This is a genomic window from Serratia sp. CY44782, assembly GCF_052168715.1.
In the GTDB taxonomy this organism is placed as follows: Bacteria; Pseudomonadota; Gammaproteobacteria; order Enterobacterales; family Enterobacteriaceae; genus Serratia; species Serratia nevei.
In genome coordinates this window covers 1-230,154 of record NZ_JBJNME010000002.1, presented here as the reverse complement: position 1 = coordinate 230,154, position 230,154 = coordinate 1, and the positions used below count along the sequence as shown (strand labels likewise).

Annotated in this window: 203 protein-coding genes, 4 tRNA genes, 1 riboswitch and 2 other annotated features (1 of these 210 only partly in view); of the genes, 132 read left to right on the top strand and 75 right to left on the bottom strand. The window is 60.2% G+C overall.

Features of this window, described 5'->3' with window-relative positions; genetic code table 11:
* From deoC to deoD, 4 genes are all read left to right on the top strand, one after another.
* Positions 1-222, top strand: the 3' end of a protein-coding gene (deoC, locus tag ACJ8HT_RS04540; RefSeq protein ID WP_004933072.1) for a deoxyribose-phosphate aldolase. It extends 558 nt beyond the left edge of the window; 222 of the gene's 780 nt are visible here — the last part of the coding sequence; its start codon lies off the left edge, out of view; its stop codon occupies positions 220-222.
* A gap of 66 nt (positions 223-288) precedes the next feature.
* Positions 289-1,611 (top strand): thymidine phosphorylase, encoded by a 1,323-nt coding sequence (gene deoA / locus ACJ8HT_RS04535; protein WP_019454991.1) that lies wholly within the window; start codon positions 289-291, stop codon positions 1,609-1,611.
* A 70-nt stretch (positions 1,612-1,681) separates the two neighbouring features.
* A complete protein-coding gene (gene deoB, locus ACJ8HT_RS04530; RefSeq protein ID WP_197652754.1) occupies positions 1,682-2,905 on the top strand; it encodes a phosphopentomutase in 1,224 nt (407 codons plus the stop codon).
* 166 nt (positions 2,906-3,071) lie between these two features.
* A complete protein-coding gene (deoD, locus tag ACJ8HT_RS04525; protein WP_004933059.1) occupies positions 3,072-3,803 on the top strand; it encodes a purine-nucleoside phosphorylase in 732 nt (243 codons plus the stop codon).
* Positions 3,804-3,972: 169 nt separating this feature from the next.
* On the opposite strand, the gene ACJ8HT_RS04520 is transcribed toward deoD, so the two are convergent.
* Complete coding sequence (locus ACJ8HT_RS04520; RefSeq protein WP_049198076.1) at positions 3,973-4,656, bottom strand: YtjB family periplasmic protein; 684 nt, start codon at positions 4,654-4,656, stop codon at positions 3,973-3,975.
* A gap of 110 nt (positions 4,657-4,766) precedes the next feature.
* On the opposite strand from ACJ8HT_RS04520, the gene serB reads away from it, so the two are divergent.
* From serB to ACJ8HT_RS04500, 4 genes are all read left to right on the top strand, one after another.
* Positions 4,767-5,744: a phosphoserine phosphatase gene (serB, locus tag ACJ8HT_RS04515; RefSeq protein ID WP_016929162.1), complete on the top strand. Its 978-nt coding sequence runs from the start codon at positions 4,767-4,769 to the stop codon at positions 5,742-5,744.
* 19 nt (positions 5,745-5,763) lie between these two features.
* Positions 5,764-7,149: a DNA repair protein RadA gene (gene radA / locus ACJ8HT_RS04510; protein WP_197652753.1), complete on the top strand. Its 1,386-nt coding sequence runs from the start codon at positions 5,764-5,766 to the stop codon at positions 7,147-7,149.
* A gap of 58 nt (positions 7,150-7,207) precedes the next feature.
* The gene (nadR, locus tag ACJ8HT_RS04505; protein ID WP_049198077.1) at positions 7,208-8,479 is read left to right on the top strand and encodes a multifunctional transcriptional regulator/nicotinamide-nucleotide adenylyltransferase/ribosylnicotinamide kinase NadR; all 1,272 of its coding nucleotides are present in this window, start codon (positions 7,208-7,210) and stop codon (positions 8,477-8,479) included.
* A gap of 133 nt (positions 8,480-8,612) precedes the next feature.
* Entirely contained in the window at positions 8,613-10,046 is a 1,434-nt protein-coding gene (locus ACJ8HT_RS04500) for a glycosyltransferase family 39 protein (protein ID WP_141957928.1), read from the top strand.
* Positions 10,047-10,077: 31 nt separating this feature from the next.
* Here ACJ8HT_RS04500 and ACJ8HT_RS04495 read toward each other — a convergent pair whose 3' ends face one another.
* On the bottom strand, positions 10,078-11,079 hold the full coding sequence (locus ACJ8HT_RS04495) for a zinc-binding alcohol dehydrogenase family protein (RefSeq protein WP_049272808.1): 1,002 nt from the start codon (positions 11,077-11,079) through the stop codon (positions 10,078-10,080).
* A 97-nt stretch (positions 11,080-11,176) separates the two neighbouring features.
* Between ACJ8HT_RS04495 and ACJ8HT_RS04490 the strand changes: the two genes are divergently transcribed.
* Complete coding sequence (locus ACJ8HT_RS04490) at positions 11,177-12,088, top strand: LysR family transcriptional regulator (RefSeq protein ID WP_197652752.1); 912 nt, start codon at positions 11,177-11,179, stop codon at positions 12,086-12,088.
* Between the two features lie 30 nt (positions 12,089-12,118).
* Here the strand turns inward: ACJ8HT_RS04490 and ettA are convergent, their stop codons facing one another.
* From ettA to ACJ8HT_RS04470, 4 genes are all read right to left on the bottom strand, one after another.
* Positions 12,119-13,786, bottom strand: a complete 1,668-nt coding sequence (gene ettA, locus ACJ8HT_RS04485; RefSeq protein WP_025159620.1) for an energy-dependent translational throttle protein EttA — start codon at positions 13,784-13,786, stop codon at positions 12,119-12,121.
* Between the two features lie 142 nt (positions 13,787-13,928).
* Positions 13,929-14,426: an OmpA family protein gene (locus ACJ8HT_RS04480; protein ID WP_033649136.1), complete on the bottom strand. Its 498-nt coding sequence runs from the start codon at positions 14,424-14,426 to the stop codon at positions 13,929-13,931.
* 38 nt (positions 14,427-14,464) lie between these two features.
* A complete protein-coding gene (locus ACJ8HT_RS04475; RefSeq protein ID WP_038878524.1) occupies positions 14,465-15,712 on the bottom strand; it encodes a diguanylate cyclase domain-containing protein in 1,248 nt (415 codons plus the stop codon).
* Positions 15,709-16,314 carry a YfiR family protein gene (locus ACJ8HT_RS04470; RefSeq protein WP_194573081.1) on the bottom strand — a complete coding sequence of 202 codons (606 nt, stop codon included), beginning with the start codon at positions 16,312-16,314 and terminating at the stop codon, positions 15,709-15,711. The genes ACJ8HT_RS04475 and ACJ8HT_RS04470 overlap by 4 nt, the downstream gene beginning before the upstream one ends.
* A gap of 639 nt (positions 16,315-16,953) precedes the next feature.
* On the opposite strand from ACJ8HT_RS04470, the gene sltY reads away from it, so the two are divergent.
* Together sltY and trpR are read left to right on the top strand one after the other, a co-directional pair.
* Positions 16,954-18,882, top strand: a complete 1,929-nt coding sequence (gene sltY, locus ACJ8HT_RS04465) for a murein transglycosylase (RefSeq protein ID WP_208523604.1) — start codon at positions 16,954-16,956, stop codon at positions 18,880-18,882.
* A gap of 54 nt (positions 18,883-18,936) precedes the next feature.
* Complete coding sequence (gene trpR / locus ACJ8HT_RS04460; protein ID WP_016929152.1) at positions 18,937-19,266, top strand: trp operon repressor; 330 nt, start codon at positions 18,937-18,939, stop codon at positions 19,264-19,266.
* A gap of 11 nt (positions 19,267-19,277) precedes the next feature.
* Here trpR and yjjX read toward each other — a convergent pair whose 3' ends face one another.
* Positions 19,278-19,796, bottom strand: coding sequence for an inosine/xanthosine triphosphatase (gene yjjX, locus ACJ8HT_RS04455; RefSeq protein WP_060422361.1), 519 nt, complete (start codon positions 19,794-19,796; stop codon positions 19,278-19,280).
* Positions 19,797-19,897: 101 nt separating this feature from the next.
* On the opposite strand from yjjX, the gene gpmB reads away from it, so the two are divergent.
* Entirely contained in the window at positions 19,898-20,545 is a 648-nt protein-coding gene (gene gpmB / locus ACJ8HT_RS04450; RefSeq protein ID WP_038878534.1) for a 2,3-diphosphoglycerate-dependent phosphoglycerate mutase GpmB, read from the top strand.
* Here the strand turns inward: gpmB and robA are convergent.
* The gene (gene robA / locus ACJ8HT_RS04445; protein WP_038878537.1) at positions 20,542-21,411 is read right to left on the bottom strand and encodes an MDR efflux pump AcrAB transcriptional activator RobA; all 870 of its coding nucleotides are present in this window, start codon (positions 21,409-21,411) and stop codon (positions 20,542-20,544) included. The two genes, gpmB and robA, sit on opposite strands and share 4 nt — an antisense overlap.
* A gap of 342 nt (positions 21,412-21,753) precedes the next feature.
* On the opposite strand from robA, the gene creA reads away from it, so the two are divergent.
* On the top strand, positions 21,754-22,233 hold the full coding sequence (creA, locus tag ACJ8HT_RS04440) for a protein CreA (RefSeq protein ID WP_038878540.1): 480 nt from the start codon (positions 21,754-21,756) through the stop codon (positions 22,231-22,233).
* A gap of 52 nt (positions 22,234-22,285) precedes the next feature.
* Here the strand turns inward: creA and arcA are convergent, their stop codons facing one another.
* On the bottom strand, positions 22,286-23,002 hold the full coding sequence (arcA, locus tag ACJ8HT_RS04435; protein WP_004933003.1) for a two-component system response regulator ArcA: 717 nt from the start codon (positions 23,000-23,002) through the stop codon (positions 22,286-22,288).
* 630 nt (positions 23,003-23,632) lie between these two features.
* On the opposite strand from arcA, the gene ACJ8HT_RS04430 reads away from it, so the two are divergent.
* The 5 genes from ACJ8HT_RS04430 to thrC all read left to right on the top strand — a co-directional run bounded on the left by ACJ8HT_RS04430 (position 23,633) and on the right by thrC (position 29,364).
* Positions 23,633-24,319, top strand: a complete 687-nt coding sequence (locus ACJ8HT_RS04430) for a tRNA/rRNA methyltransferase (protein WP_197652750.1) — start codon at positions 23,633-23,635, stop codon at positions 24,317-24,319.
* A 194-nt stretch (positions 24,320-24,513) separates the two neighbouring features.
* Positions 24,514-24,600 carry a thr operon leader peptide gene (gene thrL / locus ACJ8HT_RS04425; RefSeq protein ID WP_071525951.1) on the top strand — a complete coding sequence of 29 codons (87 nt, stop codon included), beginning with the start codon at positions 24,514-24,516 and terminating at the stop codon, positions 24,598-24,600.
* Positions 24,539-24,656: a sequence feature (Thr leader region), on the top strand. Its footprint overlaps the gene before it by 62 nt.
* A gap of 24 nt (positions 24,657-24,680) precedes the next feature.
* The gene (thrA, locus tag ACJ8HT_RS04420; RefSeq protein ID WP_064290781.1) at positions 24,681-27,140 is read left to right on the top strand and encodes a bifunctional aspartate kinase/homoserine dehydrogenase I; all 2,460 of its coding nucleotides are present in this window, start codon (positions 24,681-24,683) and stop codon (positions 27,138-27,140) included.
* Position 27,141: 1 nt separating this feature from the next.
* Positions 27,142-28,071, top strand: a complete 930-nt coding sequence (gene thrB, locus ACJ8HT_RS04415) for a homoserine kinase (RefSeq protein ID WP_004932993.1) — start codon at positions 27,142-27,144, stop codon at positions 28,069-28,071.
* 3 nt (positions 28,072-28,074) lie between these two features.
* Positions 28,075-29,364 (top strand): threonine synthase, encoded by a 1,290-nt coding sequence (thrC, locus tag ACJ8HT_RS04410; RefSeq protein ID WP_060422384.1) that lies wholly within the window; start codon positions 28,075-28,077, stop codon positions 29,362-29,364.
* 46 nt (positions 29,365-29,410) lie between these two features.
* Here thrC and yaaA read toward each other — a convergent pair whose 3' ends face one another.
* Both yaaA and ACJ8HT_RS04400 read right to left on the bottom strand, forming a co-directional pair.
* Positions 29,411-30,187: a peroxide stress protein YaaA gene (gene yaaA, locus ACJ8HT_RS04405; RefSeq protein ID WP_197652749.1), complete on the bottom strand. Its 777-nt coding sequence runs from the start codon at positions 30,185-30,187 to the stop codon at positions 29,411-29,413.
* Between the two features lie 109 nt (positions 30,188-30,296).
* A complete protein-coding gene (locus ACJ8HT_RS04400) occupies positions 30,297-31,733 on the bottom strand; it encodes an amino acid carrier protein (RefSeq protein WP_197652748.1) in 1,437 nt (478 codons plus the stop codon).
* 383 nt (positions 31,734-32,116) lie between these two features.
* On the opposite strand from ACJ8HT_RS04400, the gene tal reads away from it, so the two are divergent.
* From tal to ACJ8HT_RS04385, 3 genes are all read left to right on the top strand, one after another.
* Entirely contained in the window at positions 32,117-33,070 is a 954-nt protein-coding gene (gene tal, locus ACJ8HT_RS04395; RefSeq protein ID WP_004932982.1) for a transaldolase, read from the top strand.
* Between the two features lie 151 nt (positions 33,071-33,221).
* Complete coding sequence (mog, locus tag ACJ8HT_RS04390; RefSeq protein WP_197652747.1) at positions 33,222-33,809, top strand: molybdopterin adenylyltransferase; 588 nt, start codon at positions 33,222-33,224, stop codon at positions 33,807-33,809.
* Between the two features lie 124 nt (positions 33,810-33,933).
* Positions 33,934-35,241: an MFS transporter gene (locus ACJ8HT_RS04385; protein WP_197652746.1), complete on the top strand. Its 1,308-nt coding sequence runs from the start codon at positions 33,934-33,936 to the stop codon at positions 35,239-35,241.
* Positions 35,242-35,285: 44 nt separating this feature from the next.
* Here the strand turns inward: ACJ8HT_RS04385 and satP are convergent, their stop codons facing one another.
* Positions 35,286-35,885 (bottom strand): acetate uptake transporter, encoded by a 600-nt coding sequence (gene satP, locus ACJ8HT_RS04380; protein WP_070915133.1) that lies wholly within the window; start codon positions 35,883-35,885, stop codon positions 35,286-35,288.
* 325 nt (positions 35,886-36,210) lie between these two features.
* On the opposite strand from satP, the gene dnaK reads away from it, so the two are divergent.
* From dnaK to nhaR, 4 genes are all read left to right on the top strand, one after another.
* Positions 36,211-38,124, top strand: coding sequence for a molecular chaperone DnaK (gene dnaK / locus ACJ8HT_RS04375; protein ID WP_004932972.1), 1,914 nt, complete (start codon positions 36,211-36,213; stop codon positions 38,122-38,124).
* Positions 38,125-38,230: 106 nt separating this feature from the next.
* Positions 38,231-39,355 (top strand): molecular chaperone DnaJ, encoded by a 1,125-nt coding sequence (gene dnaJ, locus ACJ8HT_RS04370; RefSeq protein WP_004932969.1) that lies wholly within the window; start codon positions 38,231-38,233, stop codon positions 39,353-39,355.
* Positions 39,356-39,591: 236 nt separating this feature from the next.
* Positions 39,592-40,758 carry a Na+/H+ antiporter NhaA gene (nhaA, locus tag ACJ8HT_RS04365; protein ID WP_194573073.1) on the top strand — a complete coding sequence of 389 codons (1,167 nt, stop codon included), beginning with the start codon at positions 39,592-39,594 and terminating at the stop codon, positions 40,756-40,758.
* A gap of 192 nt (positions 40,759-40,950) precedes the next feature.
* Positions 40,951-41,850, top strand: a complete 900-nt coding sequence (nhaR, locus tag ACJ8HT_RS04360; RefSeq protein WP_004932962.1) for a transcriptional activator NhaR — start codon at positions 40,951-40,953, stop codon at positions 41,848-41,850.
* Positions 41,851-41,921: 71 nt separating this feature from the next.
* On the opposite strand, the gene rpsT is transcribed toward nhaR, so the two are convergent.
* Complete coding sequence (gene rpsT / locus ACJ8HT_RS04355; RefSeq protein ID WP_004932960.1) at positions 41,922-42,185, bottom strand: 30S ribosomal protein S20; 264 nt, start codon at positions 42,183-42,185, stop codon at positions 41,922-41,924.
* A 390-nt stretch (positions 42,186-42,575) separates the two neighbouring features.
* Between rpsT and ribF the strand changes: the two genes are divergently transcribed.
* From ribF to ispH, 5 genes are read left to right on the top strand one after another with little or no spacing between them, the layout of a single operon-like run.
* Positions 42,576-43,514, top strand: a complete 939-nt coding sequence (ribF, locus tag ACJ8HT_RS04350; protein WP_033637054.1) for a bifunctional riboflavin kinase/FAD synthetase — start codon at positions 42,576-42,578, stop codon at positions 43,512-43,514.
* 32 nt (positions 43,515-43,546) lie between these two features.
* Positions 43,547-46,363 (top strand): isoleucine--tRNA ligase, encoded by a 2,817-nt coding sequence (ileS, locus tag ACJ8HT_RS04345; protein ID WP_038873361.1) that lies wholly within the window; start codon positions 43,547-43,549, stop codon positions 46,361-46,363.
* Between the two features lie 13 nt (positions 46,364-46,376).
* Positions 46,377-46,886 (top strand): signal peptidase II, encoded by a 510-nt coding sequence (gene lspA, locus ACJ8HT_RS04340; RefSeq protein ID WP_038873364.1) that lies wholly within the window; start codon positions 46,377-46,379, stop codon positions 46,884-46,886.
* A gap of 1 nt (position 46,887) precedes the next feature.
* On the top strand, positions 46,888-47,358 hold the full coding sequence (fkpB, locus tag ACJ8HT_RS04335; protein WP_049272801.1) for an FKBP-type peptidyl-prolyl cis-trans isomerase: 471 nt from the start codon (positions 46,888-46,890) through the stop codon (positions 47,356-47,358).
* Entirely contained in the window at positions 47,339-48,292 is a 954-nt protein-coding gene (ispH, locus tag ACJ8HT_RS04330; RefSeq protein WP_073529710.1) for a 4-hydroxy-3-methylbut-2-enyl diphosphate reductase, read from the top strand. Before fkpB ends, ispH begins: the two co-directional genes overlap by 20 nt.
* Positions 48,293-48,566: 274 nt before the next feature.
* On the opposite strand, the gene ACJ8HT_RS04325 is transcribed toward ispH, so the two are convergent.
* On the bottom strand, positions 48,567-49,472 hold the full coding sequence (locus ACJ8HT_RS04325) for a LysR family transcriptional regulator (protein ID WP_228286150.1): 906 nt from the start codon (positions 49,470-49,472) through the stop codon (positions 48,567-48,569).
* A gap of 211 nt (positions 49,473-49,683) precedes the next feature.
* On the opposite strand from ACJ8HT_RS04325, the gene pvcA reads away from it, so the two are divergent.
* From pvcA to kefC, 8 genes are all read left to right on the top strand, one after another.
* On the top strand, positions 49,684-50,649 hold the full coding sequence (gene pvcA / locus ACJ8HT_RS04320; protein WP_194573072.1) for an L-tyrosine isonitrile synthase: 966 nt from the start codon (positions 49,684-49,686) through the stop codon (positions 50,647-50,649).
* Between the two features lie 96 nt (positions 50,650-50,745).
* A complete protein-coding gene (locus ACJ8HT_RS04315) occupies positions 50,746-51,609 on the top strand; it encodes a TauD/TfdA dioxygenase family protein (protein WP_197652745.1) in 864 nt (287 codons plus the stop codon).
* Positions 51,610-51,633: 24 nt separating this feature from the next.
* Positions 51,634-52,893, top strand: coding sequence for a glycosyltransferase (locus tag ACJ8HT_RS04310; protein WP_197652829.1), 1,260 nt, complete (start codon positions 51,634-51,636; stop codon positions 52,891-52,893).
* Positions 52,894-53,156: 263 nt separating this feature from the next.
* On the top strand, positions 53,157-53,978 hold the full coding sequence (gene dapB / locus ACJ8HT_RS04305) for a 4-hydroxy-tetrahydrodipicolinate reductase (RefSeq protein ID WP_060422408.1): 822 nt from the start codon (positions 53,157-53,159) through the stop codon (positions 53,976-53,978).
* Between the two features lie 470 nt (positions 53,979-54,448).
* A complete protein-coding gene (gene carA, locus ACJ8HT_RS04300; protein ID WP_048232622.1) occupies positions 54,449-55,597 on the top strand; it encodes a glutamine-hydrolyzing carbamoyl-phosphate synthase small subunit in 1,149 nt (382 codons plus the stop codon).
* 16 nt (positions 55,598-55,613) lie between these two features.
* Positions 55,614-58,838 carry a carbamoyl-phosphate synthase large subunit gene (gene carB, locus ACJ8HT_RS04295; protein ID WP_197652744.1) on the top strand — a complete coding sequence of 1,075 codons (3,225 nt, stop codon included), beginning with the start codon at positions 55,614-55,616 and terminating at the stop codon, positions 58,836-58,838.
* Between the two features lie 171 nt (positions 58,839-59,009).
* Entirely contained in the window at positions 59,010-59,567 is a 558-nt protein-coding gene (gene kefF, locus ACJ8HT_RS04290; protein ID WP_197652743.1) for a glutathione-regulated potassium-efflux system oxidoreductase KefF, read from the top strand.
* Complete coding sequence (gene kefC / locus ACJ8HT_RS04285) at positions 59,560-61,413, top strand: glutathione-regulated potassium-efflux system protein KefC (protein ID WP_038873391.1); 1,854 nt, start codon at positions 59,560-59,562, stop codon at positions 61,411-61,413. Before kefF ends, kefC begins: the two co-directional genes overlap by 8 nt.
* A gap of 35 nt (positions 61,414-61,448) precedes the next feature.
* Here kefC and ACJ8HT_RS04280 read toward each other — a convergent pair whose 3' ends face one another.
* Entirely contained in the window at positions 61,449-62,063 is a 615-nt protein-coding gene (locus ACJ8HT_RS04280; RefSeq protein ID WP_015376619.1) for a LysE family translocator, read from the bottom strand.
* Positions 62,064-62,190: 127 nt separating this feature from the next.
* Here ACJ8HT_RS04280 and ACJ8HT_RS04275 point away from each other — a divergent pair, with 127 nt between their 5' ends.
* The 4 genes from ACJ8HT_RS04275 to ACJ8HT_RS04260 all read left to right on the top strand — a co-directional run bounded on the left by ACJ8HT_RS04275 (position 62,191) and on the right by ACJ8HT_RS04260 (position 66,148).
* Entirely contained in the window at positions 62,191-62,991 is an 801-nt protein-coding gene (locus tag ACJ8HT_RS04275) for a threonine/serine ThrE exporter family protein (protein ID WP_197652742.1), read from the top strand.
* Complete coding sequence (locus ACJ8HT_RS04270; RefSeq protein WP_033637072.1) at positions 62,988-63,452, top strand: threonine/serine exporter; 465 nt, start codon at positions 62,988-62,990, stop codon at positions 63,450-63,452. Before ACJ8HT_RS04275 ends, ACJ8HT_RS04270 begins: the two co-directional genes overlap by 4 nt.
* A gap of 143 nt (positions 63,453-63,595) precedes the next feature.
* On the top strand, positions 63,596-64,078 hold the full coding sequence (gene folA, locus ACJ8HT_RS04265; RefSeq protein ID WP_038873402.1) for a type 3 dihydrofolate reductase: 483 nt from the start codon (positions 63,596-63,598) through the stop codon (positions 64,076-64,078).
* A gap of 180 nt (positions 64,079-64,258) precedes the next feature.
* Entirely contained in the window at positions 64,259-66,148 is a 1,890-nt protein-coding gene (locus ACJ8HT_RS04260) for a PhoX family protein (protein ID WP_197652741.1), read from the top strand.
* A 44-nt stretch (positions 66,149-66,192) separates the two neighbouring features.
* Here the strand turns inward: ACJ8HT_RS04260 and apaH are convergent, their stop codons facing one another.
* The 6 genes from apaH to lptD all read right to left on the bottom strand — a co-directional run bounded on the left by apaH (position 66,193) and on the right by lptD (position 72,954).
* Complete coding sequence (apaH, locus tag ACJ8HT_RS04255) at positions 66,193-67,044, bottom strand: bis(5'-nucleosyl)-tetraphosphatase (symmetrical) ApaH (RefSeq protein WP_197652740.1); 852 nt, start codon at positions 67,042-67,044, stop codon at positions 66,193-66,195.
* 2 nt (positions 67,045-67,046) lie between these two features.
* Positions 67,047-67,424: a Co2+/Mg2+ efflux protein ApaG gene (gene apaG, locus ACJ8HT_RS04250; protein WP_016929119.1), complete on the bottom strand. Its 378-nt coding sequence runs from the start codon at positions 67,422-67,424 to the stop codon at positions 67,047-67,049.
* Between the two features lie 12 nt (positions 67,425-67,436).
* The gene (rsmA, locus tag ACJ8HT_RS04245) at positions 67,437-68,255 is read right to left on the bottom strand and encodes a 16S rRNA (adenine(1518)-N(6)/adenine(1519)-N(6))-dimethyltransferase RsmA (RefSeq protein ID WP_194573066.1); all 819 of its coding nucleotides are present in this window, start codon (positions 68,253-68,255) and stop codon (positions 67,437-67,439) included.
* A complete protein-coding gene (gene pdxA / locus ACJ8HT_RS04240) occupies positions 68,248-69,240 on the bottom strand; it encodes a 4-hydroxythreonine-4-phosphate dehydrogenase PdxA (protein ID WP_103774182.1) in 993 nt (330 codons plus the stop codon). Before pdxA ends, rsmA begins: the two co-directional genes overlap by 8 nt.
* Entirely contained in the window at positions 69,227-70,528 is a 1,302-nt protein-coding gene (surA, locus tag ACJ8HT_RS04235) for a peptidylprolyl isomerase SurA (protein WP_123893468.1), read from the bottom strand. Before surA ends, pdxA begins: the two co-directional genes overlap by 14 nt.
* A gap of 65 nt (positions 70,529-70,593) precedes the next feature.
* On the bottom strand, positions 70,594-72,954 hold the full coding sequence (gene lptD, locus ACJ8HT_RS04230; protein ID WP_194573064.1) for an LPS assembly protein LptD: 2,361 nt from the start codon (positions 72,952-72,954) through the stop codon (positions 70,594-70,596).
* Between the two features lie 228 nt (positions 72,955-73,182).
* Between lptD and djlA the strand changes: the two genes are divergently transcribed.
* A complete protein-coding gene (djlA, locus tag ACJ8HT_RS04225; protein WP_015376627.1) occupies positions 73,183-74,004 on the top strand; it encodes a co-chaperone DjlA in 822 nt (273 codons plus the stop codon).
* Between the two features lie 45 nt (positions 74,005-74,049).
* Here the strand turns inward: djlA and rluA are convergent, their stop codons facing one another.
* From rluA to ACJ8HT_RS04210, 3 genes are all read right to left on the bottom strand, one after another.
* On the bottom strand, positions 74,050-74,700 hold the full coding sequence (gene rluA, locus ACJ8HT_RS04220) for a bifunctional tRNA pseudouridine(32) synthase/23S rRNA pseudouridine(746) synthase RluA (protein ID WP_194573062.1): 651 nt from the start codon (positions 74,698-74,700) through the stop codon (positions 74,050-74,052).
* 57 nt (positions 74,701-74,757) lie between these two features.
* Entirely contained in the window at positions 74,758-77,664 is a 2,907-nt protein-coding gene (gene rapA, locus ACJ8HT_RS04215; protein ID WP_070915012.1) for an RNA polymerase-associated protein RapA, read from the bottom strand.
* Between the two features lie 247 nt (positions 77,665-77,911).
* Positions 77,912-80,278 (bottom strand): DNA polymerase II, encoded by a 2,367-nt coding sequence (locus ACJ8HT_RS04210; protein WP_084826860.1) that lies wholly within the window; start codon positions 80,276-80,278, stop codon positions 77,912-77,914.
* 214 nt (positions 80,279-80,492) lie between these two features.
* On the opposite strand from ACJ8HT_RS04210, the gene ACJ8HT_RS04205 reads away from it, so the two are divergent.
* The gene (locus ACJ8HT_RS04205; RefSeq protein WP_038873425.1) at positions 80,493-81,269 is read left to right on the top strand and encodes a DedA family protein; all 777 of its coding nucleotides are present in this window, start codon (positions 80,493-80,495) and stop codon (positions 81,267-81,269) included.
* Positions 81,270-81,299: 30 nt separating this feature from the next.
* On the opposite strand, the gene ilvN (ACJ8HT_RS04200) is transcribed toward ACJ8HT_RS04205, so the two are convergent.
* The 7 genes from ilvN (ACJ8HT_RS04200) to sgrR form a co-directional block, all read right to left on the bottom strand.
* The gene (ilvN, locus tag ACJ8HT_RS04200; RefSeq protein WP_016929110.1) at positions 81,300-81,593 is read right to left on the bottom strand and encodes an acetolactate synthase small subunit; all 294 of its coding nucleotides are present in this window, start codon (positions 81,591-81,593) and stop codon (positions 81,300-81,302) included.
* 3 nt (positions 81,594-81,596) lie between these two features.
* The gene (gene ilvB, locus ACJ8HT_RS04195; protein WP_197652739.1) at positions 81,597-83,291 is read right to left on the bottom strand and encodes an acetolactate synthase large subunit; all 1,695 of its coding nucleotides are present in this window, start codon (positions 83,289-83,291) and stop codon (positions 81,597-81,599) included.
* Between the two features lie 111 nt (positions 83,292-83,402).
* A complete protein-coding gene (gene ivbL, locus ACJ8HT_RS04190; protein WP_154747116.1) occupies positions 83,403-83,516 on the bottom strand; it encodes an ilvB operon leader peptide IvbL in 114 nt (37 codons plus the stop codon).
* 88 nt (positions 83,517-83,604) lie between these two features.
* Positions 83,605-84,309 (bottom strand): thiamine ABC transporter ATP-binding protein ThiQ, encoded by a 705-nt coding sequence (thiQ, locus tag ACJ8HT_RS04185; RefSeq protein WP_025301552.1) that lies wholly within the window; start codon positions 84,307-84,309, stop codon positions 83,605-83,607.
* A complete protein-coding gene (gene thiP / locus ACJ8HT_RS04180; RefSeq protein ID WP_197652738.1) occupies positions 84,296-85,903 on the bottom strand; it encodes a thiamine/thiamine pyrophosphate ABC transporter permease ThiP in 1,608 nt (535 codons plus the stop codon). The genes thiQ and thiP overlap by 14 nt, the downstream gene beginning before the upstream one ends.
* Positions 85,879-86,865, bottom strand: coding sequence for a thiamine ABC transporter substrate binding subunit (thiB, locus tag ACJ8HT_RS04175; RefSeq protein WP_197652737.1), 987 nt, complete (start codon positions 86,863-86,865; stop codon positions 85,879-85,881). Before thiB ends, thiP begins: the two co-directional genes overlap by 25 nt.
* Positions 86,866-86,922: 57 nt before the next feature.
* A riboswitch (TPP riboswitch) is annotated at positions 86,923-87,041 on the bottom strand.
* Between the two features lie 37 nt (positions 87,042-87,078).
* A complete protein-coding gene (sgrR, locus tag ACJ8HT_RS04170; protein WP_197652736.1) occupies positions 87,079-88,740 on the bottom strand; it encodes an HTH-type transcriptional regulator SgrR in 1,662 nt (553 codons plus the stop codon).
* A gap of 90 nt (positions 88,741-88,830) precedes the next feature.
* On the opposite strand from sgrR, the gene sgrT reads away from it, so the two are divergent.
* The 3 genes from sgrT to ACJ8HT_RS04155 all read left to right on the top strand — a co-directional run bounded on the left by sgrT (position 88,831) and on the right by ACJ8HT_RS04155 (position 91,972).
* On the top strand, positions 88,831-89,004 hold the full coding sequence (sgrT, locus tag ACJ8HT_RS04165; protein ID WP_194572775.1) for a glucose uptake inhibitor SgrT: 174 nt from the start codon (positions 88,831-88,833) through the stop codon (positions 89,002-89,004).
* 154 nt (positions 89,005-89,158) lie between these two features.
* Positions 89,159-90,355 (top strand): sugar efflux transporter, encoded by a 1,197-nt coding sequence (locus ACJ8HT_RS04160; protein WP_197652735.1) that lies wholly within the window; start codon positions 89,159-89,161, stop codon positions 90,353-90,355.
* Positions 90,356-90,499: 144 nt separating this feature from the next.
* Positions 90,500-91,972, top strand: a complete 1,473-nt coding sequence (locus ACJ8HT_RS04155) for a DASS family sodium-coupled anion symporter (protein ID WP_070915003.1) — start codon at positions 90,500-90,502, stop codon at positions 91,970-91,972.
* A gap of 37 nt (positions 91,973-92,009) precedes the next feature.
* Here the strand turns inward: ACJ8HT_RS04155 and leuD are convergent, their stop codons facing one another.
* Genes leuD through leuA form a run of 4 tightly spaced genes read right to left on the bottom strand, consistent with a single transcriptional unit; the run spans position 92,010 to position 96,692 of the window.
* Positions 92,010-92,612 (bottom strand): 3-isopropylmalate dehydratase small subunit, encoded by a 603-nt coding sequence (leuD, locus tag ACJ8HT_RS04150; RefSeq protein WP_060422456.1) that lies wholly within the window; start codon positions 92,610-92,612, stop codon positions 92,010-92,012.
* A gap of 9 nt (positions 92,613-92,621) precedes the next feature.
* The gene (gene leuC, locus ACJ8HT_RS04145; RefSeq protein WP_048232639.1) at positions 92,622-94,022 is read right to left on the bottom strand and encodes a 3-isopropylmalate dehydratase large subunit; all 1,401 of its coding nucleotides are present in this window, start codon (positions 94,020-94,022) and stop codon (positions 92,622-92,624) included.
* 1 nt (position 94,023) lies between these two features.
* Positions 94,024-95,115 carry a 3-isopropylmalate dehydrogenase gene (gene leuB, locus ACJ8HT_RS04140; protein ID WP_194572778.1) on the bottom strand — a complete coding sequence of 364 codons (1,092 nt, stop codon included), beginning with the start codon at positions 95,113-95,115 and terminating at the stop codon, positions 94,024-94,026.
* Positions 95,116-95,117: 2 nt separating this feature from the next.
* The gene (gene leuA, locus ACJ8HT_RS04135) at positions 95,118-96,692 is read right to left on the bottom strand and encodes a 2-isopropylmalate synthase (RefSeq protein ID WP_004932820.1); all 1,575 of its coding nucleotides are present in this window, start codon (positions 96,690-96,692) and stop codon (positions 95,118-95,120) included.
* An 874-nt stretch (positions 96,693-97,566) separates the two neighbouring features.
* Between leuA and leuO the strand changes: the two genes are divergently transcribed.
* The 5 genes from leuO (at position 97,567) to cra (ending at position 104,539) form a co-directional block, all read left to right on the top strand.
* Positions 97,567-98,514, top strand: coding sequence for a transcriptional regulator LeuO (gene leuO, locus ACJ8HT_RS04130; protein WP_197652734.1), 948 nt, complete (start codon positions 97,567-97,569; stop codon positions 98,512-98,514).
* A 464-nt stretch (positions 98,515-98,978) separates the two neighbouring features.
* Positions 98,979-100,787, top strand: coding sequence for an AMP-dependent synthetase/ligase (locus ACJ8HT_RS04125; RefSeq protein ID WP_195873758.1), 1,809 nt, complete (start codon positions 98,979-98,981; stop codon positions 100,785-100,787).
* 316 nt (positions 100,788-101,103) lie between these two features.
* Positions 101,104-102,822, top strand: a complete 1,719-nt coding sequence (ilvI, locus tag ACJ8HT_RS04120; protein ID WP_194572781.1) for an acetolactate synthase 3 large subunit — start codon at positions 101,104-101,106, stop codon at positions 102,820-102,822.
* 2 nt (positions 102,823-102,824) lie between these two features.
* Positions 102,825-103,316 (top strand): acetolactate synthase small subunit, encoded by a 492-nt coding sequence (gene ilvN, locus ACJ8HT_RS04115; protein ID WP_004932806.1) that lies wholly within the window; start codon positions 102,825-102,827, stop codon positions 103,314-103,316.
* A gap of 218 nt (positions 103,317-103,534) precedes the next feature.
* The gene (cra, locus tag ACJ8HT_RS04110; protein WP_004932801.1) at positions 103,535-104,539 is read left to right on the top strand and encodes a catabolite repressor/activator; all 1,005 of its coding nucleotides are present in this window, start codon (positions 103,535-103,537) and stop codon (positions 104,537-104,539) included.
* A gap of 37 nt (positions 104,540-104,576) precedes the next feature.
* Here the strand turns inward: cra and ACJ8HT_RS04105 are convergent, their stop codons facing one another.
* Entirely contained in the window at positions 104,577-105,017 is a 441-nt protein-coding gene (locus tag ACJ8HT_RS04105) for an L-alanine exporter AlaE (protein ID WP_043148147.1), read from the bottom strand.
* Positions 105,018-105,880: 863 nt separating this feature from the next.
* Here ACJ8HT_RS04105 and mraZ point away from each other — a divergent pair.
* The 16 genes from mraZ (at position 105,881) to lpxC (ending at position 123,732) form a co-directional block, all read left to right on the top strand.
* Positions 105,881-106,339: a division/cell wall cluster transcriptional repressor MraZ gene (gene mraZ / locus ACJ8HT_RS04100; protein ID WP_004932796.1), complete on the top strand. Its 459-nt coding sequence runs from the start codon at positions 105,881-105,883 to the stop codon at positions 106,337-106,339.
* Positions 106,340-106,341: 2 nt separating this feature from the next.
* Entirely contained in the window at positions 106,342-107,283 is a 942-nt protein-coding gene (gene rsmH, locus ACJ8HT_RS04095) for a 16S rRNA (cytosine(1402)-N(4))-methyltransferase RsmH (RefSeq protein ID WP_194572782.1), read from the top strand.
* Positions 107,280-107,600, top strand: coding sequence for a cell division protein FtsL (gene ftsL / locus ACJ8HT_RS04090; RefSeq protein WP_033651674.1), 321 nt, complete (start codon positions 107,280-107,282; stop codon positions 107,598-107,600). Before rsmH ends, ftsL begins: the two co-directional genes overlap by 4 nt.
* A gap of 42 nt (positions 107,601-107,642) precedes the next feature.
* Positions 107,643-109,406, top strand: coding sequence for a peptidoglycan glycosyltransferase FtsI (locus tag ACJ8HT_RS04085; protein WP_004932790.1), 1,764 nt, complete (start codon positions 107,643-107,645; stop codon positions 109,404-109,406).
* Positions 109,393-110,880: a UDP-N-acetylmuramoyl-L-alanyl-D-glutamate--2,6-diaminopimelate ligase gene (gene murE / locus ACJ8HT_RS04080; RefSeq protein WP_060440775.1), complete on the top strand. Its 1,488-nt coding sequence runs from the start codon at positions 109,393-109,395 to the stop codon at positions 110,878-110,880. The genes ACJ8HT_RS04085 and murE overlap by 14 nt, the downstream gene beginning before the upstream one ends.
* Positions 110,877-112,238 (top strand): UDP-N-acetylmuramoyl-tripeptide--D-alanyl-D-alanine ligase, encoded by a 1,362-nt coding sequence (gene murF, locus ACJ8HT_RS04075; protein WP_194572784.1) that lies wholly within the window; start codon positions 110,877-110,879, stop codon positions 112,236-112,238. The genes murE and murF overlap by 4 nt, the downstream gene beginning before the upstream one ends.
* Entirely contained in the window at positions 112,232-113,314 is a 1,083-nt protein-coding gene (mraY, locus tag ACJ8HT_RS04070; RefSeq protein WP_004932782.1) for a phospho-N-acetylmuramoyl-pentapeptide-transferase, read from the top strand. The genes murF and mraY overlap by 7 nt, the downstream gene beginning before the upstream one ends.
* A gap of 2 nt (positions 113,315-113,316) precedes the next feature.
* A complete protein-coding gene (gene murD, locus ACJ8HT_RS04065) occupies positions 113,317-114,636 on the top strand; it encodes a UDP-N-acetylmuramoyl-L-alanine--D-glutamate ligase (RefSeq protein ID WP_100396049.1) in 1,320 nt (439 codons plus the stop codon).
* Positions 114,633-115,835 (top strand): cell division protein FtsW, encoded by a 1,203-nt coding sequence (ftsW, locus tag ACJ8HT_RS04060; protein WP_038873480.1) that lies wholly within the window; start codon positions 114,633-114,635, stop codon positions 115,833-115,835. The genes murD and ftsW overlap by 4 nt, the downstream gene beginning before the upstream one ends.
* A gap of 3 nt (positions 115,836-115,838) precedes the next feature.
* Positions 115,839-116,903, top strand: coding sequence for an undecaprenyldiphospho-muramoylpentapeptide beta-N-acetylglucosaminyltransferase (murG, locus tag ACJ8HT_RS04055; RefSeq protein ID WP_197652733.1), 1,065 nt, complete (start codon positions 115,839-115,841; stop codon positions 116,901-116,903).
* 84 nt (positions 116,904-116,987) lie between these two features.
* Positions 116,988-118,463 carry a UDP-N-acetylmuramate--L-alanine ligase gene (murC, locus tag ACJ8HT_RS04050; protein WP_025301571.1) on the top strand — a complete coding sequence of 492 codons (1,476 nt, stop codon included), beginning with the start codon at positions 116,988-116,990 and terminating at the stop codon, positions 118,461-118,463.
* The gene (locus ACJ8HT_RS04045) at positions 118,456-119,376 is read left to right on the top strand and encodes a D-alanine--D-alanine ligase (protein ID WP_197652732.1); all 921 of its coding nucleotides are present in this window, start codon (positions 118,456-118,458) and stop codon (positions 119,374-119,376) included. Before murC ends, ACJ8HT_RS04045 begins: the two co-directional genes overlap by 8 nt.
* Position 119,377: 1 nt before the next feature.
* On the top strand, positions 119,378-120,229 hold the full coding sequence (gene ftsQ, locus ACJ8HT_RS04040) for a cell division protein FtsQ (protein WP_004932761.1): 852 nt from the start codon (positions 119,378-119,380) through the stop codon (positions 120,227-120,229).
* Positions 120,226-121,482 (top strand): cell division protein FtsA, encoded by a 1,257-nt coding sequence (ftsA, locus tag ACJ8HT_RS04035; protein ID WP_004932758.1) that lies wholly within the window; start codon positions 120,226-120,228, stop codon positions 121,480-121,482. The genes ftsQ and ftsA overlap by 4 nt, the downstream gene beginning before the upstream one ends.
* 74 nt (positions 121,483-121,556) lie before the next feature.
* A complete protein-coding gene (ftsZ, locus tag ACJ8HT_RS04030; RefSeq protein ID WP_004932757.1) occupies positions 121,557-122,711 on the top strand; it encodes a cell division protein FtsZ in 1,155 nt (384 codons plus the stop codon).
* Positions 122,712-122,814: 103 nt separating this feature from the next.
* Positions 122,815-123,732 (top strand): UDP-3-O-acyl-N-acetylglucosamine deacetylase, encoded by a 918-nt coding sequence (gene lpxC, locus ACJ8HT_RS04025; RefSeq protein ID WP_004932754.1) that lies wholly within the window; start codon positions 122,815-122,817, stop codon positions 123,730-123,732.
* A gap of 104 nt (positions 123,733-123,836) precedes the next feature.
* Here lpxC and ACJ8HT_RS04020 read toward each other — a convergent pair whose 3' ends face one another.
* Complete coding sequence (locus tag ACJ8HT_RS04020; RefSeq protein WP_033637110.1) at positions 123,837-124,352, bottom strand: DUF721 domain-containing protein; 516 nt, start codon at positions 124,350-124,352, stop codon at positions 123,837-123,839.
* A gap of 26 nt (positions 124,353-124,378) precedes the next feature.
* Here ACJ8HT_RS04020 and secM point away from each other — a divergent pair, with 26 nt between their 5' ends.
* The 3 genes from secM to mutT all read left to right on the top strand — a co-directional run bounded on the left by secM (position 124,379) and on the right by mutT (position 128,185).
* On the top strand, positions 124,379-124,909 hold the full coding sequence (gene secM, locus ACJ8HT_RS04015; RefSeq protein ID WP_038873490.1) for a secA translation cis-regulator SecM: 531 nt from the start codon (positions 124,379-124,381) through the stop codon (positions 124,907-124,909).
* Between the two features lie 82 nt (positions 124,910-124,991).
* Positions 124,992-127,700, top strand: coding sequence for a preprotein translocase subunit SecA (gene secA / locus ACJ8HT_RS04010; protein WP_038873493.1), 2,709 nt, complete (start codon positions 124,992-124,994; stop codon positions 127,698-127,700).
* 80 nt (positions 127,701-127,780) lie between these two features.
* Positions 127,781-128,185, top strand: coding sequence for an 8-oxo-dGTP diphosphatase MutT (gene mutT, locus ACJ8HT_RS04005; protein ID WP_197652731.1), 405 nt, complete (start codon positions 127,781-127,783; stop codon positions 128,183-128,185).
* A gap of 39 nt (positions 128,186-128,224) precedes the next feature.
* Here mutT and yacG read toward each other — a convergent pair whose 3' ends face one another.
* From yacG to coaE, 3 genes are read right to left on the bottom strand one after another with little or no spacing between them, the layout of a single operon-like run.
* Positions 128,225-128,416, bottom strand: a complete 192-nt coding sequence (gene yacG, locus ACJ8HT_RS04000) for a DNA gyrase inhibitor YacG (protein WP_004932737.1) — start codon at positions 128,414-128,416, stop codon at positions 128,225-128,227.
* Between the two features lie 51 nt (positions 128,417-128,467).
* Entirely contained in the window at positions 128,468-129,220 is a 753-nt protein-coding gene (zapD, locus tag ACJ8HT_RS03995) for a cell division protein ZapD (RefSeq protein WP_038873498.1), read from the bottom strand.
* 5 nt (positions 129,221-129,225) lie between these two features.
* Positions 129,226-129,840, bottom strand: coding sequence for a dephospho-CoA kinase (gene coaE / locus ACJ8HT_RS03990; RefSeq protein ID WP_049196041.1), 615 nt, complete (start codon positions 129,838-129,840; stop codon positions 129,226-129,228).
* Positions 129,841-130,202: 362 nt separating this feature from the next.
* On the opposite strand from coaE, the gene ACJ8HT_RS03985 reads away from it, so the two are divergent.
* A complete protein-coding gene (locus ACJ8HT_RS03985) occupies positions 130,203-131,246 on the top strand; it encodes a GMP reductase (protein WP_197652730.1) in 1,044 nt (347 codons plus the stop codon).
* A 51-nt stretch (positions 131,247-131,297) separates the two neighbouring features.
* On the opposite strand, the gene hofC is transcribed toward ACJ8HT_RS03985, so the two are convergent.
* The 4 genes from hofC to nadC form a co-directional block, all read right to left on the bottom strand.
* Entirely contained in the window at positions 131,298-132,497 is a 1,200-nt protein-coding gene (gene hofC / locus ACJ8HT_RS03980; RefSeq protein ID WP_197652729.1) for a protein transport protein HofC, read from the bottom strand.
* A complete protein-coding gene (gene gspE, locus ACJ8HT_RS03975; RefSeq protein ID WP_197652728.1) occupies positions 132,494-133,936 on the bottom strand; it encodes a type II secretion system protein GspE in 1,443 nt (480 codons plus the stop codon). Before gspE ends, hofC begins: the two co-directional genes overlap by 4 nt.
* 5 nt (positions 133,937-133,941) lie before the next feature.
* The gene (gene ppdD / locus ACJ8HT_RS03970) at positions 133,942-134,379 is read right to left on the bottom strand and encodes a prepilin peptidase-dependent pilin (protein ID WP_194572790.1); all 438 of its coding nucleotides are present in this window, start codon (positions 134,377-134,379) and stop codon (positions 133,942-133,944) included.
* 189 nt (positions 134,380-134,568) lie between these two features.
* On the bottom strand, positions 134,569-135,459 hold the full coding sequence (nadC, locus tag ACJ8HT_RS03965; protein ID WP_174136562.1) for a carboxylating nicotinate-nucleotide diphosphorylase: 891 nt from the start codon (positions 135,457-135,459) through the stop codon (positions 134,569-134,571).
* Between the two features lie 84 nt (positions 135,460-135,543).
* Here nadC and ampD point away from each other — a divergent pair, with 84 nt between their 5' ends.
* Both ampD and ampE read left to right on the top strand, forming a co-directional pair.
* Complete coding sequence (ampD, locus tag ACJ8HT_RS03960) at positions 135,544-136,140, top strand: 1,6-anhydro-N-acetylmuramyl-L-alanine amidase AmpD (RefSeq protein ID WP_197652727.1); 597 nt, start codon at positions 135,544-135,546, stop codon at positions 136,138-136,140.
* Positions 136,140-136,994, top strand: a complete 855-nt coding sequence (gene ampE, locus ACJ8HT_RS03955) for a beta-lactamase regulator AmpE (RefSeq protein ID WP_033631795.1) — start codon at positions 136,140-136,142, stop codon at positions 136,992-136,994. The genes ampD and ampE overlap by 1 nt, the downstream gene beginning before the upstream one ends.
* A 60-nt stretch (positions 136,995-137,054) precedes the next feature.
* Here the strand turns inward: ampE and hemL are convergent, their stop codons facing one another.
* Positions 137,055-138,344, bottom strand: coding sequence for a glutamate-1-semialdehyde 2,1-aminomutase (gene hemL, locus ACJ8HT_RS03950; RefSeq protein WP_049272773.1), 1,290 nt, complete (start codon positions 138,342-138,344; stop codon positions 137,055-137,057).
* Positions 138,345-138,518: 174 nt separating this feature from the next.
* Between hemL and clcA the strand changes: the two genes are divergently transcribed.
* Positions 138,519-139,958, top strand: coding sequence for a H(+)/Cl(-) exchange transporter ClcA (clcA, locus tag ACJ8HT_RS03945; RefSeq protein ID WP_047728941.1), 1,440 nt, complete (start codon positions 138,519-138,521; stop codon positions 139,956-139,958).
* Between the two features lie 89 nt (positions 139,959-140,047).
* A complete protein-coding gene (gene erpA, locus ACJ8HT_RS03940; RefSeq protein ID WP_033649222.1) occupies positions 140,048-140,392 on the top strand; it encodes an iron-sulfur cluster insertion protein ErpA in 345 nt (114 codons plus the stop codon).
* A gap of 56 nt (positions 140,393-140,448) precedes the next feature.
* Here the strand turns inward: erpA and ACJ8HT_RS03935 are convergent, their stop codons facing one another.
* The 4 genes from ACJ8HT_RS03935 to mtnN form a co-directional block, all read right to left on the bottom strand.
* Entirely contained in the window at positions 140,449-140,697 is a 249-nt protein-coding gene (locus ACJ8HT_RS03935; RefSeq protein WP_197652726.1) for a hypothetical protein, read from the bottom strand.
* 200 nt (positions 140,698-140,897) lie between these two features.
* Complete coding sequence (locus ACJ8HT_RS03930; RefSeq protein WP_038873529.1) at positions 140,898-141,512, bottom strand: TRIC cation channel family protein; 615 nt, start codon at positions 141,510-141,512, stop codon at positions 140,898-140,900.
* Positions 141,512-142,297: a vitamin B12 ABC transporter substrate-binding protein BtuF gene (gene btuF / locus ACJ8HT_RS03925; RefSeq protein WP_060422567.1), complete on the bottom strand. Its 786-nt coding sequence runs from the start codon at positions 142,295-142,297 to the stop codon at positions 141,512-141,514. Before btuF ends, ACJ8HT_RS03930 begins: the two co-directional genes overlap by 1 nt.
* Before the next feature lie 22 nt (positions 142,298-142,319).
* Complete coding sequence (gene mtnN, locus ACJ8HT_RS03920; protein ID WP_049200308.1) at positions 142,320-143,021, bottom strand: 5'-methylthioadenosine/S-adenosylhomocysteine nucleosidase; 702 nt, start codon at positions 143,019-143,021, stop codon at positions 142,320-142,322.
* A 129-nt stretch (positions 143,022-143,150) separates the two neighbouring features.
* Between mtnN and dgt the strand changes: the two genes are divergently transcribed.
* Together dgt and degP are read left to right on the top strand one after the other, a co-directional pair.
* Complete coding sequence (dgt, locus tag ACJ8HT_RS03915; protein ID WP_197652725.1) at positions 143,151-144,668, top strand: dGTPase; 1,518 nt, start codon at positions 143,151-143,153, stop codon at positions 144,666-144,668.
* Positions 144,669-144,847: 179 nt separating this feature from the next.
* On the top strand, positions 144,848-146,287 hold the full coding sequence (degP, locus tag ACJ8HT_RS03910; RefSeq protein ID WP_033637134.1) for a serine endoprotease DegP: 1,440 nt from the start codon (positions 144,848-144,850) through the stop codon (positions 146,285-146,287).
* A 65-nt stretch (positions 146,288-146,352) separates the two neighbouring features.
* Here degP and barA read toward each other — a convergent pair whose 3' ends face one another.
* Positions 146,353-149,079 (bottom strand): two-component sensor histidine kinase BarA, encoded by a 2,727-nt coding sequence (barA, locus tag ACJ8HT_RS03905; RefSeq protein WP_038873538.1) that lies wholly within the window; start codon positions 149,077-149,079, stop codon positions 146,353-146,355.
* Between the two features lie 66 nt (positions 149,080-149,145).
* On the opposite strand from barA, the gene rlmD reads away from it, so the two are divergent.
* From rlmD to ACJ8HT_RS03865, 8 genes are all read left to right on the top strand, one after another.
* Positions 149,146-150,495 carry a 23S rRNA (uracil(1939)-C(5))-methyltransferase RlmD gene (gene rlmD / locus ACJ8HT_RS03900; RefSeq protein ID WP_197652724.1) on the top strand — a complete coding sequence of 450 codons (1,350 nt, stop codon included), beginning with the start codon at positions 149,146-149,148 and terminating at the stop codon, positions 150,493-150,495.
* A gap of 9 nt (positions 150,496-150,504) precedes the next feature.
* A complete protein-coding gene (gene relA, locus ACJ8HT_RS03895) occupies positions 150,505-152,736 on the top strand; it encodes a GTP diphosphokinase (RefSeq protein ID WP_049200313.1) in 2,232 nt (743 codons plus the stop codon).
* A 102-nt stretch (positions 152,737-152,838) separates the two neighbouring features.
* Complete coding sequence (gene mazG, locus ACJ8HT_RS03890; protein ID WP_033649234.1) at positions 152,839-153,633, top strand: nucleoside triphosphate pyrophosphohydrolase; 795 nt, start codon at positions 152,839-152,841, stop codon at positions 153,631-153,633.
* A gap of 348 nt (positions 153,634-153,981) precedes the next feature.
* Positions 153,982-155,619, top strand: a complete 1,638-nt coding sequence (pyrG, locus tag ACJ8HT_RS03885; protein WP_033637139.1) for a glutamine hydrolyzing CTP synthase — start codon at positions 153,982-153,984, stop codon at positions 155,617-155,619.
* Positions 155,620-155,700: 81 nt separating this feature from the next.
* Positions 155,701-156,996, top strand: a complete 1,296-nt coding sequence (gene eno / locus ACJ8HT_RS03880) for a phosphopyruvate hydratase (RefSeq protein WP_038873548.1) — start codon at positions 155,701-155,703, stop codon at positions 156,994-156,996.
* Positions 156,997-157,294: 298 nt separating this feature from the next.
* On the top strand, positions 157,295-158,485 hold the full coding sequence (locus ACJ8HT_RS03875; RefSeq protein ID WP_197652828.1) for an NAD(P)/FAD-dependent oxidoreductase: 1,191 nt from the start codon (positions 157,295-157,297) through the stop codon (positions 158,483-158,485).
* Positions 158,482-158,886, top strand: a complete 405-nt coding sequence (locus ACJ8HT_RS03870) for a hypothetical protein (RefSeq protein ID WP_180548120.1) — start codon at positions 158,482-158,484, stop codon at positions 158,884-158,886. The genes ACJ8HT_RS03875 and ACJ8HT_RS03870 overlap by 4 nt, the downstream gene beginning before the upstream one ends.
* A 29-nt stretch (positions 158,887-158,915) precedes the next feature.
* Complete coding sequence (locus ACJ8HT_RS03865) at positions 158,916-160,109, top strand: methionine gamma-lyase (RefSeq protein ID WP_197652723.1); 1,194 nt, start codon at positions 158,916-158,918, stop codon at positions 160,107-160,109.
* A gap of 36 nt (positions 160,110-160,145) precedes the next feature.
* On the opposite strand, the gene ACJ8HT_RS03860 is transcribed toward ACJ8HT_RS03865, so the two are convergent.
* The 4 genes from ACJ8HT_RS03860 to ACJ8HT_RS03845 all read right to left on the bottom strand — a co-directional run bounded on the left by ACJ8HT_RS03860 (position 160,146) and on the right by ACJ8HT_RS03845 (position 166,581).
* Positions 160,146-161,540, bottom strand: a complete 1,395-nt coding sequence (locus tag ACJ8HT_RS03860; RefSeq protein ID WP_197652722.1) for an amino acid permease — start codon at positions 161,538-161,540, stop codon at positions 160,146-160,148.
* 102 nt (positions 161,541-161,642) lie between these two features.
* Complete coding sequence (gene hutH / locus ACJ8HT_RS03855; RefSeq protein ID WP_039568876.1) at positions 161,643-163,178, bottom strand: histidine ammonia-lyase; 1,536 nt, start codon at positions 163,176-163,178, stop codon at positions 161,643-161,645.
* Positions 163,175-164,866: a urocanate hydratase gene (hutU, locus tag ACJ8HT_RS03850; RefSeq protein ID WP_197652721.1), complete on the bottom strand. Its 1,692-nt coding sequence runs from the start codon at positions 164,864-164,866 to the stop codon at positions 163,175-163,177. Before hutU ends, hutH begins: the two co-directional genes overlap by 4 nt.
* 374 nt (positions 164,867-165,240) lie before the next feature.
* On the bottom strand, positions 165,241-166,581 hold the full coding sequence (locus ACJ8HT_RS03845) for an MFS transporter (protein ID WP_197652720.1): 1,341 nt from the start codon (positions 166,579-166,581) through the stop codon (positions 165,241-165,243).
* A 323-nt stretch (positions 166,582-166,904) separates the two neighbouring features.
* Between ACJ8HT_RS03845 and queE the strand changes: the two genes are divergently transcribed.
* Entirely contained in the window at positions 166,905-167,576 is a 672-nt protein-coding gene (gene queE / locus ACJ8HT_RS03840; RefSeq protein ID WP_197652719.1) for a 7-carboxy-7-deazaguanine synthase QueE, read from the top strand.
* Positions 167,577-167,606: 30 nt separating this feature from the next.
* Here queE and queD read toward each other — a convergent pair whose 3' ends face one another.
* The gene (gene queD / locus ACJ8HT_RS03835) at positions 167,607-167,966 is read right to left on the bottom strand and encodes a 6-carboxytetrahydropterin synthase QueD (RefSeq protein ID WP_004932638.1); all 360 of its coding nucleotides are present in this window, start codon (positions 167,964-167,966) and stop codon (positions 167,607-167,609) included.
* 436 nt (positions 167,967-168,402) lie between these two features.
* Here queD and cysJ point away from each other — a divergent pair, with 436 nt between their 5' ends.
* The 3 genes from cysJ to ACJ8HT_RS03820 all read left to right on the top strand — a co-directional run bounded on the left by cysJ (position 168,403) and on the right by ACJ8HT_RS03820 (position 172,716).
* Positions 168,403-170,205, top strand: a complete 1,803-nt coding sequence (gene cysJ / locus ACJ8HT_RS03830; RefSeq protein WP_197652718.1) for an NADPH-dependent assimilatory sulfite reductase flavoprotein subunit — start codon at positions 168,403-168,405, stop codon at positions 170,203-170,205.
* Positions 170,205-171,920 carry an assimilatory sulfite reductase (NADPH) hemoprotein subunit gene (cysI, locus tag ACJ8HT_RS03825; protein WP_197652717.1) on the top strand — a complete coding sequence of 572 codons (1,716 nt, stop codon included), beginning with the start codon at positions 170,205-170,207 and terminating at the stop codon, positions 171,918-171,920. The genes cysJ and cysI overlap by 1 nt, the downstream gene beginning before the upstream one ends.
* 61 nt (positions 171,921-171,981) lie before the next feature.
* Complete coding sequence (locus ACJ8HT_RS03820) at positions 171,982-172,716, top strand: phosphoadenylyl-sulfate reductase (protein WP_016929052.1); 735 nt, start codon at positions 171,982-171,984, stop codon at positions 172,714-172,716.
* A 55-nt stretch (positions 172,717-172,771) separates the two neighbouring features.
* Here ACJ8HT_RS03820 and ACJ8HT_RS03815 read toward each other — a convergent pair whose 3' ends face one another.
* Entirely contained in the window at positions 172,772-173,842 is a 1,071-nt protein-coding gene (locus tag ACJ8HT_RS03815) for an aminopeptidase (protein WP_197652716.1), read from the bottom strand.
* A 261-nt stretch (positions 173,843-174,103) separates the two neighbouring features.
* Between ACJ8HT_RS03815 and cysG the strand changes: the two genes are divergently transcribed.
* The 5 genes from cysG to ACJ8HT_RS03790 all read left to right on the top strand — a co-directional run bounded on the left by cysG (position 174,104) and on the right by ACJ8HT_RS03790 (position 178,943).
* Complete coding sequence (gene cysG, locus ACJ8HT_RS03810) at positions 174,104-175,534, top strand: siroheme synthase CysG (protein WP_197652715.1); 1,431 nt, start codon at positions 174,104-174,106, stop codon at positions 175,532-175,534.
* 22 nt (positions 175,535-175,556) lie between these two features.
* Positions 175,557-176,465, top strand: a complete 909-nt coding sequence (gene cysD / locus ACJ8HT_RS03805; RefSeq protein WP_004932620.1) for a sulfate adenylyltransferase subunit CysD — start codon at positions 175,557-175,559, stop codon at positions 176,463-176,465.
* Between the two features lie 11 nt (positions 176,466-176,476).
* Positions 176,477-177,904 (top strand): sulfate adenylyltransferase subunit CysN, encoded by a 1,428-nt coding sequence (cysN, locus tag ACJ8HT_RS03800; protein WP_102985440.1) that lies wholly within the window; start codon positions 176,477-176,479, stop codon positions 177,902-177,904.
* Positions 177,843-178,532: an adenylyl-sulfate kinase gene (gene cysC / locus ACJ8HT_RS03795; protein WP_197652714.1), complete on the top strand. Its 690-nt coding sequence runs from the start codon at positions 177,843-177,845 to the stop codon at positions 178,530-178,532. Before cysN ends, cysC begins: the two co-directional genes overlap by 62 nt.
* 84 nt (positions 178,533-178,616) lie before the next feature.
* Positions 178,617-178,943 (top strand): DUF3561 family protein, encoded by a 327-nt coding sequence (locus ACJ8HT_RS03790; RefSeq protein WP_004932611.1) that lies wholly within the window; start codon positions 178,617-178,619, stop codon positions 178,941-178,943.
* A 52-nt stretch (positions 178,944-178,995) separates the two neighbouring features.
* Here ACJ8HT_RS03790 and ACJ8HT_RS03785 read toward each other — a convergent pair whose 3' ends face one another.
* The 3 genes from ACJ8HT_RS03785 to ACJ8HT_RS03775 all read right to left on the bottom strand — a co-directional run bounded on the left by ACJ8HT_RS03785 (position 178,996) and on the right by ACJ8HT_RS03775 (position 181,305).
* Positions 178,996-179,718: an ATP-binding cassette domain-containing protein gene (locus ACJ8HT_RS03785; protein WP_197652713.1), complete on the bottom strand. Its 723-nt coding sequence runs from the start codon at positions 179,716-179,718 to the stop codon at positions 178,996-178,998.
* The gene (locus ACJ8HT_RS03780) at positions 179,702-180,421 is read right to left on the bottom strand and encodes an amino acid ABC transporter permease (protein ID WP_042706788.1); all 720 of its coding nucleotides are present in this window, start codon (positions 180,419-180,421) and stop codon (positions 179,702-179,704) included. The genes ACJ8HT_RS03785 and ACJ8HT_RS03780 overlap by 17 nt, the downstream gene beginning before the upstream one ends.
* Before the next feature lie 113 nt (positions 180,422-180,534).
* On the bottom strand, positions 180,535-181,305 hold the full coding sequence (locus ACJ8HT_RS03775; RefSeq protein ID WP_039568898.1) for a basic amino acid ABC transporter substrate-binding protein: 771 nt from the start codon (positions 181,303-181,305) through the stop codon (positions 180,535-180,537).
* Between the two features lie 403 nt (positions 181,306-181,708).
* On the opposite strand from ACJ8HT_RS03775, the gene ftsB reads away from it, so the two are divergent.
* The 8 genes from ftsB (at position 181,709) to rpoS (ending at position 188,014) form a co-directional block, all read left to right on the top strand.
* Positions 181,709-182,029, top strand: a complete 321-nt coding sequence (gene ftsB, locus ACJ8HT_RS03770) for a cell division protein FtsB (RefSeq protein WP_016929043.1) — start codon at positions 181,709-181,711, stop codon at positions 182,027-182,029.
* A 3-nt stretch (positions 182,030-182,032) separates the two neighbouring features.
* Complete coding sequence (gene ispD / locus ACJ8HT_RS03765; RefSeq protein ID WP_197652712.1) at positions 182,033-182,740, top strand: 2-C-methyl-D-erythritol 4-phosphate cytidylyltransferase; 708 nt, start codon at positions 182,033-182,035, stop codon at positions 182,738-182,740.
* Between the two features lie 10 nt (positions 182,741-182,750).
* Positions 182,751-183,224 carry a 2-C-methyl-D-erythritol 2,4-cyclodiphosphate synthase gene (ispF, locus tag ACJ8HT_RS03760; RefSeq protein WP_197652711.1) on the top strand — a complete coding sequence of 158 codons (474 nt, stop codon included), beginning with the start codon at positions 182,751-182,753 and terminating at the stop codon, positions 183,222-183,224.
* Positions 183,225-183,228: 4 nt separating this feature from the next.
* The gene (gene truD / locus ACJ8HT_RS03755; protein WP_197652710.1) at positions 183,229-184,275 is read left to right on the top strand and encodes a tRNA pseudouridine(13) synthase TruD; all 1,047 of its coding nucleotides are present in this window, start codon (positions 183,229-183,231) and stop codon (positions 184,273-184,275) included.
* Positions 184,256-185,017: a 5'/3'-nucleotidase SurE gene (gene surE / locus ACJ8HT_RS03750; RefSeq protein ID WP_197652709.1), complete on the top strand. Its 762-nt coding sequence runs from the start codon at positions 184,256-184,258 to the stop codon at positions 185,015-185,017. Before truD ends, surE begins: the two co-directional genes overlap by 20 nt.
* Positions 185,011-185,637 carry a protein-L-isoaspartate(D-aspartate) O-methyltransferase gene (locus tag ACJ8HT_RS03745; RefSeq protein WP_047728898.1) on the top strand — a complete coding sequence of 209 codons (627 nt, stop codon included), beginning with the start codon at positions 185,011-185,013 and terminating at the stop codon, positions 185,635-185,637. The genes surE and ACJ8HT_RS03745 overlap by 7 nt, the downstream gene beginning before the upstream one ends.
* Positions 185,638-185,962: 325 nt before the next feature.
* Positions 185,963-186,961: a murein hydrolase activator NlpD gene (gene nlpD / locus ACJ8HT_RS03740; protein WP_048232682.1), complete on the top strand. Its 999-nt coding sequence runs from the start codon at positions 185,963-185,965 to the stop codon at positions 186,959-186,961.
* A gap of 54 nt (positions 186,962-187,015) precedes the next feature.
* Positions 187,016-188,014, top strand: coding sequence for an RNA polymerase sigma factor RpoS (gene rpoS, locus ACJ8HT_RS03735; RefSeq protein ID WP_004932578.1), 999 nt, complete (start codon positions 187,016-187,018; stop codon positions 188,012-188,014).
* Between the two features lie 79 nt (positions 188,015-188,093).
* Here rpoS and mutS read toward each other — a convergent pair whose 3' ends face one another.
* The 4 genes from mutS to ACJ8HT_RS03715 all read right to left on the bottom strand — a co-directional run bounded on the left by mutS (position 188,094) and on the right by ACJ8HT_RS03715 (position 193,765).
* A complete protein-coding gene (gene mutS, locus ACJ8HT_RS03730) occupies positions 188,094-190,649 on the bottom strand; it encodes a DNA mismatch repair protein MutS (RefSeq protein WP_197652708.1) in 2,556 nt (851 codons plus the stop codon).
* Between the two features lie 309 nt (positions 190,650-190,958).
* The gene (locus ACJ8HT_RS03725) at positions 190,959-191,951 is read right to left on the bottom strand and encodes a Vgb family protein (RefSeq protein ID WP_244664482.1); all 993 of its coding nucleotides are present in this window, start codon (positions 191,949-191,951) and stop codon (positions 190,959-190,961) included.
* 29 nt (positions 191,952-191,980) lie between these two features.
* Complete coding sequence (locus tag ACJ8HT_RS03720; RefSeq protein WP_197652707.1) at positions 191,981-192,952, bottom strand: aldo/keto reductase; 972 nt, start codon at positions 192,950-192,952, stop codon at positions 191,981-191,983.
* Positions 192,953-192,964: 12 nt separating this feature from the next.
* On the bottom strand, positions 192,965-193,765 hold the full coding sequence (locus tag ACJ8HT_RS03715; protein ID WP_049200335.1) for an SDR family NAD(P)-dependent oxidoreductase: 801 nt from the start codon (positions 193,763-193,765) through the stop codon (positions 192,965-192,967).
* A 106-nt stretch (positions 193,766-193,871) separates the two neighbouring features.
* On the opposite strand from ACJ8HT_RS03715, the gene ACJ8HT_RS03710 reads away from it, so the two are divergent.
* The 6 genes from ACJ8HT_RS03710 (at position 193,872) to chbG (ending at position 200,077) form a co-directional block, all read left to right on the top strand.
* Positions 193,872-194,765, top strand: a complete 894-nt coding sequence (locus ACJ8HT_RS03710; RefSeq protein WP_197652706.1) for a LysR family transcriptional regulator — start codon at positions 193,872-193,874, stop codon at positions 194,763-194,765.
* Between the two features lie 417 nt (positions 194,766-195,182).
* Positions 195,183-195,500: a PTS sugar transporter subunit IIB gene (locus ACJ8HT_RS03705; RefSeq protein WP_033641898.1), complete on the top strand. Its 318-nt coding sequence runs from the start codon at positions 195,183-195,185 to the stop codon at positions 195,498-195,500.
* A gap of 12 nt (positions 195,501-195,512) precedes the next feature.
* The gene (gene chbC / locus ACJ8HT_RS03700; RefSeq protein ID WP_197652705.1) at positions 195,513-196,874 is read left to right on the top strand and encodes a PTS N,N'-diacetylchitobiose transporter subunit IIC; all 1,362 of its coding nucleotides are present in this window, start codon (positions 195,513-195,515) and stop codon (positions 196,872-196,874) included.
* Positions 196,875-196,917: 43 nt separating this feature from the next.
* Positions 196,918-198,303, top strand: coding sequence for a glycoside hydrolase family 1 protein (locus ACJ8HT_RS03695; RefSeq protein WP_197652704.1), 1,386 nt, complete (start codon positions 196,918-196,920; stop codon positions 198,301-198,303).
* A 15-nt stretch (positions 198,304-198,318) separates the two neighbouring features.
* Positions 198,319-199,167: a transcriptional regulator ChbR gene (gene chbR / locus ACJ8HT_RS03690; protein WP_060425318.1), complete on the top strand. Its 849-nt coding sequence runs from the start codon at positions 198,319-198,321 to the stop codon at positions 199,165-199,167.
* Between the two features lie 148 nt (positions 199,168-199,315).
* Positions 199,316-200,077 carry a chitin disaccharide deacetylase gene (gene chbG, locus ACJ8HT_RS03685; RefSeq protein WP_197652703.1) on the top strand — a complete coding sequence of 254 codons (762 nt, stop codon included), beginning with the start codon at positions 199,316-199,318 and terminating at the stop codon, positions 200,075-200,077.
* 9 nt (positions 200,078-200,086) lie between these two features.
* On the opposite strand, the gene ACJ8HT_RS03680 is transcribed toward chbG, so the two are convergent.
* Complete coding sequence (locus tag ACJ8HT_RS03680; RefSeq protein ID WP_049200345.1) at positions 200,087-201,466, bottom strand: MFS transporter; 1,380 nt, start codon at positions 201,464-201,466, stop codon at positions 200,087-200,089.
* 243 nt (positions 201,467-201,709) lie between these two features.
* Between ACJ8HT_RS03680 and pncC the strand changes: the two genes are divergently transcribed.
* The 3 genes from pncC (at position 201,710) to recX (ending at position 203,947) form a co-directional block, all read left to right on the top strand.
* Positions 201,710-202,198 carry a nicotinamide-nucleotide amidase gene (pncC, locus tag ACJ8HT_RS03675; protein ID WP_197652702.1) on the top strand — a complete coding sequence of 163 codons (489 nt, stop codon included), beginning with the start codon at positions 201,710-201,712 and terminating at the stop codon, positions 202,196-202,198.
* A 111-nt stretch (positions 202,199-202,309) separates the two neighbouring features.
* Positions 202,310-203,374: a recombinase RecA gene (gene recA / locus ACJ8HT_RS03670; RefSeq protein WP_004932541.1), complete on the top strand. Its 1,065-nt coding sequence runs from the start codon at positions 202,310-202,312 to the stop codon at positions 203,372-203,374.
* A 60-nt stretch (positions 203,375-203,434) separates the two neighbouring features.
* Complete coding sequence (recX, locus tag ACJ8HT_RS03665) at positions 203,435-203,947, top strand: recombination regulator RecX (RefSeq protein ID WP_197652701.1); 513 nt, start codon at positions 203,435-203,437, stop codon at positions 203,945-203,947.
* Positions 203,948-203,987: 40 nt separating this feature from the next.
* Here recX and ACJ8HT_RS03660 read toward each other — a convergent pair whose 3' ends face one another.
* On the bottom strand, positions 203,988-204,131 hold the full coding sequence (locus ACJ8HT_RS03660) for a hypothetical protein (protein WP_162091232.1): 144 nt from the start codon (positions 204,129-204,131) through the stop codon (positions 203,988-203,990).
* Here ACJ8HT_RS03660 and alaS point away from each other — a divergent pair.
* The 10 genes from alaS (at position 204,081) to luxS (ending at position 211,391) form a co-directional block, all read left to right on the top strand.
* Complete coding sequence (alaS, locus tag ACJ8HT_RS03655) at positions 204,081-206,708, top strand: alanine--tRNA ligase (RefSeq protein ID WP_142109290.1); 2,628 nt, start codon at positions 204,081-204,083, stop codon at positions 206,706-206,708. The two genes, ACJ8HT_RS03660 and alaS, sit on opposite strands and share 51 nt — an antisense overlap.
* Before the next feature lie 252 nt (positions 206,709-206,960).
* The gene (gene csrA, locus ACJ8HT_RS03650) at positions 206,961-207,146 is read left to right on the top strand and encodes a carbon storage regulator CsrA (RefSeq protein ID WP_004091602.1); all 186 of its coding nucleotides are present in this window, start codon (positions 206,961-206,963) and stop codon (positions 207,144-207,146) included.
* Positions 207,147-207,456: 310 nt separating this feature from the next.
* Positions 207,457-207,549: transfer RNA gene (locus tag ACJ8HT_RS03645), tRNA-Ser, on the top strand.
* A gap of 3 nt (positions 207,550-207,552) precedes the next feature.
* Positions 207,553-207,629, top strand: a tRNA-Arg gene (locus ACJ8HT_RS03640).
* 61 nt (positions 207,630-207,690) lie between these two features.
* Positions 207,691-207,767, top strand: a tRNA-Arg gene (locus ACJ8HT_RS03635).
* Between the two features lie 53 nt (positions 207,768-207,820).
* Positions 207,821-207,897 (top strand) — tRNA-Arg (locus ACJ8HT_RS03630).
* A gap of 175 nt (positions 207,898-208,072) precedes the next feature.
* Positions 208,073-208,639, top strand: a complete 567-nt coding sequence (gene yqaB / locus ACJ8HT_RS03625; protein ID WP_033637176.1) for a fructose-1-phosphate/6-phosphogluconate phosphatase — start codon at positions 208,073-208,075, stop codon at positions 208,637-208,639.
* A complete protein-coding gene (locus ACJ8HT_RS03620; RefSeq protein ID WP_004932520.1) occupies positions 208,636-209,064 on the top strand; it encodes a YqaA family protein in 429 nt (142 codons plus the stop codon). Before yqaB ends, ACJ8HT_RS03620 begins: the two co-directional genes overlap by 4 nt.
* Positions 209,065-209,146: 82 nt before the next feature.
* Positions 209,147-210,709 carry a glutamate--cysteine ligase gene (gene gshA / locus ACJ8HT_RS03615; protein WP_197652700.1) on the top strand — a complete coding sequence of 521 codons (1,563 nt, stop codon included), beginning with the start codon at positions 209,147-209,149 and terminating at the stop codon, positions 210,707-210,709.
* A gap of 166 nt (positions 210,710-210,875) precedes the next feature.
* Positions 210,876-211,391, top strand: a complete 516-nt coding sequence (gene luxS / locus ACJ8HT_RS03610) for an S-ribosylhomocysteine lyase (RefSeq protein ID WP_019455133.1) — start codon at positions 210,876-210,878, stop codon at positions 211,389-211,391.
* Positions 211,392-211,457: 66 nt separating this feature from the next.
* On the opposite strand, the gene ACJ8HT_RS03605 is transcribed toward luxS, so the two are convergent.
* Together ACJ8HT_RS03605 and ACJ8HT_RS03600 are read right to left on the bottom strand one after the other, a co-directional pair.
* Entirely contained in the window at positions 211,458-212,747 is a 1,290-nt protein-coding gene (locus ACJ8HT_RS03605) for an HlyC/CorC family transporter (RefSeq protein ID WP_169318062.1), read from the bottom strand.
* A 42-nt stretch (positions 212,748-212,789) separates the two neighbouring features.
* Positions 212,790-213,581 (bottom strand): cytochrome C assembly family protein, encoded by a 792-nt coding sequence (locus tag ACJ8HT_RS03600; protein ID WP_197652699.1) that lies wholly within the window; start codon positions 213,579-213,581, stop codon positions 212,790-212,792.
* A 169-nt stretch (positions 213,582-213,750) separates the two neighbouring features.
* Here ACJ8HT_RS03600 and ffh point away from each other — a divergent pair, with 169 nt between their 5' ends.
* The 5 genes from ffh to rplS all read left to right on the top strand — a co-directional run bounded on the left by ffh (position 213,751) and on the right by rplS (position 217,367).
* Positions 213,751-215,112, top strand: coding sequence for a signal recognition particle protein (gene ffh / locus ACJ8HT_RS03595; RefSeq protein ID WP_004932504.1), 1,362 nt, complete (start codon positions 213,751-213,753; stop codon positions 215,110-215,112).
* 214 nt (positions 215,113-215,326) lie between these two features.
* Positions 215,327-215,575 (top strand): 30S ribosomal protein S16, encoded by a 249-nt coding sequence (rpsP, locus tag ACJ8HT_RS03590; protein ID WP_004932501.1) that lies wholly within the window; start codon positions 215,327-215,329, stop codon positions 215,573-215,575.
* A gap of 18 nt (positions 215,576-215,593) precedes the next feature.
* Positions 215,594-216,142, top strand: coding sequence for a ribosome maturation factor RimM (gene rimM, locus ACJ8HT_RS03585; protein ID WP_019455135.1), 549 nt, complete (start codon positions 215,594-215,596; stop codon positions 216,140-216,142).
* A gap of 52 nt (positions 216,143-216,194) precedes the next feature.
* Complete coding sequence (gene trmD / locus ACJ8HT_RS03580) at positions 216,195-216,962, top strand: tRNA (guanosine(37)-N1)-methyltransferase TrmD (protein WP_004932485.1); 768 nt, start codon at positions 216,195-216,197, stop codon at positions 216,960-216,962.
* 48 nt (positions 216,963-217,010) lie between these two features.
* Positions 217,011-217,367, top strand: a complete 357-nt coding sequence (gene rplS, locus ACJ8HT_RS03575; RefSeq protein ID WP_015376707.1) for a 50S ribosomal protein L19 — start codon at positions 217,011-217,013, stop codon at positions 217,365-217,367.
* A 142-nt stretch (positions 217,368-217,509) separates the two neighbouring features.
* Here rplS and ACJ8HT_RS03570 read toward each other — a convergent pair whose 3' ends face one another.
* The 4 genes from ACJ8HT_RS03570 to ACJ8HT_RS03555 form a co-directional block, all read right to left on the bottom strand.
* Entirely contained in the window at positions 217,510-217,737 is a 228-nt protein-coding gene (locus ACJ8HT_RS03570) for an ogr/Delta-like zinc finger family protein (protein WP_197652698.1), read from the bottom strand.
* A gap of 65 nt (positions 217,738-217,802) precedes the next feature.
* The gene (locus tag ACJ8HT_RS03565) at positions 217,803-218,318 is read right to left on the bottom strand and encodes a glycoside hydrolase family protein (RefSeq protein WP_197652697.1); all 516 of its coding nucleotides are present in this window, start codon (positions 218,316-218,318) and stop codon (positions 217,803-217,805) included.
* Positions 218,302-218,523, bottom strand: coding sequence for an HP1 family phage holin (locus ACJ8HT_RS03560; RefSeq protein ID WP_038871804.1), 222 nt, complete (start codon positions 218,521-218,523; stop codon positions 218,302-218,304). The genes ACJ8HT_RS03565 and ACJ8HT_RS03560 overlap by 17 nt, the downstream gene beginning before the upstream one ends.
* 250 nt (positions 218,524-218,773) lie before the next feature.
* Complete coding sequence (locus tag ACJ8HT_RS03555; RefSeq protein ID WP_047728881.1) at positions 218,774-219,538, bottom strand: DUF481 domain-containing protein; 765 nt, start codon at positions 219,536-219,538, stop codon at positions 218,774-218,776.
* 506 nt (positions 219,539-220,044) lie between these two features.
* Between ACJ8HT_RS03555 and ACJ8HT_RS03550 the strand changes: the two genes are divergently transcribed.
* On the top strand, positions 220,045-221,121 hold the full coding sequence (locus ACJ8HT_RS03550; protein ID WP_038871801.1) for a 3-deoxy-7-phosphoheptulonate synthase: 1,077 nt from the start codon (positions 220,045-220,047) through the stop codon (positions 221,119-221,121).
* 3 nt (positions 221,122-221,124) lie between these two features.
* Positions 221,125-222,246, top strand: coding sequence for a bifunctional chorismate mutase/prephenate dehydrogenase (gene tyrA, locus ACJ8HT_RS03545; RefSeq protein ID WP_194572518.1), 1,122 nt, complete (start codon positions 221,125-221,127; stop codon positions 222,244-222,246).
* A 61-nt stretch (positions 222,247-222,307) separates the two neighbouring features.
* Here the strand turns inward: tyrA and pheA are convergent, their stop codons facing one another.
* From pheA to bamD, 4 genes are all read right to left on the bottom strand, one after another.
* Positions 222,308-223,465 (bottom strand): bifunctional chorismate mutase/prephenate dehydratase, encoded by a 1,158-nt coding sequence (gene pheA, locus ACJ8HT_RS03540; protein WP_060425327.1) that lies wholly within the window; start codon positions 223,463-223,465, stop codon positions 222,308-222,310.
* A gap of 42 nt (positions 223,466-223,507) precedes the next feature.
* Positions 223,508-223,634 (bottom strand) — a sequence feature (Phe leader region).
* Complete coding sequence (locus ACJ8HT_RS03535; RefSeq protein WP_193169524.1) at positions 223,586-223,633, bottom strand: hypothetical protein; 48 nt, start codon at positions 223,631-223,633, stop codon at positions 223,586-223,588. (Overlaps the previous feature by 48 nt.)
* A 122-nt stretch (positions 223,635-223,756) precedes the next feature.
* The gene (gene raiA, locus ACJ8HT_RS03530; protein WP_004932457.1) at positions 223,757-224,098 is read right to left on the bottom strand and encodes a ribosome-associated translation inhibitor RaiA; all 342 of its coding nucleotides are present in this window, start codon (positions 224,096-224,098) and stop codon (positions 223,757-223,759) included.
* A gap of 312 nt (positions 224,099-224,410) precedes the next feature.
* Positions 224,411-225,142 carry an outer membrane protein assembly factor BamD gene (bamD, locus tag ACJ8HT_RS03525; RefSeq protein ID WP_004932456.1) on the bottom strand — a complete coding sequence of 244 codons (732 nt, stop codon included), beginning with the start codon at positions 225,140-225,142 and terminating at the stop codon, positions 224,411-224,413.
* 131 nt (positions 225,143-225,273) lie between these two features.
* Between bamD and rluD the strand changes: the two genes are divergently transcribed.
* From rluD to clpB, 3 genes are all read left to right on the top strand, one after another.
* Positions 225,274-226,251: a 23S rRNA pseudouridine(1911/1915/1917) synthase RluD gene (rluD, locus tag ACJ8HT_RS03520; protein WP_004932452.1), complete on the top strand. Its 978-nt coding sequence runs from the start codon at positions 225,274-225,276 to the stop codon at positions 226,249-226,251.
* Positions 226,251-226,982, top strand: a complete 732-nt coding sequence (yfiH, locus tag ACJ8HT_RS03515; protein WP_197652696.1) for a purine nucleoside phosphorylase YfiH — start codon at positions 226,251-226,253, stop codon at positions 226,980-226,982. Before rluD ends, yfiH begins: the two co-directional genes overlap by 1 nt.
* Before the next feature lie 130 nt (positions 226,983-227,112).
* Positions 227,113-229,686, top strand: coding sequence for an ATP-dependent chaperone ClpB (gene clpB / locus ACJ8HT_RS03510; protein WP_025301647.1), 2,574 nt, complete (start codon positions 227,113-227,115; stop codon positions 229,684-229,686).
* Positions 229,687-230,154 lie beyond the last annotated feature (468 nt).

The window sequence follows — 230,154 nt, the reverse complement described above, 5'->3', positions numbered from 1 at the left end:
TCGGTGATCCGCGATCTGGGCGTGGCGAAGACGGTGGGCTTCAAGCCGGCCGGCGGCGTGCGCACCGCAGAGGATGCGCTGCATTATCTGCAACTTGCCGATCGTATTCTGGGCGAAGGCTGGGCCGACGCGCGGCATTTCCGCTTTGGTGCTTCCAGCCTGCTGGCCAGCTTGCTGACTGCGCTGGGCCACCAGACCCAGACCGCCGGCGGCGGCTACTGATCGATTTCGTTGGCGGGCGCCAGGCGCGCCCGTCTGCACCGACTCTCGGCGACACAGGGGGATGCCTTGTTCCTGGCTCAAGAAATTATTCGTAAAAAACGCGACGGCCAGCCGTTAAGCGAAGCGGAAATCCGCTTTTTCATCAACGGCATTCGCGACAACGTGGTGTCGGAAGGGCAGATCGCCGCGCTGGCGATGACCATTTATTTCCATGACATGAGCATGCCGGAGCGCGTGGCGCTCACCATGGCGATGCGCGATTCCGGCACCGTGCTGGACTGGAAGAGTCTGGCGCTGAACGGCCCGATCGTCGACAAGCATTCGACCGGCGGCGTGGGCGACGTGACCTCGCTGATGCTTGGCCCGATGGTGGCGGCCTGCGGCGGCTATGTGCCGATGATCTCCGGCCGCGGCCTGGGCCATACTGGCGGCACGCTGGACAAGCTGGAAGCCATTCCTGGCTTCAATATTTTCCCGGACGATAACGCCTTCCGCAAAATCATTCAGGACGTCGGCGTGGCGATCATCGGCCAGACCAGTTCGCTGGCGCCGGCGGACAAACGTTTCTACGCCACCCGCGACATTACCGCTACCGTGGATTCGATCCCGCTGATCACCGCCTCCATTCTGGCCAAGAAGCTGGCGGAAGGGCTGGATGCGCTGGTGATGGACGTGAAGGTCGGCTCCGGCGCCTTTATGCCGACCTATGCGCTGTCGCAAGACTTGGCGCAGGCGATCGTCGGCGTGGCCAACGGCGCGGGCTGCAAGACCACCGCGCTGCTGACTGACATGAACCAGGTGCTGGCCTCCAGCGCCGGCAACGCGGTGGAAGTGCGCGAAGCGGTGCGCTTCCTGACCGGCGAATACCGCAACCCGCGCCTGCTGGAAGTGACGCTGGCGCTGTGCGTGGAAATGCTGCTGTCCGGCGGCCTGGCGCAAGACGAGGCCGACGCGCGCGCCAAACTGCAGGCGGTGCTGGACAACGGCAAGGCGGCGGAGGTGTTTGGCCGCATGGTGGCGGCGCAGCAGGGGCCGATAGACTTCGTCGAACGCTACGATAGCTATCTGCCGGCGGCAACGCTGAGCAAGCCGGTGTATGCTGAAAAGCCGGGCATCATCAGCGCCATGGATACCCGCGCGCTGGGCATGGCGGTGGTTTCGCTGGGCGGCGGCCGTCGCCGGGCGAGCGATGCCATCGACTACAGCGTTGGCCTGACCGAAGTGGCGCGCCTGGGTGATAAAGTGGATGCCCAGCAGCCGTTGGCGATGATCCACGCCAACGATGAAGAGAGCTGGCAGCAGGCGGCCGATGCGGTGCGCAGCGCAATGACGCTGAGCGACAAGGCGCCGGAAGCGACGCCGGTGGTGTATAAGCGCATCACGGAATAACCCAAGAATCAGGAACGACCGCGGCTTTTTCGCGGCCGTCCAAAGCGTGAGAACACGCAGGAGAGCACAGATGAAACGCACATTTATTATGGTATTGGACTCCTTCGGCATCGGCGCCAGCAAAGACGCCGAACGTTTTGGCGACCAGGGTTCCGACACCCTGGGCCACATCGCCGAGGTTTGCGCGCGCGGTGAGGCCAACGTGGGCCGCCAGGGGCCGCTGACGCTGCCTAACCTGAGCCGTCTGGGCCTCGGTAAAGCGGCGGAAGAGTCCACCGGTAACTTCCCGCAGGGGCTGGACCGCAACGCCGACATCATCGGCGCTTACGCTTACGCCAGCGAGCTCTCTTCCGGTAAAGACACGCCGTCGGGCCACTGGGAAATCGCCGGTGTGCCGGTGCTGTTCGACTGGGGCTACTTCACGGACGAGCACAACAGCTTCCCGCAGGCACTGCTGGACAAGCTGGTCGAGCGCGCCAAGCTGCCGGGTTACCTGGGCAACTGTCACTCGTCCGGCACCGTGATCCTCGATCAGCTGGGCGAAGAGCACATGAAAACCGGCAAGCCGATTTTCTACACCTCCGCCGACTCGGTGTTCCAGATCGCCTGCCATGAAGAAACCTTCGGCCTGGATCGCCTGTATGAGTTGTGCGAAATCGCGCGTGAAGAGTTGACCGAAGGCGGGTACAACATCGGCCGCGTGATCGCGCGTCCGTTCGTTGGCGATAAGCCGGGTCACTTCCAGCGCACCGGCAACCGCCACGATCTGGCGGTAGAGCCGCCGGCGCCGACCGTGCTGAAAAAGCTGGTGGACGAGAAGGGCGGTGAAGTGGTGTCGATCGGTAAAATCGCCGACATCTACGCCAACGTCGGCATCACCAAGAAGGTGAAGGCGACCGGCATCGACGCGCTGTTCGACGCGACCCTGATCGAAATGGAAAAGGCCGGCGATAACACCATCGTGTTCACCAACTTCGTGGACTTCGACTCCTCCTATGGCCACCGCCGCGACGTGGCGGGCTACGCCGCCGCGCTGGAGCTGTTCGACCGCCGCCTGCCGGAGCTGCTGAAGCTGGTGAAAGACGAAGACATCATCATCTTCACCGCCGACCACGGCTGCGACCCGACCTGGCCGGGCACCGACCACACCCGCGAGCACATCCCGGTGCTGGTTTACGGCCCGAAAGTGAAGCCGGGCTCGCTGGGCCACCGCGAGACCTTTGCCGACATCGGCCAGACCGTCGCCAATTACTTTGGCCTGTCGCCGATGGATTACGGTAAGAGCATGTTCTAAGCCCTGTCTTTCAAGCCGCAGCGTTGTTAGCTTCACGCGTGAACCCCAGTCACTTACTCAAGTAAGCTCCTGGGGATTCACCCGCTAGCTGCCTAGCTGCAACTCGAAATTCAAGGCTTAGATGTTTGACGTTTTTATTAAATAAGATTTCTAAAGGAAGAAAATTATGGCTACGCCGCACATTAATGCTGAGATGGGTGATTTCGCTGACGTAGTACTGATGCCGGGCGATCCGCTGCGTGCAAAATACATCGCCGAAACCTTCCTGGAAGGCGCGGTGGAAGTGAACAACGTGCGCGGCATGTTGGGCTTCACCGGCACCTACAAAGGCCGCCGCATCTCCGTAATGGGCCACGGCATGGGCATCCCGTCCTGCTCCATCTATGCGCGCGAGCTGATCGCCGAATTCGGTGTGAAGAAGATCATTCGCGTGGGCTCCTGCGGCGCGGTGCGTGACGATATCAAACTGCGTGACGTGGTGATCGGCATGGGCGCGTGCACCGACTCCAAGGTGAACCGTCTGCGCTTCAAGGACAACGACTACGCGGCGATCGCCGACTTCGATATGGTGCGCAACGCGGTCGACGCGGCGGCGGCGCAGGGCATCCCGGCGCGCGTGGGCAACATCTTCTCCGCCGATCTGTTCTACACGCCGGATCCGGACATGTTCCAGGTGATGAAGAAGTACGGCATCCTGGGCGTGGAAATGGAAGCGGCCGGCATCTACGGCGTGGCGGCGGAGCTGTATGAAGAGTTCGGCTGCAAGGCGCTGACCATCTGCACCGTGTCCGACCACATCCTGCGTCACGAAGCAACCACGGCGGCGGAACGCCAGACCACCTTTAACGAAATGATCGTTATCGCGCTGGAATCCGTGCTGCTGGGCGACAAAGCGTAATACCCCGGCGGGCGTCATCATGGCGCCCGCCCGTCAATCTATTCATCCCGCTTGGCCAGTTTTGGCTAACGCTTTACCTTTCAATTGGTTGTGGATCCCGTTGCTACGGACAATCTATTCACCGAAAGGACAAGAAAACGGCACGAGCGTATTCAGCGCCTGGCCTGGGTTACCCCTTCTTCGGCGCTTCCTGTTTTTTCTCCGGCGCATCCTCTTCGTCGTCTTCCACCGTATTGCCTTCTGCCAACGGCGTGTTGGCGGTCAACAGGTACGGTGACTGCTGCCAGCGGCTGCGGCGGTGTTGCAGCAGGGTGCGCGCCAGAATGATGCCGATCGCCAGCGCCAGCAGGATCATCAGGCGCAGCAGGTTGGTGGTGTTGTCCACCTGCTTGGATTCGGTCGCCAGCACGTGGGTGTCGAGGGTGATGCGGATAAAGCCGATCGGGCCGTCTTTGCCCTGAATGGATTCGACCAACTGGTGGTTGAAGTAACTGCCGGCGCGTTTGCCGTCGAGCGACAGGCGATCGCGTATACTTATCTGTTCCCCGGCGTGGGAGACCAGCGTGCCGTCCAACTGATACACGCTGACGTCGAGAATGCGGCTGTGATCGGTGAGCTGCTTGAGGATGGCGTCGATGCGCGGGGTGTTGCCGTCGTCGTCCAGCAGCGGCGCCAGGCTGTAGGCGACCTGTTTGGTCAGCGTCTGCGCCAGTTCTTCAACCTGCTCGGATCGCGCCATTTGGTGACTCAGGCTAAAATAAGAGGCGCCCTGCATCAGCAGCACCAGCAAAGCCAGGCAAATCAGGATAATAGCGGTGCGGTGCAGGCGAAATTTCAGTTTAGCGCGAGCCATGCAGGTTCCTTGGGCATCGGGGACACTTTATGTTGCCAGAACCGCTGGCGATAGGATAGCTTGATGCGTCGTTTTATCATGCAGCGTTTTTGTCCATTCAGGAGTCAATGATGTCAAACAGTCTGACCTATTGCGATCTTCCGGCGGAGATCTCTCAATGGCCGGGTCTTCCCCTTTCGCTCAGCGGCGACGAAGTGATGCCGCTGGACTACCGGGCGGGCAATACCGGGTGGCTGTTATACGGCAGAAAGCTGGACAAGGCGCGCATTACGCAATTCCAACGCAAGCTCGGCGCGGCGATGGTGATCGTCACCGCCTGGGGCGTGGACGACTATCAGGTGGTGCGGTTGGCGGGCACGTTGACGCCGCGCGCCAAGCTGCTGGCGGCGGAGAGCGGGCTGGACGTGGCGCCGCTCGGCAAGATCCCACACCTGCGCACGCCGGGGCTGCTGGTGATGGACATGGATTCGACGGCGATCGAGATCGAGTGCATCGACGAGATCGCCAAGCTGGCGGGCGTCGGCGAGCAGGTGGCGGAAGTCACCGAGCGCGCGATGCGCGGCGAGCTGGACTTTACCGCCAGCCTGCGCCAGCGCGTCGGCACGCTGAAAGGGGCCGACGCCAACATCCTCAAGCAGGTGCGCGACGAGCTGCCGCTGATGCCGGGGCTGACCAGCCTGGTGGGCAAGCTGCAGGCGATGGGCTGGCATGTGGCGATCGCCTCCGGCGGCTTCACCTACTATGCCGAATACCTGCGCAACCGGCTGCGGCTGGTGGCGGCAGCGGCCAATGAGCTGGAGATCCGCGACGGCAAGCTGACCGGCGAAGTGCTGGGGCCGGTGGTGGACGCACAGTTCAAAGCCGACACGCTGCTGCGGCTGGCGGAAAAGCTTGAGATCCCGCTGGCGCAGACCGTGGCCATCGGCGACGGCGCCAACGATTTGAAAATGATGCAGGCGGCGGGGTTGGGCATCGCCTACCACGCCAAACCGAAAGTGTATGAAAAAGCGCAGGTGGCGATCCGGCATGCGGATCTGATGGGCGTGCTGTGTATTCTCACCGGCAGCCTGAAACACGAAGTGCGATAACGAAAGATTGAGGTAAGACGTGGCAAAAGCGGCAAAACGGGCATTTGTGTGCAATGAGTGCGGGGCGGACTATCCGCGTTGGCAGGGGCAGTGCAGCGCCTGTCATGCCTGGAACACCATCACGGAAGTGCGTTTGGCCGCGTCGCCCGCAGCGGCGCGCAACGATCGCCTCAGCGGTTATGCCGGCGACGCCGGCGCCAGCAAGGTACAGAAGCTGTCGGAAATCAGCCTTGAGGCGCTGCCGCGCTTCACCACCGGCTTTCTCGAGTTCGACCGCGTGCTGGGCGGCGGCGTGGTGCCCGGCAGCGCCATTCTGATCGGCGGCAACCCCGGCGCCGGCAAGAGCACCCTGTTGCTGCAGGTGCTGTGCAAACTGTCCGAACAGATGAAAACCCTGTACGTCACCGGCGAGGAGTCGCTGCAGCAGGTGGCGATGCGCGCTCACCGTCTGGGGCTGCCGACCGGCGGCCTGAACATGCTGTCGGAAACCAGCATCGAGCAGATCTGCCTGATCGCCGAGCAGGAGCAGCCGAAGCTGATGGTGATCGACTCGATCCAGGTGATGCACATGGCGGACATTCAGTCTTCGCCGGGCAGCGTGGCGCAGGTGCGGGAAACCGCCGCCTATCTGACGCGCTTCGCCAAGACGCGCGGCGTGGCGATCGTCATGGTCGGCCACGTCACCAAAGACGGCTCGCTGGCCGGGCCGAAAGTGCTGGAACACTGTATCGACTGTTCGGTGCTGCTGGATGGCGACGCCGATTCCCGCTTCCGCACCCTGCGCAGTCACAAGAACCGCTTCGGCGCGGTCAACGAGCTGGGCGTGTTTGCCATGACCGAACAGGGGCTGCGCGAAGTCAGCAACCCTTCGGCGATCTTCCTCAGCCGCGGCGACGAAGTCACCTCCGGCAGCTCGGTGATGGTGGTGTGGGAAGGTACCCGGCCGCTGCTGGTGGAGATTCAGGCGCTGGTGGATCACTCGATGATGTCCAACCCGCGCCGCGTGGCGGTGGGCCTGGAGCAGAACCGGTTGGCGATCCTGCTGGCGGTGCTGCACCGGCACGGCGGGCTGCAGATGTCGGATCAGGACGTGTTCGTCAACGTGGTCGGCGGGGTAAAGGTCAGCGAGACCAGCGCCGATCTGGCGCTGCTGATGTCGCTGGTTTCGAGCCTGCGCGATCGGCCGCTGCCGAACGATCTGGTGGTGTTCGGCGAAGTGGGGTTGGCGGGAGAGATTCGCCCGGTGCCGAGCGGCCAGGAGCGCATCTCCGAAGCGGCCAAGCACGGCTTCAAGCGTGCCATCGTGCCGCACGGCAACATGCCGAAGAAGCCGCCGGCCAACATGCAGGTGTTCGGGGTCAAGAAGCTGGCGGACGCGCTGGACGTGCTGGAAGAGTTTTATTAATGTCGCCGACGGCGAGAAAGATATGCTATTTTGTTTAGCATACTAAACGGAGGTGGCCATGCCGCAATTTGATTACCTGAAGACGTCCATTAAGCAAAAGGGCTGTACTTTGCAGCAGGTGGCGGATGCCAGCGGCATGACCAAAGGCTATCTCAGCCAGCTGTTGAACGACAAGATCAAAAGCCCGAGCGCGCAAAAGCTCGAGGCGCTGCACCGTTTTCTCGGGCTGGAGTTCCCGCGTAAAGAGGTTAAAGTCGGCGTGGTGTTTGGTAAATTTTACCCGCTGCACACCGGCCACATCTACCTGATCCAGCGCGCCTGCAGCCAGGTGGACGAGCTGCACGTTATCTTGTGCCATGACGAGCCGCGCGATCGCGAGCTGTTCGAGAACAGTTCGATGTCGCAACAGCCGACGGTCAGCGATCGCCTGCGCTGGCTGCTGCAGACCTTCAAGTACCAGAAAAACATCCATATCCACTCGTTCGACGAACAGGGCATCGAACCCTATCCGCACGGCTGGAACGTGTGGAGCGACGGCATGAAGGCCTTTATGGAACAGAAGGGCATCGTGCCGAGCTTCATCTATTCCAGCGAAGCGCAGGATGCGCCGCGCTACCGCGAGCATCTGGGCATCGAAACCATTTTGGTCGACCCCGAGCGTTCGTTCATGAACATCAGCGGCAATCAGATCCGCCAGGATCCGTTCCGCTATTGGGACTACATCCCGACCGAGGTGAAGCCGTTCTTCGTGCGCACCGTAGCGATCCTCGGCGGCGAATCGAGCGGCAAGTCGACGTTGGTCAACAAGTTGGCCAACATCTTCAACACCACCAGCGCCTGGGAATATGGCCGCGATTACGTGTTTTCGCACCTGGGCGGCGACGAGATGGCGCTGCAGTATTCCGACTACGACAAAATTGCCCTCGGGCAGGCGCAATACGTGGATTTCGCGGTCAAGTACGCCAACAAGGTGGCGTTTATCGATACCGATTTCGTGACTACGCAGGCGTTTTGCAAAAAGTACGAAGGGCGTGAACACCCCTTCGTGCAGGCGCTGATCGACGAATACCGTTTCGATCTGGTGATCCTGCTGGAAAACAACACGCCGTGGGTGGCGGACGGCCTGCGCAGCCTCGGCAGCACCGCCGATCGCCTGGCGTTCCAGCGCCTGCTGGAGGAGATGCTGCGTGCCAACAACATCGAGTACGTGCACGTTGAGTCCAGCGATTACGAAGAGCGTTTTCTGCGCTGCGTCGAGCTGGTGCAACAGCTGCTGGCGGCGGACGCCGGCCGGTTGAGCGCGCCCGCCCATCGTCACGCGGCAGGCTGAGTAAAATTAGCGTAATGTGCGATCGAGGCGGCAGAAACGCCACCCAGGCGCACATTTAACGGCTTGTTTAAACATGGTTCATTCGACAGCGACTAAGTTAAGATTTTCTTTACAATAACGCTTAGAAGAAGACATGTCTTATCGCTTACTCGCTCTCTGGTTGGTCTGCTATGCCGCAGCCTGGACGCTGCTGACTGTTCATCTCGATCCTACCCTGCCTTACGACGCCGTCGAGGCGCTCAACTGGGGCCTCAACGGCGAGTGGGGCTCACCGAAAAATCCGTGGCTGGTCGGTGCGGCGATGCATCCGGCGATCTGGCTGTCGTGGCTTCCGCTGAACGTTTACTGGTATGGCGGGCACTTCATCGCCATCGCCATCGGCATGTTGGGCGTCTGGCTGTTGGCGCGGCGTCTGAGCGGCAGCACCTTGCTGGCCTGGATGGCGCTGCTGACGCTCAACCTGTCCGGCATCATCAATTTCGACATTATTCCCTACAACGACAACTACCTGTTGGTGATGCTGTGGCCGTGGATGGCGCTGTTCTTCCACATGGCGATCTCGCGTTCGGCCAACTGGTGGCCGGCCTTCGCGTTGGTGGCCGGTCTGGCGATGATGGCGAAATACTCGACCTTCGCCTTCGTCTATTTCGTGGCGCTGTCGACGCTGTTCGTACCGCAGGTCCGTCGCTGCTATCGGCAGCCGCAGTTCTATCTGGCGGTGGCGATCTGGCTGGCGTTGGTGTTGCCGAACGTGTTCTGGCTGTGGAACCACGACTTTGCCGCCTTCAAATGGGTGGATTCGCAGATCAAGATGCAGCTCAACCTCGACATGCTGCAGTCGCTGCTGCTGGTGTTCTATCCGTCGCTGGTGCTGTGGGCGATCCTGCGGCGCAGCGGGGCGGTGCTGGCCTGGCCATCGGCGTTGCCGATGCGGGTGCTGTTGTGGATCTATCTGTTGCCGCTCGGCATTATCACTTTCTGGTTCTCCTTCAATGTCGGCGGCCGGTTGACCGAGTGGCTGCAGCCGTTCTTTATGCTGGCGCCCGCGCTGCTGGTCGGCTGCGTGCGTCAGCCGCCGGTGCGTTCACTGCGCGCGGCGACCCTCGGGCTGATGTGCGCAGCGCTGGCGGTCTATCTGGGGTATGCCGCGGTGATGCTGGGCAACGTGCGCAACGCCGGCCAGAAAATGGTGGGTATCAAGGCGTTCAGCGCCGGGGTGGAGCGGCAGTGGCAGGAGCGGTATGGCGTCGATCTACGCTACGTCGGCGGCGAATACCTGTCGCAGTGGATGACGGTGTATGCCGGCTCTCGGCCGCAGACCATTACGCGCTGGTCCAATCATACGCGGCCGAATATCTACAACGTCAACATCAGCTATCCGCAGATTGCGCAGCACGGCGTCGCCCTGTTCGGACGGTTGGGTGAAGACTGCGCGCACAGCGACTTCGGCGGTGAGTTGGCCCACTGGCCGAAGATGCGCCTCGATTGGCAGCAGACGCTGACGTTCCGCGCCGATCCGCATGCCGACGAGCAGACGCTGTGCGTCGGCTTCGTCCGCCCGCAGTAACGGCGGCGCAGGGCGCCGCCGCGATTCAGGCTTAGTAAGCGATAACCAGCTTGCCTTGCATATGGCCGCCGAGCAACTGTCGATGCGCGGCGGTCAGCGTGTCTACCGACAGCCCGTGCAGGGTTTCGCTCAGCGTGGTGCTCAGCTTGCCTTCGTCCAGCAACTGCGCCATCTGCTGCAGGATCTTGCCTTGCTGCGCGATGTCCGGGGTGGTGAACATGCTGCGGGTGAACATGAATTCCCAGTGCAGCGCGGCGCTTTTCAGCTTCAGCGCGTTTTGATCCAACGGCTGCGCGTTCTCGACGATGGTGCAGATATGGCCCAGCGGCGCGACCAGCTCGGCCATCGCCGGCCAGTGGCCGTCGGTATCGTTCAGGCACAGGATGTAATCCACCTGCTCGATGCCGTGCTGCGCCAGATTGCCTTTCAGATCGCGGTAGTCCACCACCAGATCGGCGCCGCGTTCACGGCACCAGGCGGCGGATTCCGGCCTTGAGGCGGTGGCGATCACTTTCACCTTGCTGCGCAATGCGGCCAGCGGAATGGCCAGCGAGCCGACTCCGCCGGCGCCGCCGATGATCAACAGCGTCTTGTGCTCCGGCGCATCCTGAATGTTCAGATGTTCGAACAGCGCCTCCCAGGCGGTGAGGGCGGTGAGCGGCAGGGCGGCGGACTCGGCCCAGTTCAGGCTGCGCGGCTTGTGCGCGGCGATGCGTGAGTCGATCAGCTGGTGGCTGCTGTTGCTGCCGGGACGGGTGATGTCGCCGGCGTACCAGACTTCATCGCCGGGCTTGAAGCCGCTGACGCCGCTGCCCACGCCCACCACGATGCCGCTGGCGTCCCAGCCGAGAATGCGCGGCTGCTGCAGGCCGCTTTTCTGCAGACCGGCGTGCACTTTGGTGTCCACCGGGTTGACCGACACGGCTTTCACCTCCACCAGCAGATCGTACTGGCCGGGAACCGGCATCTCCGGTGAAATCTCGATGAAACCGGCGGGGTTCTGCGGGTCTACGGCAATGGCTTTTATCGACATGATTGTACTCCTTTCAAATGATGCCCCCAGTGTAGACCCGCGGCAGTGGGGTGATAAGATGGACAATATCTAACTGAGTGTTCGTTTAAGGTGAACAATGGAATTCAAACAGCTGCAGGACATGGCGCTGTTCGCGCTGGTGGCGGAGTGCGGCAGCTTCACCGCCGCCGCACAGCGCGTGGGATTGCCGAAATCCAGCGTCAGCCAGCGCATCAGCCAGCTCGAACAGACGCTGGGGCTGCGCTTGCTCAACCGCACCACGCGCCAGCTGAACCTGACCTTCGCCGGTGAGCGTTATCTGGAACATTGTCAGGCGATGATGTCCGCCGCCGAACGCGCCGATCTGGCGCTGCAGCGGCTGCGCGATAACCCGAGCGGCCGCCTGCGCATCTCGACGCCCGCCGGGCTGGGGGCGACCCTGGTGGCGCGGCTGGCGGCGGATTTTCAGCGCCAGTACCCGGACGTTTCGCTGGAGGTGTCGGTGTCCGATGCCATGGTGGATCTGGTACAGGAAGGCTTCGATGCCGCGTTGCGCACCGGCAAGCCGCAGGATTCTTCGCTGATCGGTCGCCGTCTCGGGTATGCGCCGCGCTATCTGTTGGCGGCGCCGTCCTATCTGGCGCAGCATCCGCCGATCGAACACCCGCAGCAGCTGCAACAGCATCGCTGCATTGCCCACCGCGCCTGGACGGCCTGGAACCTGCGCTGTGGCGACGACTACTACCGTTGGCAGCTGCCGCTGGCGCACACCACCGACAACCTGCTGTATGCGCGTGAATGCGCTATCGCCGGTGCGGGGATCACGCTGTTGCCGGCGTTTCTCAGCCGCGAGGTGGTGGCGCATAAGCTGTTGGTGGAAGTCTTGCCGGCGTGGCGCGCGGAGGGTAATGAGCTGTATCTGGTCTACCCGAGCCGCAAGCTGAATTCCCCGGCGCTGGCCTGTTTTATCGATGTGGTGCTGCAGCACCCGGCGTTTGACGACTACGCGCGCGAGCTGGCGCGGGAATAAAAAAAGGCGCCGCATGCGGCGCCTGGGGGATTACTTGGCGATCTTCTTGTACTTGATGCGGTGCGGCTCGAGCGCGTCGGCGCCCAGCGTACGCTTCTTGTACTCTTCGTACTCGGTGAAGTTGCCTTCGAAGAATTCCACCTTGCCCTCGTCCTGGTAGTCCAGGATGTGGGTGGCGATACGGTCGAGGAACCAACGGTCGTGCGAGATCACCATGGCGCAGCCAGGGAATTCCAGCAGGGCGTTTTCCAGCGCGCGCAGGGTTTCGATATCCAGGTCGTTGGTCGGTTCATCGAGCAGCAGCACGTTGCCGCCAACCTGCAGCAGCTTGGCCAGGTGCAGACGGCCACGCTCACCGCCGGACAGTTCGCCCACGCGTTTGCCCTGATCGACGCCCTTGAAGTTGAAGCGGCCGACATAGGCGCGGCTCGGCATCTCGGTGTTGCCGATGCGCATGATGTCCTGCCCGCCGGAAACTTCTTCCCACACGGTTTTCGAGCCGTCCATGCTGTCGCGGAACTGATCGACGGACGCCAGCTTGACGGTATCGCCCAGCACGATGCTGCCGGAGTCAGGCTGTTCCTGACCGGACATCATGCGGAACAGCGTGGATTTACCCGCGCCGTTCGGGCCGATGATGCCGACGATTGCCCCTTTCGGCACTGAGAACGACAGGTCGTCGATCAGCAGGCGGTCGCCGTAGGACTTGCGCAGGTTGCTGACTTCGACCACTTTATCGCCCAGGCGTGCGCCAGGTGGAATGAACAATTCGTTGGTTTCGTTGCGTTTCTGGTATTCGGTGTTGTTCAGCTCTTCGAAGCGGGCCAAACGGGCCTTGCCTTTGGACTGACGGCCTTTGGCACCCTGACGCACCCACTCCAGCTCTTTCTCGATCGACTTGCGACGAGCGGCTTCGGCGGACGCTTCCTGCGCCAGACGCGCGTCTTTCTGCTCCAGCCAGGAAGAGTAGTTACCTTCCCATGGAATGCCCTCGCCGCGGTCCAGTTCGAGGATCCAGCCGGCCACGTTATCCAGGAAGTAACGGTCGTGGGTGATCGCCACCACGGTGCCTTCGAAATCGTGCAGGAAGCGTTCCAGCCAGGCCACGGACTCGGCGTCCAGGTGGTTGGTCGGTTCGTCCAGCAGCAGCATGTCCGGTTTTTCGAGCAGCAGGCGGCACAGCGCTACGCGGCGGCGCTCACCCCCGGACAGGTGGGCGATTTTGGCGTCCCAGTCCGGCAGGCGCAGCGCATCGGCGGCGCGTTCCAGTTGGGCGTTGAGGTTGTGACCGTCGTGCGCCTGAATGATCTCTTCCAGGCGGCCCTGTTCGGCGGCCAGCTTGTCGAAGTCTGCGCCTTCTTCCGCGTACAGCGCGTACACTTCGTCCAGGCGTTTCAGCGCGCCGACCACTTCCGCCAGCGCTTCTTCCACCGACTCACGTACGGTGTGTTCGAGGTTAAGCTGCGGCTCCTGCGGCAGGTAACCGATCTTGATGCCCGGCTGCGGGCGCGCTTCCCCTTCGATGTCGGTATCGATGCCGGCCATGATGCGCAGCAGGGTGGACTTACCGGCGCCGTTCAGGCCCAGTACGCCGATTTTGGCCCCAGGGAAGAAGCTCAGGGAGATGTTTTTCAAAATATGACGCTTCGGCGGTACGACCTTGCCGACGCGGTGCATGGTATAGACGTATTGAGCCACGTTGCTCTAAGCCTCTCTATATCAGTATTTATAGGATGTCTGGCGGCATGAGTGTAGCCCGTTTCGATCTCGGATCCCAGACATCGCTCAGCGATCGCTAAGTATAACCGTTTATGCGCCGATAAAGGCGCATATTGGTGGCTTATGGCGTGACGACGATCGCGACGCGGCGGTTTTCCGCGCGGCCGCTGGAGGTGCGGTTATCGGCAACGGGATCGCGCTTGCCCATGCCGCGGGTTTCGATATTGGCGCGCGGAATGCCGACGCTGGCCAGCAGATCGGCCACCGCATCGGCGCGGCGCAGGGAGAGCTGATCGTTATAGCTGTCTTCACCGTAGTTGTCGGTATGGCCGTCCAGGCGGAACTTGGTGATGCCGACGCTCAGCAGCGCACGGCCCATCTTCTGCACCGTCTCGGTGCTTTCCGGGTTCAGCTTGCCGATGTTGTTGCCGAACAGCACCTTATCCGACAGGCCAAACTCCCAGCCGTTATCGGTCAGCTTGAAGCCCTGCGATTGCAGCAGCGCGATCTGCTCGGGCGTCAGGCCCTGCGGCTTGCTCTGGCAGCCGGCGAGCGCCAGCAGGGCGACGAACACCATCGTCAGCAGTGAAAAACGACCTTTAAACAGTTGCTGTATCATAGTCAAAATCCCTAGTTCAAGTGTTATAGCCGGGGCTCTTATTTATGTATAGCCAGCCGCCAGCCTCCGTTATAACGATGCTTTGCCTGATACATCGCATCGTCAGCTTCGTGCAAAAGACCCTGAGGCGTCGAGGCGTGATCAGGGTACAGCGCAATACCGATACTCAGAGAGGTAATGACCGCCTCGTCGTTCGGCAAAATGACCGGTTGCGTCATGCAGTCGATGATGTTGTCAGCGATCTGCAGGACATCTTCCGTGCCGTGTACCGGCGCCAGCAGCACGGCGAATTCATCCCCACCCAGACGCGCGACCAGATCGGTCTCGCGCAGCTGCGCGCGAATGCGTCCGGCAATGGTGGTCAGCACCGCATCGCCTGCGGCGTGACCGTAACTGTCGTTCACCTCCTTGAAGCGATCGCCGTCGATAAACAGCACCGCCAATTTTGCCGGCGGCTCGATATCGCCCAGGGCGCGGCTCAGTCGCCCTTCGAAGAAGGCGCGATTCGGCAAGCCGGTCAGGCTGTCGTGCGTCGCCCGGTGGGCCAGCGAGTCGTTCTCCTGCTTCAGGTGGGCCTGCCAGGCCTCCAGCTCGTCGAGCAAGCCGTTGAAATCGTTGCTGAGCTCATGCAGCTCGGCGATCGGCGCCGACGGCACCCGCAGGCCGAAGGTGCGATCGCGGCGCACCGCATGCGCCACGTTGGCGATGTCGTCCAGCGAACTGACGATGCCGACCAGCATGCGGCGCGACAACACCAGGGCGCACAAGGTACTGAGCACCAGGCAGGCGATCATGCCGACCATGCCGCGCAACAGGAAACGCAGCAGGCTGCCGCCGTTGCCGCTCAGCCAGACCTGGCCGACCTGCTTACCCTCGTGGGTGATAGGCAGAATCACCGGTTCGGGCAGCGCCCAGTGTGCGACGATCTGCTCCAGGCCGTGCAGCGGCCCATCGGTGGGATGGCGCCAGTTGGCCAGCATCTTGCCGTTGTTGTCGAGGATCCGCGCGTCCGATACTTCTTCGTTGGAGGCGATCAGCATCAGCGCCTCGCGCGCGGCGGTGCGGTCTTCAAACACCACGGCGGCCTCGACGGTATAACTGATGGAGCGCGCGATCAGGTGCAGGTTATGGTTGGCATAGGCGCGCAGTGCAAACAGCGCCACCAGCGTCAAAAAGATGCCGGCGGTGCCGACGGCGATCAGCGCCAGCCCAAGATGCACCCGCTGCAGCACTCGGCCCAGCGTCGGGCGCGCATTGCCGGAACGGTTTTTACGCAACAGCCTCATAGCGGCGGCGCCTGTTTGCGTGCCAGCTGCAGCACGTTGGGGTGGACGCGCACGCCGCTGCGCGCCAGGGCGTCCAGGTTGACCTTGAAGCTGGCCTGATCCCCATCGATCTGCAGGCAAAATGCGCTGCCGGCGGAGCATTCGCTATCGTTCTCGCTGATGCTGAGAATGGAGTTGCCGGAAATGCGCTGCATGAAATTTTGTCTCTGCGCGGCGGTGATGTTCCCTAAGTAGATAACATCGCAGCCGGTACTCAGCGTTGGGCTGTCGAACGGCACGCGCTCGGCTTTAATCGGACGCGGGGCGCTGAGCAGGATCGGATCGAACAACCCTTCGGCATACTGGGTGGGTGCGGTCACGCACAACCGGATCGGATTGGGTTCACGCGGCCAGCGGGCGTAGCTGATGATGCCGACCACCACGGTCGTCACGGCGTGCGTGCGCTTTTGATAGGGGGCATCGGCGGCGCGCGCAGGCCCGGGCAACGTCAGCAGCACCAACAAAACGATCAGCAACAGGTGACCGATATTCAGGCGTGCGGCATGGAAGCCCGGCACGGGGCTTTTTGCGCAACGCATTGCTATCGCGGTCTTACTTGCCATTTTCACCCGCCATTCCGGCCTGATCCACCGCCCGCAGGCCGTGGCCTGACAAGGAAAAATCCGGCCCGCTTGAAGGGACAATCGTTTTGCTGAAAGCTGTCAGTCGCACTGCCTAATGAACACTATCTAACCCATAATTGGCGCGGATTGTATTATAAGATGTCTTCGTTGGGCGCTTTATGTGCTGTTTTCTCGGAATTATCCTACTTATTTTTGATAGTATAAAAATGCCTACCCGGGTTTGCCACCGCTTTTCTGCAAAGTTGGCGCGTTTGGCCAGCTGTCAGGCGATTTGCGCAACGTCTGCGTCATTTCGAAAATGTAATAATGTGATAGCTAATAATTAAAAAGTATTTTACTTCTCCAATAAGTGCCGGGGCGGCTAATAAAAATCCGGTGGCTGGAAATATCCCGCTGGCCTGATTTGTCAGCCAAAGTAAACGTTTTTTACCTGGCTCCCGTCATGGCGATACACTTCTTCTTCTACAGTATTGAATGGATAAGCGATTGCGCTGTCTATGGTAGATATCTGCGTCCGGGCCGTGCGCCCGGCTTTATTTTGTCCCGCGGCGCCGTGGCGCGGCGGTCACCGGGGAGCTGGGCGGCTCCTGCGGTATAACCAGTGAGGAAAGAGCGAGGATGGTCAAGGTGGACAAGCGACGGCTGTTGGCGATGGGGCTGTGCCTGACGGCGTTTTCCGGCGCGGCGCTGGCGGATTCTCTGGATGCGCAACGTCAGCGCTACCAGCAGATCAAACAGGCGTGGGACGGCAATCAGATGGACGTGGTGGCGCAGCTGATGCCGACGCTGCGCGATTACCCGCTTTATCCTTACCTGGAATACCGCGAGCTGACGCAGGATCTGAGTCAGGCGGGGTTCTCCGAGGTGAACGACTTTATCAAACGCAACCCGACGCTGCCGCCGGCGAAATCACTGGCGCCGCGCTTCGTCAATGAGCTGGCGCGTCGCGAAGACTGGCGCACCCTGTTAGCCTTCAGTCCGCAGCCGCCCAAACCGGTGGCGGCGCGCTGCAACTATTACTACGCCAAGTGGGCCACCGGCGATCAGCAGGCGGCCTGGAGCGGCGCCGACGAACTGTGGCTGAACGGCAAAACGCTGCCGAGCGCCTGCGATCGGCTGTTCAGCGTCTGGCGCGGTGCGGGCAAGCAGACGCCGCTCGATATTCTGGCGCGCATGAAGCTGGCGCTGAAAGAGGGCAACAGTTCACTGGTCAGCAACCTCTACAGCCAACTGCCGGCCGACTACCAGACCATGGGCAACGCCCTGGTGCGCTTGCAAAACGATCCGACCACCGTGGAAGCCTTCGCCCGCAGCGTGGGGCCGACCGACTTTACCCGCGTCGCCACCGGCATCGCCTTTGAGCGCCTGGCGCGGCAGGATGTGGAAAACGCGCGGGCGATGATCCCGACGCTAGCGCGGCTGCAGAAAATGAGCGACGACGAGCGGCTGGGGCTGGAAGAGGCGGTGGCCTGGCGCCTGATGGGCAGCGATGCCACCTTTGAACAGGCGCAGTGGCGCGATCAGGTGATCCTGCGCAGCCGTTCGCCTTCGCTGCTGGAGCGCCGGGTGCGCATGGCGCTGGGTAACGGCGATCGGCAGGGCGTGGCGACCTGGCTGGCGCGCCTGCCGGAAGAGTCGCGCAACAAGGATGAGTGGCGCTACTGGCGCGCCAGTCAACTGATGGACGAAGGGAAACGCGCCGAAGGCGAGGAGATACTGCGTAACCTGATGACCGAACGCGGCTTCTATCCGATGGTGGCGGCGCAGAAGCTGAACGCCACTTATCCGGTGATGGTGGCGGTGGCGGCCAAGCCGCGCGCGTCGCTGACCGACGGGCCGGAAGTTGCCCGAGTGCGCGAGCTGATGTACTGGAATATGGACAACCTGGCCCGCAGCGAGTGGGGCTCCTACGTCGCCAGCCGCAGCCGGCCGGAACAAGAGGCGCTGGCGCGTTACGCCTTTGAGCAAAAATGGGCCGATCTGAGCGTGCAGGCGACCATCGTCGGCAAGCTGTGGGATCACCTGGAGGAACGCTTCCCGGTCGCCTGGCCGCAGGAGTTCCGCCGCGCCACCGATGACAAGGGGATCACCACCAGCTATGCGATGGCGATAGCGCGTCAGGAGAGCGCCTGGAATCCGAAGGCACAGTCGCCGGTTGGCGCTTCCGGCCTGATGCAGGTGATGCCGCGCACCGCGCAGCATACGGTGCAGATGTTCAACATCCCCGGTTACGTCGGCCCGAGCCAGCTGTTCGATCCGCAGACCAACATCACCATCGGCACCAGCTATCTGGAGTCGGTCTATCAGCAGTTCGGCCGCAACCGCATCCTGTCGACCGCTGCCTATAACGCCGGGCCGTCGCGGGTGAACACCTGGCTGGGCAACAGCGCAGGGCGGATCGATCCGGTAGCGTTTATCGAAAGCATTCCGTTCTCGGAAACCCGCGGCTATGTCAAGAACGTGCTGGCCTATGACGCGTTTTACCGCTATCTGACGCACCGGCCGGCCAAGGTGCTGACCGACGCCGAGTGGCAGAGACGTTATTGATTTTGACGGCCCTATGGTATGCTGCTGTACTAGTTAAATAGTATGGTGGCTGCCATGACGCAATTATCGTTAAACGACCCCGCTCTTTCAGAACAAGGCAATGAGGATTGGCTGCGCTTCGTCGCGCTGCTGCAGAATTCGTTTGCGCAAGAACTGCATCAACCGTTGCTGCAGCTGATGCTGACGCCGGACGAGCGCACCGCGTTGGGCACTCGGGTGCGGATCATTCAGGAACTGATGCGTGGCGAGATGAGCCAGCGTGAGTTGAAAAATGAACTGGGCGCGGGGATTGCCACCATCACCCGTGGATCGAACAGCCTGAAAGCGGCTTCACCCGCGCTGAAACAGTGGCTTGAGCAGCAGCTGTTGCACGACGCGCCCTAACAGGCTCGGGGTTATTGCTGATAGATGGCGTTGTGGAACGGCACCAGCGCCAGCAGCAGCGCCTGATGATAGACGCTGGTGCGGCTCAGCCGGCCGTCGGTGAAGACGCCGATGGCGCCGCCCTGACGCTTCACCTCGGGGTTGCCGGTGATTGCCGCCATTTCGCTGCCCAATTCGCGACCGTCGCGAATACCTTGTAAGATGACTTCCGGCAGCATCAGGCTCGCCGAGCGGGATTCGCCGCGGATGTGCGGGTTCTCGATGGTCATCCAGGCGAAGGTCATATTCTCCTCAATCCCGGCTTCCACGCCGACCCAAAAATCGGCCTCGGGCCTGACCTGGCGCGCTTCCATGACGCGTTGGCGCGAGCCGGTGCGCGTTTCGTGATTGCCTATCGGCTGCAGCGAGACGCCGCTGGCGACGTCGACGGCTTCAATGCGATAGTGGCCCGCGCCGAAGACGTCGTCGAAGGCCAGTTGAATAGCCTTGATCTTTGCCGGGTTGGTAGTTGCAGCGACAACATGGTACATAACGGGTTTGATATCCTTCTGGCCGATACGCCGGGCAGCGGCAAAAGCGCCGCCGGGCCGGGGATAAACGCAAATTTCACGCAGTATAACGGAAAACAAAAATGTTACAGGTATACCTCGTTCGCCATGGCGAAACGGAATGGAACGCGGCTCGCCGCATCCAGGGTCAGTCCGACAGCCCGTTAACCGCCATGGGTGAACACCAGGCCCGTCTGGTCGCCAGGCGCGTCAGCAAAGAAGGCATTACGCATATCATTACCAGCGATCTGGGGCGCACGCGCCGCACCGCGCAGATCATCGCCGAAGCCTGTGGCTGCGAAGTGATTTGCGATCCGCGTTTGCGTGAGCTGCACATGGGGGTTCTGGAAGAACGCCTGATCGACAGTTTGACGCCGCAGGAAGAACAGTGGCGCAAACAGATGGTCGATGGTACTCCTGACGGCCGTATCCCTCAAGGCGAATCCATGGAGGAGCTGGGCGAGCGCATGCGCGCCGCGCTGGAGAGCTGCCTGATGCTGCCGGAAGGCAGCAAGCCGCTGCTCGTCAGCCATGGCATCGCGTTGGGGTGTTTGATCAGTACGGTGCTCGGGCTGCCGGCCTATGCGGAACGTCGCCTGCGCTTGCGCAACTGCTCACTGTCGCGCGTCGATCACCAGCAGAGCCCGTGGCTGGCTTCCGGCTGGATCGTGGAAACGGCGGGCGATGTCACGCATCTGGACATGCCCGCGTTGGACGAACTGCAGCGTTAACGTCGAATCGGGATCAGGTAATCGCACTTGATCTCGATAGGCGCCTGATGCGGACGGCGCTCGCCTTTCGGATAGAAGCGCTCGATGTCGTGCCCCTTGCGGCGCGTCAGTTGGAGCGCCGGCAGGCAGGTGCCGTACACGGTCAGGATGAAGTCTTGCAGCCCCTCGGTGGGCCCTTCATAGCTGAACATCGCGAATTCACCGCCCGGCAACACCAGCGGCTGGCCTTCCTGTACTTTGTCAGGCACCTGATCCGGCTCCAGCGCCGTGGTGTACAGCACTTCCTGTTCGTCGTCCTTCTCCTGGCTCGGGCGCGAGTGGTGCAGCCCGTACAACACCGGCGGCAGGGTGTCGACGTCACCGAGGAACTGGCGCCAGAACTGCGAGCGCAGTTCGGTGCGCACGGTGGTGATCTGTTCCAGCGTACAGGAATAGCTTTGGGTCAGGCCAACCAGATGCTTATCCGGCAACGAAACGAATTCCGGCTGCGGCAGGGTGAAGGCCCCCAGACGGATCGGCGGACAGATGCCGAACGCGTTCCAGTCTTCGGCACGGCGGTACAGCGCCGGCGTTTGCGCAAACTGTTTTTTGAAGGCGCGGGTGAAGGTCTGCTGCGAGTCGAAACGGTATTGCAGGGCGATATCCAAAATCGGCCGGCCGGTCAGACGCAGCGCGACGGCGGCTTTGGACAGCCTCCTTGCCCGGATGTAAGCACCGATGGCGTTACCGGTAATATCTTTGAACATCCGTTGCAGATGCCATTTGGAGTAGCCGGCCTTGGCCGCCACGTTATCCAGCGACAAGGGTTGGTCCAAATGGCTTTCCAGCCAGCTAAGCAGATCACGAATGATACCGGCTTGATCCATAGATCTTCCTCGTAAAGCTTGGGGGTAGGAACCCGAACTGTTGATTCGTCACGCTGGTGCTGCGCTATCAGACCGATCCATGAGCCATTATGCGTTGCACTCTTTGCCTCTGCTGCGCATGCCGCGCCAGAGTTGGATTGGGGTACACCGTAGTGGGCGCAAAGAAATAACGACGCCGCATCATAGCAATTTTTTTACTCCGCGACTCTCAAAGATTTTTGTCACGCTCTGTGCTAAAACGGACGGTGCGGACCCGTAAAAAACCGATTCCGTGAGCTTAGACATAAATAATGGCGATCGCCGAACCTATTTTTGCGGCAAGGTTATATCGGAGTTAAGTAAATGAAAAAAGGCTGGATATTTTTATTCGGTTTGGTTTGCGCAACCGTTGGCAGCGCGCAGGCGGAGCAGGTAGGTTCCGTTGATACGGTGTTTAAATTGTTGGGGCCGGACCACAAAATCGTGGTGGAAGCGTTCGACGATCCGGATGTTAAAAATGTAACTTGTTATATCAGCCGCGCCAAAACCGGCGGCATCAAAGGCGGCCTGGGGCTGGCGGAAGACACCGCCGACGCGGCCATTTCCTGCCAGCAGGTGGGGCCTATCGAGCTGAGCGACAAGATCAAAAACGGCAAGGCGGAAGGCGATGTGGTGTTCCAGAAACGCACCTCGCTGGTGTTCAAGAAGCTGCAGGTGGTGCGCTTCTACGACGCCAAGCGCAATTCGCTGATTTACCTCAGCTACTCCGACAAGGTGATCGACGGCTCGCCGAAGAATGCGCTGAGCGCGGTGCCGATCATGCCGTGGGCCGAGACGAAATAAAAAAAACGGGGTTCAGCATGCTGAACCCCGTTTTCATGACGGCAGGCCGGAATTACTCTTCCAGATCGCCACAGAAGCGGTAGCCTTCGCCGTGAATGGTGGCGATGATTTCCGGCGTGTCCGGTGTCGATTCGAAGTGTTTGCGAATCCGACGGATGGTGACGTCCACGGTACGATCATGCGGCTTCAGCTCGCGGCCGGTCATTTTCTTCAGCAGTTCGCCACGGGACTGGATCTTGCCCGGGTTTTCGCAGAAGTGCAGCATGGCGCGGAATTCGCTGCGCGGCAGCTTGTACTGTTCGCCGGCCGGGCTGATCAGAGAGCGGCTGTTGATGTCCAGCTCCCAACCGTTGAACTTGTAGCTCTCGACCAGGCGGCGCTCTTCGCCCAGGCTGCCCAGGTTCATGGTGCGCGACAGCAGGTTGCGTGCGCGGATGGTCAGCTCACGCGGGTTGAACGGTTTGGTGATGTAATCGTCGGCGCCGATTTCCAGGCCGAGGATTTTATCCACTTCGTTATCGCGACCGGTCAGGAACATCAAGGCGACGCTGGCCTGTTCGCGCAGCTCGCGCGCCAACAGCAGGCCATTTTTGCCTGGCAGGTTGATGTCCATGATGACCAGATTGATATCATTTTCAGACAGGATATTGTGCATCTCTGCACCATCATTGGCTTCATGAACAATGTAGCCTTCCGCCTCGAAAATGCTCTTCAGGGTGTTACGAGTGACTAACTCGTCTTCGACAATCAGAATGTGCGGGGTCTGCATATTTGCTACCTAAAATTGCCAACAAAATAGAAAATCGGAAGTACAGAAGTCTCTGTTTTCTTAGAGGAGGGCAGAGATAGCGCCACGTTCCCTCTCAGCAAATGACTAAAGTACGTAAACTCGTTCTTGATGCACTTTCCATCTCATGTCAACAAGATCGCTAGCCTGGTGGGGATGCTGTTCCCTACAACCCCTTGGGGTGCCAAATCGGCGCATATCCTAACCCCATTAACAGCAATATAACAGCGCGTGCCGAATTCATCACCCAACAAAACTACGCTTTGTTGACATATATCAAATTCAATTGTAGCACGTTAACAGATTTGTGAAAAACACTTACAGAAATGCCAGGTTAAGTCACAGAACCTCAAATTCTGTGAACGATTCAGCATTATCCGGCCCGATAGGATACAATTATTCGCTTATTGATCATCGTCTTGTTTTAACTCATTGATAAATAAATGCAGTAAAACATAAGCACGAATAATGACTATTACGACAGGTTTATTAGCTCAACGAGCCGTTTAATCTTGTTTGTTGCTATTAACGCGTTTATTGTTACGCAATTGTAAATATAAGCGGGCGCTGCGCCACCGTCAAAAACGCAGGCCCGCCTTCGGTGGAAGAGTGATGCAGCTTCATATTGTTTTAGTGGCTCCGGCGCGGCCGGAAAACGTTGGCGCGGCGGCGCGCGCGATGAAAACCATGGGCTTCACGTCGTTGCGCATCGTCGACAGCGAGGCGCACCTGCAGCCGGCGGCGCGCTGGGTGGCTCACGGGGCCGGCGAGATCCTCGACGGCGTGCAAACGTTCGCCACGCTGGAGCAGGCGCTGGCGGACGTGGATTTCACCGTCGCCACCACCGCCCGCAGCCGCGCGCGTTTTCACTACTACTGCACGCCGCCTGAGCTGTTGACACAGCTGAGCGAGCGCCAGCAGTGGGTCGGCCAGGCCGCGCTGGTTTTCGGCCGCGAAGATTCCGGCCTGACCAATGAAGAGCTGGCGCTGGCGGATTTGCTGACCGGCGTGCCGATGCAGGCGGACTATCCGTCGCTTAATCTGGGGCAGGCGGTAATGGTGTATTGCTATCAGCTGGCGAGCCTGATGGGCGTCAGCACGCCGCAGGATACGGCGGCGTCGGAAGGGCAGCTCAAGGCGTTGCGCCAGCGTGCCGATGCCTTGTTGAACGCATTGGATGTCGGCGATGACCAAAAATTGCGCGACTGGCTGCACCAGCGGCTCGGCGTGCTGCAACAGCGAGATACGGCAATGCTGCATACGCTGCTGCACGACATCGAAAAAAAACTCGCCAAGTGATAGCGGCTTCATCAGGCGGTTACCTAGTGTGATCCACTATTAAACCGGCTTTAAGTTGTTTTTTTGTTCTGTCATTTTGCTTTTCACCTCCGGTATCGCGCAATGTTGCCGCTGAGCGGAAAATAAGCAAAAAAAAGAAATAGTTTGACTTGGGATAGCGATTGCTTTAACCAATAGAGGGGACAGAGTATTTCATGAGACAGACAGACAACATGCGCAACATCAGCCTGAAAACCACAATTATTACCACCACCGATACCACAGGTAACGGGGCGGGCTGACGCGCACAGGAAACACAGAAAAAAGCCCGCACCTAATCAGTGCGGGCTTTTTTTTCGGCTTAAATTCGGAGAGATCACACATGCGAGTGCTGAAATTTGGCGGAACCTCGGTGGCGAATGCGGAACGTTTTCTGCGCGTCGCCGACATCATGGAGAGTAACGCGCGTCAGGGACAGGTGGCCACGGTTCTGTCCGCCCCAGCCAAGATCACCAACCATCTGGTGGCGATGATCGACAAAACGGTGGCGGGCCAGGACATTCTGCCGAATATCAGCGACGCCGAGCGGATCTTTGCCGATCTGCTGAGCGGCCTGGCGCAGGCGCTGCCGGGCTTTGAATACGACAGGCTGAAGGGCGTGGTCGATCAGGAGTTCGCGCAGCTCAAGCAGGTGCTGCACGGCGTTTCGCTGCTGGGGCAGTGCCCGGACAGCGTGAACGCGGCTATTATCTGTCGCGGCGAAAAGCTCTCCATCGCCATCATGGAAGGGGTATTCCGCGCCAAGGGCTACCCGGTCACGGTGATCAACCCGGTGGAGAAGTTGCTGGCGCAGGGCCACTACCTGGAGTCCACCGTGGACATCGCCGAGTCCACGCTGCGCATCGCCGCAGCGGCGATCCCGGCCGATCACATCGTGCTGATGGCCGGTTTCACCGCCGGTAACGATAAGGGCGAGCTGGTGGTGCTGGGCCGTAACGGCTCCGACTATTCCGCCGCCGTGCTGGCCGCCTGCCTGCGCGCCGACTGTTGCGAGATCTGGACCGACGTCGACGGCGTGTACACCTGCGATCCGCGCACCGTGCCGGACGCCAGGCTGCTGAAATCGATGTCGTACCAGGAAGCGATGGAGCTCTCCTACTTCGGCGCCAAAGTGCTGCACCCTCGTACCATCACGCCGATAGCCCAGTTCCAAATCCCTTGTCTGATTAAAAACACCTCCAACCCGCAGGCCCCCGGCACGCTGATCGGCAAAGACAGCACCGATGACGCGATGCCGGTGAAAGGCATCACCAACCTGAACAACATGGCGATGATCAACGTCTCCGGCCCGGGCATGAAAGGCATGGTCGGCATGGCCGCGCGGGTGTTCGCCGTGATGTCGCGCGCCGGCATTTCGGTGGTGCTGATCACCCAATCCTCTTCCGAATACAGCATCAGCTTCTGCGTGCCGCAGGGCGAACTGCAGCGCGCCCGCCGTGCGCTGGAGGAGGAGTTCTATCTGGAGTTGAAAGACGGCGTGCTGGATCCGCTGGACGTCATGGAACGCCTGGCGATCATCTCGGTGGTTGGCGACGGCATGCGCACCCTGCGTGGCATCTCCGCGCGCTTCTTCTCCGCGCTGGCGCGCGCCAACATCAATATCGTCGCCATCGCCCAGGGCTCTTCCGAACGTTCAATTTCGGTCGTGGTCAGCAATGATTCCGCCACCACCGGCGTGCGCGTCAGCCACCAGATGCTGTTCAACACCGATCAGGTGATCGAAGTGTTCGTCATCGGCGTCGGCGGCGTCGGTGGGGCGCTGATCGAGCAGATCTACCGCCAGCAGCCGTGGCTGAAGCAAAAACATATCGACCTGCGGGTGTGCGGCATCGCCAACTCGCGCGTGATGCTGACCAACGTGCACGGCATCGCGCTGGACAGCTGGCGCGACGAGCTGGCCGGCGCGCAGGAGCCGTTCAATCTCGGCCGCCTGATCCGGCTGGTGAAGGAGTATCACCTGCTGAATCCGGTGATCGTCGACTGTACCTCCAGCCAGGCGGTGGCCGATCAGTATGTGGACTTCCTGGCGGACGGTTTCCACGTGGTGACGCCGAACAAAAAGGCCAACACCTCGTCGATGAACTATTATCAGCAACTGCGTGCGGCCGCCGCCGGTTCGCACCGCAAGTTCCTCTATGACACCAACGTCGGCGCCGGTTTACCGGTGATTGAGAACCTGCAAAACCTGCTGAACGCCGGCGATGAGCTGGTGCGCTTCTCCGGCATCCTGTCCGGTTCGCTGTCCTTTATCTTCGGCAAGCTGGACGAAGGGCTGTCGCTGTCGGCGGCGACCCTGCAGGCCCGGGCCAACGGCTACACCGAGCCGGATCCGCGCGACGATCTGTCCGGTATGGACGTGGCGCGCAAGCTGCTGATCCTGGCGCGCGAGGCCGGTTACAAGCTGGAGCTGAGCGATATCGAGGTCGAGCCGGTGCTGCCGCCGTCCTTCGATGCGTCGGGCGACGTGGACGATTTCCTGGCGCGGCTGCCGGAGCTGGATAAAGAGTTCGCACGCAACGTGGCCAACGCCGCCGAGCAAGGCAAGGTGCTGCGCTATGTCGGCCTGATCGACGAAGGGCGCTGCAAGGTGCGCATCGAGGCGGTAGACGGCAACGATCCGTTGTATAAAGTGAAGAACGGCGAGAACGCGCTGGCCTTCTACAGCCGCTACTATCAGCCGCTGCCGCTGGTGCTGCGCGGCTACGGCGCCGGTAACGATGTGACCGCAGCGGGCGTGTTCGCCGATCTGCTGCGCACACTGTCATGGAAGTTGGGAGTTTAATATGGTTAAGGTGTATGCCCCGGCCTCGATCGGTAACGTCAGCGTCGGTTTCGATGTGCTGGGCGCGGCGGTTTCGCCGATCGACGGCACGCTGCTGGGCGACTGCGTCAGCGTCGAAGCCGCCGAGACGTTCAGTCTGCAAAATGCCGGGCGTTTCGTCAGCAAGCTGCCGGCCGAGCCGAAAGAGAACATCGTTTATCAATGCTGGGAGCGTTTCTGCCAGGAGATCGGCCGCGAAGTGCCGGTGGCGATGCGGTTGGAAAAGAACATGCCGATCGGTTCGGGGCTGGGCTCCAGCGCCTGTTCGGTGGTCGCCGGGTTGATGGCGATGAACGAATTCTGCGATCGGCCGCTGGATAAGACGACGCTGCTCGGCCTGATGGGCGAGCTGGAAGGCCGCATTTCCGGCAGCGTGCATTACGACAACGTGGCGCCTTGCTATCTGGGCGGTCTGCAGCTGATGCTGGAAGAAGAAGGCATCATCAGCCAGGAGGTGCCGTGCTTCGACGATTGGTTGTGGGTCATGGCCTATCCGGGCATCAAGGTCTCCACCGCCGAAGCGCGCGCCATTCTACCCGCGCAATACCGTCGTCAGGATTGCATCAGCCATGGTCGCTATCTGGCCGGCTTTATCCATGCCTGCCACACCCGTCAGCCGCAGCTGGCCGCCAAATTGATGCAGGACGTGATCGCCGAACCGTACCGCACCCGGCTGCTGCCGGGCTTCGCCGAAGCGCGCAAGGCGGCGCAGGAGATCGGCGCGCTGGCCTGCGGCATCTCCGGTTCCGGCCCGACGCTGTTCGCCGTCTGCAACGACGGCGCCACCGCGCAACGCATGGCCGCCTGGCTGCAACAACACTATCTGCAAAACGACGAAGGTTTTGTTCATATTTGCCGTCTGGATACCGCAGGCGCTCGACTACTGGGATAACGCATGAAACTGTACAACCTTAAGGATCACAACGAGCAGGTCAGCTTCGCGCAGGCGATCAAACAAGGCTTGGGCAAGCAGCAGGGGCTGTTCTTCCCGCTGGAGCTGCCGGAGTTCGAACTGACCGAGATCGACCAGCTGCTGGAGCAGGACTTTGTCACCCGCAGCAGCCGCATTCTGTCGGCCTTTATCGGCGAAGAGGTACCGGAAGCGGCGCTGAAGAAACGCGTGCAGGCCGCCTTTGAGTTCCCGGCGCCGGTGGCGAAAGTGACCGAAGACGTCTCTTGCCTGGAGCTGTTCCACGGCCCGACGCTGGCGTTCAAAGACTTCGGCGGCCGCTTTATGGCGCAGATGCTGGCGGAAGTGGCCGGCGATCAGCCGGTGACCATTTTGACCGCCACCTCCGGCGACACCGGCGCCGCCGTGGCGCACGCCTTCTACGGCCTGAAAAACGTCCGGGTGGTGATCCTCTATCCGCAGGGCAAAATCAGTCCGCTGCAGGAGAAGCTGTTCTGTACCCTGGGCGGCAACATTCACACCGTAGCGATCGACGGCGACTTCGATGCTTGCCAGGCGCTGGTGAAGCAGGCGTTCGACGATCAAGAATTGAAAGACGCGTTGCACCTGAACTCGGCTAACTCGATCAACATCAGCCGCCTGCTGGCGCAGATCTGCTACTACTTCGAAGCGGTGGCGCAGCTGCCGCAGGAAGCACGCAATCAGCTGGTCATCTCGGTGCCGAGCGGCAACTTCGGCGATCTGACCGCCGGGCTGCTGGCCAAGTCGCTGGGCCTGCCGGTGAAGCGCTTTATTGCCGCCACCAACGCCAACGACACCGTGCCGCGCTTCCTGACCAGCGGTCAGTGGCAGCCGCACGCCACGGTCGCGACGCTGTCCAACGCCATGGACGTCAGCCAGCCAAACAACTGGCCGCGCGTGGAAGAGCTGTTCCGTCGTAAGGTCTGGCAGCTGAAAGAGCTGGGCCACGCGGCGGTCAGCGATGAGACCACCAAGGAAACGATGCGTGAACTGGCCGAGTTGGGTTATATCTCAGAACCGCACGCGGCCATTGCCTATCGCGCGCTGCGCGATCAGCTGCAGGAAGGGGAGTTCGGTCTGTTCCTCGGCACGGCGCATCCGGCCAAGTTTAAAGAGAGCGTAGAAGCGATCCTCGGCCAGGAACTGCCGTTGCCGAAAGCGCTGGCGCTGCGGGCCGATCTGCCGCTGCTGTCGCACACGCTGCCGGCCGGCTTTGCCGAACTGCGCAAATTCCTGATGGCGCTGCCGGCCTGAAGTTCGGCAGGCTAGAATGCGAAAAGCCGTCTTGCGACGGCTTTTTTTATGCCTGCTCCGGGCGTTTGAACACCAGTTCATTGCCCTGCGAGGCGGCTTCGTCGAAGGCGTAGCCTTCCAGGTTGAAGTCCACCAGCTGCTCGCTGCGCGTCAGGCGGTTCTTGATGATAAAGCGGCTCATCAACCCGCGCGCTTTCTTGGCGTAGAAGCTGATGACCTTGAACTTGCCGTTCTTCTCGTCGAGGAAGACCGGTTTGATCAGCGCGCCGTGCAGTTTGGCCGGCTTCACCGCCTTGAAATACTCGTCGGAAGCCAGGTTGACCACCACGTCGTCGCCCTGCTGCTCCAGCACTTCGTTGAGTTTCTGGGTGATTTGATCGCCCCAGAAGCTGTACAGATCTTTGCCTTTCGGGTTTTCCAGCTTGATGCCCATCTCCAGCCGGTACGGCATCATCAGATCGAGCGGGCGCAGCACGCCATACAGGCCGGACAGCATACGCAGATGCTGCTGGGCAAAGTCGAAATCGGCCTCGTTGAAATCCTGCGCCTGCAGGCCGGTGTAAACGTCGCCCTTGAACGCCAGCAGCGCCTGACGGGCATTGTCTGGGGTAAATTTGGGCTGCCACTCGCTAAAGCGCGCGGCGTTCAGCCCGGCCAGCTTGTCGCTGATGCTCATCAGGCTGGCGATTTGCGCCGGCGTCAGCTCGCGGCAAATTTTGATAAGCCGCTGAGACTTGTCCAGCAGTTCGGGCTGCGTGAAACGTTCTGTCGCCAGCGGGCTGTCGTAATCGAGAGTTTTTGCAGGGGAAATAATAACGAGCATGGCCAGATGATCCTGTTTATCCAAGTGCGGATACTGTAGCAAAAAGCGCAGGAAAAAGGGGCAATCGGTCCAATAGGCCGGGGCGCGTACCGCACGCGCCCCGGAAAACTCAGCGCGGTGGTTGATTACCGTCCCACACGCCCGGCTCCAGCTGCGACTTCAGCTCCGGATAACGGTTGGCGTCGAAGGTCGGCAGCTTGCCCAGGCGGCGCTGGCGATGGTAGTCGTCGGCCAGCTTCAGCGCCACCCGCGACAGCAGCAGGATGGCCGTCAGGTTGGTGATCGCCATCAGCGCCATGGAGGTATCCGCCATTTTCCACACCAGCGGCAGCTCCGCCAGCGCGCCGAACATCACCATGCCCAACGCCACGCAGCGGAAAATGATCAGACCGCCCGGATGGTTGTGCTCGAGGAACACCAGGTTGCTCTCGGCATAGGCATAGTTGGCGATGATCGAGGTAAAGGCGAAGAAGAAGATGGCGATGGCGACGAACGGTGCCCCCCAACTGCCGACGGCGGTCGACAGCGCACGCTGGGTCAGATCGATGCCGCTGATGCTGTCGGTCGGCTGATCGAGAATGCCGGAGGAGAGGATGATCGCCGCGGTGGCGCTGCAGATGACGATGGTATCGATAAATACCCCGAGCATTTGCACGTAGCCTTGCGAAGCCGGATGCGGCGGATAAGGCGAGGCGGACGCTGCCGCATTGGGCGCCGAACCCATGCCGGCTTCGTTGGAGAACAGGCCGCGCTGCACGCCCTGGGTCATCGCCTGGGAGATGCCGTAACCGACGGCGCCGGCCGCGGCTTCCTGCAGGCCGAAGGCGCTTTTGAAGATCAGCGCCAGGATCGCCGGCATATGTTCGATGTTATGGCCAATCACCCAGAGGGCCAGCAACAGGTAGGCGCCGGCCATCAGCGGCACCACCAGTTCGGCCACTTTGGCAATGGAGCGAATGCCGCCGAAGATCACCACGCCGCTCAATAACACCAGGCCGATGCCGACGTGCAGCGGCTGCAAATGAAAGGCGACGGCGGAGGCCTGAGCGATAGAGTTGGCTTGTACGGCGTTGAACACCAGACCGAACGCGATGATCAGGAAGATGGAGAACAGCACGCCCATCCAGCGCATGCCGAGACCCTTTTCCATGTAGTAGGCCGGGCCGCCGCGGTAGTTGCCGTTATCGTCTTTGGTTTTGTAGAGCTGCGCCAGCGAGCTTTCCACAAAGGAGGTGGCCATGCCGATAAACGCCACCACCCACATCCAGAAGATGGCGCCGGGGCCGCCGGCGGTCAGGGCGATGGCGACGCCGGTCAGGTTGCCGGTGCCGACGCGCGCCGCCAGCGTGGTGCACAGCGCCTGGAAAGAGGAGATGCCGGCGCTGTCGCTTTTATTGCTGTTTTTCAACACCGAGAACATGTGGCTGAAGTGGCGGAGCTGGATAAAGCGGGTGCGCAACGTGAAGTAGATGCCGGTGCCGAGCAGCAGATAAATCAGCACCGACCCCCACAAAATATTGTTTATAAAGTTCATCAGGTCCGTCAAGGGATCCCTCCTCTTATCGAAATTTAATGCGCACCTTGCAGCATCCACCGCAGGTGAAAAACATTGGCCTATTTTTTACAAGAGCTTAGCTGGAATTGGTCCGGCGTCAGTCGATTAAGATTTTTCGCAGATTAGCGGACGAATTGCATCAATTTTTTCGAATTTAACATAATTTATTCGGACAATAGCACGTTATTGCCTTTCCATCCGCTCGGTTATGGCGAAAGATATTGGCGTAAACGGTTGCTCGCCCAAGGATAAAACAGATGCTTGCGCGCCGCGGCTTTCCAGCCTTGCACCGGGCTTGGCGCATGTTATTATCAGGGTAGGGCATGGTTGAACAATGCCAAAAGTTCATGCACAAACGATGAGATAATGCCAACATGACCGACAAATTAACTTCCCTGCGCCAGCTGACCACGGTGGTTGCAGATACGGGTGATATCGCGGCAATGAAGCTGTATCAACCGCAGGACGCTACAACCAACCCTTCGCTGATCCTCAATGCAGCCCAAATTCCTGAATACCGCAAACTGATTGACGAAGCCATCGCCTGGGCGCGCGGCCAGAGCAGCGATCGCGAGCAGCAGATCGCCGACGCCGCCGACAAGCTGGCGGTCAACATCGGTCTGGAAATCCTCAAACTGGTTCCGGGCCGCATCTCCACCGAAGTGGATGCGCGTCTGTCTTACGACACCGTCGCCAGCGTGGCCAAGGCCAAGCGCCTGATCAAACTGTACAACGAAGCCGGCATCAGCAACGATCGCATCCTGATCAAACTGGCTTCGACCTGGCAGGGCATCCGCGCGGCGGAGCAGCTGGAGAAAGAAGGCATCAACTGTAACCTGACGCTGCTGTTCTCCTTCGCTCAGGCTCGCGCCTGTGCCGAAGCCGGCGTTTACCTGATTTCACCGTTCGTCGGCCGTATCCTCGACTGGTACAAAGCCAACGGCGACAAGAAAGAGTTCGCCCCGCACGAAGATCCGGGCGTGATCTCCGTGACCGAAATCTACCAGTACTACAAACAGCACGGTTACAACACCGTGGTGATGGGCGCCAGCTTCCGTAACGTCGGCGAAATCATCGAACTGGCCGGTTGTGACCGCCTGACCATCGCCCCTGCGCTGCTGAAAGAGCTGGCGGAGAGCGAAGGCGCGCTGGAGCGCAAACTGTCTTACACCGGTGAAGTGAAGGCGCGTCCTGCCGCACTGACCGAACCTGAGTTCTACTGGCAGCACAACCAGGATCCGATGGCGGTTGAGAAACTGACCGACGGTATCCGCAAGTTCGCCGTAGACCAGGGCAAACTGGAAAAAATGATCGCCGACCTGCTGTAATTCCCGCAGATCGCGCAGTAAAAAGGTGGCTCAGGCCACCTTTTTTTATGCCCGACGCTCCCGTCGGCGGGGGAAGCCCTTATACTCTCGGCAATGACAACAGAACGGGAGACGAACCCGTTCGGACCCCATCAGGCTGTAGAGGTTACGCATGGATATTTTACGTATTGGTTTGGTTTCCGTTTCCGATCGCGCTTCCGGCGGTGTTTATCAGGATAAAGGCATCCCGGCGCTGGAAGAGTGGCTGAGCGACGCGCTGGCGACGCCGTTCAAGCTGGAAACCCGGCTGATCCCCGATGAGCAGACGCAAATTGAACAGACGCTGTGCGAACTGGTGGACGAAATGGGCTGCCATCTGGTGCTGACCACCGGCGGCACCGGGCCGGCGCGCCGCGACGTCACCCCCGACGCCACGCTGGCGATCGCCGATCGCGTGATGCCCGGCTTCGGCGAGCAAATGCGTCAGATCAGCCTACACTATGTGCCAACGGCAATTCTTTCTCGCCAGGTGGGGGCGATCCGCAAACAGGCGCTGATCATCAACCTGCCCGGCCAACCGAAGTCGATCAAGGAAACGCTGGAAGGGGTAAAGGATGAGCAGGGCAATGCGGTGGTACACGGCATCTTCGCCAGCGTGCCTTATTGCATTCAACTGCTCGACGGGCCTTACGTCGAAACGCACGCCGCGGTGGTAGCAGCATTTCGGCCAAAGAGCGCGCGTCGCGAGATAAACCTCTAAATTTCAGCATTCTGCGAGATCGGCTTCAGCCCGTCTGGTGTGAAAATAATTTGCCGCTATAGTAAGGATTCTTTTACAGAAAGCCTGCGGCTTTTATTTTTACAGCCTTTACCGACGGTGCCCTATGCCTCACGACACTAATCGCCGGCTGAACCGGCAAGACTACAAAACGCTGACGTTGGCCGCGTTGGGCGGCGCGCTGGAGTTTTACGACTTCATCATCTTCGTGTTCTTCGCCGCCGTGGTCGGCGATCTGTTCTTCCCGGCGGACATGCCGGAGTGGCTACGTCTGGTGCAAACCTTCGGCATCTTCGCCGCCGGCTATCTGGCCCGCCCGCTGGGCGGCATCGTGATGGCGCACTTCGGCGATCTGGTCGGCCGCAAGAAGATGTTTACCCTGAGCATTCTGCTGATGGCGTTGCCGACGTTGGCGATGGGCCTGCTGCCGACCTACGCCAGCATCGGCATTGCTGCGCCGCTGCTGCTGCTGTTGATGCGCGTGCTGCAGGGGGCGGCGATCGGCGGTGAGGTGCCGGGCGCCTGGGTCTTCGTTGCCGAACACGTGCCGCGCCGGCGCATCGGCTTCGCCTGCGGCACGCTGACCGCCGGGTTGACGGTGGGCATCCTGCTGGGCTCGGTGGTGGCGACGGTGATCAACACTACGTTCAGCCCGCAGAGCATCGCCGGCGGCGGCTGGCGCATTCCTTTCCTCTTGGGCGGCATGTTCGGCTTGGTGGCGATGTACCTGCGCCGCTGGCTGCAGGAAACGCCGATCTTCATCGAGATGCAGGCGCGTAAAGCGCTGGCCGAGGAGCTGCCGCTGAAGTCGGTGGTGCTCAACCACAAGCGGGAAGTGGTGGTATCGATGCTGCTGACCTGGCTGCTCTCCGCCGGCATCGTGGTGGTGATCCTGATGACCCCGACCTATCTGCAAAAGCAGTTCGGCATTGCGCCGGCCTTGACGCTGCAGGCCAACAGCATCGCCACCATCATGCTGATCGCCGGCTGCATCGTCGCCGGTTTATCGGCCGATCGCTTCGGCGCCAGCAAAACGCTGGTGGTTGGCAGTGTGCTGCTGGCCGGCTGCAGCTGGCTGTTCTATCAAACGGTGGGCGTGCACCCGGAAATGCTATTCGCCTGCTATGCGCTGGTGGGGTTCAGCGTAGGCGTGGTGGGGGCCGTGCCGTACGTGATGGTGCGGGCGTTCCCGGCGGAAGTGCGGTTTACCGGCATCTCGTTCTCATATAATGTCTCGTACGCTATTTTTGGCGGTTTAACCCCTATTTTTGTGACGCTGATCATGAAATTGACCCCGTTAGCACCCGCTTACTACGTGTTGGCGCTGTCGCTCATCGGGCTGCTGCTCGGCTTCTACCTGCATCGCGATCTGAACAGCGAAGCCGGGGAGCGGCGAGCCGATTCCTACAGCTAAAAAAAAGCCCTGCACTGCAGGGCTTTTTCATCAGGGAAGGGCGATTACGCCGCCACCGGTGAGGCCGCGACGCGGGCCGGAGCCGGTTCGCCAATCGGCAGCACGGTGCGGCCGTATTGCTCGTTGAGCACTTCGGCCATCGCCAGGTAAATGGCGCTGGCACCGCAGATGATGCCTTCATAGCCGGCGAAGGTCAGCAGCGCGTGATTGCCGGTGATGTTGCCGACGGCCAGCAGGGCGAACAGCAGCGTGAGGCTGGCGAACACGAACTGCAGCACGCGGTTGGCGGCCAGGGTGCCGAAGAACATGAACAGGGTGAAGACGCCCCACAGCGCCAGGTAGATGCCCAGCACGTGCGCCTCGGTGGCCTCAGCCAGGCCCAGACGCGGCAGCAGCAGCAGACCGACCAGGCTCAGCCAGAAGCTGCCGTAGGCGGTGAAAGCGGTCATGCCGAAGGTGTTGCCCTTCTTGTATTCCAGCAGACCGGCCAGGATCTGGGCCAGGCCACCGAAGAAAATCCCCATGCTGATGATGGCGGAGTTCAGTGGGAAAAAGCCCGCGTTGTGCAGGTTCAGCAAGACGGTGGTCATTCCGAAGCCCATCAGGCCGAGAGGGCCGGGATTCGCCAACTTGTTGGTGTGCATAAGTCCTCTGCGATAACAGAAAATTAACGGAAACAGCGAAGTAAAATAATAAATGGTCTGAATGGCCAAAAAATCGAAGTTTTCCACCAGAGCGCGCGCATCATAATGATCCCCGCAGCCGGAAACAATGATCTGAATGACGATAAAAAAAAGAAATTTTTTTCGCCTTGCCCCTTGATGCCGGATTGGATGGCCCCATCTTATTTGCAACCGCAGTTGCTAACCGCGGGTCGCACTGAGATATCGGGCAGTTGAAAAGCAAAAAATCGCCCGCACATAGGTTAGCAACCTGACTGATTATGAATTTTTTAGTGGAGACGTTTAGATGGGTAAAATTATTGGTATCGACCTGGGTACTACCAACTCTTGCGTAGCAATTATGGATGGTGCCAAGGCACGCGTGCTGGAAAACGCCGAGGGCGACCGCACCACTCCTTCTATTATCGCATATACCCAGGACGGTGAAACTCTGGTTGGCCAGCCGGCTAAGCGTCAGGCAGTGACCAACCCTGAAAACACCCTGTTCGCCATCAAGCGCCTGATCGGTCGCCGCTTCCAGGATGAAGAAGCGCAGCGCGACAAAGCGATCATGCCGTACAAAATTGTCGAAGCCGACAACGGCGACGCTTGGCTGGAAGTGAAAGGCCAGAAAATGGCTCCGCCGCAGATCTCTGCGGAAGTGCTGAAGAAAATGAAGAAAACGGCGGAAGATTACCTGGGCGAACCGGTAACTGAAGCGGTTATCACCGTACCGGCTTACTTCAACGACGCCCAGCGTCAGGCGACCAAAGACGCCGGCCGCATCGCGGGTCTGGAAGTCAAGCGCATCATCAACGAACCAACCGCTGCGGCCCTGGCCTACGGTCTGGACAAAGAAGTTGGCAACCGCACCATCGCGGTTTATGACCTGGGCGGCGGTACTTTCGATATCTCCATCATCGAAATCGATGACGTTGACGGCGAAAAAACCTTCGAAGTGCTGGCGACTAATGGTGACACCCACCTGGGTGGCGAAGACTTCGACAGCCGTCTGATCAACTACCTGGTGGAAGAGTTCAAGAAAGATCAGGGTATCGATCTGCGCAACGATCCGCTGGCGATGCAGCGTCTGAAAGAAGCCGCTGAGAAAGCGAAGATCGAACTGTCTTCCGCTCAGCAGACCGACGTTAACCTGCCGTACATCACTGCAGACGCGACCGGTCCAAAACACATGAACATCAAAGTGACTCGCGCCAAACTCGAGTCGCTGGTTGAAGATCTGGTTGCACGTTCTATCGAGCCGCTGAAAGTGGCGCTGAAAGACGCAGGCCTGTCGGTTTCCGACATCCAGGACGTGATCCTGGTGGGCGGTCAGACCCGTATGCCAATGGTGCAGAAGAAAGTCGCAGACTTCTTCGGCAAAGAGCCGCGTAAAGACGTGAACCCGGACGAAGCGGTTGCCGTGGGCGCTGCGGTACAGGGCGGCGTGTTGGCCGGTGATGTGAAGGACGTTCTGCTGCTGGACGTGACCCCGCTGTCGCTGGGTATCGAAACCATGGGCAGCGTGATGACGCCGCTGATCACCAAAAACACCACGATCCCGACCAAGCACAGCCAGGTGTTCTCTACCGCTGAAGACAACCAGTCTGCGGTAACCATCCACGTGCTGCAGGGTGAGCGTAAGCGCGCCAGCGATAACAAATCTCTGGGCCAGTTCAACCTGGACGGCATTCAGGCGGCACCGCGCGGCATGGCGCAGATCGAAGTCACCTTCGATATCGATGCCGACGGCATCCTGCACGTGTCTGCCAAAGACAAGAACACCGGTCGTGAGCAGAAGATCACCATCAAGGCATCTTCTGGCCTGAACGAAGACGAAATCCAGAAAATGGTGCGCGACGCCGAGCTGAACGCTGAAGCCGACCGCAAGTTCGAAGAGCTGGTACAGACACGTAACCAGGCCGATCACCTGATCCACGGCACTCGCAAGCAGCTGGAAGAAGCGGGCGACAAACTGCCGGCGGAAGACAAAACGGCGATCGAAGCGGCGCTGAAAGATCTGGAAGCGGCGGTGAAAGGCGAAGATAAAGCCGAGATCGAAGCGAAGACTCAGGCTCTGGTGCAGGTTTCCGGCAAACTGCTGGAAATGGCCCAGGCGCAGCAGGCTCAGCAGGGTGCTGACGCCGGCGCGGACAACGCGGCGCAGAAAGACGACGACGTGGTTGACGCTGAGTTCGAAGAAGTTAAAGACAAAAAATAATCGCCCTTAAGCGGGCACGGGGCGGCCGAGATGCCGCTCCCGGAAACCAGCACGGGCGTCGAGGCAACTCTGCGCCCGTGCACGCATGTTAAGGGTAAGCGAAAGAATGGCGAAGAAAGACTATTACGAGATTCTCGGCGTCAGCAAGACGGCGGATGAACGTGAGATCAAAAAGGCGTACAAACGCCTGGCGATGAAATACCATCCTGACCGCAACCAGGAACAAGACGCCGAAACCAAGTTTAAAGAAGTTAAAGAAGCTTACGAAGTCCTGACCGACGACCAGAAACGCGCGGCCTACGATCAGTACGGGCACGCGGCCTTTGAACAGGGCGGCATGGGCGGCGGCGGCTTTGGCGGCGGTGCTGACTTCAGCGATATCTTTGGCGACGTGTTTGGCGACATCTTCGGCGGAGGCCGCCGTCAGCGCGCCAGCCGCGGTTCCGATCTGCGCTATAACATGGAGCTGACCCTCGAGGAAGCGGTACGTGGCGTCACCAAAGAGATCCGCATCCCGACGCTGGAAGAGTGCGACGTCTGCCACGGTAGCGGCGCCAAGCCGGGCAGCTCGCCGGTGACCTGTCCAACCTGTCACGGCCAGGGCCAGGTGCAGATGCGTCAGGGCTTCTTCACCGTGCAGCAGGCGTGTCCGCACTGCCATGGCCGCGGTCAGATCATCAAAGATCCGTGCAACAAGTGCCACGGCCACGGCCGGGTAGAAAAATCCAAAACGCTGTCGGTGAAAATTCCGGCCGGCGTCGATACCGGTGACCGCATCCGCCTGGCGGGTGAAGGCGAAGCCGGCGAGCACGGCGCACCGGCGGGTGATCTGTACGTTCAGGTGCAGGTGAAGGCGCACCCGATCTTCGAGCGCGAAGGCAACAACCTGTACTGTGAAGTGCCGATCAACTTCGCCATGGCGGCGCTGGGCGGCGAGATTGAAGTGCCGACGCTGGACGGCCGGGTGAAACTGAAGGTGCCTTCGGAGACCCAAACCGGCAAACTGTTCCGCATGCGCGGCAAGGGCGTGAAATCGGTGCGTGGTGGCAGCCAGGGCGACCTGCTGTGCCGCGTAGTGGTGGAAACCCCGGTCAATCTGAACGACAAGCAGAAGCAATTGCTGCGCGAGCTGGAAGAGAGCCTGGGCGGCCCGTCCGGTGACAAGAACAGCCCGCGTTCGAAGAGCTTCTTCGACGGGGTGAAAAAGTTCTTTGACGACCTGACTCGCTAACCTGCTGTTTCTGCTGGTTTATATTAGAACCCCGGGCGTCTGTCCCGGGGTTTTTATTTGCATGTCGCACCCCTAATCCCCTATAAATAATGTGACTTATTCGTGCTTTTGATCGGTTTTATCGAGTTATTTAGCATTTATAAACTTATTTTTTCGAACTAAAACGCCCTCTATACTCACTTCATGACTGTGGTTCGCAGGGCGCTACGCCCTGCACAGATTTGGAGAGACGTATTGTGACCAACATCATTCGTCAATTTTTACGTCAGGAAGCCGCGGGCGGCATCATTCTGATCGCGGCGGCGATCGTCGCCCTGATCATGGCCAACACCCCGGCGCAGGGGATCTATCAGGCATTCCTCAACCTGCCGGTGATGGTAAAAATTGCTTCGCTGGAGATCGCCAAGCCGCTGCTGCTGTGGATCAACGACGGCCTGATGGCCATCTTCTTCCTGGTGGTGGGGCTCGAGGTCAAGCGCGAGCTGATGCAAGGCTCGCTGTCCGGGCGCGACAAGGCGGTGTTTCCGGCGATTGCCGCGCTGGGCGGCATGCTGGCGCCGGCGCTGATTTATTTGCTGTTCAACGGCGCGGATGAAGTCACCCGCCAGGGCTGGGCGATCCCGGCCGCGACCGATATCGCCTTCGCGCTGGGCGTAATGGCGCTGCTGGGCAACCGCGTTCCGACCAGCCTGAAAGTGTTCCTGCTGGCATTGGCGATCATCGACGACCTGGGCGTGATTATCATCATCGCGCTGTTCTACACCCATGAAGTGTCGATGGTGGCGCTGGGCGTGGCGGCGGCGGCGACGGTGCTGCTGGCGGTGATGAACTGGCGCGGCGTGGGTAAAACCTCGCTGTACATGATGGTCGGCCTGGTGTTGTGGGTCGCGATCCTCAAGTCCGGGGTACACGCGACGCTGGCCGGGGTGATCGTCGGCTTTATGATCCCGCTGAACGTGAAGAAGGGGCCGTCGCCGTCGGAGACGCTGGAACATGAGCTGCACCCTTGGGTCGCGTTTATGATCCTGCCGCTGTTCGCATTCGCCAACGCCGGGGTTTCTTTGCAGGGCGTATCGCTGGAAGGGTTGACGTCGCTGTTGCCGGTAGGGATTGCGGCCGGGCTGTTTATCGGTAAGCCGCTGGGGATTTTCCTCTTCAGCCTGCTGGCGGTGAAAATGGGCATCGCCCGCTTGCCTGAGGGGATCGGTTTCAAACAGGTGTTTGCCGTTTCGGTGCTGTGTGGTATTGGTTTCACCATGTCGATTTTCATCGCCTCGTTGGCGTTCGGCGATGCGGATGCGGCGCTCAGCACCTATTCCCGCCTGGGGATCCTGCTGGGCTCCACCGCTGCGGCGGTGGCGGGGTATGGATTGCTGCGTATGGCGTTGCCGCGGGTGCGTTAATCCTGCGTGTGCCCGATAAGGGCACACAATAAAATGGCTGGTCGGAGCTGTGCGGTATAAAATATGTGCAGCTTCGGCCGTTCTTCGTTGGGACTAATGGGGCTATACGTTGTCTGAAGCAGGGAAAGGAAGTTTGTCGCTCGTCACGGCACACCGTTTGCCGCTGCGAAACGTTGTTAAGGAGAGCCGCTCGTGAGGATGTCGCATATCAACTTTAATCACCTTTACTATTTCTGGCAGGTCTGCAAGGCCGGTTCCGTGGTCGGCGCCGCGGAAGCGCTGTTCCTGACGCCGCAGACTATCACCGGCCAGATCAAAGCGCTGGAGGAGCGGCTGGATGGCAAGCTGTTCAAACGCCAGGGGCGCGGGTTGGTGCCTTCGGAGCTGGGCCAGCTGGTGTTCCGCTATGCCGACAAGATGTTTATGCTCAGCCAGGAAATGCTGGATATCGTCAACTACCGCAAAGAGTCGAACCTGCTGTTCGACGTCGGCGTGGCGGATGCGCTGTCGAAGCGTCTGGTCAGCCAGGTGTTGGAAACGGCGGTGGTGGTGGACAACGAACAGATCCACCTGCGTTGCTTTGAATCGACGCACGAGATGCTGCTGGAGCAGCTCAGCCAGCACAAGCTGGATATGATCCTGTCGGATTGCCCGGTAGACTCCAGCCAGCAGGAAGGGCTGTTCTCGTTGAAGTTGGGTGAGTGCGGCATCAGCTTCTTTTGCCGCCAGCCGGCGCCGGAACTGCCGTTCCCGGCTTGTCTGGAGCAGCGCAAGCTGCTGATCCCCGGCCGCCGTTCGATGCTGGGGCGCAAGCTGCTCAACTGGTTCAATACGCAGGGCATTCAGGTGGAGATCCTGGGGGAGTTCGACGATGCGGCGCTGATGAAGGCCTTCGGCATGTACCACAATGCGATTTTCGTGGCGCCGACGCTGTATGCGCAGGATACCTATAACGATGACAACGTGGTGGAGATTGGGCGCATCGACAGTGTGCAGGAGGAGTATTACATCATCTTCGCCGAGCGCATGATCCAGCATCCGGCGGTGCAGCGCGTGTGCAACAAAGACTTCTCGGCGCTGTTTTCCTGCTAGTAGTTCACTGAACGCAGGGCGTAAAAAAACCGGCCTAAGCCGGTTTTTTTATCAAGCAGATAACGAAATGCTTATTGCATTGCGTTGATGCGTGCAGTCAGGTTTGACTTATGACGCGCTGCTTTGTTTTTGTGGATCAGGCCTTTAGCTGCCTGACGGTCCACCAGTGGCTGCATTACCAGGAATGCATTTTGTGCTGCTTCTTTGTCGCCAGCTGCGATAGCTGCGTCTACCTTCTTGATGAAGGTACGCACCATTGAGCGACGGCTTGCGTTATGCTTGCGGCGTTTCTCAGACTGTACGGCGCGTTTCTTAGCTGATTTGATATTAGCCAAGGTCCAACTCCCAAATATATTCTATTGAGGACAATTCAAAGGCCGAGGAATATGCCCTTTTAGCCTTCGTTTGTCAATGGATTTGTGCAAATAAGCGCCGTTTGTACAGGCGGCACTCGCTACGTTGTGATGGCGCAGGATTTTACCAGCTTCGCTCTTGGGAATACAGTGTTTCGCGAGAAAATTCGCCAATGTTTTGCCGCGGCGGACGCAAGCCGTTGGCCGCGGTCGAGAATCGGCCCGGCGGCGCCGGATAAACTGCGGCGAAGCCGTTTCACGCGCAGATTATCTCCGGTATGGTGTGTCTATTACATAAAGGCACCAATCGCGGGTTAACCTTACCGGCTGTACAAGGTATAATCCGCCGATTTCCACTGTTTTGAGCCAGCTATGGAGCTAATTCGCGGCATTCACAATATCCGGGCGCGCCACCATGGTTGCGTGCTCACCATCGGCAACTTTGACGGCGTACACCGCGGTCATCAGGCGCTGCTGGAGCAGTTGAAGCAACAAGGGCAACGCCTCGGGCTGCCGGTGATGGTCATGATCTTTGAGCCGCAGCCGCTGGAGATGTTCGCCGCAGACAAGGCGCCGGCCCGTTTGACGCGCCTGCGCGACAAGGCCAACTACCTGGCGCAGGCGGGTGTCGATTACCTGCTGTGCGTCAAGTTCGATCCGCGTTTTGCCGCCAACACCGCGCAGGCGTTCGTTGCCGAGCTGCTGGTGGAAAAACTGGGCGTCAAATTCCTGATGGTGGGGGATGATTTTCGCTTTGGCGCCGGGCGTCAGGGCGATTTTCCGCTATTGCAGCAGGCCGGAAAAGAGTACGGCTTCGAGGTGGTCAGCACCCCGACCTTCCGCGAAGGTGAGCGGCGCATCAGCAGCACCGCGATCCGCACCGCGCTGAGCGAGGACGATCTGCCGCTGGCGGAGACCCTGCTGGGCCACCCGTACAGCATTTCCGGGCGCGTGGTGCACGGCGACGAGCTGGGTCGCACCATCGGGTTCCCGACCGCCAATTTGCCGCTCAAGCGCCTGGTGGCGCCGGTGAAAGGGGTGTATGCGGTAGAAGTGTACGGCCTGGGGCCGCAGCCGCTGCCGGGCGTGGCCAATATCGGTACGCGCCCGACCGTCGCCGGCGTGCGCCAGCAGCTGGAAGTGCATCTGCTGGATGTCACAATGGATCTTTACGGGCGCCATATTGAGGTGGTGCTCCGCGCAAAATTGCGCAATGAACAACGGTTTGCTTCGCTCGATGCCCTGAAGCAGCAAATCGCCAATGATGTGGTGACGGCCCGGAAGTTCTTCGGGCTACAGACACCGGTTTAATCTCTATAGCCGAAAACGGAACCGAGAATCTAATGAGTGACTACAAGAATACCCTGAACTTGCCGGAAACAGGGTTCCCGATGCGCGGCGATCTCGCCAAGCGCGAACCTGGCATGCTGCAACGTTGGTATGAACAGGATCTGTACGGGATTATTCGTACTGCCAAAAAGGGCAAAAAAACCTTCATTTTGCATGACGGCCCTCCGTATGCGAACGGCAGCATTCACATTGGTCACTCGGTTAACAAGATTCTCAAAGACATTATCATCAAGTCGAAAGGGATGGCCGGCTTCGACTCGCCTTATGTGCCGGGTTGGGACTGCCACGGCCTGCCTATCGAACTGAAGGTTGAACAGCTGTACGGCAAACCGGGCGAGAAGCTGACGGCGGCCGAGTTCCGCCAGAAGTGCCGCGAGTACGCGGCCGAGCAGGTTGAAGGCCAGAAGAAGGACTTCATCCGTCTGGGTGTACTGGGCGACTGGGATCGCCCATACCTGACCATGGACTTCAAAACCGAAGCCAACATCATCCGCGCGCTGGGCAAGATCATCAGCAACGGCCACCTGCTGAAAGGCGCCAAGCCGGTTCACTGGTGCACCGACTGCGGATCGTCGCTGGCGGAAGCGGAAGTGGAGTACTACGACAAGACTTCGCCGTCGATCGACGTGAGCTTCCATGCGGCCGACGCGGCTGCCGTGGCGGCCAAGTTCGGCGTGAGCCACTTCAACGGGACTATCTCCCTGGTTATCTGGACCACCACCCCGTGGACCCTGCCGGCCAACCGCGCGATCTCGCTGCACCCGGACTTCACCTATCAGCTGGTGCAGGTTGACGGCCAGTGCCTGATCCTGGCGGCCGAACTGGTGGAAAGCGTGATGAAACGCGCCGGCATCACCGAGTGGACGGTGCTGGGCAGCTGCAAAGGCGCCGATCTGGAGCTGCTGCGCTTCAAACACCCGTTCATGGACTTCGACGTTCCGGCGATCCTCGGCGAGCATGTGACGCTGGACGCCGGTACCGGTGCGGTGCACACCGCGCCAGGCCACGGCCCGGACGACTTCGTGATCGGCCAGAAATACGGCCTGGAAGTGGCCAACCCGGTAGGGCCGAACGGTTGCTACCTGACCGGCACCTACCCGCTGCTGGACGGCAAGTTCGTCTTCAAGGCCAACGATCTGATCGTCGACCTGCTGCGTGAGAAAGGCGCGCTGCTGCACGTCGAGAAGTTCCTGCACAGCTATCCGTGCTGCTGGCGCCACAAGACGCCGATCATCTTCCGCGCCACGCCGCAATGGTTCGTTAGCATGGATCAGAAAGGCCTGCGTCAGCAGTCGCTGGAAGAGATCAAAGGCGTGCAGTGGATCCCGGATTGGGGCCAGGCGCGCATCGAAATGATGGTGGCCAACCGCCCGGACTGGTGCATCTCGCGTCAGCGCACCTGGGGCGTGCCGATGTCGCTGTTCGTGCACAAAGAAACCGAGCAGCTGCACCCGCGCACCGTTGAGCTGATGGAAGAAGTGGCCAAGCGCGTCGAGCAAGACGGCATTCAGGCCTGGTGGGATCTGGACGCGGCCGACATCCTCGGCGCGGAAGCCGCCGACTACGTGAAAGTGCCGGATACGCTGGACGTGTGGTTCGATTCCGGTTCCACCCACGCCTCTGTGGTCGACGTGCGTCCTGAGTTCCAGGGCCACAGCGCCGACATGTATCTGGAAGGCTCCGACCAACACCGCGGCTGGTTCATGTCATCGCTGATGATCTCCACCGCGATGAAAGGCAAGGCGCCTTATAAAGAAGTGCTGACCCACGGCTTCACCGTCGACGGCCAGGGCCGCAAGATGTCCAAGTCGATCGGCAACACCGTCAGCCCGCAGGACGTGATGAACAAGCTGGGCGGCGACATTCTGCGTCTGTGGGTGGCATCGACCGATTACACCGGCGAAATTGCGGTCTCCGACGAGATCCTCAAGCGCTCCGCCGATTCTTACCGCCGCATCCGCAATACCGCGCGCTTCCTGCTGGCCAACCTGAACGGGTTCGAGCCGAGCACCGATTGCGTGGCACCGGAAGACATGGTGGTGTTGGATCGCTGGGCGGTCGGCCGTGCGCTGGCGGCGCAGCAGGATATCGAACAGGCTTACGCCAACTATGATTTCCACGAAGTGGTGCAGCGTCTGATGCAGTTCTGCTCGGTCGAGATGGGCTCCTTCTATCTGGATATCATCAAGGATCGTCAGTACACCGCGAAGAGCGACAGCGTCGCCCGCCGCAGCTGCCAGACCGCGCTGTATCACATCGTGGAAGCGCTGGTGCGCTGGATGGCGCCGATCATGTCGTTCACTGCGGACGAGATCTGGGGCTTCATGCCGGGCAAACGCGCGCAGTACGTGTTTACCGAAGAGTGGTACGACGGCCTGTTCGGGCTGGCGGAAGGTGAGCCGATGAACGACGCTTTCTGGGCTGAGCTGCTGAAAGTGCGCGGCGAAGTGAACAAGGTGCTGGAGCAGGCGCGTGCCGACAAACGCCTCGGCGGTTCGCTGGAAGCGGCGGTAACGCTGTATGCCGACAGCGAGCTGGCGGCGCGCCTGAACAGCCTGCAGGATGAGCTGCGCTTCGTGCTGCTGACCTCTGCGGCAAGCGTTGCGCCATTGGCTGATGCGCCGGCCGACGCGCAGGCTTCCGAGCTGCTGAAAGGGCTGAAGATCGCCTTCAGCACGGCGCCGGGTGAGAAGTGCCCGCGCTGCTGGCATTACACCACCGATATCGGCCTGGTGGCGGAACACGCAGACATCTGCGGCCGCTGTGTGAGCAACGTCGCCGGTGACGGCGAGAAGCGTAACTTTGCCTGAGAACTCGCGCCTGATGAGTAAATCAATTTGTTCGACCGGCCTGCGTTGGCTGTGGGTTGTGGTGGCGGTGCTGGCGCTGGATTTCGGCAGCAAGCAGTGGATCCTCGCTAACTTTACGCTGGGCCAGTCCCAGCCGTTGATCCCGTCGTTCAACCTGTTTTACGCGCGCAACTACGGCGCTGCGTTCAGCTTCCTGGCCGACCATGGCGGCTGGCAGCGCTGGTTCTTCGCCGGCATCGCCATCGCCATCGTTGCGGTGCTGCTGGTGATGATGTACCGCAGCACCGCGCAGCAGAAGCTGAACAACATCGCCTACGCCTTCATTATCGGCGGGGCGCTGGGCAATCTGTTCGATCGCCTGTGGCACGGTTTCGTGGTCGATTTCATCGACTTCTACGTCGGTGACTGGCACTACCCGACCTTCAATCTGGCGGACAGCTTCATCTGCGTGGGCGCGGCGATGATCGTGCTGGAAGGTTTCCTGTCGCCGGCGAACAAAGACGCAAAGAGTAAAGGTGAGTAATATGACGGCTCAGGTTATCAGTGACAGCGCGGTGCTGGTTCACTTTACGCTGAAACTGGAAGACGGTTCGACCGCCGAATCCACCCGCAGCAGCGGCAAGCCGGCGCTGTTCCGCCTGGGTGACGGCAGCCTGTCGGCACCGCTGGAAGCGCAGCTGCTTGGCCTGCGCGCGGGCGACAAATGCGCCTTTACCCTACAGCCGGAAGCGGCGTTCGGCGCGGAGAACCCGGATCTGGTCCAGTTCTTCTCGCGCCGCGACTTCGCGGAAACCGGCGTGCCGGACGTGGGCACCATCATGCTGTTTACCGCCATCGACGGCAGTGAAATGCCGGGCGTGGTGCGCGCGGTGGCGGAAGATTCGATCACCGTCGATTTCAACCATCCGCTGGCGGGTCATCCGGTGACCTTCGATATCGAAGTGCTGGAGATCGATCCGCAGCAGGAGGAGACGCATGCAAATATTGCTGGCTAATCCGCGCGGCTTCTGCGCCGGGGTTGATCGTGCGATCAGCATCGTGGAACGCGCGCTGGAGCTGTATGGCGCGCCGATCTACGTGCGGCATGAAGTGGTACACAATCGCTACGTGGTCGACAGCCTGCGTGAGCGCGGTGCGGTGTTTATCGAAGAGATCGCGGAAGTGCCGGACGGTTCTATCCTGATCTTCTCGGCGCACGGCGTTTCTCAGGCGGTGCGTGCCGAAGCCAAGGCGCGCGATCTGACCATGCTATTCGACGCCACTTGCCCGCTGGTGACCAAGGTGCATATGGAAGTGGCGCGCGCCAGCCGCCGCGGCACCGAAGCGATTCTGATCGGTCACGCCGGGCACCCGGAGGTGGAAGGCACCATGGGCCAGTACAGCAACCCGCAGGGCGGCATGTATCTGGTCGAGTCGCCGGAAGACGTGTGGAAGTTGCAGGTGAAGAACGAAAACAACCTGTGCTTCATGACGCAGACCACGCTGTCGGTAGATGATACTTCGGACGTGATCGACGCCCTGCGCCAGCGTTTCCCGAGCATTATCGGCCCGCGCAAGGACGATATTTGTTACGCCACCACTAACCGCCAGGAAGCGGTGCGTAACCTGGCCGGCGATGCGGACGTGGTGCTGGTGGTAGGTTCGAAGAACTCCTCCAACTCCAACCGTCTGGCGGAACTGGCGCAGCGCGTCGGTAAACCGGCTTATCTTATCGATTCGGCGGCGGATATTCAGGAAAGTTGGCTGAGCGAAGCGCGCAACATCGGCGTCACTGCCGGTGCCTCAGCGCCGGACGTGCTGGTGCAGGAGGTGATCTCTCGCCTGAAAGCGCTGGGCGGCGTGGACGTGCATGAAATCAGCGGGCGTGAAGAGAACATCGTGTTCGAAGTGCCGAAAGAGCTGCGCGTGGACGTTCGTCAGATCGACTGACATACGCTGGTGGATGACAGCGGGGAGCTTAGGCTTCCCGTTTTTTTTGGGCATTCGCATGGCATTGAAAATAAAACGCTGCGCATATTCAAATTTTCTGCTAACTAAAGTCAAATTTATTCTGAGTATTTGAAATAGTGTCGATGTCATTAATTATATAAGCTGACGAAAAGTCATTAATCAAGGTATCATTAGTCTGCAATCTAAATAAGGCCTGGCGTTGGCAAGGTGATTACAATAATTACAATAATGGGTGTTGCAGATGTTTCTTATTTTATTCCTGCCGAATATGTTCTAAGGCGTTTAATCCTTTCTCCTTTAAATAGAGCTTCATATGCTCCAGTAATCGTCGGACTTTTAATGGCTGAATCTCCCGGCGCGGCATAATGGCATAGCAATTTATTTCCGGTAATCGCCAGTCGGGCAATATTTCAATCAACTCGCCACTGCGCAACTCTCGTTCAACGTTGGCGAAGAAATTGCGAATGATACCCTTGCCGGTCAGCGCCAACTCCTTCATCGCCATGCCGCTGTTGGTGAACAAACGCCCGGTCATGCGCATGCGGTGCTCACCGCCGTCGCGATGGATCAGTCGGACAAACTGCGGGTTGCCGAGCGGTGTGAAGGTCACCCAGTGGTGATGCGTCAACGCCTGTGGCGAATCCGGCACGCCGTGGTGCGCCAGATAGGCCGGCGAGGCGCACAACACTTCGCGGCAGCGCGCCAGCCGTGTTGAAACGTAGCTGGAGTCGGCCAGTACGCCGCCGCGAATCGCCAGATCGATGCGCTGTGCGATCAGGTCTATCTTCTCATCGTGGATCTCCAGCCGTAGCGTGAGCCGCGGGTGCTCGTCGAGGAAGCTTTGCAGCGCCGGCACCAGGTAGTGAGTGGCGAATTCGGTGGAGGTGGCGACGCGCAGTTCGCCGACCAACTCACCACGCAGCGCGGCGATCCGCTGCTGGCCGCGTTCGGCGGCGTGGATCATCAACAGGCAATCTTCATAAAAGCACAACCCGGCTTCGGTCAGACTCAATGAGCGCGTCGATCGCAGCAGTAATTGAATGCCCAGATGCTCTTCCAGTTGGCGAATATGTTGGCTGACGGCGGAGGTTGTCATGCCCAATTCTTTTGCCGCCATGCTGAATGCGCCGCAATCGACCACTTTTGAGAAAATGGCCATACGTTTTAAAATATTGCTCATAGTTTGTTAAGCACAACTTAACCAAGATTGCGAATTATACGGGCTAATAATATAGCACCATCTCTCCTATATTGCCTGAAGCATATAAACGCCGGGTTGATTATTATCTCGCAGAGGTTTTTCTCTTTTTGATAAATCTTATTGCGCTTATCAATAATACACCCGCGCCACATCGCAACAGGAGCTCATTGTGGACAGCGTTCAGAAAGATGAAATAGCGTTAAAAGTCTTACGTGAATTATTGCAATACCGCCGCCGCTTCCCCGGCGATGACACTTCGATTGCCGAAGAAGAGCAGCGGGTCACTCAGGTGCAATTGCCGCGCATTCGGACATTCATTGAAAACGAGCAGCGCATCGAATTCGTGCTGCCGGCTTTTCCGACCAAGTCGCCCAACACCAACAAGGTGATCGGCGCGGTGCCGGACATGGCGGAGCGGCTGTCGCTGATCTTCCTCAACTCGCTGTGCCAGCGTATTCAACTCTATTACCCGCCGGGTGCGCATATCGTTATCTGCTCCGACGGCCACGTGTTCGGCGATCTGATCCGCGTCAGCGATGAAGCGATCAACCACTATCAGCGCGAGATTGAAGGCCTGCTGCATGAAGTGGGCGCGACGCACCTGAGCGTGTTCAACCTCGGCGACGTCAAAGGCCTGGCGGAGCATACCGACGATTACGATCTGCTGCGCCGGCTATTGGTGGACGGCTACGCCGAGTCGGAAGAGGCTATCAAGCAACAGCTGATGCAGGACGAACAGGGCCTCTTGCTGTACCGCGCCATTACGCGCTTCCTGTATGAAGACAGCCAGCTGCCGGGCTACAGCGGTTCCAACGCCGCGCTGCAGAAGGACGCCAAGCAGCGCGCCTGCGGCGTGATCCAACGCAGCTGGGCCTGGGGCAACCTGCTGGCGCAACATTTCCCGGCAGCGATCCGCCTGTCGATTCACCCGCAGCCGGTCGACAGCCTGAAAATGGGCATCCACATGATGCCGACCAAAGACGACTGGCTGACGCCGTGGCACGGCGTGGCGGCCAACGTGAACGGCCAGTTCGTGCTGATGAAGCGTAAAGACGCGCAGAGCCTGGACGGTGAACTGGTGGAGATTCGCGGTACGCCGAGCCATTACCTGATCGAGCAGCCGCAGATGGCCTGAGGCCGCCGCAGGCTTTTGCGCCCGAAATCCTGGCGGGCGCGTTTTTGACGGCACGTTGCCGTGTGAGCAGCACATTCGATGCAAGGAGAATCACCGATGAACAACCAACCGCTTAATTGCCATATCCAACCGAATACCCCGTTCGGCGCGATCCTGACGCCGCAGCACCCGGGGCAAAAGATCGGCGAGCTGCCGGTGGCGGCGCTGCGAGCGCTGGCGCAGGAACACCACTTGCTGGTGCTGCGCGGATTCGACTCCGGTTTCAGCGAGGCGGAAGTCCTGACTCGCTATGCCGAACAGTGGGGCGAAATCATGATGTGGCCGTTCGGTGCGGTGCTGGACGTGAAGGAACATCCGGACGCCAAGGATCATATCTTCGACAGCAGCTACGTCCCGCTGCATTGGGATGGCATGTATAAGCCGACCATCCCCGAGTTCCAGCTGTTCCACTGCGTGGCGGCGCCGTCGCAGGACGAAGGCGGATGCACCACCTTCGTCGATACCACACGGCTGTTGGCCAATGCGGACGAAGCGCTGCTGGATCAGTGGCTGTCGGTCTCGATCACCTACCGCATCAAGCAGGTGGTGCACTACGGCGGTGAAGTCTGTTCGCCGCTGGTGGTGCAGCACCCGAACGGCAGGGGGTTAATCATGCGCTACAATGAACCGCCGACGGAGGGGAAAAAATTCCTCAACCAGCATGCGCTGGAATATCACGGCGTGCCGGAACAGCAGCAGGAACAGTTCCACCAAACCCTGCAGCAGCATCTGTACGATCCGCGTCACTATTATGCTCACCAATGGCAACAGGGTGACGTGGTGGTGGCAGACAACTTCTCGCTGCTGCACGGCCGTGAGGGCTTTACCGCCCGTTCCGCGCGTCATTTGCAGCGCGTGCATATTCAGAGCAACCCGGTGTGCGCCAATCTGGCGCTGAAGCCGGCCAACGCAGAAGCGTAAAGGAGCATTATGGCAAGGATACTGATGGCGGCGGTCGCCACTCCGGGGCATGTCTACCCGATGTTAGCCATCGCTCGCCACCTGATTGCCCAAGGGCATCAGGTGCGGGTGATGACCGGCGCGCTGTTTCGCGAACGCGCCGAGGCGGCGGGCGCGAACTTCGTGCCGTTCGACGCGCAGGTGGATTTCGACTATCGCCACCTGGAAGAGCACTTTCCGGCGCGCGCCGCGCTGCCGCCGGGCAATGCGCAGATGGCGCTGGCGCTGAAGGATTTCTTCGCCGCACCGATCCCGCTGCTGGATCGGCAGCTGCGTGCGGCCATCGCCGCCGAAAAGACCGATCTGCTGATGGTGGAGAACTGCTTCTACGGCGTGCTGCCGCTGCTGCAGTCCGCCGAGCGGCCGCCGGTCTTCGGTATCGGCGTTACGCCGCTGTCGTATTCTTCGCGCGATGCTATTTTTTATGGCCCGCGTATCCCGCCGGCGCTGCTGCCACAGGCGTTGACCCGTGAGCAGCTGGTGGATGAAGAAACGCGCGTGCTGCTCGATGAAGTACAGCAGAGCTTCGATGCGGCGCTGGTGCAGGCGGGCGGGCGGGCGCTGGATCGCCCATTCACCGACGCGCTGATCGGCGGCTGCGAGCGTTTCCTACAGCTGGCTACCACGGCGCTGGAATATGAGCGTGACGATCTGCCGAGCGGCGTGCGCTTCGTCGGCCCGCTGCGCAGCGGCGGCCAGCCGGCGGCGGAAGAGACGCTGTGGGAGGCGGACGACCGTCGGCCGTTGGTGATTGTGACACAGGGCACGCTGGCCAATGTCGATCTGCATCAGCTGATCGTACCGACGCTGCAAGCGCTGGCGCATCTGCCGGTGCGCGTGCTGGCCACGACCGGCGGGCGGGCGACGGAAGGGCTGATGGAGGCACTGCCGGGCAATGCCAGAGTGCGGGAGTTTATCTCCTTCGAACGCTGGCTGCCGGAGACGGCGCTACTGATCACCAACGGCGGTTACGGCTCGATCAACTATGCGCTGGACAGCGGCGTGCCGCTGATCGTCGCCGGCACCGGCGAGGACAAGCTGGAGGCGGCCGCGCGCGTGGTGGCCGCCGGCTGCGGCATCAGCCTGCACACCAGCACGCCGACCGCCGAACAGATCCTGGCGGCGGCGACGCGCATTCTGCAACAGCCGATCTATCGGCAACGCGCGGCGCTGGTGCGTGAGGACTATGCCCGCCACGACGCGCTGACGGCGATCGCCAACGAAGTGGCCGCCATTACCGCCTGACCTCGCCGTTCTTCCTTCCTCAGGCGCCGTTTTTGGCGCCTTTTTTCTGCATTTTTTTGCCATGGAAACTGCATGATTATGTACAATCGTCGCAGGCCGCCAAATCGGTTGAATGTTAATCTCACGACAGCGCCGCTGATGAGAACGGAGGAATATCATAATTTTCTAATTATGAAATGAATCCTCTGGCGACGCTGAAGCGGGGCGGTTACCCTGAATCGATAGCCTAATGGGATAGGCGTCAAATCAAGAAGAGAGCAAGCATGAGTGATTCACAAATCCGCATTGCGATTGCGGGCGCCGGCGGCCGGATGGGCCGTCAATTGATCCAGGCGGTGCAGCAGGCGGAAGGCGTGGTGTTGGGGGCGGCGCTGTCGCGCCCGGGCTCCAGCCTGGTCGGCGTCGACGCCGGCGAGCTGGCGGGTATCGGCGCGCTGGGCGTCAAGGTGAGCGACAGTCTGGAGAAGGTGGCGAACGAGTTCGATATTTTGATCGACTTCACCCGCCCGGAAAGCACCCGGGGTTACCTGGATTTTTGCGTGGCGCACCACAAGGCGATGGTGATTGGCACTACCGGCTTCGATGACGCCGGCAAACAGGCGATCCGCGATGCGGCGCAGCATATCGGCATCGTGTTCGCCGCCAACTTCAGCGTCGGCGTCAACCTGGTGTTGAAACTGCTGGAGAAGGCCGCGCAGGTGATGGGCGACTATACCGATATCGAAATCGTTGAGGCGCACCACCGCCACAAAGTGGATGCGCCGTCGGGCACTGCGCTGGCTATGGGCGAAGCGATCGCCGGCGCGCTGGGGCGCGACCTGAAAAGCTGCGCGGTCTATGCGCGCGAAGGCCATACCGGCGAACGCGATCCGAAAAGCATCGGCTTTGCCACCATTCGCGCCGGCGACATCGTCGGCGAGCACACCGCGATGTTCGCCGACATCGGTGAACGGGTGGAAATTACCCATAAGGCCTCCAGCCGGATGACTTTTGCCAGCGGCGCGGTGCGTGCGGCTGCCTGGTTGCATAACCGGGATAAAGGCCTGTTTGATATGCGTGATGTGTTGAATTTGGACCAATTATAATTAATTTGCATACCATCGTGATGTGGTTGTATTGATCATAATGCTATGATAATCGGACAATAATTTTATTGTCCTTTTTTTTAACATGAAAAATGAAGCGTTGGTGTGTTTTTGTTTCATTGATTGTTATTTATTGATGTTTACCTTGCTAATCATCCCGTTTTTATCCACCACATCCCATTTCAGCGTCTTTTGGAGCCCATTCTGGCACCATTTTTCGTCATTCAGCCTCGCAACCGTTTTCCAGCCCCGGTTTTCTGTGTTTTTATCGCCGCTCAAGCCGCATGAGCGGTGAGAACTGCAAAAATAAAACAAAAAACGGCGGTTTGGGTAGACAAGCCGGGCACTCATCATTAAAATGCGCCCAATTTGCCAAAAATTGGCCTCGCGGACGGTTTTTGCATTGATTTAGATCGCGATATCTGAATTAATATGCAAATATTGTGATTGATTATTCCTCGGAGGGTGTTTTGATAAAGTCAGCGCTATTGGTTCTGGAAGACGGAACCCAATTCCACGGTCGGGCCATCGGGGCAGAGGGAACGGCAGTGGGGGAAGTGGTCTTCAATACGTCGATGACCGGTTATCAAGAAATCCTCACTGATCCTTCCTATTCCCGCCAGATCGTTACTCTTACTTATCCTCATATCGGCAATGTCGGCACCAATGCTTCCGACGAAGAATCCTCCGCAGTACACGCCCAAGGCCTCGTCATTCGTGACCTCCCGCTGATCGCCAGCAACTACCGCAACGAAGAAAGCCTGTCCGACTACCTCAAGCGTCACAACATCGTGGCAATCGCCGATATCGATACCCGTAAATTAACCCGCCTGCTGCGCGAGAAGGGCGCCCAGAACGGCTGCATCATCGCCGCCGACTCGCCGGACGCCGCGCTGGCCCTGGCCAAGGCGCAAGGTTTCCCGGGGTTGAAGGGCATGGATCTGGCGAAAGAGGTCACCACCCAAGAGGCCTACAGCTGGCAGCAAGGCAGCTGGACGCTTGAAGGCGACCTGCCTGAAGCCAAAACCGCCGCGGAACTGCCGTTCCACGTGGTGGCTTACGACTACGGCGCCAAGCGTAACATCCTGCGTATGCTGGTGGATCGCGGCTGCCGCCTGACCGTGGTGCCGGCGCAGACCCCGGCCGACGAGGTGCTGAAAATGAATCCGGACGGCATCTTCCTGTCCAACGGCCCGGGCGACCCGGAGCCGTGTGATTACGCCATCGCCGCCATCAAACAGTTCCTGGAAACCGACATTCCGGTGTTCGGCATCTGCCTGGGCCACCAGCTGCTGGCGCTGGCCAGCGGGGCGAAAACCATGAAGATGAAGCTCGGCCACCACGGCGGCAACCATCCGGTGAAGGATCTGGACAACAACACCGTGATGATCACCGCGCAGAACCACGGCTTCGCCGTCGATGAAAACAACCTGCCGGCGAACCTGCGCGTCACGCACAAATCGCTGTTCGACCACACGGTGCAGGGCATTCACCGCACCGACAAGGCGGCGTTCAGCTTCCAGGGTCACCCGGAAGCCAGCCCAGGCCCGCACGATGCCGCGCCGCTGTTCGATCACTTCATCGAACTGATTGAGACTTACCGTTCTAACGCCAAATAATCAGGAGCAGTAAAAAATGCCAAAACGTACAGACATAAAAAGCATCCTGATCCTCGGCGCTGGCCCGATCGTTATCGGCCAGGCGTGTGAGTTCGACTACTCGGGTGCCCAGGCGTGTAAAGCGCTGCGCGAAGAGGGTTACCGCGTCATTCTGGTTAACTCCAACCCGGCGACCATCATGACCGACCCGGAAATGGCCGATGCGACCTATATCGAGCCGATCCACTGGGAAGTGGTGCGCAAGATCATCGAAAAAGAGCGCCCGGATGCGGTGCTGCCGACCATGGGCGGCCAGACGGCGCTGAACTGCGCGCTGGAGCTGGAGCGTCAGGGTGTGCTGGCCGAGTTCGGCGTTACCATGATCGGCGCGACGGCCGATGCGATCGACAAGGCCGAAGACCGTCGCCGTTTCGACGTGGCGATGAAAAAAATCGGTCTGGACACCGCGCGTTCCGGCATCGCGCACACCATGGAAGAAGCGCTGGCGGTAGCCGCTGACGTCGGCTTCCCGTGCATCATCCGCCCTTCCTTTACCATGGGCGGCACCGGCGGCGGCATCGCCTACAACCGCGAAGAGTTCGAAGAGATCTGCGAACGCGGTCTGGACCTGTCGCCGACCAACGAGCTGCTGATCGATGAATCGCTGATCGGTTGGAAAGAGTACGAGATGGAGGTGGTGCGTGATAAGAACGACAACTGCATCATCGTCTGCTCCATCGAAAACTTCGACGCCATGGGCATCCACACCGGCGACTCGATCACCGTCGCACCGGCCCAGACCCTGACCGACAAGGAATACCAAATCATGCGCAACGCCTCGATGGCGGTGCTGCGTGAGATCGGCGTCGAAACCGGCGGCTCCAACGTGCAGTTCTCGGTCAACCCGAAAACCGGCCGCCTGATCGTTATCGAAATGAACCCGCGCGTGTCGCGTTCTTCGGCGCTGGCGTCGAAAGCCACCGGCTTCCCTATCGCCAAGATCGCCGCCAAGCTGGCGGTGGGCTACACCCTCGATGAGCTGATGAACGACATCACCGGTGGCCGCACCCCGGCATCGTTCGAACCGTCCATCGACTACGTCGTGACCAAGATCCCGCGCTTCAACTTCGAGAAGTTCGCCGGCGCCAACGACCGCCTGACCACCCAGATGAAGTCGGTCGGCGAAGTGATGGCCATCGGCCGCACCCAGCAGGAGTCGCTGCAAAAAGCGCTGCGCGGCCTGGAAGTGGGCGCTACCGGCTTCGACCCGAAAGTAAGCCTGGACGATCCGGAAGCGCTGACCAAGATCCGCCGCGAGCTGAAAGACGCCGGCTCTGACCGCATCTGGTACATCGCCGACGCCTTCCGCGCCGGTCTGTCGGTTGACGGCGTCTTCAACCTGACCAACGTCGACCGCTGGTTCCTGGTGCAGATTGAAGAGCTGGTGCGCCTGGAAGAGCAGGTGGCCGAAGCGGGCATCAACGGCCTGAACAAAGCGTTCCTGCGTACCCTGAAGCGCAAGGGCTTCGCCGATGCGCGTCTGGCCAAGCTGGCCGGCGTCGCCGAGAGCGAAATTCGCAAGCTGCGCCACAGCCACGGCCTGCATCCGGTGTACAAGCGCGTGGATACCTGCGCGGCGGAATTCGCCACCGACACCGCCTACATGTACTCCACCTATGAAGAAGAGTGCGAGTCCAACCCGACCAACGACCGGCCGAAAGTGATGGTGCTGGGCGGCGGGCCGAACCGTATCGGCCAGGGCATCGAGTTCGACTACTGCTGCGTGCACGCCTCACTGGCGCTGCGCGAAGACGGCTACGAGACCATCATGGTCAACTGTAACCCGGAAACCGTCTCCACCGACTACGACACCTCCGACCGCCTGTACTTCGAGCCGGTGACGCTGGAAGACGTGCTGGAAATCGTGCGCATCGAGAAGCCGAAAGGCGTTATCGTTCAGTACGGCGGCCAGACCCCGCTGAAGCTGGCGCGCGAGCTGGAAGCCGCGGGCGTGCCGATCATCGGCACCAGCCCGGACGCCATTGACCGCGCCGAAGACCGCGAGCGCTTCCAGCAGGCGGTTAACCGTCTGGGCCTGAAGCAGCCGGCCAACGCCACCGTCACCGCCATCGAGCAGGCGGTGGAGAAGGCGGCTGCCATCGGTTATCCGCTGGTGGTGCGCCCTTCCTACGTGCTGGGCGGCCGGGCAATGGAAATCGTGTATGACGAAACCGACCTGCGCCGTTACTTCCAGACCGCAGTCAGTGTGTCCAACGATGCGCCGGTGCTGCTGGATCGCTTCCTGGACGACGCGGTGGAAGTGGACGTCGACGCTATCTGCGACGGCGAGCGCGTGCTGATTGGCGGCATCATGGAGCACATCGAGCAGGCGGGCGTGCACTCTGGCGACTCCGCGTGTTCGCTGCCGGCGTATACCCTGAGCCAGGAAATTCAGGACGTGATGCGTCGCCAGGTGGAAAAACTGGCGTTCGAGCTGCAGGTACGCGGCCTGATGAACGTGCAGTTCGCGGTGAAAGACAACGAAGTCTACCTGATTGAAGTGAACCCGCGCGCCGCGCGTACCGTGCCGTTCGTGTCCAAAGCGACCGGCGTGCCGCTGGCCAAAGTGGCCGCGCGCGTGATGGCGGGCAAAACGCTGGTTGAGCAGGGCGTGACCGAAGAAATTATCCCGCCGTACTACTCGGTAAAAGAGGTGGTGCTGCCGTTCAACAAATTCCCGGGCGTCGACCCGATTCTGGGGCCGGAAATGCGCTCTACCGGGGAAGTGATGGGCGTGGGCCGCACTTTCGCGGAAGCCTTCTCCAAAGCGATGCTGGGCAGCAACTCGGGCATGAAAAAGCAGGGCCGCGCGCTGCTGTCGGTGCGTGAAGGCGACAAGGCTCGCGTGGTCGATTTGGCCGCCAGCCTGCTGAAGCAGGGCTTCGAGCTGGACGCCACCCACGGCACCGCGGTGGTGCTGGGCGAAGCGGGCATCAACCCGCGCCTGGTCAACAAGGTGCACGAAGGGCGTCCGCACATTCAGGACCGCATCAAGAACGGTGAGTACACCTACATTGTCAACACCACGGCCGGCCGTCAGGCGATTGAAGACTCCAAGCTGATTCGCCGCAGCGCCCTGCAGTACAAGGTGCACTACGACACCACGCTGAACGGCGGCTTCGCCACCGCGATGGCGCTGAAAGCGGATCCGACCGAACAGGTCACGTCGGTGCAGGAAATGCACGCGCGCATCGGCAAATAACCGCGCGATAACGCTACGCCAGGGGCGCTGCAGATGCAGCGCCCTTTTTTATTCAGCGAATTTGTCGGCTGGCGTTAAAAATTTCCGCTATCAATCAGTGGGCAAACTGTCACCCTGTGTGATTGGTATATGCTTGGTGTATTGGCAAGGAACGAAGGAACGACGATAACAATGATTCTGATAATTTATGCTCACCCGTATCCCCGGCATTCGCATGCCAATCAGCGCCTGCTGCAGGCGGTGAGGGATCTCCCCGAGGTAGAGGTGCGCTCGCTGTATGAGCTGTACCCCGATTTCAATATCGACATCAACGCCGAGCAGCGGGCGCTGGAGCGCGCCGACCTGGTAGTGCTGCAGCATCCGATGCAGTGGTACAGCTTCCCGCCGCTGTTGAAGCTGTGGATCGACAAAGTGCTGGAGCACGGCTGGGCCTACGGCCACGACGGTAATGCGCTGGTGGGTAAAGACTGCCTGTGGGCGGTGACCAGCGGCGGCGACGAGCACCACTTCGAGCTGGGCGACTTTCCCAACTTCGCCGCGCTGGCGCAGCCGCTGCAGGCCACGGCGATTTACTGCGGCATGAACTGGCAGCCTTTTTTCTCCCTGCATAACACCTTTACCTGCAACGAACCGGCGCTGCTCGCCGCCGGCGAAGCCTACCGGCAGCGGTTGGTCGACTACCTGATGGAACATGCCGAAGCGGAAACACGGGAGGCCAGCCATGGATAACCACCACATGATGATCGAGGGGCTGATCTACCTCGGCTCCGCCGCGCTGTTTGTGCCGATCGCGGTGCGACTGGGGCTGGGCTCGGTGCTCGGCTACCTGATTGCCGGTTGCATCATTGGCCCCTGGGGGCTGAAGCTGGTGTCGGATGCCGAGTCGATCCTGACCTTCGCCGAGATCGGCGTGGTGCTGATGCTGTTTATCATCGGCCTGGAGCTGGATCCCAAGCGGCTGTGGACGCTGCGCGCCTCGGTGTTCGGCGGCGGCAGCATTCAGATGGTGGGCTGCGGCCTGGCGCTGAGCGCCTTCTGTTACTTCCTCGGCCTCAACTGGAAGGTGGCGCTGTTGATTGGCCTGACGCTGGCGCTCTCATCCACCGCCATCGCCATGCAGGCGATGAGCGAACGCAACCTGACGCCGTCGCCGATCGGCCGCAGCGCATTTGCGGTGCTGCTGTTCCAGGATATCGCGGCGATCCCGCTGGTGGCGATGATCCCGCTGCTGGCCAGCAGCGGCGCCACCACCACGCTGGGCGCTTTCGTGCTGTCGGCGGCCAAGGTAGTGGGCGCGTTGACGATAGTGGTGCTGCTCGGCCGCTACGTCACCCGCCCGCTGCTGCACTTCGTCGCCCGTTCGGGCATGCGTGAGGTGTTCAGCGCCGTGGCGCTGTTCCTGGTGTTCGGTTTCGGCATCCTGCTGGAGATGGCCGGGCTGTCGATGGCGATGGGGGCGTTCCTCGCCGGGGTGCTGCTGGCGAGCTCGGAATACCGCCACGCGCTGGAGAGCGATATTCAGCCGTTCAAGGGGCTGCTGCTGGGGCTGTTCTTTATCGGCGTCGGCATGTCGATCGACTTCGGCACGCTGTTCCATCACCCGCTGCTGATCGCCTCGCTGCTGCTGGGCTTTATGCTGATCAAGGCGGCGCTGCTGTGGCTGATTGGGCCGCTGCTCGGCGTGCCGAAGCGCCAGCGCGGCCTGTTCGCCATTCTGCTGGGGCAGGGCAGTGAATTCGCCTTCGTGATCTTCAGCGCCGCGCAGCTGGCCGGCGTCCTGCCGGTCGAATGGGCCAAGTCGCTGACGCTGGCGGTGGCGCTGTCGATGGCGGCCACGCCGCTGCTGCTGGTGATCGCCGCGCAGCTGGAGAAAAATGCGCCGAAAGAGGAGCGCCCGGCTGACGTTATCGACGACGAGAATGCCAGCGTGATCATCGCTGGCTTCGGCCGTTTCGGTCAGATCGCCGGCCGCTTGCTGTTGGCCAACGGCGTACACACCGTGGTACTGGATCACGATCCGGACCATATCGAGACGCTGCGCAAATTCGACACCAAGGTGTTCTACGGCGACGCCACGCGCGCCGATTTGCTGGAGGCCGCCGGCGCCGCCCACGCCAAGGTGCTGATCAACGCCATCGACGACGTGGAAGACAGCCTGGCGTTAACCGAGCTGGCCAGACAGCACTTCCCGCATCTGAAGGTGGTGGCGCGAGCACGCGACGTCGATCACTGGTATCAGCTGCGGCAGCTGGGAGTGGAAAAACCGGAGCGCGAAACCTTTGAAAGCTCGCTGCGCATCGGCCGTGAAACGCTGGAGCTGCTGGGGCTGGACGCCTATGAAGCGCGCGAAAAAGCGGACACTTTCCGCCGCTATAACCTGAAGATGCTGGAAGACACGCTGGAGAACTATCAGGACACCGAGTTCCGCATCGCCAGCCTGCAGCGGGCCAAGGAGATGCTCAGCGCGGCCATCGAGCAGGATCAGAATCGGCTGGCACGGGTGCAGCAGACCGGCTGGCGCGGCAGTATCGACGGCAAGGCGCCGGAGGACGAAGTGGTGGAAGCCAAAGGATAAGAACAGGGGCGCCAGATCGGCGCCCCTTTTTTTGCTTAGCTCAGTGCGACCTTGATGCCCAAGGCGATCAGCATACCGCCCAGCAGCTTGTCGACGATCTTCTGGGTCTTTTCCAACCCGCGACGCACCGGCCCGCTCTGGATCAGGAACACCAGCAGCGGCCACCAGATGACCGACAGGCCGAGAATAATCCCCGCGTACCACAGCTTGTCGCCCAGGCCGGAATCGATCTGCAGCACCTGGGTGAATACCGCCAGGAAGAACAGGGTGGCTTTCGGGTTCAGCAGGTTGCACAGGTAGCCTTGCGCAAAGGCGCTCTTCAGGCTGACCTGCTGCTGCGGCAGATTGCTGACGTTCATCTTACCGCCGCCGCGCGACAGCAGCGCCTGGATGCCGATCCACACCAGATACACCGCCCCGGCGTATTTCAGCAGGTTGAACAACCACGGCGTGGTGGTGATCACCACCGCCAGCCCGGCGACGCAGTAGGACATGTGGGTAGCGACGCCGCAGATCACGCCGAAGGCGGTCATCATGGCGGCCAGCCGCGGATAGCGGGCGGCGTTTTTGATCACCAGGAAAAAATCCGGGCCGGGGGAGAGCATGCCGAGGGCGGCAATGCCGGCGACGAACAGCGAAGTTTCAAGCATGGGAGCGTCTCGCGCAAAAGACAGAGTTCTGGCGATAATAACGCCGCTTCCTCTGATGCGCATCAACCCAATGAGGTATTGTTAGGCTCTATGATAATAATTCATCTACCGCCAGCGATGGAGCACCATGCCGCAGACTAACGCCACAGACATGCCTGAGCCGCATCGGCAACAGCGTGAAATTACCCGCCTGTGCATTCAATGCGCGCTGCTGCTGTTGCAGCACGGCGCGGAGAGCACGGTGGTGGAACAACTGTCGACCCGCCTGGGGCTGGCGCTGGGGATGGACAGCGTGGAAAGCTCGATCTCCGCCAATGCGGTGGTGTTGACCACCCTCAGCCACGGCGCCTGTCTGACCACCACCCGCAAGAACGTCGATCGCGGCATCAATATGCAGGTGGTGACCGAAGTGCAGCATATCGTGATCCTCGCCGAGCACCACCTGGCGGATACGCACGACGTGGCGCGCCGTTTTGACAGGATCCGGCCGTTGCGCTACCCGCGCTGGCTGGTGGTGCTGATGGTGGGGTTGTCCTGCGGGTGCTTCAGCATGCTCAACGGTGGCGGCGCTGACGCCTTCCTGGTGACCTTTATCGCCAGTGGCACGGCGATGCTGGTGCGCCAAATTCTCACCGCCCGCCATATGAATCCGCTGATCAATTTTTGCCTGACGGCGTTTGTTGCTACGTCGATCTCCGGGCTGCTGCTGCGCCTGCCGGCGTTTAAGGACACCTCGAGCGTGGCGATGGCCGCCAGCGTGCTGTTGCTGGTGCCGGGCTTCCCGCTGATCAACGCGGTGGCCGATATGTTCAAGGGGCACGTCAATACCGGGCTGGCGCGCTGGGCGATGGCCAGCCTGCTGACGCTGGCGACCTGCATCGGGGTGGTGATGGCGATGTCGCTGTGGGATCTGCGGGGGTGGTCATGAGTCTGTTGTGGGCCTTGTTGCAGGAGATGTTGTTGGCGGCGGTGCCGGCGCTGGGCTTCGCCATGGTGTTCAACGTGCCGCTGCGCGCGCTGCGTTATTGCGCGTTGCTTGGGGCCATCGGGCGCGGTTCGCGCATGCTGATGATGCACGGCGGCATGAACATCGAGTGGGCCTCGCTGCTGGCGGCGATCCTGATCGGTATCATCGGTATCTACTGGTCGCGCTGGCTGCTGGCGCACCCGAAGGTGTTCACCGTGGCAGCGGTGATCCCGATGTTCCCCGGCATTTCCGCCTATACCGCGATGATAACTGTGGTAGAGATCTCGCATTTGGGCTACAGCGAAGCCTTGATGGAGACCATGATCACCAACTTCCTCAAGGCCAGTTTCATCGTCGGCGCGTTGTCGATCGGCCTGTCGTTGCCGGGCCTGTGGCTGTACCGCAAACGCCCCGGCGTGTGAAATTTCCCGGCGGGAGATCGTTGGTTATTAGATATGCTGATAAGAGCTATCTTATATATTCATCTTGCTTGATTAGCCTATCGACGGCACTCAGGCCTTTACGTATAGTGTCACCAATTTTGCTGCCTACACAGGGTTAAACAATGATTATCAGCCTGATCGCTGCCTTGGCGGCGGATCGCGTTATTGGCATGGAAAACGCCATGCCGTGGCACCTGCCGGCGGACCTTGCGTGGTTTAAACGCAACACGTTGAATAAGCCGGTTATTATGGGCCGCAAGACCTTCGAGTCCATCGGCCGCCCGCTGCCGGGCCGCCACAATATCGTTTTGAGCAGCCGTCCGGGTAGCGAAGCCGGGGTGACCTGGGTGACCTCGATGGATGAAGCGCTGGCCGCCGCCGGCGACGTGGAAGAAGTGATGGTGATCGGCGGTGGGCGCATCTATACCCAGCTGCTGCCGCGTGCCGATCGCCTGTACCTGACGCACATCGACGCCGAGGTCGGCGGCGATACCCACTTCCCGGATTACGAGCCGGACGAGTGGGAAACCACGTTCAGCGAGTTCCACGACGCTGACGATCTGAACTCGCACAGCTACTGCTTCGAGATCCTGCAGCGCCGCTGATTTCAGCGCGTTAGCCAACTCTCCCCGGGGGCGCAAGCAATTGCGCCCCCGGCCTTTTTACGCCCGTCGTCCGTAACCTTTCCGTCACATTACCTGATTAGTATGAAGCCCAACTCCGAGCGCCCCGGCAACTCTGGTGAATCTTGACCGCGGCGCCATAACTAAAAAGGTAACCACGCTATGACCAAGCAAATTGAGCAATTAGACGCCGACCGCCTGATCGATCCCACTCGCCGCAAACTGCTGCTCGGCAGCGCCGGCGCCGTCGGCCTGGCCGGCTTTCTCGGCGGCGGCATCTGGTCGGTCTCCGCCGAGGCGTTGGCCGAGGATCTGCCGCCGAACAAACTGCTGGGCTTTCAGGGCATTGCCGCCTCTACCGCCGACGAGGTGACCATCGCACCGGGCTACCGTGCGGAGGTGCTTATCTCCTGGGGGGAGCCGCTGGTGGATGGCGCACCGGCCTTCGATCCGCAGGGCAACAACAGTGCCGCCGATCAGGAAAAACAGTTCGGCGACAATAACGACGGCATGAGTTTCTTCCCGATCAACGATCGCCACGGCGTGATGGCCATCAATAACGAATACGTCAACGAGCAGTACCTGTTCGCCCACGGCGGTACCAAGGCCACCAGTCTGGAAGAGGTGCGTAAATCGCAGGCGGCGCACGGCGTTTCCATCGTGGCGGTAAAACGCGTCGGCGACGGCCAGCGTTGGGAAGTGGAGCGCCCGTCGCGCTATAACCGCCGCATCACCGCCAACACCGACATGCAGTTCAGCGGCCCGGCCGCCGGGCATCCGCTGCTGCAGACCGCCGCCGATCCGAGCGGACGCAAGGTGCTGGGCACCTTCGGCAACTGCGCCAACGGCAAGACGCCGTGGGGCACTTACCTGACCTGCGAAGAAAACTTCGATACCTACTTTGGCACCCGTCAGGCCGATTACCCAACCACGCCGGAACAGAAGCGCTATACGCTGAAGGTCAGCGAGCCGGAGCGTAACTGGCCGGACTATGATGAGCGCTTCGACGTGGCGAAGAACCCCAACGAATTCAACCGCCACGGCTGGATCGTGGAGATCGATCCGCTGAATCCGACTTCGACGCCCATCAAGCACACCGCGCTGGGCCGCTTCAAGCATGAAAATGCGGCGGTGACCGTGGCCAAAGATGGCCGTCTGGTGGTGTACATGGGGGACGACGAGCGCGGCGAACATATCTATAAGTACGTTTCCAAAGGCGTGGTCGACGCCGCCAACCCGGCCAACAATCGCACGCTGCTGGACGAGGGAACGCTGTACGTGGCGCAGTTCGACGGCGACGACGCCGGCACGCCGCTGAAGGGCAAAGGACGCTGGATTGCGCTCGAATTCGGCAAGAACGGCCTGACGCCGGAGAACGGCTTCCGCGATGAGGCCGAAGTGCTGATCTTCGCCCGCAAGGCGGCGCAGCAGGTCGGCGCCACCAAAATGGATCGTCCGGAGTGGATCGCGGTGAACCCGCATGACGGCCGCGCTTACTGCACGCTGACCAACAACAGCAAGCGCGGTGAGGAAGGGATGCCGCTGAACGCCGCCAACCCGCGGCCGAACAATATCTATGGCCAGATCATTCGCTGGGACGAAGGCGGCGATGCCACCGCCGGCACCTTTGCCTGGGACATGTATGCGCTGTGTGGCAACCCGATTGCCCACCCGGAAGGCGTCAACCGCGGCACGCCGAACATCACGGCGGACAACACGTTCAACAGCCCGGACGGGCTGGGCTTCGATCGCGCCGGCCGCCTGTGGATCCTCACCGACGGCAAGTACAGCAACAAGGGGGATTACGTCGGGCAGGGCAACAACCAGATGCTGGTGGGCGATCCGGTCAGCGGCGAAATTCGCCGTTTCATGGTGGGGCCGAAGTCCTGCGAACTGACCGGCATCACCTTCACTCCGGACTACAAGACGATGTTCGTCAACGTGCAGCATCCGGGAGAAGAGGGCGATTCGCACTTCCCGAACAACAGCCCGCGCCCGCGTTCATCGGTATTGATGATCACGCGTGAAGATGGCGGGGTGATTGGGGCGTAAGGCAGTAAAGAGAACCAAGGCGGCCTGGGGCCGCCTTTATGTTTTCAGGACGCGGCCAGTTTGCCGGCGTGGTCAGGCGCTTCGCCACGGTTGGCAGGCTGCGTGAAGTAACGGCGGTCTTCCCAGCGCAGCATCGTCAGATCGCCGCCCCAGCAGCAGCCGGTGTCCAGCCCGATCACGCCTTCCGGCGTGCCCTTGCCTTCCAGCGAGGCCCAGTGACCGAAGACGATGGTGTATTCCGCATCCACCAGGCGCGGCAGCTCGAACCACGGCTTCAGCGGAGCCGGCGCGGTGCCCGGCGCATCTTTGCAGATCATGTCGAGCTGGCCGTTGGGGAAGCAGTAGCGCATGCGCGTGAGCGCATTGGTGCTGAAACGCAGGCGAGCCAGCCCGCTCAGCTCCGGCGCCCAGTTGTTCGGCATGTCGCCGTACATGGCGTCGAGAAACAGCGGGTAGCTGTCGCTGCTCAATACCGCTTCCACTTCGTGCGCGCACATTTTCGCGGTGTCGATATCCCACTGCGGGGTGATGCCGGCGTGCGCCATCACCAGCTTTTGCTCATCGTCCACCTGCAGCACCGGTTGGCGGCGCAGCCAGTTGATCAGCTCGTCGGCGTCCGGCGCTTCCAGCAGCGGGGTGATGCGATCTTTGGGTTTGTTGCGGCTGATGCCGGCGTAGACCGCCAGCAGGTGCAGATCGTGGTTGCCCAGCACCATGCGCACCGCCGGGCCGAGTGAGCGCACGAAGCGCAGCACGTCCAGCGAGGCGGGGCCGCGCGCTACCAGGTCGCCGGTCAGCCACAATTGATCGCGCTCGGGATCGAAAGCAGCCTGAGCCAGCAGCGACTTCAGTTCATCGTAACAGCCGTGAACGTCGCCGATAAGGTATGTCGACATAATTAATGGATCAGCGTTGGAATGGCTAAGCGAAACACGGGAATAGCGGTGCGGAACGGTTGACCCTGATGGTCAACCATTTCGTAATGGCCTTCCATGGTGCCCAGCGGCGTTTCCAGAATGGCGCCGCTGGTATACTGAAACTCTCCGCCGGGCGGAATGACGGGCTGTTCGCCGATCACGCCTTCGCCCTGAACTTCGGTTTGGCGGCCGTTGCTGTTGGTGATCAGCCAGTAACGGCCCAGCAGTTGCACGTCGGTCCGCCCCAGATTGCGGATGGTGATGGTATAGGCGAAGACGTAACGCTCTTCTTCAGGGATCGACTGTGATTCCACATAGATGCTCTGAACCTGAATACACACGCGGGGCGAATCAATCATGACAACAACTCCTTATTGCTGCGGCGCTGGATTGGCTGACAGCCAGTTCGCCAGCTTGCAGTACTGCGCCACAGAAATATTTTCTGCTCTGAGCGAAGGATCGACGCCCAGCTCCGTCAGCTGCTCCGGCGTGAACAGGTCGCCCAGGCTATTGCGGATGGTTTTCCGCCGCTGGTTGAACGCCTGCGTGGTGATGCGGCTCAGCATACGCACGTCACTCACCGGGTTCGGCATTACGCTGTGCGGCACCAGGCGCACCACAGCGGAATCGACCTTCGGCGGCGGCGCGAACGCGGTCGGCGGCACTTCCAGCACCGGAATGACGTTGCAGTAGTACTGCGCCATCACGGTCAAACGCCCGTAGGCCTTGCTGTTCGGGCCGGCCACCAGACGGTTGACCACCTCTTTTTGCAACATAAAGTGCATGTCGCGGATTGCCTGAGTATAGCTGAAAAGGTGGAACATCAGCGGCGTCGAAATATTGTACGGCAGGTTACCAAATACGCGCAGCGGTTGGCCAGCTTCCTCGGCCAGTTCGGCGAAATTCACCGTCATGGCGTCCTGCTGGTGGATGGTCAGCTTGTCTTTCAGCTGCGGGTGATTCTCCAGCCGGGTAGCCAGATCGCGGTCCAGCTCGATCACCGTCATGCGATCCATGCGTGCGCCGACCGGCTCGGTCAGGGCACCGAGGCCGGGGCCGATCTCGACCACCGCTTCGCCCGGCTGCGGGTGAATGGCGGAGACAATGCTATCGATGACAAACTGATCGGTTAAAAAGTTTTGTCCAAAGCGTTTGCGGGCAAAGTGCCCTTGGTGGACTCTGTTATTCATTACAATTAATTATCATTTTAATGGCGAGATTCAGGGCCGTTTGGAAACTGCCGACATCGGCGGTGCCGGTGCCGGCCAGTTCCAGAGCGGTACCGTGGTCGACCGAGGTGCGTATGAAAGGCAAACCGAGGGTGATATTCACCGCGCGGCCGAACCCTTGGTATTTTAGCACCGGCAGCCCCTGATCGTGATACATCGCCAGCACCGCATCGGCATCTTGCAGATATTTGGGCTGGAACAGGGTGTCCGCCGGCAGCGGGCCGACAAGATGGATGCCCTCAGCGCGCAGCGCGTCGAGCGCCGGGATGATGGTGTCTATCTCTTCGTGCCCCATATGGCCGCCTTCCCCGGCGTGGGGGTTCAGACCGCAAACGTAAATGTGCGGCCGGGCGATGCCAAATTTGGTTTTCAGATCGTGGTCGAGGATGCGGATGACTTCGAACAGGCTCTGTTGCGTGATGGCGCCCGGCACCGCCAGCAGCGGCAGGTGGGTGGTCGCCAGCGCCACGCGCAGCTCTTCGGTCGCAAGCATCATCACCACGCGATCGCAGCGGCTGCGATCGGCAAAGAATTCGGTATGGCCGATAAACGGCACGCCGGCGTCGTTGATCACGCCCTTGTTCACCGGGCCGGTGATCAGCGCAGCGAATTCGCCGTTCAGGCAGCCGTCGCAGGCGTGCGCCAGGGTTTCCACCACGTAGGCGCTGTTGCCGACGTTCAGCTCCCCGGCGGTGACCGGGTGAGCGAGCGGGACCGGCAGCACGGTCAGCGTGCCGGCGCGTTGCGCTTCGGCCGGTTGCTGCGGCTGGTAGTCGCGCAGCGTCAGCGGTAAGCCTAAACGCTTGGCGCGTTCAAGCAGTAGGGCCGGATCGGCGCACACCACCAGCTCAACAGGCCAATCCTGTTGCGCCAGCGCTGCCACCAAATCCGGCCCAACCCCGGCGGGTTCGCCGGGGGTAATGACGACGCGTTTATTGCTGTGCATCGCTGCCATCGAGGATCTTCACGTAAGCTTGGGCGCGCTGTTCCTGCATCCAGGTCTGCGCTTCTTCGGCGAACTTACGGTTGAACAGCATACGGTAAGCGCGATCTTTTTGCGCGGCGTCGGTCTTATCCACCTGGCGGGTATCCAGCAGCTGGATCAGGTGCCAGCCGAAGGAAGAGTGGACCGGCGCGCTGATTTCACCCTTGCTCAGCTTCAGCAATGCATCGCGGAAGGCCGGATCGTAGATGTCCGGGGAAGCCCAGCCCAGATCGCCGCCCTGCATGGCGGAACCCGGATCTTGCGACAGCTGTTTGGCTTCGTCGGCAAACTTGGCGCGGCCGCTCTTGATCGCTTCCGCAACGGATTGCAGTTTAGCGCGCGCCTGATCGTCGGTCAGCACCACCGAAGGTTTCAGCAGGATGTGACGGGCGTGCACTTCGGTGACCGACACTGACTGGCTGGCGCCGCGGATGTCGTTCACTTTCAGGATGTGGAAGCCGACGCCGGAACGGATTGGGCCGACGACGTCGCCTTTCTTGGCGCTTACCAGACGTTCCGCGAACAGGGTCGGGATCTCTTGCAGCTTGCCCCAGCCCATGTTGCCGCCTTTCAGCGCCTGAGAGTCGGCGGAGTAGGTGATCGCCAGCTTGCCGAAGTCGGCGCCGCTGTTGATCTCACCCACCAGGCGCTTGGCCAGTTCTTCGGCTTTGTCGACCTGCTGCTGAGACGGGTTCTCCGGCAGCGGGATCAGGATGTGGCTGATGTTCATTTCGGTGTCGCTGCCGTTCTGCGCGCCTACCTGTTTCGCCAGCGAGTCGACTTCCTGCGGCAGGATGGTGACGCGGCGGCGCACTTCGTTGTTACGCACTTCGGAGATCAGCATCTCTTTACGGATCTGAGAACGGTAGGTGTTGTAGTTCAACCCTTCGTACGACAGACGGCTACGCAGCTGATCGACGCTCATGCGGTTCTGCGCGGCGATATTGGCGATCGCCTTGTCCAGATCGGCGTCGGACACGGTGATGCCCATTTTCTTGGCCATCTGCAGCTGGATGTTATCCATGATCAGGCGTTCGATGATCTGATGGCGCAGCGTCTTGTCGTCCGGCAGTTGCTGACCGGCTTGTTGAGCGTTGAGCTTCACCGACTGCAACAGTCCGTTGACGTCGCTTTCGAGTACCACGCCGTTATCCACGACGGCGGCGACTTTATCCACTTCTTGGGGTGCTGCGAACGCGGCATTGGCGCAAACCACCAATCCGAGAATAAGCGTTCTCCAGTTCTTCATACATTTCCCATTATGTAATCCGCAAATGCGGGTGAAAGTTCTCGTTTTCAAAGTGTTGCAAAGCGTCAGAATGCGCGCTGATACGGCAGAATGCCGGAGCGCAGCATTTCCGCGGAGCCGAGACTATGATCGCTGCTCAGGCCGCGCAGTTCGACGTTGAACGAAACTCTGTTGTCGTAAACGCTGGTATTGTTGCTGGAGTTCCAGTCGGTAACCTTGCGCTCATAGCCCAGGGTCACTGCCCAGCAGCAGGTGTTGTACTTCAGCCCCACCAGCTGATCGGCGGATTGTTTGGCGCGGGTGTCGTAATAATACGCCCCGACCACCGCCCAACGATCGGCGATCGGCCAGCTGCCGGTGATGCCCACCTGCGAGATGCCGTCCTGGAAGGCCGGAACCTGCCTGGTGTTCAGCGCCGTCTGGATATATTCCGGCGTGGCGTAACGGTAGTTCAACTGCACCACGCGCTCGGCATCCTGGCGGTATTCCACCACGCCGTTGCCCAGCGAAACGCTGTTCAGGCGGGTGTCGTACTGCAGGCCGCCGCGCAGGCCCCAACGATCGTCAATTTTCCAATAGGTATCGCCGGCCCAGGCCACGCTGCCGGTGTCGTCGTTGTTGTCGTAACCGGTCATCCGATCACCGGTACGGGAACGGCTGAAGTAGTAGATTTGACCCACGGAAGCGTTAAAACGTTCAACCAGCGCGTCATCATAAATGCGGGTGGTCAAACCGGTGGAAACGCGGTTCTGTGAAGCGATGCGATCCAGGCCGCTGTAGGTGCGGTCGCGGAACAGGCCGGAGTAGTCGGTCTGCAGCAGCGTGGTGTCGTAGGTGTAGATGTTGCTCTGGTCGCGGTACGGCACGTACAGGTACTGCACGCGCGGCTCCAGCGTCTGGGTAGCGCCTTCGGCCCAGATCATCGGCCGTTCGAATACCAGCTTGCCGTCAACCTTGAACTGCGGCAATACGCGGTTGACCGAATCATCAAGGTCCGGTGCAGCGGCACCTTTGCGGCTCTGATAGTTGGCAGCGAAACCGTCAGGAATATCCTGCTGGTAGTGGGTCGCCATCAGCTTGGCTTCGGTGTTCAGGCTGGCCCAGCCGTTGGTGAGCGGCAGGTTGAGCGTCGGCTCCATATGCAGACGGGTGGCGTCCGGGCTGTACGGGTTGACGCTGGTGAACTTGGCCGCCTGGCCGTAAATATGGAAATCGAACGGGCCGAGGTCGTTTTTGTAGTAGTTTAGATCCAGCTGCGGCTGCACCTTATAGGTGTCAGACCGGGTACGGTCGGTGGTGTCGAAGATCTGGAACTGCTTGGAACTCAGCGTGGCGTTCCAGTTTTCGTTGGCGTAGCCGAGGCTGAATTTCTGCGTGGCGTAGCCGTCGGTGGTGGAACCGTACTTGGAGTCCAGATCGGTGAAGTATTTGTAATCGCTGACCTTGGTGTAGTCGACGTTGAAGCGCCACACCTGATCCATGACGCCGTTGTGGTTCCAGTAGAACAGCCAGCGTTTGCTGTCGTCATTGTCTTTGCCGTATTCCTTGTCGTCCGGCAGCCAGTCGAACTCCATCAGGCCGAGGCCCGGCTGCACCAGATAACGGAACTCGGTCTGCCACTGCAGGCCGCGCTTGGACATATAGTGCGGTGTGATGGTGGCGTCGTAGTTCGGCGCGATGTTCCAGTAGTACGGCAACATGAACTCGAAGCCGTTGTTGCTGCCGTACTTGGCGTTCGGGATCAGGAAGCCGGAACGGCGTTTGTCGCCGACCGGCAGCTGCAGGTACGGGCTGTAGAACACCGGCACGCCGCCGATGCGGAAGCGGGCGTTCCATATTTCCGCCACCTGTTCTTCGCGATCGTGGATCACTTCGGAACCGACCACGCTCCAGCTGTCGTCACCCGGCAGACAGGAGGTAAAGGTGCCGTTTTCCAGAATGGTGTAACGGTTGGCGCCGCGCATTTTCATCTTGTCGGCGTCGCCGCGCCCCTGACGGCCCACCATCTGGTAGTCGCCTTCATAGACGTCGGTATCTTTGGTGTTCAGGTTCGACCAGGCCTTCGGGCCTTTCAGTTTGATCTGATTGTCGCTGTAGTGCACGTCGCCGGTGGCGGTGACGGTACGCACCGGCTCCGTCTGGCCGGGTTTTTCCGTCTGGTTCAGCTCAACTTCTTTGGCGGTCAGGGTGCTGTTGCCCTGCTCGACGCGCACGTTGCCGCTGAACAGGGCGCTTTTCGGGTAGTCGGCGCGCGAGTCATCGGCATTGATGGTCACCGGTTGGCTGTTCGGATCGCCGCTGACCAAAGGCTTGTCGTAAACGGGAACGCCAAGCATGCATTGCTCGGCCAGATCAGCCAGCGCATGCTGACTGTAGAGTGCCGTCCAAATCATCGTGGCCAGCAGTGTTGGGAAACTTTTTTTCATACGCGGTTTTGGTGTTCCGTCATCAGAGGCGTCATGTCCGGCAAACGGTCAGAGACTATATTACTCATCTGCGTTGCGCTAGTGCTAAATCCAGCCGTTTACTTGCGTCGTCGTTAGGCGCAAAGATAAATGACAGGTATGATAATCCAAATTCTAGGAAAAATCGCCTGCACCCTTTCCTGAAGCGAAGGGGAGTGGGCGGCTTTCGGCATGATAATTGAGGAGTATATGCAGTATTGGGGAAAACTGCTCGGCGTCATCGTCGCCATCTGGTCTGGCGCGGGATTCTGGGGTGTAGTTCTGGGGCTGATTATCGGTCATATGATCGATACGGCGCGCAGCAACAAGCGCAGCCGGGGGTTCTTCACCGACCAGCAAACGCGGCAAACGCTGTTTTTCCGCACCACTTTTCAGGTGATGGGCCACCTGACCAAATCCAAAGGACGCGTTACCGAGGCGGATATCCAGATCGCCAGCCTGTTCATGGATCGCCTGCAGCTGCACGGCGAAGCACGCACCGCGGCGCAGCAGGCGTTCCGCGAGGGCAAACAGAGCCAGTTCCCGCTGCGTGAGACGCTGCAGCAGTTCCGCAGCATCTGTTTTGGCCGCTTCGATTTGATTCGGATGTTTCTGGAAATTCAGATTCAGGCGGCGTTCGCCGACGGCTCGCTGCACCCGAACGAACGCCAGGTGCTGTACGTCATCGCTGAAGAGCTGGGCATTTCGCGCGCGCAGTTCGACCAGTTCCTCAGCATGATGGAAGGTGGGCGCCAGTTCGGCGGCGGTCAGCAGGGCGGATATTCGCAGGGCGGCTATCAGCAGGCTCAGCGCGGCCCGACGCTCGACGACGCGTGCAAGGTGCTCGGCGTGCGCAGCAGCGACGATGCCGCCACCATCAAACGCGCCTACCGCAAACTGATGAGCGAACACCATCCGGATAAGCTGGTGGCGAAAGGCTTGCCGCCGCAGATGATGGAAATGGCCAAGCAGAAAGCGCAGGAGATTCAGGCGGCGTACGACCTGATCAAACGCGAGAAAGGTTTTAAATAAGCGATGTAAGCGGGCCCGGTATGCTGGGCCCGTTGGGTTTTAGCCTTAGAAATCCGGCTCGGCGCGAAAGTGCATCGGCGTCTGGGAGGCGGGGTGGGTGATGCGCAGCTCTTGCGCATGCAGCTGCAGCCGCGGCGCCATCGCCTTGGCCTCCGGCGGGGCGTAGAAACCGTCGCCGAGGATCGGATGCCCCAGCGCCAGCATGTGCACCCGCAGCTGGTGCGAGCGGCCGGTGATCGGCGTTAGCTTCACGCGGGTGCTGCCGTCGGCGTCGCGCGAGAGCACCAGATATTCCGTTTGCGCCGCTTTGCCGGTGTCAAAACACACTTTCTGCAGCGGCCGGTTCGGCCAATCGCAGATCAGCGGCAAGTCCACTAACCCTTCGTCATGCTCCATATGCCCCCAAACGCGGGCGATATAGGATTTCTTCGGTTCGCGTTCGCGAAACTGACGCTTCAGCTCACGCTCGGCGGCCTTGTTGAGCGCCACCACGATCACCCCGCTGGTGGCCATATCCAGCCGGTGCACCGATTCGGCGGCCGGATGATCAGCCTGAATACGGGTCATCAGGCTGTCTTTGTTTTCCGGCGCGCGGCCGGGCACCGACAGCAAGCCGCTGGGCTTGTTGACCACCATGATGTGTTCATCCTGATACAGGATGTGCAGCGGGTCCTGCGGGGGATTGTAGGGTTCCATCTTGGCTCCGCGATAAGGGCCGAACGGGGAGGCGGTTGCCTCCCCGCGTCGCGCCGGTTACTGGTGGGTGACCACCACCAGACGAATGGCGTCCAGACGCCAGCCGGCTTCATTAAGGTTGGCCAGCACCTGACGGCGGTTGAACTCCAGCGCTTCGACTTCGTCGTCGCGGATGTTCGGGTTGACCGCCTTCAGCGCTTCCAGACGCGCCAGCTCGGCGCTCAGCTTGTCGTCGGCCTCTTGCTTCGCCTGTTCGATAAGCGTGCGCGCCTGCGCTTCCACCAGGCTTTCCGCCTGCTGCAGCATGGCGTGCACGTCTTGCTGCACGGCGTTGACCAGCTTGCTGGAGGTGTGGCGATTGACCGCGTTCAGCTGGCGGTTGAAGCTTTCGAACTCGACCTGCGCCGCCAGGTTGGTGCCCTTGCGGTCCATCAGCATGCGGATCGGCGTCGGCGGCAGGAAGCGGGTCAGCTGCAGGTGCTTCGGCGCCTGGGCTTCTACCACGTAAACCAGCTCAACCAGCAGGGTGCCGACCGGCAACGCTTTGTTTTTCAACAGGGACACTGCGCAGCTGCCGGTGTCGCCGGACAGGATCAGATCCAGGCCGTTGCGGATGATCGGGTGCTCCCAGCTGACGAACTGCGCGTCTTCGCGCGACAGCGCCCGATCGCGGTCGAAGGTGACGGTGCAGCCGTCCTGCGGCAGGCCCGGGAAGTCCGGCACCAGCATATGATCGGACGGCGTCAGCACGATCAGGTTGTCGCTGCGGTCTTCCTGATTGATGCCGACGATGTCGAACAGGTTGAGCGCGAAGCCCACCAGATTGACGTCGTTATCCTGCTCGGCGATGGCGGCAGCCAGCGCCTGGGCTTTGTCGCCGCCGTTGGAGTGCATCTCCAGCAGGCGGTCGCGGCCCTGTTCCAGCTGCGCTTTCAACTGATCGTGCTGCTGGCGGCAGGCGTGGATGAATTCGTCGAAGCCTTCCTGTTCGGTCGGCGCGGCCAGATAGCCGATCAACTGCTCGTAGCAGCTGTCGTAGATGGTGCGGCCGGTCGGGCAGGTGTGTTCGAAGGCATCCAGCCCCTCGTGGAACCAGCGGCCCAGCACCGCCTGCGCGGTGTGCTCCAGGTAAGGCACCATGATTTGGATATCGTGCATCTGGCCGATACGGTCCAAACGGCCGATACGCTGCTCCAGCAGATCCGGGTTGAACGGCAGATCGAACATCACCAGCTGGCTGGCGAACTGGAAGTTGCGGCCTTCGGAGCCGATCTCGGAACACAGCAGCACTTGTGCGCCTTCCTCTTCGGAAGCGAAGTAGGCGGCGGCGCGGTCGCGCTCGATGATCGACAGCCCTTCGTGGAACACCGCGGCGCGGATCGCTTCACGCTCGCGCAGCACCTGCTCCAGCTGCAGCGCGGTGTCGGCTTTGGCGCAGATCACCAGCACTTTTTCGTTGCGGTTGGCCAGCAGGTAGTCCAGCAGCCACTCGACGCGCGGGTCGAAGTTCCACCAGGTGGCGTTTTCGCCTTCGAATTCCTGGTAGATCTGCTCTGGGTACAGCATGTCGCGCGCGCGCGCTTCGACGGACTTCTTGGCTCCCATGATGCCGGAGACTTTGATCGCGGTCTGGTACTGGGTCGGCAACGGCAGCTTGATCTGGTGCAGGTTGCGGTGCGGGAAGCCCTTCACGCCGTTACGGGTGTTGCGGAACAGCACGCGGCTGGTGCCGTGGCGATCCATCAGCATGGAAACCAGCTCCTGACGCGCCTGCTCGGCGTTGTCACCTTCGCTGTTGGCGGCTTTGAGCAGCGGTTCGATGTCCTGCTCGTCGATCAGCTCGCCCAGCAGGTTCAATTTGTCGTCGGCCAGGCGCTCACCGCTCAGCAGCAGGGTGACGGCGTCGGCCACCGGGCGGTATTTCTGCTGCTCGGCGACGAACTCGCCGTAGTCGTGGAAACGGTTCGGATCGAGCAGGCGCAGGCGCGCGAAGTGGCTCTGTTGGCCCAGCTGCTCCGGGGTGGCGGTCAGCAGCAGCACGCCGGGGATGTGCTCGGCCAGCTGTTCGATCACCTGATATTCGCGGCTCGGCGCTTCTTCGCTCCAGGCCAGGTGGTGCGCTTCGTCGACCACCAGCAGATCCCACTGGGCGTCCGCCAGCTCTTCCAGGCGCTGCTTGTTGCGGCGCACGAAGTCCAGCGAGCAGATCACCAGCTGTTCGGTTTCGAACGGGTTGCTGCTGTCGAGCTTGGCTTCGGCGTAGCGGCTGTCGTCGAACAGCGAGAAGTAGAGGTTGAAGCGGCGCATCATCTCCACCAGCCACTGGTGCTGCAGCGTTTCCGGCACCACGATCAGCACGCGCTCGGCGCGGCCCGCCAGCAGCTGCTGGTGGATGATCATGCCGGCTTCGATGGTTTTGCCGAGGCCGACTTCGTCCGCCAGCAGAACGCGCGGCGCATGGCGCTGGCCGACTTCATGGGCGATGTGCAACTGGTGCGGGATCAGGCTGGCGCGCATGCCGCGCAGGCCGGCGAACGGCAGGCGATACTGCTCGCTCTGGTATTTGCGCGCGCGGAAACGCAGCGCGAAACGGTCCATGCGGTCAATTTGGCCGGCGAACAGGCGATCCTGCGGTTTGCTGAAGGTCAGCTTGCTGTCCAGCAGGACTTCGCGCATCGCCACGCCGCTTTCCTGGGTGTCCTGGCGGGTGCCGATATAGGTCAACAGACCGTTTTCCTCTTTCACCTCTTCCACCTGCAGCTGCCACCCCTCGTGGCTGCTGACGGTATCGCCCGGGTTGAACATCACGCGGGTGATCGGCGAATCGTTTCTGGCATAGAGGCGGTTTTCACCGGTGGCGGGGAAAAGCAGGGTAATCATGCGCGCGTCCAGCGCCACGACGGTGCCCAGTCCTAATTCGCTTTCCGTGTCGCTGATCCAGCGTTGACCAAGAGTAAAAGGCATATATTGTCGGCTCGATTCTTTGTAAGTAAGTCTTGTTACCGGGCGGGAAGGGCCGCGGCACCTGTACTGAACGTCTGCTAATCCCGGTTTGTTTTAAATTTGACGGGCAATAGCCATTCACGCCATGCAGACGTCGCGAGACGGCAGGGCTAAGCGTGGTTCAGTTTTGGGAAGGGCGCTATGGTAATGGAAGGCGGCGCGTTCGTCACCTGCAAAACCGGATGATTTTTCTTAACCTGGCGCAATCTCAAAACAGCCCCATCTGCCCGGTGACCAGCGTGGTGAAGTCGTCGTGCAAGAAAGGGAGTATAGCGTCTGCCACCGGTTGCAGCTGGCGTTCGAGGTAGTGCTGATAGTCGATGGGGGAATGGCGCGTCTCCAGCGGTTCCGGCCCGGCGACGGTCATCACGTAGCTGATCCAGCCGCCGTTCTGATACTGCAGCGGCCGCCCCTGGCTGCGGTTGTAATCGTCGGCGATGCGCGCGGCGCGGGCGTGCGGCGGCACGTTGCGCTGATAGTCGTCGAGTTTCCTGCGCAGGCGTTTGCGGTACACCAGCTGATCGTCGAAGTCGCCGTTCAGGGTTTTGCCGACGTAGTCGCGCACATAGTCCTGGTAGGGTTGCCGTTTGAAGATGCGCTGATAGAGTTGCTGCTGGAACTGCTGCGCCAGCGGCGTCCAGTCGGTGCGTACCGTTTCCAGGCCTTTGTACACCATCTCTTCCTCGCCGCCGGCGCGTGCGATCAGGCCGGCGTAGCGTTTCTTGCTGCCCTGTTCGGCGCCGCGAATGGTCGGCATCAGGAAGCGCGAATAGTGGGTTTCGAACTCCAGCTCCAGCGCGTTCTCCAGCCCGAACTGCTGCTGCAGATGCTGCTGCCACCAGGCGTTGACCCGCTGCACCAGCGCCCGGCCGATCTGCGCCGCCTGCTGCTCATCATGCGGCTGTTTCAGCCACACGAAGGTGGAGTCTGTGTCGCCGTAAATCACCTGATAGCCTTCGGCTTCGATCAGTTCGCGGGTTTGGCGCATGATCTCGTGGCCGCGCAAGGTGATCGACGACGCCAGCCGCGGATCGAAGAAGCGGCAGCCGCTCGATCCCAGCACGCCGTACAGCGCGTTCATGATGATCTTCAGCGCCTGCGACAGGGGCTTGTTGTGCTGGCGCTTGGCGGCTTCGCGCCCCTGCCAGATCTGCTCGACGATCGCCGGCAGGCAGTGTTTGCTGCGCGAGAAGCGGGCGTTGCGAAAGCCGGGCACCGAATCGGCGTCGTTTGGGTGGCGCATGCCTTCCACCAACCCGACCGGATCGATCAGGAAGGTGCGGATGATCGACGGATACAGGCTTTTATAGTCCAGCACCAGCACTGAATCGTACAGGCCGGGCTGGGAGTCCATCACGAATCCGCCGGGGCTGTGTTCCTCCGGCTGTTCGCCGAGGTTGGGGGCGACAAAGCCCAGGCGGTGCATGCGCGGCATATAGAGGTGGCTGAAGGCCGCCACCGATCCGCCGCTGCGATCGGCCGCCAGCCCGGTGACGGTGGCGCGTTCCAGCAGGAAGTTGAGCAGATCGGCCTTGGCGAAGATGCGCGTCACCAGCTCGCAGTCCTTCAGGTTGTAGCGGGCCAGCGCCGGCTTGTCTTCGGCGAAGCGTCGGTCGATCTCCGCCATGCGCTGATAAGGGTTGTCGATCGCCTTGCCTTCGCCCAGCAGTGCCTGCGAAACGTATTCCAGGCTGAAGGAGGGGAAGTTCCAGGTGGCGGATTTCAGCGCTTCGATGCCGTCGATGATCAGGCGGCCGGCGGCGGCGGCGAAAAAGTGGTTCTGTTTGAAGCCGTGCTCGCGCCACTCCAGCAGGTTGCCGCCGCGCCCCAGCCGCAGCGGGATCTGGTAGCGTTCGGCGTGCTTTTGCAGCACCCGCAGATCGAACTGCACCAGGTTCCAGCCGATGATGGCGTCAGGATCGTGGCGCTCCAGCCACGCGTTCAACCGTTCCAGCAGCTGGGGGCGGCTGGCGCAGTATTCCAGATCGAAATCCAGCGGCGCATCGCCGCCGTTGGCCGGCCCCAGCATGTAGACCTGGCGCTGGCCGCAGCCTTCCAGCGCTATGGAGTAAAGTTCGCCGTGGGCGGTGGTTTCGATATCCAGCGACACCAGTCTGAGCGTCGGGCGGTAGTCCGGCGCCGGCTTCATCTGGCCATTGAGCAACGGCCCATCGCCGTTGCCCTGGCCGTTGAACCATACCGGCGCGGTGATGAAGCGTTCCATCAGGTAGCGCTCGGGCGGGCGAATGTCGGCCTCGTAGACCGTAACGCCGCCTTCCCGCAGCAGTTTTTCCAGCTTGATGAGCTGACGGTGCTGGCGGCAGTACAGCCCCAGCATCGGGCGGTGATGAAAATCCGTCAGCGCCAGCGGTTTCAGTTCGACTTGCCGTTCTTCGCGCAGCAGCTGTTCCGCGCGCGGCTTTTGTTCGGCGGGGATAAACGCCACCGAGGTTTGCGGCGGTAGACGCAACTGACGCGGGCCCGCGTCGGTCGCCAGCCAAAATTCGACCTCGGTGCCGGCGGGCGTGTCGCGCCAGTGGCGAGTGAGCAGGAAACCCTGTTGCAGTGCTGTCATAACCCCTTCGTCTTCCGCCGGGCGGCGTGCGCGACATTCAGCGAGATGTCGGTTTTGGCGCTAATATAGATAAATTATAGTATGGGTTTTTATACAGTGATTGTCCATTGCCGTGCGGCGTTGCCAAATACGCATACAATTCATCGATTGACTCGTCTGCGGCTGCACTGGAAAATCCTTCGCCCCGTTTGGCCGAATAATCCGCAGAGGTGTAATGGAAGCCTATTTACAAGATTTGATCACCCAGTCACTGGCTTTCACCCTGATGGTCGTCCTGCTGGTCGCTTTTCTCGAGTCGCTGGCGCTGGTAGGGCTGCTGCTGCCCGGCACGGTGATGATGGCCAGCATCGGCGCCCTGATCGGCAGCGGCAAGGTGGACTTCTACTACGCCTGGGCGGCGGGGATCGTCGGCTGCCTGCTCGGCGACTGGATCTCCTATTTCGTCGGCCGCGCCTTCAAAGGGCCCTTGCACCGCTGGTCATTCCTGAAGAAGAACAAAGCGCTGCTCGACAAAACCGAACACGCCTTGCACCAGCACAGCATGGCGACCGTTCTGATCGGCCGCTTCGTTGGCCCGACGCGCCCGCTGGTGCCGATGGTGGCCGGCATGCTCGATCTGCCGCCGTACAAGTTTGCCTTGCCGAACATCATCGGCTGCCTGACCTGGCCGCCGGTCTATTTTTTCCCCGGCATCCTGGCGGGCGTGGCGATCGACATTCCCGCCGGCGCCAACAGCGCGATGTTCAAGTGGCTGCTGCTCGCCGCGGCGCTCACCCTCTGGCTGGCGGTGTGGCTGAGCTGGCGCTGGTGGCGTGAGGGCAAGCGTAACGCCGATCGGCTGAGCCGCTGGCTGACGCCGCTGCGGCTGCGCGTAGTGTGCGCCGTGAGTTGGCTGGCGGCGCTGGCGGTCGGTTATCTGCTGAGCCAGCAGCCGCTGATGCCGGTGTATCGGCACCTGTTGTGGCAGGTGCTGTCCGGGCAATCATCATAATGGATAGGGGGCGTCAGCCCCCCGTTCGCCTTACTGGAAGAACGCTTCCAGCTGTTCAAATACCCGCACGTCTTCGCTGTGGCGCTTCACCTGCAGCACGTCTTCCAGCTTTTCCACCTGGCTTATCATCTGCTCCAGCCGTTGGTCGTCGGCGACCAGTAGCCAAATGCGGCTCTGCTGGCCGTCCTTCAGCGGCAGACATAGAATGCCTTCGACGTTGAATGCGCGGCGAGCGAACAGCCCGCAAACGTGCGACATGACGCCGGGATGGTTGCGCACGGCCAGCTCCAGGATCACCTGGGGTTTATCTTGTGGTTGCAGCATGGCTTATTCTCCAATCATGTCGATGTTGGCGGCGCCCGGCGGCACCATCGGGAACACTTTTTCGTTGATGTCGATCAGCGCGTGGATCAGGCAGGGGCCCGGGCGTTGGATCGCTTCGGCCAGCGCGGCCTGCGGATCTTCCGCGGCGTTCAAATCGCAGGTATCCAGCCCGAATCCGGCGGCGATCTTCAGGAAGTCGGTGCGCTTCGGATAGGCGGCGGCGAAGATGCGCTGCTGGTAGAACAGGGTTTGCTGCTGGTGCACCAGCCCCAGCGCCTGGTTGTTCATCAAAATGATTTTCACGTCCAGATCGTGTTCGACGGCGGTGGCCATTTCCTGAATGTTCATCATCAGGCTGCCGTCGCCGGAGAAGCACAGCACTTTGCGCTCGGGCTCCGCCAGCGCCGCGCCGATCGCCGCCGGCAGACCGAAGCCCATGGTGCCCAGCCCGCCCGACGTCAGCCACTGGCGCGGCCGGCTCAGCGGATAGGCCTGTGCCACCCACATCTGATGCTGGCCCACGTCGGTGGTGATAATGGCGCTGTCGTCCACGCAGCGCGCGGCGGCCAGCACCAGGCCGTAATGGCTCAGCGGATCGTCGGCGTTCGGCATGTTGAACGGGAACTCGCGCTTCAGGTCGTTGACGGTGCTCAGCCACGCGCTGCGTGGCTGCGTGTCGATCTGCGGCAGCAGCTGTTGCAGTACCTGGCCGACGTCGGCATGGATCGCCACGTTGGCCTGTTTGACCTTGCCCAGCTCGGCGCGGTCGATATCCACGTGAATGATGGCGGCGTTAGGGCAGAACTGCTCGGTTTTGCCGATTGCCCGATCGTCGAAGCGCGCGCCCAGCACGATCAGCAGATCCGCCTCCTGCAGAATGAAGTTGGTGCTGCGCGCCGCGTGCATGCCCAGCATGCCCAGCGACAGCGGGTGTTCCACCGGCATCGCCCCCAGCGCCATCAGCGTCATGGTGGTAGGCAGACCGGCGCGTTCGGCCAGTTCCAGCACCTGGCGGTGAGCGTCGGCGCAGATGATGCCGCCGCCCAGGTAGAGGATCGGGCGTTTCGCCTGGTTGATCATCGTGGCGGCCTGCGAAACCAGCGCCGGATCGAAGCTCGGTGCGGCGTCCGGTACGGCAATCGGCGGCAGCTCTTCCAGGGTGATGGTGGCGGTCTGCACGTCTTTCGGCACATCGATCCAGACCGGGCCGGGGCGGCCGGACTCGGCGATGCGGAACGCGTCGCCGATTACCTGTGGCAGTTCGCGGATATCGCGTACCAGATGGTTGTGCTTGGTGATCGGAATGGAAATGCCATAGGTGTCCACCTCCTGGAAGGCGTCGGTACCGATCATCGAGGAGGGCACCTGACCGGTGATGCACACCAGCGGAATGGAGTCGAGCTTGGCGTCGGCGATGGCGGTGACCAGGTTGGTGGCGCCCGGCCCGCTGGAGGCGATGCATACCGCCGCTTTGCCGTTGGCGCGCGCCATGCCGTGCGCCATAAAGCCCGCGCCCTGTTCGTGGCGCGCCAGCACGTGGTGTATGCGGGTGCTTTGGCTCAGCGCGTCATACAGCGGCAGCGCCGCGCCACCGGGAATGCCGGCGACGGTGGTGATGCCCTGCCGCTCCAGCAGATGAACGATCAATTGTGCGCCGGTGAAGCTGGTGCCCGGCTGAGGCGTGCCCGAAGTTGCCATGTTCCTGTCCTTTCTCAAGGCCGGTGAGCTTTTCTGGGCAGGGTGCTAAAACAAGAAACCCCGCCCGGTTTGCGCCGGCGGGGTTTGGGAATCGATGCGTTGATTCGGACCCTACGGCGCATTGCCGACGACCACCACCACACGCACGACGACCACCGCGGCTGGTAGCGCGGTAACTAGTAGGGTCGAAGTCAGCGAGGATGCGATCACAGGGAACCTTATCATCAGTAAAAAAAGTCAGGTTTTTATAAAAGCACAGGCGCAAAATTCGCACAACAGGTTTATTGGCGCAGCATAAAAAACGCGCGTCAGATCACGCTTTGCCCGAAATGCCCAGCACGCGCGCTTCGGGCGCGCTGCCGTCCAGCAGGGCCTGCGTCGGGCCGTCGTAGTAGATGCGCCCGTCGACCACCAGCAGCGTGCGCGGAGCGATGCGCGCGGCGTCGTCGAGGTTGTGCGACACCATCAGCAGCGTCAGGTTGCGCTGTTCGCACACCGTCTGCAGCAGCTGCAGCATCTCGTTGCGCAGCGCCGGATCGAGCGCTGAGAAAGGTTCGTCAAGCAACAGGATCGGCCGTTGGCGAATCAAACAGCGCGCCAGCGCGGCGCGCTGACGCTGGCCGCCGGAAAGCTGCGACGGCAGGCGCTCCAGGTGCTCCTCCAGGCCGACCTGACGGGCGATATGCGCCCGCTGTTGGCGCTGCTGTTCAGTCAAGCGCAGACCGGGGTCCAACCCCAGCCCGATGTTCTGCGCTACCGTCAGGTGCGCGAACAGGTTGTTCTCCTGAAACAGCATCGACACCGGCCGTTTGGCCGGCGGCGTGGCGGTGTGGTCTTCGCCGTTCAGCAGCAGCCGGCCGCTGGCCGCCGGCAGAAAGCCGGCGATCAAACTCAGCAGGGTGCTTTTACCGGCGCCGCTGGGGCCGAGCACCGCGACGCGCTCGCCCGGCTGGATGCGCAGATCAAAGCGCATCGGCAGGTGTTCATACAGATAGGTCAGTTTTTCAAGCGTCAGCATGGCGCCCCGGTAAGCGTTCGATCAGGGTAAACAGCAGGAAACACAACAGCAGCAACAGCAGCGCGGTCACCGCCCCGTCGTTGCTGCGGTAGGCGCCAATCTGCTGATACAGGTAAAAAGGCAGGGTACGGAAATGCTCGTTGCCAAACAAGGCGACCACGCCGAAATCGCCGAGCGACAGCACGCAGGCGAAGGCCAGTGCCTGCGCCAGCGGGCGGCGCAGCGCGCGCAGTTCGATCAGCCGCAGCCGTTGCCAGCCGTGGATATCCAGCGACAGGCACAGCGGGTTGTAACGTTCGGCGAGGTCGCGCATCGGGTTCTCCAACACCTTCAGCGCATAGGGCACCGCCATCAGCGCATTGGTGAGGATCACCAGCGCATAGGGCGACTGCGGCAGCCCGATCGTATCGCTCAGCAGCAGGAAGAAGCCGGTGGCCAGCACGATGCCCGGCATCGCCAGGATCACCATGCCGCTCAGCTCCAGCGCCTGGCCGCCGCGCAGGTGCTGCCGCAGCTTCAGCTCGCGGCTGCTCCACAGCAGCATCATGGTGAGCGCCACGCACAGCACCCCGGCGCCGAGGGCGATGCGCAGCGACGTGAACAGCGCCTGCCACAGCACCGGCTGGCGCAGCACGCTGACGACGGCCTGATTGGCGCCGTCGGCGATCACCGCCAGCAGAGGCGGCAGCAGCAGCAGCAGCGCGGCGGCGATCAGCAGAAAATCGCCGACGCGCCGCCACAGGCTGTCTTCCGGGTTGCGCCAGCGCTGGGCATGGGTATGGCCCACCGGCAGCGCCTGGCTCAGCCGCTGGCTGATCAACACCAGCCCCAGACAACAGCTTAACTGGATCAGCGCCAGCATGGCGGCGCGGCCCAGATCGTAGTCGTAACTCAGCGCCTGATAGATCGCCAGTTCGATGGTGGTGGCCTGCGGCCCGCCGCCCAGCGACAGCACGGTGGCGAAGCTGGCGAAGCAAAGCATGAAGATCAACGCGCCGCTCGGCAGGATCTGGCGGCGCAGCGCCGGCCATTCGACGAAGCGGAACTGCTGCCAGCCATTCATGCCCAGTTGGGCGGCCAGCTGGCGCTGCTCTACCGGGATATTCTCCAGCGCCTGCAGCAACAGGCGGGTGGCCAGCGGCAGGTTAAAGAACAGGTGCGCCAGCAGAATGCCCTGCAGGCCGTAGGGCGAGAAGCCATACTCGACGCCCAGCCAGCCGCACAGCGCCGCCAGCCAGCCCTGGCGCCCATAGACGCTGAGCAGGCCGAACACCGCCACCAGCACCGGCAGCACCAGCGTCATGGCGCACAGCCGCAGCAGCACCTGCCGGCCGGGGAAGCGGCGGCGATAGAGCGCGCGCGCCAGCAGAACGGCGGGCAGCACCGAAATCAGCGCCGACAGCAGCGCCTGCCAAAAGGTGAAGCGCACCACGTGCCACAGGTAGCTGTCCTGCCACAGGCCGCGCCAGTCGCTGTCCGGCGCGTGACGCCACAGCGAGCCCATCGCCAGCGCGGCGACCAGCAGGATCACGCCGGCGGCCAGCAGCCCCGGCCAGAGCCAGCGGGGGATCAGCGGCTGACGGCGGTTTGCCATGCCCGGATCCAACCGCCGCGTTGTTTGGCCACCTCTTCGGCGCTGTATTGCAACGCGGTATGCGGCACGTTCATCTGCTCAAAGCCGACGGGCAGTGGGGTGTTGATCACCGGGTACATCCAGTTGCCGGTCGGGATGGTGTTCTGGAAGGCCGGCGTCACCATGAACTGCATGAAGCGCTCCGCCAGCTCAGGCTGTTTGGCGGCCTTCAGCTTGCCCGCCACTTCCACCTGCAGGTAGTGGCCTTCGCTGAACGTGGCGGCGGCGTAGAGATCTTTTTTCTCTTCGATCAGGTGATAGGCGGGAGAGGTGGTGTAGCTGAGCACCAGATCGCCTTCCCCTTTCAGGAACAGGCCGTAGGCTTCGCTCCAGCCTTTGGTGACGGTGACGGTCTTCTTCGCCAGCTGCTGCCAGGCGGCCGGCGCCTTGTCGCCATACACTTTTTGCATCCATAGCAGCAGGCCGAGGCCCGGCGTGCTGGTGCGCGGATCTTCGTAGATCACTTTCCAGTTGCTATCGCTGCTGACCAACTCCTGCAGGCTCTTCGGCGGGTTCTTCAGTTTTTCTTTGTTGTAGACGAAGGCGAAGTACCCATAGTCGTAAGGCACGAAGGTCGCGTCCTGCCAGCCGCCCGGCACCGTCAGTTTGGCGGTGTCGACGCCGCTCGGTGCGAACAGGTCGGTTTGCTGCGCCGCCTGCAACAGGTTGTTGTCCAACCCCAGCACCACGTCGGCCGCGCTGTTCTTGCCTTCCATGCGCAGGCGGTTCAGCAGCGAGACGCCGTCTTCCAGCGCGACGAACTTCAGTTCACAGTCGCACTCGGCTTCGAAGGCTTTTTTCACCGCCGGGCCTGGGCCCCAGTCGGCGGCGAAGGAATCGTAGGTGTAAACCGTCAGCGTCGGCTTGGCGAACACCGGCGCGGCACACAGCAGCAATAAGCAGGGCAGATATGTTTTGACCACGTTGCACTCCTGAAAAATAAGGGGGCAAGGGCATCTGAGGGGGCGAGGCGGCGTCGCCGGTTCGCTGGGCTCAAATCCCTCCGCCGGTATTGACCGGATCAGGTTCGACGGGTGTGCTCTCAGCGGAAAATCGGGCTTATCACGCGGCCCGACTTACCGCACCCCGTTGAGACGGCGCTATTGTAAAGATTAACCGACCCGGGCGAAAGGCGCTTATGCCTCCGGCGGGGCAAACCAGGCGGACTTGAAGTCGAACCAGCCGAGGGTGTTCATCCGCACGCCGCGCATGCTGCGCTGGCCGTGCAGCTGCAGCCAGTGGTGGAACAGCGGATGCAGCTGGTGGTTGCTGACCAGACGCTGGCAGAACTCGGCCAGTGGCAAGCGGTTGGCGCGCCACAGCGCTGCGTCCTGCGCCAGATCTTCGTTCATGCAATGCTGCATCAGCGGTAGTTCGTACAGCGTGGCGAACAGCGAAAACTCCAGCGGCAGATAGAAGTTGGCGCTGCCGAGCCACAGATCGCTGCGCGCGTCGCCCTGGTGCCAGGTGGCATAATCCACGCTTTGCACGATCAGGCGGATGCCGTGCTGCGCTAGCAGCGGTTCGATCGCCTGGCGAATGGCGTGAAACTCCGAATGTTCATTGAAGTGGGTCATCGTCAGTTCGGTCAGGCCCGCGGGCTTGGGCTGCTGCGCCAGCGTGCGGTTGTGATGCCAGCGCGGCAGCAGGCCGTACGCCGGCGACCAATAGCGCTGATAGAGCGGCCCTGCGTGGCTCAGCAGCGAAATGGGGTTGATCAATTCGCATAGCCAACTGCGAATGGCGGGGTCGGCAGCCAGCGGTGAACGCTGATCGAACAGCAGGAAATAGCAGCCCTCTTCCAGCCGGCTTTCCAGCTCGCTGTTGCCGGTTTCATCGCCCTGCAGCTGCACGCCGGAGTGCACCAGCTCTTCGGAAAACTCCGGCAGCACCCAGATGTTCACCTCGTCGATCAGCGCCCGGTAGCCAAAATAGTCGTCGAAGGCGTGGATCTTCATCTGGCTGGGATGGTTGCGCACCATGCGGTAGGGGCCGGTGCCGACCGGATGGCGGGCGAAATCCGGCAGTTCGCGCCATTCGTGCGGCAGGATCATGGCCTGCACGCTGCCCAGCAGCCAGGGCAACCAGTGGTCGGGGCTGCGCAGCTGCACGTCGATAACGAACGGCGTCGGCGAGGTGACGCTCTCGATATGCGAGAACAGCGGTTGTGAGGTTAGGCGTGAGAGGGAAGTGATGACGTCCGCCATCTCCAGCTCGCGGCCATGATGAAAATGGATCGCCGGGCGCAGGTAAAACCGCCAGTGCAGCGGCGTCAGCGCCTGCCAATGGTGAGACAGATCGGACTCCAGTTCCCCGTTTTCCTCATTTATGCGCGTCAGGCCGTTGAAAATCTGGCGCGCCAAATGGGTCTCCGAACGCCGCAGCGCCGAGCCGGGCAGCAGGTTGTACAGCTGCCGGTAGTAGAGCACCCGCAGGATGTGTTTCCCCTGGCGGAAGCTGCGCCCCAGCTGCGACAGCAGCATTTGGCGCACCACGTTTTTGTCGCCCACCAGCTGCACCAACTGATCGATGCGGTCCTGTTCCAGCAGCTCCTCGGCCCGCTGTTGCTGCAGTGCCAGGCCGGTGTAATGGAAGGTTAACCGCGAACGCTTGCCGCGCCCCGACTCCGCCTGCCAGGTAAGCCACCCCTCCCGCTGCATGGCGCTCAATAGGGTGCGCACGTGGCGCCGCGAGCAGCTCAGCACCTCCGCCAGTGCCTGCAGCGTGGTGTCGGTGGTTTCACCGTGGCAACGCTGCCACAGACGGATGAACTGCTGCTGCAATCGGGACGTGGACATAAAAGAGGAACGCTCCTGCCTCAACTCGTCAATTTTTCTTTCCCTATATTACGCCGATAATTTTCATCAATGAAAGGGGAGGGCGTAATCATGAAAGCTTTCTTATCCAAACAGTTCTATCAGCGCTATTTCAGCGCGGTGCGCCGTCAGCACGCCGACTGGCTGAGCGTGGTGCCCGAACAGGCGCGGCTGGCGATGCTGGCGCACCTGACCCAGTGGGATATCAAAGAGATGACTGATAAGCAGTATCGCGAGCACCTGTAGGGGCCGCGGCAACCAATTTCTGAGTAATGGTGCTGTTTCACCAGCCAGTGGGGTGACCCACTGGTTTTTTTATGCGTGGTCATGGCGATGCGCTTGCATTTTTCTCGCCGTGGCCTAAGGTTCTTTCTTCTGCTTTGAGGTCAGGGAAGACGATATGCAACGCCTGAGCCGGTTGTCACTGCGCATCAACCCTATCTTTGCCGCATTCCTGCTGATCGCTTTTCTCTCCGGTATCGCCGGCGCGTTGTTGACGCCAACGCTCAGCCTGTTTTTGACCACCGAGGTCAAGGTGCGGCCGCTGTGGGTCGGGCTGTTCTATACCGCCAATGCAGTGGCCGGCATCGTGGTCAGTTTCCTGTTGGCCAAACGTTCTGACACCCGCGGCGATCGGCGCAGGCTGATCCTGTTGTGCTGCCTGATGGCGGTCGGCAACTGCCTGCTGTTCGCGTTTAACCGCGATTACCTGACGCTGATCACGGCGGGAGTATTGATGTCCGCCGTTGCCAACACCGCCATGCCGCAAATTTTCGCGTTGGCGCGGGAATACGCCGACAGCGAGGCGCGTGAAGTGGTGATGTTCAGCTCGGTGATGCGCGCCCAGCTTTCGCTGGCGTGGGTAATCGGCCCGCCGCTGTCGTTTGCGTTGGCGCTGAACTACGGCTTTACCGTAATGTTCCTGATCGCCGCCGCCACCTTCGCGGTCTGCGTGCTGTTGGTGGGATTTATGCTGCCTTCGGTGCCGCGTGCGGCGAAGAATGAGGGGTTAAAGGGGGGGACTTCTGCGCCGATTGCGCCCGCCAGCGCCTGGCGCAATCGTGACGTGCGGTTACTGTTCATCGCCTCGATGCTGATGTGGACCTGCAACACCTTATATATCATTGATATGCCGCTGTATATCACCACCGATCTCGGCCTGCCTGAAGGGTTGGCCGGGGTGCTGATGGGCACCGCCGCCGGGCTGGAGATCCCGGCGATGCTGCTGGCCGGTTATTACGTCAAACGCTTCGGCAAGCGCAACATGATGCTGTTGGCGGTGGCGGCGGGCGTACTGTTTTATCTCGGCTTGACGATGTTGGCGACCAAGCCTGCCCTGATTGCGTTGCAGCTGCTGAACGCGGTGTTTATCGGCATCGTCGCCGGTATCGGAATGCTCTATTTTCAGGATTTGATGCCGGGCCGACCGGGCGCCGCCACCACGCTGTTCACCAACAGTATCTCGACCGGGGTGATCCTGGCCGGGGTGCTGCAGGGCGCGCTGGTGGAGAACTTCGGGCATGGCTCGGTGTATTGGATGGCGGCGCTGTTGGCGCTGGCGGCGCTCTGGATGAGCGCCAAAGTGCGTGAAGTGTGAGGTCAAACGGCGGCATTCTTGATGTAAGTCATTGAGAAGGCGAAACCGGACGCCCAAGCTGAAGGCATATGGAGCGCGATCGTTGCGCCCACGCCCGTCTCGCTATTGAGATGCCGCCTTGTTGTTTAGAACAGTGGGAACGTTATGGATAAACTCACACCGCTCAAACCGCTTCCTTCCCTGTGCGCCCTCGCCGCCACGCTGATTATCTGGTTCCTCATTCCCGTGCCGGAGGGCGTTGCACCCAACGCCTGGCAGCTGCTGGCGCTGTTTATCGGCACCATCATCGCCATCATCGGCAAGGCGATGCCGATCGGCGCGGTCTCGGTGATCGCCATCGCCCTGGTGGCGGTGACCGGCGTCACCAACCCCGGCAAGCCGGGCGCCGCGCTGGATGACGCGCTCAGCGGCTTTTCTAACCAGCTGATCTGGCTGATCGGTTTTTCGATCATGATCTCCCTCAGCCTGAACAAAACCGGGCTGGGCGCGCGCATCGGCTACTATTTCATTTCGCTGTTCGGCAAAAAAACGCTGGGTATCGCCTATGCGCTGACGCTGGCGGAAACCACGCTGGCGCCGGTGACGCCGAGCAACACCGCACGCGGCGGGGGTATCATTCACCCGATCATGAAGTCGATCGCCGACAGCTTCGGTTCCAAACCCGAGCTCAATACCTCCGGCAAGATCGGTCGCTATCTGTCGCTGGTGAACTACAACATCAACCCGGTCACTTCGGCGATGTTTATCACCGCCACCGCGCCTAACCCGCTGATCGTCAGCCTGATTGCCAAAGGCACCCACGGCAGCTTCGAGCTGTCCTGGTCGATGTGGGCGGTCGCCGCGCTGGTGCCGGGGCTGTGCTCGCTGATCGTGATGCCGTTGGTCATCTATCTGCTGTATCCGCCGGAGGTGAAAAGTACTCCGGACGCGCCGCGCTTCGCGCGCGAAAAACTGCAGGCGCTGGGGCCGGTGACGCTGCCGGAGAAAATCACCCTCGGGGTGTTCGCGCTGCTGCTGGTGCTGTGGGCCGGCATCCCGGCGATGATCTTCGGCCCGGCGCTGGCGGTCAATCCCACCACCGCAGCGCTGATCGGCCTGGCGGTGTTGTTGGCTACCGGCGTACTGAGCTGGGAGGATGTGCTCAAGCATAAAGGTGCCTGGGACACCGTGGTGTGGTTCTCGGCGCTGGTGATGATGGCCAGCTTCCTCGGCAAGCTGGGGCTGATCGGTTGGCTGTCGCAAACCGTGGGCAACGGCATCGACCATATGGGCATGAGCTGGGTGGGCGGCACGATCTTGCTGACCCTCATCTATTTGTATTCTCACTATTTCTTCGCCAGCACCACCGCGCACGTGACGGCGATGTTCGCCGCCTTCTTCGCCGCCGGCATCGCGCTCGGCGCGCCGCCGGCGCTGCTGGGCCTGATCCTGGCGTTCTCTTCCTCGCTGATGATGTCGCTGACGCATTACGGCACCGGCACCGCGCCGATCATCTTCGGCTCCGGCTACGTGACGCTGGGGGAATGGTGGAAAGCGGGGCTGGTGATGAGCGTGGTTAACCTGCTGATCTGGATGCTGATCGGCGGGGCGTGGTGGAAGCTGCTGGGCTACTGGTGAGGAAAAAATTCACCCGCCGGGAGGCGGGTGAAGGGAATTAATTCAGAAACGCCGGCTGCTGCGCTTCGTAACGGGAGATGTCCGCTTCGTGCTGCAGCGTCAGGCCGATGCTGTCCAGCCCGTTGATCATGCAGTGGCGGCGGAAGCTGTCGATTTCGAACGGATAGCTTTTGCCGCCGGCGTTAACCGTCTGGTTCTCCAGATCCACCACGAACTCCGTCCCTTCGTTGGCGCCGACCAGGTTGAACAGCTCATCCACCTGCTGCTCGCTCAGCGTCACCGGCAACAGCTGGTTATTGAATGAGTTGCCGTAGAAGATATCGGCGAAGCTCGGCGCGATCACCACTTTGAACCCGTAATCGGTCAGCGCCCAGGGCGCGTGTTCGCGCGAGGAACCGCAGCCGAAGTTCTCGCGCGCCAGCAGGATGCTCGCGCCTTTATAGCGCGGTTTATTCAGCACGAACTCCGGGTTCGGCTGTTGGCCGGCGTCGTCGAGGAAGCGCCAATCGTTGAACAGGTGCTGGCCGAAGCCGGTACGGGTCACCTTCTGCAAAAACTGCTTGGGAATAATGGCGTCGGTGTCGACGTTGGCCGCATCCAAAGGCACCACTAAGCCGGTATGTTGAGTAAATTTAGCCACGTTAGCCCCTTAGTGAATATCACGGATGTCGGCGAAGTGACCGGCGACGGCGGCCGCAGCGGCCATCGCCGGGCTGACCAGGTGGGTACGCCCACCGCGGCCCTGACGCCCTTCGAAGTTACGGTTGCTGGTGGATGCGCAGCGCTCGCCCGGATTCAGGCGGTCGTTGTTCATCGCCAGGCACATCGAACAACCCGGCAAACGCCATTCGAAACCGGCTTCGATAAAGATTTTGTCCAACCCTTCGGCTTCCGCCTGGGCCTTCACCGGGCCGGATCCCGGCACCACGATGGCCTGCACGCCGCTTGCGACCTTGCGCCCTTTGGCGATCGCCGCCGCCGCGCGCAGATCTTCGATGCGTGAGTTGGTGCAGGAGCCGATGAATACTTTGTCGATCGGCACGTCGGTCAATTTGATGCCCGGTTTCAAATCCATGTAGGCCAAGGCCTTTTCCGCGGAGGCGCGCTCGACCGGATCGCTGAACGATTCCGGCGCCGGGATCGCCTGATTGACGGCGATTACCTGGCCGGGGTTGGTGCCCCAGGTGACCTGCGGCGCGATCTCTTCGGCGTGCAGCGTCACCACGGTATCGAATTGGGCGTCGGCATCGGACTTCAGCGTGCGCCAATAGGCGACCGCCTGCTCCCAGTTTTCGCCGGTTGGTGCGAACTGGCGCCCTTTCAGGTAGGCGAAGGTGGTGTCGTCCGGCGCGACCAACCCGGCCTTGGCGCCCATTTCGATTGCCATGTTGCACAGGGTCATGCGGCCTTCCATGCTCAACGCTTCGATTGCCTTGCCGCAGAATTCCACCACGTGCCCGGTGCCGCCGGCGCTGCCGGTTTTGCCGATCACCGCCAGCACGATGTCTTTGGCGGTGATGCCCTCGGCGGCGTCGCCGGTGACTTCAATCTTCATGGTCTTGGCGCGGCCCTGCTTCAGGGTCTGGGTCGCCAGCACGTGTTCCACCTCGGAGGTGCCGATGCCGAACGCCAGCGAGCCGAAAGCGCCGTGGGTGGCGGTGTGCGAGTCGCCGCAGACGATGGTCATGCCCGGCAGCGTCATGCCTTGTTCAGGCCCGATCACGTGCACGATGCCCTGGAACGGGTGGTTCAGGTCATACAGCGAAACGCCGAATTCCGCGCAGTTCTTGATCAGCTCCTGCATCTGGATGCGCGCCATTTCGCCGCTGGCGTTGATGTCTTTGGTCTGGGTCGACACGTTGTGATCCATGGTGGCGAAGGTTTTGCCTGGCTGGCGCACCTTGCGGCCCATGGCGCGCAGGCCGTCGAACGCCTGCGGCGAAGTGACTTCGTGCACCAGGTGACGGTCGATATACAGCAACGGCGTTTCGTTCGGCGCTTCGTGCACCACGTGGGCGTCGTACAGCTTCTGGTATAAGGTTTTAGCCATGTTATGCCCCCTGAGCTACAAAGCGAGCGATGATGTCGCCCATTTCATCGGTGCTGACGGCTTTACCGTCACCGGCCAGATCGGCGGTGCGGTAGCCCTGTTCCAACGCCTGGTTGATGGCGCGCTCCACGGCGTCGGCCGCTTCATCGGCGCCCAGGCTGTAACGCAGCAGCAGGGTGGCGGACAGGATCTGCGCAATCGGGTTGGCGATGCCTTTGCCTGCAATATCCGGCGCGGAACCGCCCGCCGGTTCGTACAGGCCGAAGCCTTGCTCGTTCAGGCTGGCGGACGGCAGCATGCCCATCGAGCCGGTGATCATCGCGCACTCGTCGGACAGGATGTCGCCGAACAGGTTGGAGCACAGCAGCACGTCGAACTGGGACGGATCCTTGATCAGCTGCATGGTGGCGTTGTCGATATACATGTGCGACAGCGACACGTCCGGGTAATCCTTGGCGACCTGATTGACCACCTCACGCCACAGGATGGAACTTTGCAGCACGTTGGCCTTGTCGATCGACGTCACCTTGTTACGGCGCTTGCGGGCGGATTCGAAGGCGATGCGCGCGATGCGTTCAATCTCGAAACGGTGGTACACCTCGGTATCGAAAGCGCGCTCCTGCATGCCCTGGCCTTCGCGGCCCTTCGGCTGGCCGAAGTAGATGCCGCCGGTCAGTTCGCGCACGCACAGAATGTCGAAGCCGCGGGCGGCGATGTCGGCGCGCAGCGGGCAGAAGGCTTCCAGACCTTGATACAGACGCGCCGGACGCAGGTTGCTGAACAGTTTGAAGTGCTTGCGCAGCGGCAACAGCGCGCCGCGTTCCGGCTGCTCGGCCGGCGGCAGGTGTTCCCATTTCGGGCCGCCCACCGAGCCGAACAGGATGGCGTCGGCCTGCTCGCAGCCGGCGACGGTTGCTTGAGGCAACGGGCTGCCGTGGCGATCGATGGCGATGCCGCCGACGTCGTATTCGGCGGTGGTGATGCGAATGTCAAAGCGTTGACGCACCGCGTCCAACACTTTGCGCGCCTGAGCCATTACTTCCGGGCCGATACCGTCTCCGGGCAAGACGGCAATGTGATAAGTCTTCGTCATGTTTACACCGTTTCCTGATTATTTTGATGTTTGTTTTGCTGCAGACGCTGCTTTTCTTTTTCTACCTGCTGTGAGCGCCAAATATTGTTCAACACGTGCACCATCGCCTTGGCGGAGGATTCGACGATGTCGGTCGCCAGGCCCACGCCGTGGAAGCGGCGGCCGTTGTAAGAGACCACGATATCCACCTGGCCCAGCGCGTCGCGTCCATGGCCCTTGGCGGTCAGCTGGTATTTCACCAGCTCGATCGGGTAGTCGGTGATGCGATTGATCGCCTGATAAACCGCATCGACCGGGCCGTTGCCGGTGGCGGCTTCGGCTTTCTCTTCGCCGCCGCAGATCAGTTTCACCGAGGCGGTGGCCATGATGCTACTGCCGGATTGCACGCTGAAGTAGCCCAGGCTGAAGTGCTCCGGCTCTTCCTGCTGTTTGTTGATGAAGGCCAGCGCCTCCAGGTCATAGTCGAACACCTGGCCCTTTTTGTCGGCCAGCTTCAGGAAGGCGGCGTACAGGGTATCCAGGTTGTAGTCCTGCTCCTGGTAGCCCATCTCTTCCATGCGGTGTTTCACCGCCGCGCGGCCGGAGCGGGAGGTCAGGTTCAACTGCACGTCCTTCAGGCCGATCGACTGCGGGGTCATGATTTCGTAGTTTTCGCGGTTCTTCAGCACGCCGTCCTGGTGAATGCCGGAGGAGTGGGCGAAGGCGTTGGAGCCGACGATTGCCTTGTTGGCCGGGATCGGCATGTTGCACAGTTGGCTGACGATCTGGCTGGTGCGGAAGATTTCCTGATGATTGATGTTGGTGTGCACGTTCATGATGTCCTGGCGCACCTTAATCGCCATGATCACCTCTTCCAGCGAACAGTTGCCGGCGCGCTCACCGATGCCGTTCAGGGTGCCTTCCACCTGACGGGCGCCGGCCTGTACCGCGGCGATGGAGTTGCCGACCGCCATGCCCAAATCGTCGTGGCAGTGCACGGAGATGATGGCTTTGTCGATGTTCGGCACGCGGTCATACAAGGTGGTGATGATGCCGCCGAACTGGTTCGGCGTGGTGTAGCCGACGGTGTCCGGAATATTGATGGTGGTGGCGCCGGCGTTGATAGCGGCCTCGACCACGCGGCACAGATTGTCGATCGGCGTACGGCCGGCGTCTTCACAGGAGAACTCTACGTCGTCGGTGTAGTTGCGGGCACGTTTGACCGAGCGCACCGCCATCTCCAACACTTCGTCGAACGAGCGCTTCAGCTTCGATTCAATGTGCAGGGTCGAGGTAGCCAGGAACACGTGGATGCGGAACGCTTCGGCGACGCGCAGCGCTTCGGCGGCCACGTCGATGTCTTTGTCCACGCAGCGGGCCAGGCCGCAGACGCGGCTGTTCTTGATCTGGCGCGCGATGGTTTGCACCGACTCGAAGTCGCCGGGCGAAGAGACCGGGAAACCGACTTCCATCACGTCTACGCCCATTCTCTCCAGCGCCAGCGCAATCTGAATCTTCTCTTTTACACTCAGGCTGGCCTGTAATGCCTGTTCGCCATCACGCAGCGTGGTATCGAAAATAATGACTTGTTGGCTCATCGGTGCATTCCTTATCGTGTTGATTTCACGCTAAGCGGGCAAAAAAAAACCCGCGCAGTAGCGCGGGTTTCTTATGGGTGATCGGCTGAGTCAGCTCCGAACTTCGTCCACAGGCATACCGCGCAAACAAGATGCGTTGAGTAGTAGGCCTAGTAGACGGTGAGTACGGATCATAAGGGGTCAGCTTCTCTTAAATTGGGTGTCTGCCTAATTTGATACGTGATTGGCCTGGCGATGTCAACACCTGATTGAATGCGGGGACAATGCATCGGCTAATTGGCTAAACAGAGGATCATTCGGCATAAAAGCGTCATCTTAGAGAAAAAACGGGGAGCTGTTTGCGTGCTGCTTAGCATAAACGAATCGAATATAGACTGCGCTAATTGCTTCTGGATTTCGTTGGGTTAAGATTTGTGGTGAAAAAAATAAGAGAAGGTGATCTCGGAGGGGGGTAAAATAACATTTCAAATACAAATGTTTTAAATTGAATTCATATGATTAATTTATTGTTTTAGTCATAATATAACAAAATAATGCGTTTTTACACAAAGTGAGCGGTGTTTTTAGATGGTTTGATTGCTTGTGATGTGTTTTTATAGTTTGTCTCATACAGTGCGGTTACGTTGTTTAATTGTATTAATCATTTTTACTACCTAATTATTAGTACCACCCAGGTGGTATTCTTCCCGTTGACGGGAGAAACTGCTGACATGTATCCCATATACGACTTATATCGTGACGATAACACGAGGTTTTTTATCGGCTGATGGCGGTAATGGCAGAGTGAGTCGTGCAAAGATAAGACAATGCGGTGTTTCATTGTTTGTCGAGCATAAGGATTAGATTTTCTACACAGGATTTAGTGGAGTGAAATATGGCTGAATATGATTCAGAAATCGCCACGGTCAAAGAGCCGGCGGACATTCATTTGCGCAGCGTCGATCTTAATTTGCTGACGGTGTTTGACGCCGTGATGCAAATGCAAAATATTACGCGAGCCGCTAATTCGTTAGGGATGTCACAGCCCGCGGTGAGCAACGCGGTCGCGCGCTTGAAGGTGATGTTCAACGACGAACTGTTCGTGCGCTGCGGGCGTGGGATCCAGCCCACCATGCGGGCCAGGCAGCTTTTTGGGCCGGTGCGGCAAGCGCTGCAGCTGGTGCAAAATGAGTTGCCGGGCGCCGAGTTTGAACCGCTGACCAGCACGCGAACGTTCTCGCTGTCGTTGTGCAGCCCGCTTGATTTGCGTCTGGGTGCCGGGATAATCAATCACGTCAAACAGATTTCGCCGCAGCTTAACCTGCAAATAAAGTCATATATCAACAATAATATTGAGCATCAATTGCGTTATCAGGACGTCGAGTTTGTCATCGGCTACAGCCGTTTCGAATCGACGGAGTTTCGCAGCCTGGCGATGTTCGACGACGAATTAGTGCTGGCGGTTGCGCAGACGCATCCGAGAATGGGTGAGGAGGTGACACCGGAGCACATGCTGGCCGAGCAGCATGCCGCGGTTTCCCTGGAAAGCTTTGGATCGTTCAGTAAACCTTTTTATTTAGAAGAACCGATGCTGCGCGCCGTGACGCAACAGTGCACGGATCTCTACAGCGTGTTGAATATGGTATCGCAAACGGACATGGTGGCGATTGCACCCGCCTGGTTGGTGCGACAGCAGACGGAGACGTTGAAAATAAAAGCGGTGCCTTTATGCAGCAGCGATAATAAAGCTACCTGTTACCTCTCCTGGCATGAGTCCACCGAGCGGGATAAGGGGCACCAGTGGATGAAATCCGTCCTGATTGAAGCAGGCAATCCAATGTAAAGCGATAAATAACGAGGTTATATAAAGATAATATCCAACTGAGCGTTTTTCCTCATAATAAAAACTAAGAACTATCTGCGTTTTTATTAAGATGTTTCTTGGTTTTGCGGCGATATAATAACTTATTTTCAACGTGAGCGTGTTCGTTTACCAAAAATAATTAATATGAATTAATATTCTGATTTTTACTTTCCAGATGGAATTTTAAACTAACCCGATGCGGCGGCCCGGAGGGGCCGCGTTTTATTGCCATCAGCAAACCTTTTCCTCCCCGTTTTGTCCAACCAATGAAAGTGCGGAAGTCGGACTGAGTTTTGGCTCACACTTCTACGCTGAAATCGCTTTTCCCCCTGCCTGAGACTAGGTAGACTGCGCAGAAAAAAGTAAACACGTGTAAGCTGAGATGGGGGCCGTAAGGCGTCGCTCCGGCTTAACTGTTTGATTCATTTCAGGCTTAGAGCACTATGATCACTAATCTGCTGCAATACCATTTGATCCATCGTATACAGCATCAAATCATCCACCGAGCCGATCGCACAGCTTTTCGCCAATGGTCGCCCAACGGCGAGTTGCAGCTGACCTGGGGAGAGGCCGCCACTCGTATTGATCGCATTGCCGCCGGGTTACTGGGGCTGGGCGTCGAAGTGCAAGAACGCATCGGTATTTTCGCCAATAACACGATGGCCTGGGCGTTGACCGATCTCGCTATCCTTCACCTGCGCGGCATCAGCGTTCCGCTCTATTCCACCAACACGCCGGCACAGGCGGCGTTCGTCACCAACGACGCCGACATCCGTATACTGTTCGTCGGCGAGCAGGCGCAGCTTGACGCCGCCATCGCGCTGCGCGGCGTCTGCCCGCAGCTGCGTCATATTGTCGTCTTCGACGAGGGGGCCGATCTGCGCGGCTGCGAGATCGCACAGCACCTGAGCACCTTCGAGCGCGCTGCCGATCCGGCGGCTTTTGCCGCTCAACGCCAGCAGCGTATTGAAGAGTGCGACCTGCAGGATCTCTTCACCCTGATCTATACCTCGGGCACTACCGGCGAGCCGAAAGGGGTGATGCTGGACTACCGCAACCTGGCGGCGCAGCTCTACCTGCATGATGAACGACTGACGGTCGGCGAAGAAGATGTGTCGCTCAGCTTCCTGCCGCTGTCGCACGTTTTTGAGCGGGCCTGGAGCTTCTTTGTGATGCATTCCGGCGCGCAGAACGTTTTCCTGCCGAACACCGACTGGGTGCGGGAAGCGATGGGGCAAGTGCGCCCGACGTTAATGTGCGCGGTGCCGCGTTTCTACGAGAAGATTTTTAGCGCGGTGCATGAAAAGGTGGCGCGCGCCCCTTGGCTGCGCCGTGCGTTGTTCCACTGGGCGATCGTCTGCGGCGAGCGAAAATTCCTGCAGGAGCGCGCCGGCAAACCGTTGGGCAAAGTGTTCGACTTCACCCACCGCTGGGCCGATAAGCTGGTGTTGAGCAAGCTGCGCGGTATCCTCGGCGGCCGGGTGCGCTTTTTGCCGGCGGCGGGTGCCAAGCTGGACGACAATGTGATCCTGTTCTTCCAGGCGATGGGCGTCAACATCAAGTACGGTTATGGCATGACCGAAACCTGTGCGACCGTCTCCTGCTGGGAAGAGGGGCATTTCCGCTTCGGATCTATCGGCAAACCGCTGCCGGAGGTCGAGGTGCGCATTGGCGAGGAAAATGAAATCCAGGTGCGCGGGCCAATCGTGATGCGCGGCTATTTCAACAAACCATTGGAAACCGCCGCGACCTTTACCGAGGACGGCTGGCTGAAAACCGGCGATGCCGGGGCGATCGATGAAGAGGGCAACCTGTTCATCACCGAACGCCTGAAGGATTTGATGAAAACCTCCGGCGGCAAATATATCGCGCCGCAGATGCTGGAAGGCACGCTGGCGCAGGATCGCTTTATCGAGCAGGTGGCGATCATCGCCGATGCGCGTAAATTCGTTTCCGCGCTGATCGTGCCGTGCTTTGAGTCGCTGGAGGAGTACGCGAAGTCAGTGAACCTGAAATACCAGGATCGCCTGGATCTGCTGCGCAACGGCGAAATCCTCGAGATGTTCGAAAAGCGCCTGCGCGAGATGCAAAAGGAGCTGGCGCGCTTCGAACAGGTGAAGAAGTTCACGCTGCTGCCGGCGGCCTTTTCGATGGAGCTGGGGGAGTTGACACCAACGCTGAAGCTTCGCCGTAAAGTGATCCTGCAGCGCTATCAGCGTGAAATCGACTCGATGTACCAGGAACAGGCCTGACGCCGCCGCCGGGCCATGTGCCCGGCCAAAAAAACGGCATATCCTTCACCTGATTTAGTTCTGTAATTTCCCCCCTGTTCGAAACAATGCCTAGCCTGAAAACCCCGAGGCTAGCGCATTGTTTTTATAAAGCCGCGATCTCCAGCCGCTTGGCAATAACCCCGTTACCGTTAAGCCATTTTGCCGTTTGCCTGCCCCATATTCTGACGTTATGTTAATTCGATAGCGGCAACCCATAAAAACTTTGGGGCATTGCCCCGCAGCAGGCGCTACGTTCCGGCGCCAGAGAAGAATAAGCAAGCCTGGAGGCAAACCCATGGAGATGTTGTCAGGAGCCGAGATGGTCGTCCGATCGTTGATCGATCAGGGCGTTAAGCATGTATTCGGCTACCCCGGCGGGGCGGTGCTCGATATCTACGACGCCCTGCATACGGTAGGAGGGATCGATCATATTCTGGTGCGCCACGAGCAGGGGGCGGTGCACATGGCCGACGGCTACGCGCGCGCCACCGGTGAAGTTGGCGTGGTGCTGGTGACCTCCGGCCCCGGCGCCACCAACGCCATTACCGGCATCGCCACCGCCTACATGGACTCGATCCCGATGGTGGTGCTGTCGGGGCAGGTGCCCAGCTCGCTGATCGGCTACGACGCCTTCCAGGAGTGCGATATGGTGGGGATTTCGCGCCCGGTGGTGAAACACAGCTTCCTGGTGAAACGCACCGAAGACATCCCGGCAGTGTTGAAGAAGGCGTTCTACCTGGCTTCCAGCGGTCGCCCCGGTCCGGTGGTGATCGATTTGCCGAAAGATATCGTCGGCCCGGCGGTGCGGATGCCTTATGCCTACCCGCAGGACGTGAGTATGCGTTCTTATAACCCGACGGTGCAGGGCCACCGCGGACAGATAAAACGCGCGTTGCAAACCATTCTGGCGGCCAAAAAGCCGGTGATGTACGTCGGCGGCGGCGCGATCAACGCCGGCTGTGAAGCCGAACTGTTGGCGTTGGCGGAGCAACTGAACCTGCCTGTGACCAGCAGCCTGATGGGATTGGGGGCTTTCCCCGGCACCCATCGCCAGAGCGTCGGCATGCTCGGCATGCACGGCACCTATGAAGCCAACAAAACCATGCACCATGCCGATGTGATCTTCGCCGTCGGCGTGCGTTTCGACGATCGCACCACCAATAACCTCGCTAAATACTGCCCGGATGCCACCGTGCTGCACATCGATATCGATCCGACCTCGATTTCCAAAACGGTGGATGCCGATATACCGATCGTCGGCGATGCCAAACAGGTGCTGGTGCAGATGCTGGAGCTGCTGGCGCAGGACGAGAAAGCGCAGGATCACGATGCGCTGCGCGATTGGTGGCAGTCTATCGAGCAGTGGCGTGCCCGCGACTGCCTGGGTTACGACAAGCACAGCGGCACCATCAAACCGCAGGCGGTGATCGAAACCCTGCATCGCCTGACCAAAGGCGACGCCTATGTCACCTCGGACGTGGGCCAGCACCAGATGTTCGCCGCGCTCTATTATCCATTCGACAAACCGCGCCGTTGGATCAACTCCGGCGGCCTCGGCACCATGGGCTTCGGTTTGCCGGCGGCATTGGGCGTCAAGCTGGCGCTGCCGGAGGAAACCGTGGTGTGCGTGACCGGCGACGGCAGCATTCAGATGAATATTCAGGAGCTGTCCACCGCGCTGCAATATAACCTGCCGGTAGTGGTGGTGAACCTCAACAACCGCTATCTGGGCATGGTGAAGCAGTGGCAGGACATGATTTATTCCGGCCGCCACTCGCAGTCCTACATGGACTCTCTGCCGGACTTCGTCAAGCTGGCCGAAGCTTACGGCCATGTCGGCATCGCCATCCGCACGCCAGACGAGCTGGAAAGCAAGCTGTCGCAGGCGCTGGCGGAAAAAGAGCGGCTGGTGTTCGTCGATGTGACCGTCGATGAAACCGAACATGTTTACCCGATGCAGATCCGTGGCGGAAGCATGGACGAAATGTGGCTTAGCAAAACGGAGAGGACCTGATCATGCGCCGTATTTTATCTGTCTTACTGGAAAACGAATCCGGCGCCTTATCGCGCGTGGTTGGGCTGTTCTCCCAGCGCGGTTACAACATCGAGAGCCTGACGGTGGCGCCGACCGACGATCCGACGCTGTCGCGCATGACTATCCAGACCGTCGGCGACGAGAAAGTGCTGGAGCAGATTGAGAAACAGCTGCACAAGCTGGTGGACGTGCTGCGCGTCAGCGAGCTGGTGCAGGGCGCCCACGTTGAGCGCGAGATCATGCTGGTGAAACTGCAGGCCAGCGGCTACGGCCGTGAAGAGGTGAAGCGCTGCGCCGACATTTTCCGCGGCCAGATCGTCGATGTGACGGCGACGCTGTACACGGTACAGCTGGCCGGCACCAGCGACAAGCTCGACGCCTTCCTGAGCGCGGTGCGTGAAGTGGCGGAGATCGTGGAAGTGGCCCGTTCCGGCGTGGTTGGCGTGTCGCGCGGCGACAAAATCATGCGCTGAGCGCGGTCTGGCGGCGAATAATCGGGGGCGCGGCGTGGCTGCGCCCTTTGTTTTTCGGTATTTTTTGCCCGATTGCTGGCACCTTTCGGCAAAAGCGGTTGCTAGGCAGTGTTTTCTGCTGTTAGATCGCAGAGGCTGGATTGAATAACCGCACGGGATGTCATGGTTAATCCGAGCACAGCCTTCACTTCTATTTTCAGCGTCATTAAGGGGTTAATGTGAAACTGGATGAAATCGCGCGTCTCGCGGGCGTTTCGCGCACGACGGCCAGTTACGTCATCAACGGCAAGGCGAAGCAGTATCGTGTCAGCGATAAAACCGTCGAGAAAGTGATGGCCGTGGTCAGGGAGCATAACTATCACCCGAATGCCGTCGCGGCGGGGCTGCGCGCCGGGCGTACCCGTTCTATCGGTCTGGTGATCCCGGATCTGGAAAATACCAGCTATACCCGCATCGCCAACTACCTGGAACGCCAGGCGCGCCAGCGTGGTTACCAATTGCTGATCGCCTGTTCCGAAGATCAGCCGGACAACGAAATGCGCTGTATCGAGCACCTGCTGCAGCGCCAGGTGGACGCCATCATCGTCTCCACCGCCTTGCCGCCGGAGCATCCTTTCTATCAACGCTGGGCCAACGATCCGCTGCCGATCATCGCGCTGGACCGCGCGCTGGATCGCGAGCATTTCATCAGCGTCGTCGGGGCCGATCAGGAAGATGCCTTTGCGCTGGCGCAGGAGCTGCGCACCTTCCCGGCTGAATCGGTGCTGTACCTGGGCGCTTTGCCAGAGCTTTCGGTGAGCTTCCTGCGTGAGCAGGGTTTCCGCCAGGCCTGGCAAGAGGATCCTCGCCACGTCGATTACCTGTATGCCAACAGCTATGAACGTGAAGCCGCCGGCGCGCTGTTTGCCGAATGGCTGAAAACGCACCCGATGCCGCAGGCGCTGTTCACCACCTCGTTCTCGCTGTTGCAGGGTGTGATGGACGTGACGCTGAAGCAACGCGGCCGTTTGCCGACCGATCTGGCAATTGCCACCTTCGGCGACCATGAACTGTTGGATTTCCTCGAATGCCCGGTGCTTGCGGTGGCGCAGCGCCATCGCGACGTGGCCGAGCGCGTGCTGGAGCTGGTGTTGGCGAGCCTGGACGAACCGCGAAAACCCAAGCCGGGACTGACGCGTATTCGCCGCAATCTGTTCCGCCGCGGCAGCCTGAGCCGCAAATAGTTTGCTTCACGAGAGCCCGCCTTGTCGGGCTCCGGGTTTAGACGTAGCCCGCCACCCGGAACAGCCGCCGGCAATATTCCAGGAAATAGCCATACACCACGCCCATCGCCATGGAGACCAGCGCATTGCTGGTGACCGCCGCCAGCATTTGTTGGCCGTCGGCGCCCACGCTCCATAGAATGGCGGCATAAACCGGCGATTGGAAGCTGACGTAGGCCAGCAGGTCGGCGAGGTTGCGCAGCACGAACTGGCCGCGCGGGCAGCGGCGCGCCGTGCGGATAAACAGATCGCGATAGCGGCCGTAAGGCCAGGCGATCAGGATGTTGACCGGGATCGACAGCAGGCGCGAAGAGAGGGATTGCTGGAAGCTCATGCCGGAGATCAACACTTCTATCGCCATGCCGGCGATAAAGCAGTACACCACCAGTGCGAACGTATCGGCAGCGGCGCTACGCCAGTGAGCGGCGGGCGAAAGCATGTATCATCCCCCCTTGGTTATAATTCTGTTAAATTATTAATTGCTGGGTGTTAATTCTGGTTTTTTGCCTTTCGCATAGTGTACTAATCTACATTGTAATTTTTAACTAGATTTATATTTTTATTTTTGACATTTGTTCGGTTTTTGTCCCGCAGAACCGGGGGAGAGGAGAGTGGGGAGAGATTAAAATCGGTAATTTAAAATAAATTCATTAAAAACATATGGTTGCGATTTTTGGCGTCGAGTGGGGATTTTTTCCGGCAAAAATTGTGGAAATAAAGGTGTAAGAAAATGAAACCATAATTGTAAACAGGTATTTTGGGAATAATCTTACCAAATTGATTTAAATCGAAATTACTTCTGCTCGTAATATCCGAACCATTTATTTTTATCGCGGCCGCATCACGGCCGTGCAAATTGAAGTAAAATAGCGCCCGGTTTTACGGTGAATAACGATTGAGCGTTATTAACTCAAGGAGTTATGGCCTTATTCCGCGATCGGTTCGCCCAACGCCGAGCCTTGGCGGGCGCGGCTCGCCAGCGGTTACCGCACTGAGATTGCCGAACTGAAAAATGAGACATGGCTTGCAGAAGGAAGTAATGAGTTAATTAATCGCCAGTTCGTCAGGTTTTTAATCAGATTCTTTCCGCTTAGAAAATTCTCTCCGTTTATCATGGTGTTAATTTTTAATCGTCGAATAATCAGAGTTTCTTTCGCGAGTCAGCTCCCAAAATGACCAGAGAAATATTGCCAAAGCGCTGGCGCTCTGGCTTGACAAGGTTTTCATACCCTCCGTAAACTCCATTGTGTGGGAATTTGTGGGGTAAAGTGGTGAAAACGGTCACTAAGGGGTAGCTCAGGAATGTTCCGTGGAGCGACGATGGTCAACCTCGACAGCAAAGGGCGGCTCGCCGTACCTACCCGATATCGGGAATTGCTCAACGAGGAATCGCAAGGCCAAATGGTCTGTACCATTGACCTCCATCAGCCCTGCCTGCTGCTTTATCCTTTGCCCGAATGGGAAATTATTGAACAAAAATTATCACGTCTGTCGAGCATGAATCCCGCCGAGCGCCGCGTTCAGCGCCTGCTGCTGGGGCATGCCAGTGAGTGTCAGATGGATAGTGCCGGTCGTTTGCTGTTAGCCAGTACGCTGCGGCAACACGCCGGGCTCACGAAAGAAGTGATGCTGGTCGGTCAGTTCAACAAGTTTGAACTGTGGGATGAACAGACCTGGTATCAACAAGTCAAGGATGATATTGACGCTGAACAGTCGACTCAGGAACCGTTGTCTGAGCGGCTACAGGACTTGTCGCTATAAGCATGTTGGAAAACTATAAACACACCACCGTCCTGCTGGACGAAGCCGTCAACGGCCTCAACATCCGCAGCAACGGCATATATATCGACGGTACTTTTGGTCGCGGTGGCCATTCTCGTCTGATTCTGTCCCAACTGGGGCCGGAAGGGCGCTTGCTGGCGATTGACCGTGACCCTCAGGCGATTGCAGCCGCCAAATCTATTGAAGATCCTCGTTTTACCATCGTACACGGCCCATTCTCCGAGTTGTCGCACTACGTGCGGGAACGTGAATTGGTAGGCAAGATCGACGGCGTTCTGCTCGATTTGGGCGTTTCTTCGCCGCAGCTTGACGACGCAGAGCGCGGGTTCTCCTTTATGCGCGACGGGCCGCTGGACATGCGCATGGATCCTTCCACCGGCCTGTCCGCCGCAGAGTGGCTGATGAAGGCCGAAGCGGACGACATCGCCTGGGTGCTGAAAACCTTTGGCGAAGAGCGTTTCGCCAAGCGCATCGCGCGCGCCATCGTGGAAAGAAACCGCGTGGAGCCGATGACGCGCACCAAAGAGTTGGCGGATCTGATTGCCGAGGCCAGCCCGTTCCGTGAAAAGCACAAGCATCCGGCGACGCGCAGCTTCCAGGCGATTCGCATCTATATCAACAGCGAGCTGGAAGAGATCGAGCGTGCGCTCGACGGCGCGCTGGAAGTGCTGGCCCCACAGGGCCGTTTGTCGATCATCAGCTTCCACTCGCTGGAAGATCGCATCGTCAAACGCTTTATGCGTCACCATAGCCGCGGCGCCCAGGTGCCGGCGGGCATTCCGTTGACCGAGGAACAGCTGCGCAGCATGGGCGGCCGGACGCTGAAAGCGCTGGGCAAAATGATGCCATCGGAAGCGGAAGTGGCGGACAACCCGCGTGCGCGCAGCTCGGTGCTGCGTATTGCTGAGAGGATGCCCGCGTGATCGGCAACGAACGTCACGGTTTGGTCGGGGTCATTGGCGGCGACCTGCTGCGCAACGCCAAGATCCCCATGATTTTACTGATTGCGTCACTGGTCTCCGCGATTTTCGTGGTGACCACCGCGCACCGCACCCGCCTGCTGACCGCCGAGCGCGAGCAGCTGGTTCTGGAGCGAGATGCGCTGGATATCGAGTGGCGCAACCTGATTTTAGAAGAGAACGCCCTCGGCGATCACAGCCGGGTTGAACGTATCGCAACAGAAAAACTGCAGATGCAACACGTTGATCCATCGCAGGAAAATATCATCGTTAAACAATGAATGGTTTAACCGGAATAATGACACGGAGTAGAAAGGAAACGCATGAAAGCAGCGCGCCCCGGTAAGTTGAGACGCCAGGAAGATCAGGCCAGCTTTGTCAGCTGGCGTTTTGCGTTGCTGTGCGGCTGTATTTTGCTGGCGATGGTCGGTTTGATGCTGCGCGTCGCGTATTTGCAGGTCATCAACCCCGATCGTCTGGTGAAAGAAGGCGACATGCGTTCGCTGCGCGTACAGGAAGTGCCGACCGCGCGCGGCATGATCAGCGATCGCGCCGGCCGTCCGTTGGCGGTCAGCGTGCCGGTCAATGCGGTGTGGGCGGATCCGAAAGAGCTGAACGAGCGCGGCGGCATCACGCTGGACAGCCGTTGGAAAGCGCTTTCCGATGCGCTGAACATCCCGCTGGACCAACTCTCCAACCGCATCAACGCCAACCCGAAAGGGCGCTTCGTTTATCTGGCGCGCCAGGTGAACCCGGCGATCGGCGACTACATCCACAAGCTCAAGCTGCCGGGGATCTACCTGCGGCAGGAGTCGCGCCGTTACTATCCGGCGGGGCAGGTGACGTCGCACATCATCGGCGTGACCAACATCGACGGACAAGGCATCGAAGGCGTAGAGAAGAGCTTCGACCGCTGGCTGACCGGGCAACCGGGCGAGAGAACGGTGCGTAAGGACCGCTTCGGCCGGGTGATCGAAGATATCTCCTCCGTCGATAGCCAGGCCGCGCACAACCTGGTGCTGAGCGTCGATGAACGTCTGCAGGCGCTGGTGTATCGCGAGCTGAACAACGCGGTGGCGTTCAACAAGGCCGAGTCGGGCACCGCGGTGCTGATCGACGTGAACACCGGCGAAGTGCTGGCGATGGCCAACAGCCCGTCCTACAACCCGAACAACATGGCCGGTACGCCGAAAGAGACCATGCGTAACCGTGCTATCACCGATATTTTTGAACCCGGTTCAACCGTGAAGCCGATGGTGGTGATGACCGCGCTGCAAAACGGCGTGGTGAGAGAAAACAGCGTGCTGAACACCATCCCGTACCGCATTCAGGGCCATGAGATCAAAGACGTGGCGCGGTACTCGGAGCTGTCATTGACCGGGATCTTGCAGAAGTCGAGTAACGTCGGTGTTTCAAAGCTGGCGTTAGCGATGCCGTCCTCAGCGTTAGTAGATACTTACTCTCGTTTTGGGCTGGGAAAAGCGACCAATTTGGGGCTGGTCGGAGAAAGCAGTGGCATATACCCAAAAAAACAACGGTGGTCTGACATAGAGAGGGCCACCTTCTCTTTCGGCTACGGGCTGATGGTAACTCCGTTACAGTTGGCGCGAGTCTATGCAACGATCGGCAGCCTGGGCGTGTATCGCCCATTGTCGATCACCAAGGTTGACCCTCCGGTCGCCGGCGAACGCGTTTTCCCTGAACCTCTGGTGCGCACCGTGGTGCACATGATGGAAAGCGTGGCCTTGCCGGGCGGCGGCGGCGTGAAAGCCGCCATCAAGGGATACCGTATCGCCATCAAAACCGGTACCGCGAAAAAAGTGGGCCCGGACGGCAAATACGTCAACCGATACATCGCTTATACCGCCGGCGTCGCGCCGGCAAGTAACCCCCGTTTTGCCCTGGTGGTCGTCATCAACGACCCGCAGGGTGGGAAATACTATGGTGGCGCAATCTCCGCGCCGGTGTTCGGTGCCATCATGGGCGGCGTATTGCGCACCATGAACGTCGAGCCTGACGCGTTGCCTACCGGTGACAAAAGCGAATTAGTGATTAACAAGAAAGAGGGTTCAGGTGGCAGATCGTAATTTGCGCGACTTACTCGCCCCGTGGGTGCCGACAGCACCCGGGCGCGCGCTGCGGGAAATGACATTAGACAGCCGTGTGGCGGCTGCCGGGGATCTGTTTGTCGCCGTTGTCGGCCATCAAACGGATGGACGCCGCTATATTCCGCAGGCCATCGCGCAGGGCGTTGCCGCCGTGATCGCCGAAGCTGACGGTCAGGCCGAAGACGGCGCCATCGTTGAAATGCACGGCGTGCCGGTGATCTACCTGAGCCAACTGAACCAGCGCCTTTCCGCGCTGGCCGGGCGTTTTTACCACCAGCCGGGCGAGCGTCTGCGTCTGGTCGGCGTGACCGGCACCAACGGCAAAACCACCACCACCCAACTGCTGGCGCAGTGGAGCCAACTGCTGGGCGAAACCAGCGCGGTGATGGGCACCGTCGGCAACGGCCTGCTGGGCCAGGTGTGCCCGACCGAGAATACCACCGGTTCTGCGGTGGATGTTCAACACGTATTAAACGATTTGGCGGAACAGGGCGCGACCTTTGCCGCCATGGAAGTCTCTTCCCACGGTCTGGTGCAACACCGGGTGGCGGCGCTGCCGTTTGCCGCGGCGGTCTTCACCAACCTGAGCCGCGATCACCTGGATTACCACGGTGACATGGCCAATTACGAGGCGGCCAAATGGTCGCTGTTCGCTGCCCACAGCGTGGGGCAGGCAATCATCAACGCAGACGATGAAGTCGGTCTGCGCTGGCTGAGCAAGCTGCCGGATGCGGTGGCGGTGACGATGCAGGGCAACCTGCAGCCGGGCGGCCACGGCCGCTGGCTGAAAACCACGGCGGTCGATTATCACGACAACGGCGCCACCGTTCGTTTCAGCTCCAGCTGGGGCGATGGCGAGATCGAAAGCCGCCTGATGGGCGCATTCAACGTCAGCAACCTGCTGTTGGCCTTGGCGACGCTGCTGTCGCTGGGTTATCCGCTGGAGGCGCTGGTGGAAACCGGCAGCCGCCTGCAGCCGGTCTGCGGCCGCATGGAAGTGTTTAACGCGCCGGGCAAACCGACGGTAGTGGTGGATTACGCCCACACGCCGGATGCGCTGGAGAAAGCGTTGGAAGCCGCGCGCCTGCACTGCCAGGGGCAGCTGTGGTGCGTGTTCGGCTGCGGCGGCGATCGCGACAAGGGCAAGCGTCCGCTGATGGGCGGCATCGCCGAGCAGTTCGCCGATCGCGTGGTGATCACCGATGACAACCCGCGTACCGAAGAGCCGCGCGCGATTATCAACGACATCCTGACCGGATTGCTGGACGCCGGACAGGCGCTGGTGATCCACGGCCGCGCCGAAGCGGTGACCAGCGCCATCATGCAGGCGCAGGAACAGGATGTGGTGTTGGTGGCAGGCAAAGGCCACGAAGATTATCAGCTGGTGGGCAACCGCCGCCTGGATTACTCCGACCGCACGACGGTCGCCCGACTGCTGGGGGTGCTGGCATGATCCCTGTCTCTCTTCAGACACTGGCTGAGGTATTGAGCGCTGAACTGATCGGCGCCGATTGCCAAATTGTCGAGGTGACGACAGACACCCGCAAGGTGACCGCCGGTTGCCTGTTTGTGGCGCTGAAAGGTGAGCGTTTCGACGCTCACGACTTTGCGGCGGATGCCGTAGCCGCAGGTGCCGGGGCGCTGCTGGTCAGTAAGCGCTTATTGGTGGACGTGCCGCAGCTGGTGGTGCAAGACACCCGTCTGGCGCTGGGGCAGCTTGGCGCCTGGGTGCGTCAGCAGGTGCCGGCGCGCGTGGTGGCGCTGACCGGTTCCTCGGGCAAGACATCGGTGAAAGAAATGACCGCCGCCATTCTGCGCGAATGCGGCGAAGTGCTGTATACCGCCGGCAACTTCAATAACGACATCGGCGTGCCGCTGACGCTGTTACGTCTGGAGCCGCAGCATGATTTTGCCGTGATAGAGCTGGGCGCTAACCATATTGGCGAAATCGCTTACACCACCGCATTGACGCGTCCGCAGACCGCTTTGGTGAACAACCTGGCGGCGGCGCACCTGGAAGGCTTCGGCTCGCTGGCCGGCGTCGCCCAGGCGAAAGGTGAAATCTTTACCGGCCTGCCGGCCGACGGCGTGGCGATCATCAACGCCGATAACAACGACTGGCCGCACTGGCAGAGCATGCTGGGCGGCAAAACCGTCTGGCGCTTCTCGCCGCAGGCTGCCGAAGGCGTGGACTTCTTCGCGGATAACGTGCGGGTGAACGGCGCAGGCACGCAGTTCACGCTGCACAGCCCGTTCGGCACCGCCGAGATCGCGCTGCCGCTGCCGGGGCGCCACAACGTGGCCAACGCGCTGGCGGCGACGGCGCTGGCGATGTCGTTGGGCGCCACCCTCGAAGCGGTGCGTCAGGGGCTGAAACAGCTGCAGGCGGTGCCGGGGCGTCTGTTCCCGGTGGCGCTGGCCGAAGGCAAGCTGCTGCTGGACGACAGCTATAACGCCAACGTCGGGTCGATGACCGCGGCGGCGCAGGTGCTGGCAGAGATGCCGGGCTACCGCGTGATGGTGGTCGGCGATATGGCCGAGCTGGGCGCGGAAGCGGAAGAGTGCCACCGTCAGGTGGGCGAAGCCGCCCGTCTGGCCGGCGTCGACAAGGTGATCAGCGTCGGTGGTTTGAGCCGCGTGCTGAGCGAAGCGTCCGGCAACGGCGAACATTATCAAGACAAGACAGCAGTGATCGCGCGCGTGGCGGAATTACTGTCGGAACATGCGGTCATTACCGTGTTAATCAAAGGTTCACGTAGTGCCGCAATGGAGCAGGTAGTACGCGCGTTACAGGAGAAAGCACCATGTTAGTTTGGCTGGCCGAGCATTTGGTCAAGTATTACTCAGGCTTCAACGTCTTTTCTTATCTGACGTTCCGAGCCATTGTCAGCCTGCTGACCGCACTGTTCCTGTCGCTGTGGATGGGCCCGCGGGTGATCAAGCGCCTGCAAGAAATGTCCTTCGGCCAGGTGGTGCGTAACGACGGCCCCGAGTCGCACTTCAGCAAGCGCGGCACGCCGACCATGGGCGGCATCATGATCCTGACATCCATCACCATTTCGGTGCTGATGTGGGCTTACCCGTCCAACCCGTATGTCTGGTGCGTGCTGTTCGTGCTGGTGGGTTACGGCATCGTCGGCTTCGTCGACGACTACCGCAAGGTGGTTCGTAAGGATACCAAAGGGCTGATCGCCCGTTGGAAGTATTTCTGGCAGTCGGTGATTGCGCTGATTGTCGCATTCGCCATGTACGCCGTAGGAAAAGATACGCCAGCCACCGAGCTGGTTGTGCCGTTCTTTAAGGACGTGATGCCGCAGCTGGGCCTGCTGTACATCCTGCTGGCCTATTTCGTGATCGTCGGCACCAGCAACGCGGTCAACCTGACCGACGGCCTGGACGGCCTAGCTATCATGCCGACGGTATTCGTGGCGGCCGGCTTCGCGCTGGTGGCCTGGGCGACCGGTAACATGAACTTCGCCAACTACCTGCATATTCCGTATCTGCGTCATGCCGGTGAGTTGGTGATCGTGTGTACCGCCATCGTCGGCGCCGGCCTCGGGTTCCTGTGGTTCAACACTTACCCGGCCCAGGTGTTTATGGGCGACGTCGGTTCGTTGGCGCTGGGCGGCGCGCTGGGTACCATCGCGGTGCTGCTGCGTCAGGAGTTCTTGTTGGTGATCATGGGCGGCGTATTCGTGGTAGAGACGCTGTCGGTGATCCTGCAGGTGGGATCGTTCAAGCTGCGCGGGCAACGCATTTTCCGCATGGCGCCGATTCACCACCACTATGAATTGAAAGGCTGGCCGGAGCCGCGCGTTATCGTGCGCTTCTGGATCATTTCGCTGATGCTGGTGCTGATTGGCCTGGCAACGCTGAAGGTGCGTTAATCATGGCAGACTATCAGGGTAGAAAAGTCGTCATCATCGGGTTGGGCCTCACCGGCCTGTCCTGCGTCGATTTCTTCATGGCGCGCGGCGTGACGCCGCGCGTGATGGATACCCGTATCGCGCCGCCAGGGTTGGACAAACTGCCTGAAAGCGTGGAGCGCCATCTGGGCGATCTGAATCAGGACTGGCTGCTGGCGGCGGATCTGATCGTTGCCAGCCCGGGCGTCGCGCTGGCGACCCCGGCATTGAGCGCCGCGGCGGACGCCGGCGTGGAAATCGTCGGCGACGTCGAACTGTTCTGCCGTGAAGCGCAGGCGCCGATCGTGGCGATCACCGGCTCCAACGGCAAAAGCACCGTCACCACCCTGGTGGGCGAGATGGCGAAAGCTGCCGGTTGGGCGGTGGGCGTGGGCGGCAATATCGGCCTGCCGGCGCTGAGCCTGCTGCGTCAGGAATGCCAGCTTTACGTGCTGGAGCTGTCCAGCTTCCAGCTGGAAACGACGTATAGCCTGCGGGCGGCGGCGGCGACCATCCTGAACGTGACCGAAGATCATATGGATCGTTATCCGTTCGGCCTGCAGCAGTATCGCGGCGCCAAGCTGCGCGTGTATGAAAACGCCGCCGTGTGCGTGGTGAACGCAGACGATGCACTGACCATGCCGGTGCGCGGCGCCGACGAGCGCTGCGTCAGCTTCGGCGCCGACGTGGGCGACTATCACCTGAACCGTCAGCAGGGGGAAACCTGGCTGCGGGTGCGCGGTGAGAAAGTGCTGAATACGCGCGAGATGAAACTGACCGGCCGCCACAACTACACCAACGCCCTGGCGGCGTTGGCGTTGGCGGATGCGGTCAATATCCCGCGCGCGTCCAGCCTGAAGGCGCTGACCACCTTCACCGGCCTGGCGCACCGCTTCCAGCTGGCCTGGGAGAACAACGGCGTGCGTTGGATCAACGATTCCAAAGCCACCAACGTCGGCAGCACCGAAGCGGCGCTGAACGGCCTGCAGGTAGACGGCACGCTGCATCTACTGCTGGGCGGCGACGGCAAGTCCGCCGATTTCTCGCCGCTGGCGCGCTACCTGCAGGGCGACAACGTGCGTCTGTACTGCTTTGGCCGCGACGGCGCCCAGCTGGCACAGCTGCGGCCGGAAGTGGCGACGTTGACTGAGACCATGGAGCAGGCGATGCGCACCATCGCCGGCCGCGTACAGGCCGGCGACATGGTATTGCTGTCGCCGGCCTGTGCCAGCCTCGATCAGTTCCGTAATTTTGAAGTGCGCGGCGATGAGTTCGCCCGCCTGGCGCAGGAGCTTGGCGGATGAAACTACGCTTGCCGAACTTCGGGCTGACAGAACGACTGAAAGACTGGGTGACCGGCGCGCGCGACAACGACGCGGTCAACATGGTGCTGTACGATCGCACCCTGCTGTGGCTGACCTTCGGGCTGGCGATTATCGGCTTCGTGATGGTGACCTCGGCGTCGATGCCGATCGGCCAACGCCTGGCGGACGATCCGTTCCTGTTCGCCAAACGCGACGCGCTGTACCTCGGCCTGGCGTTCGGCCTGTCGCTGGTGACGCTGCGCGTCCCGATGGAGATTTGGCAGCGCTACAGCAACGTGATGTTGCTGATGTCGATCGTGATGCTGCTGATCGTGCTGGTGGTGGGGAGTTCGGTGAACGGGGCCTCGCGCTGGATCGCGCTCGGCCCGCTGCGTATTCAGCCGGCGGAGCTGTCCAAGCTGTCGCTGTTCTGCTACCTGGCGAGCTATCTGGTGCGCAAGGTGGAAGAGGTACGTAGCAACTTCTGGGGCTTCTGCAAGCCGATGGGCGTGATGGTGGTGCTGGCGGTGCTGCTGCTGGCGCAGCCGGACCTCGGTACCGTGGTGGTGCTGTTCATCACCACGCTGGCGATGCTGTTCCTGGCCGGCGCGAAAATGTGGCAGTTCCTGGCGATCATCGGCTCCGGCGTGTTCGCCGTGGTGCTGCTGATCATCGCGGAACCGTACCGTATGCGCCGCGTGACTTCGTTCTGGAACCCGTGGGCCGATCCGTTCGGCAGCGGCTACCAGCTGACCCAGTCGCTGATGGCGTTCGGCCGCGGCGAGTTCTGGGGGCAGGGGCTCGGCAACTCGGTGCAGAAACTGGAGTATTTGCCGGAGGCGCACACCGACTTCATCTTCTCCATTTTGGGTGAAGAACTGGGCTATATCGGTGTGGTTTTAGCCCTGTTAATGGTATTCTTCGTCGCTTTTCGCGCGATGTCCATCGGGCGCCGCGCGCTGGAGATCGACCAACGCTTCTCCGGCTTCCTGGCCTGCGCGATCGGCGTATGGTTCAGCTTCCAGGCGCTGGTTAACGTCGGCGCCGCCGCGGGCATGCTGCCGACCAAAGGTCTGACGCTGCCGCTGATCAGTTACGGCGGTTCGAGCTTGCTGATTATGTCGACGGCCATCGTGTTGTTGCTGCGAATTGATTATGAAACGCGCCTGACCAAGGCTCAGGCGTTTGTGAAGAGGTAAGGGATGAGCGGGAAACCTAAGCGTTTAATGGTGATGGCAGGCGGTACCGGCGGGCACGTGTTCCCGGGGCTGGCGGTCGCGCATCATCTGATGGCGCAGGGCTGGCAGGTGCGCTGGCTCGGAACCGCAGACCGAATGGAAGCCGATCTGGTGCCGAAGCACGGGATCGAGATTGATTTTATCCGCATCTCCGGCCTGCGCGGCAAAGGCCTGAAGGCCCAGCTGACTGCGCCGCTGCGGATCTGGCAGGCGGTGCGCCAGGCGAAAGCCATCATGCGCAGCTATCAGCCGGACGTGGTGCTGGGGATGGGCGGTTACGTGTCCGGCCCCGGCGGCCTGGCGGCCTGGCAGTGCGGCATCCCGGTGGTGCTGCACGAGCAGAACGGCATTGCCGGCTTGACCAACCGCTGGCTGGCGCGCATCGCCGCCAAAGTGATGCAGGCCTTCCCCGGCGCATTCCCGAACGCCGAGGTGGTGGGCAACCCGGTACGTACCGACGTGTTGGCGCTGCCGTTGCCGGCGGAGCGGTTGCAGGGGCGCGAAGGCCCGATCCGCGTGCTGGTGATTGGCGGAAGTCAGGGCGCGCGCGTGCTGAATCAGACAGTTCCTGAAGTCGCGGCGCGTTTGGGCGATAGAATTACGCTCTGGCATCAGGTTGGCAAGGGCGCGCTGGAAACGGTGCTACGCGACTACGAAAAGGTAGGGCAGACGCAGCACAAGGTGACCGAGTTCATCGACGACATGGCCGCTGCCTACGCCTGGGCCGACGTGGTGGTCTGCCGCTCCGGCGCGTTGACCGTCAGCGAAATCGCGGCAGCGGGGCTGCCGGCGATCTTCGTGCCGTTCATGCACAAGGACCGTCAGCAGTACTGGAACGCGCGTCCGCTGGAAGAAGCCGGCGCGGCGAAGATTATCGAACAGCCGCAGTTCAACGCCGATGTGGTGGCTGAACTGCTGGCGAGCTGGGATCGCAAGACGCTGCTGGCCATGGCCGAGAAAGCGCGCGCGGTCGCCATTCCGGACGCCACCGAGCGCGTGGCGGCGGAGCTGGTGCGGCTCGCCAAGTAACGAGTGCAGGGGTTCGGTGCGCCGAACCTGAATAAAAGCAATGTGATGTAGGGCCGGGGTACCGGATCCGGATTAGAGAGAGTGATGAATACACAACAACTGGCGAAACTACGTACTATCGTGCCCGAGATGCGTCGCGTCCGGCACATTCACTTTGTCGGCATCGGTGGTGCCGGCATGGGGGGTATCGCCGAAGTGTTGGCAAACGAAGGGTATCAGATCAGCGGCTCCGACCTGGCGCCGAATCCGGTCACCCAACAGTTGAGCGCGCTCGGGGCGACGATTTACTTCAATCACCGTCCGGAAAACGTGCTGGATGCGAGCGTGGTGGTGGTGTCTACCGCCATCTCCGCCGACAACCCGGAGATCGTCGCCGCTCGTGAAGCGCGCATCCCGGTGATCCGCCGCGCAGAGATGCTGGCGGAGCTGATGCGTTTTCGCCACGGCATCGCTATCGCCGGCACGCACGGCAAAACCACCACCACGGCGATGGTTTCGAGCATTTACGCCGAAGCCCGCCTGGACCCGACCTTCGTCAACGGCGGGCTGGTGAAGGCGGCGGGCACCCACGCGCGACTGGGGTCCAGCCGTTATCTGATCGCGGAAGCGGATGAGAGCGATGCGTCGTTCCTGCATCTGCAGCCGATGGTGGCCGTGGTCACCAACATCGAAGCCGACCACATGGACACGTACCAGGGTGACTTCGAGAACCTGAAGCAGACGTTTATCAATTTCTTGCACAACCTGCCGTTCTACGGCCGTGCGGTGATGTGCATCGACGATCCGGTCGTGCGCGAGCTGTTGCCGCGCGTGGGTCGCCACATCACCACCTATGGCTTCAGTGAAGATGCCGATGTGCGCATCGAAGACTACCGGCAGATTGGGCCGCAGGGGCACTTTACCCTGAGCCGTCAGGACAAACCGTTGCTGACGGTGACGCTGAACGCGCCGGGCCGCCACAATGCGTTGAACGCGGCGGCGGCGGTGGCGGTGGCAACCGAAGAAGGCATCGACGACGAAGATATCCTGCGCGCGCTGGCGGGCTTCCAGGGCACCGGGCGTCGCTTCGATTTCCTCGGCGAGTTCCCGCTGGAGCCGGTCAACGGCAAAGCGGGCAGCGCGATGCTGGTGGACGACTACGGCCACCATCCGACCGAGGTGGACGCCACGCTGAAAGCGGCGCGCGCCGGCTGGCCAGACAAGCGTTTGGTGATGATCTTCCAGCCGCACCGTTATACGCGCACCCGCGATCTGTACGACGATTTCGCCAACGTGCTGTCGCAGGTGGATGTGCTGCTGATGCTCGACGTGTACGCCGCTGGCGAAGCGCCGATCCCGGGCGCGGACAGCCGTTCGCTGTGCCGCACCATCCGCAGCCGCGGCAAGCTGGATCCGATCCTGGTTTCCGATGCCGATACCGTGCCGGAAACCCTGGCGCAGCTGCTGCAGGATGAAGACTTGGTGCTGGTGCAAGGCGCCGGCAACGTGGGCAAAATCGCCCGTAAACTGGCCGAGCTGAAGCTGCAGCCGCCGAAGAAAGAGGAGGAGCACCATGGCTGATAAAGTTGCAGTTCTGCTGGGCGGCACCTCCGCTGAACGTGAAGTCTCCCTGCAATCCGGCGCCGCGGTGCTGGCCGGGTTGCGCGAAGCCGGTATCGATGCGCACGGCGTCGATACCCGCGATTTCCCGGTGACCCAGCTGAAAGAACAGGGGTTCACCAAAGTGTTTATCGCGCTGCATGGCCGCGGCGGCGAGGACGGCACCTTGCAGGGGCTGCTGGAGTTCCTCGAACTGCCTTATACCGGCAGCGGCGTGATGGCCTCGGCGCTGACCATGGACAAATGGCGCACCAAGATGGTGTGGCAGTCGATGGGCTTGCCGGTGGCGCCTTACGTGGCGCTGAATCGCCAGCTGTACCTCGGCGACGAAAAAGCGGCGTTGCTGGCGCGCGTGGCGGATCTCGGCCTGCCGCTGATCGTCAAGCCGAGCCGTGAAGGCTCCAGCGTCGGCATGAGCAAGGTCACCGAAAGCGCCGCGCTGGAAGCCGCGTTGGAAGAGGCCTTCCGCCATGACGACGACGTATTGGTGGAGAAGTGGCTGAGCGGCCCGGAATATACCGTGGCGATGCTGGGCGACCAGGTTCTGCCGTCGATCCGCATCCAGCCGGCCGGCGTGTTTTACGACTACCAGGCCAAGTACATTTCGGACGACACGCAGTACTTCTGCCCGAGCGGTTTGAGCGCCGAGCAGGAAGCCGAGATGGCGGCGTTGGCGCTGCGCGCCTATCGCGGCCTGGACTGCAGCGGCTGGGGCCGCGTCGACGTGATGCAAGACAGCGATGGCAGCTTCTATCTGCTTGAGGTGAACACCTCTCCGGGCATGACCAGTCATAGCCTGGTGCCGATGGCGGCGCGCCAGTTTGGATTAAGCTTCTCGCAGTTGGTGGCGAGAATTTTGGAGTTGGCCGACTGATATGTCGCAAGCTGCCCTGAATGCGCGCGATCGCGAGGTGGATAACGGCCCGCGCCGCAGCAATGGAACCCAGTTGGCGGGAATGATTTTCCTGCTGATGGTGTTGGGAACGGTCGTGTGGAGCGGTTGGGCGGTGCTTGGCTGGATGAAAGACGCCAGTCGCCTGCCGCTCTCAAGGCTGGTGGTGACCGGCGAACGCCACTACACCACCAACGATGATATTCGTCAGGCGATCCTGGCGCTGGGCGCGCCCGGCACCTTTATGACGCAGGATGTGGACGTCATCCAGCAGCAGATCGAACGTCTGCCGTGGATCAAGCAGGCCAGCGTGCGCAAACAATGGCCGGATGAGCTGAAGATCCATCTGGTGGAGTACGTCCCGGTGGCGCGCTGGAACGATTTGCACATGGTGGACGCCGAAGGCAAAGCGTTCAGCGTGCCGGCGGAGCGGGCGGGCAAACAGAAGTTGCCGCTGCTCTACGGTCCGGAAGGGAGCGAGCAGGATGTGCTGGAAGGCTATCGGGCGATGAGCGCTACGTTGGCGGCCAGCAAATATACGCTGAAAATGGCGGCGATGACCGCGCGCCATTCCTGGCAGCTGGCGCTGGACAACGATGTCCGGCTTGAGCTGGGGCGCGATGACCGCAACGGGCGTTTGCAGCGGTTTATCGAGCTTTACCCGGTATTGCAGCAGCAGGGCCAGGCGGAGAGCAAGCGTGTCAGCTATGTCGATCTGCGCTACGAGTCCGGCGCTTCGGTAGGGTGGGCTCCGGTGTTGGTCGATCCGCAGGCGCTTGGCGGTCAGCAAAACAGTAATCAGCAACAGAATCAGGCACAGGCAAAACAACAATGATCAAGTCGACGGACAGAAAACTGGTAGTTGGACTGGAGATCGGTACTGCAAAAGTCTCCGCGTTGGTAGGGGAAGTTCTGCCCGATGGCATGGTCAACATTATCGGGGTGGGCAGCTGCCCGTCTCGCGGCATGGATAAGGGTGGCGTAAACGACCTGGAGTCGGTGGTGAAGTGCGTACAGCGCGCCATCGATCAGGCCGAGCTGATGGCGGACTGCCAGATCTCCTCGGTGTACCTGGCGCTGTCGGGCAAACACATCAGCTGCCAGAACGAAATCGGCATGGTGCCGATCTCGGAAGAGGAAGTGACGCAGGACGACGTGGAGAACGTGGTGCACACCGCCAAATCGGTGCGCGTGCGCGACGAACACCGCATTCTGCACGTGATTCCTCAGGAATACGCCATCGATTATCAGGAAGGCATCAAAAACCCGGTTGGGCTGTCCGGCGTGCGCATGCAAGCCAAGGTGCATCTGATTACCTGCCATAACGATATGGCGAAGAACATCGTCAAGGCCGTGGAACGTTGCGGCCTGAAAGTTGACCAACTTATTTTCGCCGGTCTGGCCGCGAGCTACGCGGTGCTGACCGAAGATGAACGCGAACTCGGCGTTTGCGTGGTGGATATCGGCGGCGGCACCATGGATATGGCGGTGTACACCGGCGGTGCGCTGCGCCACACCAAAGTGATCCCTTACGCCGGGAACGTGGTCACCAGCGATATCGCCTACGCCTTCGGCACGCCGCCGACCGACGCGGAAGCGATTAAAGTTCGACACGGCTGTGCGCTTGGGTCGATTGTTAGCAAGGATGAGAATGTAGAGGTGCCTAGCGTCGGGGGACGTCCTCCGCGCAGTCTGCAAAGACAGACGCTGGCTGAAGTCATTGAGCCACGCTACACCGAACTGTTGAATCTGGTTAACGATGAAATTTTGCAATTGCAGGAGCAACTGCGTCAGCAAGGGGTGAAGCATCATCTGGCAGCCGGTATCGTGCTGACCGGTGGCGCCGCCCAGATTGATGGCCTGGCAGCCTGTGCGCAACGGGTGTTCCACACCCAGGTACGCATCGGCCAACCCTTGAACATCACGGGTCTGACGGATTATGCGCAGGAGCCTTACTACTCTACAGCGGTAGGTCTGCTGCACTATGGAAAAGAGTCTCACCTGAGCGGTGAGACGGAAGTAGAAAAACGCGCCTCGGTGGGCAATTGGTTTAAACGTATCAATAGCTGGCTGAGAAAAGAGTTTTAATGTTTCAACAAAGAGATCATGCTGAGTAATCTTTTTATGATCTCGCAGCGACAGGCACAAAACGGAGAGAAACTATGTTTGAACCAATGGAACTAACCAATGACGCGGTGATTAAAGTCATCGGCGTCGGCGGCGGCGGTGGCAATGCCGTTGAACACATGGTGCGCGAGCGCATCGAAGGTGTTGAATTCTTTGCTGTGAACACGGACGCCCAGGCGCTCCGCAAAACGGCGGTTGGCCAAACCATCCAGATTGGTAGCGGTATTACCAAAGGTCTGGGTGCGGGCGCGAACCCGGAAGTGGGTCGCAATTCAGCGGAAGAAGACCGCGAAGCCCTGCGCGCAGCGCTGGACGGCGCAGACATGGTCTTCATCGCGGCCGGCATGGGCGGCGGTACCGGTACCGGTGCGGCACCAGTGGTGGCTGAAGTGGCTAAAGATTTGGGTATTCTGACCGTGGCCGTGGTGACCAAGCCTTTCAACTTCGAAGGCAAGAAGCGCATGGCATTCGCGGAGCAGGGTATCGCTGAGCTGTCCAAACACGTGGACTCGCTGATCACCATCCCGAACGATAAATTGCTGAAAGTTCTGGGTCGCGGCATCTCTCTGCTGGACGCGTTCGGCGCGGCCAACGACGTGCTGAAAGGCGCGGTGCAGGGTATCGCCGAGCTGATCACCCGTCCGGGCCTGATGAACGTCGACTTCGCCGACGTGCGCACCGTGATGTCCGAAATGGGCTACGCGATGATGGGTTCCGGCGTGGCTTGCGGTGAAGACCGTGCCGAAGAAGCGGCCGAAATGGCGATCTCCAGCCCACTGCTGGAAGACATCGACCTGTCCGGCGCGCGCGGCGTGCTGGTCAACATCACCGCCGGCTTCGACCTGCGTCTGGATGAGTTCGAAACCGTGGGTAACACCATCCGTGCGTTCGCGTCCGACAACGCTACCGTGGTTATCGGTACCTCGCTGGATCCGGAAATGAACGACGAACTGCGCGTAACCGTGGTTGCAACCGGTATCGGTATGGACAAACGTCCTGAAATCACCCTGGTGACCAATAAGCAGGCCAGCCAGCCGGTGATGGATCACCGTTATCAGCAGCACGGCATGTCGCCTCTGCCGCAGGAAGTGAAACCTGCCGCCAAGGTGGTCAACGACCAAGCTGCGCAGCCGAATAAAGAGCCCGACTATCTTGATATTCCAGCCTTCCTGCGTAAACAGGCAGACTAAGAATATCCTGAGAATTTGGAATCTCCGCTCTTTGTGCTAAACTGTCCCGCCGGCCATGCTGTATGCTTGGCTGGTAGGATGGATAACATTGCGAGATAAAACGATGATCAAACAAAGGACATTAAAACGTATTGTTCAGGCGACTGGCGTCGGTTTGCATACCGGCAAGAAAGTCACGCTGACAATGCGCCCAGCGCCGGCTAATACCGGGGTCATCTATCGTCGCACTGACTTGAATCCACCGGTTGATTTTCCGGCTGATGCAAAATCCGTGCGTGATACCATGCTCTGTACTTGCCTGGTGAATGAGCATGACGTGCGTATTTCGACCGTTGAGCACCTCAACGCCGCGCTGGCTGGGTTGGGCATCGACAACATCGTTATCGAAGTCGACGCCGCTGAAATCCCAATCATGGACGGCAGCGCCAGTCCGTTCGTGTTCTTGCTGCTGGATGCCGGCATCGAAGAACTGAACTCGGCGAAGAAATTCCTGCGTCTGAAAGAGACCGTGCGTGTTGAAGATGGCGACAAATGGGCCGAGCTGTCCCCGCATAACGGGTTCCGCCTGGACTTCACCATCGACTTCAACCACCCGGCTATCGACGCCAGCTCTCAGCGCTATCGTCTCGATTTCTCGGCTGAGTCGTTCGTGCGTCAAATCAGCCGCGCGCGCACCTTTGGATTTATGCGCGACATCGAATACCTGCAGTCCCGCGGTCTGGCCTTGGGCGGCAGCTTCGATTGCGCTATCGTGGTGGATGACTACCGCGTGCTGAACGAAGACGGCCTGCGTTTCGAAGACGAGTTCGTACGTCACAAAATGCTGGACGCCATCGGCGACCTGTTCATGTGCGGCCACAACATCATTGGCGCGTTCACCGCGTTCAAGTCTGGCCACGCGCTGAACAACAAACTGCTGCAGGCCGTGCTGGCCAAGCAGGAAGCGTGGGAATACGTGACCTTCCAGGACGAAGCCGAAATGCCGCTGGCATTCAAGGCACCGTCCACCGTATTGGCGTAAGGTCTGAATTCCTCGCCTGCTGCGAATAACGGCAGGCGCATCCTCTGAGAGCCTGAGAATTCAGGCTCGTGATGCCGTCTGATATTTTGCAGCTGTGTCGCTGATTACTTATCACGACTGGTTGTGTTGGTACCCTCTCCGGCCAATGCAGCCAGCCGTTCCAATATCTTGCGCAGTTTCTCTGGGCTACGGCTCGCCAATCCTCTCAGTTCTTCCGCACTTTCCAGACTCAAATGCCGCATCGGCACGGGTTTTTCCGGCGCTTTCTCTGCGTTTTGCACCTGGTGGCTGCCTTTCGCCATCAAGGCCGGATTAATCCTGATGTCGATCGACGACAATGATGGTAGAATTTGCGCTCGTAGTGCAGACAGCAAAGCGGGTTGTTCGTAGCGCAAGCGCATCATCCAACTGGCATTTGCCGTTTCGAGCACTAAAATACCCTGTCGGAAATTCGCGACGCGGCACCAGGGATGCAGGGGAGCAGGCAACAGGCCCTTCACTGCACGGTTAAGCTTGAGCAGCGCCACCGCGCGTTGCTGGACGTTATGCAGCGGCCCTTTGCTGCCGGCAGACGCGTCGTCGAACAGGACATCTAATAATTGTGGACGGCTATCGCGCATAATGGGCTCCGGCGGATTATAAACTCGTGATCGGTATTCTAAATCGTTGGCGACAATTTGGCAGACGTTATTTCTGGCCCCATCTCCTGTTAGGGATGGTTGCGGCCACGCTTGGCGCGTCTTCCAATTTGCCCGGCGCCCCCGATCAGGCCGCACTGCCGAATACGTCGTCCAGCCTTAACCGGCAAAATTCAGCCAACGGCACCTTCAACAGCCTGGCCCTGCTGCAGGACGCGCACCGTCGCCCTACCTTCAGCGTAGATTACTGGCAGCAACATGCGCTGCGCACCGTCATTCGTCACCTCTCTTTCGCGCTGGCGCCGCAGGCGGTTTATGCGCGGGTGCAGGAGAGCGAAGCCGAAGCCGAACCGCCTTTGCAGGTAGCGCAACTGGCGCTGCTTTCTACCCTCAACGCGCTGCTGACGCACGAGCCGAAGCCGCCGACCATCATTCGCCATACCCACCTTGAGGTGCTGCCAACGCTGGCACGGCACCAGACCGGCCTGTGGGTGGCGCAGGTACAGGGCATTCGCGCCGGGCCTGCCGCGCTCGTCTGACTCCGCCCTCAGGGCACAAAAACCATAAATAATAGCAAGTTGACTGCCGTATTCGGCCGTCATGACAGAGATATCAAACATCATGTTAGTGAAATTATTAACCAAAGTTTTTGGCAGCCGTAACGATCGTACCCTGCGCCGCATGCGCAAAGTGGTTGAGCAGATCAACCGCATGGAACCGGACATGGAAAAACTGTCCGATGACGAGCTGAAAGCGAAAACCAACGAGTTCCGTGCGCGCCTGGAGAAAGGCGAGTCGCTGGAAAGCCTGATCCCGGAAGCCTTCGCCGTGGTGCGTGAGGCGAGCAAGCGCGTGTTCGGCATGCGTCACTTCGACGTGCAGCTGCTGGGCGGCATGGTGCTGAACGACCGCTGCATCGCCGAGATGCGTACCGGTGAAGGTAAAACCCTGACCGCGACGCTGCCGGCCTACCTGAACGCCCTGAGCGGCCGCGGCGTGCACGTCGTGACCGTCAACGACTATCTGGCGCAGCGTGACGCCGAAAACAACCGTCCGCTGTTCGAGTTCCTCGGCCTGAGCATCGGCATCAACCTGCCGGGCATGCCGGCGCCGGCCAAGCGTGAAGCTTACGCCGCTGACATCACCTACGGCACCAACAACGAATACGGCTTCGACTACCTGCGCGACAACATGGCGTTCAGCCCGGAAGAGCGCGTGCAGCGCAAACTGCACTATGCGCTGGTGGATGAGGTGGACTCCATCCTGATCGATGAAGCGCGTACGCCGCTGATCATCTCCGGCCCGGCCGAAGACAGCTCCGAGATGTACATCAAGGTCAACAAGCTGATCCCTAAACTGATCCGCCAGGAGAAAGAAGACTCCGACACCTTCAAGGGTGAAGGGCACTTCTCGGTGGATGAGAAGGCGCGTCAGGTCCACCTGACCGAACGCGGCCTGATCCTGATCGAAGAGATGCTGGTGGAAGCCGGCATCATGGATGAAGGCGAATCGCTGTACTCGCCGACCAACATAATGCTGATGCACCACGTTACTGCCGCGCTGCGCGCCCACGTGCTGTTCACCCGCGACGTTGACTACATTGTTAAAGACGGCGAAGTGATCATCGTCGACGAACACACCGGCCGTACCATGCAGGGCCGCCGTTGGTCCGACGGCCTGCACCAGGCGGTGGAAGCCAAAGAAGGCGTGGAGATCCAGAACGAGAACCAGACGCTGGCTTCGATCACCTTCCAGAACTACTTCCGTCTGTACGAGAAGCTGGCCGGGATGACCGGTACCGCCGATACCGAAGCCTTCGAATTCAGCTCGATCTACAAGCTGGACACCATCGTGGTGCCAACCAACCGTCCGATGATCCGTAAGGACATGCCGGATCTGGTGTACATGACCGAGAAAGAGAAGATCGGCGCCATCATCGAAGACATCCGCGAGCGTACCGCCAAAGGCCAGCCGGTGCTGGTGGGTACCATCTCAATCGAGAAATCCGAAGTGGTTTCCCATGAGCTGACCAAAGCGGGCATCGAGCACAAGGTGCTGAACGCCAAATTCCACGCCATGGAAGCGGACATCGTCGCCCAGGCCGGCCAGAGCGGTGCGGTGACCATCGCCACCAACATGGCGGGCCGTGGTACCGATATCGTGCTGGGCGGCAGCTGGCAGGCCGAAGTGGCGCTGTTGGAAGAGCCGACCGAAGAGCAGATCGAGGCCATCAAAGCCGCCTGGAAAGTACGCCATGACGCGGTGCTGGCGGCGGGCGGCCTGCATATTATCGGCACCGAGCGCCATGAATCGCGCCGTATCGATAACCAGCTGCGCGGCCGTTCCGGTCGTCAGGGCGATGCCGGTTCATCCCGCTTCTACCTGTCGATGGAAGATGCCCTGATGCGTATCTTCGCTTCGGATCGCGTGTCCGGCATGATGCGTAAACTGGGTATGAAAGAAGGCGAAGCGATTGAGCACCCGTGGGTGACCAAGGCGATCGCCAACGCCCAGCGCAAGGTAGAGAGCCGCAACTTCGACATCCGTAAGCAGCTGCTGGAATACGACGACGTCGCTAACGATCAGCGCCGCGCCATCTACAGCCAGCGTAACGAATTGCTGGACGTGTCCGACGTGAGCGAAACCATCGCCAGCATCCGCGAGGACGTGTTCAAGAGCACCATCGACAACTACATCACGCCGCAGTCGCTGGAAGAAGAGTGGGACATTCAGGGGTTGGAAGAGCGCCTGAAGAACGACTTCGATCTGGAGATGCCGATCGCACAATGGCTGGACAAAGAGCCGGAGCTGCACGAAGAGACGCTGCGCGAACGCATTTTGGAGAACGCCAAAGAGCAGTACCAGCGTAAGGAAGAAGTGGTCGGCAGCGAAATGATGCGCAACTTCGAGAAGGGCGTGATGCTGCAGACGCTGGATTCCCTGTGGAAAGAGCATCTGGCGGCGATGGACTACCTGCGTCAGGGTATTCACCTGCGCGGCTATGCGCAGAAGGATCCTAAGCAGGAGTACAAGCGTGAATCCTTCAACATGTTCGCCACTATGCTGGAATCGCTGAAATATGAAGTGATCAGCGTGCTGAGCAAGGTTCAGGTGCGGATGCCGGAAGAGGTGGAAGCGCTGGAACAGCAGCGCCGTGAAGAGGCCGAGCGCCTGGCGCAGCACCAACAGCTGAGCCACCACGACGAGAACGCGCTGGTGACCGAAGATCCGAACGCGCCGGCGACCGCCGAGCGTAAAGTGGGCCGCAACGATCCGTGCCCATGCGGCTCCGGCAAGAAATACAAGCAGTGCCACGGCCGCCTGCAGTAATGTCGGCTGCGATTAATCGATAATACCCAGGGGTTCAGCTTGCTGAGCCCCTGTTTTTTGACACCCATCAGGAGGGTGAGATGAAACATCTGAATATCGCCGTGGGCATCATCCGTAATGCGCAACGGGAGATCTTTATTACCCGCCGCGCCGCCGACGCGCACATGGCCGGATTCTGGGAGTTCCCCGGCGGCAAGATCGAACAGGGCGAAACGCCGGAGCAGGCGCTAAGTCGCGAACTGCGGGAAGAGACCGGTATCGAAGCCGAACGTGCCGAACTGTTGGAGGTGGTGGAGCACCGCTTCAGCGATCGCATCGTGACGCTGAATTTTTATCTGGTGGAAGCCTGGGCGGGCGAGCCGTTCGGCCGTGAGGGGCAACCGATGCGCTGGGTTAAAGAGGCGGAGCTGCGTGAAGACGAGTTCCCGGAAGCCAACGCCGGCATTATTCAGCTGCTGGTGGCGCAGGCGAACGCCGCGCAATAACAAGGTTGGCCTGGCGGGCGCCAGGCCAATTGCGGACGATCAACGATCGTCCATTTCACTCCAGTCTTCGCTTTCCGACAGATCGCTGTTGCTCGGAATACGCTTCTCTTCATCGGCCCACTCGCCGAGATCGATCAGCTGGCAGCGCTTGCTGCAAAACGGCCGGAACGGGCTGACTTCACCCCAAACCACGCCGGTGCCACAGGTTGGGCATTTTACTACGGTCGTCATAACGGTTCCTTACGCCTTCTGCCAGTGCTGAGAAGGCTTTCTTGCACAAGTTCAACAACAGGCCAGTTCGAACGTCAGGCGTTCAGGCACCACGCCATTTTCGCTATCCAGCGGCAGGAAACGAATGGCATAGCGGGTCTTGTGGCCGGAAATCTGCGGATAAAGCTGCGGCGCCAGATGGAGGCGCAGGCGCAGCAGATCCGCCCCTTCGGCGTTGTCCTGGAAAAAGCCGTTCAGGCTGATCTGATTGCGGAACGGCCCGGATTGGCGGATCAGATCCAGCACCATGATCAGCGCCTGGTTCAGCGGATCCAGCGACTGCAGCCAGGTGGCGACGTCGGCATCGCGATCCTGCTGCGGCGCGTGCATCCACATGTGCAGGGTCGGCAGATCGAAGCTGCAGCAGCCGCCGGGAATGTTCAGCCGCTGGCGCACCAGGCCGATCAGCCGATCTTCGCGCAGCGCCTGGCCGAGGCGTGGCGCCGCCATCAGCGCCGATGAGCGCGATTTCAACTGGCCGCGCAGCTGGTCGATCAGCGCCATATCCACGCCCGGCACATCGGCCCAGGCCAACAGTTTCTGCTGCTGGCGCTCCAGCTCTTTGAGGAGTTCGGTGCGCACTTCGCCGCGCTCCAGCACGTCCAGCAAGTCGGAGACGGTGCGAAAGAAGGTGAGGGCGATGGCGGTTTCACTCAGGGCGCGTTGGCCGTGCAGCTGTTGCAGCAGAAATTCGATGCGTAGCCAGGTACGCATTTTTTCGTTCAGCGGGTGTTCAAAGAGAACGGTTGGGGAAACATCACTCATGCAGTTTAATCCTGTTGGGGCGCTGTTGCCGCCAGTTCAAGGTAGCGACGATGCAGTGCGGCGACCTGTGGCTCTATCCCTTGAGCGGCGCCGCTGTTGTCAATAATGTCATCCGCCACGGCGAGGCGCTGCCGGCGCGTGGCCTGGGCGGCGAGAATGCTCTGCGCTTGCTCACGGCTGACGCCGTCGCGCGCGATGGTGCGAGCCAGCTGGGTTTCGGCGTCGACGTCGATCACCAGCACCCGATCGGCGCGATCCTGCAGACCGTTTTCCACCAGCAGCGGCACCACCCACAGCGCGTACGGGCTGGTGGCCTGCGCCAGTTGGCGCTGGGTTTCACGGTGTATCAGCGGATGCAGCAGCTGGTTCAGCCAGGTTTTGTCATCGGGATGGCTAAAGATGCGCTGACGCAGCGCAGCGCGGTTCAATGCGCCGTCCGGCAGCAACATTTCATTACCAAATCGCTCGGCGATCGCGGCCAAAGCAGGGGTGCCCGGCTCGACGACCTGACGGGCGATCACGTCGGCATCGACGAGGGTTGCGCCGTGGCGCGCAAAGGCGTTCGCGACGGTCGTCTTGCCGCTGCCTATGCCCCCGGTCAACGCAACAATGTAGGCCATGGTGTTAGGTGCATCCGATGTTCATAAAAAAATAATAGTCGAATCATAAAGCGATCGCGCAGAAGTGCAAGTCGGCAGGCGGCGCTTGCGCATCGGCACCGATCGGACGGCGAGAAAAAGCGCAGCGGCACGGCAAAAATGAGCGGGCAATCACACTGCGGTTATGCAGGTAAATTTGTCGGATTGTAGCGTAAATAAAGGCGAATTCGCAGTCTTGTTCGGCGATTATTAGCGCGTATTATAACGTCACTGGAACTGGCATTAATCTCGCCGCCGTCTTTTTGCGCCACTGGAAAGCCGTCGGGCAGAGGTTCGAATATCCTCCTTGCGATCCGTCGCCATTAACCAGGAAATCATAAGTCATGCGTATTGAAGAAGATTTGAAGTTGGGCTTTAAAGACGTGTTGATCCGCCCTAAGCGCTCCACGCTGAAAAGCCGCTCCGAGGTTGAACTGGAACGTCAGTTTACCTTCAAGCATTCAGGTTGCAGCTGGTCCGGCGTGCCGATTATCGCCGCTAACATGGACACGGTGGGCACCTTCCGCATGGCCGAGGCCCTGGCTTCTTTCGACGTTCTCACCGCCGTACACAAACATTACAGCGTCGAGCAATGGGCTTACTTCGTGCAGCGCATGCCGGAATCGGTGCTGCGCCACGTCATGGTGTCCACCGGTACTTCCGAAGCCGACTTCGCCAAAATGCAGCAGATCCTGGCCCTGTCTCCGGCGCTGAAATTCATCTGCATCGACGTGGCCAACGGCTACTCTGAACACTTCGTCGCCTTCCTGCAGAAAGCGCGCGAAGCCTGCCCGAATCACGTGATCTGCGCCGGCAACGTAGTGACCGGCGAGATGGTGGAGGAGCTGATCCTCTCCGGCGCCGACATCGTTAAGGTCGGCATCGGCCCGGGTTCAGTCTGTACCACCCGCGTGAAGACCGGCGTGGGCTACCCGCAGCTGTCGGCGGTGATCGAATGCGCCGATGCGGCCCACGGGCTGGGCGGCCAAATCGTCAGCGACGGCGGCTGCTCGGTGCCGGGCGACGTTGCCAAAGCCTTCGGCGGCGGTGCTGACTTCGTGATGCTGGGCGGCATGCTGGCCGGCCACGACGAGTGCGAAGGCACCGTGGTGGAAGAGAACGGCGAGAAGTTCATGCTGTTCTACGGTATGAGCTCCGAGTCGGCGATGAAACGCCACGTCGGCGGCGTGGCGGAGTATCGTGCGGCCGAAGGCAAAACCGTCAAGCTGCCGCTGCGTGGCGAGGTGGAGTTTACCGTGCGCGATATCCTCGGCGGCCTGCGCTCCGCCTGCACCTACGTCGGTGCCGAGCGCCTGAAAGAGTTGACCAAGCGCACCACCTTTATCCGCGTGGCGGAGCAGGAAAACCGCGTCTTCGGCAGCAAATAAGCCGCACCTTGCATCGGGCGCAGCGCACAGCGGCGCCCGCTATCCTCTTCTTTATCCCAGCACGCTGCCCAGTTGAAAAATAGGCAGGTACATGGCGATCACCAAAGCACCGACAATCCCGCCCACCACCAGCATCAGCAGCGGCTCCAGCGTTTGCGCCAGCGTATCGGCCAGCTCGTGCGTCTGCCGTTCGTACCACTGCGCCAATTTATCCAGCAAGGCGTCCAGCGAACCGGATTCTTCGCCCACCCGCACCAGCTGCCGGCACAGCGGCGGAAACAGCGGTTGCAGGCCCAGGGCATGATGAAACGCCTCGCCTTCGGCGATCTGCCGCTGCACCTGCTCCAGCGCCTGTCGGTACAGCAGATGATCCGCCGCCAGCGCCGCCGCGTTCAACCCTTCCACCAGCGTCAGCCCCGCGCGTTGGGTCATGGTCAGAATACGAAAGGTTTGGCTCAGCGCGCCGCCGCTCACCAGCCGGGCGATCAGCGGCAGGCGCAGCAAGGCGGCCTGTTCACGTCGGCGCCATGGCGGGCGTGGATGCAGCCAGCGGCAATAGCCGAGCAGCAATGCGCCGAGCAGCAGCGCCAAATAGGGGCCAACGGCGATCAGCAGCGCGGACACCCCCAATAACCCTTGGGTAAACCAGGGCAGCGGCGCATCGAACGACTGATAAACCTTGGCGAATTCCGGCAACACCATCACCAGCATCAGCACGCTGACCAGCAGCGCCACCGCACAGATGAAGAGGGGATACCGCAGCGCTTTGGTCACTTTGCGGCGCAGCATCAGCTGGGCTTCCTGTTGTTGTGCCAGCTGCAGGCAGCAGCGATCGAGGTTGCCGGTCAGTTCGCCGATGGCGATCAGTTGGCGATAGATAAGTGGAAAAACGCCTGGCTGCGCGGCAAGGGTTTCGGAGAGCGGCTGCCCTTCGCGCACCTGTTCTGCCAACTGGCGCAACAGGCAACGCCAGGCTGCCGAAGGGTGCTCTGCCGCCAGCAGCTGCAACGTATTGACCAGCGGCAACCCGGCCTGCAACAGGGTGGCGAGTTGGCGGGTGAAGTGGATTAAGGGTTCTCCGCGCCACTGGCCGGGCGTGATGCGTTTGCCGTGCCCAATCCGCCAAGGTTGCAGGCCTTGTTCGATCAGTAACCGGCTCACCTGCCGCTTTTCATCGCTCATCAGTTCGCCGCGGCGCAAGGCGCCCTGGGCGTCGAATGCCTGCCAAAGAAACAGCCGGTGCGCTTTCATGGTGCGGTTACGCCGAGCTGGACGACGTCGATCACGCGGTACAGTTCTTCCAGCGAGGTCGTGCCTTCGCTGGCCAGCGCCAGCCCGGCCTGCAGCAGCGAAAGCTGCCCCTGCTCGCGGGCGACATCCGCCAGCAGGCTGGGCGCGGCGTTCGCCAGCAACGCCGCCTGTATTTCCGGCGTAATGGCCAACAGCTCATACACGCCGATGCGCCCATAGTAGCCGCCGAAGCAATGCTCGCAGCCGTCGGCGCGCCAGGCGGTCAGCGGCTCCGGCCAGACCGAGGCAGGAAAATGCGTCGGCTGGCTGTGCGGGTAGCGGCAGTGGCGACACAGCCTGCGCACCAGCCGCTGTGCGATGACCAGCTTCAGGCAGCCGGCGAGCAGGTAGCCGGGGATACCCATGTGCATCAGGCGCGTCAGGGTTTCGCCGGTGGAGTTGGTATGCAGTGTCGACAGCACCAGGTGGCCGGTTTGCGCGGCCTTGACTGCGATCTCGGCGGTTTCCGCATCGCGGATCTCGCCGATCATGATGACATCCGGATCCTGGCGCAGCAGGGCGCGCAGCACCCGGGCGAAACTCAGCTCGGTTTTGGCGTTGATCTGGGTTTGATTGACGCCAAACAGTGGTATCTCGATCGGATCCTCGACGCTGCACAAGTTGCTTTGCGCATCGTTCAACTGGCGCAGACCGCTGTACAGCGTCACCGTCTTGCCGCTGCCGGTCGGGCCGGTTACCAGGATCAAACCTTGCGGGCAGGCCAGCGCCGTCGCGTAGCGTGCCAGATCCGCCCGGCTCATGCCCAGTTGATCCAGCGGCAGCTCCTGCTGCTCACCCTGCTGAACGCGCAGCACCACCTTTTCGCCGTGCAGCGTCGGCAGGGTGGCGATACGCATGGCATAGCGCGCGCTGTCCAGCGTCAGGCTGAGCTGCCCGTCCTGAGGCTGACGGCGTTCGGCGATATCCAGCTGGCCGAGGATCTTCAGCCGGGCGATGAGCCGTGCGGCCAGCTGCGGTGGTGGTGAGGCGAGGGTTTGCAGCACGCCGTCGATGCGCAGGCGAATGCGAAAATGCTGCCGAAAGGGCTCGAAGTGGATATCCGAGGCGCGGCGCTGGATGGCCAGGCGCAGCGTCTGGTTGATGAACTGCACCACCGGCGCATCGCCGTCGTCGGGGTAGGTGATGTCGGCGGTGTCTTCTTCGGCTGCCAACGGCGCCGGCAGCGATTCGTGGCGTTGGTTCAGAGCCTGCTCCAGCCTGGCTGCCGGCCAGTGTTCCAGATGGATGCGCTTGCCGGTGGCGAAACGCAGAGCCGCCAGCAGCCCCTGCGGCGCTTCTTCGTTGAGCGCGATCGTGAGAGTGGTCGGGTCTTCGTTCAGCGCCAACGCCTGATAGCGCCGGCACAGGGCGTGAACCTCTTCGCTGATTTGCGCGTTCATCGCCGTTACTCCGCCGCGTTGTCGAAGCGGAAGACTTCCTGGCACACCTCAACCAGCGTTGTGTTTTCGCTGCTGCACAGCCGGCTCCAGCGGGTCAGCCCATCGGCGTTCGCTTTGGGGGTTAATGCCACCGCCAGCCCCTGCAGCGTTTGGGTGCCGGTCAGCGTGATCACGCCTTTGGCGACTTTCACCCCGCTGACGTAACGCGACGCGCCGCCGGTGGGAATGCCTTTGCTGCCGGCCTCACAGCCGGTGGGGGCGCCTTCGTCCAGCACGCACAGTTCGACCGCCAGTTTATACGGTGCCATGGTTTGCAGCATGTCGGTCATTGCCGCTTTCTGGATGTAGCGTTGGTAGGCAGGGATGCCGATGGCGCTGAGGATGGCGATGATGGCGATCACCACCATCAGTTCTATCAGGGTAAAGCCGCGTTGCGTTTCCATACGTTGTTTCCTCCATAGGTGTGTGGAAGACAACGGTAGCGACTTGCTCGGGGGCACGGCGAGGGGCTTTTGCGCGTTTCTCGGCGCGCTTCCATCAGTAATGATGTCGTTTGCAGCGATGAAAAAAATGGTGAGAAGGGGTTCGCAATTTTACGGTAACGCCCCCGACAGCGGCCGGGGGCGAGGGGATCATTTGAAGCGCATCGACAGATCGAGTGCAGTGATGTGCTTGGTCAGCGCGCCGACCGAAATGTAATCCACGCCGGTCTCGGCAAAGGTGCGCAGCGTCTCGCTGGTGACGTTGCCGGACACCTCCAGCTGGGCGCGGCCCTGGGTTTGCGCGACCGCCTGGCGCATCATCTCGACGCTGAAGTTGTCCAGCATGATGATATCGGCACCGGCATCCAGCGCCTGCTGCAGCTCATCAAGCGATTCGACCTCCACTTCCACCGGCACGTCGGCGTGCAGCCAGAAGGCTTTTTCCACCGCGTTCTTGATAGAGCCGGAGGCGATGATGTGGTTTTCCTTGATCAGGAAGGCGTCGGAGAGCCCCAGCCGATGGTTGCTGCCACCCCCGCACAGTACGGCGTATTTCAGCGCGGTGCGCAGGCCGGGCAGGGTCTTGCGGGTATCGAGCAGGCGAGTCCGGGTGCCTTCCAGCAGGGCCACGTAGCGGCTGACCTCGGTCGCCACGCCGGAGAGCGTCTGCACGAAGTTCAGCGCGGTGCGCTCGCCGGTCAGCATCACCCGCGCCGGGCCGCGCAGCCGGCAAAGCGGTTGGTTCGGCGTCAGACGGTCGCCGTCCGCCACCAGCCACTCCACCTGCACCTGGTTGCCCAATTGAATAAAGACCTCATTCAGCCAGCGGCGGCCACAGAATATGCCGGCTTCGCGGGTGATGACGGTGGCTTCGGCCTGCTTGTCCGCCGGTAACAATTGCGCGGTAATATCGCGCCCGGCGTCGACTTCACCCCCTAGGTCTTCGCGCAGCGCCTGGGCGACGGCATAGGGAATATCACTTTCAATTCGTTCAAGAAGCTCGGTGCGGCGACTGTCGGCACTGTAGCGGCGTGTCGGCATGGAAAACTCCGAAATGGACGGTTAGATCGTAGGGGAACATGCTACTCTGTTGCAGGAATAAGTACCACCGCAGAGAGGTGTCTGATGCAGTTGGAAAATGGCTGGATTGTCGGGGTGACGCGAGTGGTGTCGCCGCACTGCGATCGGCGTCCGGATGACGAGCCGCCTTCGCTGCTGGTCATCCACAACATCAGCCTGCCGCCCGGCGAATTCGGCGGCCCCTATATCGACCAGCTGTTTACCGGCACGCTCGATCCCGCGCAGCACCCCTATTTCGCCGAGATCCATCAGCTGCGGGTGTCTGCGCACTGTCTGATCCGCCGCGACGGGGAGATCGTGCAGTATGTGCCCTTCGACCAGCGCGCCTGGCACGCGGGCGTTTCTCTGTATCAGGGGCGCGATCGGTGCAACGATTTCTCCATCGGCATCGAGCTGGAAGGCACCGATCTGTTGCCTTACACCGAGGCGCAATACCGCACGCTGCAGGCGGTCACCGCGCTGCTGGCCGAACATTACCCGCCGCTGGTGGCCAATATCGCCGGGCATTGCGATATCGCCCCCGGCCGCAAGACCGATCCCGGGCCGGCGTTCGATTGGGATCGCTATCTGGCATCTCTGGAACAACGCGGCGCGCCCGCCGACGCTATGCTTGAGACAAGAAAAAGGGAGAGGAATCGCTAATGACGCTGTTTACGCTGTTGCTGGTTTTGGCCTGGGAGCGCCTGTTTAAGCTGGGAGAACATTGGCAGCTGGACCACCGTCTCGAAGTGGTGTTTCAGCGGCTGCATCGGGTTTCGCTGGCGCAGACGCTGGCAATGACCGCCGCCTGGATGGTGATCGTCTGGGGCGTTCTGTGGCTGTCTCACGGATTGTTCTTCGGCGTGGTGACGCTGCTGCTGTGGATCGTCATCGACCTGCTGTGCGTCGGCGCCGGCATCAAGCGCAAACACTACCGCGCCTACCTGAAAGCGGCGCGGCAGGGCGATACCCACGCCAGCGATCAGATGGCGGAAGAGCTGGCGTTGATCCACGGTTTGCCGGTGGACTGCAGCGAAGAGCTGCGCCTGCGCGAGCTGCAAAACGCGTTGCTGTGGATCAACTTCCGCTATTACCTGGCGCCGCTGTTCTGGTTCGTGGTCTTTGGGCCTTACGGGCCGATCGCGTTGGCGGGGTATGCCTTCCTGCGTGCCTATCAAACCTGGCTGGCGCGCCACAATACGCCGCTGGAGCGTTCGCAGTCGGGTATCGATCATCTGCTGAACTGGCTGGATTGGATCCCGGTGCGTTTGGCTGGGGTGGCCTACGCGCTGTTCGGCCACGGCGAGCGTGCGCTGCCGGCCTGGTTCGCCTCGCTGGGGGATCGGCATTCGTCGTCGTATCAGGTGTTGACGCGGCTGGCGCAGTTCTCGCTGGCGCGCGATCCGCATATGGATCCGGTGCAAACGCCGCGGGCGGCGGTGACGCTGGCTCGCAAGGTGACGATGATCATCGTGGTGGTAGTGGCGCTGTTGACCATTTACGGCACGCTGCTTTAAGCGGCTGCGAAAAACAAAACGGGCGCCGAGGCGCCCGTTTTTTTGGCCATTCGGCCGGGATTACAGCTTGGCGAAGCAGCGACGCGCGGCGTCGATGGTGCGCTGAATGTCTTCCTTGCTGTGCGCCACGGACATGAAGCCCGCTTCGAAGGCGGACGGCGCCAGATACACCCCTTCCTCCAGCATCAGGTGGAAGAAGCGCTTGAAGCGTTCCACATCGCACTGCATCACGTCCTGATAGCAGGTCACTGTCGGCGCGTCGGTGAAGAACAGGCCGAACATGCCGCCGACGTTGTTGACCACCAGCGGGATATTCTCTTCCTGCGCCGCATGCAGCAGGCCTGCGGCCAGCATTTCGGTCAGTTCAGTCAGCGTCTGGTGCACGCCAACCTGCGACACTTCGGTCAGGCAGGCGTAGCCCGCCGCCATGGCGATCGGGTTGCCGGACAGGGTGCCCGCCTGGTAGACCGGGCCGGTCGGCGCCAGCGCGTCCATCACGTCGCGGCGGCCGCCGAAGGCGCCCACCGGCATGCCGCCGCCGATGATTTTACCGAGACAGGTCAGATCCGGCTCGACGCCGTAATAGGACTGTGCGCCGGCCAGCGCCACGCGGAAACCGGTCATCACTTCATCGATGATCAAGAGCGCGCCGTACTTGTCGCACAATGCGCGCAGGCCCGGCAGGAATTCCGGCAGCGGCGGCACGCAGTTCATGTTGCCGGCAACCGGCTCGACGATGATACAGGCGATCTCGGACGGGTACTGCTCGAAGGCGGCCCGCACCGAATCCAGGTCGTTATAGGTGCAGGTCAGAGTGTGCTTGGCGAAGTCGGCCGGCACGCCCGGTGAGTTCGGCTGGCCGAGGGTCAGCGCGCCGGAACCGGCTTTCACCAGCAGGCAGTCGGCGTGGCCGTGGTAGCAGCCTTCGAACTTGATGATTTTGTCGCGGTTGGTGTAGCCGCGCGCCAGGCGGATGGCGCTCATGGTGGCTTCGGTGCCCGAGTTCACCATACGCACCATATCCATGGTAGGTACCAGTTCGGTGACCAGCTGCGCCATTTTGACTTCCATCTCGGTCGGCGCGCCGAAGCTCAGACCGCGCTGCGCCGCTTCGATCACCGCGTCGCGGATCGCCGGGTGGTTGTGCCCCAGCACCATCGGCCCCCAGGAACCGACATAGTCGATATAGGCCTTGCCGTCGGCATCGAACAGGTAAGCCCCGTCAGCCCGCTCGATAAACAGCGGCACACCGCCTACGCCGGTGAATGCACGCACCGGAGAGTTCACCCCACCGGGGATCAACTGTTGCGCCTGGGCGTACAGACTTTCGGACTTGCTGTGTAGGCTCATAAATCGGCTCCTGGATTCTCTTTTGAATGATTTGACCGCGCTATTCTAGAGGAGAGCGCCGCGTTATGAAACGATCACAGTCAGATACCATTAACGGCAGCGCCCGCCACCGGGTTGGGTTAGAATAACCGCCTTGCCTATTTGTATTACAAATTACCTGACGAATTACTCGCGATGACGGAATCACAATCACAGCCAGTCGGGACGTTGAGCCCGCGTCTTAGCCGCAGCGATGCGGTGCGTCAGTTTATTCGCCGCGATAAGACCCCGGTGGCGATCCTGGTGATGGCCGCGCTGGTGGGGACGCTGGCCGGTTTGCTCGGCGTGGCCTTCGATAAGGCGGTGGAGTGGGTGCAGCAGCAGCGGCTGGCTTCGCTGGCGCAGGTCGCCGACTCCTGGCTCCTGGTGTGGCCGCTGGCGTTTATCCTGTCCGCCGCGCTGGCGGCGCTGGGCTATTACCTGGTGCGGCGTTTTGCGCCTGAGGCGGGCGGCTCGGGCATTCCGGAGATCGAAGGCGCGCTGGAGGAGCTGCGGCCGGTGCGCTGGTGGCGCGTGATCCCGGTGAAATTCATCGGCGGCATGGGCACGCTGGGAGCGGGCATGGTGCTGGGGCGCGAAGGGCCCACGGTGCAAATGGGCGGCAACGTCGGGCGCATGGTATTGGACGTGTTGCGCATTCGCGGCGCCGAGGCGCGTCATACGCTGCTGGCGACCGGGGCCGCCGCCGGGTTGTCCGCCGCGTTCAACGCGCCGCTGGCCGGCATCTTGTTCATCATCGAAGAGATGCGGCCGCAGTTCCGCTACAACCTGATCTCGATTAAAGCGGTGTTTATCGGCGTGATCATGTCGAGCGTGGTATTCCAGCTGTTTAACGGCCAGGGATCGGTGATCGCGGTCGACAAACTTTCTTCGGCGCCCATCAATACCCTATGGCTCTATCTGGTACTGGGGGCGATATTCGGTGCGGTGGGCGTGGGGTTCAACGCGCTGATTTTCCGCACTCAAGACATGTTTGCGCGCCTGCACGGCGGCAGAATGCGCAATATCTTGCTGATGGGCGGGCTGCTCGGCGGCGTGTGCGGCATTCTGGGGCTGATCCAGCCGGAGGCGGCGGGCGGCGGCTTTGGGCTGATCCCGATCGCCGCGGCGGGCAATTACAGCGTCGGCATGTTGATGTTCATCTTTATTACCCGCATCTTCACTACGCTGCTGTGCTTCGGCTCCGGCGCGCCGGGCGGCATCTTTGCGCCGATGCTGGCGCTGGGCACGCTGTTCGGCACCGCCTTTGGGCTGGCGGGGGCGCATCTGTTCCCGCAGTACGGCATCGAGGCGGGCACCTTCGCCATCGCCGGCATGGGGGCGCTGTTCGCCGCTACGGTGCGCGCCCCGCTGACCGGCATCGTGCTGGTACTGGAAATGACCGACAACTACCAACTCATTTTACCGATGATCATCACCTGCCTCGGCGCCACGGTGGTGGCGCAGCTGCTCGGCGGCAAGCCGCTGTATTCGTCGATCCTGGCCCGCACGCTGCAAAGGCAGGAGGCGCAGCTGGCGCGGGAAGCGGCGGAGAAAACAGGTAAGGAAAATACAACAAATGCGGTGAATACTTGAACGCAACACTCAGGTATCGGATAATCGTTAATATTAATCAGGCAGCCATAGTCGCGATCTGATGCTGAACAATGTTGGGAGTAAAGAGTATGAGTGATCAAACGGCACTGCCCCTGCAATTTACCGAGGCAGCAGCAAGCAAGGTTAAGTTCCTGATTGCTGACGAAGAAAATCCGAACCTGAAGTTGCGGGTTTACATTACCGGCGGCGGCTGCAGCGGATTCCAGTACGGCTTCACTTTTGACGACAAGGTCAACGATGGCGACATGACCATCGAGAAGCAGGGCGTGGCGCTGGTGGTCGATCCGATGAGCCTGCAGTATCTGGTCGGCGGCTCGGTGGACTACACCGAAGGGCTGGAAGGGTCGCGCTTCGTGGTGACCAACCCGAATGCCAAAACCACCTGCGGTTGCGGTTCGTCGTTCAGCATCTGAGTTTGCCGGTCAGAATATCAACCCGCTCGCCTTACGGCCGGCGGGTTTTTTTATGCCTACCATTCCACGAGGATCACTTCTGCACCGTTCTCCTGTGCCGGTGGGCTGTGGATGATGTTCGGCTGCGCCGTTGCGTGGCTGCATTCGGCCTGTGGGGCGGCGGCCTCGAGGCGCACGGCGCATTGCGGTTCAATGGTCAGGGTAACGCCGATCTGGCCGCTGACGGCATCGGCATACGCGGCGCCACTCAGCAGGGTGCCACAGCTGGCAAGCAGAATTTTTTTCATCATTGCGGGAATAGTCATCCGTAAGCCATCTTGTGATGACTTATCGGCAAAAAGTTAAAAAGTTTTAACAGCGTGGGAAAGGAATTAACCTGCGGATAACAGAATTTTACATCGTCACTACGCTATTTTTCGGTCGAAAATAATACCATCAACCCCGTTAATAGTCTAATAAATCACCAGGTGCGGCGTTGCAAAGCGTCGCCCCGCAGGGCGACGGCTCAGCGTTCGAGAATAAAGGCGGGCAGTTTGAGGTGCCAGCGGATGGCCGCCAGGCGAATGGCCAGGGTGATGATCATGCCCAGCATCATGGCCTGTTGCAGCGGCATGTGGAAGGTGTAAAACGCCGTGGCGTGCACGATGCCGCCGATGATGCAGGCGGTGGCGTAAATTTCGGTGCGCAGGATCATCGGGATCTCGCGCGCCAGCACGTCGCGGATAATGCCGCCGCCGACGCCGGTGATCACTCCCATGCAGATTGCCACCAGCGGGCCGGTGCCGGCCGCGAAGGCCTTGTTGACGCCGATGCCGACGAACACCGCCAGCCCGACGGCGTCCAGCACCGGCAGCACCCACTTCGGCAGCCGGCGCGGCTGGCGCACCAGCAGCAGCGTCAAGACGCAGGTGATCATCGCCACCACCAAATCGGTGGGATCCTTGACCCAGAACACCGGGCCGTTGGCCAGCGCCATGTCGCGGATGGTGCCGCCGCCGACCGCGGTGACCACGCCCAATACCAGCACGCCGAACGGATCCATGCGCAGCTTGCCGGCCAATAGCACGCCGGAGACGGCGAACACTGCGGTGCCGAGAATATCCAACCAGAACACCAGCATCAGCGGATCTCCGCCAGCTGGCGGCACAGCTGCTGCGCCGCCAACGCAATGCGCGGCCCGCCGCGGTTGAACCAGTCTTCGTTCAGCGCGATCACCGGCACCTGCAGCTGCGGGGCCCAGAAGGCTTTCACACTGGCGGCTGCTTTCGCGCCCCCGGTGATGACGATGGCCTGCGGCTGGCGTGCCAACACCTGCTCGCGGCTGATCTGCGGCCAAGGGGTGCGGCTGTCGGCAAAGACGTTCTGCCCGCCGCACAGCGCCAGCACCTGGCTTTGCAATGTGGCGCCGGCGCTGGTGAACAGCGGCTGGGTGCCGAACTGCAGCAGCACGCGCCGCGATGGGTTAGCGGCATACTGTTGCTTGAGAGCGGCGAACTGGCGGCGAAGGCCTTCCGCCGCCTGATGCGCCTGCTCCGGGTGCGGGCTGTATTGCGCCAGCTGGTCCAGCAAACCGGCGATCCCTTCGAGGGTATCGGCGTCCGCATAGAAAATCGGGATGCCGAACGCGGCGAGCTGATCCAGCACGCGCTGCGGATTGCCGCCGCGCCAGGCGAGGATCAGGTCCGGCTTGAGCGCCAGCACCCGCTCCAGATTGATGCCCTGCCAGGAGGCCACCTGCTCCAGCTTGGCGGCCTGCGGCGGATAATCGGAATAGGCGCTCGCCGCCACCAGCACATCGCCCATGCCGGCGGCATAGGCGAGTTCGGTCGCGTTGGGCGCCAGGCTGATCACCCGCTGAGCGGCGCCGGCCGGCATGGCCAGCCAGAGCGCCAACAGACAGAGCATCGAGGTGAAGCGCAGCCTCACATCAACCGCGCTTGGCCAGGGTTTGCAGCATGGCGTTGACCATCAGCGTAGACTGCTTGGCCGCTACCACCAGAAACTCGTCGAAGCTCATGTGCGACTCGCTGTCGGCGACGTCAGAAATGGCGCGCACCACCACGAACGGCGTACCGAACAGATGGCAGACGTGAGCGATCGCCGCGGCTTCCATTTCCACGGCGGCGACGCGCGGGAAGGTGGCGCGAATGCGCGCCAGCGGCTCGGCGCCGTTGATGAAGGCGTCACCACTGCAGATCAGGCCGCGCACCGCGTGCAGATCCAGCTGTTTGATGCAGCTTTCCGCCAGCGCGATCAGCGCGTCGTCGGCGACGAACGCCGCCGGGCAGCCGGCCATCTGGCCCGGCTCGTAGCCGAAGGCGGTGACGTCGGCGTCGTGGTAGCGCACTTCTTCCGACACCACGATATCGCCCACGCGCAGGGTGCTGGCCAGGCCGCCGGCGGAACCGGTATTGATCACCAGATCCGGGCTGCAGTGTTCCAGCAGCAGGGTGGTGCCCATGGCCGCAGAGACTTTGCCGATGCCGGATTTCAGCAGGGCCACGTCAACGCCGCCGATCTGGCCGGTGTAGATTTCGCAGCCCGCGCGTTGGATGGTTTGACGGTTTTCGATTTGATCGCGCAGCAGGGTGACTTCCTGCTCCATTGCGCCGATGATGCCTACTTTCATAAATAACACTCGCTGATTGGCCGTGAGAATTGCGGCATAGTCTATCATGGCTGTGTATGAGAGATAATGCGTTGCATCCGCTGCCGGGAATTGTTATCACGGGGGCAGGGCGCAACGGCGGAGAAACAGATGTCCGGGATCGACTTCAAGCAAAAAATCAGCTTCCAACGGCCTTTCAGCAAACCGATCGAGGCCGAGGAAGAGTACGACATCGTGCGGCAATTCGAGAGCGATCGCGGGCGCATCGTCAACTCGGCCGCCATTCGCCGTCTGCAGCAAAAAACCCAGGTGTTTCCACTGGAGCGCAACGCGGCGGTGCGCAGCCGCCTGACGCACTCGATGGAGGTGCAGCAGGTTGGGCGCCACATCGCCAAAGAGATCCTCAACCGCTTCAAACAGGCGGGGAGAATTGATGAGCTCGGCCTGGCCCGGCTGCTCGATCCGTTTGAAAGCATCGTGGAAATGGCCTGCCTGATGCACGACATCGGCAATCCGCCGTTCGGTCACTTCGGCGAGTCGGCGATCAACGACTGGTTCGCCCAACGGCTCGATCCCGCCAGCTGCGGCAGCGAGCCGGGCAGCCACGATCGCTGTCAGGTGGCGACGCTGCGCCTGCATGAGGGGGAGAGCGATCTGAACCGGCTGCGCAGCCGGATCCGTCAGGATCTCAGCCACTTCGAGGGCAATGCCCAGGCGATCCGCATGGTGTACAGCCTGCTCAAGCTCAACCTGACCTACGCGCAGGTCGGCTGCATTTTGAAATACACCCGCCCGGCCTACTGGGCGAGCGACATCCCCGCCAGCCACAGTTACCTGATGAAAAAGCCCGGCTACTATCTGGCGGAAGAGGCCTTCGTCGATCGGCTGCGGCGCGAGCTGCACATGGGCGAGTTCGATCGTTTCCCGCTGACTTATATCATGGAGGCCGCCGACGATATCTCGTACTGCGTGGCCGATCTGGAAGACGCGGTGGAGAAGAGCATTTTCACCGTCGAGCAGCTGTATCAGCACCTGATTCAGGAGTGGGGCGAGGTGGTGCCGGGCGATCTGTTCGACAAGACCGTCGCCAGCGCATTTCGCAAGATCGATCGCGGCGGCGCGCGGCGCAGCGCGGAAGATCAGTTCTTCATGTATCTGCGGGTGTTTACCGTGGCGCGGCTGGTGCCGCACGCGGCGCAGCGCTTTATCGACAATTTGGACGCGGTCTATCAGGGCAGTTTCAATCAGGCGCTGCTGGAGGATTCCAGCCCGGCGTACCGGCTGCTGAAAATATTTAAAAATGTGGCGTTCAAGCACGTGTTCAACCACCCGGAGGTCGAGCAACTCGAGCTGCAAGGCTACCGGGTGATCAGCGGCCTGCTGGACATTTACAGCCCGCTGCTGGCGATGTCGCTGGCGGACTTCAGCCAGCTGGTGCGCGAGGACAGCCATCGCGCTTACCCGATCGAAACGCGCCTGTTCCACAAGCTGTCCACCAAGCATCGGCTGGCGTATGCGGAGGCGGTAGAGGGGCTGCAGCATTTATCGCCGGAGCAGCAAGCCATTCGGGAATATTATTTCCGCGCGCGTTTATTGCAGGACTATATCAGCGGAATGACCGACCTTTACGCCTATGACGAATATCGTCGATTGATGGCGGCGGAATAATTACGCTGAAGAATAATTTTAGCAATTCCAATCGGTTGGCTGTCTCGAGTTTTGTAAAGACGGACAATATTTGTTTACTATTGCCAATCATCTGTGCCGGAACTTCGGGCTATTAATTAACTCTGAATAAGCACGCAAGACAGCCATTCTTTTTGAACGACTTTATAAGAGACACACAGATGAAAAAAACCGCATTAGTTCTGAGCGCACTGGCATTCAGTATCGGTATGGCGATGGGCCCGGTCACGGCCAGCGCCGCTGAAACCGCCTCATCCAGCACCCAACAGCTGCCGAGCCTGGCGCCGATGCTGGAAAAGGTAATGCCTTCCGTGGTGAGCATTAACGTTGAGGGCAGCACCACGGTCAATACGCCGCGCATGCCTCAGCAGTTCCAACAGTTCTTCGGCGAAGATTCGCCGTTCTGCCAGGACGGCTCGCCATTCCAGGGCTCGCCGATGTGTCAGGGCGGCGAACAGCCTGGGCCGGATGGCCAGCCGCAGGGCACGCAGCAGAAATTCCAGGCGCTGGGCGCCGGGGTGGTCATCGATGCCGCCAAGGGCTACGTGGTGACCAATAACCACGTGGTGGACAACGCCAACAAGATCCAGGTGCAGCTGAGCGACGGCCGCCGTTTCGACGCCAAGGTGATCGGCAAGGATCCGCGTTCCGATATCGCGCTGATCCAGCTGAAAGACTTCAAGAACCTGACGGCGATCAAGATGGCGGATTCCGATCAGCTGCGCGTTGGCGATTACACCGTGGCGATCGGCAACCCGTACGGGCTGGGTGAAACCGCCACTTCGGGTATCGTATCCGCCCTGGGGCGCAGCGGCCTGAACATCGAAAACTACGAAAACTTTATCCAGACCGATGCGGCGATCAACCGCGGTAACTCCGGCGGTGCGCTGGTTAACCTGAACGGTGAGCTGATCGGCATCAACACCGCGATCCTGGCACCGGACGGCGGTAACATCGGTATCGGCTTCGCCATTCCGAGCAACATGGTGAAAAACCTGACGGCGCAAATGGTCGAATATGGCCAGGTGAAACGCGGCGAGCTGGGCATCATGGGTACCGAGCTGAACTCTGAGCTGGCCAAGGCGATGAAGGTCGACGCGCAGCGCGGGGCCTTCGTCAGCCAGGTGATGCCGAAGTCTTCCGCGGCGAAGGCGGGCATCAAGGCCGGCGACGTGATCGTCACCATGAACGGCAAGGCCATCTCCAGCTTCGCCTCGTTCCGGGCGGAGATCGGCACGCTGCCGGTCGGCAGCAAGATGTCGCTGGGCATTATTCGCGACGGCAAGCCGGTGACGATTGACGTCACGCTGGAGCAAAGCGCGCAGACCCAGGTGGCCTCGGGCAATATCTACACCGGCATTGAAGGCGCCGAGCTGAGCAATACCCAGGTCGGCAACGTGAAGGGCGTCAAGGTTGACAGCGTGAAAGCCGGCAGCGCCGCGGCGCGCATCGGCCTGAAAAAGGGCGACGTGATCCTGGGCGTGAACCAGCAGCCGATCCAGAACCTGGGTGAGCTGCGTAAAATCCTCGACAGCAAGCCGTCGGTGCTGGCGTTGAATATTCAGCGCGGCGAGAGCCAGCTGTACCTGCTGGCGCAGTGATAGGCATCAGGCGTTAAAAACAAAGGCACGCTGCGGCGTGCCTTTTTGCATTATGGCCTGAGGATTCAGGCGGGTTGCGCCAGATGCGCGCGCGCCGCGTGGATCACCAGTTCAATCTCATCCAACAGCTCCAGCCACTCCGGCTCCAGTTCGTCGTTGGTGATGCCCTGACGCAGCTGCCGCTCGAGGTAGAAACACAGCTGCTTGAGGCGCGGCACGCCGCTGTAGCTGCAGCTGCCGTGCAGCTTATGGACCAGATCGAGGATCTCGTCGTCATGCTGGCCGTCGAGCAGCGCCTGTACCCGTTCGCGCACCTGCGGCAGGAAATCGAGCAGCATTTGCAGCAGATCGCGCGCCAGATCCGGTTTGTTGGCCGCCTGACGCAGCGCCAGCGGCCAGTCGAGCGACAGCGGAGCGTCATCGGCGATGGCGTTTTCCACGTCGCCGCTGTGGTAGCGCGACAGCACGCGGGTCAGCATTTTCTCGTCGATCGGTTTGGCCAGATAGTCGTCCATCCCGGCCTGCAGCAGGTGCTCGCGCTCGCCGCTGGCGGCATGGGCGGTAACGGCGACGATCGGCGTGGAGTTGTGATGCGGCAGCTGGCGGATCAGCTCGCTGGCGTGAATGCCGTCCATCTTCGGCATCTGAATGTCCATCAGGATCAGATCCAGCACGTTGTCGCGCGCCAGCGCCAGCGCTTCCTCACCGCTCTCGCACAGCAGGGTTTTTTCTACCTGTTCCCCCAGCAGCGTGCCGATCAGCTTCAGGTTGGCCGGGTTGTCGTCAACCGCCATCACCGTTAGCGGCAGGCGTTTACGCTCAGGCTGTGCGGTGAGGCGTGCCGGCGCTTCCATCCGGAGCAGAGGGAACAGACGGGTACTAGTGATCGGCTTGATCAGACAGCCGAGCGCGCCTTGTTGTTTAAGCAGCTCGGCGTCGATCTGCGCCTGGCACGGCAGCGCCAGAATCACCCGATCGGCCAGCTTCAGCGAGGCCAGCAATTTGTCCTCGTGCTGCGCCATGTTGTCGCGGAACGGGATGGGCACGCCGGCCAGCAGGAAGTCATAGTGGCCCGGCGGCAACTGGCCCAGCGTCGGCGAGTGGGTGATCACCAACTGCGTGATGCTGAGCATGTTGAGCGTCGCCTGCGCCGCCGTCGGGTTGGACTCGATATAGGCGAGCGTTTTGCCGCTCAGATCCGGCAGGCTCGGTGCCAGCGACAGCATGCCCTCGTTCAGATCCAGCGTGATGTGGAACCAGAAGGTCGAGCCGCGGTTCAACTGGCTGTGGAAGCAGATATCGCCCCCCATTTCTTTCACCAGTTTTTGCGTGATCACCAGCCCCAGCCCGGTACCGCCGTGGCGGCGGGAGATGCTGGCGTCCGCCTGACGGAATGCCTGGAACAGCTGCGACTGCTGGCGTTCGGAGATGCCGATGCCGGTGTCGTGGATCTGCACTTCCACCTCCACCCTGCGATCCAGCTGTTTGCGCAGCTCGACGCGAATGTCGATATTGCCGGTTTCGGTGAACTTGATGGCGTTGCCCAGCAGGTTGGTGATGATTTGCTGCAGACGCAGCGAGTCGCCGATCACCTGCTCCGGAACGTCGTTGTGCACATCCAGCGTCAGCTCCAGCCCCTTGTCGTGGGCGCTGGGCGCCAGCAACACCACCACTTCGTCCAGCGTTTCACGCAGGGCGAAAGGAATATGCTCCAGCACCAGCTTGCCGGCTTCCAGCTTGGAGAAGTCCAGCACATCGTTGATGATGGTCAGCAGGTTGTTGGCCGAGCGTTCGATGGTCTGCAAATAATCGGTCTGGGTCGCGCTCAGATCGGTTTTCAGCATCTGACGGGTGAAGCCGATCACGCCGTTGAGCGGAGTACGCAGTTCGTGCGACATGTTGGCCAGGAATTCGGACTTGATGCGCGCTGCCTCCTGCGCGCGTTTTTTCGCCAAATCCAGTTCGACGTTCTGGATTTCCATCTGCTCCAGGGTTTCACGCAGGTCGGAGGTGGCCTGATCGATGTTCTGCTGCATCTCTTCGTGATAGGCGGTGAGCGACATCGCCATCGAGTTGATGCCGTTCTTCAGCATGTGCAGTTCGCCGAGCATGTAGCCCTCCACGCGGCTGTCGAGCTGGCCGCGGCGGATGCGGTCGACGGTGTTCACCATGTTGCGGATCGGGCCGGTCACGTCGCGCATCAGCCGGTAAGCGAATAGGATGGCGATGCACATGCACAGCAACAGCAGCAGGGTGGAGACGAAGACCTCTTTATATTGCTGCAGCCGCACCGACTGCAGATCCAGCTCGATCGCCACATAGCCCAGGTTGTTGTCGGGGTGGCTGCCGCCGTCGGCGGTTTCATCCGGATACTGGCTTTCCGACAGGATCGGCGTGCGCAGGATCAGCGAATCGCCGCGTCGGGTGAGCATCAGTTCGGTGGGCAACGGCACGCCTTTCGGCAGCTGTAGCTGAGCGAAGTTGTGATGATAATTGGAGGTGACGAACAAATTATTCTGCGCATCGAACACAGTGATCGAACGCACGATGTCCGAATGGCGGCGGTGCAACAGGCTGACCAGCTGCCTGACCGATTCGCGGCTGCGGAACGTCATGCCGTACTCGCTGGCCACCGCCAGCGGCTCGATGATGCTGGCGCCGGCGTCGACCAATTGCTCCTGCAGCTCGTTATAGCGGTGCACCACGAAGAAGGTGCTGAGCAGCAAACCAATCAGCAAGGTCGGGGCCAGAATCAGGATCATCATGCGCGCACGCAGGCTGTATTTGGTCATGGGATTCCAATGTGGGAGAATTGACAGCTGACACTAGCTTAATGAACCAGCACACAATCGACAAATATGGCGCAATTCTACTCTCCCAAACGCCGCGTGACGACCCGGCAGAGCTCACAAATCTTCACCGTGACGGTGAGCGATCTCGATCCTTTCGGCCAGGGCGTGGCGCGCCACGACGGCAAAGCGGTGTTCGTGCCGGGCGTATTGCCGGGCGAGCAGGCGGAAATCCAGCTGACCGAAGACAAGCGCCAGTTCGCCAAAGGCAAGCTCAAACGCTTGCTGAGCCGCAGCCCGCAGCGGGTGGCGCCGCGTTGCCCGCATTTCGGCGTCTGCGGCGGCTGCCAGCAGCAACATGCGGATGAGGCGCTGCAACAGCAGAGCAAGGCGGCGGCGCTGGTGCGCATGATCGTCCGCGAAACCGGGGTGACCCCGCAGCAGGAACCGGTGATCGCCGGCCCGGAATACGGCTATCGCCGCCGCGCTCGCCTGAGCCTGGCGTGGCAGCCCAAGCAGCAGCGCCTGATGATGGGCTTTCGACAGGCGGCCTCCAGCGAGCTGGTGGCGGTGGAGCACTGCCCGGTGCTGCGGCCGGAGCTGGAACAGCTGCTGGCGCCGGTGCGCGCCTGCCTGAGCGGGCTGCAGGCGGTGCGGCGGCTGGGGCATGTGGAGCTGGTGCTGGCGGACAACGGCCCGCTGCTGGTGCTGCGCCATCTCGACGCGCTGAAAGAGGCGGATCGGCAGGCGCTGTTGGCGTTTGGCGAGCGGGAAAACGTCGCCGTTTATCTGGCGCCGGACAGCGATCGCGTGGAGAAACTGTGCGGTGACACGCCGTATTATCAGGTTGACGGGCTACGCTTAGACTTCAGCCCGCGCGACTTTATTCAGGTCAATGACGTCGTAAACCAACAAATGGTGGCGCAGGCCCTTGAATGGCTCGATATTCAACCCAATGATCGGGTGCTGGACCTGTTCTGCGGTATGGGCAATTTCACCCTGCCGTTGGCGCGCCGGGCCGCTGCGGTGGTGGGCATCGAAGGTGTTGCCACGCTGGTAGCGAATGGGCAATATAATGCACATAAGAATAAGCTGAATAATGCATCGTTCTTCCACGAGAATCTGGAGGACGACGTTGCACGGCAACCTTGGGCAGCACAAGGGTTTGATAAGGTGATGCTGGATCCCGCCCGTGCCGGTGCGGCCGGGGTGATGTCACACATTGTAAAACTGGCGCCGGCGCGGGTGGTGTATGTTTCCTGTAACCCCACCACGCTGGCTCGCGACAGCAAAGTGCTGTTGAGCGCCGGTTATCGTCTTGCGCGCGTGCGGATGTTGGATATGTTTCCGCACACGGGGCATCTTGAATCAATGGCGCTGTTTATCAACGAGAGCGCGCCAGAGGTCGCTGCAAAGTAGGGAGAAGTTATGGTTGCGGTAAGAAGTGCACATCTGAATACGGCGGGTGAATTCGCTCTCGATGAGTGGATCGCCGGCTTAGGGCTACCTAACCCGCAGTCATGTGAGCGATTGGCCGCAACCTGGCGTTATTGTGAGCAGCAGACCCAGAACCATCCCGACGCCTCGCTGCTGCTGTGGCGCGGTCTGGAGATGGTGGAAATCCTCTCGACGCTGAGCATGGACAACGACAGCATGCGCGCCGCGCTGCTGTTCCCGCTGGTGGACGCCGGCATCGTGCAGGAAGAGACCCTGACCGAAGCGTTCGGCAAGGGCATCGTCGCGCTGGTGCACGGCGTGCGCGACATGGACGCCATTCGCCAACTGAAAGCCACCCAAAACGACTCGATGGCCTCCGAACAGGTCGACAACGTGCGCCGCATGCTGTTGGCGATGGTGGAGGATTTCCGCTGCGTGGTCATCAAGCTGGCGGAGCGCATCGCCCACCTGCGCGAGGTGAAAGACGCGCCGGAAGACGAACGCGTGCTGGCGGCGAAAGAGTGTTCCAACATCTACGCCCCACTGGCCAACCGGCTCGGCATCGGTCAGCTGAAGTGGGAGCTGGAGGATTTCTGCTTCCGCTACCTGCATCCGGAAGAATACAAGCGCATCGCCAAGCTGTTGCATGAACGCCGCATCGATCGCGAACAGTTCATCGACGATTTCGTCGCCGGGCTGCGCACCGAGATGGCCAGCGAAGGCATTCGGGTGGAGATCTACGGCCGGCCGAAACACATCTACAGCATCTGGCGCAAGATGCAGAAAAAGCACCTGGCGTTCGACGAACTGTTCGACGTGCGCGCGGTGCGCATCGTGGCGGAGCGCCTGCAGGATTGCTATGCGGCGTTGGGCATCGTGCATACCCATTTCCGCCATCTGCCGGATGAGTTCGACGACTACGTCGCCAACCCGAAACCCAACGGCTACCAGTCGATCCACACCGTGGTGTTGGGGCCGCGCGGCAAAACCGTCGAGATTCAGATCCGCACCCGGCAAATGCATGAAGACGCCGAGCTGGGCGTGGCCGCGCACTGGAAGTACAAAGAGGGCGCGGGCGTGACCGTGCGCTCCGGCTACGAAGAACGCATCGCCTGGCTGCGCAAGCTCATCGCCTGGCAGGAAGAGATGGCGGACTCCGGCGAGATGCTCGACGAAGTGCGCAGCCAGGTGTTCGACGATCGGGTCTATGTGTTTACGCCGAAAGGCGACGTGGTGGATCTGCCGGCCGGCTCCACGCCGCTCGATTTCGCTTACCACATTCACAGCGACGTCGGTCACCGCTGTATCGGCGCCAAGATCGGCGGCCGCATCGTGCCGTTTACCTATCAGCTGAAGATGGGCGATCAGATTGAGATCATCACCCAGAAGCAGCCGAACCCGAGCCGCGACTGGCTGAACCCGAACCTGGGCTATGTCACCACCAGCCGCGGGCGCTCGAAGATCCATAACTGGTTCCGCAAGCAGGATCGCGACAAAAACATTCTCGCCGGTCGTCAGATGCTGGACAACGAACTTGAGCACCTTGGCATCAGCCTGAAAGAGGCCGAGAAACTGCTGATCCCGCGTTACAACATGAACTCGCTGGACGAGGTGTTGGCGGCGATCGGCGGTGGGGACATTCGCCTGAACCAGATGGTGAATTACCTGCAGGGCAAGTTCAACAAGCCGAGCGCCGAAGAGCAGGATCGCGAGGCGCTGCGCCAGCTGGTGCAGCAGAAAGCGCCGCCGCCGACTCGTAGCAAGGACAACGGCCGGGTGGTGGTGGAGGGCGTGGGCAATCTGATGCACCATATCGCCCGCTGCTGCCAGCCGATCCCGGGCGACGACATCGTCGGCTTTATCACCCAGGGGCGCGGTATTTCGATCCACCGTGCGGACTGCGATCAGCTGGTCGATCTGCAATCGCACGCGCCGGAGCGCATCGTCGACGCGGTATGGGGTGAAAGCTACTCCAGCGGTTATTCGCTGGTGGTGCGCGTGATGGCCAACGATCGCAGCGGGCTGCTGCGCGACATTACCACCATTCTGGCCAACGAAAAGGTCAACGTACTGGGCGTCGCCAGCCGCAGCGACACCAAGAAACAGTTGGCCACCATCGACATGGATATCGAAATCTACAACCAGCAGGTGCTGAGCCGGGTGCTGGCGAAGCTGAACCAGCTGCCGGACGTGATAGACGCCAAGCGTCTGCACGGCAACTAAGCCCACATCGCCTTTCGGGCCGTATCGATAGCGGATGCGGCCCGAAATCCATGAATTCGGCGGGCGCTCCCCTGCGCCCCCATGCTTTCTCAGAGATTTTTTATGACCCAATCCACTCCACTGCAGCGTCTGCTGAACATCATGAAAACGCTGCGCGACCCGCAGATCGGTTGCTCGTGGGACCGCAAGCAAACCTTCGCCACCATTGCGCCTTATACGTTGGAAGAGACTTACGAAGTGCTGGACGCCATCGAGCGTCAGGACTACGCCGATCTGCGCGACGAGCTGGGCGATTTGCTGTTCCAGGTGGTGTTCTACGCCCAGATGGGGCAGGAGCAGGGGCTGTTCGATTTCGATGAGGTGTGCACCGCCATCAGCGACAAGCTGGAGCGCCGTCACCCGCACATCTTCGGCGACGCCGAGGGCGGAGACAGCGAAGCCGTGGCGGCGCGCTGGGAGCAACTGAAGGCCGGTGAGCGCGCCGAGAAAGCGTTGCACTCGGTGCTGGACGACATTCCGCAGGCGCTGCCGGCGTTGATGAAAGCGCACAAGATCCAGAAACGCTGCGCCTCGGTCGGCTTCGACTGGAATACCCTGGGCCCGGTGCTGGACAAAGTGTACGAAGAGATCGACGAAGTGATGCACGAAGCCCGCCAGGCGGTGGTCGACGAGAGCAAGCTGGAAGAGGAGATCGGCGATCTGCTGTTCGCCACGGTGAACCTGTCGCGCCATTTAGGCCACAAGGCGGAGAACGCGCTGCAGGCGGCGAACCGCAAGTTCGAGCGCCGCTTCCGCCAGGTGGAAGAGATTGTCCAGCAAAGCGGGCTGCGGCTTGAAGACGCCACGCTGGAGCAGATGGAAGAGGCCTGGCAGCAGGTGAAACGTCAGGAAAGTTGAATCGCCGCGACAATGTTGATCGCCGACAAGGTTCGCTCAAGCTGAAACGGTTAAGCTTTCGGTCAGGTTAGAGGCGCATGGCTGCCGGCGGCAGCAAAAGGGCAACAAACTGAAATCTAAGGCGTTTTATCGCTCCTGAGGGGCGGTAAAAAGAAATTTTCTCTGCTAACTCTTTGTTTTACCTGGAGGGTTTAGGCGGCGCCGGCGGAGTAAACCCTGATGAACACGGGAGGGCGGCCGAGATGATGGACAGCAAAACGATCGTTTGTAGGTCAGGAGAGGTTCGGGTATACTACTTTCCCGTCCTGGTTCTTCCATCGTCTTTAAACCTAAACTCTCAGGTTCAGCATGACAACTAATTATATTTTTGTGACCGGCGGGGTCGTATCCTCTCTGGGTAAAGGCATTGCCGCAGCCTCTCTGGCGGCTATTCTTGAAGCCCGTGGCCTCAACGTTACCATCATGAAACTGGACCCGTACATCAACGTGGATCCGGGCACCATGAGCCCGATTCAGCATGGGGAAGTTTTCGTCACCGAAGACGGCGCAGAAACCGATCTGGATTTGGGTCACTACGAGCGCTTCATCCGCACCAAAATGTCGCGTCGCAACAACTTCACCACCGGCCGCATCTACTCCGACGTGCTGCGTAAAGAACGCCGCGGCGACTATTTGGGTGCGACCGTGCAGGTCATTCCGCACATCACCAACGCGATCAAAGAGCGCATCATCGAAGGTGGCGAAGGCCACGATGTGGTGCTGGTGGAAATCGGCGGCACCGTCGGCGATATCGAATCGCTGCCGTTCCTCGAAGCCATCCGTCAGATGGCGGTGGAAGTGGGCCGCGAGCACACTCTGTACATGCACCTGACGCTGGTGCCGTACATGGCGGCAGCTGGTGAAGTGAAAACCAAGCCGACCCAGCATTCCGTAAAAGAGCTGCTTTCCATCGGTATTCAGCCGGATGTGCTGATTTGCCGTTCCGATCGCGCGGTTCCTGCTAACGAACGCGCTAAAATCGCGCTTTTCTGCAACGTGCCGGAAAAAGCGGTTATCTCTCTGAAAGACGTTGATTCTATTTATAAAATCCCAGGCCTATTGAAATCTCAGGGGCTGGACGATTATATTTGTAAACGATTCAGCTTGAACGCACCGGAAGCCAACCTGGCCGAATGGGAACAGGTGATCTACGAAGAAGCCAATCCGGGCGGCGAAGTGACCATCGGTATGGTCGGCAAATACGTTGAGCTGCCGGACGCCTACAAGTCGGTGATCGAAGCGCTGAAGCACGGCGGGTTGAAAAACCGTCTGACCGTAAACATCAAGCTGATCGATTCGCAGGACGTGGAAACCCGCGGCGTGGAAGTGCTGAAAGGGCTGGACGCGATCCTGATCCCGGGCGGCTTCGGCTACCGCGGCGTGGAAGGCAAAGTGATGACCGCACGCTATGCGCGCGAGAACAACATTCCTTATCTGGGCATTTGCCTGGGCATGCAGGTGGCGTTGATGGAGTTTGCTCGCAACGTGGCGGGCATGGAAAACGCCAACTCCACCGAGTTTATGCCAGACTGTAAGTACCCGGTGGTGGCGTTGATCACCGAATGGCGCGACGAAGACGGCAACGTCGAAGTGCGCAGCGAAGAAAGCGATTTGGGCGGCACGATGCGCGTAGGTGGCCAACAGTGCAACCTGATCGACAACAGCCTTGTGCGTCAGCTGTACGGCGAACCGACCATTGTCGAGCGTCACCGTCACCGTTACGAAGTTAACAACATGCTGTTGAAGCAGATCGAAGCCGCAGGGCTGCGTGTCGCCGGTCGTTCCGCCGACAACAAGCTGGTTGAGATCATTGAACTGCCGAATCACCCGTGGTTTGTAGCCTGTCAGTTCCACCCGGAATTTACGTCTACGCCGCGTGATGGGCATCCGCTGTTCGCCGGCTTCGTGAAAGCCGCAGGCGAGCATCAGAAGCGCCAGGTGAAATAAAATATTTGGTAGGCGGCGCGCGGTGAGAACCGCGCGCTGTTTGTCTGGAGTTTTAGTTTAACTTGTACTGAGGAAAACCTAATGTCCAAAATCGTTAAAGTCATCGGTCGTGAAATCATCGACTCCCGCGGTAACCCGACTGTTGAAGCCGAAGTTCATCTGGAAGGCGGTTTCGTAGGCCTGGCTGCTGCGCCGTCAGGTGCTTCTACCGGTTCCCGCGAAGCGCTGGAACTGCGTGACGGTGACAAGTCTCGTTTCCTGGGTAAAGGCGTACTGAAAGCCGTTGCTGCAGTAAACGGTCCGATTGCTCAGGCAGTACTGGGTAAAGATGCCAAAGACCAGGCGAACATCGACAAGATCATGATCGATCTGGACGGCACCGAGAACAAATCCAACTTCGGCGCCAACGCCATTCTGGCGGTTTCCCTGGCAGCAGCGAAAGCGGCCGCAGCCTCTAAAGGCATGCCGCTGTACGAGCACATCGCTGAACTGAACGGCACCCCAGGCAAATTCTCCATGCCACTGCCGATGATGAACATCATCAACGGCGGCGAGCACGCTGACAACAACGTCGACATTCAGGAATTCATGATTCAGCCGGTTGGCGCGAAAACCCTGAAAGAAGCGGTGCGCATCGGTTCTGAAGTGTTCCACCACCTGGCGAAAGTTCTGAAAGCCAAAGGCATGAACACCGCCGTGGGCGACGAAGGCGGCTATGCACCAAACCTGGGTTCCAACGCCGAAGCGCTGGCGGTTATCGCTGAAGCGGTAAAAGCGGCGGGCTACGAGCTGGGCAAAGACGTGACTCTGGCGATGGACTGTGCGGCTTCCGAATTCTACAAAGACGGTAAATACGTGCTGGCCGGCGAAGGCAACAAAGCCTTCACTTCCGAAGAGTTCACTCACTTCCTGGAAGATCTGACCAAACAGTACCCAATCGTGTCTATCGAAGACGGCCTGGATGAATCCGACTGGGCGGGCTTCGCTTACCAGACCAAAGTTCTGGGCGACAAAATCCAGCTGGTGGGCGACGATCTGTTCGTTACCAACACCAAGATCCTGAAAGAAGGCATCGAGAAAGGCATCGCTAACTCCATCCTGATCAAATTCAACCAGATCGGTTCTCTGACCGAAACTCTGGCTGCTATCAAGATGGCGAAAGACGCTGGCTACACCGCGGTGATCTCTCACCGTTCCGGTGAAACCGAAGACGCGACCATCGCCGACCTGGCGGTAGGGACTGCGGCTGGCCAGATCAAAACCGGTTCCATGAGCCGTTCTGATCGCGTTGCCAAATACAACCAACTGATCCGTATCGAAGAAGCGCTGGGTGACCGTGCGCCGTTCAACGGCCTGAAAGAAGTTAAAGGCCAGTAAGTTCGACCGATTCGGTTGCTAAATAAAAACCCGCTGCGGCGGGTTTTTTTATATTTTAAATTTATGATGATTGTCAGTTTAATAAGAATTTTTTTATTGAAAGCGTGGTTTTGTTTAACCCGATAATTTCATTAAGGATAGTAAATGCGTTTATTTTATATTCCCATTTTGTTTGCTTTATAACTATTCGTTACTAGACTGCCAATAAGGCAGTTTATTTTTCGCCGTTCTGCCGTAGACCTTCATCATCACCATACCTTAATACTGCCGGCTTGCTGGCCGGTTGAGCGAGGGCTTGATGCGACAGCGAATCATCATTGTCGGCGGCGGAACCGGCGGCACCATCCTGGCCAATTTATTGGCCGCAAAATTGCACCGGGAAATTATTAATAATAAAGTCGAGTTATTAATGATATCGGATTCACCGCTGCATTATTACAAACCGGCGTTTATGTATGTCGCGTTCAATACTTTTTTCAAGCAAGAACTCATGCGCTCACAGCGGAGTTTATTGCGGCCCGAAATACAGTTTATTGTTGATAAAGCGGAATCTTTCGATTTAAAGCAGCGAAGTCTAGCCACGCAAAGCGGTAAAATTTATTCCTATGACTTTCTGGTCTTTGCGACCGGCTGTGTCCCCTGGCCAGAGCGCATCGAGGGATTGGCGCAGGCGGGCGATCATTTTTACCAGTATCAGGCCGCCAGGCGGTTGGCGCATAAACTGGCTACCATCGAGAAAGGGCGTATCTTTATCACCGTTTCCTTCCCCGAAACACCCAATGTGCCCCATCAGTGCGGCATTGCACCGATTGAAACCACCTTGATGCTGGACGACTACCTGCGGCGGCGCGGCGTACGTAAGGCGGTGGAGATCGTTTATACCTACCCGACCATTTCCCAACTGCTGCGCAACTGCCTGTTTTTGCAGCGGCCAACCGGCGAAGCACTGCCCGCCATTTTCGCGGCGCGCGATATCTACCACCAGCGTGGCTTTACGCTCAATCGGGTGGATGCGCAGCGCAATATCGCCTGTTCCGCTGAGGGGGAAGAGCAGCCGTTCGACATTCTGATGGCGACGCCGCCGATTCGCGCAGTCGAGGCGGTGCGCAATACCGGGTTGAGCGAGAGTCAAAACGGTGAAGGCTGGCTGCCGACCGATCATCAAACGCTGCAGGTCTATGGCCAGCAGGGCGTGTATGTCATAGGCGATACCGTGGATTTGCCGGTCAGCAAGGCCGGCGGTTCTTGCCATAATCAGGCTCCGGTCATTGCCGACAACATCGTGGCGGAAATGCGGCTGGGTCAAACCGTGAGCCATTATGACGGCAAGGTGCAGGCGGTCGCGCAAATGGGGCTGAATGCCGGCATGCCGCTGGTGTACGACTACCGTCACGACGTGCTGCCGACGCCCGCCACCAAGGTGGGCGGCATGCTGCGCAATGGGTTTAACCGCGGTCTTTACTGGGCCACGGTAAGGGGGCTGATATGACGGAAAGCACGGTGCATGCGGCTGACCTGCAATCATTGGCGGCGTTGCTCGAGAAACTGCAGCCGCTGCTGGCGGGCGGCCGGTTGGATAACGTGGTCGATCTGCTGTCGTTGCTGTCGGACGTGGTGGATATTGCCGACAACGCGCTGGTAGAAAAACTGGCAGGCGTGTTTGAAGGGCTGGTTACGGTCGGTTGGGAGGGAGGGACTGCGTTGAAGATGGCGCACAGCGAGCTGCAATTGAACCCGCCGCCCGCCAATTTTCGTGCGGCTTACGCCTTGCTGAAGCATCCGGATACTTTACTGGGCATCATGCTGCTGCTGCGTACTCTGCAAATCATCGGCGGGCGCACGCGGGACAGCGCGTTGCCGCTCTCGCTCCAGGATGAGCCATCGAATTAAGCTTTCCCACTCAGGTAAGGAGTTGCGTTATGTCCGCCATCACTGGCCACGCTTTCGCCACCCGCGCCATTCATTACGGCTACGATCCCCAGCAGCATCAGGGAGCGCTGTGCCCGCCGGTGTTTATGAGTTCTACCTTTACCTTTCCCACGGCGGAATATGGCGGCGCCTGCTTTGCCGGCACCGAGTCGGGGTACGTTTATTCGCGCATCGCCAACCCGACGTTAAACTTGCTCGAGCAGCGCATCGCCAACCTGGAAGAGGGGGAAGCGGCGGTGGCGTTCGCTTCCGGCATGGGGGCGATCACCGCCTGTTGCTGGACGTTGCTCAATCCGGGCGATGAGCTGATCGTCGATGAAACGGTGTATGGTTGCACCTTCAGCTACTTTCATCACGGTCTGGCGCGCTTTGGCGTCAAGATAACCCACGTTGATATGACCCGGCCGGAGCGGCTGGCATCGGCCATTGGTCCGCATACCCGGCTGGTGTATTGCGAAACTCCGGCCAATTCTAATATGCGCTTGATCGATATCGCCGCCGTGGCGGAGATCACTCATCGGCATCGGGCGTTGCTGCTGGTGGACAACACCTACTGCACGCCCTATCTGCAGCGGCCCCTGACGTTAGGTGCCGATATTGTGGTGTACTCGGCAACCAAGTACCTCGGCGGGCATGGCGATCTCCTGGCCGGGATAGCGGTGACGAGCGAGGCGCTGGCGCAGGAGATACGGTTGGAGGGACTGAAAGATATGAACGGGGCGGTGTTGTCGGCGCAGGACGCCGCATTGGTGCTGCGTGGGTTGAAGACGCTGCCGCTGCGTATGGAGCGGCACTGCGACAACGCCCAGCGTCTGGCCGAGGTGTTGTCGGATCATCCGGCGGTGGCGCGGGTTTACTATCCAGGCCTGGCAAGCTTCCCGCAGCATGCGTTGGCGCAGCGGCAAATGGCGCGATACGGCGGCATGCTGGCGTTTGAATTGCGCGGTGGCATGACGGCGGGCATTCGTTTCCTTAACGCGCTGCAGCTCATCTTGCGTGCGGTTAGCCTGGGAGATTGTGAGAGCCTGGCGCAGCATCCGGCCAGCATGACGCACTCGGCCTACAGCCCGGAAGAACGGCGGCGGCATCATATCAGTGAAGGACTGGTGCGTTTGTCCGCGGGGTTGGAGGCGTTCGAGGACCTGCGGGCAGATGTCCTGCAAGCGTTGGCGCAGGCACAATAAAAAACCCGCCGCAGCGGGTTTTAGCAGAAGCGAGCGTTACATCTGTTGTGTCGCTGCGGTCACCGGCGAACCGCCGCCTTTCTTGCGCACCCACAGCCAGTAGGCCACGGTGAGGAAAGCGATCCACACCAGCCCGACGTACAGCGCGATGCGGCTCTCTTCGAAGTAGCCGAGCAGACCGATAACGAACACCATAAAGGCGGTCGCCAGCGCCGGCGCCACCGGCCACCACGGTACCGGGAAGCTCAGCTGGCGGGTTTCTTCCGGCGACAACGTGCGGCGCATGGCGACCTGCGACAGCAGGATCATCAGCCACACCCAGACGGTGGCGAAGGTGGCGATCGAGGCGATGATCATGAAGATCTTCTCCGGGATCAGGTAGTTGAGCACCACCGCCAGCAGCAGGGCGATCGACATCACCAGCACCGTCATCCACGGTACGCCGCTGGCGGTCAGTTTGGAGAAGCTGCGTGGTGCCTGGCCGTCCTGCGCCATGCCGTACATCATGCGGCCGGCACCGAAGATATCGCTGTTGATGGCGGAGATAGCGGCGGTGATCACTACCACATTCAGCACGTTGGCGGCGGAGCTGATGCCGAGGTTGCTGAAGATCTCAACGAACGGGCTGCCGTCCTGACCGATGCTGTTCCATGGGTAGATCGCCATCAGCACAGTGAGCGTCAGTACGTAAAACAGCAGGATGCGTACCGGTACGGCGTTGATCGCTTTTGGTAGCACTTTAGCGGGGTCTTTCGCCTCGCTGGCGGTGATGCCGATGATCTCGATGCCGCCGAAGGCGAACATCACGACCGCCAGTGAGGCGACCACGCCGCCGATACCGTTAGGCATAAAGCCGCCGTGCTGCCACAGGTTGCTGATACCGGTGGCGTGCTGGGTTTGGCCAAAGCCGAACAGCATCACCGCCGCGCCGCCGACGATCATCGCCACGATGGCGGCGACTTTGACCAGCGATAGCCAGAACTCCAGTTCACCGAATACCTTGACGCTGCACAGGTTGAGCGCGCCGATAAACAGAATGATGCTGAGTACCCAGACCCACTGGGCGACGTCCGGGAACCACAGTCCCATATAGATGCCGAAGGCGGTGACGTCCGCCAGGGCGACGATCACCATTTCAAAGGTGTAGGTCCAACCGGTGAGGAACCCGGCCAGCGGGCCGAGATAGTGGCTGGCGTAGTGGCCGAACGAGCCGGAAACCGGCTGGTGCACCGCCATTTCACCCAGCGCGCGCATTACCATGAACACCGCCGCGCCGCCCACCAGGTAGGCCAGCAGCACGGCTGGGCCGGCCAGCTGGATGGCGCCGGCGGAGCCGTAGAACAGGCCGGTGCCGATCGCCGAGCCGAGAGCCATGAAACGGATATGCCGCGCGTTTAGTCCGCGTCTGAGTTGTGTCGTTTCGTTACGCATGTTGCTTCCCGTTAAGTGTTTGCCGAACAGGCACGCGCTGCCCGCGCCGGGTGGAACGCACCCGGCGGGGCAGAACAAACTGCGTGATTCAGTGTGTGATGATTATGCTTGGCTAGGCAGCAGCGCCGCAGGCAGCAGCGATGTCAGGTGACCGGCCGCCAAGAGTTGGCTGGCGGCTTCAATGTCGGGGGCGAAGAAACGATCCTTGTCGTAGAAACTGACATGCTCGCGCAGCAGACGGCGCGCCTGCTCCAGACCTTCCGAGGTCTTCAGGCCGTTGCGGAAATCCAGGCCCTGGCAGGCGGCCAGCCATTCGACCGCCAGAATGCCGCGCACGTTGTCCGCCATGCTCCACAAGCGGCGACCGGCGGCCGGCGCCATGGAAACGTGGTCTTCCTGGTTGGCGGAGGTCGGGATGCTGTCGACGCTCGACGGGTGCGCCAGCGCTTTGTTTTCGCTGGCCAGCGCCGCCGCGGTCACCTGGGCGATCATGAAGCCGGAGTTCACGCCGCCGTTCTCCACCAGGAACGGTGGCAGCTGCGACATGTGCTTGTCCATCATCAGCGAGATGCGGCGTTCGGACAGCGAACCGATTTCGGCAAATGCCAGCGCCAGGTTATCGGCGGCCATCGCTACCGGTTCGGCGTGGAAGTTGCCGCCGGACAGCACGTCGCCCTGTTCGGCGAACACCAGCGGGTTATCGGAGACGGCGTTGGCTTCGATTTCCAGCACCTCGGCGGCCTGGCGGATCTGCGTCAGGCAGGCGCCCATGACCTGTGGCTGGCAGCGCAGGGAGTAAGGATCCTGCACTTTTTCACAGTTGCGGTGCGAGTCGGAGACTTCGCTGCGCGCGCCGAGCAGGTGGCGATAGGCGAGGGCGGCGTCGATCTGGCCGCGCTGGCCGCGCACCTCGTGGATACGCGCATCGAACGGGCTGCGAGAGCCCAGCGCCGCTTCCACCGTCAGGCTGCCCGCCACGGTCGCGGCGGCGAACAGATCTTCGGCATCGAACAGGCCGCGCAGCGCGAAGGCGGCGGAGACCTGGGTGCCGTTCAGCAGCGCCAGGCCCTCTTTCGCCGCCAGCGTCAGCGGTTTCAGGCCGGCCTTGGCCAGCGCTTCGGTCGCCGGCAGCCACTGGCCCTGATGGCGCGCCTGGCCTTCGCCCAGCAGCACCAGGCTCATGTGAGCCAGCGGCGCCAGGTCGCCGGAGGCACCGACCGAGCCTTTCAGCGGAATATGTGGATAAACTTCGGCGTTGACCAACGCGATCAGCGCCTGGATGACTTCCAGACGAATACCGGAGAAGCCGCGCGACAGGCTGTTGATCTTCAGCACCATAATCAGGCGCACCAGGTTGTCGTCGGTTGGCTCGCCTACGCCGGCGGCGTGTGACAGAACGATCGAACGCTGCAGGTTTTCCAGATCGTCGCGAGCGATGCGCGTCGAAGCCAGCAGGCCAAACCCAGTGTTGATACCGTATGTAGTGCGGTTTTCTTCAACGATGCGTTCCACGCAGGCCACGCTCTGCTGAATTGGCGCGTACGCATTGTCGTCCAGCGTCAGCGTTACCGGGTGTTGATAGACTTCACGCAGTTGAGCCAGCGTGAGTTTGCCTGGGCGAATAGTCAGCGCTTTCATGCTTTTTCTCCTTGGGTCGCAGCAACCATCGGCAGGTTCAGGCCTTGTTCGCGGGCGCAGTCGATAGCGATATCGTAACCGGCGTCGGCGTGACGCATGACCCCGGTAGCCGGGTCATTGTGCAGGACGCGGGCGATGCGCTCGGCGGCCTCGTCGGTGCCGTCGCAGACGATCACCATGCCGGAGTGTTGGGAGAAGCCCATGCCGACGCCGCCGCCGTGGTGCAGGGAAACCCAGGTGGCGCCGCTGGCGGTGTTCAGCAGGGCGTTCAGCAACGGCCAGTCGGAAACCGCATCGGAGCCGTCTTTCATCGCTTCGGTTTCACGGTTCGGGCTGGAAACGGAGCCGGAATCCAGGTGGTCGCGGCCGATGACGATCGGGGCGGACAGTTCGCCGCGGCGCACCATCTCGTTGAACGCCAGGCCCAGCTTGGCGCGCTGGCCGAGGCCAACCCAGCAGATGCGCGCCGGCAGGCCCTGGAAGCTGATGCGTTCGCGCGCCATGTCCAGCCAGCGGTGCAGGTGTTCGTCATCCGGGATCAGCTCTTTCACCATGGCGTCGGTTTTGTAGATATCTTGCGGGTCACCGGACAGCGCCGCCCAGCGGAACGGCCCGATACCGCGGCAGAACAGCGGACGGATGTAGGCCGGCACGAAGCCCGGGAAGTCGAAGGCGTTGTCGACACCGGTTTCTTTCGCCATCTGGCGAATGTTGTTGCCGTAATCGAAGGTCGGCACGCCCATCTGCTGGAACGCCAGCATGGCTTTTACGTGGTCGGCCATCGACTGTTTGGCGGCGGCGACCACTTTAGCCGGTTCGGTCTGCGCGCGTTGGCGGTATTCTTCCCAGCTCCAGCCCTTCGGCAGGTAGCCGTTCAGCGGATCGTGGGCGCTGGTCTGGTCGGTGACCATGTCCGGGCGCACGCCGCGGCGGACCAGCTCAGGCAAGATTTCCGCCGCGTTGCCGCACAGGGCGATGGAGATGGCTTTGCCTTCTGAGGTGTATTTTTTGATGCGGGCCAGCGCGTCGTCCAGATCTTTGGCCTGCTCATCGATGTAGCGGGTTTTCAGACGGAAATCGATGCGGCTCTGCTGACATTCGATGTTCAGCGAACAGGCGCCCGCCAGGGTCGCGGCCAGCGGCTGCGCGCCGCCCATGCCGCCCAGGCCGGCGGTCAGCACCCAGCGGCCCTGCAGGCTGCCGTCGTAGTGCTGGCGGCCCGCTTCGACGAAGGTCTCATAGGTGCCCTGGACGATGCCCTGGCTGCCGATGTAGATCCAGCTGCCGGCGGTCATCTGGCCGTACATGGCCAGGCCTTTGGCGTCCAGTTCGTTAAAGTGTTCCCAGGTCGCCCAGTGTGGCACCAGGTTGGAGTTGGCGATCAGCACGCGCGGCGCGTTGCTGTGGGTTTTGAATACGCCGACCGGCTTGCCGGACTGCACCAGCAGGGTTTCGTCTTCTTCCAGCGTTTTCAGGGTTTCGACGATCTTGTCGTAGCAATCCCAGTCGCGTGCGGCGCGGCCGATGCCGCCGTACACCACCAGCTCGTGTGGGTTCTCCGCAACTTCAGGATCGAGGTTGTTCATCAGCATGCGTAACGGCGCTTCGGTCAGCCAGCTTTTTGCGTTTAATTGTGTGCCGCGTGGCGCGCGTACATCGACATTGCGAACTTTGTTATTTGTAGTCACAGCAGTTTCCTCAAACAGTATCGGTGCAGATTCCATGCCGCGGTGGGGATGAGTACCACGGCATAACAATGCGTAGGGCTTATTAACATATACTTGTATGTACAAGCATATGCAACACTGACCAGTTGCCGCTGAAAAGTGGCATAATAAAAAGCTATTTTCTTTTTATATCAGGTTGATATGCGATTTTTTGTCGCCGGTTTCATGTGCAGAAAGCCGGAGAAAAGTGAGCTGTTCGGCAAAAATGAATTAAAATTGACTCATTTTTGGGCGACTAGTCACAATATTTTTACAGACTGATTACAGTTGGCGGCGGAGGATAAACAAGCCCTATCACCGCAGGAAGAAAGCCCGCCGTGGGCGGGCTTTACGGATCAGGCGGCCGGTTGCAGCGTCGGCTTGCGGGTCATCTTGCACACCGTGGCGATGGCGGCGATCAGCGCCGGTACGCACAGGAACATCAGGATGCTCTGCACTTCCCATTGCATCGCCAGCAGTTGGGCGCCCATCATGGTACCGGCGACGCCGCCGAAGCGGCCGATGCCCTGCATCCACGCGATGCCGGTGGCGCGGCTGTGGGTGGGGTAGAAGGTGGCCGCCAGCGTTTGCAGCCCGGACTGCGCGCCGTTCATGGTGACGCCCATCAGGAAGATGAAGGCGCCCAACAACACGATATGCTTGTCCTCGGTGGCCATCGCCACGATCAGCAAGGCGGTGGCGACAAAGCCGCTCGAGACCACCTTATGCGCATTCCAGCGATCCATCAGCCAGCCGGCCACCAGAATGCCGAGCGTGCCGCCGAAGGTGAACAGCGAAGTGAGCATCGCCGACTGTTCCAGCTGATAGCCCAGCCCCTGCATCAGGATTGGCATCCAGCTCAGCAACACGTAGTAGATCACCAGCCCCATGAAGTAGGTCACCCACAGCATCAGCGTGCCGAGCAGGTAAGGGCGGCTGAACAGCACGCCGATGCTGGTCTTGGTCTGCGTCAGCTTCTCTTCGTATAGGTAAAAACGCGTCACGCCGTCAAGGCTCTGGCTGACGAAACGTTGCGCGATGCGCTTGATCTTCGCCGCATCCTGCCCGCGGTTGACCATATATTTGACCGATTCCGGCAGCAGCAGGATCAGCAAGACCGTCAACGCCAGCGGCGCAATGGCACCGAGCAACAGCACGCTGTGCCAGCCGTAGCTCGGGATCAGCCACGATGAAATGGCACCGCCGCCGGCCGCGCCCAGCGGAAAGCCGCAGTACATGGTGTTGATCGCCAGCGAACGGCAGCGCTGCGGCGCGTATTCGGAGATCAGCGTGATGGCGTTGGGCATCGCCGCTCCCAGCCCGAGGCCGGTGAGGAAACGCCACAGCGTCAGGCTATTGAGCGAGCCGGCGTAGGCGGTGGCCAAGCTCGACAGGCCGAAGAACAGGCAGGAAAACACCAGCACGCGCTTGCGGCCGATGCGGTCGGAGATCGGCCCGGCGATCAGCGCGCCGAGCGACAGCCCCAGCAGCGCGGCGCTCAGCACCGGCCCCAGATCCTGTTTGACGATGCCCCAGTCTTTGGCGACCGAGGGGGCGATATAGCCCATGGCGGCGGTATCGAAACCGTCGATGGCGAGGATCAGGAATCCGAGAATGATCAGGGTCCAGTGAAACAGCGAAAACTTGCTGTCGTCGATGGCCTGTTGAATGTTTAACTCGCTGGTGGAATGAGTCATGGCACCCTCTAAACGCAGATGTAGTCGTGATGGAACGTGGCCGAAACTGGCGCCCGGCTTGTGTTTGCTTGTATATACATCTGCGCGCCGAGGCTTTATGTCAAATATATTTATCTTATGCGTTAAATAAATGTTGTTTTTGCGAAGCAGGTTACACCGTGAATGAAAGATCAGAACCCGTCGAACAAATTAAATTAAACGCCATGGGCGGTGAGATATGCTGGTGGCGGCGCTGAAAATAAAATTTAATACAATGTTGGCCGTTTGGTCGGCGGGCCGGAATCTGCGATAATCGCTTTTTACTTTTCCAGATTGAGAAACCGATGCAGTACCCGATCAATGAGATGTTCCAAACCTTGCAGGGCGAAGGCTTTTTCACCGGCGTGCCGGCCATTTTTATCCGCTTGCAGGGCTGCCCGGTAGGGTGCAGTTGGTGCGACACCAAACATACCTGGGAAAAGGAAGCCAATCGGGAAGTCGACCTGCAACGGATCCTGGTCAAAACAGAAGAGAGCGACGCTTGGGGCAGCGCCAGCGCCGAACAGCTGTTGGCGGTGATGCGCCAACAAGGCTATACCGCACGGCATGTGGTGATCACCGGCGGCGAACCCTGCATCTATGATCTGACGCCGCTGACCGAGCTGTTCGAACAGCATGGCTACGGCTGCCAGATTGAGACCAGCGGCACCCACGACATTCGCTGTTCCGCCAAAACCTGGGTGACGGTTTCGCCGAAGGTGAATATGCGCGGCGGCATGAAGGTGTTGGATCAGGCGCTGCGGCGCGCCGACGAGGTGAAGCATCCGGTGGCGCGCGAGCGCGACATCGAGGCGCTGGACGCGCTGCTGGCGACGCTGCAGGACGATAAGGCGCGGATTATTGCGCTGCAGCCGATAAGCCAGAAAGAAGAGGCGACTCGCCTGTGCATCGAAACCTGCATCGCGCGCAACTGGCGGCTGTCGATGCAGACCCACAAGTATCTGAACATCGCCTAAAATCAGGGCGCCTTTGCGGCGCCCTTTCTTTTAACCTTTATATACGCATCCCGCGGTACAGGTCTCTTTCACCATCACCGCAGTCAGTTCCGGCAACTGGGGCTTGAGCTGCTGCCAAATCCAGGCGGCGAGCACTTCGCTGGTGGGATTTTCCAATCCTGGAATATCGTTCAGATAATGGTGATCCAGCCGCTCCCAGATCGGGGAAAACACAGCCTTGAGCTCGGCGAAATCCATCACCCAACCGGTGTGGGGGTCCACTTCACCGGTCACTTCCAGACGCACCATAAACGAATGCCCATGCAGACGGCCGCATTTATGGCCCTCCGGCACGTGCGGCAAACGGTGTGCGGCTTCAAACTGAAAATCTTTAAACAGCGTGGTTGCCATTATTACGGCCTCATTGACTCAAAAACCGCCGCATAGTACCGGAAAGCGCGTCTGCTTGCCATTTATACCGTTATGGTCTAGCGCCGCGGCAACCGCGCCCGGTTAACACTTTTTTTGTTTGGTGTTTGCGGCACCTATCGGCTGGGGTAATGAGCCGAAATGTTGAACGGTGAAAAAACGATGAAAAAAAGCGCTTTAATTTCATCTGGATAAAAAACTTTGTTTAACGGTTTAAGCGTTATCCCTTACCAGAAAAACAGCTTAGTCATTTTGGTTATGATTTATTGCTATCCCTTATTTAATCGTTGCTATTCTGCTCGGTAACCTTACAAACTCTCCTGATCTTTTCCGCACACCCGACGCAGCGAAGAGACAACGACTGACACTGGCGCGCGCCTGGCAGGAAAGGCGCTAAGTATAGGAAATAAGTACAGCAATGACGACTCAGGCTCCTCCAACATCTTTGCTCCCGCTGACGCCCGAACAGCTGGCGCGCCTGCAGGCGACGATCGGCGACTATTCGCCGACGCAGCTGGCGTGGCTGTCCGGCTATTTTTGGGGCATGGTCAATCAACAGCCCGGAGCCGTGGCCATTGCGCCTGTCGCCCCTGCGGCGGCTGCCGGCATCACCATCATTTCCGCTTCGCAGACCGGCAATGCGCGCCGCCTGGCGGAGCAGCTGCGTGACGATCTGCTGGCTGCCAATCTGAGCGCCACGCTGATCAGCGCCGGCGACTACAAGTTCAAGCAGATAGCCCAAGAGCGGCTGCTGGTGATCGTCGCCTCGACGCAGGGGGAGGGCGAACCGGCGGAAGAAGCGGTGGCGCTGCATAAATTCCTGTTCTCGAAGAAGGCGCCGAAGCTGAATGATACCGCTTTTGCGGTGTTCGGGCTGGGCGACACCTCTTATGAGAATTTCTGCCAGTCAGGTAAAGATTTCGACGGCAAGCTGGCCGAGCTGGGCGCCGAGCGCCTGGTGGAGCGCGTGGACGCCGACGTGGAGTACCAGGAACTGGCCGCCGCCTGGCGCAAACAGGTGGTGTCGGTGCTGAAGGCGCGCGCGCCGGCGGAAAGCGCCGCGCCGGGCGTGTTGGCCAGCGGTGCGGTCGATCTGCTCGACAGCAGCCCGTACAGCAAGGAACAACCGCTCACCGCCCAACTGGCGGTCAATCAGAAAATTACCGGCCGCGCGTCGGATAAAGACGTGCGCCATATCGAAATCGATCTGGGCGACTCCGGCCTGCGCTATCAGCCGGGCGACGCGCTCGGCGTATGGTTCGACAACGATCCGGCGCTGGTGGACGAACTGGTGCAGTTGCTGTGGCTGAAAGGCGACGAGCCGGTCGAGGTGGAAGGGCAGACCCTGCCGCTGGCGCAGGCGCTGCGCAGCCATTTCGAACTGACGCAGAACACCACGCCGATCGTCGATAAATATGCCGCGCTGTCGCGCGATGAAAAGTTGATCGGCCTGTTGGCGGATAAAGCCGCGCTGCAGCAGTACGCGCACAACACGCCGATCGTCGACATGGTGCGTCAGGCGCCGGCGGATCTGAGCGCCGACCAGTTGGTCGGTCTGCTGCGTCCGCTGACGCCGCGTCTTTACTCCATTGCCTCTTCACAGGCGGAGAACGAAAGCGAAGTGCATATCACCGTGGGCGTGGTGCGTTACGACATCGACGGGCGTGCCCGCAGCGGCGGCGCCTCCGGTTTCCTGGCTGATCGCCTGGAGGAGGACGGCGACGTGCGGGTGTTTATCGAGCACAACGACAACTTCCGCCTGCCGGCCAATCCGGAAGCGCCGGTGATCATGATCGGCCCGGGCACCGGCATCGCGCCGTTCCGCGCCTTTATGCAGCAGCGCGACGCCGACGGCGCCGGCGGCAAGAACTGGCTGTTCTTCGGCAACCCGCACTTCACCGAAGATTTCCTGTATCAGGTCGAATGGCAGCGCTACGTGAAAGACGGTCTTTTGACCCGCATCGATCTGGCCTGGTCCCGCGACCAACAACATAAAATATACGTACAAGACAAACTGCGCGAACAGGGCGCGGAAGTGTGGCGCTGGATTCAGGAAGGCGCGCACATTTACGTCTGCGGCGATGCCAATCGCATGGCGAAAGACGTGGAAAACACATTACTGGAACTGGTGGCCGAGCACGGTGGCATGGATACCGAGCAGGCGGATGAATTTTTAAGTGAGCTGCGCCTTGAGCGCCGTTATCAGCGAGATGTTTACTGATGAGTGATAAACACCCCGGGCCTTTGGTAGTCGAAGGCAAACTGGCCGATGCGGAGCGCATGAAGAAGGAGAGCCACTTCCTGCGCGGCACCATCGCCGAAGATTTGAACGACGGCCTGACCGGCGGCTTCAACGGCGACAACTTCCTGCTGATCCGTTTTCACGGCATGTATCAGCAGGATGACCGCGATATTCGCGCCGAACGCGCCGAGCAGAAGCTGGAGCCGCGCCACGCCATGATGCTGCGCTGCCGCCTGCCGGGCGGCATCATCAGCCCGCAGCAGTGGCTGGGCATCGACAAGTTCGCGCAAGAGAGCACGCTGTACGGCAGCATTCGCATCACCAACCGCCAGACGTTCCAGTTTCACGGCATTCTGAAAGGCAACGTCAAACCGGTGCACCAACTGCTGAACCGTCTGGGGCTGGACGCGCTGGCGACCGCCAACGACGTGAACCGCAACGTGCTGTGCACCTCCAACCCGGTGGAGTCCGAGCTGCATCAGGAAGCCTACGAGTGGGCGAAGAAGATCTCCGAACACCTGCTGCCGCGCACCCGCGCCTACGCCGAGGTGTGGCTGGATCAGGAAAAGGTGGCCACCACCGACGAAGAGCCGATTCTGGGGCCGACCTACCTGCCGCGTAAGTTCAAAACCACGGTGGTGATCCCGCCGCAGAACGACGTCGATCTGCACGCCAACGACATGAACTTCGTGGCGATCGCCGAAAACGGCAAGCTGGTGGGCTTCAACCTGCTGGTGGGTGGCGGGTTATCCATCGAGCACGGCAACAAGAAAACCTACGCGCGCCAGGCCAGCGAGTTTGGCTACATTCCGCTCGAACATACGCTGGCGGTCGCGGAGGCCGTAGTGACCACGCAGCGCGACTGGGGCAACCGCACCGATCGCAAGAACGCCAAAACCAAATACACGCTGGAGCGCGTCGGGGTGGACGTTTTCCGCGCCGAAGTAGAAAAACGCGCCGGTATCACCTTTGCGCCGATCCGGCCGTATGAATTCACCGGCCGCGGCGATCGCATCGGGTGGGTGAAGGGCATCGACGATCAGTGGCACCTGACGCTGTTTATCGAGAACGGCCGCCTGCTGGACTATCCGGGGCGCCCGCTGAAGACCGGCATGGCGGAGATCGCCAAGATCCATAAAGGGGATTTCCGTCTGACGGCGAACCAAAACGTGATCATCGCCGGCGTGCCGGAAAGCGAGAAGGCGAAGATCGAAGCCCTGGCGCGCGATCATGGCCTGATCGACGACGAGATCAGCGAGCAACGCAAGAACTCGATGGCCTGCGTATCGTTTCCGACCTGCCCGTTGGCGATGGCGGAGGCCGAGCGCTTCCTGCCGCAGTTCGTCACCAAGGTGGAAGGGATCATGCATCGGCACGGGGTGGGCGGCGAACATATCGTGCTGCGCATCACCGGCTGCCCGAACGGCTGCGGCCGTGCGCTGCTGGCGGAGCTGGGACTGGTGGGCAAGGCGGTCGGCCGCTATAACCTGCACTTGGGCGGCAACCGCGAAGGCACGCGCATTCCGCGCATGTACCGCGAGAACATCAATGAAGACGAGATCCTGAGCGAGATCGACCTGTTGGTGGGGCGCTGGGCGAAGGAGCGTAACGCCGGCGAAGGCTTCGGCGACTTCACCGTTCGCGCGGGCATCGTCAAACCGGTGCTGGATCCGGCGCGGGATTTCTGGGAGTGAGGCCGGGCGGCCCCTGGGCAGAGGGGCCGCACAGGTAATTTAAAGTAGCAGGAGAGACAACATGGCTGAATTCGATCTGGCGGCGCTGAACGCGTTGCCCAAATCCGGGCAGGCGCTGGCATTGGCGGTGGTCAACGGCCAACTGGAGACCCTCAGCGCCGAACAGCGCGTTGCATGGGCGCTGGAGCATCTGCCCGGCGAGTTCGTACTCTCGTCCAGTTTCGGCATTCAGGCGGCGGTATGTCTGCACCTGGTGACGCGCATCCGGCCGGATATCCCGGTGATCCTGACCGACACCGGTTACCTGTTCCCGGAAACCTACCGCTTTATCGATCAACTGACCGACCAGCTGAAGCTGAATCTGCAGGTGTTCCGCGCCGAACAGTCTCCCGCCTGGCAAGAGGCGCGCTACGGCAAGCTGTGGGAACAGGGCGTGGAAGGGATTGAAAAGTACAACCAGATCAACAAGGTCGAACCGATGAACCGCGCGCTGGAGACGCTGGGGGCGCAGAGCTGGTTCGCCGGCCTGCGGCGCGAGCAGTCCGGTAGCCGCGCCAATCTGCCGGTGCTGGCGGTGCAGCGCGGAGTGTTCAAGATCCTGCCGATCATCGACTGGGACAACCGCAAGATTTACCAGTATCTGACCGAGCACGGGCTGAGCTATCACCCGCTGTGGGAGCAGGGCTACCTGTCGGTAGGCGATACCCACACCACCCAGAAGTGGGAACCGGGTATGAGCGAGGAAGAGACGCGTTTCTTCGGGCTGAAGCGCGAGTGCGGCCTGCACGAAGGCTAAACGAGGCGAATCACACGACAGGGCTCAGCAATGCTGGGCCCTGTTTTTTGGCGGGCTACTTTTTCTTCTGTGCTTTCGGCGGGTGCGCCTGCGCCAGCTCTTTGATCAGCGGCAGCAGGATCTGCACGCTGTCGTGGCTGCGTTTGTCGATCCGCCCCGGCAGGTAGCGATCCAGGTACTGCAGGTTGTCATATTGCGGGCGGTGCCAGGTGATGCCCTGCGGGAAGTGCGGGCTGACGGCGCGCTGCTGGTAGCCGTCTTTGTCGCCCAGCGACCAGTTGGTGGCCTCCACCGACAGCACCGGGATGCCTGCGGCGTCGAATACCTCTTGATCGGAGCAGCAGCCGGTGCCCTTCGGATGCTGTGCGCTGCCCGGATTGCTGGCGGCGGCGATGCCGTAGCGATGGGCGATATCCAGCGCGCGATCGCGGGAGCGTTTCGCCATCTGCGGCGGCGTGTTGCGCCCGGCGTTGAAGTACAGACGATCGCCAGTGATCAGGCTGTCGAGGTTGATCACCAGCACGGTGTTGCTTTTCTCTTCCGCGCTCATGCGCTGCAGGTAGTTCTGTGCGCCCAGCGAGCCGAGCTCTTCGGCGCTGGTGGCGACGAAGCGCAGGCCGTAGGCGGTGGGAATGCTTTTCAGGCGCTCCGCCAGTTCCAGCATCACGCCGATGCCGGAGGCGTTGTCGTCGACGCCCTGCAGCGTCAGGCCGCCGAGGTTGTTATCCAGATCTTCGTCGCTCTGCGGCGTGTAGGTGTCGAAGTGGGCGACGATCACTATCTGTTTCGGGCTGTCGCCGTTGCGGGCGGCGATCACCGAGCTGGCGGTGACGTTGTTCCAGTTCTTCTTGCCGTCTTTGCTGGTGTAGAGATAGCGCGTGTTGACGCTGCGAATGTCGCTTTGGTAACCCATCTTGGCGAACTGCTGCTTCAGGTAGTCGGCGGTGAGCAATTCGGCCGGGCTGCCCGCCATGCGGCCGGGGAAGTAAGTGGCGATGTGGCGGGTCTGTTCGGCGGCGAAACGGCCCATTGGCGCGTCTTTTGCGGGCTGTGCGGCACAAACGCTGAAGACGCCGCCGAGTGCGAGGGCCAGCAGGCTGGTCTTCAGGTAAAAACGGGAAAACATACCGAAAAATCCTTCTTTGCTATCGGCGCTGCCGATCATTTTTCTGCGGCACCCAGTATGAGACGCCGGGCGGCATTACACAATTTCCCCGTCTCTTAATTTTCGCGCGAATGCGTAAACCGTCGCCGCAGTTATCACCGTTTGCCTCTGGCGTTGCGACCTATATTCCATAAAGGAACTAATCATTCCTTTTCGTCATTTCAGAGGCTAAATCTCAGCCCGTATAGTCACACTATCTTTCTGTTATATGAAAAGGCTGTTGTGGACTATCTACCAATATTCGCCGATCTGAAACAACGTCCGGTGCTGGTCGTTGGCGGCGGTGACGTGGCTGCGCGCAAAGTCGATCTGCTTCAGCGCGCCGGGGCTGAAATACGGATAGTTGCGCAGTCGCTCTCACCGGAACTGGAACAACAACGTCAGCGAGGGCAACTGCTCTGGCTGGGGAAAACCTTTGACCCGCAGCAGCTGGACGACGTGTTTCTGGCGATCGCCGCCACGGACGACAACGCGCTGAACGCCGCGGTGTTTGCCGAAGCGGATAAACGCCGGGTGTTGGCCAACGTGGTGGACGACCAGCCGCGCTGCTCGTTTATCTTCCCGTCGATCATCGATCGCTCGCCGCTGGTGGTCGCCGTATCGTCCAGCGGCCAGGCGCCGGTGCTGGCGCGGTTGCTGCGCGAAAAGCTGGAGGCGCTGCTGCCCGCCAGTTTGGGGCAGATGGCGCAGGTGGCGGGCCGCTGGCGCGGCCAGGTCAAACAGCGGCTGGCCTCGATCGGCGAACGTCGCCGTTTCTGGGAGAAAACCTTCGGCGGCCGTTTCGCCACGCTGGTGGCCAACGGCCAGACGGCGCAGGCGGAGCGGCAGCTGGAGCAGGATTTGCAAAGCTTCGCCGTAGGCGATGAAGGCGTGCAGGGTGAGATAGCCTTGGTGGGCGCCGGGCCGGGCGACGTGGGGCTGTTGACCCTGCGCGGGCTGCAGGTGATGCAGCAGGCGGACGTGGTGCTGTATGACCACCTGGTCAGCGGCGAGATCCTCGATCTGGTGCGCCGCGACGCCGAGCGCATCTGCGTGGGTAAGCGAGCCGGCGCGCACTCGGTGATCCAGGAAGAGACCAACCGGCTGTTGGTGGAGCTGGCGCAGCAGGGCAAACGCGTGGTGCGCCTCAAGGGCGGCGACCCGTTCATCTTTGGCCGGGGCGGCGAAGAGCTGCAGGTAGCCGCCGCCGCCGGCATTCCGTTCCAGGTGGTGCCGGGCGTCACGGCCGCGGCGGGGGCGACCGCCTACGCCGGCATTCCGCTGACGCACCGCGATCACGCGCAGAGCGTAACCTTTATCACCGGCCACTGCCGCCCCGACGGCGATGGCCTGGACTGGGCCGATCTGGCCCGGGCGCGGCAGACGCTGGCTATCTACATGGGCACCATGAAGGCGGCGGACATCAGCCAACGCCTGATCGCCCACGGCCGCGCTGCCGATACGCCGGTGGCGGTGATCAGCCGCGGCACGCGCGCCGATCAGCAGGTGCAGATCGGCACGTTGGATCAATTGGAACATCTGGCCCAACGGGCGCCGCTGCCGGCGCTGCTGGTGATCGGCGAGGTGGTGGAACTGCACCATCAAATCGCCTGGTTCGGGCATCAATCGCAGACGGAAGGGGCCGCGCGCCCGGCCGTCGTGAATTTGGCATAGGCAAGGCTTTTAAGGACCTGTTATGGACGAAAAACGACTCACTCATTTGCGGCAATTGGAGGCGGAGAGTATCCATATCATCCGTGAAGTCGCCGCTGAATTCGCCAATCCGGTGATGCTGTATTCCATCGGCAAAGACTCTTCCGTGATGCTGCATCTGGCGCGCAAGGCGTTCTTCCCCGGCACGCTGCCGTTCCCGCTGCTGCACGTCGATACCGGCTGGAAGTTCCGCGAAATGTACGAGTTCCGCGATCGCACCGCGAAAGAGTACGGCTTCGAGCTGCTGGTGCATAAAAACCCGGAAGGGGTGGCGATGGGCATCAACCCGTTCGTGCACGGCAGCGCCAAACATACCGACATCATGAAGACCGAGGGCCTGAAGCAGGCGTTGAACAAGTACGGTTTCGACGCCGCCTTCGGCGGTGCGCGGCGCGACGAGGAGAAGTCGCGCGCCAAAGAGCGCATCTATTCGTTCCGCGATCGCTTCCACCGCTGGGATCCGAAAAACCAGCGGCCGGAGCTGTGGCACAACTACAACGGCCAGATCAACAAAGGGGAGAGCATCCGCGTCTTCCCGCTGTCGAACTGGACCGAGCTGGACATCTGGCAGTACATCTTCCTGGAAAAGATCGACATTGTGCCGCTGTACCTGGCGAAACCGCGCCCGGTGGTGGAGCGCGACGGCATGCTGATGATGGTGGACGACGATCGCATCGATCTGCAGCCGGGCGAAGTGATCAGCCAGCGCATGGTGCGTTTCCGCACCCTGGGGTGCTGGCCGCTGACCGGCGCGGTGGATTCGCAGGCGCAAACCCTGCCGGAGATCATCGAAGAGATGCTGGTCTCCACCACCAGTGAACGCCAGGGGCGGATGATCGACCGCGATCAGTCCGGCTCGATGGAGCTGAAAAAGCGTCAAGGGTATTTCTAAGGAGCCGCCGGATGAACAACGCAATCGCACAACAAATCGCTGACCAGGGCGGCGTCGAATCCTACCTGCACGCGCAGCAACACAAGAGCCTGCTGCGCTTTCTGACCTGCGGCAGCGTCGACGACGGCAAAAGCACCCTGATCGGGCGCCTGCTGCACGATACCCGCCAGATCTACGAGGATCAGCTGTCGACGCTACACAGCGACAGCAAACGCATCGGCACCCAGGGTGAGAAGCTCGATCTGGCGCTGCTGGTGGACGGCCTGCAGGCCGAGCGCGAGCAGGGCATCACCATCGACGTGGCCTATCGCTATTTCTCGACCGAAAAACGCAAATTTATCATCGCCGATACCCCAGGGCATGAGCAGTACACCCGCAACATGGCCACCGGCGCCTCCACCTGCGATCTGGCGATCCTGTTGATCGACGCGCGCAAAGGGGTGCTGGACCAGACTCGTCGCCACAGTTTTATCGCAACCCTGCTGGGCATTCGCCATCTGGTGGTGGCGGTGAACAAAATGGATCTGGTGGACTACCAGGAAGCGGTGTTCGAGCAGTTCAAACAGGATTACCTGACCTTTGCCCAGCAGCTGCCAGGCGATCTGGATATCAAATTCGTGCCGCTGTCGGCGCTGGACGGCGACAACGTGGCGAGCGAAAGCGCCCATATGCCGTGGTACAGCGGCCCGACGCTGCTGGAAGTACTGGAGAGCGTTGACGTGGTCAGCGAGCGAGAAAACCAGCCGCTGCGCTTCCCGGTGCAGTACGTCAACCGCCCGAACCTCGATTTTCGCGGCTATGCCGGTACGCTGTCCGCCGGCGTGGTGCGGGTGGGGCAACGGGTCAAGGTGCTGCCTTCTGGCGTGGAGTCCAGCGTGGCGCGCATCGTGACCTTCGACGGCGATCTGCAAGAGGCGGTCCCGGGCGAGGCGATTACGCTGGTGTTGAAGGATGAGGTGGACATCAGCCGCGGCGATCTGCTGGTCGACGCCGGCGAAAGCCTGCAGGCGGCGCAGAGCGCGCTGGTGGACGTGGTATGGATGGCCGAGCAGCCGCTGGTGCCGGGCCAGAGCTACGACATCAAGATCGCCGGTAAAAAGACCCGCGCCCGCGTGGAGAGCATCCGACATCAGGTGGAGATCAATACGCTGGCGCAACACCCGGCAGACACGTTGCCGCTTAACGGCATCGGCCTGGTGGAGCTGACCTTCGACGAGCCGCTGGTGCTGGACAGCTATCAGAGCAATCACGACACCGGCGGGCTGATCTTCATCGATCGCATGAGCAACGTCACGGTGGGCGCCGGTCTGGTGCGTGAAACGCTGCAGGCCACCCCGGCGGCGCACGGCGAGTTCAGCGCCTTCGAGCTGGAGCTTAATGCGCTGGTGCGCAAGCACTTCCCGCACTGGGGCGCACGCGATCTGCTCGGTGGTCGATAAGGTGGCCGCCGAACTGAGGGCGACCGGGCCGGACGATGAGAACGTGGTTTGGCATCCGCACGCGGTGACGCGCGCGGATCGCGAAGCGCGCAACGGCCATCGCGGCGTGGTGCTGTGGTTTACCGGGCTGTCCGGCTCGGGCAAATCCACCGTCGCCGGCGCGCTGGAGCAGGCGCTGCACGGGCTCGGCGTCAGCACCTATCTGCTGGACGGCGATAACGTGCGCCACGGCCTGTGCCGCGATCTCGGCTTCTCTGACGAGGATCGGCGCGAGAACATCCGCCGGGTGGGGGAAGTGGCCAAACTGATGGTGGATGCCGGGCTGGTGGTGCTGACCGCGTTCATTTCGCCGCACCGCGCCGAGCGGCAGATGGTGCGCGAAATGCTCGGCAACGATCGCTTTATCGAAGTGTTCGTCGACACGCCGTTGGCGATCTGCGAGGCGCGCGATCCGAAGGGATTGTATAAAAAAGCGCGCGCCGGCGAGCTGCGCAACTTCACCGGTATCGACGCGGTTTACGAGGCGCCGCAGCAGCCGGAAATCCACCTTGATGGCCAACAATTGGTAACAAATTTGATTGCGCAATTGTTAGACGTGTTGCGTGGTCAGGCTATTATCAAACCCTGAATTCAAAAAAAGCGTGTGGCGTTTTCCGCCATGCGCTTTTTACTCTAAGCCGCCGCAGAGCGAGCCGAATAACCAGGGATCACTATGCAAAATGTCACGCCTATCTTGATCGACTCCAAGCAGTCAAAACAGGAGAGAGAGGAGCCTTCTTATTCTTTCCTGGGCGGCGTCAGCGGCTTTGTTTTCTACTGGCTGGCGTTCGCGTTGCCGTTCCTGGTTTACGGTTCCAACACGCTGTTTTTCCTGCTCTATACCTGGCCATTCTTCCTGGCGCTGATGCCGCTGTCGGTGCTGATCGGCATCACCCTCAGCATGCTGTTGCGCGGCCGTCTGATCCTGACGCTGCTGCTGACCGGCGCCATCGTGCTGTGCCTGTTCTGGCTGGTGTTCAGCTTCCTGACCGGGTGGTGAGAGAGCGGGCGCCGCTGCCGGCGCCCGAAGGATTGCAAAGCGGTGCCGAAGGTTACAAAACTTTGCTTAGAAACGCCTGTGTGCGCGGATTGGCCGGATGGCTGAAGATCTGCTGCGGCGCGCCTTCCTCCTGAATGATCCCCTGATCGATAAACAGCACCCGATCGGCCACCTCGCGGGCAAAGCCCATCTCATGCGTGACCACCACCATGGTCATGCCCTCGTGTGCCAGCGATTTCATCACCGCCAACACTTCGCCTACCAGCTCCGGATCGAGCGCGGAGGTGGGTTCGTCAAACAGCATGATCTTCGGTTCCATCGCCAGCGCGCGGGCGATCGCTACCCGCTGCTGCTGGCCGCCGGACAGGCTGTTGGGGTAGGCGTCTATCTTGTCGAGCAGGCCGACCTTGAGCAGCAGCTGCTCGGCTTGCGCGATGGCTTCGGCGCGCGGCCGTTTCTTCACGCTCACCGGTGCCATGATGATATTTTCCAATACCGTCATGTGCGGGAACAGGTTGAAGCGCTGGAACACCATACCCACGCTCTCACGCATCTTGTTCAGGTTGGTTTTCTGATCGTGGACGGCAAAGCCATTCACCTCGATCTCGCCGCCGGAGAGCGTTTCCAGCGCGTTGATGCAGCGCAGGAAGGTGCTCTTCCCGGAGCCGGAAGGGCCGATGACGCACACCACTTCGTTGGCGGCGATCCGGCAGGAAATGCCGCGCAGCACGTGGCTTTCGCCGAACTGTTTTTGCAGGTTATGTACGCGAATCACTTTTACCGAACCTCTTTTCCATGTGTTGCACCAGCAGCGAGAGCAGGAAGGTGATGACCCAATAGACCAGCGAAATGGTCAGGTAGGGCTCCCAATAGGTGGCGTAGGCGCCGGAGACGGTACGGGCGGCATAGGCCAGATCCGCCAGGCCGATGGCGGAGGCCAGCGACGAATCCTTGACGATGGCGATGGCGTTGTTGCCCAGCGGCGGCAGCATGCGGCGGAAGGCCTGCGGCAGGATCACCTGGCGCATGGTCTTGCCGTAGCTCATGCCCAGCGAGCGCGAGGCCTCCATCTGGCCGCGATCGATCGATTGGATCCCGGCGCGGAAGATCTCCGACACATAGGCGCCGGCGTTGAGCGTGATCGCCACTACGCAGGAGAGAAAGGCACCGTAGTCGGCGCGCAGCGCGCGGGCGAAATCGACGCTCATCAGGCCGCTGGTGACCAACAGGCCGTCGCGCGGGTTGATGAACAGCGGCACCAGTGCGAAGTGCACCACCATGATCTGCACGAACAGCGGCGTGCCGCGAAAGGCGCTGATGTAAATGCGCACCGGCCACTGAACGCCGTAATGCAGGATAGGTTTCCAGATGCCGTGCGGCGCTTGCGCCAAACGGCCCAGCCCGAGGATCAATCCCCAGGTGGTGCCGAGCAGTACGCAGATAATGGTGCATTTGATGGTCATCCAGGCACCTTCCATAAACAGCGGCGCGTATTCCTGGATGATCTCCCAGCGGAAGTTCAAAAGGTATTCCTTCTTGGTAGGCTGAAACGGGGGGCGCCGACGGCCTGGCGGGCGCCGGCGACAGGGCATTATTCCGCCGGCAGCGTCGGTACGTTGCTGTCGAACCAGGTTTGGTAAATCTTGGCGTAGGTGCCGTCGGCGACGATTTTCTTCAGGCCGGCGTTGATCTTGTTACGCAGTTCGTCGTTGCCTTTGGCGACGGCGATGCCGAAATACTGGCGCTCGAACTTGGCGTCGGGCACCAGCTTGAAGGCTTTCTCCGGATGGGTCTTGATATAGAACTTGGCCACGCCGACGTCGCCTACCGCCGCGCCGATGCCGTCTTCATACAGCTCCTGCAGCATCAGCGGGGTATTGTCGAAGCGCTTGATGGCGGTGCTGTTTTTGCCCAGCACGTCGGACACCACGATGTCGCCGGTACTGGAGTTCACCACGCCGACCTTCAGCGCTTTCAGCGCGGCGATGGAGTCTACCGTCGAGTCCTGCGGCACTACGATAGCCTGCTCGGCCGGGAAGTAAGGCGCCGAGAAATCAACCATTTGTTTGCGTTTGTCGGTGATGGTGATGCCGGAAATGATGATGTCGCGATCGCCGGAATTCAACGTGGCGAAGATCCCTTCCCACGGTGTATTGATCAGTTTGATCTGGAAGCCTTCGGCCTTGGCCACCGCTTTGATGATGTCGATGTCGAAACCTTCCAGCTGTTTTTGGCTGTTTTCAAACTCGAACGGCCGATAGGTGCCGCCGGAACCGACGACGTAGGTAGGTTCAGCCGCCAACGCGGCGGTGGAGAAGGTGGCGGCCAGGCAGGCGCCGATCAGAACTAAACGTTTTAACATCGCGATCCCCGATAATGAAAGGTTATATATTGAAATTATTTATGCACTAGTAGTGCATAAAAATAAGCTTCAATGAATGAAAGCACAACCCCTGCATAAGGATTATTCTTTCTATGGTGGTAAATATTCACTTTTTGCATTGTGGCGGAGTAAGCGATGGGGCAGAAAGCGGCGGTGCAGTGGTTCTTGCTGCATAATGGGTGAAGGGCAGTGTGTGCCTCATTGGAAAACGCGTCGTGCGCATCGGGTGTAAGGGGCTTTTTTTGCCGCTTTCGCCGCGGAATTGGGCGATAAACTCGGGAACCCTTCATCCGTATTCTGAATTTGGCGTTGAAATGCCGCTCTCAGTGTGGAGTCCAACGAAAAGTTGTGGGATGATTGGTCGGTTTTTCAGGGGGCGGAGATGGGAAAACTTACGCTGCTATTGCTGGCATTGCTCGGTTGGTTACAGTATTCACTGTGGCTGGGCAAAAATGGTATTCACGATTACGTGCGAGTCAATGAAGACGTTGCGGTCCAACAGGGCAACAACGCCAAGTTGAAAGCGCGTAACGATCAGCTGTTTGCCGAAATCGATGATTTGAACGGCGGTCAGGAAGCGATCGAAGAGCGAGCGCGTAATGAGCTGGGCATGATCAAGCCCGGTGAGACTTTCTATCGTCTGGTTCCTGACCAATCCAGACGCAACGCGGCGTCTTCCTCGCAAAATAACGCACAAAAATAACGCATGAATCACTCCGCAGGCACCTTTCCCTCGGTGATTGCCGTCCTGCCCGCTGCCGGTATCGGCAGCCGCATGCAGGCGGAATGCCCGAAGCAATATTTAACCATCGGCCGGCACAGCATCGTCGAGCACGCCATCCACGCCCTGTTGCGTCATCCGCGCATTGAGCGGGTGATCGTGGCGATCGGCCCCGAAGATCGCCAGTTCGAACAGTTGCCGATCGCCCAGGATCCGCGGGTGATCGTCACCGAGGGCGGCAGGCAGCGCGCCGATTCGGTGATGGCCGGGCTGAAGCTGGCGGGCGATGCGGACTGGGTGCTGGTGCACGACGCTGCACGCCCCTGCCTGCACGCCGACGATCTCGAGCGCCTGCTGGCGATCACCGCACACAGCAAGGTCGGCGGCATTCTCGCCGCCCCGGTGCGCGACACCATGAAACGCGCTGAACCCGGCCGCGAAACCATCGCCCACTCCGTCGAACGCCAGGATCTGTGGCACGCGCTGACGCCGCAGCTGTTTCCGCTGCCGCTGCTCAAGCAGTGCCTGCAGCGCGCGCTGGATGAAGGCGCGAACGTCACCGACGAAGCCTCGGCGCTGGAGCATTGCGGTTATCATCCGCAGCTGATCGCCGGCAGGGCGGACAACATTAAAGTAACGCGGCCGGAGGATTTGGCGCTGGCGGCGTTCTATTTGACTCAGTTGGACAATTAAGGAGCGCATCATGCGTATCGGTCACGGTTTTGACGTACATAAATTCGGCGGCGAAGGCCCGCTGGTGATCGGTGGCGTTCGCATCCCTTACGACAAAGGTTTGCTGGCCCACTCCGACGGCGATGTCGCGCTGCATGCTGCGACCGACGCCCTGCTGGGCGCGGCGGCGCTGGGCGATATCGGCAAGCTGTTCCCCGATACCGATCCGGCGTTCAAAGGCGCCGACAGCCGCGCACTGCTGCGCGAAGCCTGGAAACGCATCCGCGCCAAAGGGTACCGCCTCGGCAACCTCGATATCACCATCATCGCCCAGGCGCCGAAAATGGCGCCGCACATCCCGCAGATGCGCGTCTTCCTGGCGGAAGATCTGCAGTGCCATATGGATGACGTCAACGTGAAGGCCACCACCACCGAGCAGCTCGGTTTCACCGGGCGCGGCGAGGGTATCGCCTGCGAAGCGGTCGCCTTGCTGATCAAGGAATAACCGCATGGATATGGCGAATCTGACCTGGCTGCATGGCCGGCCGCAGAGCACCGGGGTGTTGAAAGCCAATCCGGAAGATTTCGTGGTGGTGGAAGACCTGGGCTTTGCGCCGGACGGTGAAGGCGAGCACGTGCTGGTTAACATCCGTAAAAACGGCTGCAATACCCAGTTCGTGGCCGATTACCTGGCGCGCTTCGCCGGAATTCACGCCCGTTCCGTCAGCTATGCCGGCTTGAAGGATCGCCACGCGGTGACCGAGCAGTGGTTCTGCCTGCATATGCCGGGTAAGGACACGCCGGATTTCTCCCGGTTTACGCTGGAAGGCTGCGAGGTGCTCTCGTACGCCCGCCACCTGCGTAAAATGCGCATTGGCAACCTGAAGGGCAACCACTTTACGTTGGTGCTGCGCCAGATTTCCGACCGGCAGGATGTGGAACGCCGCCTGCAGGCCATCGCCGCGCAGGGCGTGCCGAACTACTTCGGCAGCCAGCGTTTCGGCCGCGGCGGCAACAACCTGGTGATGGCGCGCCGCTGGGCGAATGACGAAATTCGCGTCAAAGAGCGCAGCAAGCGCAGTTTCTACCTGTCCGCCAGCCGCAGCGCGCTGTTTAATCAGGTCGCGAGCAGGCGCCTGGCCGACGGCCTGCAGCGCACGGTACTGGAAGGGGACGCCCTGCAGCTGAACGGCCGCGGCAGCTGGTTTGTCGCCAAAGCCGATGAGCTGGAGACGCTGCAACAGCGCCTGGATGCCGGCGAGCTGGTTGTCACCGCGACGTTGCCGGGCGACGGCGAGCCGGGTACTGCCGGCGATGCGTTGGCATTTGAACAACAATGCTTGGCGGAGCAGCCGGAATTGCTTACGCTTTTAAAGCGCGAGCGTGTCGAACCCGCTCGTCGGGCCCTGCTGTTGCAGCCGCAAAATATGCTGTGGAACTGGTGGGATGACGTTACCGTGGAACTGCGCTTCTGGCTGCCGGCAGGCAGCTTCGCCACCAGCGTAGTTCGCGAGATCATGCAGCAGGATGACAGTGATGCGGATATTGCTGAGTAACGATGACGGCGTCAGCGCTCCGGGCATTCAGGTGCTGGCGGCGGCGCTGCGGGAATTCGCCGAGGTGCAGGTCGTGGCGCCGGATCGTAACCGCAGCGGCTCTTCCAATGCGCTGACGCTGGAATCGCCGCTGCGCACGCAGACGCTGGCCAACGGCGATATTGCGGTGCTGCAGGGGACGCCGACCGACTGTGTCTATCTTGGTGTCAACGCACTGATGCACCCGGCACCGGATATCGTGGTCTCCGGCATTAACGCCGGGCCGAATTTGGGCGACGACGTCATCTATTCCGGCACCGTCGCGGCGGCGATGGAGGGCCGGCATCTGGGGCTGCCCGCGTTGGCGGTGTCGTTGAACGGCCACCAGCACTATGCGACTGCCGCTGCCATTACTTGCCGTATCCTGCGCGCGTTGCAGCGTGAGCCGTTGCGTACCGGAAAAATACTGAATATCAACGTACCGGATCTGCCCCTGGCGGAGATTAAAGGCCTGCGCGTTACCCGCTGTGGCAGCCGCCATCCCGCCGACAAGGTGTTCTGCCAGCAGGATCCGCGCGGACAAAATCTCTACTGGATCGGGCCGCCTGGTGATAAATTTGATGTCGGGCCGGATACCGACTTTGCGGCGGTGGAACAAGGCTATGTGGCGATCACGCCGCTGCAGGTGGATTTGACCGCCTACACGGCGCAGGAAGTCGTGAAAACATGGTTAACCAAGGCAGAGGTTAGCGGGGAATGGTGAACAAGCGTATGCAAACATTGCTGACGCAGCTGCGGCAGCAGGGGATCCGGGACGAAAAGCTGCTGCGAGCGATCGAAGCGGTGCCGCGCGAGCGTTTTGTCGACGAAGCGCTGGATCATAAGGCCTACGAAAACACCGCGCTGCCGATCGGCTCCGGCCAGACCATTTCCCAGCCTTATATGGTGGCGCGGATGACCGAGCTGCTGAATCTGAAGCCCACTTCACGGGTGCTGGAGATCGGCACCGGTTCCGGTTATCAGACCGCTATCCTGGCACATCTGGTGCAACACGTTTGTTCCGTCGAACGCATCAAGGGGTTGCAGTGGCAGGCCAAGCGCCGCCTGAAGCAGCTCGATCTTCACAATGTTTCCACCCGCCACGGCGACGGCTGGCAGGGCTGGGCGTCGCGTGGCCCGTTCGATGCGATCATCGTCACCGCCGCGCCGCCGGAGATCCCGCAGGCGCTGGTGGAACAATTGGACGACGGCGGCATTTTGGTGCTGCCGGTGGGCGAGCAGGCCCAAACCCTCAAACGCATTCAACGCCATGGCAACGAGTTCGTTGTCGATGCGGTGGAAGCGGTGCGCTTTGTCCCGCTGGTGAAAGGCGAATTGGCCTAGCGATTGTCTGATTTTTCGACCGTCTGCAAAATCTGTTGCACTTTCATCACGTCCGGATAAGGTTTTCTCGTTCCAATCAGGCTAATTTTCACTAGAATTGGCCTTTCTACGTAGTTGTCTTATGGTGCGGCAACGCCAATGTGGTTAGCATTGGCGCGCGTTTTGATGCTCCGGCGGGAGATGACCTGGCGTTCAGGGATCGGCCGGCGGCGCCTTTACATCGCAGGGACTGGGAAGTGGCAAAAGCTCGGCTACGATGTAAAGGGTATTTTGGATATATCACTGATATTGCTGTCATGGGGGAAGCATGAGCACGGGAAGCCCAATGATTACGTTACGCCGGGTAGCGGTGTGTACGATGGTAAGTTTGTGGTTGGCGGGTTGTACGAACAATGCCTCGACGTCGGCCCCTATCAGCAGCGTGGGTGGCGGCGGTGCCGTTCCATCCGGCAATAATAATGGCGGGGCGCAGCAGGTTAGCCCCGAGGGCCGCATTGTCTATAACCGCAGTTATAACGCTATCCCTAAAGGGAGCTACAGCGGCGGTGAAACCTATACGGTCAAGCGCGGCGACACGCTGTTTTATATCGCCTGGATCACCGGCAACGATTTCCGCGACCTGGCGCAGCGCAACAATATTCCCGAACCATACAGCCTGAATGTTGGCCAAACCATTCAACTTGGTAATGGTTCTGCCAACGGCGGCGGCGGCATGCTGGCGACGACAGACGCGACCAAAGGCGGCGTTCCGAAGCCACCTTCCAGCTCCCAGATCCAGACGGCAACGGTTGATTCTCAATCAACTAACGCGTATTCTGAAAACTCGGGTAAACAGAATGTAGGTAAGATGTTACCTACAGCGGGTGCCGCAGCGGTTGGGACCGCGACTGCACCTGTTACCGCACCGGAAGCCGCTCCACCTGTGAGCAGCACCGTCAGCAACAGTTCTCCGGTCAGTACCTGGAGATGGCCGACTGACGGTAAGATTATTGATAACTTTTCCTCATCAGAAGGTGGGAATAAGGGCGTCGATATCGCCGGTTCCCGTGGGCAGCCTATCTTCGCTACCGCCGATGGCCGCGTAGTGTATGCCGGCAACGCTTTACGGGGTTACGGTAATCTAATCATCATCAAACACAATGATGATTACCTGAGCGCCTACGCTCATAACGACACAATGCTGGTCCGGGAACAACAAGAAGTGAAGGCGGGTCAAAAAATAGCCACCATGGGTAGCACCGGTACCAGTTCAGTACGTTTGCATTTTGAAATTCGTTACAAGGGGAAATCCGTAAACCCGCTGCGTTATCTTCCGCAGCGATAGATTGGGCAGAATACGCTGAGATTCTGCTCGCGGTATCACGGGTAGGAGCAGCATATGAGCCAAAATACGCTGAAAGTTAACGAGTTACATGATGATGCGGATTTCGACGAGAATGGAGCTGAGGCTGAGTCGTTTGATGAAAAAGCGCTGGTAGAAGAAGAGACCAGCGAGAACGATTTAGCGGAAGAAGAGCTGTTGTCTCAAGGCGTTACGCAACGCGTATTGGATGCGACGCAGCTCTATCTGGGTGAGATCGGTTATTCACCTCTGCTGACCGCAGAGGAAGAAGTCTATTTTGCGCGGCGTGCTCTGCGCGGTGACGTGCCGTCCCGCCGCCGCATGATTGAAAGCAACCTGCGGCTGGTGGTGAAAATCGCCCGCCGCTACAGCAACCGCGGTCTGGCGCTGCTGGATCTGATCGAAGAGGGTAACCTCGGTCTGATTCGCGCAGTGGAAAAATTCGACCCGGAACGCGGTTTTCGCTTCTCCACTTACGCAACCTGGTGGATCCGTCAGACGATTGAACGGGCGATCATGAACCAAACCCGTACCATTCGTTTGCCTATCCATATCGTCAAAGAACTGAATGTCTATCTGCGCACCGCGCGCGAGCTTTCCCACAAGCTGGATCATGAACCGAGCGCTGAAGAGATTGCCGAGCAACTCGACAAGCCGGTGGATGACGTCAGCCGCATGCTGCGCCTGAATGAGCGCATCACCTCGGTGGATACGCCGCTGGGCGGGGATTCGGAGAAAGCGCTGCTGGACATTCTGGCCGACGAGAAGGACAACGGGCCTGAAGACACCACGCAAGACGACGATATGAAGCAAAGCATCGTCAAATGGCTGTTCGAACTGAACGCCAAACAGCGTGAAGTGTTGGCGCGTCGTTTCGGCCTGCTGGGCTATGAAGCGGCGACGCTGGAAGACGTAGGCCGGGAGATTGGCCTGACGCGTGAGCGCGTCCGTCAGATTCAGGTTGAAGGCCTGCGCCGTCTGCGTGAGATTCTGCAGATGCAGGGCCTGAGCATTGAGGCGCTGTTCCGCGAATAACGCCGGTTGTTGAACCGCATCAAATAAAAACGGTGAGCGTGATGCTCACCGTTTTTTTATGCCCGCGTTTGGCGCCAGACTACACCATATTTTTCAGCCGGTAGATCCATTCCAGCGCCTGGCGCGGCGACAGGGAATCCGGATCCAGCGCTTCCAGGGCTTCTACTGCCGGCGAGGTTTCTTCCTGCAGCAGCGTCATCTGGGTGGCATCGACGCTGCCCGAGGCGGTGTGGCTGGAGATAGACTCCAGCTCGCGCAGCTTCTGACGGGCGCGCTTGATGACGTCGCGCGGCACGCCAGCCAGCGCGGCGACCGCCAGGCCATAGCTTTTGCTGGCGGCACCGTCCTGCACGCTGTGCATGAAGGCGATGGTATCGCCATGTTCGAGCGCGTCCAGATGCACGTTGACCACGCCTTCCATTTTCTCCGGCAGGGTCGTCAGCTCGAAGTAGTGGGTGGCGAACAGCGTCATCGCCTTGATACGGTTGGCCAGGTTCTCGGCGCAGGCCCAGGCCAGCGACAGGCCGTCGTAGGTGGAGGTGCCGCGGCCGATTTCATCCATCAACACCAGGCTGTGCTCGGTGGCGTTGTGCAGGATGTTGGCGGTTTCGGTCATCTCCACCATGAAGGTGGAGCGGCCGGAAGCCAGATCGTCCGCCGCGCCGACGCGGGTGAAGATGCGATCCACCGGGCCGATGGTGGCCTTGGTGGCCGGCACGTAACTGCCGATGTGCGCCATCAGCACGATCAGCGCCGTTTGCCGCATATAGGTGCTTTTACCGCCCATGTTCGGGCCGGTGATAATCAGCATGCGGCGTTGTGGCGACAGGGTGAGCGGGTTGGAGATAAACGGCTCGCTCAGCACCTGCTCTACCACCGGGTGGCGGCCTTCGGTAATGCGGAGCCCCGGCTGTTCACTCATGGTTGGGCAAGCGTAGTTCAGGGTATCGGCGCGCTCGGCCAGGTTGGCCAGCACGTCCAGCTCGGCCAGTGCGGCGGCGCTTTGCTGCAGTTCCGCCAGGTGCGGCAGCAGCAGATCGAACAGCTCGTCGTACAGGCTTTTCTCGATCGCCAGCGCTTTACCCTTGGAGGTCAGCACTTTGTCTTCGTACTCTTTCAATTCCGGGATGATGTAGCGCTCGGCGTTTTTCAGCGTCTGACGGCGCACATAGTGGATCGGCACCAGGTGGCTTTGGCCGCGGCTGACCTGAATGTAGTAGCCGTGTACGCCGTTAAAACCGACCTTGAGCGTATCCAGCCCCAGCTTTTCACGCTCGCGGATCTCCAGCCGGTCGAGGTAGTCGCTGGCGCCGTCGGCCAGTGCGCGCCATTCGTCCAGTTCGCTGTTGTAACCGGGGGCAATCACGCCGCCGTCGCGTACCAGCACCGGCGGCGATTCAATGACCGCGCGTTCCAGCAGCTCACGCAGCTCGTCGAACTGGCCTACCTGTGACAGCAGCTGCTGCACGTGCGGGGTGTCCACGTCTTGCAGCAGCGCGCGGATGTCCGGCAGCTGCTGGAAAGCATGACGCATGCGCGCCAGATCGCGCGGCCGCGCGGTGCGTAGCGCCAGGCGCGCCAAAATTCGCTCCTGATCGCCCACCTGGCGCAGCGAAGGCTGCAGATCGGCGAACAGCTCCTGCAATGCGCCGATCGCCTGTTGGCGAGCGGTGAGAACCTTGATATCGCGGGTCGGCATGTGCAGCCAGCGTTTCAGCATGCGGCTGCCCATCGGCGTGACCGTGCGATCGAGGATCGCCGCCAGCGTGTTGTCGCTGCCGCCGGACAGACTTTGCGTCAGCTCCAGATTGCGACGGGTCGCGGCGTCCATGATGATGCCGTCCTGCTGGCGCTCCATGGTGAGGCCGCGAATGTGCGGCAGCGAAGTGCGCTGGGTATCTTTGACGTACTGCAACAGGCAGCCGGCGGCGCGCAGCGCCTGGTGAGCCTGCTCGACGCCGAAACCGGTCAAGTCGCGGGTACCGAATTGCAGGTTGAGCTGCTGACGCGCGGTCTCAAGCTCGAATTCCCACAGTGGGCGGCGGCGCAGGCCGTGGCGCTGTTCGATCAGCGTCATTTGTTCGAAGGTTTCCGGGTAGAGCAGCTCGGCCGGATTGGTGCGCTGCAGCTCGGCAGCCATGGTTTCCAAATCCTGCGGCTCGGCGACGCGGAAGCGGCCGGAGCTGACGTCCAGCGTGGCGTAGCCGAAGCCGCGCGCGTCCTGCCAGATCGCCGCCAGCAGGTTGTCCTGGCGCTCTTGCAGTAACGCTTCGTCGGTGATGGTGCCTGGGGTGACGATACGCACCACTTTGCGCTCGACCGGCCCTTTGCTGGTGGCCGGATCGCCGATCTGCTCGCAGATGGCGACGGACTCGCCGAGCTGCACCAGCTTGGCCAGGTAGTTCTCCACCGCGTGGTGCGGCACGCCGGCCATCGGGATCGGTTCACCCGCCGAGGCGCCGCGTTTGGTCAGCGAGATATCCAGCAGTTGGGAAGCGCGCTTGGCGTCGTCGTAAAACAGCTCGTAGAAGTCGCCCATGCGGTAGAACAGCAGGATTTCAGGATGCTGGGCCTTGAGGCGCAGGTACTGCTGCATCATTGGCGTGTGCGAATCGAGTTTATCGGTGCTATTCATGCGATTATTTTTCCAATCCATTGAATGTAAAGGTCACTGTGATTTTCATTGTCATCATTCGCTATCACATTGTTTCAGCAGGCGCCGCCCCCTTTAGCGCTTGCCGGGCGGCGCAAATCAAATCATCAACACGCCAGACGGCGCGCTCAAACCCGAGGTTTGCACAGACGCTTATACTAGCCTAGCGGGCAATCGGCTGTCACAGGTAAAAATGGGAAGCGCTGCGCAAGGCCGGTTTGTAACGCAGCGAGATTGTTGTTCGCCTGCGGGCAACAACGCAAGTCGCCGCCCGCAGTGGTGGTGGAAAGGTTATTGCGCGGCGGTGAGAGGCAAAGGCAGTTGATAGAGGCGGAAGCTGTCGGGCACTTCGGTTTCATGGCCGGGCAGCAGGCGGTGGCGGATGCGCGATTCGCTGACGAAGGCGCAGCCTTGTGGCGTGATAGTCAGGTTGACCGGCGATTCCATGCCTTCGCGCAAGATCTCAATCCGGTGCATGCCTGCCGCCTTGGGGGAAGGGATCCGCAGGATCCGCCCCTGGCCGCTCTGGATCCCGTTTTCCAGCACGATCAGCGCGCCGTCCGGTGCCAACTCCATCCCGTCCGGGTTTTCGATGAGGCGCGGCAGCTGCATTTCCGTCAGCTGCGGCTTTGGATCGTTATAGCTGAGGGCGTAGAGCTTACCGGTGCCGAAATTGGCGACTGCCATCAGCCGGTCGTCGAGCAGCACGATCCCGGCGGCCCCCAACCCGCTGGGAGCCGCCAATTGCGGATCCCGATACAGCGTACTGAAGGCCGCTTCGCCCGGCCGCAGGCGCAGGATGCCGCCGCCGCGGGTTTCCGTCACGTACACCGTGCCGTCTGCGCCGAGCACGATATCGTTGCCCATTTCCCCCGCCGGCAGTGCCAGGCTGCGGTTGAGGGTGCCATCCGCGACGTTCAGCGCATAGATGCGGTTGGCGCGCGTTTTGCCGCCGGAGAGAAAGTCCGGCGAGTTCCCCCACAGCAGCCCGCGCCGTTCGTCCAGCCGCAGCGCGTTTGAGGCGAACACCGTGTCAGCGCCGGGGAAGAAGGTTTCCCACGCCTGACCCGGCCGTTTGCGCAGCACGTTGCCGCTGGTGATCAGCCCGACATACAGCGTACCGTCCGCCGCGCGGGCGATGCCGTTGGGGTAAAGTGCGCCGGGCGGCAGCGTTATGCTGCTTTCTGTGCAGTCTGCGCTGACGGCGGCCTGCGCCGGTGCGCTAAGGGTGAATGCGGCAGCGAGGGTGAACAACGCCGCTCGCGCGGTAACAGCGTATGACATGTTTCTCTCCGGGAATGAGGGAAAGGGGGCTACCAGCGCTCGGGGCGGGCAGCGTGTGCCATTGGCGCCTCCAGCGCGGCCATGTCTTCCGGCGATAGCCTGAGGTCGAGCGCCGCCAGCGCATCCTGCAGATGGTGTGGCTTGGACATGCCCACCAGCGGCGACGCCACGCCGGGTTTGGCCAACAGCCAGGCCAGCGCGATCTGCGCCGGTGGAACGCCGCGCGCGGCCGCCACCTCCGCTACGGCAGCGACGGTGCATTCCACCTCGTTTCTGCCGCCGTACCAACGGGGCGCCTGTTCGTCGGTGGCGGCGCGCAGCGTGCCGCCACTGGCGGAGCCGGCCAACACGCCGCGGGCCAGCGGCGACCAGGGCGTCAGGCCAAGACCTTCCTCCAGGCACAGCGGGATCAATTCTTCTTCGTCTTCACGCGTCACCAGGTTGTATTGGCTTTGCAACGAAATAAACGGCGCCAGGCGGTGCTGACGTTGAAAGGCCAGCATTTTCATCAGGCGCCAGGCGTGCAGTGAAGACGCGCCGAGATAGCGGATCTTGCCCGCCCGCACCAGGCCGTCGAGGGTGTCGGCAGTTTCTTCGATCGGCGTTGCGGTGTCGAAGCGGTGCAGTACGAACAAATCGAGGTAATCCGTTCCCAGCCGCTGCAAGGAGGCGTCGACGCTGTGCAGCAGGTGCTTGCGCGACAGCCCGCGGCTGTTCGGCTGCGCGTCCATCGGAAAGTAGGCTTTGGTGGCGATCACCACGTCTTCACGGCGGGCGAACGCCTTCAGCGCACGGCCGAGAATGCGCTCGCTTTCTCCGCCGGAGTAAATGTTGGCGGTATCGAAAAAATTGATGCCCGCCTCCAGCGCCTCGCGGATAAAGGGGCGCGTTTCATCCTCTTTCAGTACCCAGGGCCGCCAGGCCGGCTCGCCGTAGGTCATGCAGCCCAGGCAGAGGCGAGATACCTGCAGGCCGCTGTCGCCAAGCCGAACGTAGTTCATGGCGTCGTCTCCTCAGCGCATGCCGGCGATGGTGTAACCGCCGTCCACCAGCAGGCTTTGGCCGGTGATGAAACGGGCTTCGTCCGTCGCCAGCCACAGCGCCACATCGCCGATGTCTTCCGATTCGCCCAGGCGGCCGGCGGGCGTGTGGGCGATAAAGGGCGCGAACGCCGCGCTGTCGGCCACGCTGCCGCGCGCCATCGGCGTGTCGATGATGCCGGGGTTGATGTTGTTGACGCGGATGCCCTGGCCGCTGTATTCGAGCGCCACCGCGCGGATCATCGCATCGAGCGCGCCTTTGCTGGCGGAATAGCTGGATGAGCCGGCGAGCGCGCCGTGGGTCAGCCAGGAGGAGGTGTTAACGATCACGCCGCCTGAATGCTGCGCCAGGAAGGTTTCAATCTCGTATTTCATCGCCAGCCAGACGCCACGGAGGTTAATGGCGATCACGCGGTCAAAATCCTCGCTGCTCTGTTCGGTGATGGGGGCGAAGTTGCCGATGATGCCGGCGTTGTTGAAGGCGACGTCGAGCCGGCCGTAGTGGGCGGTCACCGTGGCGAGCAGCCTGCGGATGTCGTTTTCCTGGGAGACGTCGGCCACGATGGGCAGGGCGTCGCCGCCGGCGAGCGCGATGTCGCGCGCCGTGGCTTCGATTTCCGCCGCACGCCGGCCGGCCAGCGCCACTTTTGCGCCTTCGCGGGCATAGGCCAGCGCGGCTGCGCGGCCGATACCGGTGCCGCCGCCGCTTACCAGCACGACTTTGTCAGCCAGACGGCGCGGCGTTTCATGAGTTGGAGCTGTAGTATTAATCATCGCATCGATACCTGGTAATGGGTTCGATCGCAATGCTATGTTGTTAGATGACGGATAACTATCCGCTAAAAATTCATCTCACTATTAGATAATTTATATTAATAGCATGAAGAAACCCGAATTGTCCGGCCTGGCGGCCTTCGTGGCTATCGCCAGTGAACGCAGCTTCCGCCGCGCCGCCGCCCGACTGGGCGTGACGCCGCCGACGCTGACCCACACCCTGCGCGAACTGGAAGCGCAGGTGGGCATTCGCCTGCTGAACCGCACCACCCGCAACGTCTCGCCGACGGAGGCCGGTGAGCATCTGTTGGCACAGCTGGTGCCGGCCTTTACCGACATCGACGCCGCGCTGGAGAGCCTGAATGCGTTTCGCGAAGGGCCACGCGGCCTGGTGCGCATCAACGCGCCGCGTTCGGCGATCGATCTCGCCATCGTGCCGCATCTGGGGCGGTTGGCCAGCGAGTACCCCGGCATTACGCTGGAGGTAGTGGCGGACGAAGGGTTTGCCAACATCGTCGAGCAAGGCTTTGACGTCGGTATTCGGCTCGGCGAGGATCTGCACAACGATATGCGTGCGGTGCGCCTGACGCCGGATCTGCGTTTTGCCATCGTCGCCACGCCGGACTATTTTCAACGGCACGGCGAGCCGACGCATCCACAGGATTTGCTGCAGCACCACTGCATCGGTTGGCGCAAGGCCTCTTCGGGCGAGCGCTACAAATGGGCATTTCAGCAGGGCGAGCAGCGATTTTCCGTGGCGGTCAACAGCCCGCTTATCGTGGATGACGCCAGGCTGTTGCTGCAGGCGGCGTTGGCGCACGTCGGCATCGCTTTCGCCATCGAACAGGAGGTGGAAGAACACCTCGCGAGCGGGCGGCTGCGGCGGGTGTTGGCCGACTGGTGCGCGCCGTTTCCCGGTTTTTACCTCTATTATCCCAACCGCAGGAATCATTCCGTGGCGCTGACCACGGTGATCGAGTTGCTGCGTCTGCCCACCTAATCTTCTTTACCGGCCATCGCGTTCGGATGGCAAGTAAGTGAATCAAGCTTGAACTATTTTTATTCCCTCTTCGTTTGTTCGGGCGCAAATAATCCCTTAAATTCCCGGCGAGTTTATAACCGGATGTTTATAATTGATATTTGAGTATTTATTGCGAATATTCCGAGTTTTTATCGGTTATTTGAGAGCCCGGTCACACTATTTTTTTATGTGAAATGTGAAGAGGGTCAAGCCAGCAGGTCAAGGAGAGACGGTTATTATCCCCGCTGGCTTACCGATCCGTTTTTCATGCTCCGTATACTGTCTGCAACCAGGGCAACGTGACGGAAATTTTCATAAGGAATGTGCGTGAAGCAATCGTGATTGCATCTGGCATACAAATAACACGGGTTTTTTTGATTATCTGAGGTGCTTGGTATGGAAAAGAAAAAAATCTATCTGTTTTGTTCTGCCGGTATGTCCACTTCCCTGTTGGTATCAAAAATGAAGGCGCAGGCCGAGAAATACGAAGTACCGGTGATCATCGCCGCCTATCCGGAGGCGCTGGCCGCGGAGAAAGGCATTGAAGCGGATCTGATCCTGCTGGGGCCGCAGATCGCCTACACCTTGCCGGAAGTGCAAAAACAGCTGCCCAACAAACCTGTTGAAGTCATCGATCCGCTACTGTACGGCAAGGTCGATGGGCTGGGGGTGCTGAAGGCCGCGGTGGCCGCCATCAAGAAAGCCAATCAATAACAGGAGGCCGCCGTGAATACCCTCATTGCCTCGCTCGAGAAGGTTATCCTGCCTTTCGCCGTAAAAATCGGTAAGCAGCCCCACGTCAACGCCATCAAGAACGGCTTTATCCGCCTGATGCCGCTGACCTTGACCGGGGCGATGTTCGTGTTGATCAACAATGTGTTCCTGAGCTTCGGCGAAGGATCGTTCTTCTATTCGCTGGGCGTGCGCCTGGATGCCTCCACCATCGAGACGCTGAACGGCCTGAAGAGCATCGGCGGCAGCGTTTACAACGGTACGCTGGGGATCATGTCCCTGATGACGCCGTTCTTTATCAGCATGGCGTTGGCCGAAGAGCGCAAGGTCGATCCGTTGGCCTCGGCATTGCTGGCGGTGGCGGCCTTTATGACCGTCACGCCGTTTAACGTCGGCGAGGCCTATGCGGTAGGCGCCAACTGGCTGGGCGGCGCCAACATCATTTCCGGTATGGTGATCGGGCTGGTGGTGGCCGAGATGTTCGCTTTTATCGTGCGGCGCAACTGGGTGATCAGCCTGCCGGACAGCGTGCCGGCTTCGGTGTCGCGCTCCTTCTCGGCGCTGATCCCCGGTTTCATCATCCTCTCCATCATGGGGCTGGTGGCGTTCGCGCTGGCGCACTGGGACACCAACTTCCACCAGATCATCATGGACGGCATTTCGGCGCCGCTGGCCAAGATGGGCAGCGTGGTGGGCTGGGTGTACGTGCTGTTCTCCTCGCTGCTGTGGTTCTTTGGGGTGCACGGTTCCATGGCGCTGGCGGCGCTGGACAGCGGCATCATGACGCCATTCGCGCTGGAAAACGTGGAACTGTACAACAAATACGGTTCGGTCGAAGCGGCGGTGGCCGCCGGGAAAGAGTTCCACATGTGGGCGAAGCCGTTTGTCGACTCCTACATTTACCTCGGCGGCACCGGCTCGACGCTGGGCCTGATCATCGCCATCTTCATCGCCTCGCGCCGCGAAGATTACCGCCAGGTCGCCAAGCTGGCGACGCCGTCCGGCATCTTCCAGATCAACGAACCGATTCTGTTCGGCCTGCCGGTTATCATGAACCCGGTGATGTTCATTCCGTTCATCCTGGTGCAGCCGGTGCTGACCATCATCACCTCGCTGGCTTATTACTCCGGGCTGATCCCGCCTATCACCAACATTGCGCCCTGGACCATGCCGGTCGGCCTGGGGGCGTTCTTCAACACCAACGGCAGCATCATGGCCCTGTTGCTGAGCCTGTTCAACCTGGCGGTCGCCACCGTGATTTATCTGCCGTTCGTGGCGATCTCCAACAAAGCGCAGAGCCAGATCGACGCGGCGACGGAAAGCGAAGAAGACATCGCCAAGGCGCTGAAATTCTAACAGTGGAACGGGGCGGCGTGGCCGCCCCGCGAGGGACGCGAGTATGGAATATCAATTTGCCGACGGGTTCTGGTGGGGCAGCGCCACCTCCGCGCCGCAGTCTGAAGGGGCGGCCGTGCGGGACGGCAAGAGCCGCAACATCTTCGACTATTGGTTCGAGATCGCGCCCGAGCGCTTTCACGATCGGGTGGGGCCGGCCGAGGCCTCGACCTTTTACGACCATTTCCGCACCGATATCGGGCTGCTCAAAACGCTGGGCCACAATACCTTTAGAACGTCGATCTCGTGGTCGCGGCTGATCCCGGACGGCGACGGCGAGGTGAACCCGCAGGCGTTGGCCTTCTATAACGCGATGATCGACGAGCTGCTGGCGCAGGGCATCACCCCGTTTATCAATCTCTACCACTTCGATATGCCGCTGTGCATGCAGCAGCGCGGAGGCTGGGAAAACCGGGCGGTGGTCGAAGCCTATGCGCGTTACGCCGATACCTGTTTCGGTCTGTTTGGCGATCGGGTCACCCACTGGTTCACCTTCAACGAGCCGATCGTGCCGGTGGAGGCCGGCTACCTGAATGACCTGCATTACCCTTGCGTGGTGGACTTCAAACGGGCGGTCACAGTGGCGTATCACAGCGTACTGGCGCATGCCATGGCGGTGCAGCGTTTCAGAGCGCGGGAGCTGCCGGGGAATATCGGCATCATTTTGAACCTGAGCCCGACCTATCCGCGTTCCGACGCGCCGGAGGATCGGCAGGCCGCGCACGACGCCGATCTGCTGCTCAACCGCAGTTTCCTCGATCCGGTCGCCAAAGGGCGTTATCCGGCGGCGTTGCTGCAGCTGCTGGAGCGGCATGGGCTGATGCCCCACTGCGAGCCGCAAGATGCGCAGCTGATTGAAGACGGCGTGGTGGACATCCTCGGCGTCAACTATTACCAACCGCGCAGGGTGCAGGCGAAAGCGGGGCGCCGTGCCGAGGGGCCGATCGCATCGCCGGAGGATTTGTTCAGTTACTATGCAATGCCGGGCCGCAAAATCAATCCTCACCGCGGCTGGGAGATTTACGAAAAGGGGCTGTACGACATCCTGATGGATCTGAAAGAGAACTACGGCAATCTGCCTTGTTATATTTCGGAAAACGGCATGGGCGTTGAGGGCGAAGAGGCGTTTATCGGCGCCGATGGGCGGGTGGAGGACGATTACCGCATCGACTTTATTCGCGAGCACCTGAAGTGGCTGCACCGCGCGCTGGCGGAAGGCTCGCAATGCAGAGGCTATCATCTGTGGACCTTTATCGACTGCTGGTCCTGGCTGAACGCCTACAAAAATCGTTATGGGCTGGTGCGGCTGGATCGGGCGGATCAGCGCCGCACCATCAAGAAAAGCGGCTACTGGTTTGCCGAGGCGGCCAGACGCAACGGATTTGACTAACGGGAGGCCGGCGCCGTGTCCGACAACCGAATTTCGCTGAGTGCGAACGACGTGAAGCTGATTCGCGAGCAGGATTTTTTTAACTGCAAAGATTTTCACCTGTTTATCTACAACAAGGTGGAAAGCGCCACCGGGCTGCATCAGCACGACTATTACGAGTTCACCATCGTGCTGAGCGGCAAGTGCTACCAGGAGATCAACGGCAAGCGGGTGCTGCTGGAACGCGGGGATTTCGTCTTTATCCCTATCGGCTCCTACCACCAGAGCTTTTACGAGTTCGGCGCGACGAAAATCTTCAATGTGGCGGTCAGCAAAGCGTTCTTTGAAGAGCACTATTTGCAGCAGCTGCCGCGCTGCTTCGTCGCCTCGCAGGCCTACAGCCTGAGGAGCGAGTTTTTGGCCTATATCGAATCGGTGGTGAGTTCGCCGCAGTTTCGCGAGGATGATTTCGCCGAATTTCTCGAAACGCTGACTTTCTATGTGATCAGCCGCATTCGTCACTATAAGGAAGAAAACGACGGCGGCGATGATATCCCGCAGTGGCTGAAGAACACCCTGGCCGGCATGCATGACAAGGCGATGTTCGGCGAAAGGGCGTTGGCGAACATGGTGGCGCTGTCGGGGAAGACTCAGGAGTATCTGACCCGGGCGATGCGGCGCTACTACCATAAGACGCCGATGCAGGTGATCAATGAGATCCGAATCAATTTCGCCAAGACGCAGCTGGAGGTCACCAACTCTTCGGTTTCCGATATCGCCTTTGATTCCGGCTATGGCGATGTCAGCCTGTTCATTAAGAACTTCAAGCGGCTCACCGACGTGACCCCAGGCAACTACCGAAAAAAGTGCTACGGCCCTCTTTAGGGCCGCTCCCGATCAGTATCAACGCCGATATGCCGATGAGCTTCAGGCCGCCGGCCGGTTAATCATTCGATTTTTACCTTAGCGAAGGGGAATGCTGCGTCGGTCGGTCGGGCTTCCCTTGCCAAAAATCCATCTCGCGGGAGCCATTATGGAAAAACTACTGATCGTGAATGCCGACGACTTCGGCCTGAGCAAGGGGCAAAACTACGGCGTCATCGAGGCGTATCAGCATGGCGTGGTTTCCTCTACCACGGCGATGGTGAACGGCGGCGGCGCCCAGCACGCGGCGGCGCTCAGCCGGCAATATCCGGGGCTGCCGATTGGGCTGCATTTCGTTTTGACCCATGGCAGGCCGCTGGGCGCCATGCCTTCGCTGGTCAACGAGCATGGCGAACTGGGTAAATGGCTGTGGTGCCGCGCCGAGGCCGGCGAGCTGCAGCTGGACGAGATTCAGGAGGAACTGCAGCGCCAGTTCGCGCGGTTTGTGACGCTGTTCGGCAGGCCGCCGACGCACATCGACAGCCACCACCATGTGCATATGCAGCCGCAGATTTACCCGCTGGTGGAGGCGTTTGCGCAGGCACAGGGTCTGCCGCTGCGTCTCGATCGCGAAGAGGCGAAACGGCGCGATATTGCGTTGCAGACGCCCTGCAGCACCGACGCGTTTGACGCGGGATTCTACGGTGAAATGATTTCCGAAGCCTTGTTCCTGCAGCGGTTGACGCGCGCCGACGAGCAGGGCGCCGAGTCATTGGAAATGATGTGCCACCCGGCGTTCCTCGACGCGACGATCCTGCAGAGCAAATATTGTCACCCGCGCCTCGTCGAGCTGGAGGTGTTGACCGCGCCGACGCTGAAAGCGGCGATCGCCGAACGCGGTTTCATGTTGGGCTCCTTCCTGGATCTGTAGCGCTGCCGTTTACAGCATGGCGTGCGCCTTTTTCAGGCCGGTATCCTCTTGCGGATCGGCCCCCTGAGGCAGGGGCTCCGCCTCCTGTTCCTCGGGCTGCGGCTCGTCGACATCGGGCGCCGCTTCCGGCGGCGGCATGGTGTCGTGAATGATCTGCTCATCGAAGGTCGGATTGAGCGCCGGCGACAGCGGCGAACTGGCGAGGCTGTCCGGCAGCGGAATATGCGGCACCGGTGCGTCCTGCGCCAGCTGAGGTTCCTCCGCTTTCGCCGTGCGGCTAAGGGCCGCCAGCAGCACGCCGCACAGGGCGAAGAAGGCGTACAGGATATTACCGCCAAGCGGCTCGATCAGCGCGCCGACCGCCAAGGGCCCGATGCTGGCGCCGACGCCGAACGCCATCAGCAGGCAGGCGGCCAGTGAGACGCGGCGCTCCGGCTCAATCAGATCGTTGGCCAGCGCCACTACCAACGGGTAGAGCGTAAACTGTAGCATGCTGACGACAAAGCCCACCGCCAGCAGCAGCGGGAAATCGATGTGCGGCAGCAGCGCCAGCGGCAGCGCCGCCACGATCAGGAAAATAGCGTTGAGTCGCATCAGCAACGGGCGGCTATAGCGATCTGACAGCCAACTGAGTGGGAACTGCGCCACCAGTCCGGCGAAGATGGCCAGTGCCATGAACAGGCCGGTTTGTTGAGTGGTTAAGGATTGCAGGCTGGCATAGACCGGCGCCAGCCCGTAAAACGAGCCCACTACCATGCCGATCACCAACGTGGTGGCCAGCACCTTGGGAATGGCGCCGACAAAGTAGCGCAGCTCCATCGGCGCCGGCGACATGTGGCGCGCATTGGTGCGCGTGGTGAGGGCGATGGGCACCAGACAGAGCGCGAAGCACAGCGCGATCACCAGCAGCGTGGTGATGCCCAGGTTGCTTTGCAGCATCAGCACGATCTGGCCCAGCGACATGCCGAGATAGGTCGCCGCCATATAGAAGCCGAACACCATGCCGCGCTGGTTGGATTCCGCCTGGTCGTTCAGCCAGCTTTCCAGCACCATGTACTGACACATCATGCACAGCCCGATCACCAGGCGCAGCGCGACCCAGGCGGGAATGAACTCCGTCAGGCCGTGCCCCAGCACCGCAGCGGTAATGATGCCGGCGCAGGCCACGTAGGCGCGGATATGCCCGACGCGGGCGATGAGAAAGTGGCCGACCTTGCCACCGATCACCAACCCGATGTAGTTGGCGGCGATGATGGCGCCGATCAGCGCGCTGCTGACGTGGATGGAGGCCAGCCGCAGCGAGACGTAGGTGGTGAGCAGTCCCGAGCCCAACAGCAGCAGCAGGGTGGTGGTGTACAACGGCAAGAATACGCCCAACGTTTTTTTCACGCTATCATCCTAATCTCTTCTGGTGCGCCCTGAGGCCGCCGCCGCAGCGTGCTGCCTCCGTGATGTTCCTTGTGCTGGTGCGCCGCCGCTCGCTGGGGCGCTTCTTTTGATACTAGCAGCTTGGCCGGGCGCTTAAAACTGCACCTCCTGCGAGGCGCTGCGCATTTCCACGCGTCGGCCGCCGCATCGCCTTGATAAATGCTACTATCAGGCGCATATACCTGAATTCGCGAGGGAGAGGTTATGAGTGAAAACCAACTGCGCCGGCTCAGCGTGCTGGTGGGGGAAAAACTGAAGGAGCAGGGCCGCTGGATCACCTGCGCAGAATCCTGCACCGGCGGCGGTATCGCCAAGGCCATTACCGATATCGCCGGCAGCTCCGCCTATTTCGATCGTGGTTTCGTCACCTACAGCAATGCGGCGAAGCATGACCTGTTAGGGGTGAGAGAAGCCACGTTGGCGGCGCACGGCGCGGTCAGCGAAGAGGTGGTGCGCGAGATGGCGATAGGGGCGCTGCGGGCGGCGCAGGCCGATCTGGCGCTATCGGTGAGCGGCATCGCCGGCCCGGACGGAGGCAGCGCGGAAAAGCCGGTCGGTACCGTGTGGTTCGGCTTCGCCGGCAGCGATGGCCGGGGGCTGTCGCGCATGATGCAATTCGAGGGCGACCGCGACGCGGTGCGGCTGCAGGCGACGATTTTCGCGCTGCAAACCGCCATCGACGAATTTTTGTAAATTAGGCTTGATACTGTATGACTATACAGTATAATTAGTGACATTTCCTGCACAACATACATTCAGTGGCAGTGTGGGGTAACACCGGCATTGCGAAACGAAGGAGCAAAAATGGCTATTGATGAGAACAAGCAAAAGGCGTTAGCTGCGGCACTGGGCCAGATTGAGAAACAGTTCGGCAAAGGCTCCATCATGCGCCTGGGTGAAGACCGCTCCATGGACGTGGAAACGATCTCCACCGGCTCACTGTCACTCGATATCGCTCTGGGCGCCGGCGGCCTGCCGATGGGCCGCATCGTTGAAATCTACGGCCCGGAATCCTCCGGTAAAACCACCCTGACGCTGCAGGTGATCGCCGCTGCGCAGCGCGAAGGCAAAACCTGTGCGTTCATCGATGCCGAGCACGCGCTGGATCCTATCTATGCGAAAAAGCTGGGCGTCGATATCGACAACCTGCTGTGCTCCCAGCCGGACACCGGCGAGCAGGCGCTGGAAATCTGTGATGCGCTGACCCGCTCCGGTGCGGTTGACGTCATCATCGTCGACTCCGTGGCGGCGCTGACGCCGAAGGCGGAAATCGAAGGTGAAATCGGCGATTCGCACATGGGCCTGGCGGCACGCATGATGAGCCAGGCGATGCGTAAGCTGGCCGGCAACCTGAAAAACGCCAATACCCTGCTGATCTTCATTAACCAGATCCGTATGAAAATTGGTGTGATGTTCGGCAACCCGGAAACCACGACCGGCGGTAACGCCCTGAAGTTCTACGCTTCGGTGCGTCTGGATATCCGCCGCATCGGCGCCATCAAAGAGGGCGACGAAGTGGTGGGTAGCGAAACCCGCGTGAAAGTGGTGAAGAACAAAATCGCTGCGCCGTTCAAGCAGGCTGAGTTCCAAATCATGTACGGCGAAGGCATCAACAGCCGTGGTGAGCTGGTCGATCTGGGCGTGAAGCACAAGATGATCGAAAAAGCCGGCGCCTGGTACAGCTATAACGGCGAGAAGATCGGTCAGGGCAAGGCGAATGCCTGTAACTTCCTGAAAGAAAACCCGGCTATCGCCGCTGAGCTGGATAAGAAGCTGCGTGACCTGCTGCTGCACAGCGGCGGTGAACTGGTGGCCGCTTCCGGTGACGACTTCGAAGACGACGAAGCGGAAACCAGCGAGCAGTTCTAATCGCTGAAGATATGCGCCGCCGTTCGTGTGGCGCATATCCCATAAATTCAGGCTTGAATGATGAATGACTTGCTAAGCCGCGCCATGCGCCTGCTGTCGCAACGCGATCATAGTGAAGCTGAACTGCGCCGCAAACTTGCGGCGCAGCCGTTTGTGGCGAAAGCCCGTTTTGGCGGCAGGGGGCCACATGCGCCGGCATCATCGCCGGTGGCTGAAGAGCCGGTGGATCCTGTGCTGATCGAGCAGGTTATTGCCTACTGTTACCAGCATAATTGGCTAGACGATAAGCGTTTCGCTCACAGCTACATCGGCAGCCGCAGCCGCAAAGGTTACGGTGCGCAGCGTATCCGCAGCGAACTGATGCAAAAGGGCGTCGACAAAGCGCTGGTGCAGGACGCGCTGGCGGAATGCGACATCGACTGGTGCGAACAGGCGAAACAGGTGGCGCAGCGAAAATTTGGCGATGCGTTGCCAACCGACTGGAAAGAGAAAGCCAAAGTGCAGCGCTATCTGCTCTATCGCGGCTTCTTCCAGGAAGAAATTCAGTCAATTTACCGTGATTTTGCGCAATGAGCGCACACGGGGTTTTACTTCCCTCTGAAGAAAATTTATCTTATCCCCACTTTTTGTTCGTGAGCTGGTTGTCATCGTCGGGATGACGCGTCACCGGCTCACGTGTCGTTATTCTAGCCTTTCCAGGAAAATTATGAGCAAGAGCACCGCTGAGATCCGTCAAGCGTTTCTCGATTTCTTTCATAGTAAGGGTCACCAGGTTGTAGCGAGCAGCTCCCTGGTGCCTAACAATGATCCGACATTGCTGTTTACCAATGCCGGCATGAACCAATTTAAGGATGTTTTCCTGGGGCTGGACAAACGCGCCTATTCCCGTGCCACCACCTCGCAGCGCTGCGTGCGCGCAGGCGGCAAGCACAATGACCTGGAAAACGTCGGCTACACCGCCCGTCACCACACCTTCTTTGAAATGCTGGGCAACTTCAGCTTCGGCGATTACTTCAAGCATGACGCGATCAGCTACGCGTGGGAACTGCTGACCGGTGAAAACTGGTTCAACCTGCCGAAAGAGCGACTGTGGGTCACCGTGTATGAAACCGATGACGAAGCGTTCGACATCTGGCAGAAGCAAATCGGCGTACCGGCCGAGCGTATTATCCGCATCGGCGACAACAAGGGCGCGCCTTTCGCTTCCGACAACTTCTGGCAGATGGGCGACACCGGCCCATGCGGCCCGTGCACCGAGATTTTCTACGATCACGGCGATCACATCTGGGGCGGCCCTCCTGGCAGCCCGGAAGAAGACGGCGACCGCTACATCGAGATCTGGAACATCGTTTTCATGCAGTTCAACCGCCAGTCCGATGGCACCATGCTGCCGCTGCCGAAACCTTCGGTGGATACCGGTATGGGCCTGGAGCGCATCGCGGCGGTGTTGCAGCATGTGAACTCCAACTATGAAATCGATCTGTTCCGTACCCTGATCGCCGCCGTGGCAAAAGTGACCGGTGCAACCGATCTGGACAACAAATCCCTGCGCGTTATCGCCGACCACATCCGTTCCTGTGCCTTCCTGGTGTCGGACGGCGTGATCCCGTCTAACGAAAACCGCGGCTACGTGCTGCGCCGCATCATTCGTCGCGCGATCCGCCATGGCAACATGCTGGGTGCGAAAGACACCTTCTTCTACAAGCTGGTGGCGCCACTGATCGAAGTGATGGGCCCGGCGGCCGACGAACTGAAACGCCAGCAATCGTTGGTGGAGCAGGTGCTGAAAACCGAAGAAGAGCAGTTTGCTCGCACGCTGGAGCGTGGTCTGGCGCTGTTGGACGAAGAGCTGGCCAAGCTGCAGGGCGATACCCTGGACGGCGAAACCGCTTTCCGTCTGTACGATACCTACGGCTTCCCGGTCGATCTGACCGCTGACGTCTGCCGCGAGCGCGGTCTGAAAGTCGATGAAGCGGGCTTTGAAGAAGCGATGGAAGCGCAGCGCCGCCGTGCGCGCGAATCCAGCGGTTTCGGCGCCGACTACAACAGCCTGATCCGCGTGGACGGCAGCAGCCAGTTCAGCGGTTACGATCACGACGAGCAGCAGGCAACTGTCATCGCGCTGTTCCGCGACGGCCAGCCGGTCGATCGGATCAACGCCGGCGAAGAGGCGGTGGTGGTGCTGGATGAGACGCCGTTCTACGGTGAATCCGGCGGTCAGGTCGGCGATAAAGGCGTGCTGAAAGCCGCCGGCGTAGAGTTTGTGGTCAACGACACCCAGAAATACGGCCAGGCTATCGGCCACCAGGGCAAACTGGCGCAGGGCTCGCTGAAGCTGAACGATCGCGTGGATGCGCAGATCGACGCTGAGCGCCGCAACAGCATCCGTCTGAACCACTCCGCGACTCACTTGCTGCACGCCGCGCTGCGCCAAACGTTGGGTGACCACGTCGCGCAGAAAGGCTCGCTGGTTAATGACAAATATCTGCGTTTCGACTTCTCGCATTTCGAAGCGATGAAGCCGGAGCAAATCCGCGCGGTGGAAGATCTGGTGAACCAGCAGGTGCGTCGTAACCTGCCGGTACAGACCGAGCTGATGGCGTTGGAAGATGCCAAAGAGAAGGGCGCGATGGCGCTGTTCGGCGAGAAGTACGATGACAACGTGCGCGTACTGACCATGGGCGACTTCTCCACCGAGCTGTGTGGCGGTACTCATGCCAGCCGCACCGGCGATATTGGCCTGTTCCGCATTCTGAGCGAGTCGGGCACCGCGGCGGGCATTCGTCGTATTGAAGCGGTGACCGGCGCAGGCGCTATCGCCACGCTGCACCAGCAAAGCGATTTGTTGCAAGACGTTGCGCAGCTGGTTAAGGGCGACAGCAACACCCTGACCGATAAAGTGCGCTCGGTGCTCGATCGCACCCGCGCGCTGGAAAAAGAACTGCAGCAGCTGAAAGATCAGCAGGCGGCGCAGGAAAGTGCGTCGCTGTCCAGCCAGGCAAAAATGGTTAACGGCGTGAAGCTGTTGGTCAGCCAGTTGGACAATGTCGAAGCCAAAATGCTGCGCACCATGGTGGATGACCTGAAAAATCAATTGGGTTCGGCCATCATCGTGTTGGCAACGACGGCTGATGACAAAGTCAGCCTGGTTGCAGGCGTGACCAAGGATCTGACTGACCGCGTGAAAGCCGGCGAGTTGATCGGCAACGTGGCGCAGCAGGTAGGCGGCAAGGGCGGTGGTCGCCCGGATATGGCGATGGCGGGGGGGACGGATATCAACGCCCTGCCAGCGGCGTTAAACAGCGTAGAAGCCTGGGTGGCCTCGAAGCTGTGAACATAAATAAATAGCACGCACAAACGCCATAATACTTTGTTGATTATGGCGTTTTCATACTGTGCTAACACAATTTAGTTACAATTGCGGGAACAAAGTTTTTCAGGTCGGCTAAACTTACCATTATCTGAGGTGGGACCAAGTCTGCTTACACTTATTGTGGGTTGCGCGGCTTACGTTTTCACCACATATGATGGATAATGACGGGGAAACTGAGAGACCCGACTCTTTTAATCTTTCAAGGAGCAAAGAATGTTAATTCTGACTCGTCGAGTTGGTGAAACCCTCATGATTGGCGATGAGGTTACGGTCACTGTGCTAGGGGTAAAAGGCAACCAGGTGCGTATTGGTGTGAACGCCCCCAAAGAGGTTTCGGTTCACCGTGAAGAAATCTATCAGCGCATTCAGGCAGAGAAGTCTCAGCAGACGACTTACTGATTCCGAAGCAGCGTCTCGTTGCCAGACGAGACGCTACTGCATCGTTTTACCCACTTCTTTCGTTCTCCCCTCTCTTTTTCGTGATTATTTTCCCGGTTAGTTTTCTGCTTTGTTGCTACAGACGCTGCGGTTGCCTGTTGATAAAACGCCCTTTTTGCCGTGAAATCGCCCATGTTGGGTGCGAATTGTGCAAACGCGCATGAGTTGGGAAAAATTGTTTGACTTAAAAGTCGGAGAAAGTAATATGTGCGCCACGCAGTGCCGATGAGCTTCTCTGAAGCAAGTTAGGCACAATTCGAAAGAAGCGTATGGTGAGGTGGCCGAGAGGCTGAAGGCGCTCCCCTGCTAAGGGAGTATGCGGTCAAAAGCTGCATCCGGGGTTCGAATCCCCGCCTCACCGCCATTTGCATCCATAGCTCAGCTGGATAGAGTACTCGGCTACGAACCGAGCGGTCGGAGGTTCGAATCCTCCTGGATGCACCATATTTTGCAGTATGGTGGGGTAGTAACAACATACCATACGGTATCAAAAAAGAATTCCTGTGCATCCATAGCTCAGCTGGATAGAGTACTCGGCTACGAACCGAGCGGTCGGAGGTTCGAATCCTCCTGGATGCACCATTCTTTCCGTCATGCTTCGTTAGTGAAGCAGGCAAGCAGTAAAAAATAGACATGCATCCATAGCTCAGCTGGATAGAGTACTCGGCTACGAACCGAGCGGTCGGAGGTTCGAATCCTCCTGGATGCACCATCTAAGAGAAACCCGCTTCGGCGGGTTTTTCGCTTTTCAGCATTTAGCCATTCTCTCTCCCCCGTCCTCCTTTGCGTCCGATCGGGCACAGCACATTCCGTTATGACGCAGTCAGCGACAACCCAACGGCTTTACGCTAAAGTAGTTTTCTTTCCTCAACGATCATGGAGTAACGATGTACGACCGCTATCAGGGTCTTATTTTCGACATGGACGGCACGATTCTGGACACCGAGCCAACGCACCGCAAAGCGTGGCGTGAAGTGCTGTCCCGTTATGGCATGACGTTTGATGAAGCGGCCATGGTGGCGCTGAGCGGTTCACCGACCTGGCGCATCGCCCAGGCGATTATCGCCAGCCATCAGGCCGATCTCGATCCCCATCACCTGGCCGCGGAGAAAACCCGCGCGGTGGAAGCGATGCTGTTGGACAGCGTGCGTCCATTGCCGCTGATCGAGGTGGTGAAGTCCTATCACGGCCGCCGTCCGATGGCGGTCGGTACCGGCAGCGAGCACCGCATGGCGGAAATGCTGCTGCGTCATCTTGGCCTGTTCAACTGCTTCGACGCGATCGTCGGTGCGGACGACGTGCAGCGCCACAAACCGGAGCCGGACACCTTCTTGCGCTGTGCCGAACTGATCGGCGTGCCGCCGGAAAAATGCGTGGTGTTTGAAGACGCCGATTTCGGCATTCAGGCGGCGAAAAGTGCCGGTATGGCTGTGGTAGACGTCCGTACGCTGTGAGTAGTACGCTAGCCGTAATATCGTTATTTGGCAGTAGCTTCCTCAGTGCGACGCTGCTGCCGGGAAATTCAGAAATCGTTCTGGTCGCCTTGCTGACCCAGAGTCGCGTCTCGCCGGAGTTGCTGGTGCTGGCCGCGACTCTGGGCAACACGCTGGGTGGCTTGACCAATGTCATTATCGGGCGCCTGTTACCGGCGTTGAAACCACAGCGGGGGCTGGCAACGGCGCTCGGGTGGCTGCAACGCTTCGGCCCGGCTGCGCTGCTGCTCAGCTGGGTGCCGGTGGTGGGCGATTTGTTGTGCGTGTTGGCAGGTTGGCTGCGCATGCCCTGGGGCTCTGTCGCGCTGTTTCTGTGTATCGGAAAGGCGCTGCGTTACATCGTTTTGGCTATGATAACGGTACAGGGCATCGCCTGGTGGCAGTAACCAAGTGAATATAACTCAATATTCTCTCGGGTGCGGATTCAGTATGCTTACGAGTTATTGTTTTTAGAAGCGGGAGGTCAATTTGATCCCGGACGTATCACAGGCGCTTTCTTGGTTGGAAGCCCATCCCCAGGCATTAAAAGGTATTCGTCGTGGCATCGAGCGTGAAACGCTGCGGGTCACGCCGAACGGCACCTTGGCGACCACCGGGCATCCGGAAAAGCTGGGCGCGGCATTGACGCACCACTGGATCACCACGGATTTCGCCGAAGCGCTGTTAGAGTTCATTACGCCGGTTGATGACAACATCGATCACCTGCTGACGTTCCTGCGCGATATTCATCGTTACGTGGCGCGCAATATCGGCGATGAGCGCATGTGGCCGCTCAGCATGCCGTGCTTTATTGAAGCCGAGCAGGATATCGAGCTGGCGCAGTTCGGTTCGTCGAACATTGGCCGCATGAAGACGCTGTACCGCGAAGGGCTGAAGAATCGCTACGGCGCGCTGATGCAGACCATTTCCGGCGTGCACTACAACTTCTCGCTGCCGCTGGAGTTTTGGCAGGCCTGGGCCGGCGTGCAGGACGCAGAAAGCGGTAAAGAGCAGATCTCGGCGGGGTATTTCCGCCTGATCCGCAACTATTACCGTTTCGGTTGGGTGATCCCGTATCTGTTCGGCGCATCGCCGGCCATTTGTTCTTCATTCCTCAAGGGGCGTGAGACCAATCTGCCGTTCGAGCGCACCGAGCAGGGGATGTGCTACCTGCCGTACGCCACCTCGCTGCGTCTGAGCGACCTGGGTTACACCAACAAGTCGCAGAGCAATTTGGGCATCACCTTCAACGATCTGCACAGCTATGTGGCCGGTCTGAAGCGGGCGATCGCGACGCCGTCCGAAGAGTTCGCCAAGCTGGGCGTGAAAGAGGGCGATCGCTACCTGCAGCTGAACAGCAACGTGCTGCAAATAGAGAACGAGCTGTATGCGCCGATCCGGCCGAAGCGCGTGACCCAAAGCGGCGAGACGCCGTCGGACGCGCTGCTGCGCGGCGGCATCGAATATATCGAAGTGCGTTCGCTGGATATCAACCCGTTCTCGCCAATCGGCGTGGACGCGGTGCAGGCGCGTTTCCTGGATCTGTTCCTGGTGTGGTGCGCGCTGGCCGATGCGCCGGAGATGAGCAGCGATGAACTGCTGTGCACGCGCAAGAACTGGAACCGAGTGATCCTGGAAGGGCGCAAGCCGGGCCAGACCATCGGCATCGACTGTGGCGCCAGCCATGAACCGCTCGAAAAAGTGGGTAAGGCGCTGTTCGCCGATCTGCGTCGGGTGGCGGAAGTGTTGGACGGCGAAGCCGGCAACCGTCAATACCAGCAGGTGTGTGATGAGCTGGTTGCCGCGTTCGACGATCCTGAGTTGACCTTCTCTGCGCGCATTCTGAAGGCGATGAAGGCGGAAGGCACTGGGCGCGTCGGGTTGCAGCTGGCGGAGCAGTATCGTCAGACGTTGCTGGAAGAGCCGTTGGAAATCCTGAACGAAGCCGAGCTGGATAAAGAGCGGGAAGCCTCGTGGCAGCGCCAACGCGACATAGAAGCCAATGATACGCTAAGCTTTGAAGCGTTCCTGAAGCAAAACGGCGGAAGCTGAAAAAGAAAAAGGCCACATCAATGTGGCCAAATATGCATCTCTGATGACAGGGATGATGATAACAAATGCGCGTCTTTCACATACTCAGACTCGCAGGGTTGGAAAAGGTTTCCCGGTTAGGAAAAAAAGTTTCGAAATAAATGCTCTTTTACGAGGAGGTAGCGAAATGCCATTGCTGGATAGCTTTACCGTCGATCATACCCGTATGGCAGCTCCGGCTGTCCGCGTTGCGAAAACTATGAAAACGCCTCATGGCGATACCATCACGGTGTTTGATCTGCGCTTTTGCCGCCCGAACCTGGAAGTGATGCCCGAGCGCGGCATTCACACGCTGGAGCACCTGTTCGCCGGCTTTATGCGTGACCACCTGAACGGCCAGGGCGTGGAGATTATCGACATCTCCCCGATGGGCTGTCGTACCGGTTTCTACATGAGCCTGATCGGCGTGCCGGAAGAGCAGCGCGTAGCCGATGCGTGGAAAGCGGCGATGGCCGACGTGCTGAAAGTGACCGACCAGCGCAAAATCCCTGAGCTGAACGAATACCAGTGCGGCACTTACCATATGCACTCGCTGGAAGAAGCGCAGGAGATCGCCAAGCACATCCTGGATAACGACGTGGTGGTTAACCACAACGACGAGCTGGCGCTGCCGAAAGAGAAGCTGCAGGAACTGCATATCTAGCCGCGAGTTTCCCGCAGAGATAAAAAAAGACGCGATTTCGCGTCTTTTTTACTTTCAGGCCGGCGGTCAGTGGTGGCCGACGCTGGACTGCAGCGAGGTGATCGGCGTGACCCGCACCTGTTTGATCATGTTGCCCTGCACGTCGAGAATGTCGATATCGTAGTGGCCGATACGCACCCGGGTACCGGTTTCAGGGATCTCTTCCAGCTCTTCGAGCAGCATGCCGTTGACGGTGCGGGCCTCGCTGGCAGGCAGGGTCCAGTTGAAGGCCTTGTTCAGCTCGCGCACGTTGGCGGTACCGTCGATCAAGACCGAGCCATCGCTCTGCGGCGTGACCTCTTCCGCCAACGTTGGTGACATCGAGGTGGTGAAGTCGCCGACGATCTCTTCGAGAATGTCTTCTACCGTGACCAGGCCCTGAATGTCGCCGTACTCGTCGACCACGATGCCGACCTTCTCTTTGTTGCGCTGGAACTTCACCAGCTGCACGTTGAGCGGCGTGCCTTCAGGCACGAAGTAGATTTCATCGGCGGCGCGCAGCAGGTTCTCTTTGTTGAACTCTTTTTTCTCGGTCATCAGGCGGTAGGCTTCGCGCACGCGCAGCATGCCGATCGCGTCGTCCAGCGAGCTGCGATACAGCACGATGCGGCCGTGCGGCGAGTGGGTCAGCTGGCGCATGATCGATTTCCAGTCGTCGTTGACGTCGATGCCGACGATCTCGGTGCGCGGCACCATGATGTCGTTAACCGTCACCTTTTCCAGGTCCAGCACCGAGATCAGCATGTCCTGGTTGCGTCGGGAGATTTGCGACTGGGATTCGCGCACGATAGTGCGCAGCTCATCCTTGCTGACGGCGTCGCTGATGCGCACGTTGGTGCGGATGCCGAATAGGTGCAAGGTCAGGCTGGTGATGCCGTTGAGCAGCCAGACCAGCGGGAACATCACCTTTTGCAATGGGGCCAGCAGGACGCTGCTGGGGAAGGCAATACGTTCCGGATAGAGGGCGGCGAAGGTCTTTGGCAGCACTTCGGCGAACAGCAGCACGGCGAAGGTCAGTATGCCGGTCGCGATCGCCACGCCGAGATCGCCATACAGCCGCATGCCGACGATGGTCGCCAGCGCCGAGGCGAGGATGTTGACCAGGTTGTTGCCGATCAGCACCAGGCCGATCAGCCGATCCGGTTTTTGCAGCAGCTTCTCCACCCGACGCGCCGAGCGGTTGCCCTGTTTGGACAGGTGACGCAGGCGATAACGGTTGAGCGTCATCATGCCGGTTTCGGAAGCGGAGAAGTAAGCGGAGACCACGATCATGATCACCAGGATAATGATGAGGGTCCCCGTCGACACATGCTCCAATGCAGTATTCCTTATAGAGAGGGAGAATTGAACCGGGCTGGCTTAGCGCACCATCACCTGCTGAATCAGACGGCTGCCGAAGTAGGCGAGCGTCAGCAGGAAGGCGCCGGCGAAGCTGAACCAGACGACGCGGCGGCCGCGCCAGCCTTCATGATAATGGCCCCACAACAGCACGATATACACGAACCAGGCCATGATCGACAGCACGGCTTTATGCACGTTCTCTTTGCTGAACAGATTATCCATGTACAGCAGGCCAGTGCACAGGGTGAGCGTCAGCAGCACCACGCCGATCTGGGTGATATGGAACATCTTGCGCTCGATGCTCATCAGCGGCGGCATGTCGGCGCTAAAGGTCAACTTCTTGTTTTTCAGAAGGTAATCGAGCCAGGCGAGCTGCAAGGCGTAGAGCGCGGCGATGATCAGGGTAGCGTAAGAGAACAGCGCCAGGCCGATATGCACCATCAGTTCCGGGCTGGCTTCCAGGTGAGTGATGAACTCGCCGGGCATGAAGCTGGCGAAGGCCAGGTTGATCATCGCGAAGCTGTAGACGATCGGCAGCAGGAACCAGCCGCGGTCGCGCGAGGCGACGAAGGTCATCACCGAGCAGATGATCAGGCTGACGATGGAGCCAATGTTCAGCAGGCTGAGATTCTGCCCGGCGCTGACGTCAAAGATGCGCTGCTGCAGCGCGATGGCATGGCAAATCAGCGCCACCGCCGCCGAGACGAGGGCAAGCCGACGGTATGCGCTGTTCTTCCGCAACAAGCTGGGAATGATCAGTCCAAGGCTGAGCAGGTAGGCCATCAAAGCCACAATGGAGAAAACTGGCATAGCGTTTAATTTTGCTTCGGCGTGGTTAATTGGAGTGTCAGTATAACGTTGCGCGCGTTTCACTCCAACCTATCTCCAACGCTGAGGCAGAGATCCGCCGCGCTTCGTGTTATCATCGGCGCAATTGTGTCGCCGGAGCGGCCTGTCATTACACGTTGAGCATGAGACGATGTTTGAAAATTTAACCGATCGATTGTCGCGCACGTTGCGCAATATCAGCGGCCGCGGGCGGCTGACCGAAGAGAATATCAAGGAAACCCTGCGTGAAGTGCGCATGGCATTGCTGGAAGCGGACGTTGCGCTGCCGGTGGTGCGCGACTTCATCAACCGCGTCAAAGAGAGCGCGGTTGGCCATGAAGTCAACAAGAGCCTGACGCCGGGGCAGGAGTTCGTCAAGATTGTCAAAGGCGAGCTGATCGCCGCGATGGGCGAAGTCAACACCGAGCTGAATCTGGCGGCCCAGCCGCCGGCGGTGGTGCTGATGGCGGGCTTGCAGGGTGCCGGTAAAACCACCAGCGTCGGTAAACTCGGCAAGTTCCTGAAAGAAAAACAGAAGAAGAAAGTGTTGGTGGTTTCCGCGGACGTTTATCGCCCGGCGGCGATCAAACAGCTGGAAACGCTGGCGGAAGGCGTCGGCATCGATTTCTTCCCGTCTGACGTCAAAGAAAAACCGATCGACATCGTCAATCGCGCGCTGCAACAGGCCAAGCTGAAGTTCTACGACGTACTGATCGTCGATACCGCCGGCCGTTTGCACGTTGACGAAGCGATGATGGACGAGATCAAACAGGTGCATGCGGCGATCAAGCCGGTGGAAACCCTGTTCGTGGTCGACGCCATGACCGGCCAGGACGCTGCCAATACCGCCAAGGCGTTTAACGAAGCGCTGCCGCTGACCGGCGTGGTGCTGACCAAGGTCGACGGCGACGCGCGCGGCGGTGCCGCGCTGTCCATCCGTCATATCACCGGCAAGCCGATCAAATTCCTCGGCGTGGGCGAGAAGACCGAAGCGCTGGAGCCGTTCTACCCGGATCGCGTGGCATCGCGCATTCTGGGCATGGGCGACGTGCTGTCGCTGATCGAAGATATCGAAAGCAAGGTCGACCGCGAGCAGGCGGAGAAGCTGGCCAACAAGCTGAAGAAGGGCGACGGTTTCGATCTGACCGACTTCCTGGAGCAGCTCAAGCAGATGCGCAACATGGGCGGCATGGCCAACATGCTGAGCAAGCTGCCGGGCGCCGGCCAGCTGCCGGACAACGTCAAGTCGCAGATGGACGATAAAGTGCTGGTGCGCATGGAGGCGATCATCAACTCGATGACGCTGAAAGAGCGCGCCAAACCGGAAATCATCAAGGGCTCGCGCAAGCGCCGCATCGCGATGGGAGCCGGCATGCAGGTGCAGGACGTCAATCGCTTGCTGAAGCAGTTCGACGAAATGCAGCGTATGATGAAGAAGATGAAGAAAGGCGGTATGGCGAAGATGATGCGCGGCATGAAAGGCATGATGCCGCCGGGCTTCCCAGGCCGCTGATGGGCCTCCGCACGCCGAGTGCGGGCGCTTTCAGCATTCGCCGTTCGCGGTGAAAACCGCCCGAAATTTGACAGGCTGCAAAAGTTGTCCCCTGCGATCGACGCTTTAGATTGCTTTTTGCGCCAAAATGAGTAAAATTTTCTGGCTTTTTATATTGCAACCGGGCCCCGTCCCTCAATGGGGCCCGGCTGTTTTATTAACTAAAGAGGATGTTATGGTAACAATTCGTTTGGCACGTGGCGGCGCTAAAAAGCGTCCGTTCTATCAAGTAGTAGTGACCGACAGCCGCAACGCTCGTGATGGTCGTTTCATCGAGCGCGTAGGCTTCTTCAACCCGATCGCTTCCGGTCAGGCTGAAGCACTGCGTCTGGACCTGGACCGCATCGAGCACTGGGTTGGTCTGGGTGCAACCGTTTCTGATCGCGTTCACGCGCTGATCAAAGACGCTAAGAAAGCAGCTTAATCTGTCGCGGTGGTGGCAATGAGCAAGCAACTCAAACCGGTAGCGCCTAAGCAGCCGATTGTACTCGGTAAAATGGGGTCCGCTTACGGCATTCGTGGTTGGCTCAGAGTGTTTTCATCCACCGAGAACGCCGAAAGCATTTTTGACTATCAGCCGTGGTTTATCCAGCAGGCGGGTCAGTGGCAGCATATCGAGTTGGAAGACTGGAAGCGCCACAGTCAGGATCTGATCATCAAGGTCAAAGGCATTGACGATCGGGACGCGGCGAATCTGCTGACTAATCGCGAGATTATGGTGGATTCTGAGCAACTTCCTCCGCTGGAGGGTGACGATTACTACTGGAAAGACCTGATGGGCTGCCAGGTAGTCACCACCGCCGGCTACGAGCTGGGTAAAGTCATCGATATGATGGAAACCGGCTCGAACGATGTGATGGTTGTGAAAGCGAACCTGAAAGATGCGTTCGGCATGAAGGAGCGGTTGATTCCGTTTCTTCATGGGCAGGTTATCAAGAAAGTCGATCTCACTGCCCGCGTGATTGAGGCAGATTGGGATCCTGGTTTTTGACCCCCGGATCAAACGGTCGAAGCAAGTGGAATAACGGTAAGGGGATTGGCTTGTGTTCATCGGTATTGTAAGCCTGTTTCCTGAGATGTTCCGCGCTATCACCGATTACGGGGTGACTGGCCGGGCAGTAAAAAATGGCCTGCTGAGCGTGCAGTGTTGGAGTCCTCGCGACTTCACCTACGACCGGCATCGTACCGTGGACGATCGCCCTTATGGCGGCGGCCCGGGAATGCTGATGATGGTGCAACCTTTACGGGAGGCCATTCATGCGGCGAAAGCAGCGGCAGGCGAGGGAGCAAAGGTGATTTATCTGTCACCTCAGGGGCGCAAGCTGGATCAAACCGGCGTGTGCGAACTGGCGGCCAATCAGAAGATGATTCTGGTGTGCGGCCGTTACGAAGGGATAGACGAGCGCGTAATCCAAACCGAAATTGACGAAGAATGGTCAATCGGTGATTACGTTCTCAGCGGCGGGGAACTGCCGGCGATGACCCTGATTGATTCAGTCGCCCGTTTCATACCGGGTGTGCTGGGCCATCAGGCCTCAGCGGAGGAAGACTCCTTCGCCGACGGATTGCTGGACTGCCCGCACTATACCCGCCCAGAGGTGTTGGAAGGGATGGAAGTACCGCCGGTTCTACTGTCGGGCAACCATGCCGAGATACGTCGCTGGCGCTTAAAGCAGTCGCTGGGCCGAACCTGGCTTAGAAGACCTGAACTTCTAGAAAGCCTAGCTCTGACTGACGAGCAAGCGGTGTTGCTGGCTGAGTTCCAACGGGAACATCAGGCCAGGCAACAGGACTATGAAGGAAACGTCTGACATCAGACGGGACCGATATATCAGTTTACCTAGGGTAAGAGACATATTATGAGCAACATTATTAAGCAACTTGAACAAGAGCAGATGAAACAAGACGTACCTGCATTCCGTCCGGGTGATTCCGTGGAAGTGAAGGTATGGGTCGTTGAAGGTAGCAAAAAACGTCTGCAGGCATTCGAGGGCGTGGTTATCGCTATCCGTAACCGCGGTCTGCACTCTGCATTCACTGTTCGTAAGATTTCCAACGGCGAAGGTGTTGAGCGCGTATTCCAGACTCACTCCCCAGTAATCGACAGCATTACTGTTAAACGTCGTGGTGCCGTTCGTAAAGCTAAACTGTACTACCTGCGTGAACGTACTGGTAAGGCTGCTCGTATCAAAGAGCGTCTGAACCGCGTTAACTAACGCTGCATCCAAAAGTTAATAGTTATCAGGGGTTGGCCTATGCCACCCCCTTTTTTTATCTGAAAATCCGGCTGCGTTGCATTTGCGAGATTTGGCCACGTTGTAGCGACATTAAAAAGCCTGCATCAGCAGGCTTTTTGCATTACAGCGCGGCCGCGCTTTGTTTATGCTGATTCTCCGGCGGGTGCGGCTGCACCGGCACAATATCATCGCCAGGCTTAACGATTACCCGTGCAACGGACTCGTGCGTGGCGAACGTACAGCTGCAGTTGATATTGCGGCATTGATGGTAACGCTCTTTGGTCGACTCGCTCAGATAGCGACTGGAGCGAGTGTGGGCCACGTGACCGCATAGTGGACAGTGCATCATAAGAACCCCCCTTGAACAAATTAAGTGAAATTGTTGTGGCATCACCACTTAGGCGAGCGAGCCCGTCATGATGAGGCAATGCCTTGTAAGCACAGTGCGCGTTCCGTGGCGCGTCGCTGTTCCAGCCCCTTGTTTTTCTTTCCGTTTACGTAAACCCAACGCGGCAATTGATCGCAAGCCTGCTGCCACTGGCGCTGCTGCAGCAGCATGACCAGCGTGGAGTGGCAGGCGGCGCTGATGCCCACGTTGAAGGCGAAGGCGATCACCGCGTCATAGGTTTCTTGCGGGAGCGTTTGCGGCAGGCAGGCGGCCATGCCACGCTCGGTGCGGCGAACATCGTCTACCAAATCCACAGCGGCTCGCCGCTCATCGATGGCCTGGCCCGGGATGACGCCGGCGGTGTGCCCAATGCCCTGTGTCCACACTCCGGCGCTACACTGGTAAGGCGACAGGCGGCAACCTTCGAGATCGGCGATCAGCCTGAGGCCGGCTTCTGAGGTTTGCAGCTCGCCAAATGACGGTAACAGCACGGCGATGGCCAAAACGGCGGCGACGCTGCAGCGCTTAACGATTGCACTCATCGTAAATTTTCCTCCGTGATGCCGCATTGCGCTCAATAGCCTTCAAGATCTGCAGGCTTTTACGTCGGTAGTACCAGTTCACCAGAAACGTGCCGATTCCTACCGCCGCACCGACTAAAAAGGCAATGTCCTGCGGAGAGAGCCTGCCGAGCCAGGCGAGAAACAGCGCCATGGCGTAGGTGATGAATGAGGTGATTTTCTCCATAGCTTATGCTCACTTTGTTCACAGTCTCTCGGAGCTGGGGGGGTATCGATGCGTTGTTGGCCACTCGCTATCGAAATCCATCATGCCACGAGGCTGTATAATAATTACTGTATATGCATACAGTATTAAGCTATTTGCTAAAGTCGTCAATGGGCGAGATGAATATTTTTAGCAGATTGTGCAAGAGAGAGTGGCGGGTATAAAAAAAGCCCATCGATGATGGGCTTCGAGAGAGTCTGGGCAGGGAAGGTTACAGGCCGTAGACCAGCGTGACCGAGGTGGTGGTATCGGTGTTCTTCGGTGCTGAGGCCGGTGGTTTGCTGTTGTAGGTCACGGTGTAGGCCACGCGCAGTGAGAAGCGATCGTTGATCGCCACGTTCAACGCGCTTTCCGAGTTCAGCGTGGTTTCCTCGTTCGCCAGCGCGGAAACGCCCTGAATGAACTTGGTGTTGTCGGTCAGCTGATAGGAATAGTTGGCCGCACCGTAGGCCAGCCCTTTGGTCGAGCGGCCGCCGCCGTGGTATTCGTCATGGCGCACGCCGGGACCGAATTCCACTCGCAGATCGCTGAGCGGCCCGTTGAGGAGTTGGCGGCCGTAACCGCCGGTCAGCGTGGAGCGCGAGTCATAACCGTTGAAACGGTCGCTCAGCCAGCTGGCCTGGCCGAACAGGTAGTTGCGATCGGTCAGGTTATAGCGCGTACGGCCACCGGCCTGGTACTTTTCGGACGAGCGCACGTTGGAGGAGGTGGTGTTGTTGGCCGCCCCCCACAGGCTATATGCCGCGTCGGTATTGAACCAGGTCATATTGGTGTTGGCCAACAGGGTGGAGCTTTGCGAGTTGCCGGACTGGGCGTTGTAGCCCGCCTGCACGTTGCCTTCGAACGGTTTCTTGGCGGTGGCCGGATCGTCCATCGCGGTGAAAAGCGTATTGTCGGCAAGGGCTGAAACACTGGTGAAAGTCGTTAAGCAGCAAATATACAGCGGAAAAGCGCGACGAGCGCGAGAAGAGAGCATCTTGGATCCAGTTGTTAAGGGTGGTTATTGTTGATGACGGTCACATTATATCGGTTCACTTCGGCGACAAAAATAGCCGCCATTAGCTTAAGTTTTTAATTTTTATTCCTCATTTATTCGCTTTTCTTCTACTTAAATTCATCGCTTTCGGCGGCATTTCGTGCTGAGTCTGACGGTATCCGCTACTGCCCGTTCGTGGGCGCCGAGACGGGCGGTGTATCTTCCCTGTAAAACCAATTGTACATATATATTTACGTTTTTGGGTTTTGGTTCGCAGGGGGTATAGGCGTGTTCTGATGATCTTGTTTTTTTATTACATTATTGAATTTAATGTATTTTATTGCATTTTTATGATGTTTTTATACATGTTTTTTTATAGTAAAAATCACGGTAATTTTTTATTTACGGAAATTGGATTGAAATCTTTACATCGCGTGATAAGGTAGAGCCTTGAAACGCTCAATGTTCCATTTCAACGCATAACGCCAAACGACAGGAATAGCATCATGCAAAAAGACGCGCTCAATAACGTACACATCAGTGCAGAACAGGTTCTCATCACGCCGGAGGAGCTGAAGAACCAGTTCCCGCTTAGCGCCGACGACGAAAATGAAATTGCCACCGCGCGTAACACCATCGCCAACATTTTGCAGGGGCGCGATCATCGCCTGTTGGTGGTGTGCGGGCCTTGTTCGATCCACGATCCGGATGCGGCGCTGGACTACGCCCGTCGTTTGAAAACTCTGGCGGCTGACTTGAGCGATCAGCTGTATATCGTTATGCGCGTCTATTTTGAAAAACCCAGAACCACTGTCGGCTGGAAAGGTTTGATCAACGATCCGTACATGGACGGTTCGTTTGACGTTGAAGCAGGCTTGCATATTGCGCGTCGCCTGTTGCTGGATCTGGTGGGCATGGGCTTGCCGTTGGCTACCGAAGCGTTGGATCCGAACAGTCCGCAGTACCTGGGGGACTTGTTCAGCTGGTCGGCGATAGGCGCGCGCACCACCGAATCACAGACCCACCGCGAAATGGCTTCCGGCCTGTCGATGCCGGTCGGGTTCAAAAACGGCACCGACGGCAGTCTGGGCACTGCCATCAACGCCATGCGCGCCGCCGCTATGCCGCACCGCTTCGTCGGCATCAACCAGGCGGGCCAGGTTTGCCTGCTGCAGACCCAGGGCAATCCGGACGGGCACGTGATCCTGCGCGGCGGCAAAACCCCGAACTACAGCGCCGAGCACGTTGCGGCCTGTGAAAAACAGATGCTCGAGGCGGGACTCCATCCGTCCTTGATGATAGATTGCAGCCATGGCAACTCGAATAAAGACTATCGCCGTCAGCCGGCGGTGGCCGAGTCCGTGGTGGAGCAGATCAAAGCGGGCAACCGTTCGATCACCGGCATTATGCTGGAGAGCCATCTGCATGAGGGCAATCAGTCTTCCGAACAGCCGCGTGCAGACATGCGTTACGGTGTGTCCGTCACCGACGCCTGCATCGACTGGGAGAGTACGGAAACGCTGCTGCGTCATATGCATCAGGAACTCGGCGCTGCGCTGACGGCACGCACGGGAGAAAAGTAAGTTATGGTGGCAGAACTGACCGCGCTGCGCGATCAAATCGACGAGGTGGACAAAGCGTTGCTGGATCTGCTGGCAAAGCGCCTGCATCTGGTAGCGGAAGTGGGGGAGGTGAAAAGCCGCCACGGCTTGCCGGTTTATGTGCCGGAGCGCGAGGCGGCGATGCTGGCCTCGCGCCGTCAGGAGGCGGAAAACCTCGGGGTGCCGCCGGATTTGATCGAGGACGTCTTGCGCCGCGTGATGCGCGAATCATACGTTAGCGAGAACGATAAAGGCTTTAAAACCCTGTGCCCGCAGCTGCGGCCGATCGTCATCATCGGCGGCAACGGCCAGATGGGTCGGCTGTTCAACCGTCTGCTGACGCTGTCGGGTTATCAGGTCAGGGTATTGGATCAGGAAGATTGGCCACAGGCGGAACAGCTGTTGGCCGACGCCGGCATGGTGATCGTCAGCGTGCCGATCCATGTGACAGAGCAGGTGATAAGCCGCCTGCCAACCTTGCCCGACGACTGCATTCTGGTGGATTTGGCGTCGGTGAAGAACCGTCCGCTGCATGCGATGCTGGCGGTGCACAGCGGCCCGGTGGTGGGGCTGCACCCGATGTTCGGCCCGGATGTGGGCAGCGTGGCGAAGCAGGTCGTGGTTTACTGCGATGGCCGCCAACCGGAGGCTTACCAATGGTTGCTTGAACAGCTGCAGGTGTGGGGGGCGCGGCTGCATCGCATCAGCGCGGTCGAACACGATCAGAACATGGCGTTTATTCAGGCGCTGCGGCACTTTGCCACCTTCGCCTACGGGTTGCACCTGGCGGAAGAGAACGTGCAACTGGAGCAGCTGTTGGCGCTCTCCTCGCCGATCTACCGGCTGGAGCTGGCGATGGTTGGCCGCCTGTTTGCGCAGGATCCGCAGCTGTACGCCGACATCATCATGTCGTCGGAGGAAAACGTGGCGCTGATTAAGCGTTACTACCAGCGCTTCGGCGAGGCGATAAAGTTGTTGGAGCATGGCGACAAACAGGCGTTTATCGACAGTTTCCGCAAGGTGGAGCACTGGTTCGGCGATTACGCCCAGCGCTTCCTGGTGGAGAGCCGCACGCTGTTGCGGCAGGCTAACGACAGCCGGCAGTAAAACGCGGGTGGTAAACGTAAAGTTAAGGGGTTCGGCTTGGCCGAACCCTTTTTTTATGGTTTCAGGATGGGTTGACCGGCACCACGGTGTCGCTCGGGTAACAGCCCAGTACCTTCAGCGAGCGGGTGATTGGTGCCAGATCGCGCAGCGCTTTTTGCATCGCGTCGGCACGCAGATTGGCCTGCACATCGATATAAAACATCTCTTCCCACGGATTGCCGTTGATCGGGCGTGACTCCAGCTTGGTCATGATGATGCCGTTGTCGCGCAGAACCAGCAGCGCTTCGACCAGTGCGCCGGATTGCTGGCCGGTCGCCATGATCAGCGTGGTTTTGGCCGGCACCTGTTCGGAGACGTCAATCGCTTTACGCGCCAGGACGATAAAGCGGGTGATGTTCTGCTGCTGGTTGGCAAGGTTGTGTTCCAGCACCTGCAGCCCGTACAGTGCGCCGCCGGCTTCGCTGCCCAGCGCCGCTACCTTCGGTGAATTCAGCTTGGCGACTTTCTCCATCGCGGCGGCGGTGCTTTCGGTGTATTCGATTTTCCAGTGCGGGAAGCGGTTCAGGAACTGGCTGCACTGCTGGAACGGCTGCGGGTGGCTGTAGACGGTTTCAATCTGGCTCAAATCGCTGTCGCCGGCAATCAGAACGCAGTGGTTGATCGGGTTGGTCAGCTCGCCGACGATCGACAGACTGGTGTGTTGCAGCAGATCGTACACCTCGTTAATCGAGCCGGAGCTGGTGTTCTCGATCGGCAGAATCGCGTAGTCCGCCTGGCCGGTTTCCACTTGGGTGAAGATATCCTGAAACTTCTGGCAGCCGCATTCGATCAGCTGATCGAAGTGGCGGGCGGCGTATTGACGCGCCGCCAGATGCGAGTAAGAGCCTTTCGGGCCGAGGAAGGCGATGCGGGCGGAGTGCTGGCTGACGGGGTTGAGCTGGTGCTGCAGCAGCGCCTGCTGGGTCAGAACGGAGTCTTCAATGATCAGTTGGAACAGGCGGGTGACGTAGAAGCCGTCCAGGTCGTAAGGTTTTGCGGCGGCGATCAGCGCGTCCAGCAGGTCGCGCTCGCGTTCTTTATCGCGGATCGGGCGGTGAGAGTGCAGCTTGGTCTTGCCGACTTCAATCGCCAGCTCACGGCGTTCCGCCAGCAGGGCCAACAGTTTCAAGTCCAGTGCGCTGATGCGCTCGCGCAGCACCAATAACGGGTTGTCAGTCATAATCAGCTTCCGCCTTCAGTTCTTATTCGTTGTTAAATAGCCATAAAAAAAGCCCCCTGTTTCCAGGAGGCCTTGTTGTTCGTCTTCGCATTCTTTCTCACACGACGAAACGCCTCCCAGTCAGGGGAAGGTAAAAAAGAATGCGAGGAAAAACGGTGTGCGTGGCATGGTCTACCTAAGGTTAATGCGAACAGGTTTTAAAGTAACCGCTGGCTTTTAGCCCGTCAACAAAAATACCCGACAAAAAACGCGCCCTCGGGCGCGTTTGATGCGGCAATCGCTGTCGGACGGTTATTCTTGCTCTTGCGTGACTTCCGGCACGATGTCTTTCACGCTGGCATTGCAGCGGCGCGCTTCGCCTTTGTGCTGCACCTTGTTCAGTTGGCGCTCCAGCTTGGCGATCAGCTCATTAACGGCGGTGTACATGTCATCATGTTTGGCGCTGGCGACCAGCGGGCCGTTAGGCGTGGTAATGGTAGCGTCGGCGACAAACCCCTGAGGTTCTTTAGATAAGACGATATGCGGGTTTATCAGCTGGGTCTGCCATTTTTCCAGTTTGGTGAGACGGTCTTCGACGTGATTGCGGATTGCGGGAGTGATATCCATTTGTTTGCTGGTAATGTTCAATGTCATATAACTTACCTCTCTGTCTTTCCGTCTTGGTGAACCCAGCATACCCCGCTTTTTGTTTAAATGCGTGATGTAAATCACGATTTTTTGTCACTTTTTGCAAAGTTAGTTCAATCTGTGATTCAGCATCTGAATTGGCTATCTAATGCTTGAGAGTTGCCGCCGGATGGCGCATTATCGATGAGTTGACCGGTGAGGAGCGCTAGCTAACACCGTGTTTTTACTTGTGTATTTTTCCAGTAAAAAACCGGTCCACGCCAATGAAAACGGCAGCCGAGGCTGCCGTTTTGTTTTTCTGCCGTTGCCGACGCGCGCTTATTGCGGGTTGGCAGCGATCACTTTGGCCACTTTGTCAGCCTGGCCGTTCAGCTGCAGCTGCTTGTAGGCATTTTCCATCAGCGGCAACACGTCGTGCGTCGCTTTGGTATCCGGGAATTCACGCAACATCTGCTCGGCGCGATTAACGACCGCGACGTAAGCACCGCGTTTAGTGTAGTATTCCGCCACCGAAAGCTCATACTTGGCCAAACGGTCTTTCAGATACACCAAACGCTTGTTGGCGTCGGTCGCGTATTGGCTGTTCGGGTATTGCTGAATCAACTGGCTGAAGTCGCGGAACGCAGCGCGAGCGTGCTGAGGATCGCGGTCAGAACGGTCAACCCCGAAGAAGCCCTGCAGTGCGCTGTCATCGAGCGCCATGTCGGTCAGACCGCGCATGTACATCACGTAATCGATGTTCGGGTGCGTCGGGTTCAGACGCATGAAGCGATCGATGGATGCCTGAGCCATCGGCAAGTCGGCAGCCTTATAGTAGGCGTAGATCAAATCCAGCTGGACCTGCTGGGAATACGGCCCGAAAGGATAGCGGTTATCTAACGCTTCGAGTTGCGTAATCGCGCCCTTGAAGTTACCGTCCTGCAGTTTTTGCTGCGCGGTAGCATAGATTTCCGAAGGTGGGTTGTCGGGAACCGCATCCTTGGATGTGGAGCAACCTGCCAGCGCCAGGCTCAACGTGGCTGCCGCCACCAGATATTTCATACGCGTCATGACGTTTTGATTATCCTCAGGGTGTTATTCCGGGAGACTGTCCGTTAAGCTCCCGACAAAGACCAGGTACAATAGCACATTATATTAAACGGCATCGCCGTGAAAACCCAACGTTAACGAAGAAGCTGCATATGGCACAACAAGTACAACTCACCGCAACGGTGGCCGAATCTCAACTCGGACAACGTTTAGATCAGGCTTTGGCCGAATTGTTCCCTGATTATTCACGATCTCGCATAAAAGAGTGGATCCTGGGCGATCGGGTGAAGGTCAATGGCAAAACGTCAAACAAACCGAAAGAGAAGGTGCTGGGCGGAGAGACCGTCGCCATCGATGCACAGATTGAAGAAGAGGCGCGTTGGGAGCCGCAGGATATCGCGCTGGATATCGTCTATGAAGACAGCGACATCCTGGTGATCAACAAGCCGCGCGATTTGGTGGTGCACCCTGGCGCCGGTAACCCGGACGGCACGGTGCTCAATGCGCTGCTGCATCATTACCCGGAAATCGCCGACGTGCCGCGTGCCGGCATTGTGCACCGTTTGGATAAAGACACCACCGGCCTGATGGTGGTGGCGAAAACCGTGCCGGCGCAAACCCGGCTGGTGGAAGCGCTGCAGGCGCGTGAAATTACCCGCGAATACGAAGCGGTGGCGATCGGCACCATGACTGCCGGCGGCACGGTAGAAGAGCCAATCGCGCGTCACTCCACCAAGCGCACCCACATGGCGGTGCACCCGATGGGTAAACCGGCGGTGACGCACTACCGCATCATGGAGCACTTCCGCGCGCACACCCGCCTGCGCCTGCGCCTGGAAACCGGCCGTACTCACCAGATCCGCGTACACATGGCTTACATCAGCCATCCGCTGGTGGGCGATCCGCTGTACGGTGGCCGTCCACGCCCGCCGAAAGGCGCTTCGGAAGCCTTCATCAACACGCTGCGCGGCTTTGACCGCCAGGCGCTGCACGCCACTATGCTGCGTTTGTATCATCCGATTAGCGGTATCCAGATGGAGTGGCATGCGCCGCTGCCGCAGGACATGGTCGATCTGATCAACGCGCTGAAGGCGGACACCGAAGAATTCAAAGATCAGATGGACTGGTAATGAATTCACTCATTCTGCCCGACTGGCCGTTGCCTCCCGGCGTTAAGGCCTGCAGCACCACGCGCGGCGGCGGCGTCAGCCTGCCGCCTTATGATTCGCTGAATCTCGGCACCCACGTCGGTGACGAGGAGCAAGCGGTGAAGCGCAATCGGGAACGGTTGGTTAACGCTGCCGACTTGCCGCAGATGCCGGTGTGGCTCGAGCAGGTGCACGGCACCCGCGTGGTGACGTTGACGGGGCAAACGCCCGCCGATCTGCGGGCGGATGCGGTGTACAGCAACGTGCCTGGGCAGGTGTGTGCCGTGATGACGGCGGATTGTTTGCCGGTGTTGTTCTGCTCGCAGAACGGCGATGAAGTGGCCGCCGCCCACGCCGGCTGGCGCGGGTTGTGCCATGGCGTGCTGGAACAAACCGTGGCGGCGTTCAGCGCCGCACCGGGCCAGATCCGCGCCTGGCTGGGGCCGGCTATTGGCCCGCAGCAGTTTGAAGTCGGGCCGGAGGTGCGTGCCGCCTTTATCGCGGAAGACGCCGAAGCCGAGGCTGCCTTTACGCCGCACGGCGATAAGTTTTTGGCTAATATCTACTTACTGGCGCGCCAACGTTTGTTACGGGCAGGCGTGCAGGCCATCTATGGTGGCGACCGCTGCACGGTTAACGAAAAGAGTCATTTTTTCTCCTATCGACGCGATGGAATAACCGGACGTCTGGCAAGTTTAATCTGGCTGATATAACCTATTGAATTAGGACGATCCAACGACGCATGGCGTTGTACCGAAAATTTAGCGTCGAGATAACCTTGAAAATTTGAGGGATGACCTCATTTAATCTCCAGTAGCAATTTCGACCCATCTTGGAGGTGTTATGCGTCTGGATCGTCTTACCAACAAATTCCAGCTTGCCCTCGCCGATGCCCAGTCACTAGCCCTTGGGCACGACAACCAGTTTATTGAACCGCTACATCTGATGAGCGCCCTGCTCAATCAGGAAGGGGGCACGGTTCGTCCACTATTAACTTCCGCAGGTATCGATGCCGGGCGCGTGCGCACCGAAATCGAACAGGCGCTGTCCCGTTTACCGCAGGTAGAAGGTACCGGTGGCGATGTTCAACCGTCCCACGAGCTGGTGCGCGTCTTGAACCTGTGCGACAAGCTGGCGCAGAAGCGCGCGGACAAATTCATTTCTTCCGAGCTGTTTGTGCTTGCGGTGCTGGAAGACCGCGGCTCGTTGACCGACTTGTTGAAAGCGGCCGGCGCAACGGCCGACAAAATCAGCAAAGCCATTGAACAAATGAGAGGCGGTGACAGCGTGGAAGACCAAGGCGCCGAAGACCAACGGCAAGCATTGAAGAAATACACGATCGATCTGACCGAGCGCGCCGAGCAGGGCAAGCTTGACCCGGTAATCGGCCGTGACGAAGAGATACGCCGCACCATCCAGGTGCTGCAGCGACGTACCAAAAACAACCCGGTGCTGATCGGCGAGCCTGGCGTGGGTAAAACCGCCATCGTCGAAGGCCTGGCGCAGCGCATCATCAACGGCGAAGTGCCGGAAGGGCTGAAGCACAAGCGCGTATTGTCCCTCGATATGGGCGCCTTGATCGCCGGCGCCAAGTATCGCGGCGAGTTTGAAGAGCGCCTGAAAGGCGTGCTCAACGATCTGGCCAAGCAGGAAGGCAGCGTTATCCTGTTTATCGACGAACTGCACACCATGGTTGGCGCCGGTAAGGCGGATGGCGCGATGGATGCGGGCAACATGCTCAAACCGGCTCTGGCGCGCGGCGAGCTGCACTGCGTCGGCGCGACTACGCTCGACGAGTATCGTCAGTATATAGAGAAGGATGCGGCGCTCGAACGTCGTTTCCAGAAAGTGTATGTGGCGGAGCCGAGCGTGGAAGACACCATCGCTATCCTGCGCGGCTTGAAAGAACGTTACGAACTGCACCACCACGTGCAGATCACCGACCCGGCCATCGTGGCGGCGGCAACGCTTTCACACCGTTATATCGCCGATCGTCAATTGCCGGACAAGGCTATCGACCTGATCGACGAAGCGGCGTCCAGCATTCGTATGCAGATGGACTCCAAGCCGGAATCGCTCGACAGGCTTGAGCGCCGCATCATTCAGTTGAAGCTGGAACAACAGGCGTTGAATAAAGAGTCTGACGACGCCAGCAAGAAACGCCTGGACATGCTCAGCGACGAGCTGGGGCAGAAAGAGCGCGAATATTCGGAGCTGGAAGAAGAGTGGAAAGCGGAAAAAGCCTCGCTCTCCGGCACCCAGAACATCAAGGCCGAACTCGAGCAGGCCAAAATCACTCTGGAGCAGGCGCGCCGCGTCGGCGATCTGGGGCGGATGTCGGAACTGCAGTACGGCAAAATTCCTGAGCTGGAGAAACAGCTCGCCGCCGCCACGCAGGCCGAAGGCAAGAGCATGAAGCTGCTGCGTAACCGGGTGACCGATGCGGAGATTGCTGAAGTGCTGGCGCGTGCGACCGGGATCCCGGTTGCCAGAATGCTGGAAGGGGAGCGTGATAAACTGCTGCGTCTGGAGCAAGAGCTGCATTCGCGGGTTATTGGCCAGGACGAAGCGGTCAGCGCGGTCTCGAATGCTATCCGCCGTAGTCGCGCCGGGTTGTCCGATCCTAACCGGCCGATCGGTTCGTTCCTGTTCCTCGGCCCGACCGGGGTGGGGAAAACCGAGCTCTGCAAAGCGCTGGCTTCGTTCCTGTTCGACAGCGACGACGCCATGGTGCGTATCGACATGTCCGAGTTTATGGAGAAACACTCCGTTTCTCGTCTGGTCGGCGCGCCTCCGGGTTATGTCGGCTATGAAGAGGGCGGTTACCTCACGGAGGCCGTGCGCCGCCGGCCTTATTCGGTGATTCTGCTGGATGAAGTCGAGAAAGCGCACCCGGACGTATTCAATATTCTGTTGCAGGTGTTGGATGACGGCCGACTGACCGATGGTCAAGGTCGTACCGTCGATTTCCGCAATACCGTGGTGATCATGACGTCCAACCTGGGCTCCGATCTGATCCAGGAGCATTTCGGTCAGATGAACTATGCACAGATGAAAGAGTCGGTGATGGAGATGGTGAGTCACCACTTCCGTCCGGAGTTCATCAACCGTATCGACGAAGTGGTGGTGTTCCATCCGCTGGGCGAGAAACACATTGCTGCAATTGCCAAGATTCAGCTGTCGCGTCTGTACAAGCGTTTGGAAGAGCGCGGTTACGAAGTGACCATGACCGAACCGGCCCTGGCGCTGTTGAGCAAAACCGGTTACGACCCTGTGTATGGTGCGCGTCCGTTGAAACGCGCTATTCAGCAGGAGATCGAGAACCCGCTGGCGCAGCAAATCCTGTCCGGTAAGCTGATCCCCGGCAAGCTGGTCACGCTGGATGTGGAAAACGACCATATCGTTGCACGCCAATAACGGCAATCGAGCGTCATAAAGATGAAAGGGAGCGGGTGACCGCTCCCTTTTTTTATCTTCGTTTGTCCCTATTTACAGGGTTTGCCGCTATTACTGCGCCAAAAGCGGTATTTTTTGACTAATAAACATCCTAAAAAGGCATTTCTGGTGATTATTTGAGCGCTTGAAAAGTTTTTTGCAATTAGGGGTTGCGGCCCGCCGAGAACTCCCTATAATGCGCCTCCACTGACCGGGAACAACGACTGACAAGCCGCCGGGTTAGCGAGAGGAAAGCGAAATAAACGCTTGACTCTCCGGGTGAAAAGCGTAATATACGCCACCTCGAGTTAGCAAGCGAAAGCGCCTAACTCACTGCTCTTTAACAATTTATCAGACAATCTGTGTGGGCACTCCACAAGACGATATCCAGCATCTTCGGATGCAAAAAAATATCAAGTCTTGAAGAGTGACTAACTGAAGTAAAATTCA

Excerpts from the sequence above, each read along its gene's own strand:
- cysN (WP_102985440.1), top strand. The coding sequence starts at position 176,477 with ATGAACAACGCAATCGCACAACAAATCGCTGACCAGGGCGGCGTCGAA.
- murG (WP_197652733.1), top strand. The coding sequence starts at position 115,839 with ATGAGCGGGAAACCTAAGCGTTTAATGGTGATGGCAGGCGGTACCGGC.
- ACJ8HT_RS03565 (WP_197652697.1), bottom strand. The coding sequence starts at position 218,318 with ATGAGTGCAATCGTTAAGCGCTGCAGCGTCGCCGCCGTTTTGGCCATC.
- thiP (WP_197652738.1), bottom strand. The coding sequence starts at position 85,903 with ATGGCAAACCGCCGTCAGCCGCTGATCCCCCGCTGGCTCTGGCCGGGG.
- dgt (WP_197652725.1), top strand. The coding sequence starts at position 143,151 with ATGTCCGGGATCGACTTCAAGCAAAAAATCAGCTTCCAACGGCCTTTC.
- rlmD (WP_197652724.1), top strand. The coding sequence starts at position 149,146 with ATGGCGCAATTCTACTCTCCCAAACGCCGCGTGACGACCCGGCAGAGC.
- ftsQ (WP_004932761.1), top strand. The coding sequence starts at position 119,378 with ATGTCGCAAGCTGCCCTGAATGCGCGCGATCGCGAGGTGGATAACGGC.
- ACJ8HT_RS04160 (WP_197652735.1), top strand. The coding sequence starts at position 89,159 with ATGCAACGCCTGAGCCGGTTGTCACTGCGCATCAACCCTATCTTTGCC.
- nadC (WP_174136562.1), bottom strand. The coding sequence starts at position 135,459 with ATGCCGACACGCCGCTACAGTGCCGACAGTCGCCGCACCGAGCTTCTT.
- relA (WP_049200313.1), top strand. The coding sequence starts at position 150,505 with ATGGTTGCGGTAAGAAGTGCACATCTGAATACGGCGGGTGAATTCGCT.
- ACJ8HT_RS04155 (WP_070915003.1), top strand. The coding sequence starts at position 90,500 with ATGGATAAACTCACACCGCTCAAACCGCTTCCTTCCCTGTGCGCCCTC.
- ACJ8HT_RS04205 (WP_038873425.1), top strand. The coding sequence starts at position 80,493 with ATGGAAGCCTATTTACAAGATTTGATCACCCAGTCACTGGCTTTCACC.
- yjjX (WP_060422361.1), bottom strand. The coding sequence starts at position 19,796 with ATGTACCATGTTGTCGCTGCAACTACCAACCCGGCAAAGATCAAGGCT.
- deoD (WP_004933059.1), top strand. The coding sequence starts at position 3,072 with ATGGCTACGCCGCACATTAATGCTGAGATGGGTGATTTCGCTGACGTA.
- tal (WP_004932982.1), top strand. The coding sequence starts at position 32,117 with ATGACCGACAAATTAACTTCCCTGCGCCAGCTGACCACGGTGGTTGCA.
- ispD (WP_197652712.1), top strand. The coding sequence starts at position 182,033 with ATGAATCACTCCGCAGGCACCTTTCCCTCGGTGATTGCCGTCCTGCCC.
- murD (WP_100396049.1), top strand. The coding sequence starts at position 113,317 with ATGGCAGACTATCAGGGTAGAAAAGTCGTCATCATCGGGTTGGGCCTC.
- ACJ8HT_RS03555 (WP_047728881.1), bottom strand. The coding sequence starts at position 219,538 with ATGCTCTCTTCTCGCGCTCGTCGCGCTTTTCCGCTGTATATTTGCTGC.
- ilvN (WP_016929110.1), bottom strand. The coding sequence starts at position 81,593 with ATGCTGCAACCACAAGATAAACCCCAGGTGATCCTGGAGCTGGCCGTG.
- yacG (WP_004932737.1), bottom strand. The coding sequence starts at position 128,416 with ATGACGACCGTAGTAAAATGCCCAACCTGTGGCACCGGCGTGGTTTGG.
- ftsA (WP_004932758.1), top strand. The coding sequence starts at position 120,226 with ATGATCAAGTCGACGGACAGAAAACTGGTAGTTGGACTGGAGATCGGT.
- ilvI (WP_194572781.1), top strand. The coding sequence starts at position 101,104 with ATGGAGATGTTGTCAGGAGCCGAGATGGTCGTCCGATCGTTGATCGAT.
- cysJ (WP_197652718.1), top strand. The coding sequence starts at position 168,403 with ATGACGACTCAGGCTCCTCCAACATCTTTGCTCCCGCTGACGCCCGAA.
- ACJ8HT_RS04495 (WP_049272808.1), bottom strand. The coding sequence starts at position 11,079 with ATGTCGATAAAAGCCATTGCCGTAGACCCGCAGAACCCCGCCGGTTTC.
- ACJ8HT_RS03930 (WP_038873529.1), bottom strand. The coding sequence starts at position 141,512 with ATGCTGGTGTTCTGGTTGGATATTCTCGGCACCGCAGTGTTCGCCGTC.
- kefC (WP_038873391.1), top strand. The coding sequence starts at position 59,560 with ATGGATAACCACCACATGATGATCGAGGGGCTGATCTACCTCGGCTCC.
- ribF (WP_033637054.1), top strand. The coding sequence starts at position 42,576 with ATGGAGCTAATTCGCGGCATTCACAATATCCGGGCGCGCCACCATGGT.
- murC (WP_025301571.1), top strand. The coding sequence starts at position 116,988 with ATGAATACACAACAACTGGCGAAACTACGTACTATCGTGCCCGAGATG.
- mazG (WP_033649234.1), top strand. The coding sequence starts at position 152,839 with ATGACCCAATCCACTCCACTGCAGCGTCTGCTGAACATCATGAAAACG.
- ACJ8HT_RS04105 (WP_043148147.1), bottom strand. The coding sequence starts at position 105,017 with ATGCTTTCGCCCGCCGCTCACTGGCGTAGCGCCGCTGCCGATACGTTC.
- barA (WP_038873538.1), bottom strand. The coding sequence starts at position 149,079 with ATGACCAAATACAGCCTGCGTGCGCGCATGATGATCCTGATTCTGGCC.
- dnaJ (WP_004932969.1), top strand. The coding sequence starts at position 38,231 with ATGGCGAAGAAAGACTATTACGAGATTCTCGGCGTCAGCAAGACGGCG.
- kefF (WP_197652743.1), top strand. The coding sequence starts at position 59,010 with ATGATTCTGATAATTTATGCTCACCCGTATCCCCGGCATTCGCATGCC.
- rplS (WP_015376707.1), top strand. The coding sequence starts at position 217,011 with ATGAGCAACATTATTAAGCAACTTGAACAAGAGCAGATGAAACAAGAC.
- ACJ8HT_RS04325 (WP_228286150.1), bottom strand. The coding sequence starts at position 49,472 with ATGGCCATTTTCTCAAAAGTGGTCGATTGCGGCGCATTCAGCATGGCG.
- thrC (WP_060422384.1), top strand. The coding sequence starts at position 28,075 with ATGAAACTGTACAACCTTAAGGATCACAACGAGCAGGTCAGCTTCGCG.
- ACJ8HT_RS04125 (WP_195873758.1), top strand. The coding sequence starts at position 98,979 with ATGATCACTAATCTGCTGCAATACCATTTGATCCATCGTATACAGCAT.
- leuC (WP_048232639.1), bottom strand. The coding sequence starts at position 94,022 with ATGGCTAAAACCTTATACCAGAAGCTGTACGACGCCCACGTGGTGCAC.
- yaaA (WP_197652749.1), bottom strand. The coding sequence starts at position 30,187 with ATGCTCGTTATTATTTCCCCTGCAAAAACTCTCGATTACGACAGCCCG.
- ACJ8HT_RS04490 (WP_197652752.1), top strand. The coding sequence starts at position 11,177 with ATGGAATTCAAACAGCTGCAGGACATGGCGCTGTTCGCGCTGGTGGCG.
- btuF (WP_060422567.1), bottom strand. The coding sequence starts at position 142,297 with ATGCTCTGTCTGTTGGCGCTCTGGCTGGCCATGCCGGCCGGCGCCGCT.
- ACJ8HT_RS03715 (WP_049200335.1), bottom strand. The coding sequence starts at position 193,765 with ATGATTAATACTACAGCTCCAACTCATGAAACGCCGCGCCGTCTGGCT.
- ispH (WP_073529710.1), top strand. The coding sequence starts at position 47,339 with ATGCAAATATTGCTGGCTAATCCGCGCGGCTTCTGCGCCGGGGTTGAT.
- ACJ8HT_RS03865 (WP_197652723.1), top strand. The coding sequence starts at position 158,916 with ATGTCCGCCATCACTGGCCACGCTTTCGCCACCCGCGCCATTCATTAC.
- nadR (WP_049198077.1), top strand. The coding sequence starts at position 7,208 with ATGCCGCAATTTGATTACCTGAAGACGTCCATTAAGCAAAAGGGCTGT.
- clcA (WP_047728941.1), top strand. The coding sequence starts at position 138,519 with ATGACGGAATCACAATCACAGCCAGTCGGGACGTTGAGCCCGCGTCTT.
- raiA (WP_004932457.1), bottom strand. The coding sequence starts at position 224,098 with ATGACATTGAACATTACCAGCAAACAAATGGATATCACTCCCGCAATC.
- tyrA (WP_194572518.1), top strand. The coding sequence starts at position 221,125 with ATGGTGGCAGAACTGACCGCGCTGCGCGATCAAATCGACGAGGTGGAC.
- ACJ8HT_RS04280 (WP_015376619.1), bottom strand. The coding sequence starts at position 62,063 with ATGCTTGAAACTTCGCTGTTCGTCGCCGGCATTGCCGCCCTCGGCATG.
- chbG (WP_197652703.1), top strand. The coding sequence starts at position 199,316 with ATGGAAAAACTACTGATCGTGAATGCCGACGACTTCGGCCTGAGCAAG.
- sgrT (WP_194572775.1), top strand. The coding sequence starts at position 88,831 with ATGAAAGCTTTCTTATCCAAACAGTTCTATCAGCGCTATTTCAGCGCG.
- djlA (WP_015376627.1), top strand. The coding sequence starts at position 73,183 with ATGCAGTATTGGGGAAAACTGCTCGGCGTCATCGTCGCCATCTGGTCT.
- rluD (WP_004932452.1), top strand. The coding sequence starts at position 225,274 with ATGGCACAACAAGTACAACTCACCGCAACGGTGGCCGAATCTCAACTC.
- recX (WP_197652701.1), top strand. The coding sequence starts at position 203,435 with ATGAATGACTTGCTAAGCCGCGCCATGCGCCTGCTGTCGCAACGCGAT.
- recA (WP_004932541.1), top strand. The coding sequence starts at position 202,310 with ATGGCTATTGATGAGAACAAGCAAAAGGCGTTAGCTGCGGCACTGGGC.
- surA (WP_123893468.1), bottom strand. The coding sequence starts at position 70,528 with ATGAAGAACTGGAGAACGCTTATTCTCGGATTGGTGGTTTGCGCCAAT.
- ACJ8HT_RS04020 (WP_033637110.1), bottom strand. The coding sequence starts at position 124,352 with ATGCGCGATAGCCGTCCACAATTATTAGATGTCCTGTTCGACGACGCG.
- ACJ8HT_RS03660 (WP_162091232.1), bottom strand. The coding sequence starts at position 204,131 with ATGAAAGAAATCGAGAAACGCTTGACGGATCTCAGCGGTGCTCTTGCT.
- dapB (WP_060422408.1), top strand. The coding sequence starts at position 53,157 with ATGAGTGATTCACAAATCCGCATTGCGATTGCGGGCGCCGGCGGCCGG.
- rimM (WP_019455135.1), top strand. The coding sequence starts at position 215,594 with ATGAGCAAGCAACTCAAACCGGTAGCGCCTAAGCAGCCGATTGTACTC.
- trpR (WP_016929152.1), top strand. The coding sequence starts at position 18,937 with ATGACGCAATTATCGTTAAACGACCCCGCTCTTTCAGAACAAGGCAAT.
- ACJ8HT_RS04260 (WP_197652741.1), top strand. The coding sequence starts at position 64,259 with ATGACCAAGCAAATTGAGCAATTAGACGCCGACCGCCTGATCGATCCC.
- gpmB (WP_038878534.1), top strand. The coding sequence starts at position 19,898 with ATGTTACAGGTATACCTCGTTCGCCATGGCGAAACGGAATGGAACGCG.
- thrL (WP_071525951.1), top strand. The coding sequence starts at position 24,514 with ATGAGACAGACAGACAACATGCGCAACATCAGCCTGAAAACCACAATT.
- ACJ8HT_RS03820 (WP_016929052.1), top strand. The coding sequence starts at position 171,982 with ATGGCTGAATTCGATCTGGCGGCGCTGAACGCGTTGCCCAAATCCGGG.
- ACJ8HT_RS03710 (WP_197652706.1), top strand. The coding sequence starts at position 193,872 with ATGAAGAAACCCGAATTGTCCGGCCTGGCGGCCTTCGTGGCTATCGCC.
- pdxA (WP_103774182.1), bottom strand. The coding sequence starts at position 69,240 with ATGCACAGCAATAAACGCGTCGTCATTACCCCCGGCGAACCCGCCGGG.
- hutH (WP_039568876.1), bottom strand. The coding sequence starts at position 163,178 with ATGAAAGCGCTGACTATTCGCCCAGGCAAACTCACGCTGGCTCAACTG.
- deoB (WP_197652754.1), top strand. The coding sequence starts at position 1,682 with ATGAAACGCACATTTATTATGGTATTGGACTCCTTCGGCATCGGCGCC.
- leuO (WP_197652734.1), top strand. The coding sequence starts at position 97,567 with ATGGCTGAATATGATTCAGAAATCGCCACGGTCAAAGAGCCGGCGGAC.
- sgrR (WP_197652736.1), bottom strand. The coding sequence starts at position 88,740 with ATGTCCACGTCCCGATTGCAGCAGCAGTTCATCCGTCTGTGGCAGCGT.
- zapD (WP_038873498.1), bottom strand. The coding sequence starts at position 129,220 with ATGAGTGATGTTTCCCCAACCGTTCTCTTTGAACACCCGCTGAACGAA.
- carB (WP_197652744.1), top strand. The coding sequence starts at position 55,614 with ATGCCAAAACGTACAGACATAAAAAGCATCCTGATCCTCGGCGCTGGC.
- ACJ8HT_RS03560 (WP_038871804.1), bottom strand. The coding sequence starts at position 218,523 with ATGGAGAAAATCACCTCATTCATCACCTACGCCATGGCGCTGTTTCTC.
- ACJ8HT_RS04430 (WP_197652750.1), top strand. The coding sequence starts at position 23,633 with ATGCAGCTTCATATTGTTTTAGTGGCTCCGGCGCGGCCGGAAAACGTT.
- ftsW (WP_038873480.1), top strand. The coding sequence starts at position 114,633 with ATGAAACTACGCTTGCCGAACTTCGGGCTGACAGAACGACTGAAAGAC.
- ACJ8HT_RS03870 (WP_180548120.1), top strand. The coding sequence starts at position 158,482 with ATGACGGAAAGCACGGTGCATGCGGCTGACCTGCAATCATTGGCGGCG.
- cysI (WP_197652717.1), top strand. The coding sequence starts at position 170,205 with ATGAGTGATAAACACCCCGGGCCTTTGGTAGTCGAAGGCAAACTGGCC.
- ACJ8HT_RS03725 (WP_244664482.1), bottom strand. The coding sequence starts at position 191,951 with ATGTCATACGCTGTTACCGCGCGAGCGGCGTTGTTCACCCTCGCTGCC.
- lptD (WP_194573064.1), bottom strand. The coding sequence starts at position 72,954 with ATGAAAAAAAGTTTCCCAACACTGCTGGCCACGATGATTTGGACGGCA.
- alaS (WP_142109290.1), top strand. The coding sequence starts at position 204,081 with ATGAGCAAGAGCACCGCTGAGATCCGTCAAGCGTTTCTCGATTTCTTT.
- creA (WP_038878540.1), top strand. The coding sequence starts at position 21,754 with ATGAAAAAAGGCTGGATATTTTTATTCGGTTTGGTTTGCGCAACCGTT.
- ACJ8HT_RS03600 (WP_197652699.1), bottom strand. The coding sequence starts at position 213,581 with ATGCCAGTTTTCTCCATTGTGGCTTTGATGGCCTACCTGCTCAGCCTT.
- robA (WP_038878537.1), bottom strand. The coding sequence starts at position 21,411 with ATGGATCAAGCCGGTATCATTCGTGATCTGCTTAGCTGGCTGGAAAGC.
- ACJ8HT_RS03780 (WP_042706788.1), bottom strand. The coding sequence starts at position 180,421 with ATGGAAGGTGCCTGGATGACCATCAAATGCACCATTATCTGCGTACTG.
- leuA (WP_004932820.1), bottom strand. The coding sequence starts at position 96,692 with ATGAGCCAACAAGTCATTATTTTCGATACCACGCTGCGTGATGGCGAA.
- luxS (WP_019455133.1), top strand. The coding sequence starts at position 210,876 with ATGCCATTGCTGGATAGCTTTACCGTCGATCATACCCGTATGGCAGCT.
- ACJ8HT_RS03745 (WP_047728898.1), top strand. The coding sequence starts at position 185,011 with ATGGTGAACAAGCGTATGCAAACATTGCTGACGCAGCTGCGGCAGCAG.
- lpxC (WP_004932754.1), top strand. The coding sequence starts at position 122,815 with ATGATCAAACAAAGGACATTAAAACGTATTGTTCAGGCGACTGGCGTC.
- ftsZ (WP_004932757.1), top strand. The coding sequence starts at position 121,557 with ATGTTTGAACCAATGGAACTAACCAATGACGCGGTGATTAAAGTCATC.
- ACJ8HT_RS04385 (WP_197652746.1), top strand. The coding sequence starts at position 33,934 with ATGCCTCACGACACTAATCGCCGGCTGAACCGGCAAGACTACAAAACG.
- ACJ8HT_RS03705 (WP_033641898.1), top strand. The coding sequence starts at position 195,183 with ATGGAAAAGAAAAAAATCTATCTGTTTTGTTCTGCCGGTATGTCCACT.
- queD (WP_004932638.1), bottom strand. The coding sequence starts at position 167,966 with ATGGCAACCACGCTGTTTAAAGATTTTCAGTTTGAAGCCGCACACCGT.
- dnaK (WP_004932972.1), top strand. The coding sequence starts at position 36,211 with ATGGGTAAAATTATTGGTATCGACCTGGGTACTACCAACTCTTGCGTA.
- rsmH (WP_194572782.1), top strand. The coding sequence starts at position 106,342 with ATGTTGGAAAACTATAAACACACCACCGTCCTGCTGGACGAAGCCGTC.
- mutS (WP_197652708.1), bottom strand. The coding sequence starts at position 190,649 with ATGAATAGCACCGATAAACTCGATTCGCACACGCCAATGATGCAGCAG.
- thrA (WP_064290781.1), top strand. The coding sequence starts at position 24,681 with ATGCGAGTGCTGAAATTTGGCGGAACCTCGGTGGCGAATGCGGAACGT.
- ampE (WP_033631795.1), top strand. The coding sequence starts at position 136,140 with ATGACGCTGTTTACGCTGTTGCTGGTTTTGGCCTGGGAGCGCCTGTTT.
- cysD (WP_004932620.1), top strand. The coding sequence starts at position 175,557 with ATGGACGAAAAACGACTCACTCATTTGCGGCAATTGGAGGCGGAGAGT.
- ACJ8HT_RS03845 (WP_197652720.1), bottom strand. The coding sequence starts at position 166,581 with ATGACTCATTCCACCAGCGAGTTAAACATTCAACAGGCCATCGACGAC.
- mraZ (WP_004932796.1), top strand. The coding sequence starts at position 105,881 with ATGTTCCGTGGAGCGACGATGGTCAACCTCGACAGCAAAGGGCGGCTC.
- apaH (WP_197652740.1), bottom strand. The coding sequence starts at position 67,044 with ATGTCGACATACCTTATCGGCGACGTTCACGGCTGTTACGATGAACTG.
- ACJ8HT_RS03935 (WP_197652726.1), bottom strand. The coding sequence starts at position 140,697 with ATGACTATTCCCGCAATGATGAAAAAAATTCTGCTTGCCAGCTGTGGC.
- serB (WP_016929162.1), top strand. The coding sequence starts at position 4,767 with ATGTCAAACAGTCTGACCTATTGCGATCTTCCGGCGGAGATCTCTCAA.
- ppdD (WP_194572790.1), bottom strand. The coding sequence starts at position 134,379 with ATGGAAACGCAACGCGGCTTTACCCTGATAGAACTGATGGTGGTGATC.
- ACJ8HT_RS04475 (WP_038878524.1), bottom strand. The coding sequence starts at position 15,712 with ATGAGGCTGTTGCGTAAAAACCGTTCCGGCAATGCGCGCCCGACGCTG.
- ilvB (WP_197652739.1), bottom strand. The coding sequence starts at position 83,291 with ATGGCAACTTCGGGCACGCCTCAGCCGGGCACCAGCTTCACCGGCGCA.
- ACJ8HT_RS03570 (WP_197652698.1), bottom strand. The coding sequence starts at position 217,737 with ATGATGCACTGTCCACTATGCGGTCACGTGGCCCACACTCGCTCCAGT.
- ACJ8HT_RS04275 (WP_197652742.1), top strand. The coding sequence starts at position 62,191 with ATGCCGCAGACTAACGCCACAGACATGCCTGAGCCGCATCGGCAACAG.
- gspE (WP_197652728.1), bottom strand. The coding sequence starts at position 133,936 with ATGAACGCGCAAATCAGCGAAGAGGTTCACGCCCTGTGCCGGCGCTAT.
- bamD (WP_004932456.1), bottom strand. The coding sequence starts at position 225,142 with ATGACGCGTATGAAATATCTGGTGGCGGCAGCCACGTTGAGCCTGGCG.
- surE (WP_197652709.1), top strand. The coding sequence starts at position 184,256 with ATGCGGATATTGCTGAGTAACGATGACGGCGTCAGCGCTCCGGGCATT.
- truD (WP_197652710.1), top strand. The coding sequence starts at position 183,229 with ATGGATATGGCGAATCTGACCTGGCTGCATGGCCGGCCGCAGAGCACC.
- cysC (WP_197652714.1), top strand. The coding sequence starts at position 177,843 with ATGCGCTGGTGCGCAAGCACTTCCCGCACTGGGGCGCACGCGATCTGC.
- mraY (WP_004932782.1), top strand. The coding sequence starts at position 112,232 with ATGTTAGTTTGGCTGGCCGAGCATTTGGTCAAGTATTACTCAGGCTTC.
- rapA (WP_070915012.1), bottom strand. The coding sequence starts at position 77,664 with ATGCCTTTTACTCTTGGTCAACGCTGGATCAGCGACACGGAAAGCGAA.
- ileS (WP_038873361.1), top strand. The coding sequence starts at position 43,547 with ATGAGTGACTACAAGAATACCCTGAACTTGCCGGAAACAGGGTTCCCG.
- eno (WP_038873548.1), top strand. The coding sequence starts at position 155,701 with ATGTCCAAAATCGTTAAAGTCATCGGTCGTGAAATCATCGACTCCCGC.
- thiQ (WP_025301552.1), bottom strand. The coding sequence starts at position 84,309 with ATGCTGACGCTTGAAAAACTGACCTATCTGTATGAACACCTGCCGATG.
- mog (WP_197652747.1), top strand. The coding sequence starts at position 33,222 with ATGGATATTTTACGTATTGGTTTGGTTTCCGTTTCCGATCGCGCTTCC.
- arcA (WP_004933003.1), bottom strand. The coding sequence starts at position 23,002 with ATGCAGACCCCGCACATTCTGATTGTCGAAGACGAGTTAGTCACTCGT.
- folA (WP_038873402.1), top strand. The coding sequence starts at position 63,596 with ATGATTATCAGCCTGATCGCTGCCTTGGCGGCGGATCGCGTTATTGGC.
- clpB (WP_025301647.1), top strand. The coding sequence starts at position 227,113 with ATGCGTCTGGATCGTCTTACCAACAAATTCCAGCTTGCCCTCGCCGAT.
- hemL (WP_049272773.1), bottom strand. The coding sequence starts at position 138,344 with ATGAGCCTACACAGCAAGTCCGAAAGTCTGTACGCCCAGGCGCAACAG.
- ACJ8HT_RS03815 (WP_197652716.1), bottom strand. The coding sequence starts at position 173,842 with ATGTTTTCCCGTTTTTACCTGAAGACCAGCCTGCTGGCCCTCGCACTC.
- sltY (WP_208523604.1), top strand. The coding sequence starts at position 16,954 with ATGGTCAAGGTGGACAAGCGACGGCTGTTGGCGATGGGGCTGTGCCTG.
- erpA (WP_033649222.1), top strand. The coding sequence starts at position 140,048 with ATGAGTGATCAAACGGCACTGCCCCTGCAATTTACCGAGGCAGCAGCA.
- ACJ8HT_RS04315 (WP_197652745.1), top strand. The coding sequence starts at position 50,746 with ATGAACAACCAACCGCTTAATTGCCATATCCAACCGAATACCCCGTTC.
- pncC (WP_197652702.1), top strand. The coding sequence starts at position 201,710 with ATGAGTGAAAACCAACTGCGCCGGCTCAGCGTGCTGGTGGGGGAAAAA.
- ACJ8HT_RS04045 (WP_197652732.1), top strand. The coding sequence starts at position 118,456 with ATGGCTGATAAAGTTGCAGTTCTGCTGGGCGGCACCTCCGCTGAACGT.
- mutT (WP_197652731.1), top strand. The coding sequence starts at position 127,781 with ATGAAACATCTGAATATCGCCGTGGGCATCATCCGTAATGCGCAACGG.
- ACJ8HT_RS03720 (WP_197652707.1), bottom strand. The coding sequence starts at position 192,952 with ATGAACTACGTTCGGCTTGGCGACAGCGGCCTGCAGGTATCTCGCCTC.
- lspA (WP_038873364.1), top strand. The coding sequence starts at position 46,377 with ATGAGTAAATCAATTTGTTCGACCGGCCTGCGTTGGCTGTGGGTTGTG.
- apaG (WP_016929119.1), bottom strand. The coding sequence starts at position 67,424 with ATGATTGATTCGCCCCGCGTGTGTATTCAGGTTCAGAGCATCTATGTG.
- ilvN (WP_004932806.1), top strand. The coding sequence starts at position 102,825 with ATGCGCCGTATTTTATCTGTCTTACTGGAAAACGAATCCGGCGCCTTA.
- ampD (WP_197652727.1), top strand. The coding sequence starts at position 135,544 with ATGCAGTTGGAAAATGGCTGGATTGTCGGGGTGACGCGAGTGGTGTCG.
- ACJ8HT_RS04470 (WP_194573081.1), bottom strand. The coding sequence starts at position 16,314 with ATGGCAAGTAAGACCGCGATAGCAATGCGTTGCGCAAAAAGCCCCGTG.
- satP (WP_070915133.1), bottom strand. The coding sequence starts at position 35,885 with ATGCACACCAACAAGTTGGCGAATCCCGGCCCTCTCGGCCTGATGGGC.
- ACJ8HT_RS04210 (WP_084826860.1), bottom strand. The coding sequence starts at position 80,278 with ATGACAGCACTGCAACAGGGTTTCCTGCTCACTCGCCACTGGCGCGAC.
- ACJ8HT_RS04500 (WP_141957928.1), top strand. The coding sequence starts at position 8,613 with ATGTCTTATCGCTTACTCGCTCTCTGGTTGGTCTGCTATGCCGCAGCC.
- ivbL (WP_154747116.1), bottom strand. The coding sequence starts at position 83,516 with ATGATAAGGTTCCCTGTGATCGCATCCTCGCTGACTTCGACCCTACTA.
- ACJ8HT_RS04310 (WP_197652829.1), top strand. The coding sequence starts at position 51,634 with ATGGCGGCGGTCGCCACTCCGGGGCATGTCTACCCGATGTTAGCCATC.
- csrA (WP_004091602.1), top strand. The coding sequence starts at position 206,961 with ATGTTAATTCTGACTCGTCGAGTTGGTGAAACCCTCATGATTGGCGAT.
- ACJ8HT_RS04085 (WP_004932790.1), top strand. The coding sequence starts at position 107,643 with ATGAAAGCAGCGCGCCCCGGTAAGTTGAGACGCCAGGAAGATCAGGCC.
- queE (WP_197652719.1), top strand. The coding sequence starts at position 166,905 with ATGCAGTACCCGATCAATGAGATGTTCCAAACCTTGCAGGGCGAAGGC.
- ACJ8HT_RS03695 (WP_197652704.1), top strand. The coding sequence starts at position 196,918 with ATGGAATATCAATTTGCCGACGGGTTCTGGTGGGGCAGCGCCACCTCC.
- rpoS (WP_004932578.1), top strand. The coding sequence starts at position 187,016 with ATGAGCCAAAATACGCTGAAAGTTAACGAGTTACATGATGATGCGGAT.
- hofC (WP_197652729.1), bottom strand. The coding sequence starts at position 132,497 with ATGAAAGCGCACCGGCTGTTTCTTTGGCAGGCATTCGACGCCCAGGGC.
- pheA (WP_060425327.1), bottom strand. The coding sequence starts at position 223,465 with ATGACTGACAACCCGTTATTGGTGCTGCGCGAGCGCATCAGCGCACTG.
- yfiH (WP_197652696.1), top strand. The coding sequence starts at position 226,251 with ATGAATTCACTCATTCTGCCCGACTGGCCGTTGCCTCCCGGCGTTAAG.
- ffh (WP_004932504.1), top strand. The coding sequence starts at position 213,751 with ATGTTTGAAAATTTAACCGATCGATTGTCGCGCACGTTGCGCAATATC.
- ispF (WP_197652711.1), top strand. The coding sequence starts at position 182,751 with ATGCGTATCGGTCACGGTTTTGACGTACATAAATTCGGCGGCGAAGGC.
- rluA (WP_194573062.1), bottom strand. The coding sequence starts at position 74,700 with ATGGAACCCTACAATCCCCCGCAGGACCCGCTGCACATCCTGTATCAG.
- thrB (WP_004932993.1), top strand. The coding sequence starts at position 27,142 with ATGGTTAAGGTGTATGCCCCGGCCTCGATCGGTAACGTCAGCGTCGGT.
- ACJ8HT_RS03875 (WP_197652828.1), top strand. The coding sequence starts at position 157,295 with ATGCGACAGCGAATCATCATTGTCGGCGGCGGAACCGGCGGCACCATC.
- ACJ8HT_RS03860 (WP_197652722.1), bottom strand. The coding sequence starts at position 161,540 with ATGCGTAACGAAACGACACAACTCAGACGCGGACTAAACGCGCGGCAT.
- nlpD (WP_048232682.1), top strand. The coding sequence starts at position 185,963 with ATGATTACGTTACGCCGGGTAGCGGTGTGTACGATGGTAAGTTTGTGG.
- degP (WP_033637134.1), top strand. The coding sequence starts at position 144,848 with ATGAAAAAAACCGCATTAGTTCTGAGCGCACTGGCATTCAGTATCGGT.
- ACJ8HT_RS03985 (WP_197652730.1), top strand. The coding sequence starts at position 130,203 with ATGCGTATTGAAGAAGATTTGAAGTTGGGCTTTAAAGACGTGTTGATC.
- coaE (WP_049196041.1), bottom strand. The coding sequence starts at position 129,840 with ATGGCCTACATTGTTGCGTTGACCGGGGGCATAGGCAGCGGCAAGACG.
- ACJ8HT_RS03775 (WP_039568898.1), bottom strand. The coding sequence starts at position 181,305 with ATGTTAAAACGTTTAGTTCTGATCGGCGCCTGCCTGGCCGCCACCTTC.
- ACJ8HT_RS03790 (WP_004932611.1), top strand. The coding sequence starts at position 178,617 with ATGCAAAATGTCACGCCTATCTTGATCGACTCCAAGCAGTCAAAACAG.
- mtnN (WP_049200308.1), bottom strand. The coding sequence starts at position 143,021 with ATGAAAGTAGGCATCATCGGCGCAATGGAGCAGGAAGTCACCCTGCTG.
- rsmA (WP_194573066.1), bottom strand. The coding sequence starts at position 68,255 with ATGAATAACAGAGTCCACCAAGGGCACTTTGCCCGCAAACGCTTTGGA.
- ACJ8HT_RS04520 (WP_049198076.1), bottom strand. The coding sequence starts at position 4,656 with ATGGCTCGCGCTAAACTGAAATTTCGCCTGCACCGCACCGCTATTATC.
- ACJ8HT_RS04480 (WP_033649136.1), bottom strand. The coding sequence starts at position 14,426 with ATGATACAGCAACTGTTTAAAGGTCGTTTTTCACTGCTGACGATGGTG.
- fkpB (WP_049272801.1), top strand. The coding sequence starts at position 46,888 with ATGACGGCTCAGGTTATCAGTGACAGCGCGGTGCTGGTTCACTTTACG.
- secA (WP_038873493.1), top strand. The coding sequence starts at position 124,992 with ATGTTAGTGAAATTATTAACCAAAGTTTTTGGCAGCCGTAACGATCGT.
- murF (WP_194572784.1), top strand. The coding sequence starts at position 110,877 with ATGATCCCTGTCTCTCTTCAGACACTGGCTGAGGTATTGAGCGCTGAA.
- leuB (WP_194572778.1), bottom strand. The coding sequence starts at position 95,115 with ATGACGAAGACTTATCACATTGCCGTCTTGCCCGGAGACGGTATCGGC.
- yqaB (WP_033637176.1), top strand. The coding sequence starts at position 208,073 with ATGTACGACCGCTATCAGGGTCTTATTTTCGACATGGACGGCACGATT.
- ftsB (WP_016929043.1), top strand. The coding sequence starts at position 181,709 with ATGGGAAAACTTACGCTGCTATTGCTGGCATTGCTCGGTTGGTTACAG.
- ACJ8HT_RS04270 (WP_033637072.1), top strand. The coding sequence starts at position 62,988 with ATGAGTCTGTTGTGGGCCTTGTTGCAGGAGATGTTGTTGGCGGCGGTG.
- pyrG (WP_033637139.1), top strand. The coding sequence starts at position 153,982 with ATGACAACTAATTATATTTTTGTGACCGGCGGGGTCGTATCCTCTCTG.
- rpsP (WP_004932501.1), top strand. The coding sequence starts at position 215,327 with ATGGTAACAATTCGTTTGGCACGTGGCGGCGCTAAAAAGCGTCCGTTC.
- ACJ8HT_RS03550 (WP_038871801.1), top strand. The coding sequence starts at position 220,045 with ATGCAAAAAGACGCGCTCAATAACGTACACATCAGTGCAGAACAGGTT.